This window comes from Mycolicibacterium sp. XJ662 (assembly GCF_053484035.1).
In genome coordinates this window covers 1-225,578 of the sequence record NZ_JBEFTL010000007.1, presented here as the reverse complement: position 1 = coordinate 225,578, position 225,578 = coordinate 1, and the positions used below count along the sequence as shown (strand labels likewise).

The window sequence follows — 225,578 nt, the reverse complement described above, 5'->3', positions numbered from 1 at the left end:
CCGCGGATGAGCAGGATCGGAATGGTCAGGTTCATCACGGCCCGGTCGAGCTTTTCCACCCGCACGAACGGGTCGTCGGCGGGCGCGGTCAAAAATGCCGGATCCCAGTGCCAGTACCACCGCCCGTCGCGCAGGCGCAGATTCTTCTTCAACCCCTCCGGATTGCGTGGCCTGGTCCTATAGGGCAAGTAGGCCGCGACCGCGTCGGCCGCTTGCTCCAGCGTCTCGAAGCCGTCGATACCGCTGGCCATGAAGTCGCGGATGCGCGCGCTGCCGTCCTTCTCGTAGTGCGGTACGACGTCGACCAGCACCAGATTGGTGACCTTCTGCGGGCCGGCGGCGTCAGCGACCAGCATCCCGGTCATCCCGCCCATGCTCGCGCCGATCAGCGCGACCGGTCGGCCGATCTGGTCCACCACCTCCAGCGTGTCGGCGCACAACGCGTCGACGGTGTAGTTGGCGTTGGGCGCCCGGTCGCTGTCACCGTGGCCGCGGCTGTCCAGCGCCACCACGTGCAGGCCGTGATCGGCCAGGATCTGCCCGGTGTTCTTCCACGAAAAGCGGTTCTGGCCACCGCCGTGCAGCAGCAGCACGGTGGGCCGGTCGGCCGGCGGCGCACCGCGGTTCCATTCGTCGGCGACCAGGGTGATGCCTTCGCTGCCCCGAAACTGCACAGTGCGCGATTCGCTGCGGGTGGTGCTCACGGACATCCTCTCGGCTGATTCCGAGCGCTCACGTTACCCAGGGTGAATTTGCCCCGATCTGCGGCCCGTGGCGGGCGCGGCTCCCTACAATCCGCCGTGTGCAGTCCGACACCGGGAACGAACGCGACTGCATCATCGAGGCGGCCTACCGGTGTCTGTCCGAACCGCACAGCGGTGCCATCCCGGTTGCTGCGATCCTGGCGTGCGCCGGAGTGTCGACGCGTGCGTTCTACCGCCACTTTCAGTCCAAGGACGAACTGTTCCTGGCGATGCTGTGCCAGGAGACCGACGCGCTGGCCGAACGCCTCGACCGCATCACGTCACAATTCTGCGGCCGACCGGCCGCGCAGCTGGCGGCCTGGATCGACGGGATGTTCGCGTTGATCACCGACGAGAAAGTCCGTGCGCACTTCACGGTGATCGACACCGACGAGGTCCGCGCCGCACGGGGCTACCGGGAGACCCGCGAGAAGGCCCACAGTGACCGGGAACGCTCCCTGGTGGAGATCCTGCGTCGCGGCCGCGACGACGGCACATTCCCGTTGGCCGACCCCGAACCCGACGCGGTCGCGATCAACGCTGTCGTGAGCAGGGTGCTGCCAAACCAGTCGTTTCACGACCTGGAACGGGTCAACCGGGCCAAGGACCAGGTGCTCGACTTCGCCCTGCGCGCGCTGGGCGCCGAACGTCACCGATGAGTTCGGCCCGCTCCGGCGGTCGGTACTGACATGCCGACCATCACACCTTCCCTCTGGTTCGACAACAACCTCGAGGAGGCCGCACAGTTTTACGTATCGGTCTTCCCCAACTCGAAGATCGAGAAGCTCAGCCGCTACACCGACGCCGGACCCGGCACAGCGGGCGAGGTGGTTTCGGGCACTTTCGTGCTCGACGGCAACCGGTTCGTCGCCATCAACGGCGGCCCGCACTTCAGCTTCACCGAGGCGGTTTCGTTCCTCGTCAGGTGCAAAGACCAGCGCGAGATCGACTACTACTGGGACCGGCTCAGCGAGGGCGGGGAGGAGTCGCAATGCGGCTGGCTCAAGGACCGCTTCGGCCTGAGCTGGCAGATCGTGCCCGACCGCCTCTACGAGCTGCTCGACGATCCAGACCCGGCCCGGGCCGCCGCGGCGACGAAAGCGATGCTCGGGATGCGAAAAATCGTCGTCGCCGAACTCGAAGAGGCGGTAGGCAATATCTGACCCAGACCCGGTGCATCACTTGGCCGCCCGCCGTGCCGGGTGCCTCCTATTACGCCGGCCAGTTGGGCTGTTGCTGCCCACGAAATCGGTGATGTACCGTTCTGCCGCGAGTTGACGTGTAACGTCACCCACAGCCTGGACGGGCGCGGTTTGTAATGGAGGGTCTGCGGCCTATGGCAGTGCGGTGTACACAAGGACTCACCGTCTGATGGTGTCCTCGGCTGCGGTCGCGAAACCGGTGCGGGCTTTCGGTGGTTTCTATTCGATGGCTCTCGACACATTCGTGTGGATGTTCAGGCCGCCCTTCGCATGGCGTGAGTTCATCTCTCAGGCGTGGTTTGTCGCGCGGGTGTCGATTCTTCCGACCCTGATGCTGACCATTCCGTACACGGTGTTGTTGACGTTCACGTTCAACATCCTGCTGCGGGAGTTCGGCGCCGCGGACTTCTCCGGCACCGGCGCCGCGCTCGGGACCGTCCGTCAGATCGGGCCGATCGTGACGGTGTTGGTCGTCGCGGGCGCCGGCGCCACCGCCATGTGCGCCGACCTGGGCGCCCGCACAATTCGTGAAGAACTCGATGCGCTGCGGGTCATGGGCGTGAATCCCATTCAAGCGCTGGTTGTTCCGCGTGTACTGGCCGCTACCTTGGTGTCGCTTGCGTTGTCGGCGACGGTGATCCTCGTCGGACTGGCCGGCGCCTACTTCTTCGTGGTCTACATCCAGAACGTCTCACCGGGTGCGTTTGCTGCCGGTCTGACATTGCTCATCGGAACCGCCGATGTCACGATCGCGTTGCTCAAGGCCGCGCTGTTCGGACTGTCTGCGGGCATGATCGCTTGCTACAAGGGCATTTCCGTCGGCGGCGGGCCGGCGGGTGTCGGCAACGCGGTCAACGAGACCGTGGTCTTCACGTTCATGGCGCTGTTCGCGATCAACATCGTCGCGACCGCAGTCGCGGTGAAGGTGACGTTGTGACCGTTTCGAGGCCGCACTCCCAGTTCCCCTGGCTGAAAGCCCGGTTCAAAAGCGTCGCTGACCCCTGGAACCGGGTCGGGATGCAAGCCAAGTTCTTTGGCCGGACCCTGAGTTCGATCCGCTACACCGTCGTTCATTATCAGGTCGAGTTGATCCGCATCATCGCCCAAATGGGCCTTGGCGCAGGGGCGCTCATCATCATCGGCGGCACGGTCGCGATCGTCGGCTTCCTCACCGTCACTACGGGCGCGCTGGTGGCGGTGCAGGGTTACACGGACTTCTCGGAGATCGGTGTCGAGGCCCTGACCGGCTTCGCGTCGGCGTTCTTCAATGTGCGCCTGATCGCGCCTGCCACCACTGCGGTGGCGTTGTCCGCCACCATCGGCGCGGGCGCGACGGCACAACTCGGTGCCATGCGGATCAACGAGGAAGTCGACGCGCTCGAGGTGATGGGCATCCGAAGCGTCGCCTATCTCGCCTCCACGCGAGTCGTCGCCGGCTTCCTCGTGGTGATCCCGCTGTACTGCGTCGGCGTGATCGCCGCGTTCTGGGCGGCACGGTTCGGCACCACCGTGCTCTACGGTCAGTCGACGGGTGTGTACGACCACTACTTCCGGACGTTCCTCAACCCCACCGACCTGATGTGGTCATTCGGTCAAACCATCGCGTTGTCGGTGATGATCATGCTCGTGCACACCTACTACGGCTACACCGCCAGTGGTGGCCCGGCGGGCGTTGGCGAGGCCGTCGGACGGGCGGTGCGCACCTCGCTGATCGTTTCGGCCTTCGTGCTAGTGATGCTCTCGCTTGCGGTCTACGGTCAATCCGGCAACTTCAACCTGGCGGGCTGATCGATGGATGTCGAAGACGAAGGCCTGCATCCCGCGTGGTGGACGTTGATCCTCGTGGTGATCATCGTCGTAGCCATCTGGCTGACGTGGGCCCTGTTCGTCGGCGCCTTCAGGGCTACCGAGACCGTCACTTTGAAGTCTGAGCGCGCCGGTCTGGTGATGGAGACCGACGCCGACGTGAAGTTGCGCGGCGTGCAGGTCGGCCGGGTGTCGGCGATCCAGGGCGGCAGCACTCCGGTGTCGCTGAAACTCGAGATCGACAAGGACAAGATCGAGTACATCCCATCGAATGTCGAGGCGCAGATCAGGGCGACGACGGTGTTCGGCGCCAAGTTCGTCGACCTGATCTATCCGAGCACTCCCAGTTCACAGCGACTCACCGCCGGTCAGGTGATCCAGTCGCGCAATGTGACCGTCGAAGCCAACACGGTGTTCCAGAACATCGTCGACGTGCTCGAACAGGTCGACCCGGCCAAGCTCAACAGCACCCTGTACGCCCTCGCCGAGGGCGTCCGGGGGCAGGGCGAGCTGATCGGCGAGGCCACCACCGCCGCGAATCAGGTTCTGCTCGAAGTCAATCCGCGCCACGAAACGGTGACCGAAGACCTGCGCGCGCTGCGCGATTTCAACGACACGTACAGCGCTGCGGCACAGGACATCCTGACCACCCTCGATGCGCTCAGCACCACGAGCACCACGATCACCGGCCAGGCCAGCCAATTGGATGCGTTGCTGCTGGCCACCATTGGCCTCTCCAACAGCGGAATCAACCTGCTGGCGCCGAACCAGGCGAACCTGATCAAGTCCATCAACGTGCTCGAGCCGACGACGAACCTGCTGCACAAGTACAGCCCGGAGTACACCTGCCTGCTGACCGGCGCCAAGCACCTGCTGGATCACGGCGGGTACGACGGGCCGGGCGGTAACGGTCGGACGCTGGTGTTGGATGTGGCACTGGGCCTCGGCGACGACTCGTACCGCTACCCCGATCACCTGCCGGTCATCGGCGCCAAGGGCGGGCCGGGCGGCAAACCGAGTTGCGGCTCGCTGCCGAACGTCGCGGAGAACTGGCCGGTGCGCAACCTCGTCACGAACACCGGCTTCGGTACCGGACTCGACTGGCGGCCCAACCCCGGCATCGGCTTCCCCGGGTACGCCAACTACCTGCCGACCACCCGCGCTGTGCCCGAACCGCCGAGCGTCCGAAACCTCTTCGGTGGACCCGCGATAGGCCCGGTCCCGTACCCGGGGGCTCCGGCTTACGGTGCGGACCTGTACGCAGACGACGGCACCCCGCTGTGGCCGGGGCTGCCGGCCGCACCGCCGCCGATGGCGCCGCGGGACCCGGGCCCGGCGCCGGGTTCAGAGCCGTTCATCGTTCATTCGCCTGCGCAGATGCAGCCCACGCCGCTGCGACCGACACCCTTGCCGACGCCGGCGCGACCCGGGCCGCCGTTCGGATGAGCTACCACGCCATGAGAGGTGAAACGCCATGTCCAGCATGAACGCCAGGGTTCGACGAGACGCGGTGCGTCTCGGCGTGTTCCTGGCTGTGTGCCTGCTCGGCGTATTCGGATTGTTCGCGGTCTTCGGCGAGTTGCGCTTCGGGGAAGCCACCAACAGCTATGTCGCCGAGTTCACCAACGTCACCGGGCTGGAGAACGGCGACTTCGTCCGCATCGCCGGCGTCGAGGTCGGCAGCGTGAAAGACGTTGCCATCCAACCCGATACCACGGCGCGCGTGGAGTTCACCGCGGACGAGTCGGTGGTGCTGACCGAGGGCAGCAGGGCGGTCATCCGATACGACGACCTCATCGGCGGCCGCTACCTGGCGCTCGAGGAAGGCGCAGGCGGAGTCAAGAAACTCGACCCGGGCGGCACGATTCCCTTCGCCCGCACGTCTCCTGCGCTCGATCTCGACGCGTTGATCGGCGGCTTCCGGCCGCTGTTCCGGGCGCTGGATCCCGATCAGGTCAACGCGCTGTCGGGTCAGCTGATCCAGGCCCTGCAAGGCCAGGGCGCGACCATCAACTCGTTCCTCGCCCAGACCGCGGCGCTGACAACGACTCTGGCCGACCGTGACCGACTGATCGGGGATGTCATCGTCAACCTCAACGTGGTGCTGGGATCACTTGGCGACCAGAACGACCAGTTCGCGAAGGCAGTCGACGCGCTCAGCGAACTGGTAGGGACGCTCGCGGAGCGCCGAGAGGACATCAGCAACGGCTTGGCGTACACCAACGAAGCGGCCGGAACGGTCGCGGACCTCTTGTCGCAGGCTCGTCCACCGTTGCGCAAGACGGTGCAGGAGACCGACCGCGCGGCCGGAATCGTGGTGGCTGATCACGAATACTTCGACAACCTGCTGAACACCCTGCCGGACGCCCATCAAGCGCTTGCACGCCAAGGACTCTACGGCGACTTTTTCAACTTCTATCTCTGCGACATCGTGCTCAAGCTCAACGGCAAGGGCGGCCAACCGGTCTATGTAAAGGTCGCCGGGCAGTCCACCGGGAGGTGTGCGCCGAGGTGAAGTCCTTCTCTGAACGGAATCAGACCGTCATCGGCGCCGTAGGGCTGGTGTTGACGGTCGGCATCGTGCTCGGGGCGTTGAACTACGACCGGCTGCCGTTCCTGCAGGGCAGCGAGTACTCGGCCTACTTCGCCGAGGTGGGCGGGCTGCAAGCCGGTAAGGCCGTACGTGTTTCGGGCTTCGAAGTCGGCCAGGTCAAATCCATCGAGGTGGACGGGCCCCGCGCCCTCGTGACGTTCACCGTCGACAGCGACATCCGGTTGGGCGATCGCACCGAGGCGGCGATCAAGACCGAAGGCCTGCTGGGCACCAAGATCCTCGAGGTGACCTCCCGCGGTGACGGCCGACAGGAGGGCACGATCCCGCTCGATCGCACGACGTCGCCCTACCAGCTGCCGGATGCGCTGGGCGAGTTGTCCACGGCGATCAGCGGTTTGAACACCGACCAATTGTCGGATTCGCTGCGGGTTCTCTCGGAGACATTCTCCGACACGCCGCCGGAACTGAAGATCGCGATCGAAGGTGTGGCGCGGTTCTCCGACACGCTGAACGAACGCGACGCGCAACTGCGAGGTCTACTCGGCAACGCCAACAAGGCCACCACGGTGCTGGCCGAGCGCAGCAACCAGATCGTGAGCCTGGTCGCCGATACCAACGCGCTGCTGGCCGAGCTCGAAAACCAAAGCGCCGCACTCGATGAGGTCTCCGGCAACATCTCGGCGCTCAGCGGACAGTTGCAAGGCTTCATCGGCGAGAACCGCGAAACCCTCCGACCCGCGCTGGACAAGCTCAATGGCGTGCTGACGATCATCGACAACCGCAAGGAACGCTTGCAGAAGTCGCTCGAGCTGGTTACCGACTACGTGATGTCGCTGGGCGAATCGGTGTCGGGCGGGCCGTTCTTCAAGAACTACGTCGCCAACCTGCTGCCGGGCCAGTTCCTGCAGCCGTTCATCGATGCCGCGTTCTCCGATCTCGGCCTGGATCCCAATGTGAAGCTGCCATCGGAACTGTCCGACCCGCAGGTCGGTCAGCCGGGAACACCGGCGCTGCCGGTCCAGTTCCCACGGACGGGCCAGGGCGGCGACCCGCGGCTGACGGTCCCCGACGCCATCACCGGCAATCCGGGCGATCAGGCGTGTGGACCGCCCGGGCTGCCGTTGCCCGGGCCCGGCTGTTATCCATACCGTGAGCCGCTGCCTGCGCCGCCCCCCGGCGGGTCGCCGCCTGGGCCGCCCGCCGAGGCGCCACCGGGTCTGCAATCGACACCTGACCCGACACCGTCTCCGGTCGCGGTGCCCGCTCCCGGTGGCGTCCCCCACCTTGCACCGGAAGAGGCTGGACGATGACGCGCGCCGCCCGCAACATGTTGGCCGTCGCGCTGGTCGTGATACTGGCCGGCGGCGCAATCGTGGTGTTCGGCAACACCGAACGGATCAACCGCACACACGTCGTCGCCTACTTCGAGAACGCCAACGGCATCTACCCCGGCGATGACGTCAACATCGTCGGCGTGCCCGTGGGCAGGATCGAATCGATCGAACCGCAGCCCGAGCGGGTCAAGATCTCGTTCTGGTACGACAGCAAGTACAAGGTGCCCGCCGACGCCAAGGCCGCGATCCTGTCGCCGACGCTGGTGACCGCGCGCGCCATTCAGCTGACCCCGCCCTACACCGGCGGACCGGTGATGCAAGACGACACGGTCATCCCGCAGTCGCGCACCGCCGTTCCGGTGGAGTGGGACGAGGTCCGACAGCAGTTGGAGAGGCTCGCCGAAACCCTGCAGCCGACCGAACCGGGAGATGTGAGCCCGTTGGGATCGGTCATCAACACCACTGCCGAAAACCTGCGTGGTGAAGGTGCCAACATCCGGGACACCCTCATCAAGCTGTCACAGGCCGTCACAGCCTTGGGCGATCACAGCACCGACATCTTCTCCACGGTCAAGAACCTCGCGATCCTGGTTTCGGCGCTGCAGGACAGCACCGACGTCATGCGCCAGCTCAACCAGAACCTCGCGAGCGTGACCGGCCTGCTTGCCAACGACCCCAACGAGGTCGCCGACGCGCTGCGTGACCTCAACAACGTGGTCGGAGAAGTCCAGACGTTCGTCGCCGACAACCGCGAAGCGTTGGGCACCACGTCGGACAAGTTGGCCGGGGTGACCCAGGCGCTGACCGACAGCCTCGCCGACGTCAAGCAGTTCCTGCACGTCGCGCCCAACACCCTGCAGAACTACGTCAACATCTGGCAGCCCGCTCAGGGGGCGGTGAGCAGCTTGCCGATGCTCAACAACTTCGCCAACCCGATTTCGTTCCTGTGCGGCGGAATTCAGGCAGCGTCTCGACTGAACGCCGAGCAGTCGGCCAAGCTGTGCGTGCAATACCTGGCGCCGATCCTGAAGAACCGGCAGTACAACTTCCTGCCCATCATGCAGAACGTCTTCGTCGGTGCCACCACACGACCGAACGAGCTGACCTACAGCGAGGACTGGTTGCGGCCCGATTACATCCCGCCGCAACCTGCTCCGCCCGCAGCGCCGCCGGCTTCAGGTTCGCCGGCACCGGCACCGCCGCCGGCCGGAGGCCCGCCGTTGCCGGCAGAGGCGCCGGTCGTCACGAATCCGGCCGACGGTCTGCACGGGATGATGGTGCCTCAGGGGGTCGGACCATGATGCGCCGCAGGCTCTTTCGCAGAGTGGCAGTAGTGGCCGTGGCGGCCGCGCTGCTGTCGGGCTGTTCGGACTGGCAGGGGCTGAACTCGCTTCCGTTGCCGGGCGTCGAGGGCACCGGCCCGGGTGCGTTCACGATCCAGGCGCAGATGCCCGACGTGGACAACATCGAACCGAACTCCCGTGTCCGCGTCGCCGATGTAAACGTCGGCACGGTGCGCAAAATCGAGCGCCAGGACTGGCATGCGCTGGTGACGATGGAACTCAACGGTGACGTCGAGCTGCCCGCGAATGCGACGGCCAAGCTCGGGCTGACAAGCCTGCTTGGTTCACTGCACATCGAATTGGCGCCGCCCACCGATGTGCCGCCGGTCGGCAAGCTGAAAGAGGGCTCACTGATCCCCTTGGAGTCCTCGAGCGCGTACCCGAGTACCGAGCAAGCGCTGGCCGCCGTCGCGCTGCTGCTCAACGGGGGCGGGATCGGCAACATCCACGACATCACCGAGGCCCTGAGCGTCGCGTTCACCGGCCGCGAGAACGACCTGCGCAGCCTCATCGAGCAGCTTGACATCGCGATCGGTCACCTCGATGACCAGAAGCAAGACATCATCGACGCCGCCGAGAGCCTGAACAATCTGATGGGTCAGATCGCCGAGCAGAAGCCGGTGGTGGACAAGGCGCTGAGGACCATTCCCGATGCCCTGGCCGTGCTCAGGGACCAGCGGCAGAACCTGGCCGAGGTGCTGACCCAGCTCGGCCGGTTCAGCGCGCTGACCGCCGATTCGGTCGATCAGACCAAAGAGGCTCTGGTGCAAGAGCTCAAGGATCTCGGCGTGGTGCTGGAGGAGTTGGCCGACGCCGGCCCTGCGCTGACCCGTGCGCTGAGCTTCCTACCGACCTTCCCGTTCCCCAAGGAGACGTTGCTCAATTGGATGCGCGGCGACTACGCGAACCTGACGTTGGTCGTCGACCTGACGTTGAGCCGAATCGATTCGGCCTTCTTCACCGGAACGCGGTTCGAGTGCAACTTGACCTGGTTGGAGTTGCAATGGGGACGGACCATCGGCCAGTTCCCCAGCCCGTGCAACCACAACGTGCCGCCACCGGGCGGCAACCCGTTGGTTGCTCCGTACCGCTGGGATCAGGGGCCGTAGCATGCGAATGACCCGGCAGATCCTTATCCAGATGGCGATCTTCTCCGCCATCGCGATCCTCGCGTTGGGCATCATGCTCTTCGGATACATGCGACTCCCTACGCTTCTCGGCATCGGTCAGTACCGCGTCACGGTCGAATTGCCGGAGACGGGCGGGCTGTATCCGAGGGGCAACGTCACCTACCGCGGCGTGCAGGTCGGCGAGGTGAAAAGCGTCGAGCTGACCGATACCGGTGTCGAGGCGGTACTGTCGCTGGACTCCGACGTTCCGATTCCCGCTGACCTCGAAGCCGAGGTGCACAGCGTGTCCGCGGTCGGCGAGCAGTATGTCCAGTTGCTTCCGCGTAGCGGCGAAGGTCCGGACCTTCAGGACGGTGACGTTATTCCGTTGGGTCGCACCACGGTTCCGACGGATATCAATACGGTCCTCAACGATACGGCGCGCGGTCTACAGGCGATCCCGCAGGAGAATCTGAAGACAGTCGTCGACGAGGCTTATACCGCGGTGGGCGGGCTCGGGCCCGATTTGCGCCGGCTGGTCAGCGGTAGCGCCAAGCTGGCCATCGACGCCCGCGAGAACCTCGACCCGCTGCTCACGCTCATCGACGAGTCCAAGCCGGTGCTCGACACCCAGACCGAAACCGCCGGCTCGATTGAGGCGTGGGCGGCCAATCTGGCGAACATCAGCGGTCAAGTGCAGAGCCAGGATCCGGCGGTGAGAGGAATCCTGGCCAAGGGGCCCGGCGCCGCCGACGAGGTGCGTGCACTGTTCGACCGGCTGCAACCGACGCTGCCGATCGTGTTGGCCAACCTGGTCAGCATCGGAGAGGTCGCGGTGGCCTATCAGCCCAGCCTCGAGCAGCTGCTGGTGCTGCTGCCGCAGGGCACCGCGGTCACGCAGGCCGTGGGTGTGCACAAGCGCGGCACCAAGCAGGACTACATGGGCGACTCGTTGATTTTCAACCTGAACGCGATCCTGCCTGCGTTCCCGGCGCCGCTGCCGCTGCCCCCGCAGAACCTGCCGCCGCCGTGTACGACCGGGTTCCTGCCTGCGCAGCAGCAGCGGGTGCCGGTCTTCGAGGACTACCCCGACCGGCCGCAGGGTGATATGTACTGCCGGACACCGCAGGACGCGCCGTTCAACGTCCGCGGTGCCCGCAACCTGCCGTGTATCACCGTGCCCGGTAAGCGCGCTCCGACGTGGCAGATGTGCGAGAGCGACGAGCAGTACGTGCCGCTCAACGACGGTTACAACTGGAAGGGCGATCCCAACGCCACGCTGTCGGGTCAGCCCATTCCGCATGTGCCCCCGGACGTGCCCGTCGACATCACGCCCCCTCCGCCGGGGACGCCGCCGCTGCCCGTCGGCGCCGCCGAATACGACCCGGCCAGCGGCAGTTACGTCGGGCCGGACGGGAAGGTCTACACGCAGTCCAACCTGGCAGGTGGTGCGGCTGAAGAGCAGACGTGGCAGTCGATGCTGGTGCCGCCGGGGCGGTGATCGCCCAGGCGGAACCGGCTCAGTCCATGATGTCGCGGACCTTGGTCTTCTCGTGGCCCCGAAGCATCGCCGCGCCTGCGGCTTCCATGTGGCGACGCCAGTGCGCTTCGACTGCGTCGCCCTTGCGGGCGTCGACGAGGTCGGCCAGCTTCGTGTAGGACTTGAGCAGTTTCGCGTACTCCGCCTCGCCCATCCCAGCCCTGTTGTCAGCTCCGATTAGCGCTGCGGCCGTGTGTCTTTCACCGATCTCGTGCAGCATGCCCGCGATCATGCCCAGCGTCGCGTTCCCCGAAAGCTCGACCATGCGGCGGTGCAGAAGCGCAGTGGCCGTTGCCAACGTGCCGGCTTCCCATGCTTGCGGGACGGCGTCGATCAACTCCCGAAGTTCGCGGTGCGCCTCGACGGTGCCCTCCTCGGCGAGCAGTTTGGCCGCCGGCGGCTCGATCGCGGTGCGCGCCGTCAAGACGTCGGCGAGCGTGGTGCCCGACAGCGCCAGCAGCAACCCGGCCGGTCGCGCGACGATCTCGGCACCCGGTACCCGGACCCGCGCGCCCGTGCGGGAGCCGCGGCGCACCTCGACCAGCCGTTCGGACTCCAGCACCCGGACCGCTTCGCGCAGCGTGGGCCGGCTGACCTGGAAGTGGGCCATGAGATCTGCCTCGTGCGGCAGGAAGTCACCGTCCGTCAGCTGTCCCTCGACGACCATGCGTCGAAGCGTTCGCGCCACGAGCTCGGCCGTCTTGGGCGACCGGACGGCCCCCGACGCCGGGTCGGGCGAGATCATCGGGGCGAGCGGTTCTCGTCGTGACACCGCGGTTCCTCCTCGGTGCTTCAGTTGTAGCACTCAGTAAACCATGTCGGTCGTCACTGGCGTCCGCGACGGCGAAAGCGTCGTTCGGGTATGGCCCAAAGCTCACAAATACGGATCCCGATTTGGTAGTGATGTCCCTGGACTTCTGGACTCCGACGATAAGGTGTCGCACGTAAGTTGGAGCCGATCTGTGCAATCCACCCGACCAGGCCCGCTGGGCCGCAGAGGAACCTGATGGCAGACGATGCGAACCCCACCGCGGGGAACCCGGACGATTCGACGTCCGAGGACCCCGCCGACGACGCGACGGCCGACCCCGGCCCGGTCGAGGCCGAAACCGACGTCGTCGATACCGCTGCCGAAGGGGAGGACTACGACGCCGCCGCCGACGAGGACGGCACCGTCGCCGCCAAGCCGCGGATGTCGCACGTGCGGTTGGCGACGATCGTCGGCGTCGTCCTCGTGCTGGGGCTGGGCGGATTGGTCGGGTGGCTGGGCTATCAGGCCTATGAGGCGCACCAGGCCGACGAACAACGTCAGCTGTTCGTGCAGGTCGGCCGGCAGGGCGCGCTGAACCTCACGACCATCGACTGGGAGAACGCCGAGGAGGACGTGCAGCGCATCCTCGACTCGGCCACCGGGACGTTCTATGACGACTTCCAGCAGCGCTCGGCACCGTTCGTCGAGGTCGTCAAGCAAGCGCAGTCGAAGTCGGAGGGCACCATCACCGAGGCGGGCCTGGAGTCCGTATCGGGCGACGAGGGCCAGGTGCTGGTGGCGGTGACGGTCAACACCAGCAATGCGGGTGCTCCAGAGCAGCAGCCCCGGTCGTGGCGGATGCGAATCACCGTGCAGAAGATCGACGACGAGGCGAAGGTGTCCAACGTGGAGTTCGTCCCGTGAGCCGGCACAGCATGCCGCGAGGCAACAAGGCAGGGACGCCGGACGCGACCGACGCGACGACGGAAGAAACCCAGGAGGCGGCCATCACCGAACCGGCTGAGGAGACCGTCGCCGACACGACGGCGGAAACCACCGAGGCGCCGGCCGAGCCGGAGGCAGCCGAGGAGGCCGAACCCGCCGCGGCCGCTAAGCGCCGCGTCGACTGGGCGCGGGTGCTGGCCTACGGCATCCTGCCCGGCCTGGCACTGGCGCTCACCCTGGCCGCGGCCTACCTGAAGTGGACACACGATTCGATCGACCACGACAACACCGTCCGCATCGAGTCGGTGCAGACGGCCAAGGACAGCACCGTCGCGATGCTGTCCTACAAGCCGGACACCGTCGGTCAACAGCTCAACGACGCGCGCGACCTGCTGACCGGGGAGTTCCGCGACTCCTACACCTCGTTGATCAACGACGTGGTGATCCCGGGCGCCCAGGAGCAACAGATCTCCGCGGTCGCCACCGTGCCCGCCGCGGCGTCGGTGTCGGCCGATCCGAACCGCGCGGTGGTGCTGCTGTTCGTCAACCAGACGGTGGTCGTCGGCCAGGACGCTCCCACCGACACCGCCTCGAGCGTGCGGGTCGGATTGGAGAAGGTCGGGGATCGCTGGTTGATCTCGCAGTTCGACCCGGTCTAATGGAGGCGCCCGAGGTCATCGAGGTCGCGTCGCCCAACGTCACGCTGCAGGCGCTGACGTGGGGACCGTCCGATGCCCCGATCGCCCTGTGCCTGCACGGGTTTCCCGACAGTGCCCACGGGTGGCGCAAGGTTGCACCGCTGTTGGTGGACGCGGGCTGGCGGGTGGTGGCGCCGTTTATGCGCGGCTACGCACCGTCATCGCTGCCGTCCGACGGCAGCTACCACGTCGGCGCGCTGATGGACGACGCGCTTCGGGTGCTCGACGCGGCCGGGCCCACCGGGCGCGACGTGTTCGTGGGGCACGACTGGGGTGCGATCGCCGGCGCCGGTTTGGCCGCGATGCCCGACAGCCCGTTCACCAAGGCCGTGATCATGTCGGTGCCGATGCCCGCGTCGTTTCGGCCGCTGGGCCGCGTCCCCGACGCTGGGCGCCTCGCGGGTCAGCTACCCCGTCAGCTGCTGCGCAGTTGGTACATCATGTATTTCCAGTTGCCCGGGCTTCCCGAACGCTCGCCGTCGTGGGTGCTGCCGAGGCTGTGGCGGCAATGGTCGCCGGGATATCCGGCCGACGAGGATTTGCGCCACGTCGAGGCGGCCATCGGCGCCCCGGAGCGGTGGCGCGCGGCGCTCGGGTACTACCGCGCCGCGGTGCGCAACACCAAGCCACCCGCGCAGTACGCCGACCTGCACCGCCACTGGTTGTCTGAGCCGCGTGTGCCGACGCTGTACATGCATGGCCTGGACGACGGTTGCGCCTCAGCCGATTACGCCCATTGGGTCCAGCGGGTGTTGCCGGAGGACAGCAAGGTGGCGCTCGTTGAACGCGCGGGCCACTTCCTGCAGTTGGAGCAGCCGGAGGCGGTCGCACGCCACATCGTCGACTTCGTGGGCGCCGCCTAGTCTGAGCCCATGACGGCCCGCCGACTTCCTGCGGTCGACGCGCAGACGTACTGGATGTCGGCGAAGATTCCCAACGATCAGTTCCTGCTGTACGGCTTCGTCGGGGCACCCTCGGATATGCACGGTGCGCTGCAGCAGATCCGGGGGAGGGCGCACGGCTGCCCTGAACTGGGGCTGCGGGTGCGCGAGCGGCTGCTGGGCTATCCCGAATGGGTCAGTGGCGCCGTCATGTCCGATCAGTTCGTGGTGCACGAACCTCCCGGGGCGTGGCCGGATTGTCTGGCCGCGGTGGCCGAACTCGCCGACGACCAGTTGGATCCGCGGGTCATGACGTGGCGGCTGCATGTCTTTCCCGAGGTGTCGGGGCCGGTCGACGGCGGCGTGGCCACGGTGGCGGTGCTGCAGGTCGCGCACGTGCTGGGTGACGGTGTTCGGTCGTCGGCGCTGGCGGCCCTGCTGTTCGGCCGCGCCGCGACGGTGCCCGCGACCCCGTCGCGCCCGGCGCTGCAGAGCCTGACCCTGCCGTGGCGCGCATACCGGGCCGCGCGGGCCCACCGCCAGCTGGTCCGCGACACCGACGCCGGATCGGTTGCGCCGCAGGCGGAGCCGCGTCCGGCCCTGCGCAGCAACAGCCTGCCCGATGGTGTCCGCAGTGTGCGCACCGTGATCCTGCATCGGTCGCAGATCCCGGGCCCGACCGTGACGGTCGGTGTGCTCGCGGCCGTGTCTTCTGCGCTGTCCGCGCATCTTCGCGAGCTCGGCGACGACCCGTCGCGGTTGGGGGCCGAGGTGCCGATGGCGAAGGGCGGTATCCGGCTGGCGCACAACCACTTCGGCAACGTCGGCGTCGACCTGCACCCGGAGCTGACGTACTCCGAGCGGGTCGCGCGTATCACGGCGGAGCTGGACCAGCGCCGTCGTCGCGCCGCGCATCCGGCGATGCTCGCGGCAAGCCGCGCGTCCGCCGCGGTGCCCGCGCCGTTGTTGCGGTGGGGAGTGCGCCAGTTCGATCCGACGCTGCGCTCGCCGACCGTCACCGGCAACACCGTCGTGTCCAGCGTCAATCGTGGTGCCGCGGACCTGAGGTTCGGGGATGCGCCGGTGGCGCTGACGGCCGGCTATCCCGCGTTGTCGCCGATGATGGGGCTGACACACGGTGTGCACGGCATCGGCGACACCGTCGCGGTCAGCGTGCACGCCGCCGAGTCCGCGATCGGCGACGTCGACGCGTATGTGCAGCGGTTGTCCGCGGCGTTGACCGTGCACCGGTAGGGCTGTTCAGCGGGTTAACACATGGCCTAAGTTCTGTTGCATGACTGCTTACGACTCGGCCCTGGATTTCGGGTTGCTGTTCCTGCGGGTGGTGCTGGGCCTGACGATGGCTGCGCACGGCTACAACAAGTTCTTCGGCGGCGGGCGGATCCCCGGTACCGCCGGCTGGTTCGACAGCATCGGGATGAAGCCGGGCACTTTCCACGCCCGCGTCGCCGCGACCACCGAGATGGCCGCCGGCATCGGCCTGGCCGTCGGGCTTCTGACACCGATCCCCGCCGCGGGCTTTGTCGCGTTGATGCTGGTCGCCGCGTGGACGGTGCACCGGGCCAACGGCTTCTTCATCGTCAAGGAGGGCTGGGAGTACAACCTCATCCTGGCGACGACGGCGGTGGCGATCGCGACCATCGGCGCGGGCAAGTACAGCCTGGACTACCTGCTGTTCGGCGAGAGCGGCTTCGCCGACCTGCTGCACGGCTGGTGGGGTCTGATCATCGCCCTGGGGCTGGGGTTGGCAGGCGGCATCGGTCAACTGGCGATCTTCTACCGCCCGCCGGCCAAGACCGACACCTGACGAGCGCCCACGCAGTTCGCGAGCCGTACACCAGGGTCGTGAAACGCGCGGCGATCGCGACCCTGTTGTAGCTTTCGCGAAGCGGACGTGAGGATCTGGAGCCGCGTAGTTAGAACACGTTCTAGTCTTTGAGCCATGGGGTTCTTGAAACAGGACGCGCCGGTCGTCGACTACGAGCAGTGGAGCAAGGGCACCCGCGCCGAGAAGATCGTGCCGATGGCGCGGCACTGGGCCGAGGTGGGGTTCGGGACGCCCGTCGTCCTGCACCTGTTCTACGTCGTCAAGATCTTGCTGTACATCCTCGGCGCCTGGCTGGTGGTGCTCACCACCGAGGGCATCGACGGGTTCACCAACGTTGCCTCCTGGTACGACGAGCCGATCGTGTTCGAGAAGGTCGTGCTCTACACGATGCTGTTCGAGGTCGTCGGGCTGGGATGCGGGTTCGGGCCGCTGAACAACCGCTTCTTCCCGCCGATGGGATCAATCCTGTACTGGTTGCGGCCCAACACCATTCGGCTGCCACCGTGGCCGACCCGCATCCCGCTGACCAAGGGGGCTCGCCGCACACCGTTTGATGTGCTGCTGTATGCCGCCCTGGTGGTGATGCTCGTCGTGGCCCTGTTCTCCGACGGCACCGGTCCGATCCCCGAACTCGGGACGACGGTGGGTGTGCTGCCCGTGTGGCAGATCTGGGCGATCCTGGGCCTGCTCGCGGTGCTGGGCCTGCGCGACAAGGTGATCTTTCTGGCCGCCCGCGGCGAGGTGTATGCCTCGCTGGCGGTGTGTTTTCTGTTCGCGGGCGCCGACATCATCCTCGCCGCCAAGCTGGTCTGCCTGACGATCTGGCTGGGCGCGGCCACATCCAAGCTCAACAAACACTTTCCGTTCGTCATCTCGACGATGATGAGCAACAACCCGGTGTTTCGGCCGAAGTGGATCAAACGCAAGTTCTTCGAACGCTTTCCGGACGATCTTCGGCCGGGTCGGCTGTCGCGATGGCTTGCGCACTTCAGCACCGCCATCGAGGGCCTGGTCCCGCTCGTACTGTTCTTCTCGGGCGGCGGCTGGCCGACCTACATCGCCGCGTTCATCATGGTGTGCTTCCACTTCGGCATCCTGTCGTCGATACCGATGGGTGTTCCGCTGGAGTGGAACGTCTTCATGATGTTCGCCGTGGTGGTGTTGTTCGTCGGGCACGCCGGGATCGGGCTGGGCGACCTGCAGAGCCCCTGGCCGATCGTGTTGTTCGCCGTCCTGGCCGCCACGGTGGCGCTGGGCAACCTGTTCCCCCGCAAGGTGTCCTTCCTGCCGGGTATGCGGTACTACGCGGGCAACTGGGACACCGGGCTGTGGTGTATGAAGCCATCGGCGGCCGAGAAGCTCGAGAGGGGCATCGTGTCGATTGCCAGCATGCCGCAGGCACAGATGGAACGCTATTACGGCAGCCCCGAGACCGCGCAGATGTACCTCTACATGGGATATGCGTTCCGCGCCTTCAACACTCACGGCCGCGCGATGTTCACGCTCGCGCACCGCGCGATGGCCGGACACAACGAGGACGACTATGTGCTGACCGACGGGGAGCGCATCTGCAGCACCGCGATCGGATGGAACTTCGGCGACGGCCACATGCACAACGAGCAGCTCATCGACGCGCTGCAGGAGCGCTGCCATTTCGAACCCGGTGAGGTCCGGGTCGTGTTGATCGACGGCCAACCCATCCACCGCCAGACCCAGCAGTACCGGTTGGTGGATGCGGCCACCGGCGAGTTCGAGAGGGGCTTCATCCGGGTCGCCGACATGGTGACGCGCCAGCCCTGGGACGACACCATCCCGGTGCAGGTGACGTGGCGGGACTCCGCGGACCCGCGGGCGGATCGAGACCCCGCGCATTAGCAATTCCGCCTACCAACCAGTAGGTTGACCTAGTAAACCTTGTTCGTTTACGTTCAGGGGTGACCCGGTTTCGGGCCGAGCCCTGCGTGGGAACAACATCGAACTTCGAAGGAGAAGGTCATGGCTGAAGCCGTCATCGTCGAGGCCGTGCGGTCGCCGGTCGGCAAGCGCAACGGCGGACTGTCGGGCGTCCATCCCGGCGAGCTGTCGGCGCAGGTCCTCAACGGTCTCGTCGAGCGCGCGGGCGTCGATCCCGCCCTGGTCGACGACGTCATCTGGGGTTGTGTCATGCAGGCCGGTGAGCAGGCGCTCGACATCGCCCGCACCGCGGTGCTCGCCGCCGGGTGGCCCGAGACCGTGCCGGGTGTCACTGTCGACCGGCAGTGCGGTTCGAGCCAGCAGTCAGTGCACTTCGCCGCCGCGGGCGTGGTCGCCGGCCACTACGACGTGGTGGTCGCAGGCGGCGTGGAGTCGATGTCCCGCACGCCGATGGGCTCTTCGCTGGCCAACGGCGGGCACCCCTATCCGGACGCGTTTCGTAACCGCTACAGCCAGACCCCCAACCAGGGCATCGGCGCCGAGATGATCGCCGAACAGTGGGGCTTCGACCGCACCGCGCTCGACCAGTTCTCGCTGGACTCCCACGAGAAGGCCGCCGCCGCACAGGATTCGGGTGCCTTCGACGACGAGATCGTCGGAATCAAGGTAAAGGACGAGCAACAAACAAGCACAGTGCTCAAGGACGAGGGCATCCGCCGCGGCACCACCCTGGAGAAGATGGGCCAGCTCAAGCCGGCGTTCAAGGAAGACGGCGTCATCCATGCCGGTAACTCCTCGCAGATCTCCGACGGTTCGGCTGCGCTGCTGTTCATGTCCGCCGAGAAGGCGAAGTCGTTGGGCCTCAAGCCGATCGCGCGTGTTCACACCGCGACGCTGGCCGGCGCCGACCCGGTGATCATGCTGACCGCGCCGATTCCCGCCACCCAGAAGGCGCTCAAGAAGTCCGGTCTGAGCGTCGATGACATCGGCGTGTTCGAGGTCAACGAGGCGTTCGCTCCGGTGCCGCTGGCGTGGCTGAAGGACATCGGCGCCGACGAGAAGAAGCTCAACCCCAACGGTGGTGCGATCGCGCTGGGCCATCCGCTCGGCGGTTCGGGTGCCCGCATCATGACGACGATGCTCTATCACATGCGGGCCAAGGGCATTCAGTACGGCCTGCAGACCATGTGTGAGGGCGGCGGGCAGGCCAACGCCACCATTCTCGAGTTGCTGTGACCGACGACGTGACCGCCCCGGCCGCTCTGAGCGAGCGGCGGGGCAACCTCCTGCTGATCACGATCAACCGGCCCGAGGCGCGCAACGCCGTCAACAGCGCGGTGAGCACCGCCGTCGGCGACGCGTTGCAGCGGGCGCAGGACGATCCCGAGGTGCGTGCGGTGGTACTCACCGGCGCCGGCGAATCGTTTTGTGCGGGAGCAGATCTCAAGGCGATCTCGCGTCGGGAGAACCTGTTCCACCCAGATCACCCGGAGTGGGGCTTCGCCGGATACGTCCGGCACTACATCGACAAGCCGACCATCGCCGCGGTCAACGGCACCGCGCTGGGCGGTGGCACCGAGCTGGCGCTGGCCAGCGATCTGGTGGTGGCCGAGCAGCGGGCCAAGTTCGGTCTGCCCGAGGTCAAGCGTGGCTTGATCGCGGCGGCCGGCGGCGTGTTCCGGATCGTCGATCATCTGCCGCGCAAGGTCGCGATGGAGTTGTTGTTCACCGGTGAACCGATGACGTCGGACGACGCGCTCAAGTGGGGCCTGATCAACGAGGTGGTGCCCGACGGCACCGCCGTCGACGCGGCATTGGCGCTGGCCGAACGGATTACGTGCAACGCACCGCTGGCGGTGTGGGCCAGCAAGCGGGTCGCGATGGGCGTCGACGACGGCGTGATCGTCGGCGACGAACCGGGCTGGACCAGAACCATGAGCGAGATCGCCACCGTGATCCGCTCCGAGGACGCCAAAGAAGGACCGCTGGCCTTCGCCGAGAAGCGCCAGCCCGTATGGAAAGCAAAGTAAGCGAGTAATGAAACGTCTGGTTTTCGAACCCGAGCACGAGCAGTTGCGCGAGACGGCGCGTCAGTTCCTGGAGAAGGAATGCGCGCCGCACGTCGAGAAGTGGGAGCAGGACCGGTTGGTGGCGCGCGAATCGTACGCCGCCGCAGGAAAATACGGTCTCATCGGGTTTAACATGCCCGAGGAGTACGGCGGCGGCGGTGTCGACGACTTCCGGTTCAACGCCGTCATCGTCGAGGAGTTCGCGAAGTTCGGCCCGGCCACCCCGGGGCTGAGCCTGCAGAACGACATCGTCGGGCCCTATTTCGCGTCGCTGGCCAACGAGGAGCAGAAGCAGCGCTGGCTGCCCGGCTACATCTCCGGTGAGCTCATCGGCGCCATCGCGATGACCGAACCCGGCGCGGGCAGCGACCTCGCCGGCATCAAAACCACCGCCGTGCGCGACGGTGACGACTGGATCCTCAACGGCTCCAAGACGTTCATCTCCGCGGGCATCAACAGCGACCTCGTCATCGTGGTGGCCCGCACCGACCCCGACGCGGGGCACAAAGGGTTCTCGCTGCTGGTCGTCGAGCGCGGCATGGAAGGTTTCGAGCGCGGCCGCAAGCTCGACAAGATGGGGCTGCACGCCGCCGACACCGCTGAGTTGCACTTCGAGAACGTCCGGGTGCCCGGCAGCAACCTGCTCGGCAAGGAGGGGCGGGGCTTCTACCACCTGATGACGAACCTGCCGTCGGAGCGGTTGTCGATCGCCGTGGCCGCCATCGCCGGCGCGCGCGCGACGTTCGATGAGACGCTGCAATATGTCAAGGACCGCAAGGCTTTCGGCCAGCCCATCGGCAGCTTCCAGCACAACCGATTCGTGATGGCCGAGATGGCCACCGAGCTCGAGATCGCCGAGCAGTACATCGACCGCTGCCTACGCGCGATGGTCGACGGGGAGCTGACGGCCGTGCAGGCGTCCAAGGCCAAGTGGTGGTGCACCGAGCTCGGCAAGCGCGTGGTCGACAACTGTGTGCAGCTGCACGGAGGCTACGGCTACATGAACGAGTACAAGGTCGCCCGCGACTACGTCGACGTGCGCATCCAGACGATCTTCGGCGGCACGACCGAGATCATGAAGGAGATCATCGGCCGCGACCTCGGCCTGTAACCGAGGCGCTGGCCCGTGGCGACGTCAGCCGATGGGGGCTTCGGCGGCCGGGACCGGCGACGGCTCCGTCGTCGTGGTGGGTGTCTCGGTGGTTGTCGTCGCCGAGGCCGTCGGCGTGGCGGCCGTCGGCGGGTTGGCCGGGTCCAGCACCGTGTCGATCAGATAGATGCGGGCGTTTTCGGCCTGGATACCGCCGCAGACCACCTTGGCGGTGTCGTTGACCGTGATGTCGCCGCCCTTACCGGTCACCTTGATCTCCGCGCCCTGCTGGGTGGGCCGCTGACCCTTCACGTCGTTCGGGCCCAGAATGCCGAGGAACACGTGGTAGTAGTCCAGGTCCGTCAGCGCTGCGGGATCGGCCTTCAATGCGTCGAGCTGGGCAGGCGGCAGCGCCGCGAAGGCCTCGTTGGTCGGCGCGAACACCACGTACGGGCCGTTCTCCAAGACCGGCACGACGTTGACCGCCGGGTTGAGTCCACCCGAGATTGCCGAATAGAAGGTGCCGGCCTCCGGGATGCTCTGCAGCGCCTGCCCGACCGGCAACTGGGCTAGCGCCTCCCAGTTCGGCACCGCCTCCTTGAAGGCGTCGCAGCCCGGCCCCTCCGGATTGGGAATCTCGACGGAGGGCTCCGGCTCCTCGGCCGGCTGGGCGTACGCGGTTACCGCCAACGGCACAGAGAGGGCCATCGCCGCGATTCCGGCGGCGGCGCCAATGGCCTTGCTGGTGCGAGTCTTCACTTACAGCTCCTCGGCTCGGTTCACGTCGCCACGCATGTTAAAGGCACTCGAGCGACAACACCAAAGCGGTGACCACGCAAAACGCCAACGGCACCCAGCCTGACCTGCAGGTTTTCAGCTGTCGACGGTCGCGTCACACAGCGTCTGCGATACCTCCCACAACGCGGCGGCGCGTGCCTCGTCGAGCGCATGCGGCGAGACGTCGTCGCGGATGCGGCAGCCGGCCAGATACACCCCACCTACATCGGCCAGATCCGCGCTGACCGCCGCCCACACCTGGGTGGCCGCGCCACGCTCGGACGTCGTGAAGTCGCGGCGCACGTCGACCTTCTTGGCCTGCGGATCCGCCGTCGCCGCCGCCAACCGGCCCAGGCTGGCGAAATCGTCTGAGGTCATATGACGCGCCAGCGACGTCGCGACGATCCCGGGATGCACCGCGTAGGCCCTCACCTGCTGCTCGCGCAGCCGCCTGTCCAACTCGAGCACGTGCATGATGTTGGCGGTCTTCGAGGCGCCGTAGGCGACGAACTTGTCGTACTCGCGGCGCTCCCAGTTGGGATCGTCGAGGTCGACGTCGCCCAGCCGGTGCCCGTCGGAAGACAACGTGACGATGCGTGCGCCGCCGGCGGCGACCAACTGCGGGGTGAGCAGTCGGGTCAGCTCGAAGTGGCCGAGATGGTTTGTGCCGAACTGTATTTCGAAACCGTCGCTGGTTCTACTGAACGGCGTGAACATCACGCCGGCGTTGTTCATCAACACGTGCAGCGCCGGGGCGATCTGCTGAATCCGGATCGCCGCAGCGCGAACGGATTCCAACGACGTCAGGTCGAGCGACACCGTCGAGGTCCGCGCCTGCGGCACCGCGGCGTGCACCCAGGCGTCGGCGTCGGCCAGCGCGGTGGCGTCGCGGCCCGTCAGCACCACGTGCGCGCCCGTCGACGCCAGCGCTCGCGCCGACTCCTTGCCCAGACCGGCGGTGGCACCGGTGATCAAACAGGTCTTGCCGGTCAAGTCGACGCCGTCGACCACGTCCATCGCAGTGTTCACGGCTGCTCACGTTATGCGAACGGGGCATGCCTACGATGGCGCGCATGCCTGAACCGCTGATCCTGCCCATCCGTGGCAATGCCCCCCAACTTCACGCCGAATCGTGGGTGGCGCCGAACGCGGCCGTGATCGGCCAGGTCGCCCTCGCGGCCAGGGCCAGCATTTGGTACGGGGCGACGCTGCGCGCCGAGTTCGAGCCCATCGAGGTCGGCTCCGGCACGAACCTCCAGGACGGGGTCACCGTGCACGTCGACCCCGAATTCCCGGTGAGCATCGGCGCCGGCGTAACCGTCGGCCACAACGCCGTGCTGCACGGCTGCGTCATCGAGGACGACGTGCTCATCGGCATGGGCGCCGTCATCCTCAACGGTGCGCGGATCGGAAGCGGGTCGCTGATCGCTGCGGGCGCGTTGGTGCCGCAGGGCCTCGTGGTGCCGCCGCGTTCGCTGGTCACCGGCATCCCCGGCACGATCCGCCGCGAGCTCAGCGACGCCGAGGTCGCAGGCAACCGGCACAACGCACAGGCGTATCAACGGCTCATCGAACTGCACCGCGAAGCGACAGGCTAAATTCCGGGCCTATCGGGTACAGCCCTACTGTGAAAAATGTGCGGATCCTGGTCACCGGCGCGACCGGCTATATCGGTTCACGTCTTGTCACGACCCTGCTCGACGAGGGCCACGAGGTCGTCACCGCCAGCCGAAACCCGGCCCGGCTGGCCGGTTTCGGCTGGTACGAGCGTGTCACCGCGGTGTCGCTGGACGCGCACGACGCGGCGTCGGCGCGGCAGGCCTTCGCCGACGCGGGCCCGATCGACGTTGTGTACTACCTCGTGCACGGCATCGGCGAACCCGATTTCCGGGACGCCGACAAGCGCGCGGCGACCAACGTGGCCAACGCCGCCAAGGACGCCGGTGTGCGACGGATCGTGTATCTGGGTGGCTTCGTGCCCGACGAACACGACCTGTCCGAGCATTTGACCAGCCGCGCGGAAGTCGCCGAGGCGTTGCGCGTTGACGGCGGTGCAGATGTGGTGTGGTTGGGCGCGGCGATGATCATCGGGGCGGGGTCGACGTCGTTTGAGATGCTGCGTTACGTCGGTGACCGGTTCCTCGTCATCCCGTTGCCTGCCTGGTCGGCCAACCCGATCGACCCGATCTCGATCCAAGATGTGCTGTACTACTTGGCCGCTGCGGCCGACGTCGACCGTGTGCCCGCAGGCGCCTACGACATCAGCGGTCCGGAGACCACGTCCTACGGCGATCTGATGCGCAGCTATGCGCGTATCGCGGGCAAATGGCGCGCCGAACTACCGGTCGTCGGTATCGATGTCGGCGTGGTGTCGTGGATGACGGCTGCGGTGCTGCCGGTGCCGGGCGGGCTGGCCGCGGATCTCGTTGAGTCACTTGATCATCCGATGATGGCCTCCGATTCGGGGCTGCGTGACATCGTCGGTGAGCCGCCCGGCGGGCTGGTCGACATCGACGAGGCGATCACCCGTGCGCTTTCGAGTCGGCGGCCGATGCCGGTCGATGCGTTGGCCGACCCGCACCATCTGGCCGACACCGACCCGGTGTGGGCCGGCGGTGACACGCTGCGCATCCGCCAACTGGCCCGCACGGTGACACCGTCGATCGCGCGACCCGCGCTCGGCCTGATCGGTGCCGTGCCGGGACCCGTCGCCGCCGCCGTGCGTACCGGCCTCGACACCTTGTTGGGCTTGGTGCCGAAGGCACACACCGCATGACCTCGACCGGCGGATTCCTCAGCGAGGTGCGTGATATCGCCACCACCGTCGCCGTCCCACACAATGAACCGCCGGGGGTGATCCGGCGGCGGCGCATCACCGTGGCCGTGGTGTTGGTGATCGGCGCTGTGCTGCTTGGCTATTCGTTGACCCGGCCACCCGGAGACGAATCGTTCTACTGGCTGACGCTGGCGCTGGCCGCGGTGTGGGCACTCGGCGCGCTGGTATCGGGTCCGTTGCATCTGGGCTGCGTGAACTTCCGCGGGCGCAACCAGCGCCCGGTGATCACCGGTACGGTCGTCGGGTTGGCGTTGGGCGGTGCGTTCGTCGTGGGCGGGCTGATCGCGCGCGAGATCCCCGGGGTGCGCGAATACATCACGCGCGTCCTCGAATTCGCCGATTACGGTCCGTTGGTCTTGGTCGTGTTCATCACGGTCGTCAACGGTGTGGCCGAGGAGATGTACTTTCGCGGTGCGCTGTACACCGCGCTGGGCGGTTTTCACCCGGTGCTGGTCTCGACGGTGCTCTATGTCGTCGCGACATCGGCGACCACTGGGAACCCGATGCTGGGCTTCGCCGCGATCATCCTCGGCACGGTCTGCGCGCTGGAGCGCCGGGCGACCGGCGGCGTGCTCGCACCGATGCTCACCCACTTCTTCTGGGGTCTGGTCATGGTGCTCGCACTGCCGCCGATCTTCGGCGTCTAGCTCACCGCAGCGGGTGCGCGAGCTCGTCGCGGCGCATCCGCGCGGCCCACATAGCGACCGCGGCCAGCAGCGGCGGCGCGATACCGGCCACCAGGAAGATCGTCTGCATGGAAACGACTTTCGACAGTGGTCCGACGATCGCGAACGACACCGGCAGGAACGCCAGCGAGACGAAGAAGTCCAGGCTGGACACCCGGCCCAGCATCGCCCTCGGCACCCGTCGCTGCAGCAGCGTGCCCCAGATGACCATGCCTGCACCGTCGGTGACGCCGATGACGAACGTCGCCGCCGCCATCAACGGAAACGACGAGGTGAAACCAAACACCACCAGCGGTATGGACCCAAGGCCCCACATGGCCATCATCACCGTGAGGTAGCGCCGCGGTAGCCGGCCCGACGAAACCGCCAGCGCGCCAAGGGCGCTGCCCAACCCGAAGAACGCGAGGATGAAGCCGTAGCGGCGCGCGCCGTCGGCGAACCGGTCGTTGGCCACGAACGGCAGCAGCACCTCGATCGGGCCCAACACCACGAGCACGAACATGCTGGCGAACAGCAACGTCCACAGCAGCCACGGCGTGCCGAGCACGAACACGAAGCCGTCGCGCAGATCCCGCAGCACATGCGAATTCTGCTCGGAGGCAACCGGTGACAGGTCCGGGCGGGTCGCGATCAGCAACGCCAGGCCGAGGGTGAACAGGACCGCGACGACCGTGGCGCCCAGTGCCGGGAACGTCGCTCCGATGACGACGCCTGCGACGGCGGGGCCGACGGCGCGTTGAAACACCGGGCGCACCACACCTTCGACGCCGTTGGCGGCGAGCAACTGCTCAGGCGGCAGGATCCGCGGCAGGATCGCGCTGTAGGCCGGGAAGAAGAATGCCGCCGCGCCGCCGAGGGCGGCCGCACCCACCGCCAGATGCCAGATGTGCAGCGCACCAAGCATTCCCAGGGCCGCGATGGTTGACGAGGCGAGCACGTTGACGGCCTGGACCGCGATGATGATGGCGCGTTGCGGCAACCGGTCAGCGGCGATCCCACCCACCAGCACCAACCCGACTAGGGCGGCGCCGAAGCATGTCGTCACCAACGACAGCGACACCGGGTCGTTGTTGAGTTCGATCACCTGCATCGCCAGCACGACCGCGAACATGCCGTCGGCGAAGATCGACAGCGTGACCGCCGCGATCAGCAGCCGGTACTCGCGAAACCGAAACGGTGCGAGTACGCGCCAGCCGCCGGCGTCGCGGACCGGCTGTTTGATGTCGAATTGCGTACTCACCCACAGATGGTCGCCGACGCGTCAGTGCGACGTCCACCGAATTTTTCGGCCACCCGGGCCGCGAGAACTCAGAAGTCAGAGAACTTGGCGGGGCGGCGCTGCTGGAACGCGGTGATGCCCTCGATGAAGTCCGGCGAGGTCAGCAGCGTCAGCTGACCCTCGCGCTCACGCCCCAGCGCGCCTTCGAACTCGGTCAGGGTCGCGGCGTTGATCGCGTGCTTGGACTTTCGTAGCGCCACTGCCGGACCCGACACCAGCGTGGTGAGCATCTCGTCGACCTTGGCGTCGAACTCGTCGGCCGGGTGGACCGCCGACACCAGGCCCCAGTCGTAGGCGTCGGCGGCGGTGATCCGCTCGGCCAGCAGCGCCATCCGGAACGCGCGGATGCGGCCGATCGCGGCGGCCACCAGCGCCGAGGCGCCGCCGTCGGGCATCAGCCCGATCTTGGTGAACGCCAACATGAAATAGGCGTTCTCCGAAGCGAGTACGACGTCGCACGCCAGCGCCAGCGACACACCGACACCGGCCGCCGGACCGTGTACCGCCGCGACGACAGGCTGGGGCAGGTTCACGATCGAGCGGACCGCGCGGTTGGCCGCATCCAGCACGGAGGCCGGACCGTCGACGCTCTTCTGGGCCTGGTCGTCGTCGCCGATGCCGGCGCCCGAACAGAAGCCGCGGCCCGCGCCGCCGAGCCGCACCGCCTTGACGCGCGAATCAGAGGCCGCGGCCTCGAGCGCGTCGGCGATACCGGTCAGCATCGGCCGGGTCAGCGAGTTGAGGCTGTCCGGGCGGTTCATCGTCACCGAGAGCACGCCGTCGGACAGCTCCACCAGAATGTGGTCGCTGCTGGTGTAGGTGTGCACGCTGGAACCCGCGGTTGTCATGGCTGCACCCTAGATCCGGCCCACTTGGTTATACAAGTAAGCTATGTCGGCGGTCGGCAGCATTCGCGCGGATGAAGGGCGGTTGAATTGTGGCTGGACCACTGCATGGGCTCCGGGTCGTCGAACTGGCCAGCATCGGCCCGGGCCCACACGCCGCGATGATCCTCGGGGACCTCGGCGCCGACGTGGTGCGCGTCGACCGGCCCGGCAAGTTGGGCGGCATCCCGAGCAAGAGCCGCGAAGCCACCCTGCGCAACCGCCGGTCGGTGACCGCAGACCTCAAGTCCGACGAGGGCCGCGACCTCGTGCTACAGCTCGTCGCCAAGGCCGACGTGCTCATCGAGGGTCTGCGCCCGGGTGTGACCGAACGGCTGGGGCTGGGTCCCGAGGACTGCGCGAAGGTCAACGAACGCCTCATCTACGCGCGGATGACTGGCTGGGGCCAGACCGGTCCGCGGCGACTGCAGGCCGGCCACGACATCAACTACATCTCGCTCAACGGTGTGCTGCACAGCATCGGCCGGGCGGGGGAGCGGCCCGTCCCGCCGCTGAACCTGACCGGCGATTTCGGCGGCGGATCGATGTTCCTGCTCGTCGGCATCCTCTCGGCGCTGTGGGAGCGGCAGACCTCGGGTAAGGGCCAGGTGGTCGACGCCGCGATGATCGACGGGTCCAGCGTGCTGGCCCAGATGATCTGGGGCTTCCGTCAGGACGGGTTGTGGTCCGACGAGCGCGGGGTCAACATCCTCGACGGCGGCGCGCCCTACTACGACACCTACACCTGCGCCGACGGCCGCTACATCGCGGTCGGCTGTATCGAACCGCAGTTCTACGCGGAGTTCCTCAAGGGCCTCGGCATCGAGGGCGAGGATCTGCCCGACCAGAACGACGCCGGCCGCTGGCCCGAGTTGCGGGCCCGCTTCGCCGAGGTCATCGCCGGCAAGGACCGCGACCACTGGGCGCAAGTGTTCGCCGGCAGCGATGCCTGCGTGACGCCGGTGCTCTCATTCGGTGAGGTGGAGTCCGAACCGCATGTCACCGAACGCAATACGTTCTACCGGGACGGTGACCACCTGCAGCCCATGCCCGCGCCGCGGTTCTCTCGCAGCGTGCTGCCGACCCCGACCCCGCCCGGCCAGGCCGGCGCGGACACCGAAGCCGTCCTGCGGGACTGGACCTAGAGAAGGGAATTCATTTCAGTGGAGATCAAAGACGCCGCAGCCGTCGTCACCGGCGGCGCTTCGGGCCTCGGCCTGGCGACCACCAAGCGGCTACTCGACCGGGGCGCCTCCGTCGTCGTCATCGACCTCAAGGGTGGCGACGTGGTTTCCGAACTCGGTGATCGCGCCAAGTTCGTCGAGGCCAACGTGACCGACCCCGACGCGGTGACCGCGGCGCTGGACGAAGCCGAGAAGATGGGCCCGCTGCGGGTCAACGTCAACTGTGCGGGCATCGGCAACGCGCACAAGACGCTCGGCAAGGACGGCCCGTTCCCGCTCGACGGCTTCTCCAAGGTCATCGAGGTCAACCTGATCGGCACGTTCAACGTGCTGCGGCTGTCGGCCGAGCGGATGGCCAAGACCGAACCCATCAACGGTGAGCGTGGCGTCGTCGTCAACACCGCATCGGTGGCGGCGTTCGAGGGCCAGATCGGCCAGGCGGCCTACTCGGCGTCCAAGGGCGGTGTGGTCGGCATGACGCTGCCGATCGCCCGGGACCTGTCGCGTGAGCTGATCCGCGTCTGCACCATCGCGCCCGGTCTGTTCAAGACACCGCTGCTGGGCTCGCTGCCGCCGGAGGCGCAGGATTCGCTGGGCAAGCAGGTGCCGCATCCGGCCCGGCTCGGCGACCCCGACGAGTACGGCGCGCTCGCCGTGCACATCGTCGAAAACCCGATGCTCAACGGTGAAGTGATCCGCCTCGACGGCGCGATCCGAATGGCCCCCCGATGAGCGCTTGCGCGAAGAGCGAGGAGCACCGATGAGCATCACGACGAAGTTCACCGAGACGTTCGGGGTCGAGCACCCCATCGTGCAGGGCGGTATGCAGTGGGTCGGTCGCGCGGAACTCGTTGCTGCGGTGGCCAATGCGGGTGCGTTGGGTTTCATCACCGCGCTGACGCAGCCGACGCCCGCGGATCTGGCCAAGGAGATCGAGCGGTGCCGCGAGCTCACCGACAAACCGTTCGGGGTGAACCTGACGATCCTGCCGACGATCAACCCGCCGCCCTACGACGAGTACCGGCAGGTGATCGTCGACTCCGGTATCAAGATCGTCGAGACCGCCGGCTCCAACCCGGCGCCGCACCTGCCGATGTTTCACGACAACGGGATCAAGGTGCTGCACAAGTGCACGTCGGTGCGCCACGCGGTCAAGGCGCAGAGCCTCGGCGTCGACGGCATCAGCATTGACGGTTTCGAATGCGCGGGCCACCCCGGCGAGGACGACATTCCGGGGTTGGTGCTCATCCCGGCGGCGGCGGCCAAGATCGACATCCCGATGATCGCCTCGGGCGGTTTCGCCGACGCGCGCGGTCTGGTGGCTGCGCTGGCGCTCGGCGCCGACGGCATCAACATGGGTTCGCGGTTCATGTGCACGGTCGAGTCGGCGATCCACCAGAACGTCAAGGAAGCGATCGTGGCGGGCACCGAGCTCGACACCGAGCTGATCTTCCGCCCGCTGCGCAACACCGCCCGCGTCGCCAGCAACACGGTGTCGCGTGAGGTGGTGGAGATCCTCAACCGCGGCGGGCAGTTCGAGGACGTCAAGGACCTGGTCGCGGGCACCCGCGGCGTGAAGGTCTTCGAGGTCGGCGACCTGGACGCCGGTATCTGGAGTGTCGGCACGGCGATGGGCCTCATCAACGACATCCCCACCTGCGGTCAGCTGGTGTCGCGGATGGTGGCCGAGGCCGAGGAGATCATCACCGACCGGCTGACCGGCATGGTCGAAGCCGACGAAGAAGAAAGTGTGGCGTAAAGCAGGAGTCAGCGAGGGGCCCGCGGTGGGCAAACCGTCACGGCCGACCGCGCCCCTCGCTCGGGGCGCGTGAGGTCAGACCGCGGTGCGCAGCGGCTGGTCGTCGTCGAGCTGCTCGGAGGTGACGCCTTCTACCAGGACATCGCCGTGGTAAAGCGCCTCGAAATCAACCTTGATGACATCAGCACTGGTGTCGTCGATCCACATGTACTGAAGAGTAACCATCACGTCTAAGGATTCATTGAGTCACGATTCGCAATATCGTGGCAATTCTTACCGCCGGGTAGGTTCCGGGGCCTCTTTTCCCGCGAGCAGACATAGAAGGTCCCAAAATGTCCGCCTAAAAGGGCCTTCTGCGTCTGCTCGCCGGGGTTACTGAGCCGGTGCGGTGAAGTGGATCGGGTTCGTCCCGTTGAGCGCGATCCAGGTGGCGACGGCCGCCGCGAACGCCGCGACCAGAAGCCCCACCGCGACCCGCGGCGACCAGGTGGTGCGGCCCAGGACCCGAGCGTCGACCGAATACGCACCCGCGCCGGCGAACAGCAGCGCCGTCGCGCCGATGCCGATCAGAAACGGCACGTTGAACGGCTGCGACCAGAACGCGCCCGCCGAAACGTTGACCGCCCAGGCGTCGAACATCGCCGCGACCACCGCGAACGCGGCCAGCGGGGTCAGCGCGCCGAGGATCAACCCGATGCCGCCCAGCGTCTCGGCGGTGGTGACCATCAACGCAGCCACCGTCGGCGCCCGCCAACCGCCGGCCCCCATGAACTCGACCGTCGTGCCGAAGTCGAAGGCCTTGATCAGACCGGCCTGAAGAATCGCCGCGCCGGTCCCGATACGCAGGATCAACAGGGCTATATCACCGGTCGTAGCGCGCGCTGGTGCGGTCACATCGGTAGTTGTCATGTCGGATACGACTACCAGAAAGCGGTGAATTCATCGCGGTCATCTCCGTGAACGATGCGGGGCAGCCGGACCGTGTCATTTGTGGGTCCATTGACCGATTTTCGCTACCGCTGTTAAGTTATCCGCGTTACAGACCGGACTGGAAGGCGCGACGTGCTGCAACGAATCGCACAATTGGCGCTGGCCGCGCCGCGTCGGATCATCGCCATCACGGTGCTCGTCATGATCGCCTGCGGAATCTTCGGAATCCCCGTCGTCAAGCATCTGTCCGCGGGCGGCTTCGCCGATCCGACATCGGAGTCCGCCCAGGCCAACCAGCTGCTCGTCGACAAATTCGGCCAGGGCGATATGGAGTTGCTGATCAGCGTCGCCGACGACGACGGCGCACTCAGCCCGGCCGCACGGACGGTCGCCACCGATATCGCCGCCCAGCTGCAGGGATCACCGCACGTCGTGCAGATCGTCTCCGCATGGACGGCGCCGGAGCCGGCGACGCCGGCGTTGATCAGCAAGGACGGCAAGACCGGGTTGATCGTCGCCGGCATCACCGGCGGTGAAAGCGGCGCGCAGAAGCACGCCAAAGAACTCACCGACCGGCTGGTGCATGACCGCGACGGGGTCACCGTGCGTGCCGGCGGCGAAGCGATGACGTATGTGCAGATCAACGGGCAGACCGAACGGGATCTGCTGTTGATGGAGTCGATCGCGATCCCGCTGAGCTTCGTCGTGCTGGTGTGGGTGTTCGGCGGGCTGGTGGCCGCCGCGCTGCCGCTGGCGGTCGGCGGGTTCGCGATCCTTGGTTCGATGGCGGTGCTGCGGGCCGTCACCCTCGTCACCGATGTGTCGATCTTCGCGCTGAACCTGACCGTGGCGATGGGGCTGGCCCTGGCCATCGACTACACACTGCTGATCATCAGCCGGTACCGCGACGAGCTGGCCGACGGCGCCGAGCGCGACCGCGCGCTGATCCGCACCATGGTCACCGCCGGGCGCACGGTGTTGTTCTCGGCGCTGACGGTCGCGTTGTCGATGGTCGCGATGGTGCTGTTCCCGATGTACTTCCTCAAGTCGTTCGCCTACGCAGGCGTCGCGGTGGTGACGTTCGCGGCGGTGGCTGCGGTGGTCGTCGCGCCGGCGGCGATCGTGCTGGCCGGCGATCGGCTGGACGCGTTCGACGTGCGCCGGTTGGCGCGTCGGCTGCTGGGTCGTCCCGAGCCGGTGCGCAAACCCGTCGAGCAGACGTTCTGGTACCGCAGCACGAAGTTCGTCATGCGCCGGGCGGTGCCGATCGGCGCGGCGATCGTGGCGCTGCTGCTGGTGCTCGGCGCACCGTTCCTCGGCGCCAACTGGGGCTTCCCCGACGACCGGGTGCTGCCGCCGTCGGCGTCGGCGCGTCAGCTCGGCGACGAACTGCGCAGCGACTTCGCCGTCGACTCGGCCCGCAACGTCACCGTCGTGATACCGGACGCGCGCGCTGTCACACCCGCCGACCTCGACCGTTACGCCCGAGCGCTGTCGCAGGTGCCCGACGTGTCCTCGGTGTCGGCGCCCAGCGGCACGTTCGTGGCCGGCACGCCGGTCGGCCCGCCGTCGGCGCCGACGAGCATCAAAGACGGCAGCGCGTTCCTGACAGTGGCCAGCACCGCGCCGCTGTTCACCGAAGCCTCCGAGGCCCAGCTCGACGCGTTGCGGGCGGTGGACACGCCGGATGGCGCTGCGGTGCAGTTGGCCGGCGTCGCGCAAACCAACCGCGATAGCTCCTCGGCGGTCACGTCGCGACTGCCCCTGGTGCTTGCGGTGATCGCCGGCATCACGTTCATCCTGCTATTCATGTTGACCGGTAGCGTGGTGCTGCCGCTGAAAGCGTTGATACTCAACGTGTTATCGCTGACCGCGGCGTTCGGTGCGCTGGTGTGGATCTTCCAGGACGGCCATCTGGGCGCGCTGGGCACCACGCCGACGGGCACCCTGGTGGCCAACATGCCCGTGCTGCTGTTCTGTATCGCGTTCGGGCTCTCGATGGACTACGAGGTGTTTCTGGTGTCGCGGATCCGGGAGTACTGGCTGCGATCGGGCCGCACACCAGCCGACGTTCCCCCTCTTGCTCCTCGCGTGCGCAATGACGAGAGCGTCGCGCTCGGGCTTGCCAGGACGGGCCGCGTCGTCACCGCCGCGGCGCTGATCATGTCGATTTCGTTCGCCGCGCTGATCGCCGCCGAGGTGTCGTTCATGCGGATGATGGGCGTCGGCCTGACGCTGGCGATCCTCGCGGATGCGACACTGGTACGCATGGCGCTGGTGCCCGCGTTCATGCACGTGCTCGGCCGGTGGAACTGGTGGGCGCCCAAACCGCTGGCCCGACTGCATGCGCGCATCGGCATCAGCGAGTCCGCGGAAGAGCGGGCACCGGCCGACGATCCATCTGAGGTGGTCGGATCACGATGAAACGGCGGCGCGCGCCGCGCGGGTCCGGTGAGCAGTTGCGCGACGAGATCCTCGACGCCACCACGGATCTGCTGCTGGAGACCGGCAATGCCAAGGCGGTGTCGATCCGGTCGGTCGCCCAGCGGGTCGGGGTGACGCCGCCGTCGATCTATCTGCACTTCGCCGACAAGGACGCGCTGCTGGATGCGGTGTGCGTGCGCTACTTCGAGAAACTCGACGAGGAGATGCAGAGCCTGGCCGCCGATGCGCCGTCGGCGATTGAGGTGCTGCGCGCCCAGGGCTTGGCCTACGTCCGGTTCGCCGTGAAAACCCCTGAGCTTTACCGGATCGCGACGATGGGTGAGGGCCGCCCCGGCAGCGACGTCGACATGATGCTGAATACGTCGGCGTTCGTGCACCTGCGCAACTCGGTGGAAAAGCTGATGTCCGAAGATGTCTTCCCCCCCGGGGACCCGGTCGCGCTGGCGCTGCAGTTGTGGACGGTCGCCCACGGGGTGGCCGCGATGCTGATCTCGCGGCCGTATCTGCCGTGGGGTGACACCGAGGAGTTCGCCGACCGCGTGTTGCGGTCGGTAGTCGTAGGCGAAATCATCTCGGGCGCAGTCGATCCCGCGCTCAGTCCGCAGGAATCCATCACCATGTTGAAAGGACTGCTCAATGAGCAACACCGTTGACAACCCGTTCTTTGCGCGGCTGTGGATGTTCATGTCCAGCCATGAGACGGAGGCGATTCAGCGGTTGCGCCGCGAGAACCTTGCCGGGCTCGCCGGGCGGGTACTCGAAGTCGGCGCCGGCACCGGCACCAACTTCGAGTTCTATCCGGACACCGTGACCGAGGTGGTGGCCGTCGAACCCGAGCGGCGGCTGGCCGAGCAGGCGCAGCGCGCCGCGGCCGCCGCACCGGTGCCGGTGACCGTCACCGCCGACACCGTCGAGCACTACGCCAGTACCGGCGCCGAACCGTTCGACGCGGTGGTGTGCTCGCTGGTGTTGTGCTCGGTCGACGAGCCCGAAGCGGTGCTGCGCCAACTGCATTCGCTGCTGCGCCCCGGCGGTGAGTTGCGTTACCTCGAGCACATCGCAGGAACCGGAGCCCGTGCGCGGATGCAGAAGCTGGCCGACGCCACGCTGTGGCCGAGGCTGTTCGGCAACTGCCACACCCACCGCCACACCGAGCAGGCCGTGGCCGGCGCGGGATTTCAGGTGGCCGGCGCGCGCCGCGAGTGGACGTTGCCGACCTGGGCGCCGATCCCGGTGGCGGAGTTCGCGCTGGGTCGCGCCGTCAAATAGGCGCCTAAGAGTCGAGGAGGGCGGGCAGCCGCTGCAACAGGGCGGGCAGCGCGTCGACCGCGGTCTCGCGCAAGGACACCGTGGCGGCGTCCGACAGCGGGGTGCGTTCGGGGTTGACCTCGACGACGGCCGTGCCCCGGGCCAGCGCCATCTCGGGCAGGCCCGCGGCGGGGTAGACGATCGACGACGTTCCCACCACGACGACGATGTCGGCGCCGATGACCGCATCCACCGAACGTTGCCAGGCATCCTCGGGCAGCGCCTCGCCGAACCACACCACATTCGGCCGGATCAGCCCGCCGCACGGACACACCGGCGGCTCGACGGCCTCCACCGGTTCGGGCATTGCGGGCAGGTCGCCCTCGAACGCGGAGCGGCAAGCGTCGCAATGGAATTCGAACAAGCTGCCGTGCAGATGGTAGACCTTGGTGCTGCCGGCCCGTTCATGCAGATCGTCGACGTTCTGGGTGACGACGTGCACGTCGGCGTAGTCCTGCCAGGCCGCGACGGCCAGGTGACCGCTGTTGGGCTGCACCGATTTCATCATGTAGTGGCGCCACAGATACCACGCCCACACCTTCTCCGGGTTCGCGCGCCAACCCTCGGAGCTGGAAATCTCGTACGGGTCCACCTTGGCCCACAGCCCGGTCTCGACATCCCTGAACGTGGGCACCCCGCTTTCGGCTGAGATGCCCGCACCACTGAGAACTGCAACCTGCACATGTCCAAAGTAGCCGCTTTGGGCGATACTGATGCACGTGGCGGGGTTGGCGGAGTGGGTACGCATCGATCACCGCGCCTCCGGCGCCCTGTTTGACCAGCTGAGGACGCAGATCATCGACGGAATCCGCGACGGCAGGCTGCCTGCGGGCACGCGGTTGCCGACGGTGCGGGAGTTGGCCGGGCAACTAGGTCTGGCCGTCAACACGGTCGCGCGTGCGTACCGCGAGTTGGAGTCGAGCGGAATCCTTGAAACGCGGGGGCGGTTCGGCACATTCGTGGCCCGGGTGGATCCCGTCGATGAGGCGATGGCCGCCGCGGCGCACGACTTCGTGTCGGCGGCCAAGGCGATGGGTGTCGGCAAGCCCGACGCCCTGCGCTACGTCGAGGCCGCCTTCGAGTGAGCCGCGGGGTCGGTCAGCCGAACTCCAGCAGTGTGAACACCGGCCGCACCGGATCGAACACCGGAATGCGCTGAGCGCTCCACACCAGCGTGTTGAAGATCTTGCCGCGGCCGGGCGGGATCGGTACATCGTGCACGGCCCGGATACCGGGGATGTCGTGCACCAGGTTCGCCGCTTGCGACGGGGTCAGGCTGAACGGCATCGGCGGCACCCGGTAGCGCAGCGAAGGCCGCAGTAGCCCGCTGCGCGCGGCGGCCGCGAACCAGGCCGGCGGCAGGTCGAACATCATCTGCCCGCCGGGGAACCGGTTGGCGCATTCGGCGATCAGCCCGAGCGCCTCCTCGGGTTGCAGGTACATCAGCAGGCCCTCGGCGGTGACGAACACGCCGTGCTCGGTGTCGACCCGGTCCATCCAGCTGTAGTCCAGCGCCGACTGGGCGGCCATCTGCACCCGGTCGGAGGCGGGTAGCAGCTTGCGGCGCAGTTCGATCATCGGCGGGAGATCCACGGTGAGCCAACGAAACTCATGTCCGACATCGGCGGCATCGAGCCGGTAAAAGCTGGTCTGCAGCCCCTCGGCCAACGCCACCACGGTGGCCTTCGGGTGGTCGCGCAGATAACGGCGGGCATGTCGGTCGAAGGCCAACGCCCGCACCGCCATGTCCTGACGGCGCGATGACCCGAACTTGGCGAAGTCGAAGTCGATGGAATCGACCAGTTGCACGGCCATCGGGTCGTCGAGGATGGAGTCGGGTCGGCGCGCCTCGGTCGCGCGGACCTGCAGGGTCATCAGTGCGGTTTCCGAGACGCCGGTCAACGCGGTGCCGTCGGCCTTGGCGGTGGGTGTGGAGCTCACCTGTCCGAATGTACCTACCGCAGCACTTTCTCGACCGTGCGCAGGTTGCGGGTGGTGGTCGACGACTTGTAGCGCTTCTTGCCCATGGTCTTGCCCATCGCGGAGCCCAGCGTGGCCGACCTGGCCACCTGCCAGTAGATGACCCCGTCGCCGCGGCGGATCTTCTCGGCGTCGCCGGGTTCGAGGCCGGCCAGTTCGTCGAGCACCTGCGCGTCGGTGACGAACGTGATGTAGGAGTGGTGGCCTTCGACCTCACGCTCGAACGGGTACGCCTGCGAGATCGCCCGCACGGTATCGAGGTCGTAGACCAGCACCCAGGCGTCGTAGCCGAACCGCTCGCGCAGCGCCTTCTCGGCGCGCCGCCGCACCGTCGCCTCCTTGGCGGGGCTGTCGAGCAGGACGTTGCCGGTCGCCAAAATCGTTCGGACATTGTCGAATCCGGCATTCTCGAACGCGTCGGCGACGTCGGCCATCTTCAGGTTGACACCGCCCACGTTGACCCCGCGCAGGAAGGCCGCGTAGCGCGTCATGCGCCGAACTCGAGCAGCGTGAGCGACGGCCGTCGGCGCCGGAACTCGCCCAGTCGGTCCAGCACCGGGGAGCCCGCCAGCTTCCACAGGCCGCGCGCGGGCGGCATCGGGACGTCGCGCGCGACGCGTACGCCCGGGATGCGCCCGGCGAGCGCGACGGCGTCGTCGGGGCTGAGCCCGAAGGGCATGGGCGGCGCGGTGTAACGGTCGGAGAGCTTGAGCCCGGTCAGCGCGCGTCGGCTCAGCCACGGCGGCACGGAATCGAACATCATCTGCCCGCCGGGAAACCGCTCGGCGCAGTCGGCGATCAAGCCCAGCGCGTCGTCGGGTTGCAGGTACATCAGCAGACCCTCGGCGGTGATGAACACGCCGTGCCCGGCGTCGACCTGGTCCATCCAACTGCGGTCCAGCGCCGACTGAGCCAGCGCCATGATGCGTTCACCGTGGGGCAGCAGTTCCTTCCGGAGCGCGATGACGGCAGGCAAATCGACTGAATACCAAGTCAACTCGTCGGCGACGCCGGTGCGCTCGAGTCGCCAGAAGCTGGTCTGCAGCCCCTCGGCCAGCGCGACCACCGAGGCCTTGGGATGGGTGGTGAGGTAGTCGCGCGTGGCGGTGTCGAATGCCACGGCGCGCAGCGCGTGCGACGGGTTGGTCTTGCCGAACTTGAGATAGTCGTAGTCGATGGTGTCGAACAGCGCGACCGCCCACGGATCGCGGATCACGCCGTCGGAGCGCTTCGCTTCACTGGCACGGTTGTGCAGCGTCCACAGTGTGGTGGCCGAGACGCCCTCGAGAACGTTGCCGTCGACGGAAGAAGTCATCGCCTTCGATCGTAGAGACGTAGTCGTTCGTAGAGACGTAGGCTCGAACCATGGGACGTGACGTGTTCGACGACAAGCTGTTGGCGCTGATCGGCGGGAACTCGTTGGGAGTGTTGGCCACGATCAAGCGCGACGGACGCCCGCAGCTGTCGAACGTGTCCTACTACTTCGATGCGCGCGCGTTGGCGATCCAGGTGTCGATCACCGAACCGCGGGCCAAGACCCGCAACCTGCGTCGCGACCCCCGGGCCTCGATCCACGTCAGCTCCGACGACGGCTGGGCGTATGCCGTGGCCGAGGGCGACGCGGTGCTCACCCCGCAGGCCGCCACGCCCGACGACGACACGGTCGAGGGGTTGATCGCGTTGTACCGCAACATCGCCGGTGAACATCCCGACTGGGACGACTATCGCCGCGCGATGGTCGACGACCGTCGGGTCCTGATGACGCTGCCGATCTCACACCTCTACGGGTTGCCGCCCGGCATGCGATAAAGCAGGCGACGGCGAACCCCGCGCCGCGCTAGGCTCCTGTCATGGCTGACACGCCGCGCGACGACGACACCAAACGCAAGTTCCGGGAAGCCTTGGAGCGCAAGAACGCCAAGGCCGCCGGCGGCGGCGACCACAAGGACGGCGGCGCTAAGCAGCCACGCGCGCACGGACCGGTCGAGCACCGCCGGGAGTTTCGGCGCAAGAGCGGCTGAGCGCCCGCGCGGCGACGAACAGCAGCGCGACCGTCGGAAGCCCTCAAGTGGGTTTCATGGCCGACGGCATGGGAAGGAGATGGCAATGACCTTCTCCATTTGTGCCTACGACCCCGCAACGGGGCAGCTGGGCGTCGGGGCCATCACCGCCATGCTCGGGGTCGGCAAGCTCGTCTCGCACGCTCGCACCGGTGTGGGCGCGGTGGCGTCGCAGGCCATGATGAACCCGTACCTGGCCATCGACAGTGTCGAGCTGATGGCCGCGGGCCGGTCCGCCCAGGACGCGCTCGACGAAGTGATCGGCCGCGACGACGGACGTGACTACCGACAGGTCGGCGTCGTCGATGTGCACGGAAATACCGCCGCGTGGACCGGCGCCCGAACCGAACGCTGGGCCGGCCACTTGCGGCGCGGCGACGCGGTCGCCCAGGGCAATCGCCTCGTCGGCGTCGAGACGCTCGAGGCGACCGTGGACGCCTTCTATGCGAACGAGGACCTTGACCTCGCGCGCAGACTCCTGCGTGCGCTGCAGGCCGGGGAAGCCACCGGCGCAGACCTGAAGGGCTCGCTGTCAGGTGCGATCTATGTGGTCGACACCGAGGAGTACCCGCTCTGGGATGTGCGCGTGGACCACGCCGAAGACCCGGCGGCCGCCCTCGAGTCGCTGGTCAAGGAGTTTGCGGAAGGGCTTTTGCCGCAGGTACTGAAGTTGCCGACCCGCAAGGACTATGTCGGGCAGATGGCCCGCGAGGCCATGACGGACACCTAACCGCTCACGCGGTAGCGCGATTCTGCACCAGGATCGCGGCCAGGCAGATGGCCGACAGCACCGCGACGGCCACCGCGAAACCCACTCCCGCGGTGCGCAATCCCCAGGCATCGGCGGCCAGACCTTCGCCGACCACCGGCAGCGAGATCGCCACATAGCCGACGACGAAATAAGTCGAGTTCACCTCGGCGCGACGGTCCGCCGGGGTGCGCTCGGCGATCGCGGCGAGCCCGCGGCTGAACGCGATACCGTGGCCGACGCCCGAGATCAGCCCGGCGGCGATCAGACCGAGCAGCGATGAAAGGCCAAGCGCGCCAGCCAAAGTGACCATGCCCACGATCAGGATCACGCAGCCGATCGCCACCGCGCGCTGCGGTTCCATACCGCCGACGACCACCTGCGTCACCGCCGACGCGATGAAGATCGAACTGGCGACCAGACCGGCCACGGCGCCGTTGTCGATTCCGGCGACGTCGGCGACGAACGCCGGCGCCACCGCCATGAACAGCCCGGTCACCGCGAAACCCGCGAACCCGGCCAGCGCGGCGATGAGAAACACCGACCGCACCTCGGCGGGCACCGACAACCGCTGCACGCCGAGCCGGCCGGTGCGCTCCGACGTCTCGGGCGCGATCAGCACGGCGGCGCCCGCCAACAGCGCGAGCACGATGTGCACGACGAAGCTCAGATGCAGTGGTCCGGGCGCGTATTCGACGAGTACGCCGGCCACCACCGGCCCGGCGCCCAGCCCGCCGATGTTGGCGATCGTCGCGACCGCCGCCGCCCTGGTCCGCCAGTTCGGCGGCGCCGCCTCGATCACCGCCGCGGTCGCCGTCCCGGTGAACAGCCCCGCCGACAAACCCGACAACACCCGGCCCACCGACAGCACCGGCACCGAGTCGGCCACCAGGAACACCGCGGCGCTGGCCACTGCGGCCCCCACCCCGGCGAGCAGAATCGGCCGCCGCCCGATGACATCGGACCAGCGGCCGAACGCCACCAGCGCGAACAGCACCCCACCCGCGTACATCGCGTAGATGACGGTGGTGGTCAACACCCCGAAACCTAGCCGCTCGGCGTAGTGCGAATACATGGGCGTGGGCATCGTGGTGCCGAGCATGATGGCCGCGAAGGCATAGGCCAGCAGCGGGAACGCGAATCGGCCGCTAGTCACGACGGGAAGCAACTGCGTGGGCCGCAACGCTATTCCAGTGCGCCGATTAGTGGGTCACCGCCTTCTCGGCGCCGACGCCGGTCAACGTGCGCACCTCGAACTCGGCGTTGATCTGCGGGTCGCCGCGGTCCTGCGAGGTCAGCGTGCCGACGATGCCGAGCGCGAACGCCAGCGGAATCGACACGATGCCGGGGTTGGCCAGCGGGAACCACGCGAAGTCGACGTTGGCGAGCATCGCCGTCTTCGCGCCCGACACCGCGGGGGAAAAGATGATCAGCACGATGGTCGAGATCAGCCCGCCGTACATACTCCAGAGCGCTCCGCGGGTGTTGAACCGCGGCCAGTAAAGCGAGTACAGGATCGTCGGAAGGTTGGCGGCGGCGGCGATGGCGAACGCCAGCGCGACCAGGAACGCGATGTTCTGCTCGGCCGCCAGGACGCCGAGGCCGATCGCCAGGATGCCGAGCACCACCACGGTGATCCGCGAGACCCGCACCTGCTGGCGTTCGCCCACTTCGTCATCGCCGTGGCTGCGCAGCACGTTGGCGTAGATGTCGTGCGCGAACGACGTTGCGGCGGTGATGGTCAGCCCGGCGACCACCGCCAGGATCGTGGCGAACGCGACCGCGGAGATGACCGCGAGCAGGATCACCCCGCCCAGCTCGAAGGCCAGCAGCGGGGCGGCCGAGTTCTGCGCGCCGGGTGCGGCCAGGATGACATCGGGCCCAACCAACGCCGCGGCGCCGTAGCCCAGCGCGAGCGTGAATAGGTAGAACGCGCCGATCAACCAGATCGCCCACACCACCGAGCGGCGCGCCTCCTTCGCCGAGGGCACGGTGTAGAAACGCATCAACACGTGCGGTAGCCCGGCGGTGCCGAGCACCAGGGCCAGCGCCAGCGAGATGAAGTTGATCTGCGACGTCAGCGAGGCGCCGTACTGCGCGCCGGGAGCCAGCACGTCGCGGCTGGCGACGGCTTCGTTGGCGGATCCCGACACCGCGGACTGGGCGGCGCCGAGGATCGACGAGAGATTGACCCCGAATTTGGCCAGCACCATCACGGTCATCATCGCGGCGCCGCCGATCAGCAGGACGGCCTTGATGATCTGCACCCAGGTGGTGCCCTTCATGCCGCCGATCAGCACGTAGAGGATCATCAGCACGCCGACGACGGCGATCACCACGGCCTGGCCGAAGTCGCTGGACACATTGAGCAGCAGCGCCACCAGACCGCCGGCGCCAGCCATCTGCGCCAGCAGGTAGAACAGGCAGACGGCCAGCGTGGTGGTGGCTGCGGCCAGGCGCACCGGCCGTTGTCGAAGCCGGAAGCTGAGCACGTCGGCCATCGTGAATTTGCCTGCGTTGCGCAGTAATTCGGCCACTAAAAGTAGCGCCACCAGCCAGGCCACCAGGAAGCCGATGGAGTAGAGGAAGCCGTCGTAGCCGTAGACCGCGATGGCGCCGGCGATGCCGAGGAAGCTGGCCGCCGACAGGTAGTCACCGGAGATCGCGATGCCGTTCTGCGGTCCGGTGAACGACCGGCCCGCGGTGAAGAACTCCGTCGCGGTGGCGTTGCGTTTACTCGCCCTGATCACGATGTAGAGCGTCACCGCGACGAACAGGGCGAAGATGGCGATGTTGGTGACGGGGTTGCCGACGGCCGCGGCCTGTGCCAGCACGTCGACGTTCATGCGGCGCCACCCTCGAGTTTGGCGGCGATGGCCTCGGCCCGCGGGTCGAGGTCGCGGTTGGCGAACCGGACGTAGATCCAGGTGATGACGAACGTCGAGACGAACTGGCCCAGCCCGATCAACAGGCCGACGTTGATGTTGCCCCACACCTTGATTGCCATGAAGTCATGGGCGAACGCCCCCAACAGCACATAGGCGGAGTACCAGACAAGAAACAGCGCGCTCATCGGAAACACGAAGCGGCGCAATCTACTTCGTAAATCGGCGAATTCGGGGCTGGCCTGAACGGCAAGGTAATCGTGGCCGCTGATCGGTGTCACTCGCGGCGTGTGGTGGGTCTCGGGCAAGGCGGCTCCTGACCTCGATGTGCAGATGTGCGTGCGCCAGCCTATGAGACGTGCGTCACACTCGCCTGTTTCCCGCACGATCTGTCGCCCAAACCTCGCGGGAGCGCGTTTTGCCTACTGAACGGGGCAGGCGTACTTTCTGGCCACGTCGAACACCCGCTCCTGGGCTCCGGGGCCGATGACCCCTTGCGCGGCCATTTCCAAATCGATGAATCCGGGTAAACCGCCGACACACGCCTGGTGGGCAACTCGCCAGGCGGTGTCCGGGTTGAAGTGATAGCCGTTGCGTTCGAGGCCCTGCATGTATTCGTCGAACGCCGGCGTGCCTTGGTCCGGTATCGCTTGAGCCGGGCCGGCCAACGCGAGAGCGGCAACGACCGCGGCGACCAGAGGTGCGATCACCCGTTTCATGTCCGTCTCCTAGTGGGGTATGCACTTTTATCGCCTTACGATCGCACAGCGCAGCGATATGAGTTGCCGGTTCATCGCGGCCGGTCACTCGCACCCGGGTCGTCCTAGACTGGGAGCGTGGCGAAACTGCAGCTAGTACAAGATCCTGCGGCCGATGCGCTGCTGGAGTCCAACCCGTTTGCTTTGCTGGTGGGCATGTTGCTCGATCAGCAGTACCCGATGGAAGCGGCGTTCGCCGGTCCGAAGAAGATCGCCGACCGGATGGGCGGCGAGCTCGACCCGCATGAGGTCGCCGCCTACGACCCCGAGAAATTCGCCGCGCTGTGTTCGAAAACCCCTGCCGTGCACCGGTTCCCGGGATCGATGGCCAAACGGATCCAGGCGTTGGCGCAACTCATCGTCGACCGCTACGACGGTGACGCTGCCGCAGTGTGGAGCGCCGACGACCCCGACGCCGCGGAGGTGCTGAAGCGGATCAAGAGCCTGCCGGGCTTCGGCGAGCAGAAGGCGAAGATTTTCCTGGCGTTGCTGGGCAAGCAATACGGGGTGACGCCGGACGGTTGGCGCAAGGCCGCGGGCGACTACGGCAAGGATGGCTCCTACCTGTCGATCGCCGACGTGGTCGATGCCGGATCGCTGGAGAAGGTGCGCACCGCCAAAAAGCAGGCCAAAGCCAAGGCCAAGGAGCAGGCCAAGGGTTAGTCTCGCGCCCCGAGGGCTTCGGCGTCCAGTGCGGCCAAGGCCGTGATGATGCTGGCGACCACCCGCCCGGTCGTCGTACCGGTGTCCAAGCCCTCCTTGAGGGTGCGCAGCCTGATTCCGCGGTCGGTGAGGTTGGCGATCGTGCGGGTCACCTCTGCGGTCGAGATGCCCAGCCGATCCAGCGCGACGACGATGATCGTGTCGCCCGAGCGGGCGTAGCTCAACATCGCATGCAGACCCGCACGAACCCGGTCGGCCGATTCGGACAACGTGTCGGTGAACACCCGGCGGGGGTCGACGCCCGCGTCGGAGAGCGCCGCGAGCTGACCTTCGAGCTTCTGCCCGACGGCGCTTGCTGTGGCGTAGCCCAGCATGCAGGTCACCTAGACAAGGTCTCATGGCAAACGGCGGATGGGAACCAGACGCGCTCATCGAGTCGGCTCGGCAGCCGAACTGTGACCCGTTATCAACCTGGGTTGGCTACGGCCCCAGCGGTTCCCCGTCGAAACGCTCCCGGGTGGCGATCTCGGACACCGGTCTGCGGCTGAGCTTGCTGAGTTGGCGGGTCGGCTTGCCGAGCGGCAGCAGCGCGGCAACCGCATAGTTGTCCGGGATGCCGAGCAACTCCCGGACACGGGGTTCCTCGGCCACGGCCGCCGTGGTGAGGACACCGCCGTAGCCCTCGTTGCGGGCCGCCAGCAGGATGTTCCAGACGAACGGGTACACCGACGCGCCCGCGATCAGGCCGACGCGGTCCAGGTGCTGGTCGAACGCCGCGACCACGCCCAGGTCGACACACACCACCAAGACGACGTCGGCGCCGCGCAACGGCGATGACGTCGGCACCTCGACCGCGGCGATGGTCTCCTCGTCGACGCCGGTTGGCTGCAACGCATTCCACGGGCTCTCCCCGTGCCTCAGCTGAGCGATGTAGCGCTTGGTCCCGGGAACCGTGCATTCGATCAGCGATTCGCGCGTCTGGGGATCACGCACCGCGATGACGCGGTTGCCCTGCCGGTTACCGCCGCTCGGCGCGAACCGGGCGTTGTCGAGGATGCGGACGAGCACGTGATCGGGCAGCGGATCGCCGGTGAACTCGCGAACGGCAAACGTTGAGCGCATGACGTTGTAGAGGTCCATGCTCTCCATCTTTACGTCGCGTATACCGACCTATGCCATGGTGATCATATGAAGACGCATCTGAACTGCCCGTGCGGCGAAGCGATCACCGGTAAGGATGAGGACGATCTGGTCGAGCAGGCGCAGGCGCACCTCGCAGACAAGCACCCCGGCCTCGAGTACGACCGCGACGCCATCCTCTTCATGGCCTACTGACCCCTTTCCAGGGTCAACCGGGTCAAGCGGCGTTACGGCACCACCGTGGAGCCGATGGTCGGCATGAACTGACACTGCTTCTCGGTCGTGGTGACCTGACCGAAGATCGTCGAAAGAACGCTGCCCGAACCGGTGTCGACGATCGCGGTCAGCGTGGTCGGGCCCTCCGGGTTGATGTCGGCACGCGGCTTGAGCGTCGCGCTGCCCGACTTGCCGGTGCTCAGGTTGACCCAGGTGACGTTGAGCGGCAGTTTCTGTTCGGCCGCCGGACCCGGCGTGCCGACCGCGGTGAACACATAAGCGGTCTGGCCCGGTCCGGGACCCGGCGTCGGAATCTTGGCGGGTCCCGCCACCGAGATCGCGGTGGCCAGTACGGTTCCGCCGTCCTTCATGCACCCATTGCTGATCGACGGATACATGAAGTCCTGTGTCGGCGGCGCGTCCGGACCGAACGCCGGACCCGAGGCGGCTGCCGGAGCGGGCGGTGGCGCAGCTTCGGGTGCAGGCGCAGGCGCAGGCGCGGGTGCGTGTGCGACGGGCACGGCCTCCGGGGCAGGTGCGGGGGCGGGCGCAGGTGCGGCTTCCGGCGCCGGCGCAGGCGCCTCGACCGCTTCCGGCACCGGCCCGACGGCATGAGCCGGGTTCACGCCCGCGGGCAGATGGGCCTGCGTGCCGGGCACAGCGCCGGGCGCAGGCACATGCGCGACGAACTCGTTGACGGCCGTCGCGACATTGCGCGAATCGGCCGGGACCACCGCATCGCCGGCGAACACAGCCGCGGCGGCCATCAACGTCGACGCGGCGTTGGTCGGATCGGACGCCGCCTGCTGAATGGCCGGGCCGATACTCTGCACCGCCGACAGGCCGGGTGCCTGCAGCCCGTCGGTCGGCGGCGGCGGTGCGGGTTGCGCGTTGGCTACACCGGCCACGCCGCCCAACAGCAGCGTGGCCGATGAGCCGATCGCGACGGCGACGGTAGCGAACATCGTCCTAGATGACATGGCTCCCCCAAGGTGTGCTGGTCGTGGTCTGGTCGCGAGCTAGCGTCGCCGTCGCCGTCAGGGCAGCGCCGAGAGTGGGGTGAACACCGGCGGCAGGCTCGTGCCGGGCGCCGGGGCCGCTGGGGCCGCCGGAGTCCCCGGCACGGTAAGCGCCGGTGCGGGAGCCGCTGCTGCCGGTGCCGAGTTCGGCGCGGGCAGCAGGTTCACCAACGGCGTGCCCTCCGGCAGCAGCGACGCGAGGCTGGTGGGGATGGTGGTCAGCAGGTCTTGCGGCGGGGTCGCCGTGCTGACCGCAGGCGCCGCAGGCGCAGCAGCCGGCATACCGGGCAGCGACGTAGGAGGCTGCGGCAGGGTCACCGAGGCCGTCGCCGACGGCGGAGTGGCGGCCGGCGTCGCCGCGGCCGGTGCCTGCGCGGCGCCGAGCAGGGATGTGACGCCCTGCATGAGCTGCGACGCGGCGGCCGGGTTGCTGGCGAGCTGCTGGATGAACGGGATGCCCGGCACGCTCGGGGCGGGTGCGGGCGCGGCGGGTTGGGCTCCGGCGGAGGCGCTGAACGCAAGTGCCGCGGCAACCGCTCCTCCTGCGGCAATCATCGAGGTCGTGAGTGCTTTTCCGATCTTGTGCATGGTGTTTCCAATCCGTTGTAGGCACGCCTCCGCCCGAAGCTAGGCCTGTTACAAGTGAGACTCGTGTGACACGTGGGGCGGTTATTCAACCGTTACGGATGCGAAGGGTTTTGGTGACCACGGTCGGCCGCTGGTTAGAGTCGGCGGATTGACGTCGAAAAGGGTGCGCCCGTGCCACTGACCGCGACGCGCATGGCTGACCGTGTGGCCGCCGCGGGGCCGCTCCTTCTTCTCCTCAGCATCGCCGCGCGGCTGGCGTGGACTTACGTGGTGCCCAACGGCGCGAACTTCGTCGACCTGCACGTGTACGTCGGCGGGGCCGGAACGCTGGACGGGCCCGGCGCGCTCTACGACTACGTCTACGCCGAGCAGACGCCCGATTTTCCGCTGCCGTTCACCTATCCGCCGTTCGCGGCGGTGGTGTTCTACCCGTTGCATCTGCTGCCGTTCGGGGTCGTGGCGTTCGTCTGGCAGCTCGGAACCATCGCGGCGCTGTACGGCGTGGTGCGGATCAGCCAGCGGCTCTTGGGTTTCGACGACCGGCGCATCGCCATGCTGTGGACGGCCGTCGGCATCTGGACCGAACCGCTGCGAAGCACGTTCGACTACGGGCAGATCAACGTGCTGCTGGTGCTGGCGGTGCTCTACGCGGTCTACAGCACCCGATGGTGGCTGTCGGGACTGCTGGTCGGTCTGGCCGCCGGGATGAAGCTCACGCCCGCGATCTCGGGGCTCTATTTCGTCGGCGCCCGGCGCTGGGGTGCTGCGGTGTTCTCGGCGGTCGTTTTCTTTGCCACCGTTGGCGTTTCGGCACTGGTGATCGGTGGCCCGACGCGGTACTACTTCACCGAGCTGCTTGGCGACGCCGATCGGGTCGGCCCGATCGGCACGTCGTTCAACCAGTCGTGGCGCGGCGGCATCTCGCGCATCCTCGGTTACGACGCGGGTTTTGGGCCTGCGGTGCTGATCGCGGTCGCGGCAACGTTGGTGCTGGCGGTCTTCGCATGGCGCGCGATCGGCGGGGCATCCGACCGGCTCGGCGCGATCCTGGTCGTGCAGTTGTTCGGCCTGCTGCTGTCGCCGATCTCATGGACGCATCACTGGGTGTGGCTCATTCCGCTGATGATCTGGCTGCTGCACGGCCCGCTGCGCGACCGCCTGGGCGCGCGGATCCTGGGCTGGGGTTGGCTCGTGTTGAGCCTGGTCGGGGTGCCGTGGCTGCTGAGCTTCGCGCAGCCCAGCATCTGGGACATCTCCCGGCCGTGGTACCTGGCCTGGGCAGGCCTGGTCTACATCGTCGCGACGTTGGCGACGCTGGCGTGGATCGCAGCTAGCCGACGATCCCGTTGATCTCGCGGGCCATCTCGACGTCCTGTTCGGTGATACCGCCCGCGGAATGGGTGACCAGCGCGAAAGTCACGGTCCGCCAACGGATATCGATATCCGGATGATGGTCCTTCTCCTCGGCCTTCTCGGCGACGCGGCGCACCGCGTCAATACCCTCGAGGAAGGCGGGGAACTTGATCGAGCGGCGCAGCGCCCCGTCGGCTCGCTCCCAGCCGGGAAGGTCGGGCAGTGCGGCGTCCACTTGTTCGTCCGTTAACACAGCCATGGTTTCGACCGTATACCGTCACGAGCAGTGTTCAACCAGATCGTCGTCGCAGGTGCGCTGATCGCCGGGTCGTCGCTGCTGGTCGCCCAGCGGGCCCGGCCTCCTGAGCTCGCCGGGCTGTGGGAGCTGCCTGGCGGCAAGGTCGCCGCGGGGGAGACCGACGAGGCGGCGTTGGCACGCGAACTGCACGAGGAACTCGGCGTCGAGGTGTCGGTGGGCCCGCGCCTGGGCGCCGACGTGGCGCTGAATGCGACGACGACGCTGCGCGCCTACCGCGTCACCCACACCGGCGGCACCCTGCATCCCAACGACCACCGCGCGTTGCGGTGGGTCGGTGTCGACGACCTCGACGGGTTGGCGTGGGTGCCCGCCGACCGGGCGTGGCTACCCGACCTGGCGCAGGCGCTCTGCATCGAACATTGAGACTGCGCTGAGGGCGCCGTTGCCCCCCGTGCACGCAGAGTCAACGGCGACGCCCCGCTTAGGCTGATCGACATGGGCCTGTCCGACGACGTGTATGCGCGTCTGTTGGAATTGCGTACGGCGTTGCGCCGGTTCGAGCGATGGAGTGCCGAGCAGGCGCTGGAAGCGGGACTGACCCCGATGCAGCATCAGTTGCTCCTGGCCGTCCGCGGCCACACCGATCCTCGTGGCCCGACGATCGGGGACATCGCCGATTACCTGCTGTTACGCCACCACAGTGCCGGTGAATTGGTGCACCGCGCCGAGACCGGCGGCCTGCTGGCACGCGTCCGCGACAGCGACGACGGCCGCGTCGTGCGGCTGCAACTCACCCACGAGGGGTCCGAGCGGCTGGAGTCGCTGACCGCGCTGCACGTCGAAGAACTGAAACGCCTCGACGTGGAACTACCCGGCGTCTAAGACCGCACGCGAATCGGGTGTGCCACGGCGCGCCACGGACGCGTCAGCACGGGATGGCGACAGCGCGCACAGGGGTTTTCGGCACGCTTGGCCGCGGAGAACATGAAGTGGTCACACTGTGGACAGCGCACGAAATAGAACGCACCGAGTAGTCCGAACACGCCGATATAGATCGCGGTGATGGAGGCGGCTGCCAACAACGCGTCCAAGGTGACCGTGAGCACTTCGAAGATCGGCATGCCACCATATTATCTCGTGACACGATGTATTTCTAGGTGGTGTGGGCCGCTAACCGCGGCGGGCCCGTTTGTGAACCTTCTCCAGCGCCTTACCCCGGATACCGTGCCGCTCGGCTTTGCGCACCTTGGCCACCACCACCGGGCAGCGCTTACACCGCGGTTTGCTGCGGCAGCACTTCTTCTTCGGTTGGAGGTCGGCTAACTTGCTGGCCTTCACGTGAGATGGCTCTCTCGTTTTCGCGATCGACGGTTTGCGCTGCGACAATGGCCGACGTGAATTTTCGCAACGTCGCCATCGTGGCACATGTCGACCACGGTAAGACAACTCTGGTCGACGCGATGCTGCGGCAGTCGGGCGCATTGACGCACCGCGGCGACGACGCCACCGAACGGATCATGGACTCCGGTGACCTCGAGCGGGAAAAGGGCATCACGATCCTGGCCAAGAACACCGCCGTACACCGCCATCACGCCGACGGCACCGTGACCGTCATCAACGTCATCGATACGCCCGGACACGCCGACTTCGGCGGCGAGGTCGAGCGCGGGCTGTCCATGGTCGACGGGGTGGTGCTGCTGGTCGACGCCTCCGAGGGGCCGCTACCGCAGACGCGGTTCGTGATGCGCAAGGCGCTGGCCGCACACCTGCCGGTCATCCTCGTGGTCAACAAGACCGACCGTCCCGACGCGCGCATCGCCGACGTCGTCAACGCCAGCCATGACCTGCTTCTCGACGTGGCTGACGATCTTGCCGCCAGCGACCCAGACGCGCAGAAGGCAGCAGAACACGCCCTTGGCCTTCCCACGTTGTACGCGTCGGGTCGCGCCGGGGTGGCCAGCACGGAGGAACCGGCCGACGGTCAGATTCCCGACGGCGACAACCTCGACCCGTTGTTCGACGTTCTGGCCGAACACATTCCACCGCCGAGCGGGGATCCCGATGCGCCGCTGCAGGCACTCGTCACCAACCTCGACGCGTCGGCGTTCCTGGGCCGCCTCGCGCTGATCCGCATCCACAACGGCAGGCTGCGCAAAGGCCAGACCGTGGCATGGATGCGGCTCGTCGACGGCGCGCCGGTCATCACGAACGCGAAGATCACCGAGTTGCTCGCGACCGTCGGCGTCGAACGCAGCCCCACCGACGAGGCCGTCGCCGGGGACATCGTGGCCGTCGCCGGGCTGCCCGAGATCATGATCGGCGACACGCTGGCCGACCCCGAACACGCGCACGCGCTGCCGCGCATCACCGTCGACGAGCCGGCGATCTCGGTGACCATCGGCACCAACACATCACCGTTGGCGGGCAAGGTGTCCGGGCACAAGCTCACCGCGCGGATGGTGCGCAACCGGCTGGACCAGGAACTGGTCGGCAACGTCTCGATCCGGGTCGTCGACATCGGCAGGCCCGACGCCTGGGAGGTGCAGGGCCGCGGCGAACTGGCGCTGGCGGTGCTGGTCGAACAGATGCGCCGGGAGGGTTTCGAGCTGACCGTCGGCAAGCCGCAGGTGGTGACCAAGACCGTCGACGGCACGCTGCACGAGCCGTTCGAGGCGCTCACGATCGACTGCCCGGAGGAGTTCGTCGGCGCCATCACCCAGCTGATGGCCGCACGCAAGGGCCGGATGGAGGAGATGGCCAACCACGCCGCGGGCTGGGTCCGGATGGACTTCATCGTGCCCAGCCGTGGGCTGATCGGTTTTCGCACCGACTTTCTCACGCTGACGCGGGGTACCGGGATCGCCAACGCGGTGTTCGACGGCTACCGGCCGTGGGCCGGTGAGATCCGCGCCCGCCACACCGGCTCGCTGGTCTCCGACCGCAGCGGCCAGATCACGCCGTTCGCGCTGATCCAGCTGGCCGACCGCGGGCAGTTCTTCGTCGAACCCGGCGAGGACACCTACGAGGGACAGGTGGTCGGGATCAATCCGCGCGCCGAGGATCTCGACATCAACGTCACCCGCGAGAAGAAGCTGACGAACATGCGCTCGTCGACAGCCGACGTGATCGAAACGCTCGCCAAGCCAATTCAATTGGATCTCGAACAGGCGATGGAGTTCTGTGGCGCCGACGAATGTGTCGAGGTCACACCGGAAGTGGTGCGGGTGCGCAAGGTCGAGCTCAACGCCGCGCAGCGGTTGCGGGCCAAGGCGCGCGCGAAAGCCCGCGGGTAGCACTATCCGTCGAGTACGCCCGTGCGGGTCAGCTCGTCGAGCATAATCTCGGCCATCAGCTCGGCACGTTTGACGCATGACGCCCGCGCGGCTTCGGGATCGCGTCGGCAGATCGCCGAGATCTCCTGTTCGTAGACCGGGAGGAAGTCAGGTTTGCTGTCGGGGTAGTTCCAGAAGTTGTTCGGCACGAAGCTCTGCAACGCACGAATCGCCGCCCGCAGGCGCGGACCGGCGTACTCCTCGTTGAGGGGAAGCCGATACGCCCACGTCGCCTCCTGGAATTGGATCGACCCCTGGGCCGCCCGGAAGGTCCGCAGTGAAGCGTCGAGGTGGGCCAGTATTCGCGGGGTGGGGTTGGCCGCCGCCCGCGCTGCGACGACACCGGTGAGGATGCCGTACAGCTCGTGGTGTTCGCGCACGGTTGCGCGGTCGAAACGCTCGACGAACGCGCCGCGGTGATAGCGCGTCGTCAGGATGCCGTCGCGTTCGAGTTGGGATATGGCCTCCTGAACCGGTATGCGGCTCAAGCCAAGTTCCCTGGTGATCGCGGTGCGGTCGATCCGATCCCCGGTCCGCAGTTTCCCGTTCAGGATCAGGTCGATGATGTGATCGACAACCTGGTCCTTTTCTTTCACCCCGTAAATCTTCGGCATTTTCCCCATACCCCCCCGCCGTTCGCTGCAAGTTTCTCATCGCGCGCGGGTTTTGCGGGGCACAACCTCACCGAAAACGGGGGTAACGCCTGATGCCGATACCCTGAACACCGTGCCGGGAGCCCTACGCGTCATTGTTGCGCTATCCGCGCTGGTGACGGTGTTGGCGTCGTGCACGGTCAGCCCGCCGCCCGCGCCGCAGAGCACCGACACCACCGAGGTCGCGGCCCCGCCCCCGCCCCGGCTGACGCAGATCATCATGGCCATCGACTGGATCGGCCCGGGCTTCAACCCGCACCTGCTGTCAGATCAGTCCCCGGTCAGCGCGGCGATCAGTTCGTTGGTGCTGCCCAGTTCGTTCCGCCCGATTCCAGACCCCAGCACCCCGACCGGCTCACGGTGGGAACTCGACACGTCGCTGCTGGTATCGGCGGAGGTGACCGACGAGACCCCGTTCACCGTCACCTACAAGATCCGGCCCGAGGCGTCCTGGACCGACAACGCGCCCATCGTCGCCGACGACTACTGGTACTTGTGGCAGCAGATGGTCAGCCATCCCGGTGTCGTCGACCCGGCCGGCTATGACTTGATCACCGGCGTGCAGTCGGTGGAGGGCGGCAAGACCGCGGTGGTGACCTTCTCGCAGCCCTATCCGGCATGGCGCGAACTGTTCAACGACATCCTGCCCGCCCACATCGTCAAGGACATCCCGGGTGGGTTCGGCGCCGGGCTGGCGCGGGCACTGCCCGTCACCGGCGGCCAGTTCCGGGTCGAGACCATCGACCCGCAACGGGACGAGATCCTGCTGGCGCGCAACGACCGTTACTGGGCACAACCTGCCAAACCCGACCAGATCCTGTTCCGCCGCGGCGGTGACTCCGCAGCGCTGGCCGACTCGATCCGCAACGGCGACACCCAGGTGGCGCAGGTACACGGAGGCGCTGCGGCCTTTGCGCAGCTGTCCGCGATCCCCGATGTGCGCACGGCCCGCATCGTCGCTCCCCGGGTCATGCAGTTGACGCTGCGCGCCCAGCAGCCCGCGCTCGCCGACACCCGGGTGCGCAAAGCGATCCTGGGCCTGCTCGACGTCGATCTGCTCGCCTCGGTCGGTGCCGGTGACGACAACACGGTGACGTTGGCGCAGGCGCTGGTCCGTTCACCATCCGATCCGGGGTATGTACCGACGGCACCACCGGCGATGACGCAGGGCGCGGCGCTTGACCTGCTCTTCGACGCCGGCTTCGAACTCGAACCGGGCCAGACCGTGCCCGGTGCGCCCGGCCCGGTTGACACGCGCGGCAGCGTCACCAAAGACGGTGTGCCGCTCACACTGGTGCTCGGTGTGGCCGCCAACGATCCGACGTCGGTGGCCGTCGCGAACACCGCGGCCGACCAACTGCGCAACGTCGGCATCACCGCGTCGGTTTCGGCACTGGATCCGGTGGTGCTCTACGGCGAGGCGTTGGCGAACAACCGCGTCGACGCCGTCATCGGCTGGCGTCAGGCCGGCGGTGATCTCGCGACCGCGCTGGCGTCGCGTTTCGGGTGCCGCGCCCTCGAGGCGACCGCGGTGGCGACCAACCCGGCCGCCCCGGCGTCGCCGGACGGAACGGGCGAGCCGACGGTGCCGCCCGCGGACATACCGCCGCCGGAGCCGCCTGCGACCACGCCGACCGCCGCGACCACCACACAAAACCCGGAGCCGGAACCCGGTGAGCTCGTGCAGGCGCCGAGCAATATCACCGGCATCTGCGATCGCAGCGTTCAGCCGAAAATCGATGCGGCACTGGATGGTACGGAGGCTATCGCGGACGTGATCACCGCCGTCGAACCTCGGCTGTGGAATATGGCCACGGTGCTGCCGATCCTGCAGGACACCACGATCGTCGCCGCTGGGCCCAGCGTGGGCAACGTCAGCCTGTCAGGTGCCGTGCCGGTGGGCATCGTGGGCGACGCAGGCAACTGGATCAAGACGCCGCACTAACCCGCCCGAAAGCCGAGAACCGGGTTATCGCACGCTTTTCGCGAAAGGTCGTGTGATAACCCGGAACTCGACGGCCGGTTTCAGTTACTCGCTGTCACCCGAGTCGCTGTCGGCGCTGTCGGTGTCAGCGTCTGACTCCGCGGTGTCGGGCTCGTCGGCGTCACCGGAATCGGCGGACTCGGTGTCCGCGTCGTCGCCGGCCGTATCGCCCGGGGTCACCTTGTTGCCATCCGAGAGATCCGTTCGCCCGTCATCGGATTCGGTCTCTTCCTCGGCTGGCGGGTCCTCGGCGTCGACCTCTTCGTCGATCGCTGATTCGGTGGTGTCGTCCTCTTCGGCCGCTTCTTCTTCCGCGGCATCTTCGGTGTCCTCAGCCTCTTCGGTGGCATCGGTTGCCGGGGTCACGTCGCCCTCGTCGTCGCCGCCCGTGGTCGCCGTGCTCGTGGACGCCGCTTGCACCTCGGCGGCAGGGGGCGCCGCTTCCACGTCCAGGCTGACCGTCAGGGCCGGGGACGTGGTGGTGGCTGTGACGGCCGCGGTCTCCGCAGTGGCCTCGGTTTCTGCTGCCTCGTTCGCCGCGTCCGGCTCGGCCGGAGTGATGGCGCCGAGGATCATGTCGCGGATGTTGACGATGACGCCGAGCGCACCGCCGTTCGGTCCGATGAGGCCGGGGAAACCGTTCTCGGGGTAACCGTTGATCACCCCATTGAGAATGGTGGCCGGGGCGTTGATGAACGCGTTGACGACGCCGGTGAAATCGCCCGCACTCACCGCATCGACGACGTCTTGCACCGCCTCCGCGGTGGCCTGGAACAGTGAAAGCGGCGGGCTGATCAACCCGATGCCCACCATCGGAATGATTTGCGGAATGAGATCGATGACGGCGACGAGGTTGTTGATCGGCACCTGCAACGGCGGAAGTAGCGGAAGTGCCGCCAGAATCACGCCCGTGGATAACGTTTCGGCAGCCTCCTGGATCTGCCCGGCGGCTAATTGGTCAATCGCCGTTCGGAACGTCGCGGGAATACCGACGGGATTGCTCGCCTCGAACAGCCGGTGAATGGCTGCACCGAGGTCCTGCACCATCGTGAGTTGGTTGACGGCCACCTGCTGAAGAATCGGCGCGATGCCTTCCTCGAACAGATCGTTGCCCAGGTAACCCAAGCTCGACAACGTGTTGTCGAACAGTTCGGCGTATGTCGCAGTCAGCGCCACCGATGGTGCGTAAATCGGGGTTGCTGCTATTTCGGGTACCGGCGGCGCGACCGGCGAGACGGCGATGACACCGGCACCGATCAACGCAACACCTGTGGTGACAGTTGAGCGAACAGCAACTTGCATTGCATCTCCTTTATTCCACCGCGAACTGGATAACCATGAAGGCTCCAGCAAGCCTAGAGCAAATGCATGCAAACTGTAAATGCAATGGGTACAAGAGATTTCGTTGATACGGCAATGTTGACGAGTTTTTGGCGGGCGGTGCGGCCGTGGCAAATATCGCGTGGCAGCAATTTGAGGGTCGACGCGCCGGCGGTCATTTGTGAGCGGTTCATTGCCTGGATTTGCAAAGCGCAACACAATCGCACCAAAACCGAATGGATGTGACGGCAAACGAGATTGCTGACAATGGGTGGCAGCGGTGTATGCATCGTCAACCGGCCGGGGGACTGAGCCTTAAGCGGCGTACTGGCAATCTGGGCGGTCGAGCGCGGCATCGAAGAATTCGCCCGGCGTGTCGGCTATAACGATCGCGCAGCTGAACTCCACGGTGGGCCGCGACACCCGGGTGAATGTATGCCAGGCGGGCGGCCGGCCGGTCGAAACTGAACGCAAAGCCGAGACGCAGTGTTTGCTGGCGGGTGATTTGCAGACCGCCTAATATTTGCGTCATTAAAGGTAGCGCCCGGTGAGCTCTGGGCCGCCTGCGTACGTACCGCTCCTGGATTATTTGCCCGGCGGCCCTGGAGGCCTGCGTGAAAAAGGTGAAGACGCGGCGAACTTCACTGTCCGTGATCGGTGCGCGGAGTGTGCGTAGCAAACACCAGTAGGACTCGATGAACGCAGAAACCGCCGTCGAGGCGACGAGTGGGAACGCGCTGAAAGCAAAATTTACTAAACCGTTAACAGTTAACTGACTCTCCGGTAGCGTGTGCTTGACATGGTCGACGTCTACGTAAAGGAGAAGCCATGCAGGGAGCCGTTCGCCCCTACGTAACCGCGGGGGTGGCGTTGGTCGGAGCCAGTGTCATCGCCGTCAGCCCGGTGGCGCCGCCGGTTCCGGACATCAAGGTTGCAGCAGCACCGAGCGTCAGCACGGCGATGCAACTCGCCTCGACGTCCAACCCGCTGCTCGCGTTCTCGGATCTCTTCACGAACACCTTGACCAACACGTCCGGGCTCTTCCAGCAGTTCGCGGCATCCCCGGCGCCCATCCTGCAGCAAGTGCTGATCAATCAGGGCGCCAACTTTGGGCTGGTCGCCGCGACGGCTGAACAAATCGGCGTGCTACTTCCTGACCTGGTAGAGCAGGTCGGAGCCAATCTGCGGGAGGTGGCCTCGCAGCTGGCCGCCGGCGACATCGTCGGCGCGGGAGAAACGCTGAATTCGACCCTGATCTTCATCGGTCTTCCGCTGCTTGGCCTCATCTCGCCGCCGCTGGCCATCCTGCAGAACACCACGCAGAACATCGCCAACGTGTTCGCCGAACTGCCGAACCAGGTGTTCCCGCTGCTCTCGGCGCTCGTCCTGGCGCCGGTGAACTCGATCATCAACGGGACGGCCGATATCGCCCAGACGGTCTTCGACGCCGTCACCGCGGGTGACTTCGTCACCGCCGCAGGTGCGGTGATCAGCGCGCCCATCGTCATGGCCGATGTGATCCTCAACGGCTTCAACGATGTTCCGGGTCTGCTGACCCCGCAGCTCAACCCGTTCACCTCAGGCCCGATCGGTGCGCTGTTGGGACTGCGCAACGTGATCGCTGACCAGCTGCAGCCGATCGTCGTGCCGTCGAACGCCGCGCTTGCGGCGAACAAGGCCCCCGACGTGGAGGCCGAGGTTCTCACCCTCAACGTCGACGCCGGCGCGAAGACCGCAGAGATCGCCCCTGCTTCGGCCGAGGTCGAAGGTGACGAAACCGGTTCGCTGACGGCCAACGGAAGCACCGACGGGTCCGGCGTCGCAGCCGCACTCGATGACGACGGCGACGCCGAAAAGGTCGAAGCCGAAGAGGAGACGGTCGTCGACGACGCGGCGGAAGACGAAGAGGCGGAGCCCGCAGGCGAGGAGACCGAGGAATCGGAAGAGAAGTCCGGCGCCGGAGAGGTCCGTGAGAGCCTGAGGGCCACTCCCGGCCAGACGGGTCTGAGCAGCGGCGGCGAAGCCGGCGACAGCGGCGACGCGTCCGACGACGATCAGACGGTCAGCACGGCCGACAACACCGCAGGCGACTCGGATAACGACGGTGACGGCGGTGACGGCGACACCGGCGGCTCGGAGTCCGGCTCGGGCGGCGACGAGTAACCACGCACCAGAACAGATCGGTCCCCCTCCCGTTTCGGCAGGAGGGGGACCGATTGCTCGCAACTCGGGTCCCTGACGTGTCCTCGAGGCCTTATTTCGCGCCGATGTGTTAGCCAGGGTTAGGTTCGGCTAAGCCGAAGTCCGTGCAACCATTTCTCGTGCTGGTCGATCACGGCCTTATTTCGGTCGTTCGAGGGCAAATAGACACAGCCGTCAGGCCGGTTATGCAGCACCGTTGATGATTGGGTGGGTGAACTATTGCAGCGCCCGCCAGGTGGAGGACCCAGCTCTGGAGATGTCAGATCTGCTCGATATGTCTAGATCGACAATCAGCGAAACTTTGTAAATCGCGCGGATGCGGTAGCTGGAGATCGAGCGCGAGGATCGAAATCGCTGATCCACCGAGATGGCTGGCGGGTTTCCGCGGCCACCGGGCAAGCTGTTGCGAATGGAGACCCCGCGACTGCTCTTTGTCCACGCCCATCCCGACGACGAGACCATCGCCACCGGCGCGACGATCGCCCACTACGTCGCCCGCGGGGCACAGGTGCGGGTGGTCACGTGCACGTTGGGTGAAGAGGGCGAGGTCATCGGCGAGCAGTGGTCGCAACTCGCCGTCGACGAAGCCGACCAACTCGGGGGCTTCCGCGTCGCCGAACTGACCGGCGCGCTGCGTGCTCTCGGCCTCGAGGAACCGGTCTATCTGGGTGGCGCCGGTCGGTGGCGCGACTCCGGCATGGCGGGGACCCCGCCGCGGCACAGGCAGAGGTTCATCGACGCCGACCCGCATGAAACGGTCGGCGCGCTGGTGGCGCACATCCGCGACCTACGCCCGCACGTCGTCGTCACCTACGACCCCGAGGGCGGCTACGGGCATCCGGACCACATCCACACCCACGAGGTGACGATGGCCGCCGTCGCCGCGGCCGCCGGCGTAGACCATCCCGGCGAACCGTGGAGCGTGCCGAAGGTCTACTGGTCGGTCTTCGCGAAATCCGCCGTCGCCGAAGGTCTGGCGGCGCTGTCCGACGTGCCATCCGGATGGATCCGGGTGTCCGCCGACGACCTGGGGTTCGGCTTCGACGACGACGCGATCGACGCGGTCATCGACGTCGAAGAGCAGCTGCCCGCCAAAACCGCGGCGCTGCGTGCCCACGCCACACAGGTCACCGTCGCGCCCGACGGGCGGTCTTTCGCGCTGTCCAACAACATCGCGCTGCCGATCGGCGCGATCGAGCACTACGTCCTTGCGGCGGGCACCGCGGGGCAGCGCGATGCCCGCGGCTGGGAGACCGATCTGCTTGCGGGGCTCAACCTTCAGTAGCCGAAGGGGTAAGCTGCCGACATCACCGGCGCGTGGAAGGGACGACAGATGGACCAGGACCTCGATCCCAACCTGCAGCACTGGCAGGACCGGTTCGACAACTTCCAGTGGGTGATCGGCTCCATGGTGTCGCTGCTCGACAGCATCCCGACCTGACCCCTCCGGCCACCACCACCGACCGTCTGCGCATGGTGGTTCTGACGCTGCTTGCGCTCGACGGCGTGCTGTGCGCCATCGGCGCGGCGTTCCTTCTGCCATTACGGATCGGCTCGGTGCCGTTTCCGATCAGCGCACTTCTCGCGGGTTTGGTCAACGCGGCGCTGGTGTGGGCGGCGCTGCACTGGACGTCGTCGCCCCGCATCGCCGCGCTGCCGCTGTGGACCTGGCTGGCCACGGTCGCCGTGATGTTTCTGGGCGGGCCCGGTGACGACGTCGTCTTCGGAGGCGCAGGGGTCATGGCGTACGCGGTGTTACTGCTCCTCGTGCTCGGCGCGCTGCCGCCGGCCGTGGTGCTGTGGCGGTACGTGACCCCCTAGGACTGACCGCCGTCCCCGGCGTCCGCGCCATCCCCGTTGTCGCCTTCGTCGCCGTCGACGCCGTCGGCGGCGTCGACGCTGGGTGACTGCGTCACGGTTGCGTCGCCGCTGTCCGTGGACTCGTCGGTCGCCTCGTCGTCGGCGTTCGTGGCGTCGGTGACCTCGACGTCCGCACCACGGACCTCACCTTGGGCCGTAACCGTTCCGTTGGTCGACTTGGTCGGTTCGGTCTCCAGGGTCTCCTCGACGTCCTCGAGTTCGTCGACCTCGGTGATCTCTTCGGTCTCTTCAACTTCCTCGACCGGCTCTTCGGCCTCTTCGGCCTCCTCGGCCTCCTCGACCTCCTCGGTGGTCTCGGGAGCGGGTTCGGCGGTTTCTTCAGAAATCTCTTCAGGCTCGGCTTCTTCGGGCCCCGTGGTCTCCTCCTCGGTGGCCGCAAGCGACATCGCCGCCATCGGCTCCTCAACCGCTGATTGCAGTGGCGGGATCGGCGGAAGCGGCGGGATGAGCCAACCGAAGAAGAAGTTGAACTCCGAAATCACGAAGTTCTGCAGCGAGTTCCACGTCACCGAGCCGAGCGTGGACAACCCGTCGATGTAGCTGTCGAGGTTGAGTGGGTCGTCGACGACGGGCGCGACGAGATCCACGACAAAGCTGTTGGCGATCGGCCGGATCAGGGTGAAGTAGAAGATGTCGATCTGAGCGCTGATGTCGTAGCCGATCGGGATGAAGTAGCCGAACGGGATGAAGTCGGCGGCGTAGGCCGCGAGCTCGACCCAGTAGTCGATCCAGGGCAGCACCCTGTTCCAGGCGTTGATGATGGCGTCGCCGGTGGCGTTGAGCGCTACCGGGTCCGCGGTCACCGTGACCGGTTGGACCGCCGCGAGCAGTTCGACGAACTCATCGGAGACCACCCGAACCGGGGCTGAGTGGTAGCTGGTGCCGATATCGGGCAGCGGTGCGTGAACCGGGGCGATCGCGATGGCGGTGGCTCCGACGACGGAGATACCCGCCATCAGAACAGACTTGACGGGTACGGCCATTCAAGGCTCCTCTGGTGCCTGCCGCCGCGGTGGGCGGAACTTACGTTGCTGTCAATCTACGGGGATTATTGCGCAGATGGGGTGTACGCCACGGCGGACTGACCGGACTACTGTGGCCGGTATGCCAGGCGCAGTCGTTTCAATATGTGAGACAGGCGGATGATCGCCGCCGACGTCGGGGTTACACGAGAGTGGCTTTGAACCCGCAGCGCGGCGCCGACCTGCCCGATCCGTTGGTCCCACCCAAGTCCGACGCCCCGAGCTCCGCCGCCCTGCGGCGTGTCCTGCGCCGAGCCCGCGACGGCGTGGCGCTCAACGTAGACGAAGCCGCGATCGCGATGACCGCGCGCGGCGACGACCTCGCCGACCTGTGCGCCAGCGCGGCGCGGGTGCGTGACGCGGGGCTCGAGGCCGCCGGCCGACGCGGCCCCAACGGCCGCCTCCCGGTCACCTATTCACGCAAGGTGTTCATCCCGGTCACCCATCTGTGCCGCGACACCTGCCATTACTGCACCTTCGTCACCGTGCCCGGCAAGCTGCGCGCTGCCGGACAGGGCATGTACATGGAGCCCGACGAGATCCTCGATGTCGCGCGCCGCGGCGCCGAATTGGGTTGTAAGGAAGCGTTGTTCACGCTCGGCGACCGGCCCGAGACCCGCTGGGACGAGGCCAAGCAATGGCTCGACGAACGCGGCTACGACTCCACGCTGGACTACGTACGGGCGATGGCGATCCGGGTACTGGAGGAGACCGGCCTGCTGCCGCATCTGAACCCCGGGGTGATGAGCTGGTCGGAGCTGTCGCGGCTCAAGCCGGTGGCCCCGTCGATGGGCATGATGCTGGAAACCACGTCGCGGCGACTGTTCGAGACCAAAGGCCTGGCGCACTACGGCAGCCCGGACAAGGACCCGCAGGTTCGGCTGCGCGTGCTCGCCGACGCGGGCCGGTTGTCCATCCCGTTCACCACGGGCCTGCTCGTCGGCATCGGCGAGAACCTGACCGAACGTGCCGAAACCATCCACGCGATCCGGCGCTCCCATAAGGAGTTCGGCCACGTGCAGGAAGTCATCGTGCAGAACTTCCGCGCCAAGGACCACACCGCGATGGCGTCGTCACCGGACGCGGCCTTCGACGACTTCATCGCGACCGTGGCGGTCACCCGCCTGGTGATGGGGCCGAAGATGAGGGTGCAGGCGCCGCCGAACCTGGTGTCGCGCTCGGAGTGCCTGACGCTGGTCGGCGCCGGTGTCGACGACTGGGGCGGCGTGTCGCCTCTGACGCCCGACCACGTCAACCCGGAGCGCCCATGGCCGGGGTTAGACGAGTTGGCCTCGGTCACCGCCGAAGCCGGCTACGACCTGATGCCGCGGCTCACCGCCCAACCGCAGTACGTCCAGGCAGGCGCGGCGTGGATCGATCCGCGGGTGCGTGGTCACGTCGACGCGCTCGCCGATCCGGCGACCGGGTTGGCGGCCGATGTCAACCCCGTGGGGCAGCCGTGGCAGGAGCCTGACGAGGCATGGGAGTCGTTGGGCCGCACCGACCTTCATTCGGCCATCGATACCGCGGGACGGTTGACCGACACCCGCAGCGATCTTGGCAGCGCGTTCGGCGACTGGGAGTCGATCCGGGAGAAGGTGAACGAACTGGCCGCTCGGGCCCCCGAGCGCATCGACACCGACGTGCTGGCCGCGCTGCGCAAAGCCGAACAGGATCCGGCGGGCCTGTCCGACGATGAGTACCTGGCGCTTGCCGTGGCCGACGGCCCGGCATTGGATGCTGTTGGCGCCCTGGCGGATTCGCTTCGTCATGACACCGTCGGCGATGACGTCACCTTCGTCGTCAACCGCAACATCAACTTCACCAACATCTGCTACACCGGATGTCGCTTCTGCGCGTTCGCGCAGCGCAAGGGCGACGCCGATGCGTACTCGCTGTCCGTCGACGAGGTCGCCGACCGAGCGTGGGAGGCACACGTGGCCGGCGCCACCGAGGTGTGCATGCAGGGCGGTATCGATCCCGAACTGCCGGTGACGGGCTACGCCGATCTGGTGCGCGCGGTCAAGGCCCGGGTTCCTTCCATACATGTGCACGCCTTCTCGCCGATGGAGATCGCCAACGGCGTTGCCCGCAGCGGGCTCTCGACGCGGGAGTGGCTGACCGCGTTGCGTGAGGCGGGGCTGGGGAGTATCCCCGGCACGGCGGCGGAGATCCTCGACGACGAAGTGCGCTGGGTGCTGACCAAGGGTAAGTTGCCGACGTCGATGTGGATCGAAATCGTCACTGCCGCCCATGAAGTCGGGTTGCCGTCGAGCTCGACGATGATGTACGGCCATGTCGACACCCCGCGGCACTGGGTCGGCCACCTGCGGGTGCTGCGCGAGATCCAGGACCGCACCGGCGGATTCACCGAGTTCGTTCCGTTGCCGTTCGTCCACCAGAGCTCGCCGCTATATCTGGCCGGCGGTGCGCGGCCCGGGCCGACGCACCGCGACAACCGCGCGGTGCACGCGCTGGCGCGCATCATGTTGCACGGCAGGATCGCCAACATCCAGACCAGCTGGGTCAAGCTCGGCACCGAGCGCACACAAGTGATGCTGCGTGGCGGCGCGAACGACCTCGGCGGGACGCTGATGGAGGAGACCATCTCGCGGATGGCCGGTTCGGAGTTCGGCTCGGCCAAGACTGTCGAGGAGCTGACGGCGATCGCCGAGGGCATCGGCCGCCGGGCGCGGCAGCGCTCCACGACATACGACCCGCTGGCGGCCTAGGCCCGCCCCGGCCCCGTCATCGCGAGCGTGCGTGTTTGAGCCCCGACACGCCGCGATTTACCCGCATTCGCGCACGCTCACCACGGATGCCCGCCGCAGTCGGGAATAGTGCCGGACTACGGTCCGTTTACTCGGGATGAGGGTGGGCGATGCGCCTACCCGCAACCTCAACGATGGACGAAGGAGAAGTGACTATGACGACTGCAGTGCAAGCCGGCTTGAACACCGGCACCTGGACGATCGACCCCGCGCACTCGACCGTGGGCTTTTCGGTACGCCACCTGATGGTGAGCAAGGTACGAGGCAGGTTCGACGACTTCAGCGGTGCGATCACCGTCGCCGACGACGGCACCCCGTCGGTGACCGCGGAGGTCTCGATCGCGTCGGTCAGCACCGGTAACGAGCAGCGCGACACACACCTGCGGTCGGCAGAGTTCTTCGACGTCGAGAAGTATCCGACCGCCACGTTCACTTCGACCGCCGTACGCCCGGACGGCGACGACTACGTCCTCGATGGCGACCTCACGATCAAGGGCGTCACCAGGCCGGTCAGCTTGGCGTTGGAGTTCAACGGCGTCAACGCGGGTATGGGCCAGGGCGAGGTCGCCGGCTTCGAGGCGTCGGTGGTACTGAACCGCCGCGACTTCGGTATCGACATCGACATGCCGCTGGAGACCGGTGGTGCCGTGGTCGGCGACAAGGTCACCGTCACCCTCGAGATCGAGGCGACCAAACAGCAGTAGCGCGTCAGGTCTTCAACTGGATCCGCTGCGGTGTCTCGTCGGGAGCCACCAGCGCGACGATGGTCTCGAGAATCCAGAACACGAAGCTCGAGGCGAGGATCGCGATGCCCGGTAGCAGAACGACGGGCAGCGCGACGAGCACCAGCAGCGCCAGCGCGCCCGGCACATCCCGCTGCCACCCGGCACCACCCTTGCCCTGCACGATCGCGGCCATCCGCACCGCAGCCCACATGATCCAGCGCCGCAGCAGGCTCACGCCGTCGCGCTGCATCTGGCGGCGGAACCGGTAGTCGCCCTGGCGGCGGTCGCAACCGGTGCGCTCCGGGTAGCGCCATAGATAGTCGTGCAGCACGGCCGCCCGTGCATAGCGGCCGGCGCGCGGGATGAACCACGACACCACACCCGGCACCGACACCAGGTCGGTGGCGAAATCCACGGGTACCTCGAAATTTTCGTTGAACCCGTCGAAGGTCAGCGGCTGGGTGGTCCGCCACTCGTCCCATGCGCTTTCCTTGAAGATCGTCTTCGCCGCGCGCAAGGCGTCCAACTCGTCAGCGGTGAGCTGGCGGACATGCACGACGGCGTCTCTGCGGATCGGTGCACAGCGCTGCGTCATGCTGCAGGTATATCTGGCCGCCCGCGATTTGTGTGCGTTTTGTCAGAGGCTGGCCGCCACCTCGGTGCCCTGCCGGATCGCGCGCTTGGCGTCGAGTTCGGTGGCCACCGCGGCGCCACCGATGATGTGCGGGGTGATCCCGTTGTGCCGCAACGACTCTTCGAGCTCGCGGACGGGCTCCTGACCCGCGCAGATCACCACGTTGTCCACGGCGAGCAAACGCGGGTTGGCCCGCTTCGGGCCGAAGCTGATGTGCAGCCCGCCGTCGTCGATGCGTTCGTAGTTCACCCCGGAAAGCTGGTGTACCCCCTTGGCCTTCAGCGACGCCCGGTGCACCCAGCCCGCCGTCTTACCCAGTCGCGTGCCCTGCGCGCCCTTGGTGCGTTGCAGCAGAAACACTTCGCGAGCCGCAGGGGCGGGCAGCGGTGTCGTCACCGCGCCCCGCGCTTCCTGGGGATCGACGACACCCCATTCGGCCTTCCATTCCTTGAGGTTCAGGGTCGGGGACTCGTCGGTGATCAGCAACTCGCTCACATCGAAACCGATGCCGCCGGCGCCGACGACGGCCACGGTCTTGCCGACCGGCGCGCCGGTGATGACCTCGGCGTAGGAGAGCACCTTCGGATGGTCGATGCCCGGGATGTCCGGCATCCGCGGCGCCACACCGGTGGCCAGCACCACGTCATCGAAACCCGCAAGCGCCGCGACGTCGGCGCGGGTGTTCAACCGCACGTCGACGGCGTGCTTGTCCAGCATCGTCGTGTAGTAGCGGATGGCCTCGCTGAACTCCTCCTTGCCCGGAATCCTTCGCGCCAGGTCGAATTGGCCGCCGATGGTCGGGCCCGCTTCGAACAGCGTGACCCGGTGTCCCCGCTGGGCGGCGGTGACGGCGGCGGAGAGCCCGGCCGGTCCCGCGCCGACCACCGCGACGCGTTTGGTGCGCCGCGTCGGCTCCAGCACCAACGTGGTCTCGTGTCCGGCCCGCGGATTCAACAGGCACGACACGGTTTTGCGTGCGAACGCGTGATCCAGGCAGGCCTGGTTGCACGAGATGCACGTGTTGATCTCATCGGCGGCGTCGCTTTCGGCCTTGCGCACCCAGTCCGGGTCGGCCAGCAGTGGGCGCGCCATCGAGATCAGTCGCACGTGGCCCTCGTTCAGGATCTGCTCGGCGGCCTGCGGCATGTTGATCCGGTTGGACGCGACCACCGGGACGCTGACGTGTTCGGCCACCGCGTTGCTGATGTCGACGAACGCGCTGTTGGGTACGGAGGTGACGATCGTGGGCACCCGCGCTTCGTGCCAGCCGATGCCGGTATTGATGATCGTCGCACCGGCAGCCTCGACTTCACTTGCCAGGGCGAGGATTTCATCCCAGCTCTGGCCGTCCTCGACGTAGTCGGCCATCGACATGCGGTAGCAGATGATGAAGTCCTCGCCGACGGCGGCGCGGATGCGGCGCACGATCTCGACAGGGAGACGCCGCCGGTTCTCGGGTGTGCCGCCCCACGCGTCGGTGCGCTTGTTCGTGCGCGGCGCGAGGAACTGGTTGAGCAGATACCCTTCGCTGCCCATCACCTCGACACCGTCGTAGCCGGCCTCCCTGGCCAGCACCGCGCACCGCACGAAATCGGCGATCGTACCGTCGACGTTGCGCAGCGCCCGCGGCGTGAACGGATTGATCGGTGCCTTGATCGCCGACGCGCTGACCGAAAGCGGGTGGTAGGCATAGCGTCCGGCGTGCAGCACCTGAAGCAGGATCTTGGCGCCCTCGGCGTGCACCGCGCCCGTGATCCTGCGGTGCCGACGCGCGTCTGCCGAGGTGAGCATCTGTGCGGCGAACGGGAGGAGCCATCCCGTCCGGTTCGGCGCGTAGCCGCCGGTGATGATGAGGCCGACGCCGCCGCGGGCGCGTTCGGCGAAGTAGTGGGCGAGCCGTCCGGTATCGCGGGCCCGGTCTTCCAGGCCGGTGTGCATCGATCCCATCACGACGCGGTTGCGCAGTGTGGTGAACCCAAGGTCCAGTGGCGACAACAGGTTTGGATAGCTCACGTGCCCTCCAGCGCCGCGGCAACCTCGTCGAGCCAGGCGATCGCGCTTTCCTCGGCGCGGATACCGCCGCGCAACACCAGATACTGGTGCAGTGCACCGCCTTTGAGGTCCGCCGGGTTGGGGAACTGCCGCTTCTCGTAACCCCGGTAGGTGTCGAGCAGGTCGGCCCGTTCGGCCCGCAGCGCGATCACCTGGGTGCGCAACGCGGTGACGTCGCCGTAGGTGGCGCCACGGACTTTCACGGCCAGCTCGCGCGTGCGGTTGTCGGCCACCGTGCTGCCCCGGCCGGACAACGGTTCGGCGATCCAGCGGGCCAGCTCGGCGTGCCCGGCGTCGGAGACCGTGTAGACCTTTTTGTCCGGTCGGCCCTGCTGGACAACCGGCGTCGCATGCACCCAGCCGTCGTCTTCCATGGTGCGCAGGGTGCGGTAGATCTGCTGGTGCGATGCGGCCCAGAAGTAACCGATGGACCGGTCGAACCGGCGGGCAAGCTCGTAGCCGGAACCGGGCTGTTCGCTCAACGCCACCAGGATCGCGTGGGGTAATGCCACGCCGGCAGCCTAAAACCCGCGGCCGGCATATGCAACGTGTTGCAGTGCACTGAGGCGCATAGGGGAGTCGCGGTAGGCGGCCTGTATGTGCAACGTTTAGTATCAGTAACCACGCGCCACCCTTAGCCGAGGGCGAGCGCGCACATAAGGCACACTGAGACCACCGTCCAAGAACGAACAGCCCCGCTGGACAGGAGATCGAGGAGCAACCTGTGACGTACACGATTGCCGAACCCTGCGTCGACGTCAAAGACAAGGCGTGTATCGAGGAGTGCCCTGTCGACTGCATCTACGAGGGCACACGCATGCTGTACATCCATCCGGACGAATGCGTCGACTGCGGCGCATGCGAGCCGGTCTGCCCGGTCGAGGCCATCTACTACGAAGACGATGTGCCCGACCAGTGGGGCGAGTACACCCAGATCAACGCCGACTTCTTCGTCGAGCTGGGATCGCCGGGCGGCGCGTCCAAGGTGGGCATGACCGAGAACGACCCGCAGGTCGTCAAGGATCTGCCGCCCCAGGGCGAGGACTGATAACGGTTCGTCAGCGAGGCGGGCACATGTCCGTGGAGCAGCGCGCGGTGCGGAACCTCCGCTCGGCGTCGCTGCCGGTGTTCCCGTGGGACACTCTGGCCGACGTCACCGCGTTGGCCCGCTCGCACCCTGACGGCATCGTCGACCTGTCGGTCGGTACCCCGATCGACCCGGTGGCGCCGGTGATCCGCGATGCGCTGGCGGCGGCGAGCGCATCACCGGGTTATCCGACTACCGCCGGCACATCGGCGTTGCGGGAATCGGCCGTGGCGGCGTTGGCCCGTCGCTACGGGGTCACCCGGCTGTCGGAGGCGGCGGTGTTACCGGTGATTGGCACCAAGGAGCTGATCGCCTGGTTGCCGACGCTGCTGGGTCTGGGGCCGCAGGACACCGTCGTGGTGCCCGAATTGGCCTACCCCACTTACGATGTGGGCGCACGGCTGGCCAGAGCGCAGGTGCTGCGGGCGGACTCGCTGACCCAGCTCGGCCCGCAACGGCCCGCGCTGGTGTACATCAACTCACCGAGCAATCCGACGGGCAAGGTGCTGGGCGTCGACCATCTGCGCAAGGTCGTCGGCTGGGCGCGCGAGCGCGGGGTGCTGATCGCCTCCGACGAGTGCTATCTGGGGTTGGGCTGGGACGCCGAACCGCTGTCGGTGCTGCATCCGTCGGTCAGCGAGGGTGACCACACCGGGCTGTTGGCGGTGCACTCGTTGTCCAAGTCGTCGTCTCTTGCGGGGTACCGGGCCGGTTTCGTGGCCGGCGATGCGGCGCTCGTGGCGGAGTTGTTGGCGGTGCGCAAGCACGCCGGAATGATGGTGCCGACGCCAGTGCAGTCCGCGATGGTCGCCGCGCTCGACGACGACGAGCACGAGCGCGACCAGCGCGCCCGCTACGCGCGGCGACGCGATGTGCTGCTGCCGGCGCTGCGATCGGCGGGGTTCACCGTCGACGACTCGGAGGCGGGGTTGTATCTGTGGGCCACGCGCGGCCAGCCGTGCCGAGAAACCGTCGCGTGGCTGGCAGAGCGTGGCATCCTGGTGGCGCCGGGCGAGTTCTACGGTCCGCGTGGGTCACACCACGTGCGCGTCGCGTTGACCGCACCCGACGAGCGCATCGACGCTGCCGCGCAACGTCTTTCGGCATAGTTCGCCCTACACCGGACGCGCAGCCACCGGCATGGTGACGGTGCCGCGGCACGCGCCGGAAAGGATGTTGGTGCGCCACGTACCGAACAGCGACCCGTCGATGTCGGGAGCGTAGAACACGCGTGACTGCGCCGGCGCGTACTGTCTGGGCAAACCGTCGCCGCGGAAGCACTCCCACTGCCAGTTGTAGGAGTAATGCCAGCGTGATCCGTCCCAGGTGTAGCGGACCGGTTGCGGAATGGTCGGATTGCTCGGTGCGGGGCCGTCCACGACCGTGGCCACGCACAGCCCGCTCGAACAGTCGGTGGATAACACGTATTCGGCGCTGAAGTCCGGTTCGGCCTGCGACGCGGCCACGCTGGTGCCGATCTTGTCGGACGCGAACGTGATGATCTGATAGCGCCCGTTCCATTGGGCGTCTGCCGCCGAAGCGATCGGCATCGACGAAAGACATCCTGTCGCAGCGGAAGTAGCGACCAACAGCGCGCTCCACTTCCGACTGGCAGACATGCCAGCCACACTATTCGGGCGGGCGGTAAAACCCCTGGTGAGACACGGATCGCGCTGGCCACGAACAGATCACGTGTTTATCTCGGCCGGGACTCGGCCGCAACGGCTAACGCCCGGCGAGCAACAGCAGCGCCCACGCGGCAACCGACTGGGCGTCGGTGATCTCGCCGTCGCGGATCATCCGTTGCACCTCGGCACGGGCGAACCACTCGCTGTGCATGTCCTGTTCTTCATGCTCGCGTTCGTGCTCGCCCTCGGTGATGCCCGTGGCCAGAAAGACCCAGCCACGCTGGCTGCTCATGCCCGGGGCGACGTCGAGCTGACCGAGCACCTGCATATCGGAGGCCCGCAACCCGGTTTCCTGGCGCAGCTCGAGCGCGGCGAGGTCCGCCGGCGCCATCTCGTCGGCGCCCGGCGCGGTGCCCTGCGGGAATTCCCAGCGCCGTAGCCCGATCGGATAGCGGAACTGCTCGACGAGATGAAATCGGTCGTCGTCGCACGCCATCACCAGCGCATACGACGGCTTGTCGACGACGGCGTAGATGCCGTCGCTGCCGTCGGGATGGCGGATCGCGTCCTCGCGCATCGTCAACCAGTTGTTGCGGTACACCTCGCGCGACGCGATGGTCTGGATGGAGTTCACGCGCCCAGTATCCTCACGCACGTGTTGCTTGCCTCGCTGAACCCCGCGGCCGTCGCCGGCGGCGCCGATATCGGCGACGCGGTCCGCATCGACGGAGCCGTGCTGAGCCGCAGCGATCTGGTCGGCGCGGCGACCTCGGTGGCCGAACGGATCGCGGGGGCAAGCTGCGTCGCGGTGCTGGCCGCCCCGACCGCATCCACCGTGCTGGCCGTCACGGGCTGTTTGATTGCCGGCGTGCCCGTCGTTCCGGTGCCCGCCGACGTCGGCGCCACCGAACGCAGGCACATCGTCACCGATTCGGGTGCGCAAGCCTGGCTGGGTGAGAAGCCGGCCGACGACCACGGCCTGCAACACGTGCCGGTGCGCCTGCATGCGCGGTCGTGGCACCGCTACGCCGAACCGCCTGCCGATGCGCCCGCGCTGATCATCTACACATCGGGCACGACCGGGGCGCCCAAGGGCGTGATCCTGAGCCGGCGCGCGGTTGCCGCCGACATCGACGCGCTCGCCGAGGCTTGGCAATGGACCCCTGATGACACGCTGGTGCACGGCCTGCCCCTTTACCACGTGCACGGGCTGGTGCTGGGGCTCCTCGGCTCGCTGCGCACCGGAAACCGGTTCATACACACCGGGAGACCGGATCCGGTGGCCTATGCCGCGGCCGGTGGTTCGTTGTACTTCGGGGTGCCCACGGTGTGGTCGCGGGTCGCCGACGACCACGCCGTGGCGACGGCGTTGGCGTCGGCGCGACTGCTGGTGTCGGGCAGCGCGCCGCTGCCGGTGCCGGTGTTCGACAAGCTGGCCGCCGTCACCGGGCACCGGCCGATCGAGCGGTACGGCGCCACCGAGTCGCTGATCACGTTGAGCACCCGCGTCGACGGCGAGCGCCGGCCCGGCTGGGTGGGCCTGCCGCTGGCCGGGGTCGAGACCCGACTGGTCGACGAGCACGGTGCCGATGTGCCCCACGACGGCGAAACCATTGGGCGGCTGCAGGTTCGGGGCCCTACCCTGTTCGACGGATACCTCAACAGACCGGAGGTCACCGCCGAGGTGCTCGACGACGACGGCTGGTATCGGACCGGCGACGTCGCGGTGATCGACGGTGACGGGATGCACCGCATCGTCGGCCGCGAATCCGTGGATCTGATCAAGACCGGTGGGTTCCGGGTCGGCGCAGGCGAGGTCGAGACGGTGTTGCTGGGACATCCCGGGGTTCGGGAGGCCGCCGTCGTCGGCGTGCCCGACGACGATCTGGGCCAGCGCATCGTCGCGTTCGTCGTCGGCGACGCCGACCCGTCGACGCTGATCGATTATGTGGCGCAGGAACTCTCGGCGCATAAGCGGCCGCGTGAGGTGCGGCTGGTTGATGCGCTGCCGCGCAACCCCATGGGAAAGGTGCTCAAAAAGGAGTTGGCGCAATGGGATTGAGGTTCGACGAGATCTGCATCGACGCACACGATGCGACGATGCTGGGCTCCTGGTGGGCGCAGCTGTTGGGCTGGCAGAAGCACGTCGACGACGACGGCGATGTCGTGCTGCACGCCCCGCCGGGTGCGGGACCGAACTGGCTGTTCCTGGCGGTGCCCGACGCCAAGGTGGTCAAGAACCGCATCCACTTCGATTTCCGGCCCGACGATCAGCAGGCCGAGGTGCAGCGCGTGATCGGGATGGGCGCCCGGCACGTCGACGTCGGTCAGCGCGACGCCAGCTGGGTGGTGCTCGCCGATCCGGAGGGCAACGAGTTCTGCATCCTGGCCGCCGAAGATTGACCCCGCCCCTTTTTCTCCCGCGTGGGCCCACGCGCAAGCTGGGGACGTGCGTGTTTGAGGGCGACACGCCGTCGAAAGCCCGAACTTTACGCACGCTCGCGGCAACGGCGGCCACGGCATTGGCGGCGATCTCGCTGTGCGCATGCGGCGCGCCCGCACCGGCGCCGCAACCTGCGCCCCCGATCGAACCGCTACACATCGGCGCCGCGGCCACCGACACGGTGGGCGGCTGGTTGCCCGCCGGCAAGACGCTGTCCCCGTTCGACGTATCCAACCCGATCGTGGGGTGGCTTGACCCGTTGCTGCTCAAGGCGGTTCAAGACGCCGCCCGGGCCGCCGCGGCCGACGGCATCGACATGCGCATCACCTCCGGCTGGCGGACATTGGGCTTTCAGCGGCGGCTGTTCGACATGCGTGTGCAGGAATACGGCAGCGTCGAGGCCGCCCGGGAGTTCGTCGCCGCGCCGGAGGTGTCGAAGCACGTCACCGGTGAAGCCGTCGACATCTCACCCGTGCAGGCCGACATGTGGTTGATCCGCAACGGGTCTCGGTTCGGGCTGTGCCAGATATACGCCAACGAGATCTGGCATTTCGAACGCGCGGCGGTCGACGGGCGCTGCCCTCCGCTGAAGCCCAACGCGGCGAGTTAAGGCTTGCGAGCGTGCGTAAACTTCGGTTTTTCGACGGCGTGTCGCCCTCAAACACGCACGCTCGCGCCAAAATGAGCCAAGTGGATTAGTTCTGGTGCAGCGCCTCGTTGAGCGTGATACCGCTGCCGTCGCGGTTGACCACCTCCACCGCGCCGGTCACCGAATTGCGCCGGAACAACAGGTTGTTGGCGCCCGAGAGTTCCCGCGCCTTGACGGTCTGGCCGTCGCCGGTCTGCACCTTGGTGCCCGCGGTGACATAGAGACCCGCCTCGACCACACAGTCGTCACCCAGCGAAATGCCAAGGCCCGCATTGGCGCCGAGCAGGCAGCGCTTACCCACCGAAATCACCTCGGTGCCACCGCCCGACAGCGTACCCATGATCGACGCGCCGCCGCCCACGTCGGAGCCGTCGTCGACGACCACTCCCGCCGAGATGCGGCCCTCCACCATCGAACTGCCCAGGGTGCCCGCGTTGAAGTTGACGAAGCCCTCATGCATGACGGTGGTGCCCGACGCGAGGTGGGCGCCCAGCCGCACCCGGTCGGCGTCGGCCACCCGCACCCCCGCGGGCAGCACGTAGTCGACCATCCGCGGGAATTTGTCGACGCCGTAGACGGTGACCGGGCCGCGGCGGCGCAGCCGGGCGCGCACCGTCTCGAACCCCTCCACCGCACACGGGCCGTGGTTGGTCCACACCACGTTGGTCAACAGGCCGAAGAAGCCGTCGGCGTTGAGCCCGTGCGGGGCCACCAGCCGGTGCGACAGCAGGTGCAGCCGCAGATACACGTCGTATGCGTCGGCCGCCTTGTCGGCCAGCGACGCGACGGTGCGCACGGCGACCATCTCCACGCCGCGGTCGTCGTCGCGGCCGGTGAGCTCACCCAGTTCCGCGGGCACCTCGGCCGCCGAGAGCCGGGTGGTGCCGGCGGGGCCGTCGCCGCCGAGTTCGGGGGCCGGGAACCAGGTGTCGAGGACGGATCCGTCGGCCGCGATGGTCGCCAGGCCGACGCCAGAAGCAGAAGTCACGTCGCATGAGGCTACTCGACTAACCTCAAGCGGTGTGGGCCTGGACTTGCACGCTGATCCGATCGCGTTGACCGCGGCGCTGGTCGACATCCCCAGCGAGTCCCGCAACGAGCAGCGCATCGCCGACGAGATCGAGGCGGCGCTGCGCGAGCAGACCACCGGCTTCGAGATCATCCGCAACGGCGACGCCGTGCTGGCCCGCACGAACCACGGTCGCCCGTCGCGCGTGCTGCTGGCCGGCCACACCGACACCGTGCCGGCCGCCGACAACCTGCCCAGCCGGTTCGACGGCCCGCATCTCTACGGCTGCGGCACCTCCGACATGAAATCCGGCGACGCGGTCTTTCTGCACGTGGCCGCGACGGTCGCCGAACCGCGCCACGACATCACCCTGGTGCTCTACGACTGCGAGGAAATCGAAGCCAGCGCAAACGGGTTGGGGCGCATCGAGCGCGAACTGCCCGACTGGCTGGCCGCCGACGTCGCGATCCTCGGCGAACCGTCCGGCGGATACATCGAGGCGGGCTGTCAGGGCACGCTGCGCGTCGTCGTCACCGCCTCGGGAACCCGCGCGCACTCGGCACGATCATGGTTGGGCGACAACGCCATCCACAAACTCGGCGCGGTGCTCGCGCGCCTCGAGGCATACCAGGCCCGCAGCGTCGACATCGACGGCTGCGTGTACCGCGAGGGGCTCTCCGCGGTCGGCGTCGACGGCGGAATCGCGGGCAACGTCATCCCCGACTCGGCGTCGGTGACGGTGAATTTCCGCTTCGCGCCCGACCGCAGCCCGCAACGGGCGCTGCACCACGTGCACGAGGTGCTCGACGGCCTCGACGTGCAGATCGAGCTCACCGACTCCGCGGCGGGTGCGCTGCCGGGGCTGACCAAACCGGCCGCCGCCGCGCTGGTGGCCGCCGCCGGGGGACAGGTGCGGGCCAAGTACGGATGGACCGACGTCGCACGCTTCGCCGCGCTGGGCATCCCTGCGGTCAACTACGGCCCGGGTGACCCGAACCTCGCGCACCGCGCCGACGAGCGGGTGGAGACCGCGGCCATCACCGCCGCCACCGACATGCTGCGGCGGTATTTAACCGGTTGACCGGGTCCGTACGCTGAAAGCATGCGGTGAGACAACGACTCCGGTGTCCCAGTCGTTTTTCGTTATCGAGAGTTCTCTCGCATGTCTTCCATCGTCTGCTCGAATCTGTCGTTCGCCTGGCCGGACGACACCCCTCTCTTTGAGAACCTGTCGGTCAGCGTCGGTCCCGGCCGCACCGGCCTGGTCGCGCCCAACGGTGCCGGCAAGAGCACGCTGCTCAAGCTCATCGCCGGCGAGTACCGGCCCACCACGGGATCGGTCACCGTCGACGGCACGCTCGGCTACCTGCCGCAGACGCTGCCGTTCGTCGCCGAGCGCACCGTGGCCGAGGTGCTCGGCGTCGCCCCCGTCATCGCCGCGCTGAACGCCCTGGCCGACGGGGATGCCGGCGACGACGTGTTCGCCGCGATCGGTGACGACTGGGACGTCGAGGAGCGCTGCCGAGCCCAACTCGACCGGCTGGGATTGGGTCACATCGCGCTGGACCGCGCACTCGGTTCGCTGTCCGGCGGCGAGGTCGTCTCGCTCGGGTTGGCCGCCCAGCTACTGCAGCGCCCCGACGTGCTGCTGCTCGATGAGCCGACCAACAACCTCGACGCCGACGCGCGCCAAAAGCTCTACGACGCGGTCGAGGACTTTCCCGGGTGTCTGCTGCTGGTCAGCCACGACCGGATGCTGCTGGACCGAATGGACCGCATCGCAGAGCTGCATCGTGGCGAAATCCTGTTGTACGGCGGCAATTTCACGATGTACACCGAGACCGTGGCCGAGGCGCAGCGCGTCGCCGAGAACAACCTGCGCAACGCAGAACAACAACTCAAACGCGAGAAACGCGACATGCAGCTGGCGCGTGAACGCGCCGCGCGGCGGGCCAACACCGCCGCGCGCAACCTCAAAGACGCCGGGCTGCCGAAGATCGTGGCGGGCGCGATGAAGCGCAGGGCCCAGGAATCGGCGGGCCGCGCCGACGACGTGCACGCCGCCCGGGTCGGTGATGCCAGGGGGCGCCTCGACGACGCGCAGCGCAGCGTGCGCGACGACGAGGCCATCGTGCTCGACCTGCCGCAGACCGACGTGCCCGCCGGTCGCACGCTGCTGAGGCTCGAAGGCGTCGCCGCCCGACACGGCGCGCGCACCCTGTTCACCGGCGTCGACCTGAGCGTGCGAGGACCCGAACGCATCGCGCTCACCGGCCCCAACGGCGTCGGCAAATCCACCCTGTTGCGGATCATCGACGGCACGCTGGCCCCCGACGCCGGCGTCGTACGGCGCGCCGACGGGCGGCTGGCCTACCTGTCACAGCGACTCGACCTGCTGGACCCGCAGCGGTCGGTCGCAGAGAACCTCGACGCGTTCGCGCCCGGCCTCTCCGAGACCCGGCGGCGGCGCCTGCTCGCGCAGTTTCTGTTCCGCGGCGCCCGGATTCACCTGCCGGTCGGCGCGCTGTCCGGTGGCGAGCGGCTGCGCGCCACGCTGGCCTGCGTCCTGTTCGGCGAACCCGCCCCGCACCTGCTGCTGCTCGACGAGCCGACCAACAACCTCGACCTGGTCAGCGTGGCGCAACTGCGGTCGGCACTCAACGCCTACCGCGGTGCGTTTCTCGTCGTCAGCCACGACGACCGGTTTCTCGACGAAATCGGTGTTCAGCGCCGGCTCCGGCTATCTGACCGCCGCCTGCAAACGGCATAGTCGGCGCTGATCGGCGCCGATTTAAGCGGTCCGGCAGCTACCGCCGGCACGGTAGATTTGACCGTTATGGGGATCATGCCCGACGTCAGCCCGTTCGGGTCGCAGACGGTGACGGGCCCGGGCTGGCCGAACGTCGACGAAGAGGTCCTAGCGGCGGCCGCGGCCTCGTATGAAGCGTTCGCCGCCAAGGTGACCGGCACCGTCGTGCCGCAGCAGCAGGGCCAGTTGATGCAGCTGTCCGACACCTGGGAGGGTGCCGGATCGCTCGCCGCGGCCGGGGAGGCCAGCACGATCATCGGCGGCCACGAAGCCAACGCCGCACAGGCCGCCGCGATCGCGGCCAAGCTGCGCGCGATGGAGGCCACCGTCGTCAAGACGAAGATGCTGGCCAACACCATCGCCCAAGAAGTCCAGCACGAATGCGAGGCCATCGCGGCGATGCCGTTCGGCAACGCCCAGCAGCTGGTGCAGAGCCGCATCAAGATGGGCCTGTCGCAGAACATCGCCAACGTGACCACCAATACGACCGAGCTGGCCAACACGCTCGGGGTGCCGCCGAGCATCCCGCTCGTCGGCGCCCCCCCGGTGCCGGGCGCCAAAGACGCCCAGGACAGCGGGGAAGAAGCCGCCAAACAAGCCGCGGAGGGTCCGCAGCAGGCCATGCAGATGGCCACCCAGATGGGCTCGATGGCAGCCCAGATGCCCATGCAGATCGGCCAGGCGCTGATGGCGGTGCCCCAGCAGATGGGCCAACAGCTCTCGCAACCGTTGCAGCAGCTGACATCGCTGTTCGGTCAAGGCGGCAAGGCCGACGCATTGGGTTCGGCGGGCCTACCGTTCTCGTCGTTCTCCAACCATCCGCTGGCCGGTGGCTCGGGCGCGGGCGGAGGTTCGGGCATGGTGCGCGCGGCGGGGCTGCCGGGCGCCGGCGGAACCCCGCTGCAGACTCCGCAGATGGCGAACCTGGTGGGCAGCAAGCCGGTGAGCACCGCCCCCGCCGAGGGCGCGGCGGCCGGGGCCGCGGTGGCAGGCGGCGTCGCGCCGGCGGCCGCCGGGGTAGGCGGCGGCATGGGCGGGATGGCGCCGATGATGGGCCAGCGCGGCACCAGCGGCGGCACAGTGGCCGGAATCTCGGCGCCGGCACCGCTTGAACACGACCTCGACGAAGACGACGTCGACGACGACTGGTGAGGCAGGAGATACCCGATGTCTAGTCCGCTGAGAAAGCCCGAGAGCATCAGCTGGAACGCGGCTGCGGTCGAATTGCCGCAGATCCCAACGATTCCCGCGGGCCAGGACGCGATGAGCTCGACCATCTCGGCCGTGCTGCCGACGTTGGGCGCGCAACTGGCCGCCAACGTGGCGGCGCTGTCGGCCAAGGAGAACACCTTCTCCGGCAAGGTCGGGGCCGCGCAGGCCGCGTATGCCAACTCCGATGACGCCGGTTCGCAGTCGGTGGGCCAGGTCGTCGGGATGCTCGGCCAACTCGGGCAGCAGGCCGGGCAGATGGGGCAGTCGGCGGGCGCCCCCGCGCAGGCGCTCAGCGGGCAGACCGGCATGTTCGGATCACTGATGCAGCAAGCCATGCAGGGCGGCCAAGGTGGCCACGGCGGTCAGGGCGCCAGCGCGCAGCCGACGGGCGCCGCGACCGGTGGCGCCCCGGCGGGCCCCGGAGCAGGTGCCGCACCCCAGCCGCGCGACGACGCCCACAGCGCCGCAGCAGAATCCGGGCAGGACCGCGAACCGCTGCAGCGCGCCGATGAGGACCGGGCGGCGCCCGGCGAGAGCCCGGCGGAGTCGGCCCCGGTGGCGCCGCCGCAGCAGCCGGACACCGGCGACGACGACGTCGCGCGCAGGTTGTAACGCCGCCGTCAGTCGAGGGCGTCGGCCGCGGCCCGCAGCCGTTCGGCGCCCTTACGGTCGCCCTGCTCGTACATCTGGGCGGCCTTCTGCAGAAGTCCGGCGATCGTGGTGCCCGAGGTGGCGGTGGTCTGCATGGTGCCGTGGCGGGTGCCCAGCACACCCGACAGCGCGGTGCTCACCGCGGACGCGATGGCGCCGTGGCTGGTCTGCACACCGGTGGCATCGGTTGCGCCCGAGCCCATCAACTGCGACAACCCGCCGACGACCCGCTCGTGGATCTGGGCGCAGGACCGCACACCTTCGGGCTGTACGTACAGGTTGCCGCTCATGCCTAGAGAGTCTAGAGCCGTGACTGCACCGGCCATGACACCAAATTCAGCTCAGCTTCCGGCTCTGCGCTGACGCGTCCTCGGCCGCGCGCAGCATCCCGATCGCGGCGTAGCGCATCGACACCTCGGCCAGCGCATCCGCATCCCGGTCCACCAGCGCGCGGGCGTGTGCGAGCGCCACCTGGCCCACCGCGCAGTCGCATTGGGCGCTGACCCGCGTGAGCCCGTCGACCGCCCGGATATCGCCGAGCCGCACGGTGTCGAGCAGCGCCCGCAGCGCCACCGCTGACTGTCCGCCGCGTTCGGCGCTGCGCACCGCGTCACGCGCGGCGTCGACCGCACCGTGCTGGTTTCGGCGCGCAAACATCGTCCACGCCCGCGCCAGCGCCAGCTCGGGGGCGAACAACATCGACTTCAACCCGTGCCGGGATTCCGCGCGTGACAACGCTTTTGCCGCCTCGACCGTCGCGCCCAGCTGACCCAGCGCCTGCGCCAGCAGCATCCACGCCAGCGGGCCCCACGAGTACCCGGTCGGGGCCAGCGCGGCCGCCGCCGGCCGCAGCAACGCCACGGCTTCTTCCAGCTCACCCTTGGCGATCAGCACGTCGGCGACCAACACCTCACCGATCGCGCGGCCGGGCTGCTGCAGCTGCGCGAAATCGGCGAGCCGCCGGCCCAACGCCTGGGCCTCGTCCAGCGCCCCGCTCATCACCAGCGCGGTGGTCTGACCGAAACCGCTGGTGAACCGCAGCAGCCCGGGATGCCCGGCGGCGATCGCGCGCTCGGCCAGGGCGTCGACCTCGCCGAAACGTCCCATTCGGGCCGCGCTCAACGCCGCGGCCGCCGCCGCCCAGCCGACCGCGGTGTCATCGGCCGCAGCGGAGGACAGCACATCGTCGGCGATCTGCTTGGCTCGAGCGGGATTGCCCGCGTTCATCGCGAACGTCGCCGACAACGCCTCCAGGGTGGTTCGCGCCGTCGGCGAGGTGACCCGGTTACGCGTCGCCTGCAGAAACGCCGTCGCCCGCTCCGGTTCGGACAGCATCCAGAACTGGTTGGCCGCCCGCGGCAACGCCCACGCCATCAACTCGGTCTCCGACAATGCCGACGGGTCCACCTCGTCGAGCACCGCGTCGGCGTCGCGGCCGCGGCCCTGCCACGCCAGCGCGTAGCCCAGCGTCAGCCGCGTGCGCAGATCGGGTGCCCGCTGCAGCGCCACCCGGCCGAGCCGCTCGGCAAGCACCAGATCGCCGAGCCGCAGCGCTTCCTCGGCCGCCTCGACCACCTCGGCGGGCGGCTGCGGGCTGTCGCAGTCCATCGCCAGCACCGCGCGGCGCAACCGGCTGACCACACCGTCACCGGGTGCCGCGGCCAGCCGGTCGACCACCTCGGTGCGCAGCCGGCGCAATTCCGGCCCACCCAACGCCTCGCGCACCGCGTCGACGAACAGCGGATGCGCCGGGCGCACCCACTTCCCGTCGGCCACGACCGCGCCGCACGACTGCGCCTCGTCCAGTGCCGCACGCCCCAGCAGTTCCGCGAGCGAGGGCTGCGGCAGCGGATCGTCTACCGCGAGGTACTGCAGCGCCTGGTACCCCGCAGTCGGGAGCGAGCGTACGAAATCGTCGATCACGGCGGCCAGCCGGGTGTCGTCGTGGCCCGGCGGCTGCAGGTCGACGCGCTCGAGCAGCCCGTGGTCCCACAGCGTCGCGATCTCCTCGGCCACCACACCGTTGGGTGCGATCGTCACGATCAGCTTGGCGGTGCCGCTGAGCGCCAACTGGTAGATCAGCGCCGCGGACAGCCGGTCCAGCAGATGCGCGTCGTCGACCACCAGCAGCCGCCCGTCGCCCAGCGTCTCGCGGGCCGTGCGCAGCACCTCCGCGGGCTTACTTGCGCTGGGGATGTCGATCAGGTGGGCGACGGCAGCGAACGGAACCGCGGCCATCGGCGTCGTCGCGGTGACCCAGTCGACGCGGTCGAACCGGGAGCCGAACCGCTGCACGGCCGAGCGGGCCAACGTCGTCTTACCCACCCCCGCAGGCCCGATCAACACCGCACCGGCGTGCTCGGAAAGGCCGGTGTCGACGGCATCCAGTACGGGCTCGGGCGGCGCGGTGACCCACTCAACTGGCACGGCCGGATCATATGGTCAGCTTGTCCGCATGTCCGTAGAACCCGACCGCCAATGGGCGGTGTGTGTGTATTGCGCGGCAGGGCCGACCCATCCCGAGCTGCTCGACCTGGCCACCCGCGTCGGTGAGGCCATCGCCATGCGCGGCTGGACGCTGGTGTCCGGCGGCGGCAACGTGTCGGCGATGGGCGCGCTGGCCAACGGCGCCAGGGCGCGGGGCGGGGCCACCGTCGGTGTCATCCCCAAGGCGCTGGTCCATCGGGAGGTGGCCGACGTCGACGCCGACGAGCTCGTCGTCACCGACACCATGCGGGAGCGCAAATCGGTCATGGAGGATCGCGCCGATGCGTTCATCGCGCTGCCCGGCGGCATCGGCACCCTCGAGGAGTTCTTCGCTGCCTGGACCGCCGGATATTTGGGTATGCATGAGAAACCGGTGGTGATGCTGGATCCCGTCGGACACTACGACGGCTTGATCGCGTGGCTGCACGGCTTGGTCGACAGCGGGTACGTCGCCCGGGAGGCCATGGACCGGCTGGTACTCGTCGACGACGTCGAGGTGGCGATGGAAGCCTGCGCACCCCGCGGGTGAAGTTGAGCACCGAAAACTAGGGTGAGGCGCACATGGGAGCAGTTGAGGAGAGCCGAACATGACCGAGGACACGTCAGGGACCCGCACCAACGTCGGGCTGATGGATGTTGCCGGCAAGTTGCCGGGCCTGCTGCTCGATGTGCCGACCATCCTTCGCGGCGTGGTCACCGGGTTCGGCGCCCGCCCGTCGGCCAAGACATCCATCGGCAAGGTGTTCCAGGAGCGCGCGGCCAAATACGGCGACAAGGTGTTCATCAAGTTCGCCGACGAGCAGATCAGCTACCGGCAGGCCAACGAGACCGCCAACCGGTATGCGGCGGTCCTGGCCGCTCGCGGGGTCGGACACGGCGACGTTGTCGGGATGATGTTGCGCAACTCGCCGGACGCGGTGCTGGTCATGCTGGCGGCCGTCAAGTGCGGCGCCATCGCGGGGATGGTCAACTACAACCAGCGCGGCGAGGTGCTCAAGCACAGCTTCGGGTTGCTGGGCGCCAAGGTCGTCGTCGCCGAGACCGACTTCATCGACCCGATCACCGAAAGCGGCGCCGACACCAACGCGCTGATGACAGACGATGAACTCAAGCGCCTCGCCACCACCGCGCCTGCGACCAACCCGCCGACCACCGCGGCCGTGCTCGCCAAAGACAAGGCGTTCTACATCTTCACCTCCGGCACCACCGGCATGCCCAAGGCCAGCGTGATGACGCACTACCGGTGGCTGCGCGCGCTGGCCGGGTTCGGCGCCCTCGGCATGCGGCTGACCAGCCGCGACACCCTGTACTGCTGCCTGCCGCTGTACCACAACAACGCGCTGACCGTGGCGTTGTCGTCGGTGCTCAGTACCGGTGCGACGCTGGCGCTGGGCCGCTCGTTTTCGGCCTCGAAGTTCTGGGACGAGGTGATCCGCTACGACGCCACCGCGTTCGTCTACATCGGCGAGATCTGCACCTACCTGCTCAACCAGCCGCCCCGCGCGGCCGACCGCCAGCACAAGGTCCGGGTGATCTGCGGCAACGGGTTGCGCCCGGCGATCTGGGACCAGTTCACCGAGCGGTTCGGCATCGAGCGGATCTGCGAGTTCTACGCGGCCAGCGAGGGCAACACCGCGTTCGTCAACGTGTTCAACATCGACAAGACCACCGGGATCTGCCCGTCGCCGGTGGCGTTCGTCGAGTACGACGCCGACACCGGTGAGCCCGCGCGCGACGCCGACGGCCGGGTGCGCAAGGTGCGCAACGGGGAACCGGGTCTGCTGCTGTCCAAGGTCAGCAACTTCCAGCCGTTCGACGGCTACACCGACAAAGAGGCCACCGAAAAGAAGTTGGTGCGCAACGCTTTCCGGGAAAACGACGTGTGGTTCAACACCGGCGACCTGATGCGCGCGCAGGGGTTCGGCCACGCGGCGTTCATCGACCGGCTCGGCGACACGTTCCGGTGGAAGGGCGAGAACGTGGCCACCACCGAAGTGGAGGCGGCGATCTCCACCGACCCGCAGGTCGAGGAGGCGACGGTGTTCGGCGTCGAGGTGCCCGGTGCCGGCGGCCGGGCCGGGATGGCCGCGATCCAGCTCAAGGACGGCGCGGAGTTCGACGGCAAGGCGCTGGCCAAGGCCGCCCATGAGCAGCTGCCGGGCTATGCGGTGCCGCTGTTCGTGCGGGTGGTCTCCGAACTCTCCTACACCTCGACGTTCAAGGCGCAGAAAGTCGATCTGCGCAAGGAGGGTTACGGCGGCGGCGAGCACCAGGTCGACGACCCCATCTACGTACTGGCCGGCCGCGACGAGGGCTACATCGAGTTCTACGACGAGTACCCCGACGAGGTGAAGGCCGGCAAGCGCCCCAAGTAGTGGTGATTTGGGTGCGCACACCATCGATCAGCGCAGGTTAGCGCACCGAAATCGCCGGACCGTAGCCTGGAAGCGTGCAGTCGAGGTTCCTGGGACGTCCCGTGGCGGGTGATCGCGCGCTGATCATGGCGATCGTCAACCGCACACCCGACTCGTTCTACGACCGCGGGGCCACCTTCGCCGACGAGCAGGCCAAGGCGGCCGTGCACACGGTGATCGAGCACGGCGCGGACGTCGTCGACGTGGGCGGTGTCAAGGCGGGCCCCGGCGCGCCGGTCGGCACCGACGAGGAGATCGCCCGGGTGGTGCCGTTCATCGAATGGGTGCGCAACACCTACCCCGACCAGTTGATCAGCGTCGACACCTGGCGGTCGACGGTGGCCAAACAGGCTTGCGCGGCCGGTGCCGACCTGATCAACGACACCTGGGCCGGCCACGACCCGGCGCTGCCCGAGGTCGCCGCGGAATTCGGTGCGGGCCTGGTCTGCTCGCACACCGGCGGCGCGGCGCCGCGGACCCGGCCGTTTCGAGTCAACTACGGCATTTCCGAGCGTGGCGTCGTCGACGACGTCATCGCCGAGGTGACCGCCGCCGCCGAGCGCGCGGTGAAACTGGGCGTGGCCCGAGACGCCGTATTGATCGACCCGACGCACGATTTCGGCAAAAACACTCACCACGGTCTTAGTTTGTTGCGCCACGTGAAAGACCTTGTAAAAACTGGATGGCCGGTCCTGATGGCGCTGAGCAACAAGGATTTTGTCGGGGAGACTCTGGGTGTGGGTTTGACCGAACGCCTGGAGGGCACGCTTGCTGCGACGGCACTTGCCGCTGCGGAGGGAGCTGCCATGTTCCGAGTGCATGAGGTCGGGCCCACGCGGCGCGTGCTCGAGATGGTCGCGTCGATTCAGGGCGCGCGTCCACCCGCGCACACGGTGAGAGGACTGGCATGACACTCACACCCGAACTCCCAGCTACGGACGTCGTCACCGCACGGTGGCTGGCCGAGCGCAGCTGGAACCGGCCGTCGTGGACGGTCGCCGACCTCGAGGCCGCCAAGGGCACCCGGACCGTGTCGGTGGTGCTGCCCGCGCTCAACGAGGAGGACACCGTCGGCGGTGTCATCGCGACCATCGCACCGCTGGTCGGTGGTCTGGTCGACGAGGTGATCGTGCTGGATTCCGGCTCGACCGACGACACCGAGATCCGTGCGCTGGCTGCCGGCGCCCGGGTGGTCAGCCGTGAAGCGGCCCTGCCCGAGGTGGCACCGCAACCCGGCAAGGGCGAGGTGCTGTGGCGCTCGCTGGCCGCCTCCACCGGCGACATCGTCGTGTTCGTCGACTCCGACCTGATCGAGCCCGACCCGATGTTCGTACCCAAGCTGTTGGGTCCGCTGCTGACCACCGCGGGCGTGCACCTGGTGAAGGGCTTCTACCGGCGGCCGCTGAAGGTCAGCGGCAGCGAGGACGCCAACGGTGGGGGCCGGGTCACCGAGCTGGTGGCACGACCGCTGCTGGCGGCGCTGCGCCCCGAGCTCGGCGGACTGTGCCAGCCGCTGGGCGGGGAGTACGCGGGCACCCGCGAACTGCTGATGTCGGTCCCGTTCGCGCCGGGCTACGGCGTGGAGATCGGCCTGCTCATCGACACCTACGACCGCTTGGGGCTGGATGCCATCGCTCAGGTCAACCTCGGGGTGCGCAGCCACCGCAACCGGCCGTTGACCGAGTTGGCGACGATGAGCCGCCAGGTCATCGCCACGACGCTGTCCCGCTGCGGGGTGCCGGATTCCGGGGTGGGGCTGACCCAGTTCTTCGCCGACGGCGACGACTACACCTCGCGCACGTCAGCGGTATCGCTCACCGACCGGCCCCCGATGGGCACCCTGCGCCCGCACGCCTGATTGTCGGAGCGCTGAGGCAGTATCGATGCCGTGACGCTTGTTCTGGTCTATCTGGTCGTGCTCGTCCTGATTGCGGTCGTGCTGTTCGCGCTTGGCACCGTTCTGTTCGGGCGCGGTGAGCCGCTGCCTCCGCTGCCGCGCGGGACGACGGCCACCGTGTTGCCCGCCTCCGGGGTCACCGGCGCCGACGTCGAAGCGGTCAAGTTCACCCAGAGCCTGCGCGGTTACAAGACCAGCGAAGTGGACTGGGTGCTCGACCGGCTCGGCCAGGAGCTGGATCTGGTGCGCGGCGAGTTGGCGGCCGTGCGCGCGGCCTACGGCGTCGGCGACGACGACTCCGAGGAGCCCGAGGATGACGGCGTGCATGCGTCGCCGTCGGCGCAGGACGAATCGTGAGCGCCGACGACGACGGCCGGGTCCGCTGCGCCTGGATCGACCGAACCCGTCTGGCTCCCGCTGACTACGTGCTGTACCGCGACTACCACGACACCGAGTGGGGCCGGCCGCTGCGTGACTCGGCGGCGCTGTTTGAACGCATCAGCCTCGAGGCGTTCCAGAGTGGCTTGTCCTGGCTCGTCATCCTGCGTAAACGGGAGAACTTCCGGCGCGCATTCGATGGGTTCGACGCCGCGCGCATCGCCCGCTACACCGACCGCGATGTCGAGAGGTTGATGGCCGACGCTGGAACCGTGCGCAACCGCGCGAAGATCGAGGCCACCATCACCAACGCCCGAGCGGTCGTCGGCCTCGCCGAGGACGGGGTGGATCTGGCCGAGCTGCTGTGGTCGTTCGCGCCTGGCACCCGGACCCGGCCGGCCGACATTTCGCAGGTCCCGGCGGTGACTCCGGAATCGACAGGGATGGCCAAAGAACTCAAGCGTCGCGGCTTTTCCTTCGTGGGTCCGACGACCGCGTACGCCTTGATGCAGGCCACCGGGATGGTCGACGACCACACCGCCGACTGCTGGGTGCCCGCGGCGTCGTCGCAGCCTTAAGCCGGGTCTTTGCACACCGAGCCGCGGCGATAGGGAAGAATAGGGGGAGTTCAATAGCAGTTCAGTGCCGGGAGCTGCCAACGGGTGGGCACTTCTGGCCCCGACCAAGCCCGCTGGCTAGTCCCCGGCGGGCGGTTCATTGTGGAGGGAGCACTCGATGGCGGCGATGAAGCCCCGGACCGGAGACGGTCCACTGGAAGCGACGAAGGAGGGGCGCGGCATCGTGATGCGAGTACCACTGGAGGGCGGTGGGCGACTCGTCGTCGAGTTGACCCCTGACGAAGCCGCGGCCCTCGGCGAAGAGCTGAAGAACGTCACCAGCTAGTCCGCTCGGGTCTACGCACAGACCTTGCGGTAGATCTCGAGCGTCTGTTCGGCGATATGCGCCCAGGAGAATTCCTGGATGCACCGCTGCCTGCCTGCCTGACCGTAGCGGTGCGCCGTATCCGGATCGCCCACCAGCTCGTTGACCGCCTGGGCCAGCCGTTCCTCGAACGCCGCAGGGTCGTTCGGGTCATAGCTCACCAGCAGGCCGGTCTCGCGGTCCGCCACCACCTCGGGGATGCCCCCGACATTGGAAGCCACCACCGCCGTCGCGCATGCCATCGCTTCGAGGTTGACGATGCCCAGCGGTTCATACACTGACGGGCACACGAAAGCGGTTGCAGCCGAGAGTATTTCGCGGATCTTGGTGACCGGCAGCATTTCCCGGACCCAGAACACGCCGCTGCGCGCGCGGGCGAGCTCCTGCACGGCTTCGGTCACCTCCGCCGCGATCTCGGGGGTGTCGGGGGCTCCGGCGCACAGCACCAGCTGAACGTCGGGCGCGAACCGGTGCGCCGCGGCGACCAGATGGGCGACGCCTTTCTGCCGGGTGATGCGTCCGACGAACGCCACGATCGGCCGCGACATGTCCACACCCAGCTCGGCCAGCACCGACTCGCGCGCCTCGGGCACCACCGGATACCAGACGTCGGTGTCGATGCCGTTGCGCACTACGTGGACTCGGTTGGGATCCAGCGCGGGATAGGTGCGCAGCACGTCGTCGCGCATGCCCGAGCTGACCGCGATGACCGCGTCGGCGCCTTCCATCGCCGTCTTCTCCACCCACGACGACACCCGGTAGCCGCCGCCGAGCTGTTCGGCCTTCCACGGCCGCATCGGCTCGAGGGAATGCGCGGTCACCACGTGCGGGATGCCGTAGAGCAGCGCCGCCAGATGCCCGGCAAGCCCGGTGTACCAGGTGTGAGAATGCACGACGGTGGCCTGTGCGGCGGTGTTGGTCATGGCGAGATCCGCGGACAGCATCGACAACGCCGGGTTCGCGCCCGACAGGGCCGGATCGGGTTGCGCGACGACGGCGTCGGCCCTGGGCGCACCCATGCAGTGCACGTCGACCTCACACAGCCGGCGCAGTTGCGCGACGAGCTCGGTGACGTGCACCCCGGCCCCGCCGTAGACCTCGGGCGGGTACTCCCGGGTCATCATCGCCACCCGCATGGGATCGACGATAGTGACGGCCGCTCACCGCCGCAGCCCGATGTCGACGTGGGTGTTGGCAGTGAAGAGAACCGGCCGATAGGTTTGGAATATGAGGGAATTGCCACACGTGCTGGGCATTGTCCTGGCCGGCGGGGAGGGCAAGCGGCTGTATCCGCTGACAGCGGATCGGGCCAAACCGGCGGTTCCCTTCGGTGGCGCCTACCGGTTGATCGACTTCGTGCTGTCGAATCTGGTCAACGCCCGGTATCTGCGCATCTGCGTACTGACCCAGTACAAGTCGCATTCACTGGACCGCCATATCTCGCAGAACTGGCGGCTGTCCGGGCTGGCGGGTGAGTACATCACCCCGGTGCCGGCCCAGCAGCGGCTGGGCCCACGGTGGTACACGGGTTCGGCCGACGCCATCTACCAGTCGATGAACCTCATCTACGACGAGGATCCCGACTACATCGTCGTGTTCGGCGCCGATCACGTCTACCGGATGGACCCCGAGCAGATGGTCCGCTTCCACATCGAGAGCGGCGCAGGCGCGACCGTCGCCGGTATCCGGGTGCCGCGCGCCGAGGCCACCGCGTTCGGCGTCATCGACGCCGACGAGTCCGGGCGCATCCGCAGCTTCATCGAGAAGCCTGCCGACCCGCCGGGCACACCGGACAATCCCGACGAGGCGTTCGTGTCGATGGGCAACTACATCTTCACCACGAAGGTGCTCATCGACGCGATCCGCGCGGACGCCGAGGACGACCACTCCGACCACGACATGGGCGGCGACATCATTCCCCGGCTGGTCACCGATGGGATGGCCGCCGTCTACGACTTCAACAACAACGAGGTCCCCGGCGCCACCGAACGCGATCACGGCTACTGGCGTGACGTCGGAACCCTCGACGCGTTCTACGACGCGCATATGGATCTGGTGTCGGTGCACCCGGTGTTCAACCTGTACAACAAGCGCTGGCCGATCCGCGGTGAGATGGAGATGCTGGCGCCGGCGAAATTCGTCAACGGCGGCTCGGCGCAGGAGTCGGTGGTCGGTGCGGGCAGCATCGTTTCGGCTGCGTCCGTTCGTAATTCGGTGCTGTCCTCCAACGTCGTCGTCGACGACGGGGCCATCGTGGAGGGCAGCGTGATCATGCCGGGAACGCGGGTGGGCCGCGGCGCGGTGGTGCGCCGCGCCATCCTGGACAAGAACGTCGTGGTCGGCCCCGGCGAGATGGTGGGCGTGGACCTCGACAAGGACCGCGAACGGTTCGCGATCAGCACCGGCGGTGTGGTCGCGGTCGGCAAGGGCGTCTGGATCTAAGCCTCGGTTGGGTGGCGTCGACGTCGGCGTCGTAGCCGCACCGCCGCCCAGCCCAACACGATCACCACCACGAGCACCAACACCGGAACCAGAATCGCCAGGAAGACCAGGCCGACGCTGGTGGCGTCCTCGACGGTGCTCAACACGGGGGCAGCGACCCCGGCGGTCGCGACGTTGGCAACAGGACGCACCGACGACTTGGTCAGCGAAACCACCAGCGCCACAACAACACCGAGGAGCACCGGGATCCACTGCCCGGACTGGGCGAACGCGCCGGGGTCGGTGACCGCCGAGGTCTGCGCCGCGGTGCCCGACCCGAACACGATGCCGCCCGCCGTCGGACGCACGAAGGTCTGGACGGCGTCGTTGACGGTGTCGAGTGCGGGCACCTTGTCGGCGAGGATCTCGATGACAAGCAGCACCGCGACGATCAGCATCACCCAGCCGTTCTCCAGCCAGGCCCAGCCCTGCGGCAACGTCACCAGGTCGGTGAACCGGGACAGTAAGCCGAGCGCCAGCAACGGTATGTAGGCGTTGAGCCCGGCAGCGGTCGCCAACCCGAACCCGGTCAGCACTTCCATGCGATCAGTATGGGCGCACGCCAGCGAAACCCAATCAGGCAGCGTCGCGCCAGGCCAAAACGTCGGCGAAGGCGATCTCGATGCTGCTCGCCGGGGATCGGTGCGAGCTGGGCAGTGGTGGCGCCTTGGATCTGTGGCGGGCCTTGGTCGGAGTGGTGATCTCGGAGGTGTGGGTGCTGTCTTCGTCGCGCCGGGTGGTGACCCGCCAGCCCGGGGCTTCCTTGGCGTAGTTGCAGGCTTCGCAGTCGCCGAGACCGTTCAGCTCGCTAGTCTGTCCACCCGCGGCGTGGGCGGTTGCGTGGTCGGTGTGTCGGATTGGGGCATCGCAGTATGGGGTCCGGCAGGTGTCATCGCGGAAGGCGATGAACTTTGCGAGGGCTTTGGGGAACAGGCGGGCCCGGGATTCCATGGCGACCAGCGCACCGGAGGACGGGTGGCGGTACAGGCGGCGCAGCGTGGCTTTGGAGCGTTCGTCGGCGATCGCGAGGCTGGCCAAGCGGCGGGCGATTGCGGCGGGGATCGGCCCGTAGCCCGGAACGCGTGCCGGAGTCGGGTCATCGCCCAACAGGGTCTCATCGGTCAGGACGAGGTCGACCGCGATCGGGGTCGGAACGTCGGCCGGTTGGCCGGTTACGCGTTCGACGAGCGTATCGGCCATCACCTGGCCGCCCGAGCGGTCGTCGAACGTGGTGTCGGCTTGCCGTCGTAACGCTGCATACACGCTGATGCCCTGGGTCAGCGGCAGCAGCGCGGTCACATAGACCATGTTGTCGGGTGCTGGACGGGTGGTCACGGTGCGCTCGCGCTCGGCGCGCACCGCGCGGTCGACGACCGCTTGCGGGTCCAGTTCGTAAGCAATGGCCCTTGCGTCGGCGGCGATCCGCTTATCGCCTTTTCCTTCGAGTTCGGATTGATCCGCGCACATCCTCGCATCGAGGTTTCCGCGGTCTTCCGCGGTCAAGCAGGCCGACTCGCGCACGATGAGGGTGGCCCGCCATTCCGACAGTGTTCCTGCCTCGAGCGCCGCGAGCGTATGGGGCATCTCGTAGACGAGCGCCTTGGCGAAACCCAGATGACGATTGCCTCGATTCGGCGAATCATGCCGAGCCAACGCGATCTCGCTGGCCAGAGCGCGACAGCGTTTGGCGGCGGGAATCCCTTCGGCTTCCTCGCGGGCGCGGCGCTTTTGGTCAAGTGCGGCGGTGAGCCTGGCCTGCCCGGCGGCCGCGACGGCCTTGAAGTGTTCGAGTTCGGCGATGCACTCGACCAGCGTCGCCTCATCGGCATCGGTGTCGAGGACCGCCAAGGTATCGAACATATGTGCGACTATAGCGGAAGGGCGCGCCAAATTTTGCGAGGTATTCGTGGGCTGTGGATAACTACGCGGGCGCACCCGTCGGCGCTCACCAGACGTAGGGCACCAACCGGTAGTGCACCTTCTCGGTGTATTCGTCGTAGCCCGCCAGTTCCTCGCGCAGCATGGACTCCTCGTCGAGAACGCGAACCGCGAGGATCAGCAGCGACGGCAGGATCGCCAGCAGGCCCCAGTACGAGTCCAGCGCAAGCGGTGTGCCGATCAACATGACCAGCGTCCCGAGGTACATCGGATGACGCACCACGCTGTAGAGGCCCGTCGTCACCAGCTGCTGCTCGGCCTCCACTGTGATGGTGGCGCCCGCGAAGTTGTTCTGGATGACCACGATCTGTGCGACGGTGAGCCCCACCCACACCAGCACGTTGCCGACGATGACGAATGCCGTCGGCACGTTCGACCAACCGAATCGGTGATCGAGTGCGCTGATCACCAAGACTGCGATGACCGCCAGGATCGTGGCGGCGATGATGAGCTTCTGCACCGTGCGGCTTTCGGCGAACGGCCCAGCACGCATGCGCCGACGCAATGCCTCGGGCATCCGCACCGCCAGGTAGACGGTGGGACCCATAGTCCCCACGATGAACACCGCGATGAAAACCCAAGCCTGCCAGTAGTGGAACGTACCGGCGGGCCAGAACAACGCCAGGCCGAAAAACGCCAATCCGAAAACGGAAGAGGCCAGCACTTGCAACGCGGTCTTCATGGCTACACGGCGTCGCGTCGACGATAGATCAGCCCGGCGCACAACGTCAGTACGGCCGCGGCGACCACCATCACCGCCATCGCCGTCACGGGCACGTCCATCGGTGTCGTGGTCTGGCCGACCGGTGAGAGGTCGAGCAGCCACTGCGGAAGTCGCAGTAGCGCACCGAGATACAGCGACACGATCACGAACGTGACCACAAGCCAGGCGATCCACGTCTGCCGCAGCGCGAACGCGAGCGCCGCGACGCCCGCGATCACCGCCATCGCCGGAACGTGCGCCAACGCGGCCAGGGTGAGCCGGATGACGTCGTCGGGTTCACCCAGTGCGATACCGGCGCCCAAACCGTTGCCCAGACCCGCACTGAAGAGCAGCACGGTCGCACCGGCCAGCGACACCGCCACCGTCGAAAGCAGCCAACGCCACCGGGATACCGACCCGGCCAGCACCGCCTCGGCGATCCCCGACTGTTCGTCGGCGTTGAGCCGCAACACGGTGATCGCGACGAACGCGGTGGCCGCCGCTGCCAGGAACTGGGTCATCGAGGTGTAGATCCCGTCGTTGCCCTGCGTGGAGAGCATGCGCGCGATCAACTCGTTTTCCTCGGCCATGTCCAACAGCGACTTGGTCAACGACCCGAACGACAGGCCGGCGAGGAACAATCCGATCGACCAGCCGATGATCTGACCGCGCTGCTGCACGAGGTTGAGCCCGAACAGGCCGCGGATCCGTGGCGCGCCGGGATGGGTACCGCCGGACGGCAGCCTGCCCGCGTCGTACTCGCGGGAGCGTTGCAGCACCGCGGCCGCCACCAGGAGGGCGCCGGCCAGAGCCGCCAGCATGGCCAAGGGCCACCACCGCAGATCGACGAACGCCCGCATCTGTTGCGCCCAGGCGATGGGGGAGCACCAACTCAGCACGCTGCCCGAATGCTCGATCACATCACCGACCCCGCGCACCACCACGGCAGCGGCCAGCACCGCCATCGCCATCCCGGTCGCCATCCGCGACGTGCGCCACAGCTGCGCGGTCACCGCGGCCACGCCAGCGAACACCATCGCCACACCCGCGATGCCGAAGCTCACCCCCGCGGAGTCGACCAGTTCCAGGCCGGCGGCGGCCGTCGCGGCGGTCATCGTCACCGCCAGCACCGCGAACAGACCCGCGACGAGGACGATCGCCGCACCGGTTCGCGCATACCGGCCGACCGGCGCGGCCAGCACCAATTCAGCCGCGCCGCTTTCCTCTTCGGCTCGCGTGTGACGCACCACGGTGAGAATCGCCAGGATCGAGGCGGCGACAATGACGCTGAGCATGACCTCGTTGGCGAACATCGCGCCGATGTCGGTTTCGTTGCGCCCGAACATCGGACCGCTGAACATGATCCCGGCCGGGGTCTTGATCAGGTTGGCCCGCGCGATGCGGTCGGCTTCGTCCGGATAGGCCAATTCGAACGCGGCGGGGGTGTACCACATCGTCAAAGTCAGCGCCGCGATCCACACCGGCAACCGGACGCGGTCGCGGCGCAACGCCAGGGCGACCAGCCGGCCGACACCGGTCAGCGAAGAGTCCGTTTGGCGCACATGGCGGGCGGCCGCAGTGGTCGGTGAGGCGGTCATCGTTGCGTCCCTTGGTATTCCCGCAGGAACATGTCTTCGAGGGAGGCCGGGGACACGGTCAGCTCGTCGATGCCCAACGTGGTCAACTGGCTCATGGCGCGATCCAGGTCGTTGCGGTCGACCGAGAAGGTGTTCGAACCGTCCTCGACCGTGAGGTCGTGGACGTAAGCCGCCGAACGCAACCCGTCGACGGGCGAGCGGGTGCGCACCTTGACCGTGGTGCGCATCAGGTGCCGCAACTCGGCGAGGCGCCCCGAGCGCACGGTGACGCCGGCGCGGATGATCGTCACCGAGTCACAGAGGCGCTCCACCTCGGCGAGGACGTGGCTGGACAGGAGAACCGATGCCCCGCTGTCGGCCGCCTCCTGTACACACCGCTGAAACGCCCTGTCCATCAACGGGTCCAGGCCTGATGTGGGTTCGTCGAGGATGTAGAGCTCGGCGTTGGTGCTGAACGCCGCGATCAGCGCAACCTTCTGCCGGTTGCCTTTGGAGTAGGTGCGGGCCTTCTTGTCGGGGTCGAGCTCGAAGCGTTCGATCAACTCGTCACGCCGCTTGGTGTCGAACTCGTCGCGAAGGCTGGCCAGAAAGTCGATCGCCTGCCCGCCGGTCAGGTTGGGCCACAACGTCACATCGCCGGGGACGTAGGCGATCCGCCGGTGCAGCGCCACCGCGTCGTGCCACGGATCGCCGCCCAGCAGCTTCACCGAGCCGCCGTCGGCGCGCAGCAACCCGAGCAGGACGCGGATGGTCGTCGACTTGCCCGAGCCGTTTGGCCCCAGAAAGCCCGCGATGCTGCCAGGTTCGACGACCATGTCCAAACCGTCGAGCGCTTTGGTGGTTCCGAAATGCTTTTTCAGCCCACGGATTTCGACAGCCGGTGCGGTGTCAACTCGTGGCGGCGACGTCGTCGTCATCTGGCTCTCCTTGTTCGATCATCCGCTGCGCCTCGTGTTGTGTGCGAAACGCGTCGTACATGGTGGCGTCGGCCATCACACCCGCGGTGTAAATCTCGAGGGCGGGCAGCATCATTTCCTCGCTGTAGTCGCGCAGCACCGCACGCAAATCTGTTGGGTTGTCGTGTAATTGCAGGTACAGCAGGAACCCGCCGCTGCCGCTGAGCACCATGTACCTGGCTCTGGCCGCGGGGTCGCGACTGGTTTTGAGCACGCCGTTGCGGACGCCCTCGGCCATGTACTCCTCGGCATCGGCCATCATCTTGCGCCACAGTGTCTTCGCCAACTCGCTGCCGGACTGCATGCTGCGCACCAGGTAGGCCATCAGCGGGGCGTAGGACTCGATCTCGGCCATCTGCGCGAACCACGTCGCCGGATCGTTGGCCTGCATCGACTCCAACTTGCCGCTGCGGACCTCCTCGGCGATGTGGTCGTCGCACGCCTTGCGCAGGCCCTCTTTAGACCCGAAGTGGTGGATTACCAGCGCCGCGGAGACACCCGCGGCCTCGGCGATCGCCCGCAGGCCGACCTGGAAGCCGTGCTGGCCCCACTGGTCGATCGCGGCATCGCGGATTCTCGCGGGAGCTGTGCGATCGTCGGAGGCTGAACGCATGTTCAATACACTAAACGCACGTTCAGCCGCGGGTCAAGGTTTGTGTGCGTTCAGGCGCGCTGAGCGCAACAAAACGCACACGAATCGCGCAAGGAGGGGAAATTCAGTCGCGGGCGGCGGCGAGCAGGCCGTCGCCCAGCGGGATCAGCACCGGGGTGAGCCGCTCATCCTCGGCGATCAGCCGCGCGGCCTCGCGCACCGCGGTGACCTCGGCGTCGTTGGCGCGCGCATCCCCGGCGCGACCGTCCAAGGCGGCGCGGTGCACGACGATCGCACCGCCGGGCCGCAGCAGCCGCACGCCCTCGGTGACGAACTGCGGTTGATCCACCGGATCGGCGTCGATGAACACCAGATCGTAGGACTCATCGGCCAGCCGGGTGAGCACATCCTGTGCCCGGCCGCTGATCAGCCGGGTGCGGCCGGGCCCGATACCGGCCTCGGTGTAGGCCTGCTTGGCGATGCGCTGATGTTCGGGTTCCACATCGATGGTGGTGAGCACGCCGTCCTCACGCATACCCGACAGCAGCCACAGCCCGCTGATGCCTGCGCCGGTGCCGACTTCGACGACGGCCTTGGCGCCGGTCATCTTGGCCAGCACGCACAGCAGCGCACCGACGGCGGGGGTGACCGCGCCGGCACCGATGTCGTCGGCGCGTTCGCGGGCGGCCGCGACGATCGCGTCCTCGGAGATCGACTGCTCGGCGTGCGCGACGATCGACTCAGCGCGGCTTTGCTGACCGCTGCTGTCGTCGGTGCTTGCCATGCCCGCAGCGTAGAGCCAACCGAGGCGGCCCGACACCCCGACACGCCCGGGCCGACACCGTAGTTCTCGCCCGTCGCGGCCCGGTTTCCGCAGGTGAAAAATGGGTAGAAAGCATTCTCAGGAAATGTTCAGTTTGCTCATATGCGAAGCACACCAGGGTCGGAGACCGTATTGCCCATGGACGACGGCACACGCTGGCATTCCGGGAATACGCGCCGCAATTTGGACGTTTCCGCCGATATCGAGCCGTCGATTCGTGATGGCGGCTGTGACCAGGAGGAAGTGACGATCATTTCAAGTGCGCCCACCGCTCCGGTGTCCATGACCCGTTTCGAGCAGTACACCGATGGAACGTGGGTGGAGCCGTCTGACGAACCCACCGGCACCGCGATCTTCGACGCCACCGGTGACAAGTCGACGATGCCGTCGTGGGACGACCTGGTGCGTCAGCACGCCGACCGGGTGTACCGCCTGGCCTACCGGCTCTCCGGCAACCAGCATGACGCCGAGGACCTCACGCAGGAGACCTTCATCCGCGTGTTCCGGTCCGTGCAGAACTATCAGCCCGGCACGTTCGAGGGCTGGCTGCACCGCATCACCACGAACCTGTTCCTCGACATGGTCCGCAGGCGCGGGCGCATCCGCATGGAAGCACTGCCCGAGGACTACGACCGGGTGCCCGCCGAGGACCCCAACCCCGAGCAGATCTACCACGACTCGCGGCTGGGCCCCGACCTGCAGGCCGCCCTGGACTCGCTGCCGCCGGAGTTCCGTGCTGCGGTGGTGCTGTGCGATATCGAGGGGCTGTCCTACGAGGAGATCGGCGCCACGCTCGACGTCAAGCTCGGCACCGTGCGCAGCCGCATCCACCGCGGACGCCAGGCGTTGCGCGAATATCTGGCCAAGCACAGCAACGAGACGGCCAAAACCGCCTGACCTTTGCAGGTCTAAGCGCACGCGCCGCGCTACATTCGAGTAAGCACCGACAAGCGAAACGAGAGGAGCTCGGTGATGGTCGACCGGGGACATGTGTTCCGTCGGGCGTTTTCCTGGCTGCCTTCTCAGTTCGCGTCGCAGAGCGACGCACCGGTCGGACCGCGTCAGTTCAGCTCCACCGAGCACCTTTCGACCGAGGCCATCGCCGCGTTCGTCGACGGCGAGCTACGGATGAACGCCCACCTGCGCGCGGCCAGCCATATGTCGATGTGTCCGCAGTGCGCGGCCGAGGTGGACGCCCAGCGCCAGGCGCGTGCGGCGTTGCGGGATTCGCACCCGATCGTCGTGCCGACGGAGTTGTTGGGCCTGTTATCGGAGATCCCGCGTTCTGCTCCGCATCAATCGCCGGCCGAGTCCGAACCGACGCAGTTTGCTGGAGACGCGACGCGGTCTCGGCGTAAGCGCCGGTAGGGTGGTGCGGACACGACAGCGGCCTGCGTTTGCGGCCGCGGGCGCTTCCACAGGGGTGATAAACGGGTGACCAATCTGGACCAGTCCGGCCGTGAGCGCCTCGAACCGCGCCCCGTCTCGCGTCCGCCGGTTGATCCGGCGGCGCGACGTGTGTTCAGCCGCCCCGACGGGGTCAGCGGATCTTTCGTAGGCCAGGACCGCTACCGCGATCAATCCGAGTTCACCCCGAAGGACCGCACGCCGGACCCGGTGCTGGCCGAAGCGTTCGCCCGTCCGCACCCGGCGGTCGACTCGCTACAGCGTCATCCCGCCGACGTCGGCGCGCTGGAAGCCGAACGCGCGGGACCGGGCGCCGACCCGGCGGCCGATCCGTGGCGCGATCCGGCGGCTCCGGTGGCGTTGGGCACCCCCGCGCTTCAGGAAGCACCGCACGCGCCGGTCAGCGTCAGCATGGGCAAGCTCAGCGTGCGCGACGTGCTGTTCGGCGGCAGGGTGTCCTATGTCGCGCTGGCGGTTCTCGGCATCGCCGCGATAGTGGTCGGGTTCGCCGGCGGTTGGGTCGGACGCACGACGGCCGAGGTGACCGAGGCCTTCACGACATCGAAGGTGACGTTGAACACCAGCGACACCGGCCAGCCGCCCGAGGGCCGGTTCGCCAAAGTGGCTGCGGCCGTCGCAGATTCGGTGGTCACCATCGAGGCGAAAAGCGACCAGGAGGGCTCGCAGGGCTCAGGTGTGGTCGTCGACGAGCGCGGTTACATCGTCACCAACAACCACGTCATCTCCGAGGCAGCCAACAACCCGAGCAAGTACAAGATGACCGTGGTGTTCAACGACGGCGAGGAGGTGCCCGCCAATCTGGTTGGGCGCGACCCCAAAACCGACCTGGCCGTGTTGAAGGTCGACAACGTCGACAACCTCACCGTGGCCAAAATGGGTGACTCCGACACGCTGGAGGTCGGCGACGAGGTGATCGCCGCGGGCGCCCCGCTGGGACTGCGCAGCACCGTGACCGCCGGCATCATCAGCGCGCTGAATCGACCGGTGCCGCTGTCGGGCGACGGCTCCGACACCGACACCGTCATCGACGGTCTGCAGACCGACGCACCCATCAACCACGGCAACTCCGGCGGACCGCTGATCGACATGGACGGCAACGTCATCGGTATCAACACCGCGGGCAAGTCGCTGTCGGAGAGTGCCAGCGGGCTCGGCTTCGCCATCCCGGTCAACGAAGTGAAAGCCGTTGTGGAGACGCTGATCCGGGACGGCAAGATCGCCCATCCGACGCTGGGTCTGACGGCGCGCTCGGTGAGCAACGAGCTGGCATCCGGGGCGCAGGTGGCCAACGTGAAGGCCGGCAGCCCCGCGGAGCGCGCGGGCATCCTGGAGAACGACGTCGTCGTCAAGGTGGGTGACCGCAAGGTCGCCGACGCCGACGAGTTCGTCGTCGCGGTGCGCCAGCTTCAGGTGGACCAGCCGGCCCCGATCGAGGTGCTGCGTGACGGCCGCCCCGTCACGCTGACGATCACCCCGATCCCCGACAACACCGTCTGACATGTTCGCCAACGTCGGCTGGGGCGAGATGCTGATCCTGGTCATCGCCGGTCTGGTGATCCTGGGACCCGAACGGCTGCCCGGAGCGATCCGCTGGACGTCGTCGGCGCTGCGGCAGGCGCGCGACTACATCAGCGGGGCCACCACGCAGTTGCGGGAGGACCTCGGGCCCGAGTTCGACGATCTGCGGGAGCCGTTGGGCGAGCTGAACAAGCTGCGCGGGATGTCGCCGCGGGCCGCGATCACCAAACACCTGCTCGACGGTGACGATTCCCTGTTTACCGGGCAGTTCGACCGGCCCGTGGCCGAAAAGCCCGTCAGCTCACCGGCGCCCACCCCGCAGACTCCGCCACCGCCTTCGGTGACGCCGTATGACACCGACGCCACCTGAGCCGCATCAGATGAAGTAGCTCTCGTCGCCGGTCGGATATCCGCCGCCGTTGGTGGCGATGTGGATGTGGTCGAAGTGGTTGGCGGTCTCGTTGCCGTAGTCGGCGGTCCAACTCGGGGCGCCGACACCGGGGTAGAAGCCCTGCCGCCAGATCACATGGATGACGCCCCACCGCTTCGCGTTCGCCAGCGCGAACCCGGCGATCTGGTTGCCGAGCTCGATACCTTTCTCGCTGCCGTGGTTCGGAATCATCACGTCGATGGCCAACCCGTTGGGATGCCATTTCAACGGGTCCTGCCGGTAGCCGCCGATGCTGGTGATCTCCGGGAACAGCACGGACAGCGCGCGGGCCACCCGAATGGTGTTGACCTGCAACCCTTCCTCGGGTGCGACGCCGGGCGGTAACTCGAAGGTGACCGCGGCGCTGGCCACCGGCGCGCTTGCCGCCATCAACTCCGCCTCGGTGGGCGTGTCCACCGGCGGTCGTGGTGGGGCGGGCGGTTCGGCGACCTCACCGGGCGGAACCGAGGCCGCCGGCGTCTGGGGCGGGTGCTCGGCGGTTTGGGCATAGAACAGGCCCGCGGCCACGACGATCGAGGCGGCCAGCGCCAGCGTCCGGCGGCGCCCGCTGGCTAACCGATCTTTACCCACGAAAAGCACTGTAACGCCGCGTCGAACGACCCGTGGCGATCTTCGACATCGGACACGCGACCGTTATTGCCTGCCAGCAGGATCCAGACCCAGCGACATGCCGGCCAGCCCGCGCTTACGGCTCGACAGCGCCTCGGCGACACTGCGCAACTCCTTACCCGCCGCCGAGTCCGGCGCCGAGAGCACCAGCGGCACACCGGAGTCGCCCGCGGTGACCAGCGCCGGGTCGAGCGGCACCTGGCCGAGCAGCGGGACGTCGGCGCCGACGGATCGCGACAGCCGCTCGGCCACCTGCTTTCCGCCGCCCTCTCCGAAGATCTGCATGGTGGTGCCGTCGGGCAGCAGCAGCCCGGCCATGTTCTCCACCACACCGACGATGCGCTGACGGGTCTGCAGCGCGATCGCCCCGGCGCGCTCGGCGACTTCGGCGGCCGCCAACTGCGGGGTGGTTACGACGAGGATCTCCGCGCCCGGGATCAGCTGGGCCACCGAGATGGCGACGTCCCCGGTGCCCGGCGGGAGATCGAGCAGCAGCACATCCAGGTCGCCCCAGTAGACGTCGGCCAGGAACTGCTGCAGCGCACGGTGCAGCATCGGCCCACGCCACACCACCGGGGTGTTGCCCTGGGTGAACATCGCGATCGAGATCACCCGGACGTCGTGGGCGACCGGCGGCAGGATCATCGACTCGACCTGGGTCGGGCGGTCGGTGGTGCCCATCATCCGCGGTACCGAGTGGCCGTAGATGTCGGCGTCGAGTACGCCGACCGACAGCCCGCGCGCGGCCATGGCCGCCGCGATGTTCACCGTGACGCTCGACTTGCCGACACCGCCCTTGCCGGAGGCGACCGCGTAGACGCGGGTCAGCGAGTCCGGCTGGGCGAACGGGATGACCGGTTCGCGTGAGTCCCCGCGCAGCTGCTTGCGCAATTCAGTGCGCTGCTCGTCGTTCATCACGTCGAGGCTGACCTTGACCGCGCCGGTGCCAGGCACGTCGGCGACCGCGCGGCGCACGTCATCGGAGATCTCGGTCTTCTTCGGACACGCGGCGGTGGTCAGATACACCTCGACGTGCACGCCGCCATCGGCTTCGACGGTGACGTCTTTGATCATGCCGAGCTCGGTGATCGGCCGCCGAAGTTCGGGGTCGATCACCTTGGCCAGCGCGGCACGAACCGCAGTTTCAAGCTCAGATCCGGACATCGCATCCGAGTCTAGGCGTGACCCGAAATCCGTGGTTAACCCACCGGTCCAGGTGGTGGTCCCGGGATCGGCGCGCCGACGGGGCCGGGGGCCGGTCCTGGCGGCGGCCCTGGCGCGACGGGTGCTGCCGGGCCTGGCATGGGCGCCGGCGGCGCCCCCAGCGGAGGCGGTGCGGGCGGAAGCATCGGCTGCGCCATGGCGGGCCCAGGTGCGCCGAGCGCCGGCTGCAGCGGGGGCGGCGGCACGTTGTCCTCGATGCAGAACACCGCGCACTCGGGCTGCTGCGGCTGCATCCACGGCGGGGTCCACGGCGGCGGAGCCGGGGCCTGCGGATTCGGGGCGAGCTGGGGCACCGGGCCGGGCAGCGGTCCGAGCTGTTGGCCCGGTGCGAACCCGGGCACGCTGGTGATCTGGTTGGCCACGCTGTCGCGCTGCAGCAGCGACATCAGCGCCATCGGGTCGTTCTCGGGCAGGGCCAGCGCGTTGAGCGGCAGCCCGGGGCCCAGCCCTTCGTAGCTTTCGAGGCTTTCGAGGTGCTGCATACCGGTGTCGCCGAGCGCGGGTACCGAACCGGTGATCGGCGGCAGATCCATCGGGACCACGCCGGTGGCGTAGGCCGCGGCCCAGCCGAGCACGTTGCGGGCATAGGCCACCGAGTTGTTGTAGCGCAGGATCGAGGCCATCACGTGGGACTGATCGCGCAGGTTCATGCCGCCGCTGCACAGGTAACGCGCGGCCGCCAGGGTCGAGTCGAACAGGTTCTGCACCTCGGCCTTACCGTCGCCGTCGCCGTCTGACGCATAGCGCGCCCAGGTGCCCGGCAGGAACTGCATCGGCCCCATGGCGCGGGCGTAGGTGACGCGGTCGGCGGTGCGGCTCTGCACGATGACCTCGTTACCGGGCAGCGTGCCGTCCAGCACGGGCCCGAAGATCGGGCTGACCGCCGTGCCGCTGGCGTCGGTGGCGCCGCCGTTGGCGTGCATCGACTCGATGCGGCCGATACCGGCCAACAGGTTCCAGCTGACGCCGCACTCGGGCTGCGCCACGGCCATCATCCGCTCGGCGTTGCGGTACGCCGACAATGCCATCCCCGGGATACCAAGCGCACCAGGTGAATTCACCACCGCCGCGGGCGGCGGCGAGGACACCGAGGTGGAGGCGATGTGGAACGGGGACGGTGCTTTGGTGACCGCGACGACGGACGCGCCGCTGCGGGTGTCCGGTGAGGGTGCGACGGCGGCAAGCGGGGTCACCGCGGCGTCGCGCACCTGGGTGCGTGTGGACTGGGCGGAGGCGCCGACGCTGCCGGCGAGTACGACCGGGGTGATGATGGCGATGGCCATGCCCGCCCGGACCCGCGGCGGGGAGATCGCGTCATGCACACTCAGGCCCGATTTGGGAAGTACGCGCCCCGCTTGGCGCCGCACGGCCTTGAGGGCGGCGACTCCTCTGATGTGCACTCAACCGTCCTTGTTCTGCGATCGCTTGTGAACCAGGTCACCATACCTAGTCGATAACGGAGTTGTTACAGCAATGGCGTTAGCCGATGCAAGCTTTATGTGGCGGCGCGCCGCTCGGCGCCCGTCAACGACCGGTGTCGTCGTCGTGGGCAGTGGTCGCCGACTGCTGCATCGCCGTGAGCATCTCACGCAGTTCGTCGAGTTCGCGGCGCAGGTAGTCGCGGGTGGCGACCTCGCCGACGGCCAACCGCAGCGCGGCCAGTTCACGGGCCAGGTACTCGGTGTCGGCCTTGGTCTGCAAGGCGCGACGACGGTCTTCGTCCAGTGATACGCGGTCGCGGTTTTCCTGTCGGTTCTGCGCCAGCAGGATCAACGGCGCGGCGTAGGCGGCCTGTGTCGAGAACGCCAGGTTGAGCAAGATGAACGGATACGGATCCCAGCGCAGGCTGACAGCAAACAAGTTCAGGATGATCCAGACGACCACGAGGATCGTCTGCCACGCCAGATAGCGCCCGGTGCCCAGGAACCGGGCGATCGACTCGCTGACCCGCCCGACCGCCTCGGGGTCGTAGTTGAAGCCGAAGCGGCGTGACGTCAGCGGGGTGTCCAGGCGCCCGCGGCTCGTGGGCTCTGTCATGTCGTCCCCTCGGCGCCGGACAGTTCGGGCTCCTCGGTTTCGCGCCAGTCCTCAGGCAGCAGGTGGTCGAGGAGGTCGTCCACCGACACCGCGCCGAGCAGGTGGTTCTCCGCATCCACGACAGCCCCGCACACCAGGTTGTACGCGGCGAAGTACCGCGTCACCGCCGATAGTGAGTCCTCGGGTGCCAGGTTGGGCAGGTCGGTGTCGACGATGCCGCTGACCAGTTCGGCCGGGGGCTCGCGCAGCAGCCGCTGCAGGTGCACGCAACCCAGGTAGTGGCCGGTCGGCGTGGCGGTCGGGGGCCGCGTCACGAACACCAGCGACGCCGCCGCCGGGGTCAGATCGGGATCGCGGACCCGGGCCAGCGCCTCGGCGACGGTGGTGTCGGGTGCGAGGACGACCGGTTCGGAGGTCATCAACCCGCCCGCGGTGTTGGGGGAGTGCGACAGCAACCGCCGCACGTCCTCGGAGTCCTCGGGGTCCATCCGACGCAGGAAGTGTTCGGCTTCCGACGGGTTCATCGCGCCGAGCAGGTCGGCGGCGTCGTCGGGGTCCATCGCCTCCAACACCCGGGCGGAGCGCTCCGCAGGAAGCCGTTTGACGACGTCGGTCTGGTCGTCCTCGGGCAGCTCCTGCAGCACGTCGGCCAAGCGTTCGTCGTCGAGGGCGTTGATCAGCTCATAGCGCCGCTTGGCGGGCAGCTCGCGGATCGCCTCGGCGACCTCTACCGCGCGCTGGCCCTCGAACAGGTCGAGCAGCTGGGCCACCCCCTGGTCGGGCATTGCCAGCCCCGACGGTGTCAGACCCTGCACGCGCCGCCAGTCCACGACATGCACATTGCTGCGGCGGCCCAGCCGGCGCTGCGGGCGCACGGCCACCTTGGTGACCACCCAGTCGCGGGTGCGGGTCTGTTCGATGCCCAGATCGACGACGATCACGTCGATTCCGGCCAGATGCGACAGCTCGGGATCGTCGACGCGGACCCGGGTCTCGATGATCTGGCCGAGTACCAGCACCTCGCCCGGGCGCTGGGCGAACCGCCGCAGCGATACGCTGCCGGTCGACAACGTCACCGCGCCCGGCTCGATCGATGTCACCCGCAGGATCGGAACGAAAATCCTTCGGCGCGTAAGCAGTTCGATGACAAGGCCGAGTACCCGCGGTTGCTGGCGCACGATGCTGATGCTGACCACCACGTCGCGGACGCGGCCGATGGACTCCCCGTCGGGGCCCAGCACCACCATCCCCGCCAGTCGGGCCGCATAGACCCTGTTCACCGCCGCCATGAGTCAAAGGGTAGAGAGTGTGGTTGTGGAAAACCGGTATCGACCCCGCCGAACAGTGCTTTCCGTTCCCGGCAGCAGCGCCAAGATGATCGAGAAGGCGAAGTCACTGCCCGCCGACGAAGTGTTCCTCGACCTGGAGGACGCCGTCGCACCCGAGGCCAAGGCCGACGCCCGCACCGCGGTGGCGGCCGCGTTGGCCGAGCCCGGTTGGGCCGGGCAGCTGCTCGGGGTGCGGGTCAACGACTGGACCACACCGTGGACCCACGCCGACATCATCGAAGTGGTCGCGGGCGCCGGTGCCGCGCTCGACATTGTCGTGCTGCCCAAGGTGACTGACGTTTCGCATATCGAGGCGCTGGATCTGTTGCTGAGCCAACTGGAGACGACACACGGGCTGCCCGTGGGCCGCATCGGGATCGAGGCGCAGATCGAAAATGCGCAGGGGTTGACGAACATTGACGCGATCGCCGCTGCCCCGCGAGTGCAGGCGCTCGTGCTGGGCCCGGCCGATATGGCGGCCAGCCTGAACATGCGCACCCTCGAGGTCGGCGAGCAGCCCGAGGGGTACGACGTCGGCGACGCCCATCACCACGTGCTGATGCGGATCCTGATCGCTGCGCGCACCAACGGCATCCTGGCCATCGACGGCCCGTTCTTGAAGATCCGCGCCGTCGACGGGTTCCGACGGGTGGCGGGCCGGTCGGCCGCGCTGGGATATGACGGCAAATGGGTGCTGCATCCCGACCAGATCGCCGCGGGCAACGAGATTTTCAGCCCGCGGCAGAAGGACTACGACCACGCCGAGCTGATCCTGGAGGCCTACGAGTGGCACACCTCGCGTGCGGGCGGCGCGAGGGGCGCAGCGATGCTCGGCGACGAGATGATCGACGAGGCCAGCCGGAAGATGGCGCTGGTGATCGCGGGTAAGGGGCGCGCGGCGGGCATGGTCCGCAAGGAACCGCCGTTTCAGCCGCCGTCCTGACGGCGCGGGTCAGGCACTCAAGAAGGCGATGCCCGTGACGACGCTGATGAGGAACGTCACGGCGCCGATGGCGATACCGGCGATGGCCATCCCGCGTCCGCCCTCACCGGAGGTCTTGATCTGGTTGAGCGCGATGACCCCGAGCACGATGCCGATGATCGACCCGATCCCGCACAGAAACGGGATGACGCCGATGACGGAGGCCACCAGCGAGCCGATCGCCATCCCGTTGACCTTCTGGCCCGGTGCGCCGTATCCGGGCGCCGGATAGCCCATCCCGTATCCCTGCGGTCCGTAGCCCTGCGGGGGCCCGTAGCCCGGTGGGGGCGCCCCGTAGGGCGGCGGCGGCGCTCCGTAGGGCGGAGGCGGTGGCGGGTACGTGGGGTACTGCGGTGGCGGGGGATAGCCGCCCGGCGGCGGGTAGCCGGAGGGGTAGACCGACGACGGGTCGTAGCCCGGTGGGCCCGGGTACTGCTCGTCCGGCGGGCTGAAGGCCGGCGGCGGGGGGTATTCGGGTTGGTCTTGCGCTTGCGACGGCGTTTCGGTCGACTGGTGCGGTGCCTGCTCGACCGGCGTCGGCTCGGACGCATCCCCGGTGGAACCGGATGGCGTGGTTTCTCCTGAGTCTTCGCCGGGATTTGTCATGCTGTTCAACCTAGCGCAAATGCCCGGCACGATTGTGGCCGCTCACGCGTTGATCAGGGTAGGAGAATCACCTGATCAGACGCATGATTAAGGAGTTTGAATACCGATGACCAGCCCGTTTCAACCTGGACCGAACCCCGGCCCCACGCCGGGAACGCCGAGGGTGGGACGTGGCGCCCCGCCATCGCTGCCCACACCGCCGAAAGGCTGGCCCATCGGGTCGTATCCGACGTACGCCGAGGCGCAGCGAGCAGTCGACTACCTGTCTGACCAAGACTTCCCGGTGCAGCAGGTGACGATCGTGGGCGTGGACCTGATGCAGGTCGAACGTGTCACCGGTCGGCTGACATGGCCGAAGGTGCTCGGCGGGGGCGTGCTGACGGGCGCGTGGCTGGGTCTGTTCATCGGTCTGATCCTGGGCTTTTTCAGCCCCAACCCGTGGAGCGCACTGGCCACCGGTCTGATCGCCGGTGTCTTCTTCGGGTTGATCACCTCGGCGATCCCGTACGCGATGGCGCGCGGCACAAGAGATTTCAGCTCGACGCTGCAATTGGTGGCGGGTCGCTACGACGTGCTGTGTGATCCGCAGAGCGCCGAACGTGGCCGGGATCTGCTGGCGCGCTTGACGATCTGACCCTCCCCGCTGTGCGAGCGTGCGTGTTTGAGGGCGACACGCCGTCTGCTTAGCCGAGTTTGCGCACGTTCGCAATTGCGTAACGGTGTGCGACGCGCGCACCCATGGTGTTGCAAATCACGCATAACTCGCAATACGGTTTGCGCGCGGAGATTCCTGCCGGAGGTGGCGGTGACATCGACGCGGACTGGAGGCGGGTGGTGCGCGTCCCCTACGTGCGTGTGGGTGCTGCGGTGTTGGCCGCGCTGACGACGGCGTCAACCGTGGCGGCGTGCGGATCTGATACCGACGGACTCGTCATCAACTACTACACGCCGGCTAACGAAGCACAGACGTTCACGGCGGTCGCCGAGCGCTGCAACGAACAGTTCGGCGGCCGGTTCACCGTCCGGCAGATGAGCTTGCCCAAGGGGGCTGACGATCAGCGGTTGCAGCTGGCTCGGCGGCTGACCGGAAACGACAAGACGCTCGACGTGATGGCGCTCGACGTGGTGTGGACGGCCGAGTTCGCCGAGGCCGGTTGGGCGCTACCGCTTTCCGACGATCCGGCCGGGCTGGCCGAGGCCGACGCCACCTCCAACACCCTGCCCGGGCCGCTGGAGACGGCCAAGTGGGAGGGCCAGCTTTTCGCGGCACCTATCACCACCAACACCCAGTTGCTTTGGTACCGAGCCGATTTGATGGACGAGCCGCCGACGACCTGGGACGGCATGGTCGCCGAGGCGACGCGTCTGCACGCCGCGGGCAAGCCGAGTTGGATCGCCGTGCAAGGCAAGCAGTACGAAGGCCTGGTGGTGTGGTTCAACACGTTGCTTCAAAGCGCTGGCGGTCAAGTGCTTTCCGAAGACGGAGAGACCGTCACGCTGACCGACACCCCCGAGCATCGGGCCGCGACCGTCAAGGCGCTGCAGATCATGAAGGACGTTGCTACCGCACCGGGCGCCGATCCGTCGATCACGCAGACCGACGAGACCACCGCGCGGCTGGCGTTGGAACAGGGCAAAGCCGCACTGGAGGTGAACTGGCCCTACGTCCTGCCGTCGCTGCTGGAAAACGCCGTCAAGGGCGGCGTGAGCTTCCTGCCGCTCGACGAACGCCCGGATCTGCAGGACGCCATCACCGACGTCGGCACCTTCTCGCCGACCGACGAGCAGTTCGAGGCCGCCTACGAAGCCAGTAAGGATGTGTTCGGGTTCGCGCACTATCCCGGTGTCGTACCCGGTGAACGGGCCAAGGTGACGCTAGGCGGGCTGAACCTCGCGGTCGCCAAGACCACGCAGCACCGCAAGGAGGCGTTCGAGGCGATCCGCTGCCTGCGCAACATCGAGAACCAGCGCTACACCTCGGTGGAGGGTGGGCTGCCCGCGGTGCGCACGTCGCTGTACGACGACCCGACGTTCCAGGCCAAGTATCCGCAGTACGAGATCATCCGTGACCAACTCACCAACGCCGCGGTGCGACCGGCGACGCCGGTCTACCAGTCGGTGTCGATGCGGATGTCGGCCACGCTGGCGCCGATCACCGACATCGACCCGGAACGCACGGCCGACGAACTTACCGAGCAGGTGCAGAAAGCCATCGACGGTAAGGGGCTGATCCCATGACGGCGACGGCACCGACCGCGTCGCGCACCGCCGCGGCCACCGGCACCGACGACCGCAAATCCGAGCGGCGGCTGGCGTTCTGGCTGATCTCGCCCGCGGTGGTGCTGATGCTTGCGGTCACCGCCTACCCGATCGGCTACGCGGTGTGGTTGAGCCTGCTGCGCTACAACCTCGCCACCCCGGATGACACGTCGTTCGTGGGCTTGGAGAACTACGTCACCGTCCTCACCGACCGCTACTGGTGGACGGCGTTCGCGGTGACGCTGGGAATCACGGTGGTGTCAGTCGCGATCGAGTTCGTCCTCGGCATGGCGCTCGCGCTGGTGATGCACCGCACGATCTTCGGAAAAGGTGTGGTGCGCACCGCGATTCTGGTGCCCTACGGCATCGTCACGGTCGCGGCCTCCTACAGCTGGTACTACGCGTGGACGCCGGGCACCGGTTATCTGGCCAACCTGCTGCCCGAAGACAGTGCGCCGCTGACCCAACAGCTTCCGTCGCTGGCGATCATCGTGCTGGCCGAGGTGTGGAAGACGACGCCGTTTATGGCGCTGCTGTTGCTGGCCGGTCTGGCGCTGGTGCCGCAGGATCTGCTCAACGCCGCGCAGGTCGACGGCGCGGGCGCGTGGAAACGTCTGGTCAAGGTGATCATCCCGCTGGTCAAACCGGCCATCCTGGTGGCACTGCTGTTTCGCACCTTGGATGCGTTCCGCATCTTCGACAACATCTACATTTTGACCGGCGGCGCCAACGACACCGGATCCGTGTCGATCCTGGGCTACGACAACCTGTTCAAGGCGTTCAATCTCGGCCTGGGATCGGCGATTTCGGTGTTGATCTTCCTGTCGGTGGCGATTATCGCGTTCATCTACATCAAGATCTTCGGAGCCTCGGCGCCGGGATCCGACGAGGAGCGACGCTGATGGCTGAGCGGGTGAACGCCCGGCGCGCAACGGGTTGGACCGTCGTCAACGTGGCGGTGGTGGTGTATGCGCTGCTCCCGGTGCTGTGGATCCTGAGCCTGTCGTTGAAGCCGACGTCGACCGTCAAGGACGGCAAGCTGATTCCCGACGGCATCACCTTCGACAACTACAAGGGCATCTTTCAAGGCAACTTCTTCTCCTCGGCGCTGATCAACTCCATCGGTGTCGGTCTGATCACCACGTTGATCGCGGTCGCGATCGGCGGCATGGCCGCGTACGCCGTGGCCCGGCTGACGTTCCCCGGTAAGCGGCTACTCATCGGCGTCGCGTTACTGATCGCGATGTTCCCCCAGATCTCTTTGGTTACACCGCTTTTCAACATCTGGCGCAACATCGGGCTGTTCGACACCTGGCCCGGGCTGATCATCCCGTACATCACGTTCGCGTTACCGTTGGCGATCTACACGCTCTCGGCGTTCTTCCGGGAGATCCCATGGGATCTGGAGAAGGCGGCGAAGATGGACGGCGCCACCCCGTGGCAGGCGTTCCGCAAGGTGATCGCCCCGTTGGCTGCCCCCGGCATCGTCACCGCGGCGATCCTGGTGTTCATCTTCGCGTGGAACGACCTGCTGCTGGCGTTGTCGCTGACGGCGACCGAGCGCGCGATCACCGCGCCCGTCGCGATCGCAAACTTCACCGGCAGTTCGCAGTTCGAGGAGCCGACGGGTTCGATCGCAGCCGGGGCGATGGTCATTACCATCCCGATCATTGTTTTTGTTCTCATCTTCCAACGACGGATCGTCGCCGGTCTGACATCCGGCGCGGTGAAGGGGTAGTTCGATGGCCGAAATCGTGTTGGACCGGGTGACCAAGAGTTACCCAGGCGGTGCGACGGCCGTCAAGGACTTGTCGCTGACCATCGCCGACGGCGAGTTCATCATCCTGGTCGGGCCGTCCGGCTGCGGTAAGTCCACGACCCTGAACATGATCGCCGGCCTGGAAGAGATCACCTCGGGGGAGTTGCGCATCGGCGGCGAACGCGTCAACGAGAAGGCGCCCAAGGACCGCGACATCGCGATGGTGTTCCAGTCCTATGCGCTGTACCCGCACATGACCGTCCGGCAGAACATCGCGTTCCCGCTGACCCTGGCAAAAATGAAAAAAGACGACATCGCCCGCAAGGTCGATGAAGCCGCCAAAATCCTCGACCTCACCGAGTTTCTGGACCGCAAACCCGCGCAGTTGTCGGGTGGTCAGCGCCAGCGCGTCGCGATGGGCCGCGCGATCGTCCGCGACCCCAAGGCGTTTCTGATGGACGAGCCGCTGTCCAACCTGGACGCCAAGCTGCGAGTCCAGATGCGTTCGGAGATCGCACGGCTGCAGGACCGGCTGGGCACCACGACGGTCTACGTCACCCACGATCAGACCGAGGCCATGACGTTGGGCGACCGCGTGGTGGTGTTGTTGGGCGGCGTGGCTCAGCAAGTCGGCACGCCCGATGAGCTCTACAAGTTCCCGGCCAACCTGTTCGTGGCGGGCTTCATCGGTTCCCCGGCGATGAACTTCCTGCCTGCCAGCATCACCGATGTGGGCGTACGGCTGCCGTTCGGCGAAGTCACGATGAACCCCGAAGTCCACGACCGGTTGACGCGGCGCAACGCGCCGTCCGACGTGATCGTCGGCATCCGTCCCGAGCACCTCGAGGACGCCGCGGTGCTCGACGGCTACGCGCGCATCAGCGCGTTCACGTTCGACGTGACGGTCGAACTGGTCGAGTCGTTGGGCGCCGACAAGTACGTGCACTTCAAGACCGAGGGCACCGGGGCGCGCTCCGCCCAGCTCGCCGAGTTGGCGGCAGAGTCCGGCAGTGGCGAAAACGAGTTCGTGGCAAGGGTTTCCACCGAGTCCACCGCCAAACAAGGCGACACCATCCAGCTGGCCGTCGACACGTCGAGGTTGGTGATCTTCGATCCAGACTCGGGCAGCAACCTCAGCCTCCCCGACGACGCCGACGACGCGGCTGGGCCGCCCGCCGAGTGATCGACGTCCTGGGGCGGGTCCGCGAGCACCTGCGCGAGCACTTCACCCGCGCCGCCATCGCCGCCGAACCCGACGCGGCAAGCGTCACCTTCCTGGGGACCGAGAATATCGACGTGCTGCGGTTCGGGCCCGACGGCAGGCCCGGGCTGGACGGCGTCTTTCACTATGTCTCGGTTGGCTGTTCGCGACATCCGATGGCCGACCCGACCGAGATGGTCACCGACGCGCTGCACGGCCCGCGCGCCGAGATCAGCGTCGCGCTGCGCGGCGCCACGCCCCGCGGGCTGGTGCGGTCCATCGCGATCGTCGCCGCCGCCCCAGCCGTCGAAGGTTTGGTGCTTGCGCCCGACGCGCTCATCGACCTCGAGTCGCCGCTGTGGGAAGGTGCCCCGTTCACCGCGTTCCTGTTGTCGACCAGCGACATCGACGACGTCGCGTTGACGCCGCCGCTGCCGCCGGTGACGGTGTTGTCGGCGACGCCGATCACCGCGACGGAGGCGGCCTGGGTGCGGCTCAAGGGCGCCGACGCGATGCGTGAAGCGTGGCAGCAGGACGGGGTCGACGTGCTCGATCCTGAGCGGCGGGCCGCCAGACCGACCTGAGCGGCGAGCGGCACCGGAGATCAGCAGGGTGACGGCGGTGCGCTAGGTTCGTGCGGAAACCATCTGGAGCCAAGGAGCATCTGACGTGAGCACAACTCCCCTCAAGGTCGCCGTCACCGGTGCGGCGGGCCAGATCGGCTACAGCCTGTTGTTCCGCATCGCGAGCGGCTCGCTGTTGGGCCCCGATCGCCCGGTCGAGCTGCGGTTACTCGAGATCGAGCCGGCGCTCAAGGCGCTCGAGGGTGTCGTGATGGAGCTCGACGACTGCGCGTTCCCGCTGCTGTCCGGCGTGGAAATCGGCGCCGACGCCAACAAGATCTTCGACGGCGCCAACCTGGCGCTGCTGGTCGGCGCCCGGCCGCGCGGCCCGGGCATGGAGCGCAGCGATCTGCTCGAGGCCAACGGCGCCATCTTCACCGCCCAGGGCAAGGCGCTCAACGAGGTCGCCGCCGACGACATCCGCATCGGGGTGACCGGTAACCCGGCCAACACCAACGCGCTGATCGCGATGAGCAATGCACCCGACATCCCGCGCGAACGGTTTTCCGCGCTGACCCGGCTGGATCACAACCGGGCGATCAGCCAGCTGGCCCGCAAGACCGGCGCCAGTGTGACCGACATCAAGAAGATGACGATCTGGGGCAACCACTCGGCCACCCAGTACCCCGACATCTTCCACGCCGAGATCGGCGGCCGCAACGCCGCCGAGGTCGTCAACGACCAGGACTGGATCGAGAACGACTTCATTCCCACGGTGGCCAAGCGCGGCGCGGCGATCATCGACGCGCGCGGCGCCTCCTCGGCCGCGTCGGCCGCCTCGGCGACCGTCGACGCCGCACGTGACTGGCTGCTGGGCACTCCGAAGGACGACTGGGTGTCGATGGCGGTGATCTCCGACGGCAGCTACGACGTGCCGGAGGGGCTGATCTCCTCGTTCCCGGTGACCACCGAAAACGGCAACTGGACGATCGTGCAGGGCCTGGAGATCAACGATTTCTCCCGGGCCCGCATCGACAAGACGACGGGCGAACTCGCCGATGAACGCAAGGCGGTCACGGATCTCGGACTCATCTGAGGCGATTAGGCTACCTACCAGTTCGTCGCTACCCTCGACACCGTGTCGCAAGCGGTGGAAGAACATTTGGTGACCGAATCCAACATCGTCCTTTCTGACGACGAGATTTTCGCTGGCCATGCCGGCGGCAAGCTCGGGGTGGAACTGAAGTCGCCGTTGGATACCCAGCGCGCGTTGTCGATCGCCTATACGCCCGGTGTGGCGCAGGTGAGCCGGGCCATTGCCGCCGACCACACGTTGGCCGCCCGCTACACCTGGGCCAACCGCCTCGTCGCTGTGGTCAGCGACGGCACCGCGGTGCTGGGCCTCGGCGACGTCGGGCCGGCGGCGTCGCTGCCGGTGATGGAGGGTAAGTGCGCGCTGTTCAAGGAGTTCGCCGGTCTGGACGCGATCCCGATCGTGTTGGACACCAAGGACCCCGACGAGATCGTGGAGACGCTGATCCGGCTGCGCCCGACGTTCGGCGCCGTCAACTTGGAGGACATCTCCGCGCCGCGCTGCTTTGAGATCGAACGTCGTCTCGTCGAGGCGCTGGACTGCCCGGTCATGCACGATGACCAGCACGGAACGGCAATCGTGGTGCTGGCGGCGCTGATTGGCGCCGCGGCCGTCGTCGAACGTGACCCGGCCTCGCTGCGCGTCGTGGTGTCCGGCGCGGGCGCGGCCGGGGTGGCGTGCACAAAGATCTTGCTGGCCAAGGGGATCAACGACATCACGGTGCTGGACTCGCAGGGCATCGTGCACGGGGACCGCGAAGATCTCAACGCCTACAAGACCGAACTGGCCGAACAGACCAATCCCCGCGGGGTGACCGGCGGTCTGGCCGAGGCGCTCAACGGCGCCGACGTGTTCCTCGGGTTGTCCGCGGGTGTGGTGCCGCCTGAGTTGGTCGCGACCATGTCGCCGGACGCCATCGTGTTTGCACTGTCCAACCCCGACCCGGAGATCCATCCCGACGACGCGAAGAAACACGCCGCCGTGGTGGCCACCGGTCGCAGCGACTTTCCGAACCAGATCAACAACGTGCTGGCGTTCCCGGGAGTGTTCCGGGGGGCGCTGGACGCCGGCGCAGAGCGCATCACCGAGCAGATGAAGGTGGCGGCCGCCGACGCGATCTTCTCGGTGGTGGCCGACGACCTCTCGCCCGACTGCATCGTGCCCAGCGTGTTGGACCCACGGGTGGGTCCGGCTGTGGCACAAGCGGTTGCCAACGCCGCCACCTGATCATGGCGGTTCGGTGGCTGGCGTCAGCGCTCGTCGCGCTGCTCGTCGCGGCCACCGCCGGCTGCGGCGGCGACGCCGAAGCCCCGTCCATCGCCGTCGGTTCCGCGCCGGATCCTGACGCGACGGTGATCGCGCACCTCTACGCCGCGGCGCTGCGCTACTACGGCAGCCCCGCGCACGTCGAACCCGAAGCCGACCCGCTGATCCAACTGGACGCCGGCGATGTTCGCGTCGTCCCGGGTTTCACCGGGCAGTTGCTGCACCGGTTCATGCCCGACGCGACCGCGCGCTCGGCGGCCCAGGTGTACCGAGACCTGGTGTCGGCCTTGCCAGAAGGCATCGCCGCGGGCGACTACACGATGTCAGCGGAGGACAAACCTGCGCTCGTCGTCACCGAGTCGTCCGCCGACGCATGGGGCGGACGCGATGTCACCGCGGCGGTGCACAACTGCGACAAGCTGAGGGTCGGCCACGTCGTCGATGACCCGGGGCCCGCCGCGCTGGGCACCTGCGACATCGGCAGTTCCCGTGAATTCCCAGACAGCGCAGCGATGTTCGCCGCTGTGCAAGCGGGCCAGATCAACGCGGGGTGGACGACGACCGCCGCGACCGGCATCCCGCCGCAGCTGTTGACGTTGTCGGACAAGACATCGCTGATCCGCGCGGAGAACCTGGTGCCGCTGTACCGTCGCAACATGCTCAACGAACGGCAGGTGCTCGCGCTCAACGAGATCGCCGGCGTGCTGGATACCGCTGCGCTGGCGCAGATGCGCGCCGACGTCGCCGACGGCAAAGACCCTCGCCACGTCGTGGACTCGTTTTTGGCCGAACACCCGCTCGGCATCTGACCCTCTTTTTTCCGCCAACAGCGGTCAGTGCGCGTTGGGTACCAGCCGCGAGACCACCGTGTTGAAGAGCCACTGATAGCCCGAACCCGTGAGCCGCACGATGGCGTCGAGCACTTTGGCGTCCGGGCCGACCAGCACCCGGGGCTTGTTCCTGCGGACAGCGGAAAGGATTTCGCGTGCCGCCTTCTCCGGCGTGGTGATCGTCAGCCGGGTGTCGAAAGTCTTTGTCAGGCCTTCCCGATCAACACCCTCGGCGGCTGTCGCGTTACGCATGATCGCGGTCTTGATGCCGCCGGGATGCACGGTGGTCACCTTCACCGGGTACTTCTTGGCGACCATCTCCTGGCGCAGCGCTTCGGTGAACCCGCGGACCGCGAACTTCGCGGAGTTGTACGCCGCCTGCCCCGGGACCGAGAAGATGCCGAACACGCTGGAGACGTTGACGATGTGACCGTCGCCGGAGGCGATCAGGTGCGGCAGGAACGCCTTGGTGCCGTTGACCACACCCCAGAAGTCGACGTCCATCACGCGCTCGAAGTCCTTGTACGGCGTCACCTCGACGTCGCCGACATAGGCGATCCCGGCGTTGTTGTAGACCTGGTTGACGATGCCGAAGTGGTCCACCACCGACTCGGCGTACAACTCGAAGGCTTCACGTTCGGTGACGTCCAACCGGTCGGCCTTCACCGGCGCGCCGATCGCCTTGAGTTGCTGCTCGGTGCTGGCCAGTCCCTCGGTGTCGACGTCGCTGATCGCCAGCTTCGCACCTGACCGGGCCAGTTCGACCGCCAGCGCCTGACCGATACCTGATCCGGCGCCGGTCACCACCGCGACCTTTCCGGCGAAGCCCTCCATAGCCACTCCTCTGGTCGTGAACTCGAAACGAGGCTACCGGTACCGGCGGTAGCGCCTACAGCGGGCCGACGTTCGGGTACGAGCGTGCACGAACTCGCGAAGGTCAGCGGCGTGTCGGCCGCAAACACGCACGCTCGGCCCAAGGGGATCAGGCGAAGGCTTCGTCGATGATCTCTTGCTGCTCGACGGCGTGCACCTTCGACGAGCCCGACGACGGCGCCGACATCGCCCGCCGGGAGATGCGCTTGATGCCGCCCAGCTTCTCGGGCAACACCTCGGGCAGCGTCAGCCCGAACGTCGGCCACGCACCCTGGTTGGCCGGCTCCTCCTGCACCCAGAAGTACTCCTCGACGTTCGGGTACCGGTCGAGCGTCTCGGCCAGCCGCCGCCGGGGTAGCGGAGCGAGCTGTTCGACGCGCACGATCGCGACGTCCTGGCGGTCGTCCTTGTTCTTGCGTGCGGCCAACTCGTAGTAGAGCTTGCCGCTGCACAACAACACCCGGCGCACCTTGCCGCGGTCACCGTCGCCCTCGGCGAACGTCGGCTCCTCGATCACCGAGCGGAACTTGGCCTCGGTGAACTCCTTGAGATCGCTGACGGCGGCCTTGTTGCGCAGCATCGACTTGGGCGTGAACACGATCAGCGGACGCTGGATGCCGTCCAGGCCGTGCCTGCGCAGCAGGTGGAAGTAGTTCGCCGGGGTCGACGGCACCGCGATCGTCATCGAGCCCTCGGCCCACAGCTGCAGGAACCGCTCGATACGGCCCGACGTGTGGTCGGGACCCTGTCCCTCGTGCCCGTGGGGCAGCAGCAGCACCACATCGGAGAGCTGACCCCACTTCGCCTCGCCCGAGCTGATGAACTCGTCGATGACCGACTGGGCGCCGTTGACGAAGTCGCCGAACTGCGCCTCCCACAGCACCAGGGCATCCGGGTTGCCGACGGAGTAGCCGTATTCGAAGCCCACCGCGGCGAATTCCGACAGCGCCGAGTCGTAGACCATGAACCGGCCGCCGGTCGGGTTGCCGTCCTGGTCGACGGTGAGCAGCTGCAGCGGGGTGAACTCCTCACCGGTCTTGCGGTCGATGACCACCGAGTGCCGCTGGCTGAACGTGCCGCGCCGAGTGTCCTGCCCGGACAACCGGATCAGCTTGCCTTCGGCCAAAAACGAGCCGAACGCCAGCAGTTCGGCGAAGGCCCAGTCGACCTTGCCCTCGTAAGCCATCTCGCGGCGCTTCTCCAGCACCGGCTTGACCCGCGGATGCACCGTGAACCCTTCCGGCATGGCGAGGTGCGCATCGCCGATGCGGGCCAGCAGCGCCTTGTCCACGCCCGTGTGCATACCGGCGGGCACCATCTGGTCGGTCTCCACCGACGCGCTCGGCGCGATCGGGTGTTTCTCGAGTTCGCGGACCTCGTTGAACACTCGCTCCAATTGGCCCTGGTAGTCGCGCAGCGCGTCCTCGGCCTCTTTCATCGAGATGTCGCCGCGGCCGATCAGCGCTTCGGTGTAGGTCTTGCGCACCCCGCGCTTGACGTCGATCGCGTCATACATCGCCGGCTGCGTCATCGACGGGTCGTCGCCTTCGTTGTGACCGCGCTTGCGGTAGCAGATCAGGTCGATGACGACGTCCTTCTTGAACTTCTGCCGGAAGTCCACGGCCAGCCGCGACACCCACACCGCGGCCTCGGGGTCGTCACCGTTGACATGGAAGATCGGCGCCCCGATCATCTTCGCGACGTCGGTGCAGTACTCCGACGACTTGGCGTCGGAAGGCGATGTGGTGAAACCGATCTGGTTGTTGACGATGATGTGGATCGTGCCGCCGACGCCGTAACCGCGCAGCAGCGCGAGGTTGAGCGTCTCGGCGACCACGCCCTGGCCTGCGAACGCGGCGTCACCGTGCAGCATCAGCGGGACGACGGGAAATTTTTCGGACTCGTCATCGTCGCTTTCGATGTCGATCAGGTCCTGCTTGGCCCGCACCAGACCCACCAGCACCGGGTCGACCGCCTCCAGATGTGACGGGTTGGCCACCAGCGACACCTCGATGTCGTTGTCGCCGAACATCTGGATGAAGGTGCCGCCGGCACCCAGGTGGTACTTGACGTCACCGGAGCCGTGCGCCTGCGACGGGTTGAGGTTGCCCTCGAACTCGCTGAAGATCTGCGAGTACGGTTTGCCGACGATATTGGCCAACACGTTGAGCCGGCCGCGGTGCGGCATCCCGATGACCACCTCGTCGAGAGCGTGCTCGGCGCACTGGTCGATGACGGCATCCATCGCCGGGATGACGGTCTCCGCACCCTCCAGCGAGAACCGCTTCTGCCCAACGTATTTGGTTTGCAGGAACGTCTCGAACGCCTCAGCGGCGTTGAGCCTGCTCAAGATGTACTTCTGCTGCGCGACGGTCGGCTTGTCGTGCCTGCCCTCGATGCGCTCCTGCAGCCACTGCTGTTGTTCGGGTTCGAGGATGTGGGTGTACTCCACACCGATGTGGCGGCAGTACGCGTCGCGCAGCACCGCGAGCACGTCGCGCAGCTTCTTGTGCTCGGCGCCGGCGAACCCGTTGACCTTGAATTCGCGGTCGAGGTCCCACAGCGTCAGGCCGTGGGTCAACACGTCGAGGTCGGGGTGGCTGCGGAAGCGGTCCTTGTCCAGGCGCAACGGATCGATGTCGGCCATCAGGTGGCCGCGGTTGCGGTAGTCGGCGATCAGCTCGATGACGCGGGCGTTCTTGTCCTCGATCGAATCGGGGTTGTCCGTGCGCCAGCGCACCGGCTCATAGGGGATCGCCAGCTCGCGGAAGATCTCGTCGAAGAAATCGTCGGAGAGCAACAGCTCGTGCATCGTGCGCAGAAAGTCACCCGACTCCGCGCCCTGGATGATGCGGTGGTCGTAGGTCGAGCTCAGCGTGACGAGCTTGCCGATGCCCAGATCGGCGATGCGTTCGGGGCTGGCGCCCTGAAACTCGGCCGGGTATTCCATCGCGCCGACGCCGATGATCGCACCCTGGCCGCGCATCAGCCGCGGCACCGAATGCACGGTGCCGATGGTGCCGGGGTTGGTCAGCGAGATGGTCACCCCGGAGAAGTCGTCCATGGTCAGCTTGCCGTCGCGGGCGCGCCGCACGATGTCCTCGTAGGCGGCGATGAACTGGCCGAAGCGCATGGTCTCGGACTTCTTGATGGCCGCCACCACCAGTTGGCGGTCGCCGTCCTTGCGCTGCAGGTCGATCGCGAGGCCCAGGTTGACGTGGGCCGGGGTGACGACGTGGGGTTTGCCGTCGACCTCTTCGAAGGAGCGGTTCATCCCCGGGAACTTCTTGACCGCCTGAACCAGCGCATAGCCGATCAGGTGGGTGAACGAGATCTTGCCGCCGCGGGTGCGCTTGAGGTGGTTGTTGATGACGATGCGGTTGTCGATCATCAGCTTGGCGGGGATGGCCCGCACGCTGGTGGCCGTCGGCACCTCCAGCGACGCGTCCATGTTCTTGACGACCGCCGCCGCCGCACCACGCAGCTGCTGGCTTTCGTCGTCGTCGGCCTGCTTGGCTTGGGTCTTGGCCTTGGCAGGCTTTTCCGCGTCGCTCTTCTGCTTGGTCGACGTGCGCTCGGAGTTCTTGGATTCGGCTGGCTTGGGCTCGGACTTCTTTTCTGGCTTCTTGGGTTCGGCCTTGGACTCTGTCTTGGTTTCGGTCTTGGGTTCTGTCTTGGGTTCCGATGCCTTGGCCGCAGCCGGCTTCGGTGCGGGTGCGGGTGCGGGTTCCGGCGGTGAGATCGGCGCCGCGGTCCGCTGACCGTTACCGTCGGAGGCCTGGCTGTCGGTCGTTGGCTCGGGGGAGTAGTCGACCAGGAATTCGTGCCAGCTGGGGTCTACCGACGAGGGATCCTCGCGGAACTTGCGATACATCTCCTCGACCAACCACTCGTTCTGTCCGAATGGTGAAGGTGAGCTCACGGTAGCTATTCGCCTCAATTCTCGCGTCACGCAAGCGCGGTGATCACGCTTGCCGGTTCTGTGCGGTTACCCGCCTTTCCGCCGCCCTAAAGGCTAGCGCCGAAGCAACGGTCAAGCCATGACAACGGCGTTATGGCCAGCGCCGGTTAGTTCGGCGGCGCAGGCAGCACGTGCAGCTTCGACGGCCACCGCGGCGGTGGGCTGCCGAACGCCTTTTGGGCGTTGGCGACGATGCGTTTGCCCATCAGCCGATTGCCGACACCACCGATGACAGCGCCGACGCCCACGGGCAGCAGCTTGCCGAAGGCCATCGCTCCGCGCTTCAGCGTGTAGCGCTTCACGAAATAGCGCAGCAGACGATTGTTCAGTTGGGATACCGCGGGAAGCGGCAACGTCGCTGCGCCCTCGGCCACCCATGCGCCGCCGGTACGGCGCTTGCCGACCAGGTCGGCGAGCGCCGCCTTGCCGTCGTCGCCGACCAGGACACCGAGCACCAAGGCGCGGCGGCGTTCTTTGTTCTCGGCCGGGATTCCGTGCACCTCGGCGACGGCCAGGACATACAGCGTCGTCGCCTCCAAGAAAACCACCGTCTCACCGGCGACAGCGGACAGCGCGGCCAACGTGCCGATGCCGGGCACCGCGGCCGCCGAGCCGACGGCCGTACCGCTGGCGACCACCGCCGCCAGATACTGTGTCTCGAGCTTCTTGATGATCTCCGCGGGTGTCGCGTCGGGATTGCGTTCGCGGATACGTCTGACATAGGCCTGAACCGCGGGTGCCTGCACGCGGGACCCGCGCTCGAGGATTCCGGAGAGCACCTTGGCGGCAGCGCCCGGATCCTCTGGGCTGGCGTCGCTGGTATCAGGCAGCTGTTTGTTGACCTTTGACCAGGCACACATGGCGGCCTCCCTGTCCGAACGCCTGGTTTTCAGGCTATCCGCTTTACCTAACGAACACCGGCGCGCCGGCGTGCCCGCGGTGATTGCGCTCACTGCGCGCCCGATCGGGAAGAAAATATTGAGAAGCGACGCTAACCATTTTCATGGCAACATCACCGGCTGTGGACCTGACGCGCACGGACTCCGAGACCTCGAGAACCAGCGCGCCCAGCCGCACCCGGATGATCCTCGTGCTGGGCGTGATGGTGGCGCTCGGCCCGCTCACCATCGACATGTACCTGCCGGCCCTGCCCGAGATCGGCGAACAGCTCGGGGTGTCATCGTCGGTCGCGCAACTCACCCTCACCGGAACGTTGGCGGGGCTGGCGCTGGGCCAGCTGATCGTGGGGCCGCTGTCGGACTCGCTGGGCCGGCGTCGTCCGCTGATGGTCGGCATCGTGCTGCACATGGCGGCGTCGCTGCTGTGCATGCTCGCCCCCAACATCACCGTGCTGGGCGTGGCCCGCGGGCTGCAGGGCATGGGTGCCGCCGCCGCCGCGGTGGTGGCCGTCGCCGTGGTCGGTGACCTGTTCGCCGGCTCCGCTGCGGCCACCGTGATGTCGCGGCTGATCCTGGTGCTGGGGGTCGCGCCGGTGTTGGCGCCGTCGCTGGGGGCCGCGGTGTTGTTGACGGGCTCCTGGCCGTGGGTGTTCGCCGCGTTGGTCGTGATGGCCGGCGCCCTGCTGGTGGTCGCGGCGTTGGCGCTGCCCGAAACCCTTCCGGTGTCGCACCGCAGGCCGCTGAAGGTACGCAGCATCGCTGCCACGTACGGCCAACTGCTGCGCGACGTGCGCTTCGTCGTCGCCGTCGTGGTCGCGGCGCTGAGCATGTCGGGGTTGTTCGCCTACATATCGGGGGCGCCGTTCGTGCTGCAGGGTCGCTACGGCCTCGACGAGCAGGCGTTCGCGCTGGTGTTCGCCGCCGGTGCGATCGCGCTGATCGGCTCCACCCAGTTCAACGTCGTGCTGCTGCGCCGGTTCGCCCCGCAGCCCATCATGCTGTGGGCGCTGGTGGCCGCGACGGCGGCCGGGGCCGTGTTCATCACGCTCTCGCTCACCGGGTTCGGTGGGGTGCTGGGCTTCGTGATCCCGGTGTGGGCGATCCTCGCAGCCATGGGTCTGGTGCTGCCCAATGCGCCGGCGGTGGCGTTGACGCGGCATCCGGAGGCGTCGGGCACGGCGGCGTCGCTGCTCGGCGCGGCACAGTTCGGGCTGGGCGCGGCGGTGGCACCGTTGGTCGGCGTGCTCGGCAACGACGAGATCGCGCTCGCTCTGGTGATGACGATGGGTATGGTGGTCGCGTTGTTCGCGATGGCCCCCACGCTGCGCGGCGGATATCACGCCGATGGTGTGTCGGCGGTCGAACACGCGGACGGAGTCACCGGCGACGCCGTCCCTGAACCCGCCTGACCCTTTGTTGCACGTGTGAGCCCCGACTTGTCGGGACCACGCAAGCTCCGTAGCGTCGGCTGAACCGTCACGTAGCTAGTCGACTCGAGATGTCCCTGAACCTCATTCGCCGGCCCGCCGGCCTCACCTTCGCGGTGCGGCGGGGATTCGGCGGTCTGCTGCCGCGCGACCCCGAGTCGCGCAACGCATGGCGCGCGCTGTGGGCGATGATGATCGGCTTCTTCATGATCCTGGTCGACGCCACCATCGTGGCGGTGGCCAATCCGTCGCTGATGGATCACCTGGGTGCCGACTACGACGCCGTCATCTGGGTCACCAGCGCCTACCTGCTGGCGTATGCGGTGCCGCTGTTGGTGGCCGGGCGCCTCGGTGACCGGTTCGGCCCGAAGAACCTCTACCTGATCGGGTTGTCCGTCTTCACGGCCGCCTCGCTGTGGTGTGGGCTGTCCGACACCATCGGGATGCTCGTCGCCGCCCGGGTGCTGCAGGGGGTGGGCGCGTCGTTGTTGACGCCGCAGACCCTGTCGACGATCACGCGGATCTTCCCGGCCGACCGTCGCGGCGTCGCGATGGGCGTGTGGGGCGCGACGGCGGGTGTCGCGACGTTGGTCGGCCCGTTGGCCGGTGGTTTTCTGGTCGACGGCCTCGGCTGGCAGTGGATCTTTTTCGTCAACGTGCCGGTCGGCGTCTTCGGGGTCGTTCTGGCCACGCGACTGGTACCCGAACTACCTACGAACAAGCAGCCTTTCGACGTACCGGGCGTGCTGCTGTCCGGTATCGGGATGTTCATGATCGTGTACGCGCTGCAGGAGGGGCAGGCACACGAGTGGGCGCCGTGGGTGTGGGGCACCATCGCCGGCGGTATCGGGTTCATGGCAGCGTTTTTGATCTGGCAGTCGGTCAACACTGCCGAACCGCTGGTCCCGCTGGCGATCTTCCGCGACCGCGACTTCGCGCTTTCCAGCCTCGGTGTGGCCACGATCGGTTTCGTCGTGACCGCGATGATGGTGCCGATCATGTTCTACGCCCAGGCGGTGTGCGGTCTCACCCCGACCCGCTCGGGGCTACTGATGGCGCCGATGGCGATCCTCAGCGGTGTGCTTGCGCCGTTCGTCGGCAGGATCGTCGACCGGTCGCATCCACGGCCGGTGGTGGGTTTCGGGTTCTCCCTGCTCGCCATTTCGGTGACGTGGCTGTCGATCGAGATGACGCCGACGACGGCGATCTGGCGGATCGCGGTGCCGTTGGCGGTGACCGGGGTGAGCATGGCGTTCATCTGGTCGCCGCTGGCCGCGACCGCCACCCGCAATCTGGCGATCGACCGCGCCGGTGCGGGTTCGGGTGTCTACAACGCCACGCGCCAGGTCGGGTCGGTGTTGGGCAGCGCCGGTATCGCGGCGTTCATGACGTGGCGGATCGGTGCGGTGCTGCCGCCGGCGGCCGGCCAGGCCACCGAGACTTCGGGCGTCATGGAACTGCCGAGCTTCCTTCACGAACCGTTCGCCGCGGCGATGTCGCAGGCGATGTTGTTGCCGGCGTTCATCGCGTTGTTCGGTGTGGTGCTGGCGCTGTTCCTGGTCGGCTTCGAGAGCGACCCGGGCCCTGACGACGACTTCGACCCCGATGCCGGCGCCGGTCTGGCGGTCGACTACGGCGGCGACGAGACGTTCGTCGACGATGACGACGACTATCTGGAGTACACGGTGTCCTGGGATGAGCCCGGCCCGCTACCGGTCGCACCCGATGCGGCCGAGTCGCCGACGGACCCGATCCCGGCGCGCGCCACGCCGCCGTCGCACGTGCCTCGCACGTCGTGGCACTTCCAGCACGACACAGCGGCCGAAGCCGAGACCGAGGAGCGTCAATCCTGGCGCGCGGTTTTGGACCTGCTCGACGATGTTCCTTCGGTGCCCGCTACGGCACCGGAGCCCGAACCGATCGGGCACGCGCACAACGGGTTTCACGTCGACGATCAGCGACGGTTCAGGCCGATGGGCCGACGGCCGCTGGCCGAGCCGCGGTCGTCGGTGGCCGACGCGTACGAGATGGCGACCGGCCACCACTACCGGCGCCCGCGACATCGCCGGTCGGATGAGTCGAACGACTCACGCTCGTTCTGGTTTCAGTCGCACGGCAGGCATTCCCGCGACGAGGATCCCGACGACCGGCGGCGTTCCGGCAGGCATTCGTTGCCATGGAACGACTGAACGACGCACCGACGGTGCGTTCAGGTGCCGAAAAGCACTGCGGGGTTGAGGTATCCGGTCGGGTCGAAGGCCGCCTTCACCGCCCGCATGGCGGCGATGTCGGCGTCGGTGCGTGACATCGAGAGGTAGTCGCGCTTGCGGGTGCCGACGCCGTGCTCGGAGCTGACGTTGCCGCCCAGCCGTGCGATCAGCGCCATCATCGCCGAGTACAGGTTCCGCTCCGCGTCCGGGCCGCAACGCAACACGTTCAGATGCAGGTTGCCCTCGCCGATGTGGCCGAACAGCACGGGGATCGCCTCGGGTGCGTGCTCGGCGACGACTTGTGCCGCGTTCTGGGCGAACTCCGTGATGCTCGAAAGTGGCAGCGACACATCGAATTTCAGTGGGGGTCCGTACACTGCGAGCACCTCGGCGACCGCCTCGCGCACTTGCCACAACCGCTGCTGGGCGGACGCGTCCACGCCGACCGCCGGGTCACCTGTCAGTTTGGCGCCGTCGAGCGCGTCCGCCAGCCGCTCGGTCTGGTCGTCGTCGCCGGCCAGTTCGATCAGCAGCTGCCAGGCGCCGTCGACGGGGGTGGGCACGCCGACGTGTTCGGCGGTCAACGCGCTCGCGCGGGCGTCGATCAACTCCAATGCCGCGATACCGTCGAAATCGCGGAACATACGGCCGGTTTCGATGAGCGCGTCCAGGTCGGCGAACCCGCAGATCGCTGTCACCCGATGTCGCGGCGCGGGGTGCAGCCGCAGGTCCAGTCCCGTGATGACGCCGAGTGTGCCCTCGGCGCCGATGAACAGGGATGCCAGGTCGTATCCGGTGTTGTCCATCCGCACCCGGCTGTGTCGGTGCAGCACGGTGCCGTCGGGTAGCGCGACCTCCAATCCGATGACCTGTTCACCCATGTTGCCGTAGCGCACGGTGCGCAGCCCGCCGGCGTTCGTCGACGCCATGCCGCCGACGGTGGCCGAATCGCGGGCGGCCAGATCGACTCCGAACACCAGGCCCGACGCCGCTGCGGAGCGCTGCACCTCGCCCAGCGTCACGCCGGCGCCGACGGTGATGCGCCGCTCGACGACGTCGACCTCGCCGACGTCGCGCAGCCGTTCGGTGGACAGCAGCACGTCGTCGTTTTCGGGCACCGTGCCGGCCACCAGCGAGGTGCGCCCGCCCTGAACGGTGACGCAGACGCCCGCGTCGCGGCAGGTGCGCAGTACCGCGGCGACCTCATCGGCGGTGCCCGGCCGCACCAGGATGCTGGCCCGGCCCCGGTACCGTCCGGTGTGGTCGACGCTGCGCCCGGCCAGCACGTCGGGGTCGGTGCTCACATGCGCGGCGCCGACGATCGCGCCCAACCGGTCGGTCAAGCTCACCCCGTGGGTGTATCACACGGCGCCAGCGCGAGAAACGCGCCCAACTCGACCAGACGATCCGGTGTGGTCGGCAGATAGTCGGTCAACAGCGAAGAACGCACGATCACACACATGTACTTGGCGCGGCTGACCGCAACGTTGAGACGGTTTCGGTTGAGTAGGAACGCGATTCCCCGCGGGACATCGTCCGCCGACGACGCGGTCATCGACACGAACACCACGGGAGCCTGTCTGCCCTGGAACTTGTCGACGGTGCCGACCTCGACATCGGAGTACCCGGCGGCGTCGAGTCGGCGACGCAGCGTCACCACCTGTGCGTTGTACGGCGTGACGACGAGCACGTGGTGCTGGCCGAGCGGCACCTTGTCCTCCCCGTCGGACCATGGGGTGCCCAGCAGGCGGCCGATCTCGGCGACGATCGCATCGGCCTCCTCGGGGCTGTCAGTCGAGTTGCCGTTGTGGTCGACGGTGAGCACCCGCAACCCCGGTGCGTATCCGTCGAGTACGCGCGCCGTGGTGACCTCGTCAAACGACTGGAGCCTGCCGTCATAGGACAACCGCGACACCGTCGAGCACACCGACGGGTGCATCCGGTAAGACCGGTCCAGGAAGTAGCCGAGTTCGCTTGGCAGCGTGTGCTTTCCGTCGATCAACCAGCCCAGCGCCGAGCGGTCGACGGCCTCGGGGTGGGTGCCCTGGCTCACCTGTGGCAGCTGCTGCGGATCACCGAGCAGCATCAGGTTGCGCGCTGCCGGAGCGACGGCGATGGTGTTGGCCAGGCTGTACTGGCCGGCCTCCTCGACCACGAGCAGGTGTAGCGACTGCCGCGGAATCTTGTTGGCGTTCGAGAAGTCCCAGCCGGTGCCGCCGACGACGCAGCCCAGACCGCGGGCGGCGTGGTCGTCGATGAACGCAGCGAACTCGGGGTTGGTCAGTTCGGTCCAGCCACAGTTGACGCTGTTGAGCTTCTTGGCGACGTGCGCGCCGTCGACACCAGCCTTCAGCACGTCGGCGAAAAGGTTCTCTACCACCGCATGTGACTGGGCCACCACGCCGACGCGCCACCCGTGGGCGTTGACCAGTCGTTCGATCACCCGCGCCGAGGTGTATGTCTTTCCGGTGCCCGGCGGTCCGTGCACCGCGAGGTAGGAGGCATCGAGGTCGAGCAACGCGGCGGTGATGTCGTCTTCGATCGCGGCGCCGTGCGGCAGCGGGTTGCCACTGCGCGTACGTGGGGTGCGCCGCAGCAGGATGTCGGTCACGGCGTCACACGGCACCGTCGGCAGCCCGGCCGCCACCGCGGCTACCGTCTGCTCGATCGACTCCTCGAGCGGTTTGGTGTTGATCGGCGGACCCGGTGTCAGCGCGAAGGGCAGCTGATCGAACACGTCGCCGTTCTTCGGTTGCTTCTCGGCGACGACGACTTCGGTCGGCACCTCCGGGTCGTTGCATTCGAGGACGGTGACGGCGCCGAATGCGCGGCGGTCCGGATCGTCGGCTAGCCCCTCGGGCGCGGGCGGGTCGTAGAGCGCGTACATGTCGCGGGCCAGTTCGCCGTTGGCGAGTTCGCCGAAGAGCCGGACGTGCCGCTGCGGTTTGCGGGCCTTCGGCGGCTGGTGCCAGTCCTGCTCGATTACGGCACGGTCGGCAACGAACACATCGCCGTCGTCGGCCCACTCGTCGACGGGGTTGTTGACCCGGTCGAAGTGGCTCCACCAGAACGGTTTGTGCTCGCGGCGGTGATAGCCGCGGGCGGCGGCGAACATCGCGACGGCGGTCTGCTCGGGGGTGCGTGCCGAGACGCCGTCTCCTGCGAACTTGAGCAGTTTGCGTTCGAGGGCGTCCCCGATCTCGATGGCGGCTTCGTCGTCGCGCACCGGCCGGGGTCCGCGCGGCGGCACCCCGGCTTCGATGGCGCGGGCGATCAGCCAGTCGCGCAACCGGTGCGTCGAGCGGCAGTCGTAAAGGTTGTAGTCCTCAATCTCCTTGAGCACGGCGGCGGCTTCGTCGCTGCGTTCCTCGTCGCGCAGCGCGCAGTAGCGGGCGTACTGGGTGATGGAGTCGGTTGCCGTCGTCACCTCGCCGCTGCGCAGCTCGTTGCCCATGTAGAGCGGTTCCAGCGACTTGATGCTGTAGTTCTCTGTCCCCACCCGAATGCTCTTGCGTACCAACGGAAACAGGTCCACCAGCACGCCGTTGCGGAGCAGTTCGTCGACGTCGTTCTCGCCGACGCCGTAGCGGCCGGCCAGACGCAGCAGCGTGCTCTTCTCGTAGGCTGCGTAGTGGTAGATGTGCATGCCGGGGTAGCGCCGCAACCGCTTGCGCACCATCGCCAGGAAGTCGATCAGCGCTTGGCGTTCGCTGGCCCGGTCGTGCGCCCAGAACGGGTGGAATTCGCCTCCGACGGTGAGGACCCCCCACAGGTATTCCAGGCCCCACTCGCGGCCGTCGGGGGTCCACAGCGGGTCGCCTTCGAAGTCGAAGAACAGGTCGCCCCTGTTCTCATCGGGCAGCACCATCAACGGCTGCGGGTCAATCACCTCGTAGGCGGGTTTGCCGTCGACTTTCGGGGTCAACTGCAGCCGCGCCTGGGTTCGCAGTGCGGTGAGCGCCCGCGCAGACAATTCCGGCACGGGGCCCTCGTGGTCTGCAAGCTCGGCGACCGTGGTGATACCCGCGTCGAGCAACCGTGCGCGCTGACTGACCCGCATGTTCGCCACCAGCAGCAGATCGTCCGTCGCGCGAACCTGAACCTCGCATTCGGGACAGCGAAAGCAGGCGCGCACGGTTTCGTCTTCCCAGTCGACCGGCGCGCCGGACGCGAAGTGATCGTCGAGCAGCCGTTCCAACGCAGCGCGCCGCAGTCGGTACACCGGAAGCAGCTCGTCGAGGCGGTAGCGCGCGGTGGCGTCGTCGCCGAGAACCAGCTCGACTTCATCGGCAACCGGAACGCCTGTGACAGAAAGCGTTTCGGCGTAGGCCGCCAGCTGCAGCAGCGCTTCCACCTTGACGGAACGGGCTAGCTTCGTGTCGCGCAGCAGATACCGGTCGCCGTCCAGGACCAGGAAGTCGGCGAAGCCGACGAACCGGCCGTCGAACATTGCCGCCTGATAGATCACCGGGGCGCGTCGCTCGACGGCGCGCCGTGTCTGCTCGGCCGCAGCGGTCAGGCCCTCGACCGTGGACTTCGGCCTGCCGATGATCGCAACGTCGGCCAGGTCGCGCAGCCGATCCAGGTGGCGCTGTTCGTGCTCACCGCCGAGTTGCGCGGTTCTGGCCAGCAGCTCGTCGTCAACGGTGACCGCGGGGCCGCGGCCCAACTTCGCATCGAACGCGCGCAGCAGCGCGTACTCACAGCGCGCCGCCGCTGCGAGGTCTGAGGCGCTGTAGATGACATGGCCGTCGGTGACGAACACGCTGCCACTGTAGGTGAGCCCGCCGACACCCCGAGTTGGCGCGAACGTGGGTTACCCGCACGCGGTGTCGGCCTTGGGCGTGTCACGAGCCCACACTCGTCATCCCCAACGGCATACCCATCCACAGGAGGGGCCGGGTGCACCGTCGCGCCGGCCGATTTTGTGACACCTGACGCTGACGGTGACCGCATGAATACGGAAACGATGCCGTTCATCGGCACAGAAGCAGTGGCGGCCGGCCTGGCGACGAGGCGAACATTGGTCAGCCGTCACAACATGGTGTATCGCAACGTCTACCTGCCCAAGGGCGTGGAGCTGACAGCCGACAGACGCGCGGTAGCCGCTTGGCTGTGGTCCGCGCGAAACGCCACCCTGGCCGGGATCTCCGCATCGGCGCTGTATGGATCGCGATGGGTCGGCGGCGAGTTGCCTGCCGAGCTCATCCGTCGTGAAGCCTGCCCCGTCGAGGGAATTCTCATTCATCGCAACAAATTGCGCGACGACGAGGTCGGCGTCGTGCACGGATTGCCGGTGACCACGCCTGCGCGGACGGCGTTCGACCTCGGACGCAGAAAAGGTCTCGAGCGGGCGATCATCCGTGTTGACGCGTTGGCCAACGCCACCGGTCTCAAGGCGGGCGATGTCATGCGTCTCGCCGACACCCGTGGCGGTGCCCGAGGCATGGTGCAGCTACGGCGGGTATTGGCGCTGATGGACGGCGGATCCGAATCACCGCAGGAGACTCGGACACGCCTGCTGTTGATCGCCGCCGGGTTTCCGAAGCCGCAAACACAGATTCTCGTCGTCGACGAATACGGTTCCTTCGTCGGCCGCGTCGACATGGGGTGGGCGGAATTCAAGGTCTGTGTCGAATACGACGGGCGGCAACACTGGGACGATCCGGCGCAACACGCATACGACATCGACCGGCTGGCCGAACTGACCGCGAAAGGCTGGCTGATCATTCGGGTGAGTCGAGATCTGTTGCGCTACCGGCCGCAGGTATTTCTGGCCGGTGTGCGGGATGCGATGCAGGCAAGAGGGTGGCCGCAGGCACACAAGGTACGGCTCGACGCGCGGATTTCCTGGCTCGAAACCCATTAGGCCGCCGAATGTGGGCTCGATGCACGTCTACCGCCAGAACACCGTGCGGGTAACCCACGTTCGGCGGCGCGGCGGCGCGGCGGCGCCAACTAGGGCTCAGCCCGGGGTGTTGCCGATCAACTCGACGCCGTTGCCGTTCCACCGGAACTTCACCACGCTGTCCAGGCCGGGCACCCCGTTGGAATACCGCAGCGCGACGGTGTCGCCGGTGCTGGCGCTCGGATCGATGCCGTTGAAACCGTAGGTGGCAGGCACCCCGTCGGGGATGAACTTGCCGAGGTGGAACATCACCGCGCGGGTGTTGGGGTTCTCGGCGTTGGTGTTGGCCTTGACGATCACCACCGACAGCTGCGCGCACTCGTTGTAGTTACCGGCCAGCGGCTCCGGGCTCCACCCCTGATTGCTGCGCGGGTCGCGCGGCAACTCCGAAACCGCCTGGGCGATCTCCGGTGCGGCGAGGTCGACCTCGCACGGGTCCGCCGCCGCCGTCGTGGCCGGTGTCTCCCCGGGCAGCTCCGATGCCGAGGCCGGCGCCGACGCCGCGGCCGTCGGGGGAGGCGCCGTGGGGCCCGGCGTCTTCGAGACGGTGGAGTCGCCCGACCCGCAGCCGGCGAGAAGAACCGCCACGACACCGATCAGACTGCAGAACCGAACCGTGCACTTCACCTAATCCACCCTCGCAAATCGCGTCGAACAGGTCGCGGCGACACACCGGCGTGGTGTGACGGAAGTGACGACTGGGCCGCGTGGCGAATTGGGCAGGTGACGGGCATTAGAATCGCTACCTGATGACGTCCTCTGAGTCGGACCCGAACCAGGCACCTCCGACTGCCGAACTGACCTTTTCTGACCTGCAGATTCACCCGTCGGTGCTGCAGGCTGTCGTCGACGTCGGATACGAGTCGCCGTCGGCGATCCAGGCCGACACCATTCCGGCGATGATGGCCGGCTCCGACGTCGTCGGCCTGGCCCAGACCGGCACCGGTAAGACGGCCGCCTTCGCGATCCCGATCCTGTCGAAGATCGACCCTGCCAGCCGCGCCACCCAGGCGCTCGTGCTGGCGCCGACGCGCGAGTTGGCGCTGCAGGTCGCCGAGGCCTTCGGCCGCTACGGCGCGCGCCTGCCCCAAATCAACGTGCTGCCCATCTACGGCGGCTCGTCCTACGGCCCCCAGTTGGCGGGTCTCAAGCGCGGCGCGCAGGTGGTCGTCGGCACGCCCGGCCGGGTGATCGATCACCTGGAGAAGGGCCGGCTGGACCTGTCGCACCTCGACTACCTGGTGCTCGACGAGGCCGACGAGATGCTGCAGATGGGCTTCGCCGAAGACGTCGAGCGCATCCTCGCCGACACCCCGGAGTACAAGCAGGTGGCGTTGTTCTCGGCGACCATGCCGCCCGCGATCCGCAAGATCACCACCAAGTATCTGCACGATCCGGTCGAGGTCACGGTCAAGGCGAAAACGGCCACCGCCGATAACATTTCGCAGCGCTACATCCAGGTCGCCGGGCACCGCAAGATGGATGCGCTGACCCGGGTGCTCGAGGTGGAAGAGGGCGACGCGATGATCGTGTTCGTCCGCACCAAGCAGGCCACCGAAGAAGTGGCCGAACGCCTGCGGGCGCGGGGCTTTTCCGCGGCCGCCATCAACGGCGACATCCCGCAGGCACAACGCGAACGCACGATCGCCGCGCTGAAAGACGGCAGCATCGACATTCTCGTCGCCACCGATGTGGCCGCGCGCGGGCTCGACGTGGAACGGATCAGCCACGTCCTGAACTACGACATCCCCCACGACACCGAGTCCTACGTGCACCGCATCGGGCGCACCGGACGCGCCGGCCGCTCGGGTGCCGCGCTGTTGTTCGTCACGCCCAGAGAGCGCCATCTGCTCAAGGCCATCGAAAAGGCCACCCGCTCCAAGCTCGTCGAAACCGACCTGCCGAGCGTCGAAGACGTCAACGCCCAGCGCGTCGCGAAGTTCCGCGACTCGATCACCGAGGCACTCAACGCGCCCGGCGTCGACCTGTTCCGCAGCATGATCGAGGACTACGAGCGCGAAAACGACGTTCCGATGGTCGATATCGCCGCCGCACTGGCCGTGCAGTCCCGCGACGGCGAGCAGTTCCTGATGTCCGAACCGCCCCCGGAGAAGCGTCGCCGCGACGAGCGCCCGGAGCGGCCCGACCGCGGACCCAAGCAACCCCGTCGATCCGGGCAGGACTTCGCCACCTACCGCATCGCCGTCGGCAAGCGGCACAAGGTGAGCCCTGGCGCGATCGTCGGCGCCATCGCCAACGAGGGTGGCCTGCACCGCAGCGACTTCGGCCACATCTCGATCCGCGTCGATCATTCGCTGGTCGAGCTGCCGGCCAGACTGTCGCGCGAGACGGTGAAAGCCTTGGAGCGCACCCGCATTCAGGGCATCCTGATCAACTTGCAGCCCGACCGTCCGCCGCGCAAGGGCGGGAAACCCGGTCGCCGATCGAAATGACGCTGTCGCGCGGGGTGGATGCGCAGGGCGGTCTGGAGTCCATCAGTAGGCCCGAGCGGGTCGCCTCGCTCACCGGTATCCGCGCGGTCGCCGCCCTGCTGGTAATGGCTACCCACGCCGCCTACACCACGGGTAAGTACCCGCAGGGCTATGTCGGTCTGGTGTATTCACGCATGGAGATCGGCGTGCCGATCTTCTTCGTGCTCAGCGGTTTTCTGCTCTTCGGGGCGTGGGTCAAGGCCGCGGCCGAGGACAGACCGCCGCCGTCGTCCCGCCGCTACGCCTGGCGCCGGGTGCGCCGCATCATGCCGGCGTACGTCGTCACGGTGCTGGCGGCCTACCTCGTCTACCACTTCCGCACCGCGGGGCCCAATCCCGGCCACACCTGGGAGGGGTTGTTCCGCAACCTGACGCTCACCCAGATCTACACCGACCACTATCTGTATTCGTTTCTGCACCAGGGCCTTACACAAATGTGGAGCTTGGCGGTCGAGGTTGCGTTCTACGCTGTGCTTCCGCTGCTGGCCTGGCTGCTGCTCGTCGTGCTGTGCCGGCGGCGCTGGCGCCCAGGCCTGCTGATGGTCGGCCTCGGTGCGCTCGCGTTGATCTCGCCCGCGTGGCTGGTGCTGGTGCACACCACCGACTTCCTGCCCGACGGGGCGGCGTTGTGGTTGCCCACGTATCTGATGTGGTTCATCGGCGGAATGGTGTTGGCGGCATTGCAGCCGCTGGGTGTGCGGGCGTACGCGCTGGCTTGTGTTCCGTTGGCGGTGGTGTGCTATTTCATCGTCTCCACCCCGATCGCCGGGGAGCCCACCACCTCGCCGACTGAACTGCGCGAGGCGTTGGCCAAGACCGTGTTCTACGCGGTGATCGCGACGTTGATGGTGGCGCCGCTGGCGTTGGGCGATCGCGGGCTGTACTCGAGGTTCCTGGCCAGTCGCCCGATGGTGTTCCTCGGCGAGATCTCTTACGAGATCTTCCTGATCCACCTGATCACGATGGAGCTGGTGATGGTGGAGATCGTGCGCTATCCGATCTACACCGGCTCGGTTTTCTGGCTGTTCGTGATCACGTTCATCGTCACGGTGCCGTTGTCCTGGCTGCTGCACCGGTTCACCCGCGTACGCGACCGCTAGCGGGATATTAGGTTAAGCTGCCCTAAGAAATCGATTCACTGAGGGGCTGTTGTTTCTATGTCCGACAAGAAGCCGACGCGCGGGTTCCAGGGCGCGGTTCTCAAGCTGATGCGTGCGGGCGACTACCAGCTGACGGTCACCGGGCGGCGCGAGGTGACGCCGCACTACCTGCGGCTGAGCTTCACTGCCGGCGGGATGCTCGCCGACCGGCCGCTGCATCCGACGATGTGGATCCGGATGTGGTTCGCCGACGGCGACAAACTGCACCAGCGCGGTTTCACGCTGGTGGACCCGAACCCGGAAGCCGACACCGTCGACATCGAGTTCGCCCTGCACGAAGGCGTCGCCTCGCAGTGGGCGCAGAAGGCGAAACCGGGTGACACGATCGAGGTGACGGTGCTCGGCAGCAACTTCACGCTGCCTGAACCGCAGCCGGCCGGGTACGTCATCGTCGGCGACACCGCGTCGTTGCCCGCGATCAACTCGCTGCTGCAGGCCATCGGTGACGTTCCGGCCCGGGTGTACCTGGAGGCCAGCCACGACGACGACAAGCAGTTGCCGGTGGCGCGTAGCGCCAATGTCATGTGGGTGGACCGCAAGAACTCCGGCGAGTCGTTGATTCAGGCCGTCAACGAGGCGGCCTTCGACGCCTCCGATCACTTCGGTTGGGTCGCCTGCGACAACCGCACCACCCGCGCGGTCGCCAAGGTGTTCCGCGAGAACTACAAGATTCCGAAGAAGTCCATCAAGGCACAAGCGTATTGGGTCGCCTGACGGCACAAGCGTTTTGAGTCGCCTGACGGCTCCGGGCGCTACTGGGTGGCCTGACTGCTCGGCACCATGATCGGCACGACGAACTCCTCGAGCATCGAGCGTTCGTCGGCTTCGTCGTGACCCGGGAAGACCAGCAGCGACGTCATCACCCGCACCAGCCAGCGGGCCCGATGCGCCACCACTTCGGGTTCATCGGGCGCCAGCGAGATCACGAACGCTTCGGTCAGTGCCCTGATCACCTCTGACTGCTCGGCCATCTCGGCCCCGATGGGCCGTTGCGTCTTGGCGAACCACGATGCCAGCGCGGGGCTTTCGCGCGCGTTGCGCAACGAGGCCATCATGCCCTCGATGAGGCGTTCCCGCGGGTCCGCCACCGAGGCGACCTGATCGGTCATCTCCCGGTACAGCCGGTAGGCCTCGCGGTGCACATAGGCGGTGTAGAGCGCATCGCGGCTGTCGAAGTACCGGTACAGGGTCGCGCGGGAACACCCTGCAGCCGAAGCGATTTCATGCATACCGACGGTGGCTGCCTCATGTTTGGCGAACAGCTCGCCCGCCGCATCCAAGATCCGGTCCGCGGCGACCTCGGTGCGTCGCGCGGCCAGCCAGTCACCGGCCATCAGTGGCTCACCGTGAACGGGACGGACAGTGGTCGTCGCACGTAACTTCCTCCGGCCCAGACGATTCCGTCCTCATCCACCTCGAACTCCGGGATCCGGGCCAGCAGCTCGGTGAGCGCGACCCGCGACTGCATCCGGGCGGCCGCGGCGCCAAGGCAGTGGTGCGCACCGTGGCTGAAGGTCAGGATGTTGCGCGGGTTGCGCGTCACGTCGAGTTCGGCGGCGTCGTCGCCGAAATGGCGTTCGTCGCGGTTGGCCGATCCGTACAGCAGCATCACCCGCCGCCCTTCGGGAACCGTGGTGTCGTGAATCGTGACGTCGCGGGTCACCGTGCGGCCCAGCATCTGCACCGGCGAGGTCACCCGCAGGAACTCGTCGACGGAAGCCGGTATCAGATCAGGGTTTTCGACCAGCAGCCGGCGTTGGTCGGGTCGCTGGTGCAGCAGCTGCACCGAGCCGCCGAGCATGCCGGTGGTGGTGTCGTTGCCACCGGTCACCATCGTGAACGTGAACGCCAGGATCGACAGCACCCCCGCGATGTCACCGTCGGCGCCCACGCCCGCCGACACCAGGTGCGAGACGGTGTCGTCCTCGGGTTCGATGCGGCGACGTTCGATCAGCGCGGTGAAGTACGCCATCATCCCGCCGACCGCGTCACCGGCGGTGCCCAGGGCACCGGTGATCCCGCCCTCGGCGGTGCTGGCAGCCACGATCGCGTCGGTCCAGCCGTCGAACTTGCCGCGGTCCTCCTCGGGGACACCGAGATAGTGCGCGACCACCATCGACGGCAGCGGCTTGAACAACTCGGCGACGATGTCGCCGCCGCCGTTGGCCCGGATGCGTTCGATTCGCTCGATGACGAACTCGCGCACCTTGGGTTCGACCGCCTCGACCTGCCGCGGGGTGAACCCGCGCGCCACCAGCTTGCGGAACTCGGTGTGCACCGGCGGGTCCTGCATGACCATCGGCGGGTTGTCGGCCAGCCCGATCATTTCGAGTTCGCCGTAGTTGACCGTCAGCCCCTGCGCCGACGAGAACGTCTCGTGGTCCCGCGCGGCCGCCCAGATGTCGGCGTGCCGGGACAGCACGTAGTAGTCGCGGGGGTGAGCCCCCGATGTGCCGGAGTCGGGTCTGCCCTCGGGCACGACGTGGTGCACGGGATCGTGATCGCGCAGCGCCGTGTACATCGCCCACGGAGCAGCCCAGGTGTCGGCGGTGGCGAGCTGAAAACGCACCGGCGACTCATGAGACAGAGTAGCTGTCATGTCTCATTGGTATGACACCACCTGGGACTGTGTCAATAGCTGCTGGCGATTTCGTCGGCGCCGCCGCTCGGTTCGCTCGCGAAACGTACACCAGGGCCGTGCTCTCGGGTCGAACCACGACCCTGGTGTACATCTCGCGAAAACGGTGTACATCTCGCGAAAACCCAGCCGAAACCGCCGGGTGTCAGATGCCCGCGCCGGGGTTGAGGATGTTGTCGGGGTCCAGCGCGGCCTTGACGCGACGGTTGAGTTCCATCGCCTCGGGGCCGAGTTGACCGGCCAGCCAGGGCCGCTTGAGCCGCCCGACACCGTGTTCACCGGTGATCGTGCCGCCGAGGCCGACGGCGAGGTCCATGATCTCGCCGAACGCCGCGTGCGCGTGTTCGGTCATCTCGGCATCGGCGGGGTCGTACACGATCAGCGGGTGGGTGTTGCCGTCGCCGGCGTGGGCGATCACCGAGATCATCAAATCGTGGTTCGCGGCGATCTTGCTCACCCCGGCCACCAGGTCGGCCAGCGCGGGCAGCGGCACGCCGACATCTTCGAGCAACAGCGAACCCTTGGCCTCCACGGCGGGAATCGCGAAGCGCCGGGCGGCGACGAACGCCTCACCCTCCTGCGGGTCCGATGTCGAAAACACTTCTCTGGCAGCGTGTTCGGTGAAGACCTGAGCCATGAACTCCGCGTCGGCGGCACCTGAGGGGCCGCGGTCGTCGCTGGCGGCGACCATCATCGCGGCCGCACTGCGGTCCAGGCCCATCCGCAGTTTGTCCTCGACGGCGTTGATGGCCGTCGAGTCCATGAACTCCATCATCGACGGTCGGATCCTGGCGGTGATGGCGACGACGGCGTTGGCCGCGGCTTCCACCGAGTCGAACGTGGCCACCACCGTGCATGCGGTGTTCTGCGCAGGCAACAGCTTGAGCGTGACCTCGGTGACGACGCCCAGCGTGCCCTCGCTGCCGACGAACAGCTTGGTCAACGGCAACCCCGCGACGTCCTTGAGCCGCGGCCCGCCCAACCGCACCGCGGTGCCGTCGGCCAGCACCACCTGCAACCCGAGCACGTAATCGGTCGTGACGCCGTACTTCACACAACACAGCCCACCGGCGTTGGTCGCGATGTTGCCGCCGATGCTGCAGATCTGAAACGACGACGGGTCCGGCGGATACCACAGCCCGTACTCGGCGACCGCCTGCTTGACCTCGGCGTTGAGCAGCCCCGGTTGCACGACGGCCGTGCGGGTGACCGGATCGACGGCGATATCGCGCATCTTCTCGGTCGACAGCACGATCGCCCCGTCCAGTGCGGTTGCGCCGCCGGAGAGCCCGGTGCCCATCCCGCGCGGTACGACGGCGATCTTGTGCTTGGTGGCCCAGCGCAGCGTCGCCTGCACATCTTCGGTGCTGCGCGGACGCACCACGGCCAGCGGCGTTCCCGCGCTCGGATCGAACGCGCGGTCGTGCCGATACGACGCCAGGATGTCGGGATCGGTTACGACCATGCCTTCCGAACCCTCGGGCGTTTGGGCGATCAACTCGTCCAGGGCGAAGTTCACACCGCAATCCTACGAGAGCTCGCGAAATCCGAACGCTGCCAACCGACCAGAGGTTATAGTCGCGCCGTGATCAGCGGGAATCCGCTGGCTGGGCGCGACGGCGAGTTGCATGCGATTCGCCGGGCGCTTGGCGGGGGTGGCCACACAGCCGGCGTCGTGATCGTCGGGTCTGCAGGCGTGGGCAAGACCCGGTTGGCCCGCGAGGTGCTGACTCGGGCAGAGAGCGCCGGTGGGCGCACCAACTGGATCGTCGGAACGGAGTCCGCGCGGGCGCTCCCGCTCGGCGCGTTCACCGCCGTGCTGGGCGATTCGATGGCCGATCCCATGCCCAATGTGCGACGCGTGATCAATTCCTTTGTCGCCCAACAACGTCGGGGCCGAGTGCTGATCGGTGTCGATGACGCCCATCTGCTGGACGGATTGTCCGCGCACGTCGTGCACCAGCTCGCGCAGAGCCGCGATGCCCGTCTGGTGGTGACCGTGCGCTCCGGCGCAGACGAGCCCGACGCCGTCACCGCGCTGTGGAAGGACGGGCTGCTGACCCGCCTGGACCTGGAACCGCTATCGGCAGAGCCGACCCGCGCCATGATCGAGGACGTGCTCGGCGGCGCCGTCGACGCGCGCAGCGCCCGCCGGTTCTGGAAACTCACCGACGGTAACGCCCTGTTTCTGCAGCAGCTCGTCAAGGACCAGGTCGCCGCGGGACGGATGCGGTGCACGGCCGGGGTGTGGATGTGGGACGACGACGTCGCGGTGTCGCAGAACATCAGCGACATGGTCGGCAGGCAGTTGCGTGAACTCGACCCGCACGTGGCCCTTGTCGTGGACACCCTGTCGCAGTGTGAGCCGCTGGCCGTCGACGTGCTGTGCGATCTGGTGCGCCGCGCCGACCTCGAGGCCGCTGAGCAGTTGCACCTGGTCACCGTCGAGCGCACGGCCGCAACCCTGATGGCCCGGCTGGCCCATCCGCTGTTCGGCGAATTGCGCCGGGCCACGGCGGGGGAGATGTATTTGTCGAAAGTCCGTGGCAGGTTGGCCGAACGGCTCGCCAAGGATCCCGACCTCGACATGCGGGCGACGGTGCGCCGTGCGCTGCTGGCACTCGACTCCGACCTGCCCCCCGACCCCCAGCTGTGCCTGCAGTCCGCGCGTTACGCGATGACGCTTCTGGACCTCGACCTCGCCGAGCGTTTCGCCGCGGCGGCCGCGGCGGCCGACGCGCCCGAGGCGCCCGCGATCCGGGCGATGAACCTGCTTCTGCTGGGCCGCGGCGATCAGGCCGAGGACGCGCTGCGGCAACTGAGCGCGCAGGGCGCCGACGACCCCCATCGGTGGGCCACCCTGCGGGCCACCAATCTGATCTGGATGCTGGGCCGCAGCCAGGACGCCAGGGCGATCCTCGAGGCGTTGGCGCGAGGGCCGGAGTCGGCTGCCGAGCGGACTGCCCGCATCGCGATCGAGGCGTGCGTGGACGCGGTCTCGGCCCGCTGTGACATCGCAGAGGAAAAGGCCAGGGCCGCACTGGATTCCGGTTTGTTGACAGATCTTCACGCGATGATGGCGGCCGTCGCGCTGACCATGGCGCTTGGTGCGTTGGGGCGCGCCGAGGAACTGACGACGGTGGCAGACGCGGCGCTGGACCGTGCCATGACCTCGTTTCAGGCGTCGCACATGCGGTTCTGGTTCGCCAGCGTGTACGCGCGCGCCTGCCGCCTGACCGGACGGGTCAGTGAATGCGACGCGATGGTGCAGCGGCTCGCCGAATCCGCGACCGAAATCCCCAGCCTTGCCTACGCGAACCTGGCGTCGCTGTTGGGCAATTTTGAGCTGATGCGCGGAAACGCCAAGATCGCGGTGAAGCTTATGCACGAGGCCCTCGCAGGTGTCGAAAGACATGGTGTGACAACGGGTCTGCGACCGGCAACATACTTTGCGTTAGCCGAGGGGCACGCGAAGCTCGGTGAGGCCGAAGCGGCCAGCGCGGCGGTGGCCGACGCTCAATCGTGCGTTCCATCCGACTACCTGTTCATGCAGACAGCGCTGAGCATCGCGACCGGGTGGGCGCTGGCCGCGAACGGCTGCCTGGCCGAAGCCATCGCGACCGTGGGGTCAGCGGCACGCCAAGCCCGTGAGCGCCGGCAGCCCACGCACGAACTCGCCTGCCTGCAGGCCGCGGCGCAGTGGGGGGACACCACATGGGCGGGCCGGTCACGTGAGCTGGCCGACGAGTTGGCGTTACCCCTTGCCAGTGCCGTTGCCCGGCATACGGAATCGTTGGCCGCAGACGACGGGGAAGGGTTGATGGCCGCGTCCAACGAATACCTTGCGCTTGGTGACCGGGCCACCGCCGCCGACGCGGCCGCCCAGGCCGCGGTCGCCTTCACGCGCGGTCAACAGCGCAAGCGCGGGCTCTATGCCGCGGCGGTGGCCAAGGAACTCAGCGACGCCTGCGGCGGGCTCTGCACCCCCGCGCTGCGCGCCCCCGCCAGCCAGCCGCTGACCGGGCGCCAACGCGAAGTCGTCGAGTTGGTGGTGGCGGGCCTGTCGAACCGGGAGATCGCCGAGCGGCTGGTGATGTCGGTGCGCAGCGTCGAAGGCCACGTCTACCGCGCATGTCAACGGGTGGGCGCGAGCACCCGCGAGGAGTTGGCCGCGATCGCGCGGAAAGGCCCGTCGGCCGGGCGTCAGGTCGCTGGCTAGCGCGGCTCGTCGCTACCGGGTACGGCCTCTTCCAACAGCGTCTCTACCGCGCCGGCAAGGTAGGCCGCTGCGTAGTGACCGTCGCCGCGGCGCCGTTGATTCTTGAAGTAATCGAGTTCTCTACGCAGGTCATCGAGCGTTTCATCGCTCACCCTCGCCATGAATCCTCCACGCATGCCCAGTAGATCCCGGTGGCCGCCCCCACAGGGCCACCTATGGAGGTAACCATGAATTCGGCGAAACGTGTTGAAAATGAGCGTAGTTCTCACGCCAACTGCCCAACATCACCAATGTGTTTCAGCGGAAAACGCTCACGGCTCCACGCGCTCGGTGGCGGCCTGCGGCGTGCGGTCCAGCTCGCGCAGCGTCGGCAGGAAGACCGCGACCACCCCGAGCAGCACTATCGGCAGCGACAACGCCAGAAACGTCGTCTCCAACCCGGCGGCATCGGCCAACGGACCCGCGACGATCAACCCCAGCGGGCCGGCGGCATAGGCCAGCGACCCCATCACCCCGACCACCCGCCCGCGCAGATGCCGTGGTGCGCGGGTCTGCATGACGAAGTTGTAGATCGGTTGGATCGGTCCGTAGGCGAACCCGGCGAGCGCGGACAGCAACAGGATCACCGGCAACGGCGGCAGGAACGCGATGAACGACATCGCGATGCCCAGCGTCAGCACGGCGGTCAGCATCGTGACCCGTCGGCTCATAAACTTCGACGTCACCGCGTAACCCAGGGCGCCGGCCAGACCGCCGATGCTCAGCGCCATCAACACCCAGCCGAGCTGTGCCGGCTCGTCGCGGTCGGTGAAGTACTTCGGAAAAAGCACGCTCTCCATCGGCATGTACAGCCCGAACACCGCAAGATCGATCAGCGCCAGCAGCCGCAGCACCCGAAGGTTCCATACGAAGCGCAGCCCCTCGACAACCCCCTCCCAGACGCCTTCGGGTAGCTCACCGCGGTCCGGCGCGCCCGCGCCCTCCAACCGGAGCGCCGCCATCGACAGAATCGACAACACGAACACCGCGGCGGTCACCCACATCGTGTTCACCCCGCCGATGGTGGCGATCAGCAGCCCGCCGATCCCCGGGCCGACGATGTAGGCCAGGTTGAACACCGCCTCGTAGGCGCTGTTCGCCCGGTCCAGGGTCCACTCGGCCCGTTCGGCGGCTTCGGGCAGCATGGTCTCGCGTGCCGTCATGCCAGACGGGTCGAAGAACGCGCCCAGCGCCGCCAGGCTGGCCAGCACCGCGACGTTGAGCACCTCGACGCCGAACGTCAACGCCAGCACCGGCACCGCCGCCACCGAGAGCGCCGAGAGCGCGTCGGAGATCATCGACACCCGTCGACGACCCAGGTAGTCGACGGCCGCGCCGGCGATGATCGTCGCCACCAGCAACGGCAGCGACCCCGCCATGGCGACGATCGACGCATCCACCGCAGACCCGTTGCGCTGCAGCACAAGCCAGGGGAACGCGACCAGGGAGATGCCGTTGCCCGCACCGGCCGTCAAGGCGGAGAACAGGATCAGCACCATCGGTCCGCGCTTACTGTTCACCAGAGTATCTAACATCGCACAGGGCCGGTCGGCATCCGATTTTGGCGCCCGTGCACAGTGGTGTTGTGAAGTTGGCCCATCCGCGTACTGGAAAGCTCTTCGATTCCCCGGTGCCGCCCGGTAGCGGTTGGCCCGGTGACACGGCGACCCCGGACACCGCGGTGGCGACGACGGCTGCTCAGGTGGCGTCGATGGCTCAGGCCGCGCAGACCATCGAGGAGTTGGACGCCGCGATGTCGGTGTGCCGCGCCTGTCCGAGGCTGGTGGAGTGGCGCGAAGAGGTGGCCGTGCTGAAGCGGATATCCTTCGCGGGCGAACCCTATTGGGGGCGTCCCATACCGGGGCTGGGGGCCAAGCGGCCGCGGGTGATGATCGTCGGACTGGCGCCCGCGGCGCACGGCGCTAACCGCACCGGCCGGGTCTTCACAGGCGACCGCTCCGGGGACTTCCTCATCGCCGCGATGCACCGCACCGGGCTGGCCAATCAGGCGCTGTGCGTGGACGCGGCGGACGGGTTGCGGCTCAACAAGACTCGGGTGGCCGCCGCAGTCCGCTGCGCCCCTCCGGGGAACGCGCCGACGCCTGCTGAACGGGCCACCTGTGCGCCGTGGCTCGATGCCGAATGGCGGCTCACGTCCCCGACGGTGCGGGTGATCATCGCGCTGGGCGGGTTCGCATGGCGAGCAGCACTACAGATGGTGCGCACCGGAGGTGGAACGGTGCCTAAGCCCGCGCCCCAATTCGGCCACGGCGCAACGGCGAAGCTGGGCGACCTCACGCTGATCGGCTGCTATCACCCGAGCCAGCAGAACACGTTCACCGGCAAGCTCACCGCGCCGATGCTCGACGACGTGTTCCGGCAGGCCGCCGCTCTAGCATCCGTCGGATAGTCGCGAACTGCGCATCGGCCAGCCCGCCCAGCTCGGTCTGCGCGATCTCCTCGTAGTGGGCCACCGTCCATTCGTCGAACACCTGCAGAACCCGAAACACCAGCGAGATCTGGAGCGCTTCCGGCAGGTCGTCGCGCACGGCGCCGGATTGCCGCCCGACATGCAGCACGTCGGCCACCCAGGCGTGCACGGCGGCAAGGGTGTCGTTCACCGCGGCCTTCGCCGCGGCCGGGGCCTCGCTGTAGAACATCCGGCCCAACGTCAGGAACTCCTGTTGTCCTTGTGAGAGGTCGACCAACTCGGCGAAGAACTTCTCGAGCTGCTCCCAGAATGCGTCCCCACGAAATTGTTCTGGCCGGGGAACAACGATATTCTCGCCGACCGAATCGACCAATTCACCGACGACGAAATCAAACAACTCAGCTTTTGACGCAAATACGTAGTAGAACGAACTCTTGCTCATCTCACAGCGTTCGATGATGCGGTTCAGCGACGCCTCTTGGTAACCGGCCGAGGCGAATTCGGCCGCAGCCACGTCGACGAGACGCCGGCGTCGCTCCGGTGGCATGCGCTTGATTCGGCTCGCGGTCACGCCTCATCCTAACCGAGTGGACCGGGTGGTCCAGTCAATGGTAGCGTGGGAAATATGTTCAGTCCGACCATCCTCGAAAAGCAATATGCGCAGGCCGCCGATGATCCGCTGCGGGTACTTGTCGTCGGCGCGGGCATCGCCGGCCTGGCCGCCGCGCAGCTGCTGCGCCGCGCCGGCCACCATCCGGTGCTCATCGAGCGGGGCGACCAGAACTCGTCGGCCGGCTACATGCTGGCGCTGATGCCCATGGTCGACGTCGTGCTCGACGATCTCGGGGTGCACGAGCGCTACCGGGCGGCCAGCACGCCGCTGCAGCGCTACGCCGTGCACGGGCACACCGGACGCAAGCTGCGGGAGGACTCGATGTCGGCGATCCTCGAAAGCTTCGGCGACTACCGGGGTATCGCCCGCGGTGAGCTCATTGACGTGCTGTCCGGCGACGGCTGCCCGGTCACGTTCGGCTCCACAGTCGCCGAGCTGGCGGAGGGGCCCGACAGCGTCGAAGTCTCGGTGCGCACGCCGGAGCGCACTTACCGGCTGGCCTTCGATCTGGTCATAATCGCCGACGGAATGCATTCGGAGACCAGGGAATTGGTGTTGACGCCGCATTCGGCGGAGGTGGTCGACACCGGATGGGGCGGATGGGTGGTCTGGGCTCCGAGTGACGGTGACCCAGATCTCGGCGAAGAATGGTGGGGCGCAGGTATTTTCGCCGCCCGATATCCCGTCAAAGACGAAGTCGGCGTGTTCGTCGGAGGCCCTCGCGCCGATACGGCGGCGGGCCCTGCCGCTTTCGTTGCGCAAATCCGCCGCCAGCTCGACGAGATCAGCCCGCGGTTGCAGCGTGCGCTGCAGGCGGTACTCGACGATCCCGAACCGTACTACTGGGCTTTGACCGACTGTCGGGCGCCGACGTGGATCACCGGGCGCACGGTGCTGCTCGGTGACGCCGCCGCTGGGTTTTTACCCACCGCCGGGATCGGCGCGGGGATGGCGATGGAGTCGGCGTGGACGCTGTGCCAACTGCTGCGCCATAGCGACGACATAGACCTGGCGGACCTGCTGCGCGGCTATGAACGCATCCAGCGTCCACGCGTCGAGTCCGCCCAGGACAATTCGCGCCGGCTCGCCTCGCTGATGTTTCGCCGCAGCAGGTTGTTGGCGGTGGCTCGTGAGGTGGCGATGCGCTTCGTCAGCGTGGAACGGGCGCTTCGTCCGATCCAACGGTTGCTGCAGGAGCAACCCGACGCGCGCGCGCTGTTCAGCGCGGCCAGGGAACGTATAGGTGCGCCACCGCGTTGACATGAGCATGCGGCTTTCTGTTCTTGACCTCGTACCGGTTCGTACCGATCAGTCGACCGCTGATGCGTTGGCGGCGTCGACGCAGCTTGTCAAGACCGCCGACGGCCTCGGCTACACCCGATTCTGGGTCGCCGAGCACCACAACATGCCGTCGGTCGCGGCGACCAGCCCGCCGGTGTTGATCGCGCACCTGGCTGCACACACGACACATATCCGGGTGGGCTCGGGTGGTGTGATGTTGCCCAACCACGCACCGCTTGCCGTGGCCGAGCAGTTCGCGCTGCTGGAGGCCGCCCATCCCGGGCGTATCGACCTCGGCATCGGCCGGGCGCCCGGTTCGGACCCGGTGACCTCCTGGGCCCTGCGCAACGCCGCCGGTCGCGATGATCGCGACATCGAAGCGTTCCCTGACTATCTCGATGACCTCGTCGCGCTGATGGGCGAGCGCGGCGTGCGAGTACCGATCCCCAACGAGCGCTACATCCTCAAGGCCACCCCGGCCGCGGTGACGGTGCCGAAACTGTGGCTGCTGGGCTCATCGATGTACTCGGCGCACCTGGCCGCGGCCAAGGGGTTGCCGTACGTGTTCGCCCACCACTTCTCCGGTAAGGGCACCGCCGAGGCGCTCGAGGTGTACCGATCGAAGTTCCGCCCCAGCGATCACACCCCTGAACCGGTGACGTTCCTGACCGTCAACGCGGTGGTGGCTGAAACGCCGGAGGAGGCAACGGCTTTGATGTTGCCGAACCTGCACATGATGGCTCGGCTTCGCACGGGCCAGCCCCTCGGTCCGCTCGAGATCGTCGAGGACGCCGAAGCGGCGACGTTGACGCCGCACGCGCAGCGAATCGCCGAAGACGCCTTACAGCGCGCGGTCGTCGGCACCCCAACGGAAGCGGCCGAGCAGATGCGGGCCCTGGCCGCCGAGTTCGACGTCGACGAGATCATGGTCAACCCGGTCGCGTCCGCGCGCCGCGGCACCGACCCGGCCACCGCGCCCGCGCGCGACAAGACGTTGGAACTGCTCGCCAAAGAACTGTTCTGACACCGCGAGCAGATGTTCACGTCTGCTTGCGCTCAAATACGAGGCGTCAGAACGACGACGGGAATCTGGCGCGATGTCCGCTTCTGGTAGTTCTGGTATCGGTCCGCGTTGTTCTCGTTGACGATGCGCCACAGCCGCGGGTAGTCGGGATCGTCGGCGAGCACCGGCTTGGCCGTCACCGCGAACCGCTTGGGGCCGACGTTGATCTCGACGTTCGGGTCGGCCTTCAGATTGTGGTACCAGCCGGGGGATTTGGGGTCCCCACCCTTGGACGCGACGACGAGGTAACTGTCACCGTCCGTGGCGTAGGTCAACGAGTTAGTGCGCTGGATCCCGGTCTTGGCGCCGACGGTGTGCAGCAGCAGGTTGGGCGGGGTACCGGGCAGGATGCGGTGCCCGATGCGGCCGTTGGTCCCTCGGTAGATCTTGTCGTGCAGCCTCAGCATCGGCAGACCGATGTATCGCTCCCACAGGGGCATGCTCATGTGCTCAGTCTTGCGCAGCCGAGTCGAGTTGCGCCAGTGCCTCCCGCAGCAGTCGTCCGCTCTCTTCGCGGTCGGGATCGTGGCGCAGCAGCATGCCCTTGGCGAAGGAGAGCTTGTCACCGTCGCGTCGCGGCAACACGTGCAGGTGAATGTGGAACACGGTTTGGAACGCGGCTTTTCCGTCGTTGATCACGACGTTGTTGCCGTCGGCGTGCAGCCCGGAGTTTCGGGCGGCCCGCGCGATGCGCTGGCCGAGCTTGACCATGGCCGCGACGGTCTCCGGTGGGGTGTCGGTCAGATCGACCGTGTGGCGTTTGGGGATGACGAGCGTGTGACCTCGGGTGAAGGGGCGGATGTCGAGCACGGCGAGGTAGTGGTCGTCCTCGTAGATCCGGATGGCCGGGGCCTCACCGGCGACGATCTGGCAGAACACACAAGACATTCCGCCACGTTAGCGGTTATGTGTTCGCCGTCGCCCACTCGGCCAGCCGGCGGTCGCGTTCCTCGGGTGAGACGTCCTCGACCCGGGTCATCACCGTCCAGCGCTGACCGAACGGGTCGAGGATCGACGCGAACCGGTCGCCGGTGACGAAGGTCTGCGCGGGCTCACGAACGGTGGCGCCCGCATGCTCGGCCTTGGCGACGACGGCGTCGACGTCTGGGCAATACAGCGCGAGGGAATGGGTGGCCGCGGCGCTGCGATCGGGTGCGGCGATGTCGTAGGCCTGCGCGGGGTCGCCGAGCTGGAGCCGGCCGTTGCCGAAACCCAGTTCGGCGTGCACCACGGTGCCGTCGGGGCCGTCCATCCGGTCGACGACCGTCGCGCCGAACACCGACACGTAGAAGTCGATGGCCTGCGAGGCTCCGTCGACGCACAGGAACGGGGTCAGGCTGGTGTAGCCGTCGGGAATCGATTTCACGCTCATGGCGACAAGTTTCGCCGACCGCCGGAGGCGTTGAATTGGAGATTCGCGACACGATCCCGGCGTGATGGAAGGCAGGCTCGCAGTGGGATGGATACGCTGGCCGGCAGGTAGGCCGTGATCCGAATGGAGTAGGGGGTTCCTTGCCGAAATTCGCGCAGGAGGGAGGGCCGGAAGCACGTTCGGCGCCCATGCGCGGCGTGGTCGGCCGGGCGCACACCGCGTCGACGTTCGATCTGGACAAGTGGGCCCCGTCCGATGCGACGGCCCGCTTCGTCGAATACTTCTGGTCAGTGCAGTGGGACCTTCGCGACCAAGAGCCGTTCGACAGCACGGTGATCACCTTTCCTTCGATGCACATCACCCACGAGTGGGGAGATGACAGCCCGCGGCACGGCTTTTCGTTACCGAACACGTTGGTGCACGGCGTGGTCGAACGGGTCTTTCACACGACGATCGCCGCGCGGGGCACCGTCGTCGGCGCGCGGTTCCTGCCCGGCGGGTTCGCCGCCCGGTTCGGCCGCGACGCCGCCGAGTTCACCGGCCGCATAGCGCCCGCCGACGCCGAGTTATTCGACGAGCCAATCGATCTCGACGATGAGATCGGCGCGGCATCGAAAGGTCTGGACAACGCGATCGGTGCGTACGACGGGCCGCTGGACCCCACGTACCAAGCCGTGACCGCGTTGCTCGACCGGATCCGCGACGACGGCCGACTACACCGCGTAGAACAGGTGATGCAGCTTTCACCGTGGAGTGCCCGAACGACGCAGCGCATCGTCCGCCGTTATGTGGGAGTGCCCGTCAAGTGGGTGTTGTGCCGCTACCGGCTGCAGCACGCGGCGCTGGAGATCGAAAGCCACGCCGATGTGGACTTCGCCGACCTCGCGGCTCGCCTCGGGTGGTACGACCAAGCCCATTTCATCAACGACTTTCGCGCCATGCTGGGCTGCACACCCGGCGAGTACGCCACCCGTTACGGAGCCTGAGCCGCTACGCTGCCGCGGATGGACACCCGTGAGCTCGCATTCGCAGGTGCCGCCGAGCAGGCCAGGCGACTGGCGGCGGGCACGATCACCGCTCCGGAGTTGCTGGAGCGCTACCTGGACCGCATCGCGCAGCTCGATCCGCTGCTGAGGACCTTTCGCGTGGTCCTCGCCGACTCGGCACGCCAGGAAGCCGGTGTCGCACAGGATCGGCTCAACGCGGGAGAGCGGCTTCCGCTGCTTGGCGTGCCGATCGCCATCAAGGACGACGTCGATGTCGCCGGGGCGACGACGACGTATGGGACTGCGGCCCACGGCCCATCGCGTACCCGGGATGCCGAGGTGGTGCAAAGGTTGCGTGACGCGGGCGCGGTGATCATCGGCAAGACCGCGGTGCCCGAGATGACGATCTGGCCGTTCACCGAGACCATCACGTACGGCGCGACGCGCAACCCGTGGAACACCGACTACACCCCGGGTGGCAGCAGCGGAGGCAGCGGCGCGGCGGTCGCTGCGGGCCTGACGGCGATGGCGCTGGGTTCCGACGGCATGGGGTCGATCCGGATCCCGTCGACGTGGTGTGGGTTGTTCGGCATCAAACCCCAACGGGACCGGGTGCCGATGGCGCCGCACGACGACGCGTGGAACGGGTTGAGCGTCAACGGGCCGATAGCCAGAACCGTCGAGGACGCCGCGCTGTTCCTCGACGTGTCGGCCGGCGGGTCGGCGTTCGTCGCTGCGGCAGGCAAAGAGCCGGGCCGACTGCGGATTGCGTTGAGCACCAAGGTTCCACCGCCGCTGGTCGCGCCGGTCGGTAAGGCGCAGCGGGCCGCCGTGCACGAGGCTGGTGCGCTGCTGCGCGAACTCGGCCACGACGTGATCGTGGCCGACCCGCACTATCCGCGCACAGCGGTGGCCCACGCGTTGTCGCGCTACTTTAAAGGGGTCTACGACGACGTGCAGACACTTCCGCACCCCGAGCTGCTTGAAGCGCGCACACGGGCGTTCGCCAGGGTCGGCGGCCTGCTCTCCGACCAGCGGATGCGTCGTATCCGCGGCACGGAAAGCCAACTCGCCGACGAGGTCCAGACGATCTTTGACGATGTCGACGTCGTTCTCACGCCCGGCACCGCGACCGGACCGTCGCGCATCGGCGCCTACCAACGGCGGGGCGCGATATCGACCCTGACCCTGGTGGCGGCACGCGTACCGTTTCAGGCGATCTTCAACGTGACCGGCCAGCCCGCGGCCGTCGTGCCGTGGGATGTGGACGGCACCGGTGTGCCGACGTCGATTCAGTTGGTCGGCCGCCCGTTCGACGAGGCCACGCTGCTGTCGCTGAGCGCACAGATCGAGAAGGCCCGGCCGTGGGCGCACCGCCGCCCGCCGGTGTCCTAGCCGAAGGCCGCGCGCCAAGCCGCCAGCTTGTCGTCGAGGCGCATCGTGTGCGCGGGGCTGGTCGACGGCAGCCGTCGGTATCGGGCAGTGGGCCGCGCGGCGACGAGGCGGCGGTAGTTGCGTTCGGCGGCCGCCCCGTTGAACAACACCAGCCCGATGCCCGGATACTCGGCAAACAGCTTGTGGAAATTGTTGGGCACCATGCTGTCTGGCTCCACTGCAGCATCGAGGCTGCCGACCCGCCGACATGACCGCAGCACATCCCACACCGCGATTCCGTGGTTTGTCAGCGCGCTCACCCGTTCGTGGTACGGATCGTCGGCGCCGAAACCGAAGATGTCGCCGGCGATCCGCCAGAACGTGTTGCGCGGATTGCCGTAGTACTGCTGGGCGGCCAACGACATCACGCTCGGCATATTGCCGAGGATCAGCGTATGCGCACCCTGCGCGATGATCGGTGGGAACCCGTGCAGCAGCGGCGTGGCCATGAGCCGAATATGACACGGCGCCGGGGTATACGTTGGGCCGGTGGCCGAAGATTTCGACATCGCGGCGTCCGGGCTGCTCGACGGCCTCGACGGCGACGCCCGCACCGAACGTACCGAGCTGATCGAATGGCTGTTGGGCCAGGGTTTCACGGTCGAGCAGATCCGCGGCGAGGTCTCGCCGATGCTGTTGCCGGCAGGCCGGCTCGTGGGCAACGACGGTGCGCACGTGTCGGCTCGGCAGATCTGCGAGGAAACCGGCATCGACCTGGAACTGCTCGAGGCCTTGCAGTCGGCGCTGGGGCTGCCCCGCGCCGAGGACCCCGACGCCGTCGTGCATCTGCGTGCCGACAGCGAAGCGGCGGTGCGCGCGAAGGTCTTCCTCGACATGGGGTTGAGCCGAGAGCAGGTGGTCTCGGTGGCCAGGGTGCTCGGCCACGGCCTCGCGCAGACCGCCGAAGCCATGCGTGAAGTCGTGCTCGAGGCGGTGATCACGCCCGGCGCCACCGAATTGCAGCTCGCGCAGGCCTACGAGAGCCTGGTGCGACAGGTCTCGCCACTGCTGGGCCCGCTGTGCGACGACGTGCTGCACATCCAGCTCCGGCACACGCTGGAAACCGAGGCTGTCAGCACCGCCGAACGCGCCGCAGGCGCGCTGCCCGGCGCACGCACGATCGCCGTGATGTTCGCCGACCTCGTCGGCTTCACCCGCCTCGGTGAGGCGGTACCGCCGGAGGAACTGGAGACCCTGGCCAGCCGGCTGGCCAGCCTGACCCACGACGCGGTCGCACCGCCGGTCCGGTTCGTCAAGACCATCGGTGACGCGGTGATGCTCGTCAGCACCGACCCGGTGGCGCTGCTCGACACGGCGCTCGAACTGCTTGCCGCAGCGGACAAGTACGACGACTTCCCGGCGCTGCGCATCGGCCTGGCGCTTGGCTCTGCCGTCAGCAGGGCCGGCGACTGGTTCGGCAGCCCGGTGAACTTGGCCAGTCGCGTGACGAGCGTGGCACGGCCGGACACCGTGCTGGTCGCCGAGAGTGCGCGGGACGTGATCGGCTCGGCCGACGGGTTCGCCTGGTCGTTCGCGGGTGCGCGTCGGCTCAAGGGCGTCAAGGGCGACGTCAAGCTGTTCCGGGCCCGACGAGAAGCCGGCTGACATACCATCCACACATGATCCGAGCAGCCACGGCTCTTTGGGTATCGACCGTCGCGCTGGCCGGTTTGGCGAGCGCAGCCACCGCGCACGCCCAGCCGCCACCGCTGCCGGGACCGTGCAACTTCACGCTGTCGCCCCCGCAGGTCGTGCAGGTGTCGGGCGCCGACATGGTCACCGCCACCGTGACCCCGGTCGGCTGTGCGGGCATGTTCGAACCGAAGTTCGGCGTGGCGTGCCTGCACGTCCAAGGCGGTCCGGGCAAGTGCACACAGTCCAGGGGGCCGGGGACGGCGCAGGTGTACGAGCCCTATCAGCCTGGCGCCACGTACGTCTCGTCGGGGCGGGGCTGTGGCGCGATGTTCGATTTCACCACCGACCCGAACTGCCAGCTGCTGGGGCCGGTTACCGCGACGCTGTGAAGCCGCGCAGCCGCAGGCTGTTGCTGACCACGAAGACAGAGCTGAAAGCCATTGCGGCGCCCGCGATCATCGGGTTGAGCAGACCGGCGGCGGCCAACGGCAGCGCGGCGACGTTGTAGGCGAACGCCCAGAACAGGTTGCCTTTGATCGTCGCCAACGTCTTGCGCGACAGCCGGATCGCGTCAGGGACGGCACGCAGGTCATCGCGCACCAATGTCAGATCGCTCGCCTCGATGGCGACGTCGGTGCCGCTACCCATGGCCAGGCCCAGATCGGCCTGCGCCAGCGCCGCGGCATCGTTGACGCCGTCGCCGACCATCGCCACCACCTTGCCGTCGGACTGCAGCCGCTTGACCGCGTCGACCTTCTCGTGGGGCAGCACCTCGGCGATCACCTCGTCGATGCCGACCTGACGCGCCACCGTCTCGGCGGCTGCCCTGTTGTCGCCGGTCAGCATCATCGGCGTCAGCCCGAGCGCGCGCAGTTCTGCGATGGCGTCGGCGGACGTGGACTTGACCGCGTCGGCGACCACCAGCACGCCGCGTGCGGTGCCGTCCCAGCCGACGACGACGGCGGTGCGTCCCTCAGATTCCGCGCGCCGCACGGCCTGGGCGAGGCCGTCGGGCATCGTCACCAACCGCTGCCTGCCAACGACGACGGCATGTCCGTCGACCACACCCTGCACGCCGAGACCGCGCAGGTTGGTGAACTCCTGCGCGACGGGCAGTGCGCCGAGCTTGTCGCGTGCGGCGGTGGCGATCGCCTTGGCGATCGGATGTTCGGAGCTGTCCTCCAGCGCACCTGCGAAGCGCAGCACCTGCTCGGGTTCCTCGCCGTCGGCGGCGATCACGTCGAGCAGCGTCATCGACCCCGTGGTGACCGTGCCCGTCTTGTCCAGCACGATGGTGTCGATGCGCCGCGTGGACTCCAACACCTCGGGGCCCCTGATCAGAATGCCCAGCTGTGCACCGCGGCCGGTGCCGACCATCAGCGCTGTCGGCGTGGCCAGCCCCAGCGCACACGGGCACGCGATGATCAGCACCGCCACCGCCGCCGTGAACGCGGTTGCCGCCGATCCCGTTGTGGCCAGCCAGAATCCGAGTGTCGCCAGCGCCAACGCGATGACGATCGGCACGAAGACGCCGGAGATCCGGTCAGCCAGCCGCTGCACCCGGGCCTTCTCGCTCTGCGCATCCTCGACCAGCCGGGCCATCTGCGCCAGCTGGGTGTCGGAGCCGACCCGGTTGGCCCGCACCAACAGCCGGCCGTCGACGTTGATCGTCGCGCCGATCACCTGATCACCGGGACCTACGTCCACCGGCACCGACTCGCCGGTCAACATCGATGCGTCTACCGCTGAATCACCTTCGACGACAACACCGTCGGTGGCGACCTTCTCACCCGGACGCACCACGAACTGGTCACCAACCATCAGCTGGTCGACCGGAATACGTTGTTCGGCACCGTTTCTGAGGATGACGACGTCCTTGGCCCCCAGTTCCAGCAGCGCGCGAAGTGCCGCGCCCGCCCGGCGCTTGGCGCGGGCTTCGAAGTACCGCCCGGCAAGGACGAACGTCGTCACCCCGGCGGCCACCTCCAGGTAGATGTTGCCGCTGCCGTCGGTGCGGCTGATCGTCAACTCGAAGGGGTGGGTCATGCCCGTAACGCCCGCGGTGCCCCAGAACAGCGCGTAGATCGACCACCCGAATGCCGCGAGGGTGCCCATCGAGATCAGGGTGTCCATCGTCGCGGTGCGGTGTCGCAGATTCGTCCAAGCGGCGTGGTGGAAGGGCCACGCGCCCCAGACCACCACGGGCGCGGCCAGCGTCAGCGACAACCACTGCCAGTTCGGAAACTGCAGCGCAGGCACCATCGCCATCGCAATTACCGGCACCGTCAGCGCCAACGAGATCAGCAGCCGCCGCCGCAGCGATGCGGCCGGGTCGTCCTCCTGCGCGGCAGCGGGGTCCTCGGCGGTGGGCAGATGCGCCTGGTATCCGGCCGCTTCGACCGTGCTCACCAACGACTCTGGAGCCACGTCGTCGTTGTAGGTGACGCGCGCTTTCTCGGTCGCGAAGTTGACGGTCGCGCTCACGCCGTCAATCTTGTTGAGTTTCTTCTCGATCCGGTTGGCGCAGGACGCACACGTCATCCCGTCGATCGACAGCTCGATCGTCGACATGTCAGCCGGCCAGCTGGTAGCCGGCTTCTTCGACGGCGCTCTGGATTACGCTGCGGTCGACCGGGGTATCGCTGTCGATGGTCACCGCGCCGCTTTCGACGTCGACGTCGACGACCCGGACACCTGCGATCTCGCCGATTTCCTCACGGACCGACGCGGCGCAGTGGGCGCAGGTCATCCCGGCGACGGTGATGGTCGTTGTGCTCATGGCTCCCAGGGTACTGATACCCCCATGGGGTATGCAACCGGGGTCGGAAGGCCGCGGTCCGGACCTGCGTGGCAGCATCTGCGGTCATGCGTGTCCTGGTGCAACGGGTGGTGTCGGCCGCGGTGAAGGTCGACGGCGAGGTGGTCGCAGAGGTGTCGCGCCCCGGGGGACAGGGCCTGCTAGCGCTCGTCGGCGTCACCCACGACGACGACCACGCCAAGGCGGCGCGGCTGGCCGAAAAGCTCTGGCAGTTACGGATTCTCGACGACGAGAAGTCCGCATCCGACGTCGGCGCACCGATCCTGGTCGTCAGCCAGTTCACGTTGTACGCCAACACCGCCAAGGGCAGACGGCCCGCCTGGAACGCCGCGGCGCCCCGTCCCGTCGCCGAGCCGCTGGTGGACGCGTTCGCCGACGCGTTGCGGGCGCTGGGCGCGCAGGTGGCGACGGGCGTGTTCGGCGCGCACATGCAGGTCGAACTCGTCAACGACGGCCCGGTGACGCTGCTGCTGGAAATGTGACTACTGGGGCCGTCGTAACCGCGATGCCTTCGGACTGCACGATCACAAAACCCGGCCCTTGTGGGGTCCTGTCATGGCCACGAATCCACGTACGCACTGGCATCCTGGTCACATGGCGAAGGAAATCGATCGGACCCGTGCCCGCGGCGCTCTCGCAGTGATCAAGCAGCACCCGGCGATGGTGCTGTTCGCGGTGTCACCGGTGCTCGTCGCGGTGGGGCTGGTGTGGTGGCTGGTCAGCCCGGCGTTGGCCATCCTGCTGTTGATCGCCGCGGTGGCCGGTGGCGCCGCGGTCGTGCTGCGCAAGCGCAACTAGGACCGCCTTAGCCCGCGAGATTGCAAATCCGCAGGGCCCTACTCGCACATTTCCCGCGAATTGCAGTTTCGCGGTAAGCAAAGCCGTACCACCAGCGATGTAACAGTGTAATTATGTAATAATGAGGCACAATATCCACGGCCGCCGCCGACCCGGCGGCTGGCAGCAGACACCGCAAGCCGACACCAACGACGCACCCGACTGGTTCGCCGGCCGGCTACCGGAAAGCTGGTTCGACGGCGACCCGACCGTCATCGTCGACCGCGAGGAAATCACCGTCATCGGGCGTCTGCCCGACGCCGAAGGCGCCGACTCCCCGGAGAGCGAGGCCCACGCCTCGGGCCGGGTGGCGCGGTTCCGCGAGGAAACCCGATCCGAGCGCATGCGCATCGCCGACGAAGCCGAGGCACGCTACGCGCGCAAGGTGGCCTGGGGTGTGCAGGTCGGCGACGACGGCGAGCGCATTCTGTTCACCCATCTCGCCGTGCCCGTCATGACGCGGCTGCGGCAGCCCGAGCGCCAGGTGCTCGACACGCTGGTCGACGCCGGGGTGGCGCGGTCGCGCTCCGACGCGCTGGCGTGGTCGGTGCGGTTGGTCGGGGAGCACGCCGACGAATGGCTGGGCAAGCTGCGCGAAGCCATGCGCAACGTCGACGACCTGCGCGCGCAGGGACCGCAACTCTAGACGCGTTCGACCCCGACATACGACGAACTCAACGGGGCGGTCTGCGACAGCGGGTCCACCGCCCCGCCGGCGATGAGCAGGTTGCGGTTGACTCCGTGCGACACCGGCTGCGCTCCACCGCGCGGGTCGAAAACCCGTGAGCCCCAGCCATGGTCGACGATGACCACGCCCTTGCGCGGGCAGTCGCTGAGCACCGCCTTCAGTTCGACCGCGCCCACCGGTGAGAAGACCCGCACCAGATCGCCATCGGCGACACCGAGATCGGCGGCGTCCTTGGGATGGATGACGACGTCGTTGCCCTTGCCGCCCGGATGCAGACCGGGCACATCGTTGAGCCATGAGTTCATCGAATGGCGGTGGCGCCGGTTGGCCAGCTGGAACGGATAGCCCAGCGGCGCCTCGGGGTGCGGTTCGGTGAGCAACTCGCGGGCTCGCTCGACGAATTCCGGTGGCGCGGCGTGCACCTTCTTGTCGTCGGTACGCAGCGCCTTCCGGAAATGCCCGAACTCCCGTGGCCCCAGCACCATTCCATGCGGGTGGGAGATGACATCGCGCCATTTGATCCTGCGGCCGTTGAACTTACGGCCTGTCGCGACCACCAGCCGGTCGATCCAGTGCGGGCCGAACTCCAGTCCTGACCGCCCAGTGATGGCGGCCAACTTCCGGGTGGCCTTGATGAAGCCGTTGAGCCCCTTGGCGCCGAACAGCGGCGCGTTCATGGCGATCGCGAGGTCGGTGAACACCCGCCACTCCTCGCGTGCGCCGGGCGGCGGCGCCACGGCCCGCGCCCCGTACTGCAGGTACGGCTCGTCATGCATGTTGCTCGTGAACGCCAGCAGATCGTCGCGCTCGAGCCAGTGCACCGCGGGCAGCAGCCAATGCGCATGGCGATGGCTCTCGCGCTGCACGAAATCGATGGCCACCAAAAGATCCAACTGCGCCAGCGCGTTGTCGAGGCGCGCGCCGTCGGGCCCGGACACCACCGGGTTGCCGCTGTTGATGACCAGGGCGCGGATCTGGCCGCGGCCGGGTGTGGTGATCTCGTCGGGCAGTTCGGACAAGGCGTGTGCGCCGGCGACCATTTCGCGGCCGAGCAGCCGGCTGCGGTGCGGTTTGGCCTTGACCATGCCCGCCATCCGGATGGCGTCGACGTAACCCGGTTCGTACCTACGCCCGCCGGGACGGTCCATCCGCCCGGTGATCACGTTGAGCACGTGCCCCAGCCACTCGGCGACGGTTCCGGTCCGGTGCATCGACACACCCGTTCGGGTCACCACCATCGCCCCGCGCGCGGCGGCGAACTCGCGCGCCACCTGTTCGATCTCCCGGCGGGGCAGATCGCAGCGCGCGGCCAGGTCGTCGAGGTCGGTGTCGGCGACCAACGTTCGCAAATCGTCGACCCCGGTGGCGAGTTCGGTGCAATCCAGGCGGTGCTCGAGGCCCTCGTCGAGGATGACCTTGACCATCGCCAACAGCAGCGCCCAGTCCTGCCCGGGCCGCACCGCCAGATGGACGTCGGCCTTCTCGGCGCTCTCGGTGCGCAACGGATCGACGATCACGATCCGGGCGCCCTGCTTCTGGCGCGCCAGCGCACGCCGCCATCCGTTCGGCACGGTTTCCAGCCAATTCCAGGCGCTCACCGCGGGGTTGGTGCCGACCAGCAGGAAGTAGTCGCAGTTGTCGATGTCGGACACCGGCGCCATCAGCATCGACCCGTACATCGCCTCGGCCACCACGTGCATGGCGTTCTGGTCCACTGAGCCCACCGCATAACGGTTCTGGGTGCCGATCGCGTCCAGCCAGCCGTTCATGAAGATGACGTTCGACGACGAGAAGCCGGCCGGGTTGCCGTAGTAGACGGCGACGCTGTCCGGTCCGCCGGCGTCGATGAGCGCGTTCATCCTGGCGGCGATATCGGCGATGGCCTCCTCCCAGGTGGCCTCGACGTAGGTGTCGCCGACGCGGCGCATCGGGTTGAGGATCCGGCGCGGATGCTCGACGACCTGGTTGGCGGTGCGTCCCTTGGCGCAGAAGTCCCGCCATGAGTGCGGGTTCTGTTTGTCGGCGGCGATCTTGGTGATGCGGTTGCCGTCGACCGTCACCTCGAGACCACACGACGCCAGGCAGTACCGGCAGAACGTGTACACCGTTTCGCTCATCGGATCGAGGTTACGACGACTACACCTGCGTCATGGCCCAATAAGCGCCACGCTTAGCCAGCAGCTCGGCGTGGCTACCCCGTTCGACGATGCGGCCCGCGTCCAGCACCACGATCAGGTCCGCATCGCGGATCGTCGAGAGCCGGTGCGCGATAAGAAAACTCGTGCGGTCGCGGCGCAGCTCGGCCATCGCCTGCTGGATCAACAGCTCGGTGCGGGTGTCCACCGAACTGGTCGCCTCGTCGAGGACCAGTAGGCGCGGTTGCGCCAGCACCGCCCTGGCGATGGTGATCAGCTGCTTTTCGCCCGCGCTGATGTTGCCGCCGTCGTCGCTGACCCGGGTCTGATATCCGTCGGGCAGCGTGTGGACGAACCGGTCCACGTAGGCGGCCTTGGCGGCCGCGATCACCTCGTGTTCACCTGCGTCGGGCCGACCGTAGGCGATGTTCTCGTAGATCGTGCCGCCGAACAGCCAGGTGTCCTGCAGCACCATGCCGATCCGGGACCGCAGCGCGGCTCGGCTCACCGTCGAGATGTCCACCCCGTCGACGAGGATGCGCCCGGCGTCGACTTCGTAGAACCGCATCAGCAGGTTCACCAGCGTGGTCTTGCCTGCGCCGGTGGGCCCGACGATCGCTACCGTGCTGCCCGGTTCGGCCACCAGCGACACGTCCTGGATCACCGGGACGCCGGGCCGGTAGCCGAAGCTGACATTCTCGAACTGCACCCGCCCCGTCACGGCGCGCGAACGTTCCTTACCACTCGAACTTTCCGCAATTTCTCGAGCGGTAACGAACGTTCGCGCGTCGCCGGCCGCGGCTTCCTCCTCGGCGTCCAACAAATCGAAAACCCGTTCCGCGCTGGCGATGCCGGACTGCAGCGTGTTGTACATCCCCGCGACCTGGGTCAGCGGCTGGTTGAACTGGCGGACGTACTGGATGAACGCCTGAATGCTGCCGAGGGTGATCTGCCCGGTGGCCACCTGCAGACCGCCGACCACCGCGACGGCGACATAGCTGATGTTGCCGATGAACGTGGTGGCGGGCCCGACGAGCCCGGAGAAGAACTGCGCGCCGACGCTGGCCTGATACACGTCGTCGTTGAGGTCGCCGAACTGTTCGGTGGCCTTGGCGCGGTGGCCGAAGGTCTTGACGATGGTGAAGCCGCTGTAGGTCTCCTCGATGTGGGCGTTGAGCCGCCCCGTGTTGGTCCACTGCGCGACGAACAACCGCTGCGACCGGCGCGCGATCGCCTTGGTCGCCCACAGCGACAACGGCACGGTCACGACGGTGAGCAGCGTCAGCAGCGGTGAGATGGTCAACATCATCACCAGCACCGCGAACACGGTCAGCACCGAGGTCATGAGCTGGCTGATGGTCATCGACAGCGACGTCTGGATGTTGTCGACGTCGTTGGTGACCCGGCTGAGCACCTCGCCGCGCTGCCGGGAATCGAAGTAGGACAACGGCATCCGGTGCACCTTGTCCTCGACGTCGGAACGCAGCTTCACCATGGTGCGCTGCACCACGACGTTGAGGATCCGAAACTGCAGCCAGACCAACAGCGCGGCAATCAGATACAGACCGAGGGCAAGGAGCAGGGTGCGGCCGACGGCGCCGAAGTCGACGCCGCGACCCGGTACGACGTCCATACCGGACAGCAGGTCGGCGTAGGTGTTGTCACCGCGGGCGCGGGCGGCGTCGATCGCCTGCTGTTTGGTGAGACCCGCGGGCAGTTGCCGTCCGATCACACCGTTGAACAACAAGTCGGTGGCGTGCCCGAGGATCCGCGGGCCGATCACGCTGATCGCGATGCCGCCGATACCCAACAGGATCACCGTCGTGGCCAGTGCGCGCTGCGGGGTCAGCCGTTTCACCAGCCGGACAGCCGAACCGGTGAAGTCGCGCGACCGTTCGGTCGGGGCCTGCACCACACCGCGGATGGGACGCGCCATCGGCCCGCTCATTGCGCGCCACCCACGCCGGCGCTCAGCGATTGTGAGTCGGCGAACTGCGCGTACTGCGCGCACTGGGTCAACAGCACATCGTGGGTGCCGACGCCCACCACGCGGCCGTCGTCGACGACGACGATCTGATCGGCCTGCGCAACCGTCGAAATCCGCTGCGACACAATGATGACCGTCGCGGCCGACGATACGTCACGCAACGCGGTGCGCACCCGCAGGTCGGTGTGTACATCGAGCGCCGAGAAGGCGTCGTCGAACAGGTAGATCGCGGGCCGGCGGATTACCGCACGGGCGATGGCCAGCCGTTGGCGCTGCCCGCCGGAGAAGTTGACGCCGCCCTGGGCGACCCGCATCGACAGCCCGTCGGGATGGGCGCGGACGAAGTCGTCGGCGGCCGCCACCCGCAGCGCATCCCACATCTCGTCAACGGTGGCCACCTGTCCGGGCGGGGCGCCCAGTTGCAGGTTGTCGGCCACCGTGCCGGAGAACAGGTAGCCGCGCTGGGGCACAAGGCCGATCGTCGACCACAGCTGCTCGGGGTCGTAGTCACGGACGTCGACGCCGTCGATGCGCACCGAACCCGCCGTCACGTCATACAGCCGACAGATCAGCGCCAGCAGCGTCGACTTACCCGATCCCGTCGAGCCGACGACGGCCGTTGTCGTCCCCGGCTGCGCGGTCAACGAAACACCCTGCAACACAGGGCGTTCAGCCCCGGGATACTGAAACGTCGCGGACTGCAACTGGATCTGGCCGCCGATCGCGGCTGGCCGCACCGGATCTGGCGGGCTGGTGATCTGGGGTTCGGTGGACAGCACCTCGGTGATCCGTTCGGCGCACACCGATGCCCGGGGAACGATGACGAGGATGAACGTCGCCAACAGCACAGCCATCAGGATCTGCATAAAGTAGGACAAGAACGCGATCAAAGCGCCGACCTGCATCTGCCCCGCATCGATGCGCATACCGCCGAACCAGATCAGCGCGACGCTGGAGACGTTGATGACCAGCGTCGTCACCGGCAACATCAGCGCCTGCCAGCGGCCCGCTTCCACCGCGGTGTCGGCCAACGCGTGGTTGGCTTCGGCGAAGCGGTTGCGTTCGAAGCCTTCCCGCGCGAACGCGCGGATCACCCGGATACCGGCGAGCTGGTCGCGCATCACCCGGTTGACGCTGTCGATCTGGCGCTGGATGCGCCGAAAGACCGGAAGCAGACGCGAGACGATCCAGTAGTTGGCCACGGCCAGCACGGGCACGGCGACGGCCAGCAGCCACGACAGCCCGACGTCGAGGTGCATGGCCATGACGATGCCGCCGATCGACATGATCGGCGCGGTGATCAGCATGGTGCAGGTCAGCTGCACCAGCACCTGGATCTGCTGGACGTCGTTGGTGGTACGGGTCAGCAGCGACGGCGCACCGAAGCGCGCCGTCTCCTCGGCGGAAAAGCTCGTCACGTGGTGAAACATCGCCGAGCGCAGGTCACGGCCGAACCCCATGCCCGCCCGCGACCCGAAGAACACCGCGCCCACCGCGCAGAGCACCTGCAGGGCGGTGACGGCGAGCATCACCCCGCCCAGTTCCACGATGGTGGCCAGATCGCCCTTGGCCACGCCCTCGTCGATGATGGCCGCGTTGACGGTGGGCAGATACAACGAGGCCAGCGTGCTGATCACCTGAAGCAGCGCGACGGCGGCGAGCAGCCGCCGGTACGGCCGCGCATACTGTCGCAGCAGCGCCCACAACATCTGGCTACTGTCGCACACCGGGCGCGGTCACCGTCTGGTGCGAAACACCTGGGCTTCCGTGAACGACGCAGGTCAACGGGGATGTCGGTGGTTGACCCGATGAGCGGCCGCTACAGTGCATGACGTGACCCCCACCACCCGCGCGAATCTTCTGCGGCTTGCTGTGGCGGCTGCGGTTATCAGCCCACTGGTTGCCTGCTCGGATTCGGAGCCCGCCGGCCCGGAGGTGCCGCAGACGTCGGCGCCGACGCAGAACGTCTCCCACGGTCCGTTCTTCCCGCAGTGCGGCGGCGTCAGCGATGAGGAGATCGGTGCGCAGACCCGCGTGCCCGGCCTGGTCAACACCGCCAAGACCTCGGTGGGCTGCCAGTGGCTGGCCGGCGGCAGCATCCTGGGTCCGCATTTCTCGTTCACCTGGTTCCGCGGCAGCCCCATCGGGCGGGAACGCAAGACCGAGGAGCTCACGCGGGCGAGCGTGGAGGACATCACGATCGAGGGCCACGACGGCTTCATCGCGCTGGGCGAGGACCCGATGCTGGGCAACAACCTGTGCGAGATCGGTATCCAGTTCGGTGACGACTTCATCGAGTGGTCGGTCAGCTACATCCAGAAGCCGTTCCCCGATCCGTGCGATGTCGCGAAGGAACTGACCCGCCAATCGATTGTGAACTCCGAATGAGACGCAGTCCCATCCGTCGCGCCGTCGCCGCGTGCTTCGTGACGCTGGCCGGGTTCTCGTTGCTGGCGGGGTGCACCCAGACCGTCGAGGGCACCGCGGCCAAGTCCGGGTCGGGCGACGTCCCCAGGAACGAAACCTCCGAGCGGGAGTACCCGAACCTGCTCAAGGAGTGCGACGTGCTGACCGAGGACATCCTCGCCGAGACCGTCGGCGCTGATCCGCTGGACATCCAGAGCACCTTCGTCGGCGCGGTGTGCCGCTGGCAGGCCGCCAACCCGTCGGGGCTGGTCGACATCACCCGGTTCTGGTTCGAGCTGGGCGATCTCGAAAACGAACGCGAGACCGCGCAGCGGTTGAACTACCGCATCGAGGACCGCTCGGTGGCGGGTATCCGCTCGATCGTGATGCGCCCCGACGACCCGAACGGCGCCTGCGGGGTGGCCAGCGACGCCGCGGGCGTGGTCGGGTGGTGGGTCAACCCGCAGTCACCGGGCAGCGACGCCTGCGAGATGGCGCTGAAGCTGATGGAGCTGACGCTGGCGACCCGCGCCTGACCCTTAGCGCGCGACGTGGAAGGCGACCAGGCGCGCACCGCTGAGCGCCAATGCCGCCCACGGCTGCTCGGTGCGCAGCACCGCGATGGCCGAGGTCGGAAACTTGGTGGAAATGTGTTCGGCCGCAGCGCTGTTGCTGCCGTCGGGGCTGGCCAGCCCCAACGCGACAGATGACATCGCCGGCTCGTGCCCGACCACCAGCAGGGTGCGCACCTCGGACGGGAAGAGTGACGGCGTCCGGTTGATCTCGCCGATGACGGTGCCGGGGGTCGCGTCGTAGAGCCGGTCGACGTATTCGACGGGCGCCTCGATACCGGTGCGTTGCAGCGTCTGGCGGGTGCGCACGGCCGTTGAGCACAGCACCGCGTCGATCTCGGGCGCGGAAGCGCGCAGCCAGTCGCCGGCCAGCGCGGCCTCGCGCACACCGCGCGGCGCCAACGGTCGCTGGTGGTCGTCCACCCCCGGCGGATAGTCCGACTTGCCGTGCCGAAGCAGCAGCAGCGTGCGGTGGGAGTCGCTCACCCGACCCACGGTAGGCCATGCCGGTGCACCTCCCCGGACTTGTCGGTGCCCGGTCATACACTCGCGATGCCCAGAGAAAGTACCGAGGGCGCCACGAGGGGAAGGACTGAGCCGAGATGCGTTTCGTGCACACCGCCGACTGGCAGCTCGGTATGACCCGCTACTTCCTCAACGGTGAGGCACAGCCCCGATATTCGGCCGCCCGCCGCGACGTGGTGGCCGGCCTCGACTCGGTCGCGGCCGACACCGGAGCCGAGTTCGTGGTGGTCGCCGGTGACGTGTTCGAACACAACCAGCTGGCGCCGCGCGACGTGAGCCTGTCGCTGGAAGCCATGCGCGCCATCGGTATTCCGGTGTACCTGCTGCCGGGCAACCACGACCCGTTGGACGCGTCGTCGGTGTACACCAGTGCGCTGTTCACCCAAGAATGCCCGGACAACGTGACGGTGCTGGCCCGCGCGGGCGTGCACGAGGTGCGGCCCGGTCTGCAGTTGGTGGCCGCACCGTGGACCTCCAAGGCCCCGCTCACCGATCCCGTCGCCGACGTGCTCGCCGACCTGCCCGCCGACGGGGTGACCAGGGTCGTCGTCGGGCACGGCGCCGTCGACATCCACGTGCCCGACAAGGACCGGCCGTCGCTGATCCGGCTGGCGGCGCTGGAGGATGCCGTAAGCCGCGGCGCTGTGCACTATGTCGCGTTGGGCGACAAGCACTCTCGGATGCAGGTGGGCGCCACCGGCCGGATCTGGTATTCGGGGTCACCGGAGGTCACCAACTACGACGACATCGAACCCGATCCGGGGCATGTGCTGGTGGTCGAGGTCGACGAGGACGACCCCGAGCATCCGGTCCGGGTCGAACCGCACAAGGTGGGCCGCTGGCGGTTCGTCACGCTGCGCCGTTTGGTGGACAGCAACCGCGATGTGGCCGACCTCGACATCAACCTCGACTGCCTGCCCGACAAGGAACGCACGGTCGTGCGGATCGCGCTGAACGGATCGCTGACCGTGACCGACAAGGCTGCGCTCGACGCCTGCCTGGACAAATACATGCGGCGGTTCGCCGCGTTGACGGTGTGGGACAAGCAATCCGACATCGCGGTCGTGCCCGCCGACGGAGAATTCGACGATCTGGGCATCGGCGGCTTCGCGGCCGCCGCGGTCGACGAGTTGGTCACCACCGCGCGCGCGGACGGCGACGCCGCCGACGACGCGCGTGCGGCGCTGGCGCTGCTGCTGCGGCTGGCCGATAGGGGAGTGGCATGAAGCTGCACCGCATGGTGTTGACCAACTACCGCGGGATCACCCGCCGCGAGATCGAATTTCCCGACCGCGGCGTCGTGGTGGTCAGCGGCGCCAACGAGATCGGCAAGTCGTCGATGATCGAGGCGCTGGACCTGTTGTTGGAGGCCAAAGACCGCTCGGCCAAGAAGGAAGTCAAACAGGTCAAGCCCACGCACGCCGATGTCGGCGCCGAGATCACGGCTGAAATATCCACCGGGCCTTACCGCTTCGAGTACCGCAAGCGGTTCCACAAGCGTTGCGAGACCGCGTTGACCGTGTTCGCCCCGCACCGCGAACAACTCACCGGTGACGAAGCGCACGACCGGGTGCGGGCCATCCTCGACGAGACGGTCGACACCGGGCTGTGGCAGGCGCACCGCGTGTTGCAGTCGACGTCGACGGCCGCCGTGGACCTGTCGGGCTGTGATGCGTTGTCGCGGGCGCTGGACGTCGCCGCCGGCGATGCGCTGCCGGACGCGTCGCAGGCCGGGGCGACGGGCGCCGAGGCACTGCTGATCGACCGTGTCGAGGGGGAGTACCTGCGCTACTTCACTCGCACGGGCAGGCCCACCGGCGAGTGGGCGGCGGTGACCAACCGGTTGCGCGACGCCGAACAGGAGTTGGCGCGGTGCGCGGCCGCGGTCGCCGAGGTCGACGACGCGCTGCGCCGCCATGACGAGTTGACCGAAATCCTCGGCGGGGTCGCCCTGGAACGTGCTGAGGCGACCAAGCGGCTCGCTGAGGCGGAGCAGGCCGCGGAAGAGGTCGCCGAGCTGACGCGACAACTCAAGGAAGCCGAGCTGGTGGCCGCGGCGGCCGAGGCCGCGCATCAGACCGCGGTCACCGCGGTGACCGAACGACGCCGGCTGCGCGCCGAGATTGACGAGCGCGCCATCGCCATCGCCGAACTGCAGGTCTCGGTCGCCGAGGCCGCCGACGAGCACGCCACCGCCACCGAGGTGGCGCAGGCTGCGGACGTCGATGCCGAAGAAGCCAGGACCGCGTTGGAAGACACCCGGACCCGCGTCGAGGCGGCCAGGCGGGCCGTGCAGGCGCTCGCCGATCGCGAGGAGGCAGGCCGGCTCACGACCCGGATCGCCAAAATCGACGCGGCGCAGCGCGACCTGGAGCGGGTGCACACCGAGCTCGCGGACAACACGCTGACCGACGAGCTGATGGGGGCGATCGAGGCCGCCGACGTCGCCGTGCAACGCGCGGCGGGGCAGGCCGAGCTGATGTCGGCGCGGGTGGAGCTCACGGCGGTCACCGATGTCGAGCTGCACGTCGATGGTGAACCGGTCGACTTGCGGGCCGGTGCGACATGGTCGTCGAACCTCGGCGCGCCGACCGACATCGAGCTGCCCGGAGTGATCGCCGCGCGGGTAGTCCCCGGTGCGACAGCTACCGAGACGCGCGCGAAATTGGTTGCCGCTCAAGCGGACTTGGTTGAAGCCTTGGCCAAGGCCGGCGTCGACGATGTCGCGACAGCGCGGCTGCGCCATCAGCGGCGCCGGGAACTGACCGCCGAGAGCGACCGGTTGCGCGCCACCGTCGACGCACTGACCGGTGACGACACCGTCGACGCGCTGAGGTCACGGCTTGCCGAACTCGGCGAGCTCACCGACGCTGACGCAGATGGACCCCGCGACGCCGCGCAGGCCCGGGCCGAACTCGACGCCGCGTCGGCCGCCTATCAACGGGCCGTCACGGAGTGTGAAACGCACCGCAAGGTCGCCGAGGAAGCGGCCAAACGGCTGGGCGAACGCACGGTACGGGCTACGGCGCTGCGAGAGAAGCTCACCGCAGCCGAGGTTGAAATCGCCACGGCCCGTGAGCGTTTGACCGAGCAGCGGGCGTCGGCCCCCGATGACGAGTTGGCCGTCAACGCCGAGGCGCACGGCGAGAAAGCGCAGCGGGCGGCCACGCTGGTCGCGGACTTGGGTGAGGAACTGACGGGCACGGCGCCGGAGACCGTCGCGGCGTCACTGCGCGGCGCCACCCAACGCGCCGATGAGCTGGGCACCCGCCATGACGAGTTGGCCGATGCCCTGCGGGAACTGTCCACCCAGCTGCAGGTGTACGGCACCCAGGGCCGCAAGACCCAACTCGATGACGCCGAGACCGAGCGGGAACACGCCCACACCGAGTATGAGCGGGTCCGCCGCCGGGCGCGCGCCGCAGAACTACTGCGTTCGGTGATCACCCGGCACCGCGACGCGACGCGGCTTCGTTACGTCGAGCCGTTTCGCACCGAGGTGGAACGGTTGGGCCGCATCGTCTTCGGCGACACCTTCGAGGTCGAGATCGACAGTGCGCTGCGGATCTGCAGCCGCACGTTGTCGGGCCGCACCGTCCCGTACGACTCGTTGTCCGGCGGCGCCAAGGAGCAGTTGGGCATCGTCGCCCGGCTGGCCAGCGCGGCGCTGGTGGCCCACGAGGACACCGTTCCGGTGGTGATCGACGATGCGCTGGGGTTCACCGACGTCGACAGGCTGGCCAAGATGGGCGCGGTGTTCAACGCCGTCGGCGGTGACGGTCAGGTGATCGTGTTGACGTGTAACGCGCAGCGATACGCCGGTATCGAGGGCGCCCAACACATCGAGTTGGGGGCGTCGGCGTAGTTACGTCCCGCTGACCTGCGCCCGGCTGATGGCGGGGCACAATGTTGGCAATGACGATGAACGCCAGGCGCCGGCGCATGCACGCCAAACTCGCGGCGCTGCCAGGGGTGCGTCCGGTCCGGCGCCCGGTGCGTAGCGGCGCCGACGAACGCTTCGACCTGTACTACGTACGTGCCGGGCGTAAGTCGATGCATCCGCTGCTGCTGATCCCCGGCGGACCCGGCGCCGCGTCGGTGGCGCTGTACCGGGGTTTTCGGCGTCGTGCCGCAGCCGCCGGGCTGGACGTGATCATGGTCGAGCACCGCGGCGTCGGGCTGTCCCGCCACGACGACGGCGGTGCGGACCTTCCGCCCGAGGCCATCACCATCGACTCGGTGGTCGACGACATCGCCGCGGTGCTCGACGACGCCGGCGTCGGCAAGGCCGTCGTCTACGGCACCTCCTACGGCAGCTATGTGGCCGCCGGCCTCGGGGTGCGCCATCCAGACCGGGTGCACGCGATGGTGCTCGACTCGCCGGTGCTGTCCGCCGCCGATATCCACGCGGTGCGCGACGCGACCCGACGGCTGCTGTGGGACGGCGAAACCGCCGAGGCCGCTGACCTGGCGCCGAAGGTGCGCCGACTCGTCGACGACGGCGTCCTGTCGCCTGCCGCCACAAACCTCGCCACCGCGCTCTACGGGTTTGCAGGCCCGGACCTGTTGGAGCGCCAGTTGGATCTGCTGCTCGCGGGTCGACGCCGGCTGTGGTCCGCCATGGACCGGGCCGGCCGGTTCGTCTTCGACCGCAAGGCGCCGTATCGCAACGAACCCGACCTGGTGGCCCGCATCGCCTACCGTGAGCTCAACTACGGCGCCGCCCCCGACGGCCGACCGCTGGACCCCGCGGTCGCCTACCGCGAAAACGCCTCGAGCGCCACGGACTTCGTCGCCGAACCCTACGACCTGGCCAGCGAAATGCCGAACTTTCGCTGGCCCACCGTGGTGGTCTGCGGTGGCCGCGACCTGATCGCCCCGCCCGCGGTGGCCCGCCGCGTCGCCTCGCTGATACCCGATGCGGTGCTGGTCACCCTCTCGACCGCGGGCCACAGCATCGTGGACTCGCGTGAACGCGCGGCGTTGGACATCGTCGACGCGCTCTACGCGGGTCGGGCCCAGGGGCTGCCCGCCCGCTCGGCCACCCTGGACTCGCGGCCGCCCGGGTTGGGAATCCGCGCCCTGCTGTGGGGCGTGGCGGCCGCGACGGCGCTGGAGTCAGCGCTGCCCGGCGCGGCACCACGAACCCCGCAGCGCGTTACTTCATGAAGCCGATCTGCGTATAGTCCGCGTCGGCCAGGCCGAACGCGCCGAAGTTCGCCAAACTGCTTCGCACGGCGATGTTTCCGGTCGACTGTGTCAGCGGCAGGCTGAACACCTCTTCGAAGAGCATCTTGTCCAGCTCGTTGGCCAGCGTGCGGGCCTTGTCCGGATCCAGTTCGGAGACCGTCTGTTCGATCTTGGCGTCGATCTCCGGGCTGCTGATCTTGCCGAAGTTGCTCTCGGCGTCGGTGCGATAGATCTGGGTCAGGCTCGCCAACGGGAACGCGTCACCGCTCCAAGCGAATTGGGCGATGTCGAAGTTGCCGACGGTGACGAAGTCGGTGAAGAACCCGGCCGCTGGTCGCACGTCGAGCTCGAGTTTGACGCCGATCTGGGCCAGGTTGTTCTGCGCGATCTGCCCGTATTGACGGGTGCCGAGGGAGTCGAACAGCACGTCGCGGATCACCAGCTGACGGCCGTCCTTCTCCCGGAACTGCCCGTTGAGTGTCCAACCCAGCTCGTCGAGTTCCCTTCTGGCCTGCTCTGGATCGAATGCGACGACGCCGCTGTTGTCCTGGTAGCCCTCCTGGCCGGCGACGAAGATGTGGTTGTTCAGCGGCACGGGGTTGTCGGCCAGCCCGCGCATGGTCACCGCGGCGATGGTCTCGCGGTCGATGCCTTTGGCGATCGCTCGGCGCAACGCAGGATCTTCCAGGATCTTGCCTGGCGCGCCGTTGAACGTGAAGTGGTACCAGGCCAGTCCCGGTGCGCGCCGGATCGCGATATCGGCGGTACGCCGGGCGATCTCCATCTCGTCGAGCGTGGCCAGGCCGGTCGCGTCGATGGTGTTGTTCTGCAACGCGGGTATGCGCGCGGCGTCGTCGAGCACCAGGAAGGTGATGCGGTCCAGCAGCGGCGGCTCACCCCACCATTTCGGGTTGCGGGTCAACGTGATTCGCTTGGCGCCGCGGTCGAGCTCGGAAATGATGAACGGACCGGCCGACGGGCCGGGACCGTCCAGTTGGCCGGTGTTGAACGCTTCCGGGGTGGCCGTCGTACTCTTCGGCGTCAGCACGCTCGTGCCGGCGAACATGCCCTGCCAGTCGGCCCACGGTTGGGCGAACGTGATCACGGCCTGCCGGTCGTCGACGCCGCGTTCGACCGAGGCGACCCGGTCGCTGCCGTTGGTCGCCGCGATGGCGAACTGATCGTTCTTACCGCTGGTGGCGTCGATCTGGGATTTGAGGTCCTCCCAGGTGATCGGTGTGCCGTCGCTCCACACCGCTTCGGGGTTGATCGTGTAGGTGACGACCTGCGGGTCGTTGCTGGTCAACTCGACGCTGGTGAAGTAGTCGGTGTTGACCGTCGCCGAACCGTCGGCGGCGATCCGGAACGCGCGCGGCATCGTGGGCCGCATCAGCGAGGCGACATCACCGACGTTGCCGTCGATGTGCAACGAGTTGAAGTTCGGCGGAAAGTCGTTGAGCGCCAGCCGCAGATTTCCGCCATCGCGCAGGTTTTCCCGCGGTTGCGGGTTGATGTCGTTGGTGGCACCGACCTCGGCCTCCCCGCCTGCGGACGGGGCTTCCTCGTTACCGCTGGAACAGCCGGACAGCACCAGCGCGGTTGCCAAGGTCGCCACAGCGAAGCGTCGGATCTTCATGTCGCTCGACTCTAGCCGCGATTCACCTCGGGCTGCGGCACGGCAGCCAGCAACCTGCGGGTGTAGTCGTGGCGGGGGTTGGTGAAGACCTGATCACCGTCGCCCTGCTCGACGATGCTGCCCTTGTACATCACCGCGACCCGGTGGGCGAGGTGTCTGACGACGGACAGGTCGTGCGACACGAACAGATACGACAGCCCGAAGCGGTCCTGCAGGTCCAACAGCAGGTTGATGATGCCGGCCTGAATCGACACGTCCAGCGCCGACACCGGTTCGTCGAGCGCCAGGATCTTCGGTTGCAGCGCGAGCGCCCGCGCGATTCCGATGCGCTGTTTCTGCCCGCCGGAGAACTCCGCCGGATACCGGGCGGCGTCCTGGGCCCGCAACCCGACGATATCGAGCAGCTCACGGACCCGGTCTTCGGTCTGGATCTTACCGAAGCCGTTGGCCCGCAACGGCTCTGACAGCACATCAGACACCGGCATCCGAGGATCCAGTGACGCCACCGGATCCTGGAACACCACCTGAAGATCCCCGCGCAAGGCCCGGCGCGCCCGCCGATCCAACGATGCGACGTCGGACCCGAGCACCTCGATCGAACCCGACTGCGGGGCAGCCAGTTCGAGGATCTCGTGCAGGGTGGTCGACTTGCCCGACCCGGATTCGCCGACGATGCCCAGCGTGCGGCCGCGCGGCAGTTCGAAGCTGACGCCGTCGACCGCGCGCACCTCGCCGACCTGCCTGCGCAACACCACGCCCTTGGTCAGCTTGTAGGTCTTGACCAGGTTCTGCACCCGCAGCACGACGGGCACGTCCTCAACCGGTTCATCCGCGGGCGGCTCGGTGGACACCCCGTAGAGTTCGGCGGCGCTGCGCCCGGCGACGTGTTCGGTGCGGATGCACGCCGCCCGGTGACCCGGTGCCTGCGGGTTCACCGCGACGAGTTCGGGTTCCGCGGCGCTGCATTCCTCGATGGCCAACGGGCAGCGGGGGGTGAACGGACAACCGGGCGGCAGCGCGACGAGCGACGGCGGCGCACCCGGGATGGGCACCAGACGCGACCCCTGCGCGGCGTCGAGGCGCGGCACCGAGCCGAGCAACCCGACGGTGTAGGGCATCCGGCGGTTGCGGTACAACTCCTCGACGGAGGCCACCTCGACGGCGCGGCCCGCGTACATCACCAGCGCACGGTCGGCGAACTCGGCCACCACCCCCAGGTCGTGGGTGATTATCAGCACCCCGGCGCCGGTCACGTCGCGCGCGGTCTTGAGCACCTCGAGGATCTGCTGCTGCACGGTGACGTCCAGCGCGGTGGTCGGCTCGTCGCAGATCAACAGGTCGGGGTCGTTGGCGATGGCGATCGCGATGACCACGCGCTGGCGCTCACCGCCGGACAGCTCGTGCGGAAACGCCCGCGCCCGCTGTTCGGGCTGGGCGATGCCGACCAGCTCGAGAAGCTCGACCGCACGGGCCCGGGCGACCCGGCGGCTGGTGTCGCGCTGGTGGACGGTGATCGCCTCGGCGATCTGGTCACCGACGGTGTAGACCGGCGTCAACGCCGACATCGGGTCCTGAAACACCGTGCCGATGGTCTTCCCCCGGATGTTCGACATCCGCGCGTCGGGCAGCCCGATCAGCTCGTCGTCGTGCAGCCGGATCGAGCCGGACACCTCGGCGTATTCGGGCAGCAGCCCGACGATGGCCATCGCGGTGGCCGACTTGCCGGCGCCGGATTCGCCGACGAGCGCCACCACTTCGCCCGGCTCGACGGAGAAGTTCATGCCGCGCACCGCGTTCACCGAGGCGGTGTCGGTCGGAAACGCGACGGTCAGGTCGTGCACCCGCAGCAGGCTCATTTGCGCCGGCCCTTCCGCAGGGGCTGCGCGCTGGGATCGAGGGCGTCGCGCAACCCGTCGCCAACAAGGTTGGCGCACAAGATGATCAGCACCAGCACACCCGCGGGGAACAGGAACAGCCACGGGAAGGTGGTCGCTGATTTGGTGCCGTCGGCGATCAGCGTGCCCAGCGACACGTCGGGCGGCTGAATACCGAATCCAAGGAAGCTCAACCCCGTTTCGGCCAGCACGGCCACACCCACGTTCAGTGCGGTGTCGATGATGATGATCGAGGCGACGTTGGGCAGGATGTGGCGAAGGATGATGCGGTGGTCGCGCACGCCCATATACCGTGCGGCGGCGACGTATTCGCGGTCGCGCAGGCTCATCGTCAAACCCCGCACGATGCGCGAGCTGATCATCCAGCTGAACACGGCCAACAGCACGATCATCCAGACGATGTCGCCCCTGGTGCGCTGCACGACGATCGTGATCAGCAGGAAGCTCGGCACCACCAGCATCAGGTCGACGATCCACATCAGGCTGCGGTCACGCCAGCCGCCGAAGTAGCCGCTGATCGTGCCGACCGTCGCGGCGATGACCGTCGAGATGAACGCCACGCAGACCCCGATGAGCATGGACTTCTGCATGCCGCGAAGCGTTTGCGCCAGCAGGTCCTGGCCCAGCGCGTTGGTGCCGAACCAGTGCTCGACGCTGGGTGGCTGGCGCAGCGCGTAGTAGTCGAGTTCGTGGTAGCTGTGCGGCAGCAGGGGTGGCAGGGCGTAACAGCCGATGAACAGCAGCACGAGCAGCACCAGCGACAGCACGGCGGCCTTGTTGCGCAAAAAGCGGCGCCAGACCAAGACGCGCCGCGACGCGAACTTGTGTGCGTCCACGCCGGACTTGGCGGTGGTCGACGATTCGGTCATCGCACCCGCACCCTCGGGTCGAGGGCGGCCAGGATGATGTCGGAGAGCACCCCGGCCACCAGGACGATGACCCCGGCGAACACCGTGATCGCGACGGTGATGTTGGTGTCCTGGGTGTTGACGCCGTGCACGAACCATTCACCGATGCCGTGCCAGCCGAAGATCATCTCGACGAACACCGCGCCGGTGAACAGCCCGGCGACGCTGTAGGCGAACAGCGTGGCCATCGGAATCAACGCGGTGCGCAATCCGTGTTTAAACAGCGCCTGCTGCCGGGTCAGCCCCTTGGCGCGGGCGGTGCGGATGAAATCCTGGCCCAGCACGTCGAGCATCGCGTTGCGTTGGTAGCGGCTGTAACCGGCGATTGCGGTGAGCGCCAGCGTGACCGACGGCAACACCAGATGCTGCAGCCGGTCGAGGATCTGGTTCCACGTACCGACGATGGCGTTCGGCGACGTCTCGCCGATGTATTCGAACATCTGAAACCCGACCAGGCTGTTGACCCGCTCCGCCGACAGCATCAACAGTGGCGCCAGCACGAACGTCGGCGTGCTGATGAGCAGAAACGACAACAACGTGATGACGCGGTCGCTCATCTGGTACTGCCGGATCGCGCTCCACGCGCCGGCGATGACGCCGATCGCCGCGCCGAACACCGACCCGATGACCACCAGGCGCAGGCTCACCCCGATGCGCCGCCACAGTTCGTCGGTCACCGGCTGCCCGCCGATCGTGGTGCCGAAGTCGCCGCGGATCGCCCCCGACGCCCAATGCAGGTAGCGCACGGGTACCGGCTTGTCGAGGTTCAGCTCGAGCCGCTTGTTGTCGATCACGGCCTGCGGCGGACGCGGGTTCCGCTGCAGCAGGTTCTCCAGCGGGTTGAAGGCCACCGAGGCCAACCCGAACGTCAGAAACGACGCCAGGATCAGCAGCACCACGTAATTCAGTAGCCGACGAGCCAGATACCGCGTCATGCGGTCGGTCCGTCGGTCAGCGCCATGACGCACAGGTTAGGAGATGGACGGGCACCAGGCGGCGCGGCGCGGCGTAGGAAGGCGTTTGACCTGGGTCGGCATGGGTTATCCGTAGCGAAGAGATCGGAGGTGCCAAGTGCGCGCAAAGCAGATCAAAGTGATTTCCGCGGCAGTCGGTGCCGCCGCCTTGCTGGGCATGGGCGCGCTCACGGTCGCGGCGGAACAGACCAGCGCCGCGGAACCGCTGCCGCTTCAGCCCGCGACGACGACGCTCCAGGCCACCCTGGGTGAGACCAGCACGGAGGCACCCGCGCCGGAGGCTCCGGAGACCTCGGTCGCCACCCCGTCGATCACCACGCCGCCGTCGTCGTTCGGTCAGGAACCGGCCGAGTAGTCGACCGTTTCGCAGGTAGTGCATAGGAAACGCTCAGCCACCACCCATGCGGGCACCCGACATGGCGGTGCTCGACCGCGGCGGTGAGACGGTTGAACGCGGCTGCGCCCACCATTTCCATCTTCTTGATCTTGTCGCGGTGCAACGGGCGCACCGTTGGATAAGGTCGAGAAATGTCCGTGACCGATGAATACCTGAAGAACAACGAGGAATACGCGAAGACCTTCTCAGGTCCGTTGCCGATGCCGCCCAGCAAGCATGTGGCGATCGTGGCCTGTATGGATGCCCGCCTCAACGTCTACGGGATGCTCGGCATCAACGACGGCGAGGCGCACGTCATCCGCAACGCCGGCGGGGTGATCACCGACGACGAGATTCGCTCCCTGGCGATCAGCCAGCGCCTCCTCGGTACCCGGGAGATCATCCTGATCCACCACACCGACTGCGGCATGCTGACGTTCACCGACGGTGAATTCGTGCAGGGCATCTACGAGGAGACCGGCCTCAAGCCCGGGTGGGCGCCGGAATCCTTCCCTGACCCGGCCGAGGATGTGCGTCAGTCGCTGCGCCGCATCGAGGCAAGCCCGTTCGTCACGCTGCACAATTCGCTGCGTGGTTTCGTCTTCGACGTCGCGACCGGCAAGCTCAACGAAGTTAGTTTGTAACCGCCATTGGCGCGTGGGCCCACACGTCAGTAGGGGACGTGCGTGTCTGCACCCCACACGCTGCGAGATCTCGAGAGTTTGCGCACGCTCGCGGCGGCGGTGCGCTATCCGATCTTGTAAGTCGCGATCGCCTTCGCCACCGGTCCGCCGGCGGCGTCGGCGATGTCGACCTCGCAGTCGACCAGTGTCCGCCCGCGGCGTAGCACCCGCCCGACCGCGAGCAGATCGCATCCCCGCGCCGGCGCCAGAAAGTGCACCGACATCGAGGTGGTCACCCCGCGCAGCGACTCGGGCAAATCGGCCTGCGCCCACGCCGCCGCCATCACCGCGACGTCGGCGAGCGATGCGATCGCGCCCCCGTGCACCATGTCGGCGACCGTCGCATTGGACGGACTCCACGGCAGCCGCAGCCGCACTTCTTCACCTGCGAGTTGCTCGGCGACGATCCCGAGCCTGGCCACGAACGGCGACTGGGGGAGGAACTGCGCCATGACCTCGGCGCCGGTTCGCGGTGGGGTAGCGGTGCTCACGCCTTGAGTGTCGGCGGAATCCCGATCGGCTCAATTACCTCACATGTATGGGAGCTTCATCGCACCCTCGCGCAATAACCGGGTGCGTTGACACCCATGAGGGCTCGGGTGTCTAATATCGGGTAATAATCGTAATTATGGCCATTTCAACCAACTTTGCAAGGAAATGATGACCGTCATCGACGAGACCGAGCGCGCCAGCGCGGGCCGCTACGAGCTCAGCCACCTGCGGGCTCTGGAGGCCGAGGCCATCCACATCTTCCGGGAGGTGGCCGCGGAGTTCGAGCGGCCGGTGCTGCTGTTCTCCGGCGGCAAGGACTCCATCGTGATGCTGCACCTGGCGATGAAGGCGTTCAAGCCGGGCCGGCTGCCGTTTCCGGTGATGCACGTGGACACCGGCCACAACTTCGACGAGGTACTGCAGACCCGCGACGAACTCGTCGCCGAACACGGCGTGCGCCTGGTCGTCGCCAAGGTGCAGGACGACATCGACGCGGGCCGGGTCGTGGAGAACGGCTCGTCGCGCAACCCGCTGCAAACGGTGACCCTGCTGCGCGGCATCCGGGAGAACAGGTTCGACGCCGCGTTCGGCGGCGCCCGCCGCGACGAGGAGAAGGCCCGCGCCAAGGAACGGGTGTTCTCCTTCCGTGACGAGTTCGGCCAGTGGGATCCCAAGGCGCAGCGGCCCGAACTGTGGAACCTCTATAACGGCCGCCACCACAAAGGCGAGCACATCCGGGTGTTCCCGCTGTCGAACTGGACCGAGTTCGACATCTGGTCCTACATCGGCGCGGAGAACGTCAAGCTGCCGTCGATCTACTACGCGCACCCGCGCAAGGTGTTCAAGCGCGACGGGATGTGGCTGGCCGTGCACCGGCATCTGCAGCCCCACGACGACGAGGAGGTCGTCGAGAAGACCGTGCGGTTCCGCACCGTCGGCGACGTCACCTGCACCGGTTGCGTGGAATCCACGGCGGCGACGGTGGCTGAGGTGATCGCCGAGACGGCGGTGTCGCGGCTGACCGAACGCGGCGCGACCCGCGCTGACGACCGCATCTCGGAAGCCGGTATGGAAGACCGCAAGCGTGAGGGCTACTTCTGATGACCACCACTGATGCGCAGCACGCCGCGGCGACCGTCGCGCTCCCGTCTGCCACCCTGCTCCGGATCGCCACGGCCGGCTCCGTCGACGACGGCAAATCCACGCTCATCGGGCGGCTGCTGTTCGACTCCAAAGCCGTCATGGAAGACCAATTGGCTTCCGTCGAACGCACTTCCAAGGAACGCGGGCACGACTACACCGACCTCGCCCTGGTGACCGACGGCCTGCGCGCCGAACGCGAGCAGGGCATCACCATCGACGTCGCCTACCGCTACTTCGCAACGCCCAAGCGCAAGTTCATCATCGCCGACACCCCCGGTCACATCCAGTACACGCGCAACATGGTCACCGGGACCTCGACGGCACAGCTGGCGATCGTGTTGGTCGACGCGCGCCACGGGCTACTCGAGCAGTCCCGTCGCCACGCGTTCCTGGCGTCGCTTCTGGGCATCCGCCACATCGTGCTCGCGGTGAACAAGATGGACCTGATCGACTGGGACAAGGCCAAATTCGACAAGATCCGCGACGATTTTCACGAGTTCGCCGCCCGGCTCGACGTCCACGACGTGACGACGATCCCGCTGTCGGCGCTGCTGGGCGACAACGTCGTCACCAAGTCGGAGAACACCTCGTGGTACGAGGGTCCGTCGCTGATGACCCACCTGGAAGAGGTCTACATCGGCGGCGACCGCAACCTGGTCGACGTCCGCTTCCCGGTCCAGTACGTCATCCGGCCGCAGACCCACGAGCACCGCGACCACCGCAGCTACGCCGGCACGGTGGCCGGCGGCGTGATGAAGGTGGGCGACGAGGTCGTCGTGCTGCCCGGGGGCAAGTCGTCACGCATCGCCACGATCGAAGGCCCCGGCGGGCCGGTCGAGGAAGCGTTTCCGCCGATGGCCGTTTCGGTCAGCCTCACCGACGACATCGACATCTCGCGCGGTGACCTGATCGCGCGGCCGAACAACCAGCCGCGGGTGGCGCAGGACTTCGACGCGACCGTGTGCTGGATGGCTGATCAGTCCTCGTTGGAGCCCGGCCGCGACTACGTGATCAAGCACACCACCCGCACCACGCGCGTGCGGGTGACGGGGCTGGACTACCGGCTCGACGTCAACACGCTGCATCGCGACAAGTCCGCGACCGCACTGAAACTCAATGAGCTGGGCCGTATTTCATTGCGCACCCACGTGCCGCTGCTGCTCGACGAGTACAGCCGCAATGCGACCACTGGGTCGTTCATCCTGATCGATCCGGCGACCAACGGCACCGTCGCGGCCGGCATGGTGCTGCCGCACGTGGCGTCGCGCACGTCGAGCCCCAACACCGTGCGCCATGAATCGCTGTGCACGGCGGCCGACCGGCTCTCGACGGGGCGCACGGTGTGGTTCACCGGGCTGTCCGGATCGGGCAAGTCCTCGATCGCGGTGCGTGTCGAACAGAAGCTGCTCGAAAAAGGCATTCCGGCATACGTTCTCGACGGCGACAACCTGCGCCACGGCCTCAACGCCGACCTCGGGTTCTCGATGGCCGACCGCGCCGAGAACCAGCGCAGGCTGGCCCACGTCGCGGCGCTGCTGGCCGAGTCCGGTCAGGTGGTGCTGGTGCCCGCGATCAGCCCGCTGGAAGAACACCGCGCGCTGGCGCGGCGGGTGACCAACGAAGCCGGCCTCGACTTCTTCGAGGTGTTCTGTGACACCCCGATCGAGGACTGCGAGCGACGCGACCCGAAAGGCTTGTACGCCAAGGCGCGGGCCGGTGAGATCACCCACTTCACCGGGATCGACAGCCCGTATCAGCGGCCGAAGAAGCCCGACCTGCGTCTCACCCCCGACCAGAGCGTCGACGAGCACGCGGACATGGTGGTCGAACTGCTGGAAAGCAGGCGATGAGCGGCGACCACGGCGTCGCCGCGCGACTGGCCACCGGCGCGGGCAAGCTGCTGCTGAAGGTGCGCGAGGAACTCGCCGAGGCCAGCCAGGCCGAACGGAAAGCCGCCGGGGACAAGCGCTCCCACGATTACCTGATGGACGCGCTGGCCACCGAACGTCCGGGTGACGCGGTGCTGTCCGAGGAGGGCGCCGACGACGCCGTTCGCCTGAGCGCCGAGCGGGTCTGGATCGTCGACCCGCTCGACGGCACCCGGGAGTTCTCCGAGCCGGGGCGCGACGACTGGGCGGTGCACGTCGCACTGTGGCAGTCCGGCGAGCTGGTCGCCGGCGCGGTTGCGCTTCCGGCACAAGGGATCACGCTGGCCACGCCGACGGTCGGACCGCCGGAGAGCGCGCCGGCCAAGCCGAGGATCGTGGTGTCACGCACCCGGCCGCCCACGCTCGCGTTGGCGGTGCGCGACGCGCTCGACGGAGAACTGGTCGAGATGGGTTCGGCGGGCGCCAAAGTCGCATCGGTGGTGCAGGGGCGCTCGGATGTGTACGTGCATGCCGGGGGCCAGTACGAGTGGGACTCCGCGGCGCCGGTAGCGGTGGCGCGGGCCGCGGGTCTGCACACCTCGCGCATCGACGGGTCGCCGTTGGTGTACAACCAGGCGGACCCGCTGCTGCCGGATCTGGTGGTGTGCCGCCCGGAGTTGGCCGAAGCAGTCCTCGCCGTGACGCGGGCTTAGCTTCCTTTCGCCGAGACGGACGCTTTGGCGGATTTTCGCGACCGAATCCCGCCAAATCGTCGATCTCGGCGGCAGAGGCGCCGCTGAGGAACACCAGTAGGCTCGGCGACATGACTGGACCCACCCTTCGCGAACTCGTCGGCCTGCCCGCTGAACCCGTCAGCCTGGCCGACTCGGCGCTGGTGCTGATCGACTGCCAGAACACCTACACGTACGGGGTCATGGAACTCGAGGGTGTGCAGCGCGCGCTCGACGAGGTCGAGACGCTGCTCGACCGGGCCCGCAGCGCGGGCATCCCGGTCATCCACATCCAACACAACGCCGGCCCTGGTTCGCCCTACGACATCGAGGCAGAAATCGGTGCCATCGTCGACCGGGTCGCTCCGCGCGAAGGCGAACCGGTCGTGGTGAAGGGCTACCCGAACGCGTTCGTGCAGACCGATCTCGACGAGCGACTCAAAGCGGCCAGCGCAGCGAACCTGGTGCTGACCGGGTTCATGACGCACATGTGCGTGAACTCCACCGCCCGCGGCGCGTTCAACCTCGGCTACGCGCCGACCGTGGTCGCCGCCGCAACCGCGACCCGTTCCCTTCCCGGTCCGGACCAGTCGACCGTGCCGGCTTCGGCCGTGCATACGGCCAGCCTTGCCGCCGTCGCCGACATGTTCGCCGTGGTCGTCCCGGCCGCGTCGGACATCCCTGACTGACGGCCCTGGCACAATCTCGCACATGCGGATGTCGGCCAAGGCGGAATACGCCGTGCGGGCGATGGTCCAATTGGCCACAGCCGACGACGGAGCCGTGGTCAAAACCGAGGATCTGGCGAAGGCGCAGGGCATCCCGCCGCAGTTCCTCGTCGACATTCTCACCGCCCTGCGCACCGATCGGCTGGTCCGCAGCCACCGCGGTCGCGAAGGCGGCTACGAATTGGCCCGGCCCGCAACCAATATCAGCATCGCCGACGTGCTGCGCTGCATCGACGGTCCGCTGGCCAGCGTGCGCGATATGGGCCTCGGCGACCTGCCCTACTCCGGGCCGACGGCGGCGTTGACCGATGTGTGGCGCGCGCTGCGGGCCAGCATGCGCTCGGTCCTGGAGGAGACCAGCCTCGCCGACGTCGCTGCAGGCACGCTGCCCGAGCACGTCGGCAAGCTCGCCGACGACTACCGTCGCCAGGAGTCCACGCGCGGGCACTCCGTCGAGTAACAGCCGGATCAGTCCGCGCCCGAACCGTACGGTCGGGTGATGATCTCCAGATAGTGGCCGGCGGGGTCCAGGAAATACACGCCCCGACCGCCGTCGTTGTGGTTGATCTCGCCGGGCCGGGTCTGGCGAGGATCGGCCCAATGCTCCATACCGCGCGCCTGGATACGCCCGTAGATCTCGGAAAACTCGTCTTCGGAGACCAGGAACGCGTAGTGCTGCGGACGGATCTCCTGGCCCTCCGGCATATCGGCGTAGTCCAGGCTGACGCCGTGATTCAGCGTCACCGCCATGAAATGCCCGAACGGTTGCGGGTCGGGCAGCCCGAACAACTCAGTCAGAAACCTCGCCGACTGCGTTTTGTCCCTGGCGGCGACGATGGTGTGGTTGAACGTGATAGCCATACAAATCCCAGTCAACCACCGCGGCGCACGCCGCGCCAGGACAGCCGTCAGCTTAGATCGTCGACGACCACGTCGCCGTTCTCTGACCGCACGGTGACGACCGCCGCCGCAGTCGCTGGATCGGTCGCTTGAGGCACTCGCACGACGGTCTCACCGTTGTTGGTGCTCGCGTCGACCACATACTCGTCGCGCGCGGACAATCCGATGACGATCTCACCGTTGTCACTGGTCGCATCGACCGTGCGCGGCGGCGCCTTGGCGAAGTCCACGATGATCTTCCCATTGCCCGTGGTGGCGCTGAACGATTCGGACACTGAGATGGGATCTCGTGTCGACACTTCGCCGTTGTCGGTGTGGACCTCGATCCGGCGGGCAGATCCTTCGAGAATGACCGCCCCGTTGTCGGTGCGCGCGACGAGTTGATCGAGATCCGCCTGCGCTCTCACCACGCCGTTGTCCTGCTGGGTGATGACGGTCAGTCCGCGCGCAAGGTCAGGGGGAAGCACGACGGTGATCTCACCGGCGCGGCTCCACTGCAGGAACGGGGACGGCTCACCGTTGATGGTGACCCTCGCCTCTGCGTCATCGACGTTGACCGACAACGGTTCTGCACCGGCAGACGTGGAATTGACCATCCGCAGATCGACTCTGGGCTCACGTGCTTCGCGATCGGTGGTGATGCTGATGGCAGCGGGTACGGACCCGGTGTCGACGACCAGCGATCGCATCGCGGACGGCAGCGGTTTGGAATCCGTGATGACCCGAAACGAGCCGATGCCCCACGCTGCCACGCCCAGCGCGACAAGCGACCCGACCACCAGCACGGCCGCCGCGACGATCAACGTGGCGCGGATCGCGGTGCGCCCACCTGAGGGCAGCGACGGCGGCGGGGCAGCGGGGGTGGGCTGCGGAGGAGCGATAGTGGTCACGGGAGAATCCTTCCGGCAGTTCAGGACTCGAGAAAGCGCAGCACCGCCAGCACGCGGCGGTTCTCGCTTTCGTCGGGAACCAGATCCAGTTTGGTGAAGATCGACGCGATGTGCTTTTCCGCCGAACCGATCGAGACGTGCAGCGCGCCCGCGATCGCCGAGTTCGTCTTGCCCTCCGCCATCAACTGCAGCACCTCACGTTCCCGAGGGGTGAGCTGGTCCAGCGCGCTGTGGCGTTGTGAGCGCACCAGAATCTGCGAAACGACTTCGGGATCGAGCACGGTGCCGCCCGAACCAACGACCTCCACAGCGTCGAGAAAAGCGGGCACATCGGCCACCCGGTCCTTGAGCAGATAGCCGAAACCTTTGGTGTCCGAGGCGATCAGGTCGGCCGCGTAGCGTTCCTCGACGTAGTGGGAGAGCACCAGCACCGCCGACTCCGGGTTCTGGCTGCGCAGCAGCGCGGCCGCGCGGATACCTTCGTCGGTGAACGTCGGCGGCATGCGCACGTCTACGATGGCCAGGTCCGGACGTTGCTCGTTGACCAGGCGCAGCAGGTTGGTGGCGTCGGGCACGCCGGCGACGACCTCGTGGCCGGCGTCGGTCAGGATGCGTTCGATCCCGGCCCGCAGCAGGGCGGAGTCCTCGGCGATCACGATGCGCATGGCAATACCGCTGTCACGATCGTGGGACCGGCCGCCGGACTGGAGACGGTGAACGTGCCACGGGCCGCCCGCACGCGCTCCTCCAAGCCCCGCAGACCAGTCGCGTCGTCAGAATCGGTGATCTGCGCACCGCCGCGGCCGTCGTCGAACACCGACACCGACAACTGGTTCGACGCCTCGTCGAACCGCACGGTGACCACGGCCTGGTTGGCGTGCGCGTGTTTGGCGACGTTGGTCAGCGCTTCGGCGACAACGAAGTACGCACAGGCCTCGGCCTCTTCGGGTAACCGGTGCGGCAGTTGAATGTGCAACGTGGTGGGTACCGGGGAACGTTGCACCACCGACGACAGCGCCGCGTCGAGGCCGCGATCGGACAAGATCGTCGGTGCTATCCCGCGCACCACGTTACGCAGTTCGACGAGCGCGCTTTTGGCGTCGTCGTGCGCCTCGGCGATCAGTGTCTTGGCCGCAGGCAGGTCGGTATCGAGCTTGGTCTGGGCCAGCCCGATCGTCATCGCCAGCGACACCAACCGCGGTTGCACGCTGTCATGCAGGTCGCGTTCGATGCGGTGGCGTTCGGTCTGCGCCGACGACACCGCCCCCGCGCGGGCGTCGGCCAGCGCGCTCACCTGGTGCTGCAGCGCCGCCGTGGACGACGGCGAGAGCAGCCACCGGTCGATCGAGGCGTCCAGCGTCGGCGCGAAGGCCAGGATCGCCAGCGCCGCGGCGACCGCGACCACGGCCAGCGCCCACGCCAACGGCACCGGCAGGAACGAGATCCCCGCGTCGTCGTCGCTCTGCTGGACGGCCATCGCGCCCGCCGGGCCCACGAAGGCGAACACCAACAGGACGAACGCGATACCGGTCGCCAACATGTCGTAGCTCATCCGCAGGTAGTGGTGGGCCACCGCCTTCCATAACCGGGAACCGCTGATGTCCAGCCACAACTGGTGCAACCACCGCTGAATGCCCTCGTAAGGCGACATCCGTCGCGGCGGAACGCCGATACCCAAGCCGAACACCGCTTCGCTGCGGACCCGCTCGACCCATTCCACGCCGCGCATCAGGTAGACGAAAACCACGACGGCCAGCGCAAATCCAATGCCGCTGGGGATCGACGAGATGCCGAAGATGAGGATGCCCAACGGGATCCAGAACCACACCAGGGCCAGCGCCGCGCCGGTCATCATCGATGCGGTCGGCACCACACCGATGTGCCTGCTCGGCGCGTTCGTGTGCGTGCCGACGGGCGCGGTGGCTTCGGGACTCGTATCGGTGACGGCGACCATGACCCCAACCTATGGACTCAGGGCCGCGGGCAAAACCGCGTTATCCGTAGACCCGTGTGGGGGTAAACCCCCGCCCGGGGCGATTTCGGCGCGCCTATGCCCGCTGACGGTCCACGAACGCGCCGAAGTCACTTCGGGGCGGTGAGTTCCAGCGCGATGTTGTCGGGGTCGCGGAACTCCAGGATGTACATCGGCCCGATGTCCTTGACCGGTTCGTGTGCGACGCCGAGAGCATCGAGATGTTCTGCCGCCGCGTCCAATTCGGCTTTACCGTCCAGGCGGAAGGCCAGGTGATCCAGGCCGACCCGGTTCTCGTCGAAGCGGTCGGAGGCGACGGGCCGCAGTCCCACCAGCATGCCGCCGAGGTCATAGATGACCCCGCCGAAGAGAAAGCCGAGGGCCTCGCGGGTGGCTTTGTCGGCCTTATCGGGTATCTCGAGCAGGACACCCCAGCCGAACACGCTTTCGTAGAACTGTCGTGACCGCTCGATATCGGTGACGGTGAGCCGAACATGCGCGACGGACCGGGTGTTGATCGCCATGGCTGCCATGCTGCCAGCGGACACGATTCATCGAGGTCAATCCCGGGCATCGGGTCGCCCGTGCCAGAATCGCGGTCGTGCAGATCGGGATGACCATGCCGGTGATGGAAGCCGACCTCGATGCCGCCACGCTCAAGGCGTGGGCCCGGGCCATCGACGACGGACCGTTCTCGTCGCTGTGCTGGGGGGAGCGGATCGCTTTCGACAACCCCGAGAGCCTGACGCTGCTGGGTGCGCTCGCGGCGTGGACCGACCGGGTGCGGCTGGTGACGACGGTGGTGGTGCCGCAGCTGCATGACCCCGTCATGCTCGCCAAGCAGTTGGCGACCGGTGACATGCTGTGCGACGGCCGGCTGACCGTCGGCGTCGGGGTCGGCGGTAGGCACGAGGACTACCACGCCGTCGGTGCCGACCCCGCGACGCAGACCATGCGCGGGATGGCCGAGCGCGTCGCGGTGATGAAACGCGTATGGGCCGGCGAGAAGGTGACCGAATCCGTCGAAGCGGTGGGGCCGCCACCGGTTCAGGCCGGAGGACCGCAGCTCCTGGTTGGCACCATCGGACCGAAAACCGTTCGCAGCGCCGCGGTATGGGCCGACGGAATGGCGGGCACCACCCTCGACCTGGACGTCGCCAAGCAGAACGAGCTCTTCGACGTCGCGCGCGAGGCATGGGGGCAGGCCGGCAAGCCCAACCCGCACCTGGCCACCTCGTTCTGGTTCGCCATCGGTGACCGCGACGACGCGCGGGCGCAGGTCCACCGTCATCTGCGGCGGTACATGAACTGGATCCCCGCCGAGTACGTCGACGCCATGGCGCCGGGCACCGGATGGGCCGGCGACGACGACGAGCTCGCCGAGGTGCTGCGCACCTTCAGCGAGATCGGCACGGACGAAATCCACCTCATCCCAACCAGTTCCGACACCGGCCAACTGCGCCGCGTCGCCGACGTGGTCAAGGACTTCGCGTAAGCCGCTGTCGGTTGTGCATAGACGGGTTTCTTTCCGAAGACGAACCGACGCCGCCCCCGTCGCAGTACGTCGCCGCGACGGGTGGACGGATCGGTGTGCGGGAATTCGCTACGCGACAGGGCCGGTGGCGGTCGATGCGGTGTGCTGGCCCAGCGGCGGGTCGTAGACCGAGGCCAAGCGGGCGAGCGTCAGCGCGCCCAGCAGCAGTCCGAAGTCGCGTAGTGCGATGTCGTAGTAGCCGGAGAACGTCAGCAGGTTGACGATGATGCCGGCGAGCCAGGCGGCGACGATGTACGCGGCGTACCGCGGCTTGATCGCCACCGCGACACCGGCAACGATTTCGATCACCCCGACAACCATCATCGTGTGAGCCGGGCTGAGCGGGCTCAGGTCCGCGATCCAGCCTGCCAAGTAGCCCTCCCACGTCGCCGGGGAGGTGGTGAGCACGTTGAAGAACTTGTCGACGCCCATGACGATCGGCAGCACCGTAAAGCCGACCCGGAGAAGCACGAACGCTCCGTATGCGGGTTCGCGTCGGGCCCGATCGAGCACGCCGGTGGGAGCCGTTGAACGCGTGGTAGTCATAGCCAGTCCCTTCTAAAAATAGTCAGATGCAGTTTTAGAATCTGCTCGTGCAGCCTATTTGTCAATACTTTTTGGTGATAGAATTTGGGTATGCCCGCTGGCCGACCCGATGACCTGGCCGTCCTGACCGGTTTGAGCCATCTCGAAGATCCGGTCCGACGGCAGTTATACGAGTGCGTCGGCGAAAGCGAGGTACCTATTTCGCGCGAGCAGGCGGCCGCGGTGGCCGGCATCGGACGCACCTTGGCCGCCTATCACCTCGACAAGTTGGCCGACGCCGGCTTGCTCACGACCAGCTATCAACGCCTCACTGGGCGCGACGGGCCGGGGGCCGGTCGCCCGGCCAAGCTGTACGCGCGCGCGCCGGGGGAGATGACGATCAGCGTGCCGCCCCGCGACTACGAACTGCTGGCCCGGTTACTGGTGGGCGCTGTCGAGAAGGACGGCAGCGGCGCGGTGAAGGCGGCGGTGGACGGCGCCGCGTACGACGCAGGCAGAAGCGTGGGAGCCGAGTCAGCGCCCGACATCGTCGAAGCGCTGCGCAAGTGCGGCTACCAACCCCACGTCGACGACGAGTGCATCAACTTGCGAAATTGCCCGTTTCACTTGATCGCTCGTGACCATCGGGACGTGGTGTGCGGCCTGAACCTGCGACTCGTCGAGGGAATCATCGAGGGTTGTGATCAACCGCGAGCCCACGCCGAGCTCACCCCGCACCCGGAGCGGTGTTGTGTGGTGGTGCACGGCGTGGAGCCCCACGATTGAGCCACGCGTTCGAGCCGATCAGTCGGTGCCTCCGGTGGAGTCGCTGCCCGAATTGTCGTTCGAACCGGCTTCGGAACCGGAGCCCTGGCCCGCGTCGCTGGCGTTCGTGCTGTCAACCCCGACGTCACTGCCGGAGCCGACATCGGTGGGATCGTCGGCGCCGACGGTGTCTACGTCATCGGTGACGTCTTCTGCGGCATCGGTGGTCTCGTCGACGACGTCATCCTCGGCATCGGTGGTCTCGTCCTCGGACGTGTCGGCGACGAGGGCGCTGTCCTCGAGTTCAGTCGACGTCTCGGTGTCTGCGGCGTCGTCCTCGGAGTCCTCGGAGCCCACGGAGGTCGCGCCGACGCTGTCATCGTCGGCAGGACCGCTCGAATCCGTTTCGCCGACACCGCTTTCGACGCTCATCGCGAATGTTTGCGCCCCGAGAGCTGGAAGGTTCTCGGGCCCGCCTGCCGAGGCGCGCAGTGCGGTGTCGGCGGCCGGTGTCACCGTGGCGCCGGGTGTGACGCCGTCGATGATCGACACCAGGGCGTCGGCGATCGCGGTGCTGAAGAACGCCCCGGTCTCAGCGACAGCGGTGATGAGGCCGCCGAACAACTCCGCGCCAGCAGTTGCGAAGCCCGTGATCAGCTCTGCGCCGAAGGCGACCGCCGCTGCTGCTTGCTCAATCCCGAAGCCGACGAGCCCTGCGCTCTGCGCGGTGGCGAACACCACCAACTCGGCCAGGGAGTCGACGACGAACGCGCCGACTTCCACGCCTGCTGCCGTGAGGCCCGCGAGCGTGGCGGCACCGGCTGCGACCAGACCGACGAACGCGTCGACGCCGGATTCCAGGCCGGTGGCCGCGGCGGCGATGCCGAAGTTCACCAGCCCCGCTCCTTGCGTCACGAGGAACTCGAGCGGCGCTGCGAAGGGCGCGGGCAGCACTGAATTCAGTGCGAACGCAACGAGTTCGGCAGCACCGCTGGTGTAGAACGTGCCGGCTTCGGCCGCTGACCCGATCAGGTCGACGAAGGCATCCGCACCCGAGGCCAACAGCCCGATTAGGCCCGCTCCGGCTCCGGCCAGGGCGACCGCGGCCTGGGCGACGGCGAAGTTCACCAACCCGGCGGCCTGGGTCACCCCGAAGATGATGAGCTCAGCCAACTGGTTGCTGAAATACACGCCGGCTTCCGCGCCCGCTGCCACCAACTCGGTGACCGTGGTGGCCCCCGCTGCGATGAGCCCTGCGAACTGTGTGGCGCCGAAGGTGACGCCCTCGGCGACCGAGATCAGGCCGAAGTTCACCAACTCGGAGGTCTGCGTGATCAGGAAAGTCAACGCCGATGCGGCGTCGGCGGGATCGAACAGCGCCGGGTTGGGGGCGATATCCAGGATGGAGGCCAGCAACTCGTTGTTGGCCGAAACGGACGGCAATGACGGGATCGCGACCTCGGACGCAGGCGCTGCGATCGGGCTGGCGATCAACGCGGTGGCGCCGACGATGGCGACGCCGGTGGTGATGAGTGGGCGGGCTGCGATTTCCATGAGATGTTCCTAGGGTGGGGAGGGCTGGCAAATGTTGTATGGATCACAGTTCCCTCAATCAGCAAAGCCAAACCAGATTTATTGACGGATTTGTCGGACGGACATGTGATGTGTCGTATGGCTTGGATCAACGAACGCCTTCAATGCGATCAAGATTGGTTGTATCCAACCGATCTTCGATGGTGAATGGGGAGCGGAGAGGGAAACTACAGCAAAGAGTTATCAGCTTGCAGCACGCATGTGTGTGCCGATGATTGGCAACCAGAGCCGCTATCAGCAAAGGCAATGAACTTTATGATCTGATCGCAGGCCAAGATCCGGGGGTGCGCATGCCCACGCTATCTCGCCGATCGAAACCCTCCGTAAGATAGGCGCCGACATGTCGTACCGAATCGGTTCGGCGACCAGGGTGCGGGGGTCTGGTTCCATAGCCGAGAGCAACCAGACATTGCGACGCAGACTGACATCCACCATGCGTGGGCGAACTGGTATCAGAGACAATCAGGTGCGCGGAGTGGTTAACGGCGTGATCCGGTGGGACGATAAACGTATTGGGAAGAATCACAGGCTTCGCCGGGTTGAGCCCAAGAACGGTGAACGTCTTCCCGATCGCGGCAGGGAAACCGGCCGATTGGAGTATTGCTATGAAGAGAACAACACTGAAAGTGATCGCCGCAGGGTTCGCCCTCACCGGTGCACTGGGTCTCGCGTCCGTCGGACTCGGCACCGGGCAGGCTCAAGCTGATGACGACTGGTGGTGGCACCCTCCATCACCTGGCCACCATCACCACCATGTCCTTCCGCCTCCGGGGCATATCGCGCAGCTACCGTTCGTGCCGCCACCCGGGCACATCGCGAAACTGCCGTTCGTGCCGCCGCCTGGCCACTGGGACAAACCCTGGAAGTGGTGAAATCAGTCGCCCGCCCGATGGCCGCCCGCGTCAGCGAGGCGGCCATCTGGTTAATTTGCCACCGTGTCTACAAACTGGTCGCCGACCCGACTCGGCAATCTGAGCGGCAAGCGCGTCATCGTCACCGGAGCCACCAACGGAGTAGGTCTCGCGACGGCCACGGCTCTTGCACGCGCGGGCGCGCAGGTGATTCTCGCGGTCCGCAATCTCGAGCTCGGTGCGCAGCGCGCGGCGGAGATGGGCGGCGACACGTCCGTCGTCAAACTCGACCTCGCCGATCAGTCCTCGGTGCGGGCCTTCCCCAACTTGTTCGACGGTGACGTCGACATCCTGATCAACAACGCTGGCATGGTGGCGCAGCGGCGAAGCAACACGGTCGACGGCTTCGAAATCACGCTGGGCACTAACTTCCTCGGCCCGTTCGCCCTGACCAACCTGTTGTTTGAACGGGTGCGTTCGCAGATCATCAACGTCGGCTCCGACGCGCACAAGATGGCCAGTATCGCGTTCGACGACCTGCACCTGCGCACCCGTCGCTGGTCGGCGTTTCCCGCCTATACGCGCTCAAAGCTCGCCGTGATGCTGTGGGGCCTCGAACTCGACCGACGGCTACGCGAATCAGGCTCACCGGTCTCGACCCACCTGACGCACCCCGGCTGGGTGGCGTCGAACCTGTCCCAAGTTTCGGACAAGCGGTTGATGTCGACCTTCCATACGGTCGTGAAGTCCGTGGCCGGCGTGCTGGCCAACGATGTCGACGCAGGCGCCGCCCCGACGCTGTACTGCATGACCGAGCCGATTCCGCCGGGCAGCTACGTCGGCATCGACAGCAGGCTCGGGTTGAAGGGCGGCCCGACGCTCAGCGGGCGTGCCGCAGCCGCCTGTGACTACGAAAACGCCAGGAAACTATGGGAATTCGCGGAGCGCGAGACCGGCACCAGCCTGCCTCAGACCACCACCGCAGCGCCCGACGGGACCAGCTCGTAGGTCACCGTGTAGGTGGTGTCGCCCTCCGGGGTGACGATGGTGTGGCTCTGTGCGCCTCCATCGGACCAACTGACGAACACCAGTTGCCCGCCCGTGCCGGGTTGCGGCGACGGCGCGTTGAGGACGCGCTCGACGCCCACCACGGCCTGCTCCTCGACGTAGGAGCCCTTGTAGGGGATCCCGTCGATGGTGAAGGTGGCGTTGGGATCGCTGGCGTTGAACGTGAGCTTGACCAGGTTCGGCTTGATGTCCTTGTATACCGTGGTGGACAAGCCGCTGGAGTCGGTCACCGTCAGCGCAATCCGGTAGAAGGTGTTGCCGAGCTGATCGCGGGTGCGCGGGATGGTGACCGTACCGGTCGGCCCGGTGATGTTGTCGCGGAACGGATGCACGTGGTCGGCGTGGTGGAACACCACCGACCACTTGTAGGCGCTGGCCGGTAGCGCACCGTCCTGATCATCGGACCCGATACCGCTGAACGACACGGTGTCGCCGGCGTTGTACTTGTCCGGGACATCGGTGATCTCGACGACCGGCGGCGTGCTGCCGACCACGATCCGCTGGGTCGCGGTGCTGGTCTTGTCACCGTCGGTCACCGTCAAAGTCACGGTGTAGGCGGTGAAGTCGGCGCCAGTGTTGGTGAAGACGATGGTCGGGTTGGCCTCGGTCGAGGTGCGGCCGTTGCCGAAGTTCCACTCGTAGCTCAGCTCGTCACCCTCGGGGTCGGTGGATTCGCCGGCCGAGAAGTGGACCTCCAGCGAGTCCTCGGCGGTGTAGGTCGACGACGCGGTGAGCACGGCGGTCGGGCCCCGGTTACCGCCGGACGGCCGGATGACCGAGAGTGTGCCGGGGTAGATGTTCAGCTGATAGAGGTTGCCGTCGGGCCCCTGGTCCAGTTTGACGGTGGTGCCGGCCTGGTTGTCGAACATGCGCTCGCTGATCAGGCTGGTGAACTCGGAATCGAACGTGAGCTCTTTGATCCAGCCGACCGAGTAGTCGGCGATGAACACCTTGTTCTGGTATTCCTCGGGGAACGTGCTGCCGGTGTAGACCACGACCGCGGTGATCGAGCCCGCGTTGGCCGGCGGCGTGGAGTGCCGGTAGGCGTAGATGGGATCGACGTAGGCGCAGTCGTTTCCGCTGCAGAAGCCTTCGACCGCGGGCCAGCCGTAGTTCGCGCCGGCCGTGACGACATTGAGTTCTTCCCAATTCGCTTCGCCCACATCGCCGACCAACAGCTGGCCGTCGGGAGTGAAGGTGAACCGGAACGGGTTGCGAAGCCCGATGGCGTAGATCTGCTCGACCGCGTCCGGGTGGCCGACGAACGGGTTGTCTTCGGGCGCACTGCCATCGCGGTTGAGCCGCAGGATCTTGCCGTGGATGTTCGTCAGGTCCTGAGCGTTGCCGCTCTCGGTGTTGTCACCCACCGCCCAGTAGAGATACTCGCCGGCCGGGTCGAATTGGATCTCGCCGCCGTGGTGGAAGTTGTTGCCCAGCTCGGTCGACTTCAGCAGCTCGACCGGCTCGCCCACCACCTGGAATGAATCGTCAAGTGTCAGCTTCGAAAGCCGGTCATAGTTGTCTGCGCCCGTGTAGGCGACGTAGATGGTGTGGTAGCCGGGTTGACCGGTGTCCCAGAACTGCGGGTCGATCTCGATGCCCACCAGTCCGCGTTCACCGTCGGCGGTCACGGTTGGCAGGTTGATCAACGTCGCCACATTGCCGGTGGCCGGATCGTAAACCTTGATCGCCCCGGCCTTCTCGGTGATGAAGATGCGATGAATCTCATCGGGATGATCTGAGTCGGCGAGGATGTCGAAGTCCGTCGGTTCGTTGAGGCCCGACACGATGGCGACGCGTTCAAGCTCGGCCGGCAATCCCGTGGAATCCGCGCACTGCGCGAGGAACTGGGTGAGCTCCGTCGAGATCGCCCGGCCCTGCGGCGAGTTGCCGAAATCAGTTATCGCGTCGGTGATCTGGGTTGTGACGTAGTTGACGAACCGCCCGATCGGGGTGCGGTTCAGGGCGTCGATGACCCGGGTGACTTCTCGGCGCGCGATTTCCAGCACCGCGGCCACGATCGGGGGTGCTGCAGGCGCTCCGCCGCCCGAGCCCGCCCCGCCGCCGCCTCCGTTGATCGCGCCGGCCACGACGTTGACCACATGGACCACACCGTTGATGACGCCGCACACGCATTCGGTCACCTTGGCCTGGATGTGGTGCACAACCTCCTCGGGTGTCGGCAGGCTCGGCAGTGCGGCCGCAATTCGGTTGGTGGATGCGGCCGTTGGGTTTGCGGCGGCGCTCAACAGCGCGACGGTCTCGGTGTCGGTTGACGATTGGGTGGTCGACGTGTCGGCGGTCTCGGCCCGTGTTTCGGAGCCTTTGGTGCTCACCACCTGGGCGACCGTTTCGGTGTCGACGTCGGTTTCGGTCTTTGCCTCCGATGCCGGCGTCGGCTCGGTGTGCGTGGCGTCGTTGTCGTCTTCGGCCGAGGTTTCTTCTTCGGCGTCGGTGAGGTCGGTGTCGTCGACGGCCTCGCCCTCGCCATCATCTGCGTCCTCGAGGTCCTCCTCGTCCTCCACGTCCTCGAGGTCGTCTACGTCTTCGAGGTCGTCTGTGTCCTCGTCGTCGATGTCCTCGGTGGGTTCTTCGGAGTTGGGAGTACTGGTGTCGGTTTCGTTCGTCGACGTGTTGTCGGACTCCGACGTGTCCGAAGACTCCGAGGACGGCGACGACGCCGACGAAGCAGACGAGGTGGAGGTGGAGGTGTCGTCTGCCCACGCCACACCGGGCATGGCAACCACACCGGCGACGCCCAACGCGACGGCGAGCGCGCCGACGCGACCGATGTATTTGGCATAGCCGGCCGCTGCCGCTCGGGTCGCGTTCCTCGAACGCGCAACTGTGGCGTGTGCGCCTTGCGCGTCGGTGTGATCGGCGGCCGGCATGGATCCCCCCAGGTTTCGTCGACGTCACTACGACTTCGCCAGCAACTATGGCATTTCCGATCGACTGGCACGTCAAAATGCAGCACACCGGCAACGTGTCGGATGTGATGAACATCATGCATTCATATCCACAGTTTGCTGTCGATACTGTGAGCGCCGCATTTCTCCTTGTCGAAGGCTTGGACTGTCAAACGAGCGAGTTGCATGGCGCGAGGTGGTGTAAACGCGCCGCGCAAACTCCGACGAGGCCGCGAAGGCGCCGGCGGCCCGTCCGCCGTCGCCCGGCATGCCGACGTCGCGCATGCCTCGTTTACGCTGACGTCGACAGTGAGTAGCAAAGGAGACGAGGATGGCGTGGTTTCTGGCACTGCAGGGGTCGGCCCACCAGACTCATCAGTCGTCGGCATATGAGCTTCAGGACACAGTGGATCTGGACAAGCTCGCAGAAGAACTCGCGAGCGCGGCGACGCTGGACCGGGTCGTTCCGGTGGCGGCGATGCTGCCGCAGTCAAAAGGTCGCCGTCAGAAGGTGACGCTGTACGTGCGGCCGGCGGCGTGGGGGATGTGGACCTTCTACCAGATGTCGGAGGAAGATCAGCGTCAGCTCATCAAGGAGAACCCCCTGCTGAACGCGCTGGCGCAGGGCGTCGCGCAACGCGCCCAGGGGCAGGGCCAGGGTAATCCTGCGCAGAACCCGCTGTTCGGTCAGCGATAGCTCGCGCCGAGATTGCAGCCAGGCTGTTCGGCGTGACGGACCCCTGGACGTCGAGCGGGACGTGACTCCGTACTGCCGCCGCACAACCGCACGGGTCTAGGGGTCCGATTCGGACCGCTCTTAGTTGATGGCGAAACTAAAATTCCACAACCACTGAAGTCGATCATCCACGGCTATCGCTCCGTAATACGCGTGGCAGACACGGCGAGCGCACCGAGAGTAATACCATCAGCGAGTGTGGTGTACTGCGATATTAAGTTTCGCTAGCAACTAGTATGGACGTCTGCTGATGGTGGAGGTGGAATGGCTCAGCGGGGCCGAGCAGCAGATGTGGCGTGGATATCTCGACAGCACTCGGCTGCTGTTGCGGGCATTGGACCGTCAGCTGGAAGTCAATGCCGCCATCTCTTTCGCGGATTATGAGGTTCTCGGATTGCTGTCCGAGGCGCCGCAGCGGCGGTTGCGGATGAGCGAGATCGCCGGGGCCGCCGTGACGACACGCAGCGGGGTGACTCGGGCGGTGAACAGGCTCGCGGACGCCGGGTGGTTGCGCCGCGTCCCGTGCCCGGAGGACAAGCGGGGCCTCTTTGCAGAGCTCACCGAAGCCGGGTTCGCGAAATTGCAATCGGCCGCTCCGGGGCATGTAGCGACGGTGCGGCGAAATGTATTCGATCTGCTCAGTCCCCGCGACGTCAGGCTATTCACTCACGCCTATGCCGAGATCCGGGCGCACCTGCTCGACGACGCCGAGCGCCCCGACTAACCAGAGGAAAGCCCATAAAGATGACACCAGAAGCGACAACCGGCGTGAAGGTGGCATCCCTTTCCGACCTGGCTGACAACGCTCCCTTCGCCACCGCTGCGGCGGGCGTGGACCTTGTACTCATCCGACGCGGTGAGCACGTCTCTGCGCTCTACGGGCGCTGCGCACACCGGGGTGCGCTGTTGGGCGACGGGCATGTCGACGGAAACCTTGTGGTGTGCGACGTGCACGGCTGGCGTTACGACGTTGACACCGGCGTCTCGCCGGTCAACCCCGCGGTGGGTTTGGCAACGTTTCCGGTCTGGGTCCGCGACGGGGGCGTGTACGTCGATCAAACCGCGATCGCCGAGTTCGCCGGGGCCAACGCCCAATCGTATGGCGACGACGGCTATCAGGGCCGGTGGGTCAAGCCTGCCAACACCGCCGAAGAACCGTTCAATACCCAGATCCACGAGCTTGCCACCCACGGACTGAGCAAGGTCGGGAAGCACGGTCCTACAGCGGCGATGGGTGTTTCGCGTACCCAGCTGCCTTCATGGGATTCGATCCAGCTGGTCACTGCGCAGCTGGCCCGATTACCGCTGCTCGATGAGGAGCCGGTCAGCACCGAGACCGTCATCGGTCCGGGGGCGAAACGCCCGCTGGTGCTTGATATTCCGCTGTTCGTCAGCGATATGAGTTTCGGGGCGTTGTCCCAGGAGGCCAAGACGGCACTTGCCGCCGGTGCGGAACTCGCCGGAACCGGGATCTGCTCCGGTGAGGGAGGCATGCTTCCCGAAGAGCAACAGGAGAATTCGCGGTACTTCTACGAACTGGCTTCCGGCCGGTTCGGATGGAGCTTCCAACACCTGACCAAGGTTCAGGCGTTTCACTTCAAAGGAGGCCAAGGCGCCAAAACCGGTACCGGTGGGCACCTTCCCGGGGCCAAGGTGGTCGGCAAGATCGCCGAGGTGCGCGGCTTACCCACGGGCACGTCGGCGATCTCGCCGGCACGGTTCCCGGACTGGACGTCGCTGGCGGAGTACAAAGACTTCGCCGCGCAGGTCCGCGAGGCCTCGGGCGGGATCCCGGTCGGCTACAAGCTCAGTGCCCAGCACGTCGAGCGGGACCTCGATGCCGCGCTCGAGATCGGTGTCGACTACATCATCCTCGACGGCCGCGGCGGCGGAACCGGTTCGGCCCCAACCATCTTCCGTGACAACATCTCGGTCCCCACCATTCCGGCGCTGGCCCGGGCCCGGCGACACCTGGACCGCAGTCAAAGCACGATCACCCTGGCCATCACCGGCGGCATCCGTACCCCCGCCGATATGGTCAAGGCGCTGGCTCTGGGGGCCGACGCGGTCGGCATCGCCAACAGCGCGATTCAGGCCATCGGCTGCGTCGGTATGCGCGCCTGCCAGACCAACACCTGCCCGGTCGGCATCGCCACCCAAGACCCGCGCCTGCGCGCTCGGCTGCCGGTGCGGCCGGCGGCCGAACGCTTGAACCGGTACCTGCGTTCTGCGGTGGAGCTGATGGTGGTGCTGGCCCGGGCCTGTGGGCACCGGCGCCTTGCCGATTTCACCCTCGACGATCTGACGACGTTCGACCGCGACTTCGCCTACCTCAGTGGAGTCCCCTACGCAGGAGTGACGCCACTATGACTGTCGACGACGACACCGGTACGGCCAGCCAGAAACTCGACTGGCACAAAGCCGCCGAGCCCGGCGAACTCGACGAGGGTCAGGTAGCGGCGTGCCCCGTCGGGCTCAAGACGGTGGCGTTGACCAAGCTGCACGGACGCTACGGCGTTATCGACAACCGTTGCCCGCATCAAGGCGGCCCGCTCGGACAGGGAACCCTCGAGAACGACAAGATCCGTTGTCCCTGGCATGGTTTCGACTTCGACCCGTTCACCGGCGAAGCCGCCGGCGGACCAGACTTCGATGTCGCGACCTATCCGGTGCAGGTGCGCGAGGACGGAATCTACGTCGGCACCCCGCCTGCTGCGCCCGCGAAGCGGACCGTCAGCGATGTCTTGGTCGAGACCATGACCAATTGGGGTGTCGACACGGTTTTCGGGATGGTCGGTCACTCCAATCTCGGCATCGCCGAGGCCATGCACCGCGCGGAAAGCTCAGGCAAGTTACGGTATTTCGGCATCCGCCATGAAGGGGCGGCGGCGTTCGCGGCAGCCGCCTACGGAAAGCTCACCGGCCGTCCCGCGGTCTGCTTCGGCATCGCGGGCCCGGGCTCGACGAACCTGCTGACCGGGCTCTATGACGCCAAGGCCGACCGGGCGCCGGTGCTGGCATTGTCCGGCAATGTCGATTCCGCGGTAGCCGGCAAAGGGGCGTTTCAAGATATCGACCTGTTGGCGGCGTTCGCCGATGTCGCCGTCTACTCGGAGATGGTGCGCGCGGGCTCCGAACACGCCGAGCTGATGACCCTGGCGCTCAAACACGCCATTCTCGAACGCGGGGTCGCCCACCTGGTCGTGCCCGACGAAGTTCAGATCGTCGAGGACCCTGATCAACGATCGTCGGGGCCCGAGGGCCGGATGCCCGATCTGCGGGTCGCGCCGCCGGAGACGGCGCTGGAGCAGGCGCTCGACCGCATCGCAGCGGCGACTCGCCCGGTGATCATCGTCGGAGCCGGTGCGAAATTCGACATGCCGGCCATCGTGGCGTTCGCCGAGCGTCTGCAGGCACCGGTGTTGACCACCTTCAAAGCCAAGGGCCAGCTCTCCGACGAGCATCCGTTGGCCTGCGGCGCGCTGGGCAGGTCGGGCACCCCGGTCGCATCTTGGATGATGAACAAGGCCGACTTGCTGGTGGTGTTCGGCGCGTCGTTCTCGAATCACACGGGCATCTCGCCGTACAAGCCCGTTGTGCAGGTCGACACCGACCCGATGGCGCTGGGGCGCTTCGATCCGGTGGCGGTGCCGGTGCTCGGCGATGTGGGGGTGACGGCGTCGGTTTTGACGAAGCGGCTGCGTACGCACCCCGGGCTGGTCGACCAACGCCCGGAAGTCGCCGAGCGGTGGGCAGTGTGGCGCAGCGAGAAAGCCCGCCGCGCCGCCAAGCGCCCCGATGGTCGGGTCGCTGCCGCGACGGTCTTCGCCGAACTCAGCGGCCTCGCTCCGGCCCACGCCGTGCTCGCCGTCGACGTGGGCAACCATGCCTACTCGTTCGGGCGGTACTTCGAGACCAAAGACCACCAGTCGGTGTTGATGTCGGGCTACCTGGGCTCGATCGGTTTCGGGTTTCCGGCTGCGATGGGCGCATGGGCCGCCGCGCCCGACCGTCCCATCATCGCCGTCACCGGTGACGGCGGCTTCGGTCAGTACCTTGCCGAGTTCACCACGGCAGTCAAGTACGACATGAACATCACTCACATCCTGCTCAACAACGGTGAACTGGGCAAAATCACCCAGGAGCAGCGCAGTTCCGAATATCAGGTGTGGCAGACCTCGCTGCATAATCCGGATTTCGCCGCGTTTGCCAGAGACTGCGGGGCGTACGGGAAACAGGTCGCCAGCTCGGCCGAGCTGAACTCCGCTATCGGAGAAGCGCTCAGCCACCCCGGGCCTGCGCTGGTCGAGATCCTCACCGATGCGGGGTCGAACTGAGCCGTTCGTCCGCTACGAGGTCTCGGTGTGCTGCGGGGCTGAACTGCGGCTTTGAGGAGTGCCCCCGGCAGGATTCGAACCTGCGGCCTTCTGCTCCGGAGGCAGACGCTCTATCCCCTGAGCTACGGGGGCGCACTCGACGAGCTGCGCCAATTGGGCCTGCACAGCCTAACGCATCACGGGTGCAGGAAACGGATTCGGGGGCTGACCACCCAAGACCATAGGATGGACCCCCGTGACCCCCGCTGACCTCGCCGAGCTGCTCAAGACCACCACCGCCGCGGTGCTGGCCGAGCGTGGCCTGGACGCCTCGGCGCTGCCGGCCACCGTCACCGTCGAGCGCCCGCGCAACCCCGATCATGGCGACTACGCCACCAACCTTGCCCTACAACTGGGCAAGAAGGTCGGCGTCAACCCGCGTGAGCTGGCCGAATGGCTGGCCGCCGCGCTGGCCGACCGCGACGGCATCGCCGCCGCCGACGTCGCCGGCCCCGGGTTCGTCAACCTGCGCCTGGAGGCATCGGCCCAGAACGCCATCGTCGCCAACGTCCTGGCCGCCGAAAACCGCTACGGGCGTTCCGACGCCCTAGCCGGTCAGCGGATCAACCTCGAGTTCGTCTCGGCCAACCCCACCGGGCCCATCCACATCGGCGGCACCCGCTGGGCCGCCGTCGGCGACGCACTGGGCCGGCTGCTGTCCACCCAGGGCGCCGACGTCACCCGCGAGTACTACTTCAACGACCACGGCGCCCAGATCGACCGGTTCACCAGCTCGTTGATCGCGGCCGCCAAGGGCGAGCCCGCCCCCGACGACGGGTACGCCGGCGACTACATCAAAGAGATCGCCGCCCAGGTGCTGGCCAAGGAAGCCGATGCGCTGAGCCTGCCCGACGACCAGATGCGCGAGACCTTCCGCGCCATCGGCGTCGACCTGATGTTCAGCCACATCAAGCAGTCACTGCACGACTTCGGCACCGTCTTCGACGTCTACACCCACGAAGACTCGATGCACACTTCCGGCCGGGTCGAGCAGGCCATCGCCAAGCTCCGCGAGGCGGGCAGCATCTACGAAAAGGACGGCGCCGTCTGGCTGCGCACCACCGACCACGGCGACGACAAGGACCGCGTCGTCATCAAGAGCGATGGCGCCCCGGCCTACATCGCCGCCGACATCGCCTACTACCTCGACAAGCGTGAGCGCGGCTTCGACCTGTGCATCTACATGCTCGGCGCCGACCACCACGGCTACATCGCCCGGCTCAAGGCCGTCGCCGCGGCCCTCGGTGAGGACCCCGCCACCGTCGAGGTGCTCATCGGCCAGATGGTCAACCTGGTCCGCGAGGGCCAACCGGTGCGGATGAGCAAGCGGGCCGGCACCGTGATCACCCTCGACGACCTGGTCGAGGCCATCGGTGTGGACGCCGCCCGCTACTCGCTGATCCGGTCCTCGGTGGACAGCCCGATCGACATCGACCTCGCGCTGTGGTCCTCGGCGTCGAACGAAAACCCGGTCTACTACGTGCAATACGCGCACGCGCGGCTGTCGGCGCTGGCGCGCAACGCCGCCGAACTCGGCGTCTCCGCCGACGCCTCGAACCTGCAGCTGCTGACCCACGACAAGGAAGGCACCCTGATCCGCAACATCGGCGAGTTTCCGCGCGTGCTGAAAACCGCTGCGGACCTTCGTGAACCGCATCGGGTGTCGCGCTACCTCGAGGACCTGGCCGGCGACTACCACCGGTTCTACGACTCCTGTCGCGTCCTGCCCCAAGGAGACGAAGCGCCCAACGAACTGCACGGCGCCCGGTTGGCGCTGTGCGAAGCCACCCGCCAGGTCATCGCCAACGGCCTGGGCATCCTCGGCGTCACCGCACCGGAGCGCATGTGATCGCCCATCCCGCCGGACCCCGCCACGCCGAAGAGGTACATCACGGCGATACCCCGCCGCGCCCACAGTCGGCCGACGATGTGTTGCTGCTCGCGCCGAACGTCTGGCCGCGCAACGCTGTTCGCGGCGACGACGGCGTGGTGTCCATCGCCGGGGTGCCGGTCACCGACATCGCCGCCGAGTTCGGGACGCCGGTCTTCGTCGTCGACGAGGACGACTTCCGGACCCGCTGCCGCGAGATCGCCGATGCGTTCGGCGGGGGAGAGTACGTGCGCTACGCCGCCAAGGCGTTTCTGTGCACCGAGATCGCCCGCTGGGTCGACGAGGAGGGTCTGGCGCTCGACGTGGCCAGCGGTGGTGAGCTTGCTGTCGCACTGCACGCCGGATTTCCTGCCGATCGAATTGCGTTGCACGGCAACAACAAATCCATCGACGAGCTGACCGCCGCGGTCAAGTCCGGGGTCGGTCATGTGGTCGTGGACTCCATGATCGAGATCGACCGCCTCGACGAGATCGCCGGCGCCGCGGGCGTGGTGCAGGACGTCTTGGTGCGCGTCACCGTCGGCGTCGAAGCGCACACCCACGAGTTCATCTCCACCGCGCACGAGGATCAGAAGTTCGGCCTGTCGTTGGCGACCGGCGCGGCGATGGAGGCGGTGCGCCGGGTCTTCGTCGCCGACCACCTGCGGCTGGTCGGCCTGCACAGCCACATCGGGTCCCAGATCTTCGACGTCGCCGGCTTCGAACTCGCCGCGCACCGCGTCATCGGTCTGCTGCGCGACGTGGTCGCCGAATTCGGCGTCGACAAGACGTCGCAGATGTCGACCGTCGACCTCGGCGGCGGCCTGGGCATCTCGTATTTGCCGCACGACGATCCGCCGCCGGTGGCCGAACTGGCCGCCAAGCTCAGCGCCATCGTCCGTGACGAGTCGGCGGCGGTCGGGCTGCCGACCCCGCGGCTGGTCGTCGAACCCGGCCGCGCGATCGCCGGACCCGGCACCATCACGCTCTATCAAGTGGGCACCGTCAAAGACGTCGCCGTCGCCGCTGATCGCTACCGCCGCTACGTCAGCGTCGACGGTGGGATGAGCGACAACATCCGCACGTCGCTGTACGACGCCGAATACGACGCCCGGCTCGTGTCCCGGGTCAGCGACACCTCGCCTGCGCTCGGCCGAATCGTCGGAAAACACTGCGAGAGCGGCGATATCGTGGTACGCGATACGTGGGTGCCCGACGACATCGCGCCCGGCGATCTGCTCGGGGTGGCGGCCACCGGCGCCTATTGCTATTCGATGTCGAGCCGCTACAACCTGATCGGTCGCCCTGCCGTGGTAGCCGTGCGCGACGGGCGGGCCCGCCTGATCCTGCGCCGGGAGACGGTCGAGGACCTACTGAGCCTGGAAGTGAGGTAAGCGATGAGCAGCGACGAAAGGCCCGTCGGCGTAGCGGTCCTCGGACTCGGCAACGTCGGCAGCCAGGTGGTGCGCATCATCGAGGACAGCGCCGACGACCTCGCCGCGCGGATCGGCGCTCCGCTGGTGCTGCGTGGTGTCGGCGTCCGACGGGTGGCCGACGGCCGCGGCGTGCCGGTGGAGATGCTCACCGACAATGTCGAAGAACTCGTCTCCCGCGACGACGTCGACGTCGTCGTCGAGTTGATGGGACCGGTCGAACCCGCCCGCAAGGCCATCCTGTCGGCGCTGGAACAGCGCAAGTCGGTGGTCACCGCCAACAAGGCGCTGATGGCGATGTCGACCGGTGAGCTCGCCCAAGCGGCCGAACACGCCCACGTCGACCTGTATTTCGAAGCGTCGGTCGCAGGAGCGATCCCGGTGATCCGTCCGCTTACCCAGTCGCTGGCCGGGGACACCGTGCTGCGGGTCGCCGGCATCGTCAACGGCACCACCAACTACATCCTCTCCGAGATGGACAGCACCGGCGTCGACTACGAAAGCGCCCTCGCGGACGCCGTCGCGCTGGGCTACGCCGAAGCCGACCCGACCGCCGACGTGCAGGGCTACGACGCCGCTGCCAAGGCCGCGATCCTGGCCTCGATCGCGTTCCACACCCGCGTCAGCGCCGACGACGTCTATCGCGAAGGCATCACCAAGGTCAGCCCGGCCGACTTCGCCTCGGCGCGCGCTCTTGGCTGCACCATCAAACTGCTCGCGATCTGCGAGCGGTTGACCACCGACGAAGGTCAACAACGGGTTTCAGCCCGGGTGTATCCCGCGCTGGTGCCGTCGGACCACCCGCTGGCCACCGTCAACGGCGCCTTCAACGCCGTGTTCGTGGAAGCTGAGGCCGCCGGCCAGTTGATGTTCTACGGCCAGGGCGCCGGGGGAGCGCCCACCGCATCGGCGGTGATGGGTGATCTCGTGATGGCCGCGCGCAACCGGGTGCAGGGCGGCCGCGGACCCCGCGACTCCAAATACGCCAAGCTGCCGATCGCCCCGATCGGCTTCATCCCGACCCGCTACTACGTCAACATGAACGTCTCCGACTTGCCGGGCGTATTGTCCTCTGTCGCAGCGGAATTCGCCAAGCGCGAGGTGAGCATCGCCGAGGTGCGCCAGGAGGGCATGGTCGACGAGGACGGCCAACGGTACGGCGCCCGCATCGTCGTCGTCACCCACCAAGCCACCGACGCGGCGCTGTCAGAGACGGTCGGCGCCCTCGCCGACCTCGACGTCGTGCAGAGCATCAACAGCGTGCTCCGCATGGAAGGGACCACGAATGAGTAGCGCACCGCCCACGGCCGTGCACCAACCCTGGCCCGGGCTGATCGCCGCCTACCGGGACCGGCTGCCCGTGCAGGACGGGTGGACCCCGATCACGCTGCGCGAAGGCGGCACCCCGCTGGTACCGGCACCCAGGCTGTCCGAATACACCGGCTGCACCGTGCATCTCAAAGTCGAGGGGCTCAACCCGACCGGCTCGTTCAAGGACCGCGGCATGACGATGGCCGTCACCGAGGCGGTGGCCCGCGGACAACAAGCGGTGCTGTGCGCGTCCACCGGCAACACCTCGGCCTCGGCCGCCGCCTACGCCGCCCGGGCGGGCATCACCTGCGCCGTGCTGGTGCCCCAAGGTAAGATCGCGATGGGCAAGCTCGCCCAAGCCGTCATGCACGGCGCCAAGATCATCCAGATCGACGGCAACTTCGACGACTGCCTGGAACTCGCCCGCAAGCTCACCAACGACTTCCCGACCGTCTCGCTGGTCAACTCCGTCAACCCGTTTCGCATCGAAGGGCAGAAGACCGCGGCGTTCGAAATCGCCGACGCGCTGGGCACCGCACCGGACGTGCACGCGCTGCCCGTCGGCAACGCCGGAAACATCACGGCCTACTGGAAGGGTTACACCGAGTATCACCGCGACGGCCTGTCCGACCGGTTGCCCCGGATGCTCGGCACCCAGGCCGCCGGCGCCGCGCCGCTGGTCCACGGTGCGCCGGTGAGCAACCCCGAGACCATCGCCACCGCCATCCGGATCGGCTCGCCGGCCTCGTGGAACACCGCGGTCGAAGCCCAGGAACAATCCGGGGGCCGCTTCCTGGCCGCCACCGACGAAGAGATCCTGGCCGCCTACCACCTGGTCGCGCGTACCGAAGGCGTCTTCGTCGAGCCCGCGTCCGCGGCCAGCATCGCCGGGCTGCTCAAATCCGTCGAGGACGGCTGGGTGGCCAAGGGCTCCACGGTGGTGTGCACGGTCACCGGTAACGGCCTCAAGGACCCCGACACCGCGCTGAAGGGGATGCCGGCCGTTACGCCCCTACCCGTCGACCCCGTTGCCGTGGTCGAGAAGCTCGGTCTGGTTTAGCAGGTGACGCCCCAGTGATGCCGATGCTGCCGGCCGGTTTGACGGCGACCGCCGTCGTCGCCGCATCCAGCGCCAACCTCGGTCCCGGTTTCGACAGCCTGGGCGTCGCGTTGGGTCTGTACGACGAGATCGTCGTGGAGACAATCCCGTCCGGGCTCAGCGTCGAGGTCGAGGGTGAAGGTTCCGGCCAAGTGCCGCTGGACGCATCGCACTTGGTGGTGCGTGCGATCGAGCGCGGTCTCCAGGCCGCCGGCGTCACCGTTCCCGGCATGATCGTGCGGTGCCGCAACGACATTCCGCATTCGCGCGGCCTGGGCTCATCTGCCGCGGCGGTGGTCGGCGGCCTTGCTGCCGTCAACGGCCTTGTCAGCCAAGCAGGTTCGACACCTTTGACCGAAGGACAGTTGATCCAGCTGTCCTCGGAGTTCGAGGGCCATCCCGACAACGCGTCGGCTGCGGTGCTCGGCGGCGGGGTGGTGTCCTGGACCGAACATGACGGGACCACGACACGCTATGCCGCCGCGCCGCTACGGCTGCACCGCGACATCCGCCTGTTCGCCGCGATCCCGCGGCAGCGGTCGTCGACCGCCGAAACCCGCGTCCTGCTGCCCGACCGGGTCGACCACACCGACGCCCGGTTCAACGTCAGCCGCGCCGCCCTGCTGGTGGTCGCGCTGACCGAGCGGCCCGATCTGTTGATGGCGGCGACCGAGGACGTGCTGCACCAACCCCAGCGCGCCGTGGCCATGCCGGCATCCACGGAATACCTGCAGACGCTGCGGCGTTGTGGCATTGCAGCGGTGCTTTCCGGAGCAGGGCCGTCGGTGTTGGCGCTGAGTACACAGCCCGATTTGCCGGCCGAAGCCCTGGAATTGGGTGCCGCGACCGGGTTCACCGTCAATGAAATCGCAGTTGGCGACGGCGTCCGCTGGACGTCGGGTGTCGCCGTTCGGAGTTAAATTGCAACACCGGCCGCACGTGTCGTTCTTGCTTCCAGCTCCGATGCGCGTTATTCTCGCTTTTGTCCAGCAATCGCAGCGTCTCTGCCTGCGCCGACACTAGGACACCACTCATTTTCCCCGTGATTTACCCATGGGCTGACGGTTCGTCATACCGGCGAATCCCGGCAATCACCGTTGCAACCACAGCGGTGGCGCCCACGCGTTGAGCGGATCAGCTGAGCGCAACCAATCCCCGCATGCTTGAACAGCGAGGGAGAGAAAGGACATCCGTGACTGAAACGGACCTCATCACGGCTGATGGCAGCAGCGATAACAACGCGCTGTCGAACACCGTGAACTCAGACAACCCCGCGGCGGTCGATGCGCCCACCAGCGCGTCCTCCGCGGAGGCTGAACCCACCGCGGGCGGTGCATCCGGCGCCCGTGGTGGCGCGTTATCCAGCATGGTGCTTCCGGAGCTGCGCGCGCTGGCCAAGGAGATCGGCATCGACGGTGCCTCGGGTATGCGTAAGAGCGAGCTCGTCGCCGCGATTCGTGACCGGCGTGGCCAGGCCAACGGCCGGGCCGGCGGCGATACAGCGCCCGCCGCGAACGACGCGCCGGCCGCCGAGAAGGCGGAGAAGTCTGCCGAGCAGCCCGCTGAGAACGCCGACAACCCTGGCTCCGGTGACGGCAACGACGCACCGCCGCGGCAGCGCCGCGAACGTCGCACCGCCAACCGCGGCTCGGGCGCCCCGGGCGGCTCCGAGCAGGGCGGTCAGGACACCAAGTCCGACGGCGACACCAGCAAGGACACCAAGTCCGACAGCAAGGGCCAGCAGGGCGCCAAGTCCGACGGCGATACCAAGCAGGACACCAAGCAGGAATCCAAGAACGATTCCAAGCAGGACTCCAGGTCCGACAACGACCAGCAGGGCGGCCAGCAGAACCGGGGCGGCTCGAACTCCGACGACGACGGCGGCGACGGCCGAGGCGGACGTCGGGGCCGCCGGTTCCGTGACCGCAGGCGCCGCGAGCGCGGTGGCGGCGACGGCGGCGGTGACACCGAGCTCCGCGAAGACGACGTCGTGCAGCCCGTCGCGGGCATCCTCGACGTGCTGGACAACTACGCGTTTGTGCGGACCTCCGGCTACCTCGCCGGACCCAACGACGTCTACGTCTCCATGAACATGGTGCGCAAGAACGGCTTGCGCCGCGGCGACGCCGTCACGGGTGCGGTGCGCGTGCCCAAAGAAGGTGAAGGCGGCGGTCAAAATCCGCGGCAGAAGTTCAACCCGCTGGTGCGCCTGGACACCGTCAACGGCAAACCCGTCGATGAGGCCAAGAAGCGGCCGGAGTTCAACAAGCTCACCCCGCTGTACCCGAACCAGCGGCTGCGCTTGGAGACCTCGCCCGACCGGCTGACCACCCGCGTGATCGACCTGATCATGCCGATCGGCAAGGGGCAGCGCGCGCTGATCGTGTCGCCGCCCAAGGCCGGTAAGACCACGATCCTGCAGGACATCGCCAACGCGATCACGCAGAACAACCCGGAATGCCACCTGATGGTGGTGCTCGTCGACGAGCGTCCGGAAGAGGTCACCGACATGCAGCGGTCGGTCAAGGGTGAGGTCATCGCCTCGACCTTCGACCGTCCGCCCTCAGACCACACCCAGGCCGCCGAGCTCGCGATCGAACGGGCCAAGCGACTGGTCGAGCAGGGCAAGGACGTCGTCGTGCTGCTCGACTCGATCACCCGGCTGGGCCGCGCGTACAACAACGCGTCACCGGCCTCGGGACGCATCCTGTCCGGTGGTGTGGACTCGACCGCGTTGTATCCGCCCAAGCGGTTCCTCGGCGCGGCCCGCAACATCGAAGAGGGCGGCTCGTTGACCATCATCGCCACCGCGATGGTGGAGACCGGCTCCACGGGCGACACGGTGATCTTCGAGGAGTTCAAGGGCACCGGCAACGCCGAGCTCAAGCTGGACCGCAAGATCTCCGAGCGTCGGGTCTTCCCGGCCGTCGACGTCAACCCGTCGGGTACCCGCAAGGACGAGCTGCTGCTCGGCCCCGACGAGTTCGCGGTCGTGCACAAGCTCCGCCGGGTGCTCAGTGGCCTCGACCCGCATCAGGCCATCGACCTGCTGATGAGCCAGCTGCGCAAGACCAAGAACAACTACGAGTTCCTGGTCCAGGTCTCCAAGACCGCTCCGGGCTCGATGGACGCCGAGTAATCACAACTGCGCGGGGTAGGCGCGCAGGCCCGGCATGACGTAGCGGCGCACGTGCCGCAGCACCGCGTCGTCGTCGCTGGGGTCGAGCGTGTCACCGGGCACGGTGGCCAGCGAAATCAGCACGCGCGCAACCCATTCCGAGGCCTCGGCGACGTCGATATCGGCGTGGATCTCGCCGCTGTCGCGCGCGGCGACCAGGTAGCGCGACCAGAAGTCGGCCAGATCGGGCACCAGCCCCTGGACACCGGCGCCGGCACAGGCGGCGAACTCGTCGGGTTCTTCGATGCGCAGCTTCATCAGCAACGCGCCCGGGTCGTCGTAGGCGCGGCGGCCGTGGCGGATGCCGGCGACGATCTGGCGGTCCAGCCCCTCGACCCGCTCCAACATCGCGTGCGCCTCTGACCAGTAGGCCTCGTTCAGCCGCACGATCGCCGCGCCCAACAGCGTGACTTTGTCGGGGAAATGCCGGTATAACCAACCCCGTGATATCCCGGCGACTTCGGCCACCTCGGATACTGTGGTCGCTCGAATACCCTTGGCGCGCAGACAGACTTCGGCCGCGTCGATCATCCGATCACGGACGTTCTTGGTCGCGGCGCCGCGCGTCACCGGTGGCCCTCTCGTCGTTTTCCGCACCTGTCTGCGGACTTCCGACATTGTGACATGGTAGACACAATCCAAAATCTGTTCACTGGCGAGAGGTGACCATGGCGGACACACTCCAGCAGCTGCTTCGTGAGCGCGCCGAACGGGACACCGTCGCGGTGAAGTACGACGACCGCACGTGGACATGGCGTGAGCACCTCGCCGATGCCGGCGCGCAAGCCGCTGCGCTGATCGACGCGGCGGAGTCGGACCGTCCGCTGCATGTCGGTGTGCTGCTCGGCAACACGCCGGAGATGCTGACCGCGTTGGCCGCCGCGGCGCTGGGCGGTTACGTGCTCTGCGGCATCAACACCACCCGCCGCGGCGAGGCGCTCGCGCGCGACATCGCCAAGGTCGAATGCCAGTTCCTCATCACCGACGCCGAGCACCGGCATCTGCTCGACGGCCTGGAACTGCCGGGGGTCACCGTCTTCAACGCCGACGACGACGGTTGGGCGCAACGCCGGGCCTCCGCGCCGCCGCTGACCCCAGCCCGCCAGGCCGCCCCCGACGACACGTTCATGATGATCTTCACCTCGGGCACCAGCGGTAACCCCAAGGCCGTCCAGGTCGCCAACTCCATGGTGTTGTTCGCGGGCACCGCATTGGTCGACAAGTTCGGCCTCACCTCCGAAGACACCTGCTATCTGTCGATGCCGCTGTTTCATTCGAACGCGGTGGTCGGCGGGTGGGCACCGGCACTGGTGGCCGGCGCCGCCATGGTGCCCGCGAAGTTCTCGGCGTCGCGTTTTCTGTCCGACATCCGCCGGCACGGCGCCACCTACATGAACTACGTCGGAAAGCCGCTGGCCTACGTGCTGGCGACCCCGGAGCGCCCCGACGACAGCGACAACCCGCTGCGCGTGGCGTTCGGAAACGAGGCCGCCGACCGCGACATCGAGGAGTTCGGCCGCCGGTTCGGCGTGACCGTCGATGACGGGTTCGGTTCCACCGAGAATTCCGTGATCATCACCCGCACCCCCGACACCCCGAAAGGCTCTGTCGGCCAGGGCTTTCCAGGTGTCGCCATCTACAAAAGCGAAACCGTGACCGAGTGCCCACCAGCGGTGTTCGACGCCAACGGCGCGTTGCTCAACGCCGACGAGGCCGTGGGCGAGTTGGTGAATACCTCGGGCACCGGCTTCTTTTCGGGCTACTACAACGACGAAGCCGCCACCTCCGAGCGCACCCGGCACGGCATGTACTGGTCGGGCGACCTGGCCTACCGCGACGCCGACGGGTGGATCTACCTCGCCGGGCGCACCGCCGACTGGATGCGCGTGGACGGCGAGAACATGACCACCGCACCGATCGAGCGCATCCTGCTGCGGCTGGCCCCCGTCAACCGGGTGGCGGTCTACCCGGTGCCCGACGAACTCGTCGGCGATCAGGTGATGGCCGCCGTCGTGCTGCAGGACGGCGCCGACCTCAGCCCGCAGGCGTTCGAGGAGTTTCTGGCCGCCCAGAGCGACCTGTCGCCGAAGGCGTGGCCGCGCTACGTCTGGATCGCCGACGACCTGCCCAGCACCGCGACGAACAAGATCCTCAAGCGCGAACTGATCGCGCGCGGCACCGAGCCGGACGGCCGCACGTTGTGGCGCCGCGAAGGGAGCAGGTTTCAGCCGTACCGGGCGGAATAGCCGCAGCCCGGCGGGCGTTTAGGCTGCTGGCGGTCGCACTGGCATAATGGACCGTCGACCCTCGGTTCCGGTTCACGCCGAACGCCTTCACTCAGAAGGGGCGACCCGGGGCCACGATCGAAGAGGAAGCCATGAAAACGGGTATTCACCCTGACTACGTCGAGACCACGGTGCACTGCGGTTGCGGTAACACGTTCACCACGCGCAGCACCAAGAAAAGCGGACAGATTCACGTCGAGGTCTGCTCGCAGTGCCATCCGTTCTACACCGGCAAGCAGAAGATCCTCGACAGCGGCGGCCGCGTCGCCCGCTTCGAGAAGCGTTACGGCAAGCGCAAGGCCGGCGGGGACTCCTCAGCCGACAAGTAGCTGCCTTTCCGGCGCCCGTTCTTGCCGCCCCGGCGGCCAGGCCGGGCGCCGGTCTGCGTTTGAGGGAAGGACGTCGACGTGACGGACAACGGGACGGCGATCGATGCCGTGGTGGCCGAACACGCCGACCTCGAGCGCCAACTGTCCGACCCCAATCTGCACGCCGACGCGGCGCAGGCGCGCAAGGTCGGCCGGCGGTTCGCCCAGGTGTCACCGATCGTTGCCACCTACCGCAAGCTCCAGACTGCCCGTGGCGACCTCGAGGCGGCCCGCGAACTGGCCGCCGATGACCCGTCGTTCGCGGCGGAAGTCGACGAACTGGCCGCCACGGTGGCCGAACTCGACACCCGCCTCACCGACCTGCTGGCGCCCCGCGACCCGCACGACACCGATGACATCGTGCTGGAGGTCAAGTCCGGGGAGGGCGGCGAGGAGTCCGCGCTGTTCGCCGCCGACCTGGCCCGGATGTACATCCGCTACGCCGAGCGGCGCGGCTGGAACGTGACCGTGCTCGACGAGACCTTCTCCGACCTCGGCGGCTACAAGGACGTGATGCTGTCCATCCGCAGCAAGGGCGACGTCGCCGACGGGGTGTGGTCGCGGCTGAAGTTCGAAGGCGGTGTGCACCGGGTGCAGCGGGTCCCCGTCACCGAGTCGCAGGGCCGCGTGCACACGTCGGCGGCAGGGGTGCTCGTGTACCCCGAACCCGAAGAGGTCGAAGAGGTTCAGATCGACGATTCCGATCTGCGCGTCGACGTGTTCCGGTCGTCGGGCAAGGGTGGCCAGGGGGTCAACACCACCGACTCCGCGGTGCGCATCACCCACTTGCCCACCGGCATAGTCGTGAGCTGTCAGAACGAACGCTCCCAGTTGCAGAACAAGGCGCGTGCGCTGCAGGTCCTCGCCGCGCGGTTGAAGGCGCTGGCCGAGGAGCAGGCCCAGGCCGAGGCGTCGGCCGACCGGGCCAGCCAGATCCGCACCGTCGACCGCAGCGAGCGCATCCGCACCTACAACTTCCCCGAGAACCGGATCGCCGACCACCGGATCAACTTCAAGGCGCACAACCTCGATCAGGTACTCGACGGCGAACTCGACGCGCTGTTCGACGCCCTGGCCGCCGCCGACAAGCAAGCCAGGCTTGCGGCGACATGACGCTCCGCCAGGTGATCGACGCCGCAGAGGCAGCGCTCGCCGAAGCGGGAGTTCCGTCGCCGCGGGCCGACGCCGAGTTACTGGCCGCCCACGCGGCGGGCACCGACCGCGGCCGCCTCGCGCTCACCCGACCTGACAGCGGCTTCGTCGACCGCTACCACAACCTCGTCGCCCGCCGCGCCAAACGGGTGCCGCTGCAGCACATCGTGGGCAGCGCGGCGTTTGGCCCTGTCACCGTTTGCGTCGGGCCCGGCGTGTTCATTCCCAGACCGGAAACCGAGGCGTTGCTGGAGTGGGTGGTGGCACACAGTTTGTTGCGCGAACGTTCCTTACCGCTCGAAACTTCAGCCGAAATTCGAGCGGTAAGGAACGTTCGGCCCCCCGTCATCGTCGACCTGTGCACCGGTTCGGGTGCGCTGGCGCTGGCCCTCGCGAACGCCGTGCCCGACGCACGTGTCATCGCCATCGACGACTCCGAGGACGCGCTCGCTTACGCGCACCGCAACCTCGTCGACACCGGCGTCGAACTGATCCGCGCCGACGTCACCGCGCCCGGGCTACTGCCCGAACTCGACGGCCAGGTCGACCTCGTGGTTGCCAACCCCCCCTACATTCCCGACGGTGCCGAGTTGGAACCCGAAGTGGCCGAACATGACCCAGCACACGCGTTGTTCGGGGGACCGGACGGGATGGTCGTCATCGACGCCATCGTCGGGCTCGCCGGCCGGTGGCTGCGCGACGGCGGCGGGTGCGCGGTGGAGCACGATGACACCACATCGGCGCGCACCATCGACGCGTTCTGCAGCACGGGGCTTTTCGGCGACGTCACCGGCCGCCGCGACCTAGCCGGTCGGCCCCGGTTCGTCACCGCGACCCGCAACCGCAGGCAGGAAGAGGCCAAGGCATGACGGAGGTATTCGACTGCACCGATGACGCCCAGCGCGCGACCGGAATCGCTTCGGCCATCAGTGCTTTGAAGGGCGGTCAGCTGGTCGTCATGCCCACCGACACGGTGTACGGCATCGGCGCGGACGCCTTCGACAACGACGCCGTCGCCGCGCTGTTGGCGGCCAAGGGCCGCGGGCGCGACATGCCCGTGCCGGTGCTGGTCGGCTCGTGGCACACGATCGAGGGGCTGGTCTACAACGTCCCAGGCCCCGCACGCGAACTGATCCGGGCGTTCTGGCCCGGGGCGCTGAGCCTCGTGGTGCGCCAGGCACCGTCTTTGCCATGGGATCTCGGCGACGCGCACGGCACCGTCATGCTGCGCATGCCGCTGCATCCCGTGGCGATCGAACTGCTGCGCGAGGTCGGCCCGATGGCGGTGTCCAGCGCGAACACCTCCGGCCGCCCGCCCGCCGTGACAATCGACGAGGCGCGCGACCAACTCGGCGAGCGCGTCCAGGTCTACCTCGATGCGGGGCCGTCCGCGCAGCAGGCGGCGTCGACCATCGTCGACCTCACCGGATCGCACCCGCGGATCCTGCGCGAAGGCCCGGTGACGGTGGAGGCGGTCGCGAAAGTCCTCGATGTGGAACCGTCGGCACTGACGGAATGAGCTGAGACAACGTGGCATACGGTGCATCGATGGGCTACGCGGCGGACACCGTGCTTGCGCTCAACGAGCGCGGTGCCGGTGTCCCGCTTCGCGAACTGGCCCTCGTCGGACTCACCGCGGCCATCATCACCTACTTCGCCACCGGCTGGGTGCGGGTGCTGGCCCGGCGGTTCGGCGCGGTGGCCTATCCGCGCGAGCGTGACGTGCACCTGCAGCCGACCCCGCGGATGGGCGGGCTGGCGATGTATGTCGGGGTGGTGGCGGCCGTGCTGTTGGCGTCGCAGCTTCCCGCGTTGACGCGGGGATTCGTGTACTCGTCGGGGATGCCCGCGGTGGTGGTCGCTGGTGGGCTGATCATGGCCATCGGCTTGATCGACGACCGGTGGGGGCTTGACGCGCTGACGAAGTTCGCCGGGCAGATCACCGCGGCCAGCGTTCTGGTCACCATGGGCGTGGCCTGGAGCGTGCTCTACATCCCGATCGGCGGCGTCGGCACCATCGTGCTCGACCAGGTCTCGTCGATTCTGCTCACGCTCGCGTTGACCGTGGCGATCGTCAACGCGATGAACTTCGTCGATGGACTCGACGGGCTGGCCGCCGGGCTCGGGCTGATCACCGCATCAGCCATCTGCATCTTCTCCATCGGGCTGCTGCGCGACCACGGCGGCGACGTGCTGTTCTACCCGCCCGCGATCATCTCGGTGGTGCTCGCCGGAGCCTGCCTGGGCTTTCTGCCCCACAACTTCCACCCCGCCAAGATTTTCATGGGCGACTCCGGTTCGATGCTGATCGGGCTGATGCTGGCCGCGGCGTCGACCACGGCGGCCGGACCGATTTCGCAGACCGCATACGGTGCGCGCGACGTGTTCGCGCTGCTGTCACCGTTTTTGTTGGTGGTGGCGGTGATGTTGGTGCCGGCCCTGGACATGCTGCTGGCGATCGTGCGCCGCACCCGGGCCGGTCGCAGCCCGTTCAGCCCGGACAAGATGCACCTGCACCACCGGCTGCTTCAGATCGGTCATTCGCACCGCCGTGTCGTGCTTTTGATCTACCTCTGGGTGGGCATCGTCGCGTTGGGCGCGGCGAGCACGATTTTCTTCGATCCTCGCTACAGCGGAGTGGTCATGCTGGCGGCCATCCTGGTCGCGATCATCGTCACGGTGATCCCGCTTCTACGGCGCCGAAACGGCCTGTTGGCCGACGTGTACGACGCGAAGTAGTAGGCCTCGTTTTAGGCCCTCGACCATGTGTTAGGGTGAAAAACAGAACCCGAAAAACCTCGCGGGTTGCCGGCCCCGGACTCCTCGGTTCCAAGCCGAGCAGACCGGTACAACGACCGACAAAGGGAGCTGCCGCTTGGGTGATTCCAGTGCGCCTGATGCCCTCCGATACGCTCATGGCGCCAAGCACTGGAACAGGATCATTCGGCAACTTCGTTTTGACCGCGGGATTGAGGTGAATCAGTGACGACGCCAGCGCATGACGCGCCGTTGGTGCTTCCTTCGGTTGCGTTCCGCCCGATGCGTCTGGCACTCATCTGCGTCGTCCTGGCCGGCCTCGGCACGCTGGCGGCCGCGCTTCTCGGCCATGTGATGGTCGGGGTGTTCTTCGCCATCGGCCTCGGTCTCGGTCTTCTGAACGCCGTCCTGGTGCGACGGTCGGTCACCAAGATCACCTCCCAGGCGCACCCCCTGAAAAGCAAGATGGCGTTGAATTCGGCGACGCGCCTGATGATCTTGACCGTCATCGGGTTGGCCATCGCGTTCATCTTCCGTCCCGAGGGGCTGGGCGTGGTCTTCGGCATGGCGCTGTTCCAGATGCTGCTCGTCTTCACGACCGCGCTGCCTGTGGCAAAAAAACTGCGCGCGGGTAGCCCGACTGACACAGCCGGATTCGAAGGGGAACCCACACCGCAATGACAGGAATCGACGTCGCCGCCGGGTCGGCGGTGACCATCCTCGCCGCCGAGTCCGGCATCCACGTCGGCACGCACACCACCGCCAACTGGTTCGGGCTGACGGTCAACACCGACACGATGCTGTCCGCCACCATCGCCGCGGTGATCGTGCTCGCGCTCGCGTTCTACCTCCGCGCCAAAGTGACCTCCAGCGGCGTGCCCACCGGCGTGCAGTTGTTCTGGGAAGGCATCACGATCCAGGCGCGCAACCAGATCGAGTCCGCGATCGGCATGCGTGTCGCGCCGTTCGTGCTCCCGCTGGCGGTGACGCTGTTCGCCTACATCCTCATCGCGAACTGGTTGTCGGTGTTCCCGTGGCAGTACTCCGATGAGACCGGTATCCACGAGCTGCTCAAGCCGGCTGCCGCAGACATCAACTTCGTGCTGACGCTCGGCCTGTTCGTGTTCGTCTGCTACCACGCCGCGGGCTTCTGGCGGCGCGGCATCATCGGCCACCCGGTGCGGTTGCTCAAGGGCCATGTGGCGTTCCTGGGGCCGATCAACCTCGTCGAAGAGATCGCCAAGCCGGTTTCGCTGTCCCTCCGTCTTTTTGGCAACGTGTTCGCCGGCGGCATCATGGTCACGATCATCGCGTTGTTCCCGGCCTACATCCTGTGGGCGCCCAACGCGCTGTGGAAGATGTTCGAACTGTTCATCGGTGCCATCCAGGCGTTTATCTTCGCGCTGCTGACGATCCTGTACTTCGGTCAGGCGATGGAGCTCGAAGAGGACCACCACTAACCCGCAAATGCTCGACCCACAACCTGGTAGGACTGCTGCCAGTTATCAAGGAGGATAAAAGGAATGGATCCCACTATCGCTGCCGGCGCACTCATTGGCGGCGGTCTTCTCTTGGGTGGCGGCGCTATCGGTGCTGCTATCGGTGACGGTGTCGTCGGCAGCGCATTGGTCAATGGCGTAGCGCGGCAGCCGGAGGCTCAAGGCCGGCTCTTCGTGCCGTTCTTCATCACGGTGGGTCTGGTGGAGGCCATGTACTTCATCAACCTGGCCTTCATGGCGCTGTTCGTCTTCGCCACCCCGGTCGGTTAATCGACGCCATGGTTGACCTCAGCACTACCGTCCTGGCGCAGGAAGGCGGCGGCAACTTCCTGCTGCCCAACGGCACCTTCTTCTTCGTGCTGATCCTCTTCCTGATCGTGCTCGGTGTGATCGGCAAATGGGTTGTGCCGCCGATCGCCAAGGTGCTGCACGAGCGTGAAGCCATGGTCGCCAAGACGGTCGAAGACAACCGGCGCGCAGCACAACTACGCGCTGCTGCCGAAGCCGATTACCGCAAGGTGATGGGTGGGGCTCGCCGGGAAGCGACCGACATACGCGAAGATGCTCGCGCGGAGGGTCGCCAAATCGTCGACGATGCGCGGGGTCGCGCCAATGCTGAAGTCTCATCGATGCTCCAGCAGGCCAACTCCGAACTCACCGAGCAGTCCCGCGGTCTGACCGCCGAACTGCAGACATCGGTGGAGACGTTGGCAGCAAGCCTGGCCAGCCGTGTGCTCGGGGTCGACGTGACCACGCGCACGGTTCCGGCCACGACGGGTCAAGGACGGTAGCTCAGTGTCGACGTTCATCGGACAGCTGATCGGCTTTGCTGTCATCGTCTTCGTGCTCATGAAGTGGGTCATCCCGCTGGTGCGCCGAATGATGCAGCAACAGCAGGAAAACGTGCGGACCCAGCTTGCCGAACACGCCGAGGCGGAGAAGAAGGTCGCCGACGCCGATTCCGAGCACGCCAAGGCGTTGGAGGAAGCCAAGGCCGAGGCGGCCAAGGTGGTCGAAGAGGCGCGCCACGACGCCGAAAAGATCGCCGAGCAGCTGCGTGCCCAGGCCGACGTCGAGCTCGAGCGGATCAAGACCCAAGGTGGGCAACAGATCCAGTTGCTCCGCCAACAGCTCATCCGTGAGCTGAGGCAAAGCCTCGGCGCGGAATCCGTGCAGCGGGCCGGTGACATGGTGCGCGAGTTTGTTTCCGACCCGTCCGAGCGGTCGGCAACGGTTGACCGCTTCCTAACCGAGCTCGACGAGATGGCGCCCTCCAGCACGGTCTTCACGGATGCCGCAACAGCCAAGCTGCGTGCCGCGAGCCGGGACTCGATCACCAAGGTGGTCGAACGGTTCGATGAGACGGTCGCCAGCGGCGACGCCGACGCGCTGACCGGCCTGTCCGACGATCTGGCGTCGGTGGTGAAGCTGCTGCGCGCAGAAGCGATGTTGGCCAGGCACCTGGCCGATCCGTCCAGCGACTCGAGTCTCAAGACCGCGCTCGCCGAGCGGCTTCTGTCCGGCAAGGTGTCTGATGCAGCGCTGGATATCGTCAAAACCGCGGTGTCGCAACGCTGGTCGTCCACGTCGGATCTGGCTCACGGATTGCAGCACATCGCCAGGCTGGCGCTGCTGGTCCGGGCCGAGCGCGACGGCCAGATCGATGACGTGGAGGACCAGCTCTTCCGGTTCAGTCGCGTTCTGGACGCCGATCCACGGTTGATCACCCTGCTGAGTGAGTTCACCGCACCGGCGGACGGTCGGATCAAGCTGCTGAACGACGTGCTGAAAGGCCGGGCGAGCAAGAACGCCGCCGATCTGCTGCGCCAGACGGTTGAACTGATGCACGGCGAGCGCGCCGACGAGGTCGTCCGCGATCTGGCCAACCTTGCGGTGTCCCGGCGAGGTGAGGTCGTCGCGCACGTCAGCGCCGCCGCCGAACTCACCGATGCCCAGCACAACCGGCTCACCGAACTGTTGACGCGCATCTACGCCCATCCGGTGTCGCTTCAGCTCGATGTGAACCCGGCGCTGATCGGTGGCCTGACCATCGCCGTCGGCGACGAGGTGATCGACGGATCGCTGGCGTCGAAGCTGGCGGCGGCCGAGAACCACTTGCCCGACTGACCCGAGAACACCCCTAGACCCAGGAAAAAGGAAGACGAAAAGCCATGGCAGAGTTGACGATCTCGGCGAATGAGATCCAAGGTGCGATCGAGGAGTATGTCGCGGGGTTCGAGGCCGAAACCGAGCGTGAAGAGATCGGTACGGTCATCGACGCCGGCGACGGTATCGCCCACGTCGAGGGACTGCCCTCCGTCATGACCCAGGAGCTGCTGGAGTTCGCCGGCGGCGTGTTGGGGGTAGCGCTCAACCTCGACGAGCACAGCATCGGCGCCGTCATCCTTGGTGACTTCGAGCAGATCCAACAGGGCCAGCCGGTGAAGCGGACCGGCAACGTGCTCTCGGTGCCGGTCGGTGACGGCTTCCTGGGCCGGGTGGTCAACCCGCTGGGTCAGCCGATCGACGGCCGCGGCGACGTCGAGACCACCGAGCGACGCGCCCTGGAACTGCAGGCGCCCTCAGTTGTGCAGCGCCAGAGCGTGAGTGAGCCGCTGCAGACCGGCATCAAGGCGATCGACTCGCAGACCCCGATCGGTCGCGGGCAGCGCCAGCTGATCATCGGCGACCGCAAGACCGGTAAGACCGCGCTGTGCGTGGACACCATCCTCAACCAGCGGCAGAACTGGGAGACCGGGGATCCGTCAAAGCAGGTGCGCTGCGTATACGTGGCCGTCGGCCAGAAGGGCACCACGATCGCCAGCGTGCGCCGCACCCTCGAAGAAGGTGGCGCGATGGACTACACGACCATCGTCGCTGCGCCGGCGTCTGACTCTGCCGGGTTCAAATGGCTTGCGCCGTACACGGGTTCGAGCATCGCCCAGCACTGGATGTACGACGGCAAGCACGTGCTGATCGTGTTCGACGACCTCACCAAGCAGGCCGAGGCCTACCGCGCGATCTCGTTGTTGCTGCGCCGGCCCCCAGGCCGTGAGGCGTACCCGGGCGACGTGTTCTATCTGCACTCGCGGCTGCTGGAGCGCTGCGCCAAGCTCTCCGACGAGCTAGGCGGCGGTTCACTCACCGGGCTGCCGATCATCGAGACCAAGGCCAACGACATCTCGGCCTACATCCCCACCAACGTAATCTCGATCACCGACGGCCAGTGCTTCCTCGAAACCGACCTGTTCAACCAGGGCGTGCGGCCGGCCATCAACGTCGGTGTGTCGGTGTCGCGCGTCGGTGGCGCCGCGCAGATCAAGGCGATGAAGGAAGTAGCGGGAAGTCTCCGCTTGGATCTGTCGCAGTACCGCGAACTCGAGTCGTTCGCGGCCTTCGCCTCAGACCTCGACGAAACCTCCAAGGCTCAGCTGGACCGCGGTGCGCGGCTCGTCGAGTTGCTCAAGCAGCCGCAGAACAGCCCGATGCCGGTCGAGGAGCAGGTGGTTGCCATCTTCCTCGGCACCAGGGGCCACCTGGACTCGGTGCCGGTGGAGGACGTCCAAAAGTTCGAGCGGGAGTTCATCGAGCATGTGAAGGGCTCACACGAGGCGATCCTCAATGACATTCGGGAGACCACCAAGCTCTCCGATGAGACGGCCGAGAAGCTCGCCAACGCGGTGGACGAGTTCAAGAAGGGCTTCGCCACCACCGATGGCAGTTCCGTGGTGCCTGACGAGCACGTCGAAGCCATGGACGAAGAAGACGTCGAAAAGGAATCGGTGAAGGTCCGCAAGCCCGCACCGAAGAAGAAGTAGGACTGAAGGGTCCAGTAACCAATGGCAGCAACACTGCGCGAACTGCGCGGCCGCATCCGCTCCGCGGGCTCGATCAAGAAGATCACCAAAGCCCAGGAGCTGATCGCCACGTCGCGGATCGCCAAGGCGCAAGCCCGGGTCGAAGCGGCCCGGCCATACGACCGCGAGATCACCAACATGCTCACCGAACTGGCCAGCGCCAGCGCGCTGGACCATCCGTTGCTGGTTGCTCGTGAAAAGCCGCGGCGGGCAGGCGTGCTGGTGGTGTCCTCCGACCGCGGACTGTGTGGGGCGTACAACGCCAACGTGTTCCGTCGGTCCGAGGAACTGTTCGCCCTGCTCCGCGAAGAGGGCAAGGAGCCAGTGCTGTACGTGGTGGGTCGAAAGGCCCTCGGCTATTACAGCTTCCGCAACTGGGATGTGACGGAGGCCTGGACGGGCTTCTCGGAGCGCCCCGATTACGAGAACGCGCAGGAGATCGGGTCCACACTGGTTGACGCGTTCATGGCCGGCGTCGACGACGAAGGTGACGATCCGGGCGCGGACAACGTTCTCGGCGTCGACGAACTGCACATCGTGTTCACCGAGTTCCGGTCGATGCTGTCGCAGACGGCCATCGCCCGCCGGGTCGCGCCGATGGAGGTGGAGTACAGCGACGAGGACACCGGACTGCACACGCTGTTCTCGTTCGAGCCCGATGCCGAGACCCTGTTCTCCGCGTTGCTACCGCGCTACGTCTCCACCCGGATCTTCGCCGCGCTGCTCGAGGCGGCGGCTTCGGAGTCGGCGTCGCGCAGGCGGGCCATGAAGTCGGCTACCGACAACGCCGACGAGCTCATCACGGATCTGACGTTGCAGGCCAACCGCGAACGGCAGGCGCAGATCACCCAGGAAATCAGCGAGATCGTCGGTGGCGCAAACGCGTTGGCCGACGCCAAGAGTTAGCACGCAGAGGAAGCGAAACCAGATATGACTGCTACCGCCGAACGCGAGACGAACAAGGCAGGCGCCGACACCAACGGACGTGTGGTGCGAGTGACCGGCCCGGTCGTCGACGTGGAGTTCCCACGCGGCGCCGTTCCGGAACTGTTCAACGCGCTACACGCCGAAATCGCCTACAGCGACCTGGCGAAGACGTTGACGCTGGAGGTCGCCCAGCACCTCGGCGACAACCTGGTGCGCTGCATTTCGATGCAGCCCACCGACGGCCTGGTGCGCGGCGTCGAGGTCACCGACACCGGCGCCTCGATTTCCGTGCCCGTCGGCGATGGTGTGAAGGGCCACGTGTTCAACGCGCTGGGCGACTGCCTCGACGATCCTGGCTACGGCAAGGACTTCGAGAAGTGGTCGATCCACCGCAAGCCGCCGGCCTTCGATGAACTGGAACCGCGCACCGAGATGCTGGAGACCGGCCTCAAGGTCGTCGACCTGCTCACCCCGTACGTGCGTGGCGGCAAGATCGCATTGTTCGGTGGTGCGGGCGTGGGCAAGACGGTGTTGATCCAGGAGATGATCAACCGCATCGCCCGCAACTTCGGCGGCACATCGGTATTCGCCGGTGTGGGGGAGCGCACGCGTGAGGGCAACGACCTGTGGGTCGAGCTTGCCGACGCCGACGTGCTCAAGGACACCGCGCTGGTGTTCGGTCAGATGGACGAACCGCCGGGCACCCGTATGCGGGTGGCACTGTCGGCGTTGACGATGGCGGAGTTCTTCCGCGACGAGCAGGGTCAGGACGTGTTGTTGTTCATCGACAACATCTTCCGCTTCACCCAGGCTGGTTCTGAGGTGTCGACGCTGCTGGGCCGCATGCCTTCCGCGGTGGGCTACCAGCCGACGCTGGCCGACGAGATGGGTGAGCTGCAGGAGCGCATCACCTCGACCCGCGGCCGGTCCATCACCTCGATGCAGGCGGTCTACGTGCCCGCTGACGACTACACCGACCCGGCGCCTGCGACCACGTTCGCGCACTTGGACGCCACCACGGAGCTCAGCCGTACGGTGTTCTCGAAGGGCATCTTCCCGGCGGTGGACCCGTTGGCGTCGTCCTCGACGATTCTGGACCCCAGCGTCGTCGGCGACGAGCATTACCGGGTGGCGCAGGAAGTCATCCGAATCCTGCAGCGCTACAAGGACCTTCAGGACATCATCGCGATCCTCGGTATCGACGAGCTGTCGGAGGAGGACAAGCAGCTGGTCAACCGGGCACGCCGCATCGAGCGTTTCCTGAGCCAGAACATGATGGCGGCCGAGCAGTTCACCGGCCAGCCGGGTTCGACCGTTCCGCTCAAGGAGACCATCGAAGCGTTCGACAAGCTGACCAAGGGCGACTTCGACCATCTGCCCGAGCAGGCGTTCTTCCTCATCGGCGGGCTCGAGGATCTCGCCAAGAAGGCGGAGAGCATGGGGGCCAAGCTCGAAGACACGAGCGGCGACGGTGCGCCGTCCTCCAGTGACGACAACGGCAAGGACGACGACAACGGCAAGGACGACGACGCCGACGACGCCGACAAGGCGCAGTAACCATGGCCGAGATAGACGTCGACATCGTCGCCGTCGAACGCGAAATCTGGTCAGGCAAGGCCACCTTCGTGTTCACCCGGACCACGGCCGGCGAGATCGGCATCCTGCCTCGCCACATCCCGTTGGTGGCCCAGCTGGTCGACGACGCGGTCGTGCGGATTGAGCGCGAAGGCGAGGACGATCTGCGTATCGCCGTCGACGGTGGGTTCATGTCGGTCACCGACGACGGTGTCATCATTCTCGCCGAATCGGCCGAGCTCGAATCCGAGATCGACTCCGATACCGCGCGCCAGGACGCCGATTCCGACGATCCAGTAACAGCCGCCAAGGGACGAGCAAGGATGCGCGCCCTGGGTCAGCTCGACTAGCGGGCCGCAGATGAGCGCGTCCATGTGGATCATGGTCGCGCTGGTCGGTGTGCTGTTGGCGGTGGTCGTCGCGCTGAGCTACCGGCTGTGGAAGCTTCGTCAGGTCGGCGGCACCGCAGCGATTCTGCGTGATGTGCCCGCCGTCGGCGGGCAGGGCTGGCGGCACGGCGTGATGCGATACCGCGGTGGGGAGGCCGGGTTCTACCGGCTGTCCAGTCTGCGGTGGTGGCCGGATCGGCGGCTCAGCCGTCGGGGCCTGGAGATCGTGTCGCGGCGCGGGCCACGCGGCGACGAATTCGACATCATGACCCATGAAATCGTGGTGTTGGAGGTCCGAGATGTCAGCCCGGAACGCCGGCGAAGCTATGAAATCGCGTTGGATCGAGGGGCGTTGACGGCGTTCTTGTCTTGGGTGGAGTCACGGCCGTCACCTCGCGCGCGCCGTCGGGCCCGCTAATCGGTTGCGCCGCCCACGCCTTGGGTCTTCGCGCAAGCGCTCATCCGCCAGGTCGCCACAGCACGTCGCCGTCGGGGTTGGCGACCCGCGACAGGATGAACAACAGGTCAGATAGCCGGTTGAGGTACTTCGCGGGCAGCACGCTGACCCCGTCGCCGTGAAGCTCCACGGCCCGCCACGCGGACCGCTCGGCCCGGCGAGTTACGGTGCGCGCCACGTGCAGCAACGCCGAGAGCGGCGTACCTCCGGGCAGCACAAAGGAATTCAGCGCAGGCAGCCCTTCGTTGAACTCATCGCACCAGCCTTCCAGCCGGTCGATGTAGCTCTGCGCGATCCGTAGGGGCGGATATTTCGGGTTTTCGACAAAGGGGGTCGAGAGATCGGCGCCGGCGTCGAACAGGTCGTTTTGTATCAGCCTGAGCACCCTGAGGATTTGCTCGTCGGGCTGGCCCAGTGCGACGGCCACACCGATGGCGGCGTTGGCCTCGTCGCAGTCCGCGTACGCCTCGAGGCGGGCGTCGTTCTTTGACACCCTGCTGAAATCGCTTAACCCGGTGGTCCCGTCATCGCCCGTGCGCGTATAGATGCGGGTCAGATGGACGCCCATGGCGCAAACCGTACCGGAAGGACTGGGCATGGCGACTGACACCGCCTGGTGCGCTGTTTAAACTGACCCGCGTGAGCGAGCGTTTCGTGGTGACCGGCGGAAATCGGTTATCGGGCGAAGTTGCCGTCGGGGGGGCCAAGAACAGCGTGCTCAAGCTGATGGCGGCCTCGCTCCTGGCAGAGGGCACAAGCACCATCACCAACTGCCCCGACATCCTCGACGTACCGCTGATGGCCGAAGTTCTGCGTGGCCTGGGCGCGACCGTCGAACTCGATTCCGACGTGGTGCGCATCACCTCACCCGACGAACTCAAGTACGACGCGGATTTTGCTGCGGTGCGGCAGTTCCGCGCCTCGGTGTGTGTGCTGGGGCCGCTTGTCGGGCGTTGTAAACGGGCCAGGGTGGCGCTACCCGGCGGCGATGCGATCGGTTCGCGACCCTTGGACATGCACCAGGCCGGTCTCCGCCAACTCGGCGCACGGTGCAACATCGAGCACGGTTGTGTGGTCGCCGAGGCCGACCATCTGCGCGGCGCGGAGATCCAGCTGGAGTTCCCCTCGGTCGGCGCCACCGAGAACATCCTGATGGCGGCGGTGGTGGCCGAGGGTGTGACGACGATTCACAACGCCGCGCGCGAGCCCGACGTGGTTGATCTGTGCACGATGCTCAACCAGATGGGGGCACAGATATCGGGGGCGGGGACGTCGACGATGACCATCAACGGCGTGGACCGGCTGCACCCGACCGAGCATCGGGTGATCGGGGACCGCATCGTCGCCGCGACGTGGGGTATCGCGGCCGCCATGACCCGCGGCGACATCTCGGTGGTCGGCGTCGACCCGCAGCACCTCCAGCTGGTCCTGCACAAGCTCCATGACGCCGGTGCGACCGTCACGCAGGACGACAATGGCTTCCGGGTGGTGCAGTACGAGCGGCCCAAGGCCGTGAACGTCGCCACCCTGCCGTTCCCGGGGTTCCCGACGGACCTGCAGCCGATGGCCATCGCCTTGGCGTCGATCGCCGACGGCACCTCGATGATCACCGAGAACGTGTTCGAAGCGCGGTTCCGATTCGTCGAGGAGATGGTCCGGCTCGGCGCTGACGCCCGGACCGACGGACATCACGCCGTGGTGCGGGGCATCCCGCAGCTTTCCAGCGCGCCGGTGTGGTCGTCGGACATCCGCGCCGGCGCCGGCCTGGTCCTGGCGGGCCTGGTCGCCGACGGCGACACCGAGGTCTACGACGTGTTCCACATCGACCGGGGCTATCCGCTGTTCGTGGAGAACCTCAAGAGGCTGGGCGCCGAGATCGAACGGGTGGCCTGAGCCCCCTGCCGTTGAGCCGCGCGCCCGGGTGGGAGGCCGCGTTGGACGCCGCCGGGGCAGGGGGTACGCTGGGGTCAGAAGCCAACGGCCCCAGCCAAATCGGCTGGCGACCGCGGTTTGACGTCTCTGACCACGTGGAGTACAGTGGCAGGGTTGCCTGCAGA

General features: G+C 67.3%; 220 protein-coding genes and 1 tRNA gene (1 of these 221 running past the window's edge). 135 read left to right on the top strand and 86 right to left on the bottom strand.

The annotated features are described in order from the left end of the window. A protein-coding gene (locus tag ABQE93_RS19335) for an alpha/beta fold hydrolase (RefSeq protein WP_448412439.1) crosses the window boundary here: on the bottom strand, positions 1–710 show its 5' portion. The gene continues 157 nt to the left of window position 1, outside the view; only the first 710 of its 867 coding nucleotides appear in the window; its start codon is at positions 708–710; its stop codon lies beyond the left edge, outside the window. Positions 711–802: 92 nt separating this feature from the next. Between ABQE93_RS19335 and ABQE93_RS19330 the strand changes: the two genes are divergently transcribed. The 10 genes from ABQE93_RS19330 to ABQE93_RS19285 all read left to right on the top strand — a co-directional run bounded on the left by ABQE93_RS19330 (position 803) and on the right by ABQE93_RS19285 (position 11,592). Next, positions 803–1,402, top strand: a complete 600-nt coding sequence (locus ABQE93_RS19330; protein ID WP_448409472.1) for a TetR/AcrR family transcriptional regulator — start codon at positions 803–805, stop codon at positions 1,400–1,402. 30 nt (positions 1,403–1,432) lie between these two features. After that, on the top strand, positions 1,433–1,906 hold the full coding sequence (locus ABQE93_RS19325) for a VOC family protein (protein ID WP_448409474.1): 474 nt from the start codon (positions 1,433–1,435) through the stop codon (positions 1,904–1,906). Positions 1,907–2,114: 208 nt separating this feature from the next. Further along, positions 2,115–2,882, top strand: coding sequence for an MlaE family ABC transporter permease (locus tag ABQE93_RS19320; protein ID WP_448409475.1), 768 nt, complete (start codon positions 2,115–2,117; stop codon positions 2,880–2,882). After that, the gene (locus ABQE93_RS19315; protein ID WP_448409476.1) at positions 2,879–3,733 is read left to right on the top strand and encodes an ABC transporter permease; all 855 of its coding nucleotides are present in this window, start codon (positions 2,879–2,881) and stop codon (positions 3,731–3,733) included. The genes ABQE93_RS19320 and ABQE93_RS19315 overlap by 4 nt, the downstream gene beginning before the upstream one ends. Before the next feature lie 3 nt (positions 3,734–3,736). Next, entirely contained in the window at positions 3,737–5,197 is a 1,461-nt protein-coding gene (locus tag ABQE93_RS19310) for an MCE family protein (protein WP_448409477.1), read from the top strand. 37 nt (positions 5,198–5,234) lie between these two features. Beyond that, entirely contained in the window at positions 5,235–6,266 is a 1,032-nt protein-coding gene (locus ABQE93_RS19305; protein ID WP_448409735.1) for a virulence factor Mce family protein, read from the top strand. Further along, positions 6,263–7,615, top strand: coding sequence for an MCE family protein (locus ABQE93_RS19300; protein ID WP_448409478.1), 1,353 nt, complete (start codon positions 6,263–6,265; stop codon positions 7,613–7,615). Before ABQE93_RS19305 ends, ABQE93_RS19300 begins: the two co-directional genes overlap by 4 nt. After that, positions 7,612–8,940 carry a virulence factor Mce family protein gene (locus ABQE93_RS19295; protein ID WP_448409480.1) on the top strand — a complete coding sequence of 443 codons (1,329 nt, stop codon included), beginning with the start codon at positions 7,612–7,614 and terminating at the stop codon, positions 8,938–8,940. Before ABQE93_RS19300 ends, ABQE93_RS19295 begins: the two co-directional genes overlap by 4 nt. Further along, entirely contained in the window at positions 8,940–10,091 is a 1,152-nt protein-coding gene (locus ABQE93_RS19290) for an MCE family protein (RefSeq protein ID WP_448409736.1), read from the top strand. Before ABQE93_RS19295 ends, ABQE93_RS19290 begins: the two co-directional genes overlap by 1 nt. 1 nt (position 10,092) lies before the next feature. Next, complete coding sequence (locus ABQE93_RS19285; RefSeq protein WP_448409481.1) at positions 10,093–11,592, top strand: MCE family protein; 1,500 nt, start codon at positions 10,093–10,095, stop codon at positions 11,590–11,592. A 19-nt stretch (positions 11,593–11,611) separates the two neighbouring features. Here ABQE93_RS19285 and ABQE93_RS19280 read toward each other — a convergent pair whose 3' ends face one another. Next, a complete protein-coding gene (locus tag ABQE93_RS19280) occupies positions 11,612–12,403 on the bottom strand; it encodes a FadR/GntR family transcriptional regulator (RefSeq protein WP_448409482.1) in 792 nt (263 codons plus the stop codon). A 234-nt stretch (positions 12,404–12,637) separates the two neighbouring features. Here ABQE93_RS19280 and ABQE93_RS19275 point away from each other — a divergent pair, with 234 nt between their 5' ends. The 9 genes from ABQE93_RS19275 (at position 12,638) to ABQE93_RS19235 (ending at position 21,849) form a co-directional block, all read left to right on the top strand. After that, positions 12,638–13,306 carry an Rv1363c family protein gene (locus ABQE93_RS19275; RefSeq protein WP_448409484.1) on the top strand — a complete coding sequence of 223 codons (669 nt, stop codon included), beginning with the start codon at positions 12,638–12,640 and terminating at the stop codon, positions 13,304–13,306. Between the two features lie 11 nt (positions 13,307–13,317). After that, complete coding sequence (locus ABQE93_RS19270; protein ID WP_448409738.1) at positions 13,318–13,986, top strand: Rv1363c family protein; 669 nt, start codon at positions 13,318–13,320, stop codon at positions 13,984–13,986. Next, entirely contained in the window at positions 13,986–14,888 is a 903-nt protein-coding gene (locus tag ABQE93_RS19265) for an alpha/beta fold hydrolase (RefSeq protein WP_448409485.1), read from the top strand. The genes ABQE93_RS19270 and ABQE93_RS19265 overlap by 1 nt, the downstream gene beginning before the upstream one ends. A 9-nt stretch (positions 14,889–14,897) precedes the next feature. Further along, the gene (locus tag ABQE93_RS19260) at positions 14,898–16,160 is read left to right on the top strand and encodes a WS/DGAT domain-containing protein (protein ID WP_448409486.1); all 1,263 of its coding nucleotides are present in this window, start codon (positions 14,898–14,900) and stop codon (positions 16,158–16,160) included. Positions 16,161–16,200: 40 nt separating this feature from the next. After that, on the top strand, positions 16,201–16,734 hold the full coding sequence (locus tag ABQE93_RS19255; protein ID WP_448409487.1) for a DoxX family protein: 534 nt from the start codon (positions 16,201–16,203) through the stop codon (positions 16,732–16,734). Positions 16,735–16,869: 135 nt separating this feature from the next. After that, on the top strand, positions 16,870–18,630 hold the full coding sequence (locus tag ABQE93_RS19250) for a DUF3556 domain-containing protein (RefSeq protein ID WP_448409488.1): 1,761 nt from the start codon (positions 16,870–16,872) through the stop codon (positions 18,628–18,630). A gap of 120 nt (positions 18,631–18,750) precedes the next feature. Beyond that, entirely contained in the window at positions 18,751–19,905 is a 1,155-nt protein-coding gene (locus ABQE93_RS19245) for a thiolase family protein (RefSeq protein ID WP_448409489.1), read from the top strand. Then, positions 19,902–20,699 (top strand): crotonase/enoyl-CoA hydratase family protein, encoded by a 798-nt coding sequence (locus ABQE93_RS19240; protein ID WP_448409491.1) that lies wholly within the window; start codon positions 19,902–19,904, stop codon positions 20,697–20,699. The genes ABQE93_RS19245 and ABQE93_RS19240 overlap by 4 nt, the downstream gene beginning before the upstream one ends. Before the next feature lie 7 nt (positions 20,700–20,706). After that, positions 20,707–21,849 (top strand): acyl-CoA dehydrogenase family protein, encoded by a 1,143-nt coding sequence (locus tag ABQE93_RS19235; RefSeq protein WP_448409493.1) that lies wholly within the window; start codon positions 20,707–20,709, stop codon positions 21,847–21,849. Positions 21,850–21,873: 24 nt separating this feature from the next. On the opposite strand, the gene ABQE93_RS19230 is transcribed toward ABQE93_RS19235, so the two are convergent. Together ABQE93_RS19230 and ABQE93_RS19225 are read right to left on the bottom strand one after the other, a co-directional pair. Beyond that, the gene (locus ABQE93_RS19230) at positions 21,874–22,587 is read right to left on the bottom strand and encodes a fasciclin domain-containing protein (RefSeq protein WP_448409494.1); all 714 of its coding nucleotides are present in this window, start codon (positions 22,585–22,587) and stop codon (positions 21,874–21,876) included. 114 nt (positions 22,588–22,701) lie between these two features. Continuing rightward, a complete protein-coding gene (locus tag ABQE93_RS19225) occupies positions 22,702–23,622 on the bottom strand; it encodes an SDR family NAD(P)-dependent oxidoreductase (RefSeq protein ID WP_448409740.1) in 921 nt (306 codons plus the stop codon). Between the two features lie 56 nt (positions 23,623–23,678). On the opposite strand from ABQE93_RS19225, the gene ABQE93_RS19220 reads away from it, so the two are divergent. Genes ABQE93_RS19220 through ABQE93_RS19210 form a run of 3 tightly spaced genes read left to right on the top strand, consistent with a single transcriptional unit; the run spans position 23,679 to position 26,088 of the window. Beyond that, entirely contained in the window at positions 23,679–24,203 is a 525-nt protein-coding gene (locus ABQE93_RS19220; protein WP_448409496.1) for a gamma carbonic anhydrase family protein, read from the top strand. Between the two features lie 29 nt (positions 24,204–24,232). Further along, a complete protein-coding gene (locus ABQE93_RS19215; protein WP_448409498.1) occupies positions 24,233–25,381 on the top strand; it encodes an NAD(P)H-binding protein in 1,149 nt (382 codons plus the stop codon). Beyond that, entirely contained in the window at positions 25,378–26,088 is a 711-nt protein-coding gene (locus ABQE93_RS19210; RefSeq protein ID WP_448409500.1) for a CPBP family intramembrane glutamic endopeptidase, read from the top strand. Before ABQE93_RS19215 ends, ABQE93_RS19210 begins: the two co-directional genes overlap by 4 nt. A gap of 1 nt (position 26,089) precedes the next feature. Here ABQE93_RS19210 and tet(V) read toward each other — a convergent pair whose 3' ends face one another. Together tet(V) and ABQE93_RS19200 are read right to left on the bottom strand one after the other, a co-directional pair. Next, positions 26,090–27,349, bottom strand: coding sequence for a tetracycline efflux MFS transporter Tet(V) (gene tet(V) / locus ABQE93_RS19205; protein WP_448409741.1), 1,260 nt, complete (start codon positions 27,347–27,349; stop codon positions 26,090–26,092). Between the two features lie 86 nt (positions 27,350–27,435). After that, positions 27,436–28,254: an enoyl-CoA hydratase gene (locus ABQE93_RS19200; protein WP_448409501.1), complete on the bottom strand. Its 819-nt coding sequence runs from the start codon at positions 28,252–28,254 to the stop codon at positions 27,436–27,438. 89 nt (positions 28,255–28,343) lie between these two features. On the opposite strand from ABQE93_RS19200, the gene ABQE93_RS19195 reads away from it, so the two are divergent. From ABQE93_RS19195 to ABQE93_RS19185, 3 genes are read left to right on the top strand one after another with little or no spacing between them, the layout of a single operon-like run. Beyond that, a complete protein-coding gene (locus ABQE93_RS19195; RefSeq protein WP_448409502.1) occupies positions 28,344–29,435 on the top strand; it encodes a CaiB/BaiF CoA transferase family protein in 1,092 nt (363 codons plus the stop codon). Positions 29,436–29,453: 18 nt separating this feature from the next. Further along, complete coding sequence (locus ABQE93_RS19190) at positions 29,454–30,206, top strand: 3-hydroxyacyl-CoA dehydrogenase (RefSeq protein WP_448409503.1); 753 nt, start codon at positions 29,454–29,456, stop codon at positions 30,204–30,206. A gap of 28 nt (positions 30,207–30,234) precedes the next feature. Further along, a complete protein-coding gene (locus ABQE93_RS19185; protein WP_448409504.1) occupies positions 30,235–31,233 on the top strand; it encodes an NAD(P)H-dependent flavin oxidoreductase in 999 nt (332 codons plus the stop codon). A gap of 75 nt (positions 31,234–31,308) precedes the next feature. On the opposite strand, the gene ABQE93_RS19180 is transcribed toward ABQE93_RS19185, so the two are convergent. Then, positions 31,309–31,440 (bottom strand): hypothetical protein, encoded by a 132-nt coding sequence (locus tag ABQE93_RS19180; protein WP_448409505.1) that lies wholly within the window; start codon positions 31,438–31,440, stop codon positions 31,309–31,311. 165 nt (positions 31,441–31,605) lie between these two features. Further along, positions 31,606–32,142 carry a DoxX family protein gene (locus tag ABQE93_RS19175; RefSeq protein ID WP_448409507.1) on the bottom strand — a complete coding sequence of 179 codons (537 nt, stop codon included), beginning with the start codon at positions 32,140–32,142 and terminating at the stop codon, positions 31,606–31,608. Positions 32,143–32,295: 153 nt separating this feature from the next. Between ABQE93_RS19175 and ABQE93_RS19170 the strand changes: the two genes are divergently transcribed. From ABQE93_RS19170 to ABQE93_RS19160, 3 genes are read left to right on the top strand one after another with little or no spacing between them, the layout of a single operon-like run. Further along, positions 32,296–34,587, top strand: coding sequence for an MMPL family transporter (locus ABQE93_RS19170; RefSeq protein ID WP_448409508.1), 2,292 nt, complete (start codon positions 32,296–32,298; stop codon positions 34,585–34,587). Beyond that, positions 34,584–35,261, top strand: a complete 678-nt coding sequence (locus tag ABQE93_RS19165) for a TetR/AcrR family transcriptional regulator (protein WP_448409509.1) — start codon at positions 34,584–34,586, stop codon at positions 35,259–35,261. Before ABQE93_RS19170 ends, ABQE93_RS19165 begins: the two co-directional genes overlap by 4 nt. Continuing rightward, positions 35,245–35,877, top strand: a complete 633-nt coding sequence (locus ABQE93_RS19160) for a class I SAM-dependent methyltransferase (protein WP_448409510.1) — start codon at positions 35,245–35,247, stop codon at positions 35,875–35,877. Before ABQE93_RS19165 ends, ABQE93_RS19160 begins: the two co-directional genes overlap by 17 nt. Before the next feature lie 4 nt (positions 35,878–35,881). Here ABQE93_RS19160 and ABQE93_RS19155 read toward each other — a convergent pair whose 3' ends face one another. Beyond that, positions 35,882–36,598, bottom strand: a complete 717-nt coding sequence (locus ABQE93_RS19155; protein WP_448409511.1) for an NAD-dependent deacylase — start codon at positions 36,596–36,598, stop codon at positions 35,882–35,884. Between the two features lie 37 nt (positions 36,599–36,635). On the opposite strand from ABQE93_RS19155, the gene ABQE93_RS19150 reads away from it, so the two are divergent. Further along, positions 36,636–37,001, top strand: coding sequence for an Rv1152 family transcriptional regulator (locus ABQE93_RS19150; protein ID WP_448409512.1), 366 nt, complete (start codon positions 36,636–36,638; stop codon positions 36,999–37,001). 13 nt (positions 37,002–37,014) lie between these two features. Here ABQE93_RS19150 and ABQE93_RS19145 read toward each other — a convergent pair whose 3' ends face one another. The 3 genes from ABQE93_RS19145 to ABQE93_RS19135 are packed head-to-tail and all read right to left on the bottom strand — an operon-like array spanning position 37,015 to position 39,211. Next, positions 37,015–37,857 carry a class I SAM-dependent methyltransferase gene (locus tag ABQE93_RS19145; RefSeq protein ID WP_448409513.1) on the bottom strand — a complete coding sequence of 281 codons (843 nt, stop codon included), beginning with the start codon at positions 37,855–37,857 and terminating at the stop codon, positions 37,015–37,017. 14 nt (positions 37,858–37,871) lie between these two features. Beyond that, the gene (locus ABQE93_RS19140; RefSeq protein WP_448409515.1) at positions 37,872–38,387 is read right to left on the bottom strand and encodes a DUF1697 domain-containing protein; all 516 of its coding nucleotides are present in this window, start codon (positions 38,385–38,387) and stop codon (positions 37,872–37,874) included. Beyond that, entirely contained in the window at positions 38,384–39,211 is an 828-nt protein-coding gene (locus tag ABQE93_RS19135; RefSeq protein ID WP_448409516.1) for a class I SAM-dependent methyltransferase, read from the bottom strand. The genes ABQE93_RS19140 and ABQE93_RS19135 overlap by 4 nt, the downstream gene beginning before the upstream one ends. 50 nt (positions 39,212–39,261) lie before the next feature. Here ABQE93_RS19135 and ABQE93_RS19130 point away from each other — a divergent pair, with 50 nt between their 5' ends. The 3 genes from ABQE93_RS19130 to ABQE93_RS19120 all read left to right on the top strand — a co-directional run bounded on the left by ABQE93_RS19130 (position 39,262) and on the right by ABQE93_RS19120 (position 40,686). Next, positions 39,262–39,705 carry a PPOX class F420-dependent oxidoreductase gene (locus ABQE93_RS19130; RefSeq protein WP_448409518.1) on the top strand — a complete coding sequence of 148 codons (444 nt, stop codon included), beginning with the start codon at positions 39,262–39,264 and terminating at the stop codon, positions 39,703–39,705. A gap of 41 nt (positions 39,706–39,746) precedes the next feature. Then, complete coding sequence (locus tag ABQE93_RS19125; RefSeq protein ID WP_448409520.1) at positions 39,747–39,917, top strand: DUF5302 domain-containing protein; 171 nt, start codon at positions 39,747–39,749, stop codon at positions 39,915–39,917. 85 nt (positions 39,918–40,002) lie between these two features. Next, positions 40,003–40,686: a DUF1028 domain-containing protein gene (locus ABQE93_RS19120; protein ID WP_448409522.1), complete on the top strand. Its 684-nt coding sequence runs from the start codon at positions 40,003–40,005 to the stop codon at positions 40,684–40,686. Between the two features lie 4 nt (positions 40,687–40,690). On the opposite strand, the gene ABQE93_RS19115 is transcribed toward ABQE93_RS19120, so the two are convergent. The 4 genes from ABQE93_RS19115 to ABQE93_RS19100 form a co-directional block, all read right to left on the bottom strand. Next, on the bottom strand, positions 40,691–41,860 hold the full coding sequence (locus ABQE93_RS19115; protein WP_448409524.1) for an MFS transporter: 1,170 nt from the start codon (positions 41,858–41,860) through the stop codon (positions 40,691–40,693). 46 nt (positions 41,861–41,906) lie between these two features. Beyond that, positions 41,907–43,550 (bottom strand): monocarboxylic acid transporter, encoded by a 1,644-nt coding sequence (locus ABQE93_RS19110; protein WP_448409525.1) that lies wholly within the window; start codon positions 43,548–43,550, stop codon positions 41,907–41,909. Continuing rightward, entirely contained in the window at positions 43,547–43,897 is a 351-nt protein-coding gene (locus ABQE93_RS19105; protein WP_448409526.1) for a DUF485 domain-containing protein, read from the bottom strand. The genes ABQE93_RS19110 and ABQE93_RS19105 overlap by 4 nt, the downstream gene beginning before the upstream one ends. 114 nt (positions 43,898–44,011) lie before the next feature. Further along, the gene (locus ABQE93_RS19100; protein WP_448409527.1) at positions 44,012–44,308 is read right to left on the bottom strand and encodes a DUF732 domain-containing protein; all 297 of its coding nucleotides are present in this window, start codon (positions 44,306–44,308) and stop codon (positions 44,012–44,014) included. A 117-nt stretch (positions 44,309–44,425) separates the two neighbouring features. Here ABQE93_RS19100 and ABQE93_RS19095 point away from each other — a divergent pair, with 117 nt between their 5' ends. Then, entirely contained in the window at positions 44,426–45,010 is a 585-nt protein-coding gene (locus ABQE93_RS19095; protein WP_448409528.1) for an HhH-GPD-type base excision DNA repair protein, read from the top strand. Here the strand turns inward: ABQE93_RS19095 and ABQE93_RS19090 are convergent. Further along, positions 45,007–45,393 (bottom strand): recombinase family protein, encoded by a 387-nt coding sequence (locus ABQE93_RS19090; RefSeq protein WP_448409529.1) that lies wholly within the window; start codon positions 45,391–45,393, stop codon positions 45,007–45,009. The two genes, ABQE93_RS19095 and ABQE93_RS19090, sit on opposite strands and share 4 nt — an antisense overlap. Positions 45,394–45,490: 97 nt before the next feature. Further along, complete coding sequence (locus tag ABQE93_RS19085) at positions 45,491–46,150, bottom strand: nitroreductase family protein (RefSeq protein WP_448409530.1); 660 nt, start codon at positions 46,148–46,150, stop codon at positions 45,491–45,493. A 48-nt stretch (positions 46,151–46,198) separates the two neighbouring features. On the opposite strand from ABQE93_RS19085, the gene ABQE93_RS19080 reads away from it, so the two are divergent. After that, the gene (locus tag ABQE93_RS19080; RefSeq protein WP_064891404.1) at positions 46,199–46,345 is read left to right on the top strand and encodes a DUF1059 domain-containing protein; all 147 of its coding nucleotides are present in this window, start codon (positions 46,199–46,201) and stop codon (positions 46,343–46,345) included. Positions 46,346–46,377: 32 nt separating this feature from the next. Here ABQE93_RS19080 and ABQE93_RS19075 read toward each other — a convergent pair whose 3' ends face one another. Together ABQE93_RS19075 and ABQE93_RS19070 are read right to left on the bottom strand one after the other, a co-directional pair. Further along, positions 46,378–47,346, bottom strand: coding sequence for an Rv1157c family protein (locus ABQE93_RS19075; protein WP_448409531.1), 969 nt, complete (start codon positions 47,344–47,346; stop codon positions 46,378–46,380). A gap of 57 nt (positions 47,347–47,403) precedes the next feature. Then, positions 47,404–47,973 (bottom strand): hypothetical protein, encoded by a 570-nt coding sequence (locus tag ABQE93_RS19070; RefSeq protein ID WP_448409533.1) that lies wholly within the window; start codon positions 47,971–47,973, stop codon positions 47,404–47,406. A gap of 192 nt (positions 47,974–48,165) precedes the next feature. On the opposite strand from ABQE93_RS19070, the gene ABQE93_RS19065 reads away from it, so the two are divergent. Then, positions 48,166–49,323: a mannosyltransferase gene (locus ABQE93_RS19065; RefSeq protein WP_448409743.1), complete on the top strand. Its 1,158-nt coding sequence runs from the start codon at positions 48,166–48,168 to the stop codon at positions 49,321–49,323. Here the strand turns inward: ABQE93_RS19065 and ABQE93_RS19060 are convergent. Further along, positions 49,304–49,585: a 4a-hydroxytetrahydrobiopterin dehydratase gene (locus ABQE93_RS19060; protein ID WP_448409535.1), complete on the bottom strand. Its 282-nt coding sequence runs from the start codon at positions 49,583–49,585 to the stop codon at positions 49,304–49,306. The genes ABQE93_RS19065 and ABQE93_RS19060 overlap by 20 nt on opposite strands. A 27-nt stretch (positions 49,586–49,612) precedes the next feature. Between ABQE93_RS19060 and ABQE93_RS19055 the strand changes: the two genes are divergently transcribed. Both ABQE93_RS19055 and ABQE93_RS19050 read left to right on the top strand, forming a co-directional pair. Continuing rightward, positions 49,613–50,008 carry a (deoxy)nucleoside triphosphate pyrophosphohydrolase gene (locus ABQE93_RS19055; protein ID WP_448409536.1) on the top strand — a complete coding sequence of 132 codons (396 nt, stop codon included), beginning with the start codon at positions 49,613–49,615 and terminating at the stop codon, positions 50,006–50,008. A gap of 72 nt (positions 50,009–50,080) precedes the next feature. Further along, the gene (locus ABQE93_RS19050; RefSeq protein ID WP_448409537.1) at positions 50,081–50,467 is read left to right on the top strand and encodes a MarR family winged helix-turn-helix transcriptional regulator; all 387 of its coding nucleotides are present in this window, start codon (positions 50,081–50,083) and stop codon (positions 50,465–50,467) included. Here the strand turns inward: ABQE93_RS19050 and ABQE93_RS19045 are convergent. Beyond that, positions 50,464–50,706, bottom strand: coding sequence for a hypothetical protein (locus ABQE93_RS19045; protein WP_448409538.1), 243 nt, complete (start codon positions 50,704–50,706; stop codon positions 50,464–50,466). The genes ABQE93_RS19050 and ABQE93_RS19045 overlap by 4 nt on opposite strands. A gap of 49 nt (positions 50,707–50,755) precedes the next feature. Continuing rightward, the gene (locus ABQE93_RS19040) at positions 50,756–50,923 is read right to left on the bottom strand and encodes a hypothetical protein (protein WP_448409539.1); all 168 of its coding nucleotides are present in this window, start codon (positions 50,921–50,923) and stop codon (positions 50,756–50,758) included. 47 nt (positions 50,924–50,970) lie between these two features. Between ABQE93_RS19040 and typA the strand changes: the two genes are divergently transcribed. Further along, positions 50,971–52,878 carry a translational GTPase TypA gene (gene typA, locus ABQE93_RS19035; RefSeq protein ID WP_448409540.1) on the top strand — a complete coding sequence of 636 codons (1,908 nt, stop codon included), beginning with the start codon at positions 50,971–50,973 and terminating at the stop codon, positions 52,876–52,878. A gap of 2 nt (positions 52,879–52,880) precedes the next feature. On the opposite strand, the gene ABQE93_RS19030 is transcribed toward typA, so the two are convergent. After that, on the bottom strand, positions 52,881–53,531 hold the full coding sequence (locus ABQE93_RS19030; RefSeq protein ID WP_448409541.1) for a GntR family transcriptional regulator: 651 nt from the start codon (positions 53,529–53,531) through the stop codon (positions 52,881–52,883). A gap of 112 nt (positions 53,532–53,643) precedes the next feature. Between ABQE93_RS19030 and ABQE93_RS19025 the strand changes: the two genes are divergently transcribed. Continuing rightward, positions 53,644–55,515, top strand: a complete 1,872-nt coding sequence (locus ABQE93_RS19025) for an ABC transporter family substrate-binding protein (protein ID WP_448409542.1) — start codon at positions 53,644–53,646, stop codon at positions 55,513–55,515. 84 nt (positions 55,516–55,599) lie between these two features. On the opposite strand, the gene ABQE93_RS19020 is transcribed toward ABQE93_RS19025, so the two are convergent. Next, positions 55,600–57,126, bottom strand: coding sequence for a hypothetical protein (locus tag ABQE93_RS19020; RefSeq protein WP_448409544.1), 1,527 nt, complete (start codon positions 57,124–57,126; stop codon positions 55,600–55,602). Between the two features lie 576 nt (positions 57,127–57,702). On the opposite strand from ABQE93_RS19020, the gene ABQE93_RS19015 reads away from it, so the two are divergent. The 3 genes from ABQE93_RS19015 to ABQE93_RS19005 all read left to right on the top strand — a co-directional run bounded on the left by ABQE93_RS19015 (position 57,703) and on the right by ABQE93_RS19005 (position 60,897). Beyond that, positions 57,703–59,037 carry a hypothetical protein gene (locus ABQE93_RS19015; RefSeq protein ID WP_448409546.1) on the top strand — a complete coding sequence of 445 codons (1,335 nt, stop codon included), beginning with the start codon at positions 57,703–57,705 and terminating at the stop codon, positions 59,035–59,037. A 448-nt stretch (positions 59,038–59,485) separates the two neighbouring features. Further along, positions 59,486–60,361, top strand: a complete 876-nt coding sequence (gene mshB, locus ABQE93_RS19010; protein WP_448409548.1) for an N-acetyl-1-D-myo-inositol-2-amino-2-deoxy-alpha-D-glucopyranoside deacetylase — start codon at positions 59,486–59,488, stop codon at positions 60,359–60,361. A gap of 107 nt (positions 60,362–60,468) precedes the next feature. Then, positions 60,469–60,897 carry a hypothetical protein gene (locus tag ABQE93_RS19005; RefSeq protein ID WP_448409549.1) on the top strand — a complete coding sequence of 143 codons (429 nt, stop codon included), beginning with the start codon at positions 60,469–60,471 and terminating at the stop codon, positions 60,895–60,897. On the opposite strand, the gene ABQE93_RS19000 is transcribed toward ABQE93_RS19005, so the two are convergent. Beyond that, complete coding sequence (locus tag ABQE93_RS19000) at positions 60,894–61,940, bottom strand: hypothetical protein (RefSeq protein WP_448409550.1); 1,047 nt, start codon at positions 61,938–61,940, stop codon at positions 60,894–60,896. The genes ABQE93_RS19005 and ABQE93_RS19000 overlap by 4 nt on opposite strands. A 191-nt stretch (positions 61,941–62,131) precedes the next feature. On the opposite strand from ABQE93_RS19000, the gene ABQE93_RS18995 reads away from it, so the two are divergent. Continuing rightward, entirely contained in the window at positions 62,132–64,711 is a 2,580-nt protein-coding gene (locus tag ABQE93_RS18995) for a bifunctional FO biosynthesis protein CofGH (protein ID WP_448409551.1), read from the top strand. Between the two features lie 194 nt (positions 64,712–64,905). Further along, positions 64,906–65,454, top strand: a complete 549-nt coding sequence (locus ABQE93_RS18990; RefSeq protein WP_448409552.1) for a YceI family protein — start codon at positions 64,906–64,908, stop codon at positions 65,452–65,454. Between the two features lie 4 nt (positions 65,455–65,458). On the opposite strand, the gene ABQE93_RS18985 is transcribed toward ABQE93_RS18990, so the two are convergent. The 3 genes from ABQE93_RS18985 to ABQE93_RS18975 are packed head-to-tail and all read right to left on the bottom strand — an operon-like array spanning position 65,459 to position 68,673. Beyond that, positions 65,459–66,070 (bottom strand): DUF1353 domain-containing protein, encoded by a 612-nt coding sequence (locus tag ABQE93_RS18985; protein WP_448409553.1) that lies wholly within the window; start codon positions 66,068–66,070, stop codon positions 65,459–65,461. 42 nt (positions 66,071–66,112) lie between these two features. Continuing rightward, on the bottom strand, positions 66,113–68,122 hold the full coding sequence (locus ABQE93_RS18980; protein WP_448409554.1) for an FAD-dependent oxidoreductase: 2,010 nt from the start codon (positions 68,120–68,122) through the stop codon (positions 66,113–66,115). After that, a complete protein-coding gene (locus ABQE93_RS18975) occupies positions 68,119–68,673 on the bottom strand; it encodes a PadR family transcriptional regulator (RefSeq protein ID WP_448409555.1) in 555 nt (184 codons plus the stop codon). Before ABQE93_RS18975 ends, ABQE93_RS18980 begins: the two co-directional genes overlap by 4 nt. A gap of 212 nt (positions 68,674–68,885) precedes the next feature. Between ABQE93_RS18975 and fdxA the strand changes: the two genes are divergently transcribed. After that, the gene (gene fdxA, locus ABQE93_RS18970) at positions 68,886–69,209 is read left to right on the top strand and encodes a ferredoxin (protein WP_448409556.1); all 324 of its coding nucleotides are present in this window, start codon (positions 68,886–68,888) and stop codon (positions 69,207–69,209) included. 26 nt (positions 69,210–69,235) lie between these two features. Further along, on the top strand, positions 69,236–70,357 hold the full coding sequence (dapC, locus tag ABQE93_RS18965) for a succinyldiaminopimelate transaminase (RefSeq protein WP_448409558.1): 1,122 nt from the start codon (positions 69,236–69,238) through the stop codon (positions 70,355–70,357). A 6-nt stretch (positions 70,358–70,363) separates the two neighbouring features. Here dapC and ABQE93_RS18960 read toward each other — a convergent pair whose 3' ends face one another. After that, the gene (locus tag ABQE93_RS18960) at positions 70,364–70,867 is read right to left on the bottom strand and encodes an Rv2253 family sensor-like surface protein (protein WP_448409559.1); all 504 of its coding nucleotides are present in this window, start codon (positions 70,865–70,867) and stop codon (positions 70,364–70,366) included. Positions 70,868–70,973: 106 nt separating this feature from the next. Beyond that, positions 70,974–71,453, bottom strand: a complete 480-nt coding sequence (locus tag ABQE93_RS18955) for an NUDIX domain-containing protein (protein WP_448409745.1) — start codon at positions 71,451–71,453, stop codon at positions 70,974–70,976. A gap of 78 nt (positions 71,454–71,531) precedes the next feature. On the opposite strand from ABQE93_RS18955, the gene ABQE93_RS18950 reads away from it, so the two are divergent. From ABQE93_RS18950 to ABQE93_RS18940, 3 genes are read left to right on the top strand one after another with little or no spacing between them, the layout of a single operon-like run. Beyond that, on the top strand, positions 71,532–72,938 hold the full coding sequence (locus ABQE93_RS18950; RefSeq protein ID WP_448409560.1) for an acyl-CoA synthetase: 1,407 nt from the start codon (positions 71,532–71,534) through the stop codon (positions 72,936–72,938). Then, positions 72,929–73,279 (top strand): VOC family protein, encoded by a 351-nt coding sequence (locus ABQE93_RS18945; protein WP_448409562.1) that lies wholly within the window; start codon positions 72,929–72,931, stop codon positions 73,277–73,279. The genes ABQE93_RS18950 and ABQE93_RS18945 overlap by 10 nt, the downstream gene beginning before the upstream one ends. Before the next feature lie 50 nt (positions 73,280–73,329). Next, on the top strand, positions 73,330–73,929 hold the full coding sequence (locus ABQE93_RS18940) for a M15 family metallopeptidase (RefSeq protein WP_448409563.1): 600 nt from the start codon (positions 73,330–73,332) through the stop codon (positions 73,927–73,929). Between the two features lie 85 nt (positions 73,930–74,014). Here ABQE93_RS18940 and dapD read toward each other — a convergent pair whose 3' ends face one another. Beyond that, positions 74,015–74,956, bottom strand: a complete 942-nt coding sequence (gene dapD, locus ABQE93_RS18935) for a 2,3,4,5-tetrahydropyridine-2,6-dicarboxylate N-succinyltransferase (protein WP_448409564.1) — start codon at positions 74,954–74,956, stop codon at positions 74,015–74,017. 34 nt (positions 74,957–74,990) lie between these two features. Here dapD and dapE point away from each other — a divergent pair, with 34 nt between their 5' ends. From dapE to ABQE93_RS18915, 4 genes are all read left to right on the top strand, one after another. Then, on the top strand, positions 74,991–76,058 hold the full coding sequence (dapE, locus tag ABQE93_RS18930; protein WP_448409565.1) for a succinyl-diaminopimelate desuccinylase: 1,068 nt from the start codon (positions 74,991–74,993) through the stop codon (positions 76,056–76,058). Positions 76,059–76,139: 81 nt separating this feature from the next. After that, positions 76,140–77,747, top strand: coding sequence for an ABC-F family ATP-binding cassette domain-containing protein (locus ABQE93_RS18925; protein WP_448409566.1), 1,608 nt, complete (start codon positions 76,140–76,142; stop codon positions 77,745–77,747). A 66-nt stretch (positions 77,748–77,813) separates the two neighbouring features. Continuing rightward, positions 77,814–78,938, top strand: a complete 1,125-nt coding sequence (locus tag ABQE93_RS18920; protein ID WP_448409568.1) for a hypothetical protein — start codon at positions 77,814–77,816, stop codon at positions 78,936–78,938. Positions 78,939–78,953: 15 nt separating this feature from the next. Continuing rightward, positions 78,954–79,610 carry a hypothetical protein gene (locus tag ABQE93_RS18915; RefSeq protein WP_448409570.1) on the top strand — a complete coding sequence of 219 codons (657 nt, stop codon included), beginning with the start codon at positions 78,954–78,956 and terminating at the stop codon, positions 79,608–79,610. 8 nt (positions 79,611–79,618) lie between these two features. Here ABQE93_RS18915 and ABQE93_RS18910 read toward each other — a convergent pair whose 3' ends face one another. Beyond that, complete coding sequence (locus ABQE93_RS18910; RefSeq protein WP_448409571.1) at positions 79,619–79,939, bottom strand: ESX-1 secretion-associated protein; 321 nt, start codon at positions 79,937–79,939, stop codon at positions 79,619–79,621. Between the two features lie 46 nt (positions 79,940–79,985). After that, entirely contained in the window at positions 79,986–82,076 is a 2,091-nt protein-coding gene (locus ABQE93_RS18905) for an AAA family ATPase (protein WP_448409572.1), read from the bottom strand. 28 nt (positions 82,077–82,104) lie between these two features. Here ABQE93_RS18905 and ABQE93_RS18900 point away from each other — a divergent pair, with 28 nt between their 5' ends. The 7 genes from ABQE93_RS18900 to ABQE93_RS18870 all read left to right on the top strand — a co-directional run bounded on the left by ABQE93_RS18900 (position 82,105) and on the right by ABQE93_RS18870 (position 87,728). After that, on the top strand, positions 82,105–82,665 hold the full coding sequence (locus ABQE93_RS18900; RefSeq protein WP_448409574.1) for a cytokinin riboside 5'-monophosphate phosphoribohydrolase: 561 nt from the start codon (positions 82,105–82,107) through the stop codon (positions 82,663–82,665). 58 nt (positions 82,666–82,723) lie between these two features. After that, positions 82,724–84,511, top strand: a complete 1,788-nt coding sequence (gene fadD6, locus ABQE93_RS18895) for a long-chain-acyl-CoA synthetase FadD6 (protein WP_448409575.1) — start codon at positions 82,724–82,726, stop codon at positions 84,509–84,511. Positions 84,512–84,585: 74 nt separating this feature from the next. Next, positions 84,586–85,461 (top strand): dihydropteroate synthase, encoded by an 876-nt coding sequence (gene folP / locus ABQE93_RS18890; RefSeq protein ID WP_448409576.1) that lies wholly within the window; start codon positions 84,586–84,588, stop codon positions 85,459–85,461. Then, positions 85,458–86,408: a glucosyl-3-phosphoglycerate synthase gene (locus tag ABQE93_RS18885; RefSeq protein WP_448409577.1), complete on the top strand. Its 951-nt coding sequence runs from the start codon at positions 85,458–85,460 to the stop codon at positions 86,406–86,408. Before folP ends, ABQE93_RS18885 begins: the two co-directional genes overlap by 4 nt. A 30-nt stretch (positions 86,409–86,438) precedes the next feature. Continuing rightward, positions 86,439–86,804, top strand: a complete 366-nt coding sequence (locus ABQE93_RS18880) for a DivIVA domain-containing protein (RefSeq protein ID WP_448409578.1) — start codon at positions 86,439–86,441, stop codon at positions 86,802–86,804. Continuing rightward, a complete protein-coding gene (locus ABQE93_RS18875; RefSeq protein ID WP_448409579.1) occupies positions 86,801–87,403 on the top strand; it encodes a DNA-3-methyladenine glycosylase I in 603 nt (200 codons plus the stop codon). Before ABQE93_RS18880 ends, ABQE93_RS18875 begins: the two co-directional genes overlap by 4 nt. Positions 87,404–87,560: 157 nt before the next feature. Continuing rightward, a complete protein-coding gene (locus ABQE93_RS18870; RefSeq protein WP_066857137.1) occupies positions 87,561–87,728 on the top strand; it encodes a DUF3117 domain-containing protein in 168 nt (55 codons plus the stop codon). 11 nt (positions 87,729–87,739) lie between these two features. Here the strand turns inward: ABQE93_RS18870 and glgA are convergent, their stop codons facing one another. After that, a complete protein-coding gene (gene glgA, locus ABQE93_RS18865; protein ID WP_448409581.1) occupies positions 87,740–88,903 on the bottom strand; it encodes a glycogen synthase in 1,164 nt (387 codons plus the stop codon). A gap of 91 nt (positions 88,904–88,994) precedes the next feature. Between glgA and glgC the strand changes: the two genes are divergently transcribed. Next, positions 88,995–90,209: a glucose-1-phosphate adenylyltransferase gene (gene glgC, locus ABQE93_RS18860; protein ID WP_448409582.1), complete on the top strand. Its 1,215-nt coding sequence runs from the start codon at positions 88,995–88,997 to the stop codon at positions 90,207–90,209. Here the strand turns inward: glgC and ABQE93_RS18855 are convergent. The 7 genes from ABQE93_RS18855 to ABQE93_RS18825 all read right to left on the bottom strand — a co-directional run bounded on the left by ABQE93_RS18855 (position 90,206) and on the right by ABQE93_RS18825 (position 96,819). Next, positions 90,206–90,790 (bottom strand): DUF4126 domain-containing protein, encoded by a 585-nt coding sequence (locus tag ABQE93_RS18855; RefSeq protein WP_448409583.1) that lies wholly within the window; start codon positions 90,788–90,790, stop codon positions 90,206–90,208. The genes glgC and ABQE93_RS18855 overlap by 4 nt on opposite strands. Positions 90,791–90,824: 34 nt before the next feature. Beyond that, positions 90,825–92,108 carry a DUF222 domain-containing protein gene (locus tag ABQE93_RS18850; RefSeq protein WP_448409585.1) on the bottom strand — a complete coding sequence of 428 codons (1,284 nt, stop codon included), beginning with the start codon at positions 92,106–92,108 and terminating at the stop codon, positions 90,825–90,827. Between the two features lie 85 nt (positions 92,109–92,193). Beyond that, the gene (locus ABQE93_RS18845; protein WP_448409586.1) at positions 92,194–92,868 is read right to left on the bottom strand and encodes a methyltransferase family protein; all 675 of its coding nucleotides are present in this window, start codon (positions 92,866–92,868) and stop codon (positions 92,194–92,196) included. 2 nt (positions 92,869–92,870) lie between these two features. Further along, a complete protein-coding gene (locus tag ABQE93_RS18840; protein ID WP_448409587.1) occupies positions 92,871–94,487 on the bottom strand; it encodes an ABC transporter permease in 1,617 nt (538 codons plus the stop codon). After that, complete coding sequence (locus ABQE93_RS18835; protein ID WP_448409589.1) at positions 94,484–95,404, bottom strand: ABC transporter ATP-binding protein; 921 nt, start codon at positions 95,402–95,404, stop codon at positions 94,484–94,486. Before ABQE93_RS18835 ends, ABQE93_RS18840 begins: the two co-directional genes overlap by 4 nt. Beyond that, the gene (locus ABQE93_RS18830) at positions 95,376–96,056 is read right to left on the bottom strand and encodes a TetR/AcrR family transcriptional regulator (protein WP_448409590.1); all 681 of its coding nucleotides are present in this window, start codon (positions 96,054–96,056) and stop codon (positions 95,376–95,378) included. The genes ABQE93_RS18835 and ABQE93_RS18830 overlap by 29 nt, the downstream gene beginning before the upstream one ends. A 103-nt stretch (positions 96,057–96,159) precedes the next feature. Beyond that, complete coding sequence (locus ABQE93_RS18825) at positions 96,160–96,819, bottom strand: O-methyltransferase (RefSeq protein WP_448409591.1); 660 nt, start codon at positions 96,817–96,819, stop codon at positions 96,160–96,162. Positions 96,820–96,996: 177 nt separating this feature from the next. Here ABQE93_RS18825 and sigE point away from each other — a divergent pair, with 177 nt between their 5' ends. The 4 genes from sigE (at position 96,997) to tatB (ending at position 100,174) form a co-directional block, all read left to right on the top strand. Continuing rightward, positions 96,997–97,755: an RNA polymerase sigma factor SigE gene (gene sigE / locus ABQE93_RS18820; protein WP_448409592.1), complete on the top strand. Its 759-nt coding sequence runs from the start codon at positions 96,997–96,999 to the stop codon at positions 97,753–97,755. 75 nt (positions 97,756–97,830) lie between these two features. Beyond that, positions 97,831–98,226: an anti-sigma E factor RseA gene (gene rseA, locus ABQE93_RS18815; protein WP_448409593.1), complete on the top strand. Its 396-nt coding sequence runs from the start codon at positions 97,831–97,833 to the stop codon at positions 98,224–98,226. 66 nt (positions 98,227–98,292) lie between these two features. After that, positions 98,293–99,783, top strand: coding sequence for a serine protease HtrA (gene htrA, locus ABQE93_RS18810; protein ID WP_448409595.1), 1,491 nt, complete (start codon positions 98,293–98,295; stop codon positions 99,781–99,783). A 1-nt stretch (position 99,784) separates the two neighbouring features. Beyond that, positions 99,785–100,174, top strand: a complete 390-nt coding sequence (tatB, locus tag ABQE93_RS18805) for a Sec-independent protein translocase protein TatB (RefSeq protein ID WP_448409596.1) — start codon at positions 99,785–99,787, stop codon at positions 100,172–100,174. Positions 100,175–100,180: 6 nt separating this feature from the next. Here the strand turns inward: tatB and ABQE93_RS18800 are convergent, their stop codons facing one another. The 5 genes from ABQE93_RS18800 to ABQE93_RS18780 form a co-directional block, all read right to left on the bottom strand. Beyond that, a complete protein-coding gene (locus ABQE93_RS18800) occupies positions 100,181–100,834 on the bottom strand; it encodes a VldE C-terminal domain-containing protein (RefSeq protein ID WP_448409598.1) in 654 nt (217 codons plus the stop codon). 54 nt (positions 100,835–100,888) lie between these two features. Continuing rightward, positions 100,889–102,028 (bottom strand): Mrp/NBP35 family ATP-binding protein, encoded by a 1,140-nt coding sequence (locus ABQE93_RS18795; RefSeq protein ID WP_448409599.1) that lies wholly within the window; start codon positions 102,026–102,028, stop codon positions 100,889–100,891. A 35-nt stretch (positions 102,029–102,063) separates the two neighbouring features. Beyond that, entirely contained in the window at positions 102,064–103,488 is a 1,425-nt protein-coding gene (locus ABQE93_RS18790; protein WP_448409600.1) for a lytic transglycosylase domain-containing protein, read from the bottom strand. A 124-nt stretch (positions 103,489–103,612) separates the two neighbouring features. Next, positions 103,613–104,125 (bottom strand): DUF1003 domain-containing protein, encoded by a 513-nt coding sequence (locus ABQE93_RS18785; protein ID WP_448409601.1) that lies wholly within the window; start codon positions 104,123–104,125, stop codon positions 103,613–103,615. Further along, positions 104,122–105,414 carry a magnesium transporter MgtE N-terminal domain-containing protein gene (locus ABQE93_RS18780; protein WP_448409603.1) on the bottom strand — a complete coding sequence of 431 codons (1,293 nt, stop codon included), beginning with the start codon at positions 105,412–105,414 and terminating at the stop codon, positions 104,122–104,124. The genes ABQE93_RS18785 and ABQE93_RS18780 overlap by 4 nt, the downstream gene beginning before the upstream one ends. A 25-nt stretch (positions 105,415–105,439) precedes the next feature. On the opposite strand from ABQE93_RS18780, the gene ABQE93_RS18775 reads away from it, so the two are divergent. Then, complete coding sequence (locus ABQE93_RS18775) at positions 105,440–106,396, top strand: HpcH/HpaI aldolase/citrate lyase family protein (RefSeq protein WP_448409747.1); 957 nt, start codon at positions 105,440–105,442, stop codon at positions 106,394–106,396. Positions 106,397–106,405: 9 nt separating this feature from the next. Here the strand turns inward: ABQE93_RS18775 and ABQE93_RS18770 are convergent, their stop codons facing one another. Continuing rightward, positions 106,406–107,041 carry a DUF4190 domain-containing protein gene (locus ABQE93_RS18770; protein WP_448409605.1) on the bottom strand — a complete coding sequence of 212 codons (636 nt, stop codon included), beginning with the start codon at positions 107,039–107,041 and terminating at the stop codon, positions 106,406–106,408. 106 nt (positions 107,042–107,147) lie between these two features. Here ABQE93_RS18770 and ABQE93_RS18765 point away from each other — a divergent pair, with 106 nt between their 5' ends. The 9 genes from ABQE93_RS18765 to ABQE93_RS18725 all read left to right on the top strand — a co-directional run bounded on the left by ABQE93_RS18765 (position 107,148) and on the right by ABQE93_RS18725 (position 115,991). Next, positions 107,148–107,675 carry a YflT domain-containing protein gene (locus ABQE93_RS18765; protein WP_448409607.1) on the top strand — a complete coding sequence of 176 codons (528 nt, stop codon included), beginning with the start codon at positions 107,148–107,150 and terminating at the stop codon, positions 107,673–107,675. 104 nt (positions 107,676–107,779) lie between these two features. Further along, positions 107,780–109,279: an ABC transporter substrate-binding protein gene (locus tag ABQE93_RS18760; RefSeq protein ID WP_448409608.1), complete on the top strand. Its 1,500-nt coding sequence runs from the start codon at positions 107,780–107,782 to the stop codon at positions 109,277–109,279. Beyond that, positions 109,276–110,202 (top strand): carbohydrate ABC transporter permease, encoded by a 927-nt coding sequence (locus ABQE93_RS18755; protein WP_448409610.1) that lies wholly within the window; start codon positions 109,276–109,278, stop codon positions 110,200–110,202. The genes ABQE93_RS18760 and ABQE93_RS18755 overlap by 4 nt, the downstream gene beginning before the upstream one ends. 11 nt (positions 110,203–110,213) lie before the next feature. Next, positions 110,214–111,038: a carbohydrate ABC transporter permease gene (locus tag ABQE93_RS18750; protein WP_448409749.1), complete on the top strand. Its 825-nt coding sequence runs from the start codon at positions 110,214–110,216 to the stop codon at positions 111,036–111,038. Positions 111,039–111,042: 4 nt separating this feature from the next. Beyond that, positions 111,043–112,242 carry an ABC transporter ATP-binding protein gene (locus tag ABQE93_RS18745; RefSeq protein ID WP_448409611.1) on the top strand — a complete coding sequence of 400 codons (1,200 nt, stop codon included), beginning with the start codon at positions 111,043–111,045 and terminating at the stop codon, positions 112,240–112,242. Further along, positions 112,239–112,844, top strand: coding sequence for a suppressor of fused domain protein (locus ABQE93_RS18740; RefSeq protein ID WP_448409613.1), 606 nt, complete (start codon positions 112,239–112,241; stop codon positions 112,842–112,844). Before ABQE93_RS18745 ends, ABQE93_RS18740 begins: the two co-directional genes overlap by 4 nt. 85 nt (positions 112,845–112,929) lie before the next feature. After that, complete coding sequence (locus tag ABQE93_RS18735; protein WP_448409614.1) at positions 112,930–113,919, top strand: malate dehydrogenase; 990 nt, start codon at positions 112,930–112,932, stop codon at positions 113,917–113,919. Between the two features lie 42 nt (positions 113,920–113,961). Beyond that, the gene (locus ABQE93_RS18730) at positions 113,962–115,143 is read left to right on the top strand and encodes an NAD(P)-dependent malic enzyme (protein WP_448438074.1); all 1,182 of its coding nucleotides are present in this window, start codon (positions 113,962–113,964) and stop codon (positions 115,141–115,143) included. A 2-nt stretch (positions 115,144–115,145) separates the two neighbouring features. Further along, positions 115,146–115,991, top strand: coding sequence for a glycine betaine ABC transporter substrate-binding protein (locus ABQE93_RS18725; protein WP_448409615.1), 846 nt, complete (start codon positions 115,146–115,148; stop codon positions 115,989–115,991). A 24-nt stretch (positions 115,992–116,015) separates the two neighbouring features. Here ABQE93_RS18725 and ABQE93_RS18720 read toward each other — a convergent pair whose 3' ends face one another. The 3 genes from ABQE93_RS18720 to ABQE93_RS18710 all read right to left on the bottom strand — a co-directional run bounded on the left by ABQE93_RS18720 (position 116,016) and on the right by ABQE93_RS18710 (position 121,706). Next, a complete protein-coding gene (locus ABQE93_RS18720; protein ID WP_448409616.1) occupies positions 116,016–116,846 on the bottom strand; it encodes an SDR family NAD(P)-dependent oxidoreductase in 831 nt (276 codons plus the stop codon). 148 nt (positions 116,847–116,994) lie between these two features. Next, entirely contained in the window at positions 116,995–120,759 is a 3,765-nt protein-coding gene (locus ABQE93_RS18715; RefSeq protein WP_448409752.1) for a multifunctional oxoglutarate decarboxylase/oxoglutarate dehydrogenase thiamine pyrophosphate-binding subunit/dihydrolipoyllysine-residue succinyltransferase subunit, read from the bottom strand. A 194-nt stretch (positions 120,760–120,953) separates the two neighbouring features. Next, positions 120,954–121,706: a hypothetical protein gene (locus ABQE93_RS18710; RefSeq protein WP_448409617.1), complete on the bottom strand. Its 753-nt coding sequence runs from the start codon at positions 121,704–121,706 to the stop codon at positions 120,954–120,956. Positions 121,707–121,849: 143 nt separating this feature from the next. Here ABQE93_RS18710 and ABQE93_RS18705 point away from each other — a divergent pair, with 143 nt between their 5' ends. After that, a complete protein-coding gene (locus tag ABQE93_RS18705) occupies positions 121,850–123,154 on the top strand; it encodes a multidrug effflux MFS transporter (RefSeq protein WP_448409618.1) in 1,305 nt (434 codons plus the stop codon). A 206-nt stretch (positions 123,155–123,360) separates the two neighbouring features. Further along, the gene (locus tag ABQE93_RS18700; protein ID WP_448409753.1) at positions 123,361–125,361 is read left to right on the top strand and encodes an MFS transporter; all 2,001 of its coding nucleotides are present in this window, start codon (positions 123,361–123,363) and stop codon (positions 125,359–125,361) included. Between the two features lie 20 nt (positions 125,362–125,381). Here ABQE93_RS18700 and ABQE93_RS18695 read toward each other — a convergent pair whose 3' ends face one another. Together ABQE93_RS18695 and ABQE93_RS18690 are read right to left on the bottom strand one after the other, a co-directional pair. After that, the gene (locus tag ABQE93_RS18695) at positions 125,382–126,731 is read right to left on the bottom strand and encodes an FAD-binding oxidoreductase (protein WP_448409619.1); all 1,350 of its coding nucleotides are present in this window, start codon (positions 126,729–126,731) and stop codon (positions 125,382–125,384) included. After that, positions 126,728–130,147, bottom strand: coding sequence for a TM0106 family RecB-like putative nuclease (locus tag ABQE93_RS18690; protein WP_448409620.1), 3,420 nt, complete (start codon positions 130,145–130,147; stop codon positions 126,728–126,730). Before ABQE93_RS18690 ends, ABQE93_RS18695 begins: the two co-directional genes overlap by 4 nt. A 204-nt stretch (positions 130,148–130,351) precedes the next feature. On the opposite strand from ABQE93_RS18690, the gene ABQE93_RS18685 reads away from it, so the two are divergent. After that, positions 130,352–131,251: an endonuclease domain-containing protein gene (locus tag ABQE93_RS18685; RefSeq protein WP_448409621.1), complete on the top strand. Its 900-nt coding sequence runs from the start codon at positions 130,352–130,354 to the stop codon at positions 131,249–131,251. Between the two features lie 96 nt (positions 131,252–131,347). Here the strand turns inward: ABQE93_RS18685 and ABQE93_RS18680 are convergent, their stop codons facing one another. After that, positions 131,348–131,878: an LppP/LprE family lipoprotein gene (locus ABQE93_RS18680; protein ID WP_448409622.1), complete on the bottom strand. Its 531-nt coding sequence runs from the start codon at positions 131,876–131,878 to the stop codon at positions 131,348–131,350. Positions 131,879–132,039: 161 nt separating this feature from the next. Between ABQE93_RS18680 and ABQE93_RS18675 the strand changes: the two genes are divergently transcribed. Genes ABQE93_RS18675 through ABQE93_RS18665 form a run of 3 tightly spaced genes read left to right on the top strand, consistent with a single transcriptional unit; the run spans position 132,040 to position 135,656 of the window. Continuing rightward, positions 132,040–133,743, top strand: a complete 1,704-nt coding sequence (locus tag ABQE93_RS18675) for a DEAD/DEAH box helicase (protein ID WP_448409623.1) — start codon at positions 132,040–132,042, stop codon at positions 133,741–133,743. Continuing rightward, on the top strand, positions 133,740–134,882 hold the full coding sequence (locus ABQE93_RS18670) for an acyltransferase family protein (protein WP_448409624.1): 1,143 nt from the start codon (positions 133,740–133,742) through the stop codon (positions 134,880–134,882). The genes ABQE93_RS18675 and ABQE93_RS18670 overlap by 4 nt, the downstream gene beginning before the upstream one ends. A 57-nt stretch (positions 134,883–134,939) precedes the next feature. Beyond that, on the top strand, positions 134,940–135,656 hold the full coding sequence (locus ABQE93_RS18665) for a siderophore-interacting protein (protein ID WP_448409625.1): 717 nt from the start codon (positions 134,940–134,942) through the stop codon (positions 135,654–135,656). 38 nt (positions 135,657–135,694) lie between these two features. Here the strand turns inward: ABQE93_RS18665 and ABQE93_RS18660 are convergent, their stop codons facing one another. The 3 genes from ABQE93_RS18660 to ABQE93_RS18650 all read right to left on the bottom strand — a co-directional run bounded on the left by ABQE93_RS18660 (position 135,695) and on the right by ABQE93_RS18650 (position 139,045). Beyond that, positions 135,695–136,276 carry a TetR/AcrR family transcriptional regulator gene (locus ABQE93_RS18660; protein WP_448409626.1) on the bottom strand — a complete coding sequence of 194 codons (582 nt, stop codon included), beginning with the start codon at positions 136,274–136,276 and terminating at the stop codon, positions 135,695–135,697. After that, positions 136,276–137,541 (bottom strand): cytochrome P450, encoded by a 1,266-nt coding sequence (locus ABQE93_RS18655; protein WP_448409627.1) that lies wholly within the window; start codon positions 137,539–137,541, stop codon positions 136,276–136,278. The genes ABQE93_RS18660 and ABQE93_RS18655 overlap by 1 nt, the downstream gene beginning before the upstream one ends. A 184-nt stretch (positions 137,542–137,725) precedes the next feature. After that, complete coding sequence (locus ABQE93_RS18650) at positions 137,726–139,045, bottom strand: FAD-binding oxidoreductase (protein WP_448409755.1); 1,320 nt, start codon at positions 139,043–139,045, stop codon at positions 137,726–137,728. 120 nt (positions 139,046–139,165) lie between these two features. Between ABQE93_RS18650 and ABQE93_RS18645 the strand changes: the two genes are divergently transcribed. Beyond that, positions 139,166–141,799: a helix-turn-helix transcriptional regulator gene (locus tag ABQE93_RS18645; protein WP_448409629.1), complete on the top strand. Its 2,634-nt coding sequence runs from the start codon at positions 139,166–139,168 to the stop codon at positions 141,797–141,799. Here ABQE93_RS18645 and ABQE93_RS18640 read toward each other — a convergent pair. Further along, positions 141,796–141,951 (bottom strand): hypothetical protein, encoded by a 156-nt coding sequence (locus ABQE93_RS18640; protein ID WP_448393589.1) that lies wholly within the window; start codon positions 141,949–141,951, stop codon positions 141,796–141,798. The genes ABQE93_RS18645 and ABQE93_RS18640 overlap by 4 nt on opposite strands. A gap of 159 nt (positions 141,952–142,110) precedes the next feature. Continuing rightward, the gene (locus ABQE93_RS18635; protein ID WP_448409757.1) at positions 142,111–143,361 is read right to left on the bottom strand and encodes a multidrug efflux MFS transporter Tap; all 1,251 of its coding nucleotides are present in this window, start codon (positions 143,359–143,361) and stop codon (positions 142,111–142,113) included. Between the two features lie 62 nt (positions 143,362–143,423). Here ABQE93_RS18635 and ABQE93_RS18630 point away from each other — a divergent pair, with 62 nt between their 5' ends. After that, a complete protein-coding gene (locus ABQE93_RS18630) occupies positions 143,424–144,248 on the top strand; it encodes a uracil-DNA glycosylase (protein WP_448409631.1) in 825 nt (274 codons plus the stop codon). Here the strand turns inward: ABQE93_RS18630 and ABQE93_RS18625 are convergent. Further along, entirely contained in the window at positions 144,187–144,783 is a 597-nt protein-coding gene (locus ABQE93_RS18625; protein WP_448409632.1) for a TetR/AcrR family transcriptional regulator, read from the bottom strand. The genes ABQE93_RS18630 and ABQE93_RS18625 overlap by 62 nt on opposite strands. A gap of 111 nt (positions 144,784–144,894) precedes the next feature. Here ABQE93_RS18625 and ABQE93_RS18620 point away from each other — a divergent pair, with 111 nt between their 5' ends. Then, complete coding sequence (locus tag ABQE93_RS18620) at positions 144,895–146,142, top strand: FAD-dependent oxidoreductase (protein WP_448409633.1); 1,248 nt, start codon at positions 144,895–144,897, stop codon at positions 146,140–146,142. 7 nt (positions 146,143–146,149) lie between these two features. Then, entirely contained in the window at positions 146,150–147,187 is a 1,038-nt protein-coding gene (locus tag ABQE93_RS18615) for an LLM class flavin-dependent oxidoreductase (protein WP_448409758.1), read from the top strand. 32 nt (positions 147,188–147,219) lie between these two features. Here ABQE93_RS18615 and ABQE93_RS18610 read toward each other — a convergent pair whose 3' ends face one another. Genes ABQE93_RS18610 through ABQE93_RS18600 form a run of 3 tightly spaced genes read right to left on the bottom strand, consistent with a single transcriptional unit; the run spans position 147,220 to position 148,598 of the window. After that, complete coding sequence (locus tag ABQE93_RS18610) at positions 147,220–147,672, bottom strand: nitroreductase family deazaflavin-dependent oxidoreductase (protein WP_448409635.1); 453 nt, start codon at positions 147,670–147,672, stop codon at positions 147,220–147,222. Positions 147,673–147,676: 4 nt separating this feature from the next. After that, complete coding sequence (locus ABQE93_RS18605; RefSeq protein ID WP_448409636.1) at positions 147,677–148,114, bottom strand: HIT family protein; 438 nt, start codon at positions 148,112–148,114, stop codon at positions 147,677–147,679. Positions 148,115–148,130: 16 nt separating this feature from the next. Next, entirely contained in the window at positions 148,131–148,598 is a 468-nt protein-coding gene (locus ABQE93_RS18600) for a VOC family protein (protein WP_448409638.1), read from the bottom strand. A 188-nt stretch (positions 148,599–148,786) separates the two neighbouring features. Between ABQE93_RS18600 and ABQE93_RS18595 the strand changes: the two genes are divergently transcribed. Both ABQE93_RS18595 and ABQE93_RS18590 read left to right on the top strand, forming a co-directional pair. Continuing rightward, a complete protein-coding gene (locus ABQE93_RS18595; protein ID WP_448409639.1) occupies positions 148,787–149,584 on the top strand; it encodes an AraC family transcriptional regulator in 798 nt (265 codons plus the stop codon). 18 nt (positions 149,585–149,602) lie between these two features. After that, entirely contained in the window at positions 149,603–150,979 is a 1,377-nt protein-coding gene (locus ABQE93_RS18590; protein ID WP_448409640.1) for an amidase, read from the top strand. On the opposite strand, the gene ABQE93_RS18585 is transcribed toward ABQE93_RS18590, so the two are convergent. Beyond that, entirely contained in the window at positions 150,976–151,467 is a 492-nt protein-coding gene (locus ABQE93_RS18585; protein ID WP_448409641.1) for a DNA-deoxyinosine glycosylase, read from the bottom strand. The genes ABQE93_RS18590 and ABQE93_RS18585 overlap by 4 nt on opposite strands. Before the next feature lie 40 nt (positions 151,468–151,507). Here ABQE93_RS18585 and ABQE93_RS18580 point away from each other — a divergent pair, with 40 nt between their 5' ends. Next, entirely contained in the window at positions 151,508–152,623 is a 1,116-nt protein-coding gene (locus tag ABQE93_RS18580; RefSeq protein ID WP_448409642.1) for an adenylate/guanylate cyclase domain-containing protein, read from the top strand. Between the two features lie 14 nt (positions 152,624–152,637). Further along, the gene (locus tag ABQE93_RS18575) at positions 152,638–153,042 is read left to right on the top strand and encodes a hypothetical protein (RefSeq protein ID WP_448409643.1); all 405 of its coding nucleotides are present in this window, start codon (positions 152,638–152,640) and stop codon (positions 153,040–153,042) included. Here the strand turns inward: ABQE93_RS18575 and ABQE93_RS18570 are convergent. Continuing rightward, entirely contained in the window at positions 153,026–155,224 is a 2,199-nt protein-coding gene (locus tag ABQE93_RS18570) for a heavy metal translocating P-type ATPase (RefSeq protein WP_448409644.1), read from the bottom strand. The genes ABQE93_RS18575 and ABQE93_RS18570 overlap by 17 nt on opposite strands. A 1-nt stretch (position 155,225) precedes the next feature. After that, the gene (locus tag ABQE93_RS18565) at positions 155,226–155,432 is read right to left on the bottom strand and encodes a heavy-metal-associated domain-containing protein (RefSeq protein WP_448409645.1); all 207 of its coding nucleotides are present in this window, start codon (positions 155,430–155,432) and stop codon (positions 155,226–155,228) included. Between the two features lie 86 nt (positions 155,433–155,518). Here ABQE93_RS18565 and dtd point away from each other — a divergent pair, with 86 nt between their 5' ends. The 3 genes from dtd to ABQE93_RS18550 all read left to right on the top strand — a co-directional run bounded on the left by dtd (position 155,519) and on the right by ABQE93_RS18550 (position 156,954). Beyond that, positions 155,519–155,953: a D-aminoacyl-tRNA deacylase gene (gene dtd / locus ABQE93_RS18560; RefSeq protein WP_448409646.1), complete on the top strand. Its 435-nt coding sequence runs from the start codon at positions 155,519–155,521 to the stop codon at positions 155,951–155,953. 112 nt (positions 155,954–156,065) lie between these two features. Beyond that, on the top strand, positions 156,066–156,269 hold the full coding sequence (locus tag ABQE93_RS18555) for a hypothetical protein (RefSeq protein WP_448409647.1): 204 nt from the start codon (positions 156,066–156,068) through the stop codon (positions 156,267–156,269). Between the two features lie 121 nt (positions 156,270–156,390). After that, positions 156,391–156,954, top strand: coding sequence for an ATP-binding transcription factor AbmR (locus ABQE93_RS18550; protein WP_448409648.1), 564 nt, complete (start codon positions 156,391–156,393; stop codon positions 156,952–156,954). On the opposite strand, the gene ABQE93_RS18545 is transcribed toward ABQE93_RS18550, so the two are convergent. The 3 genes from ABQE93_RS18545 to ABQE93_RS18535 are packed head-to-tail and all read right to left on the bottom strand — an operon-like array spanning position 156,951 to position 162,827. Beyond that, positions 156,951–159,113, bottom strand: a complete 2,163-nt coding sequence (locus ABQE93_RS18545; protein ID WP_448409650.1) for a molybdopterin-containing oxidoreductase family protein — start codon at positions 159,111–159,113, stop codon at positions 156,951–156,953. The genes ABQE93_RS18550 and ABQE93_RS18545 overlap by 4 nt on opposite strands. A 19-nt stretch (positions 159,114–159,132) precedes the next feature. Continuing rightward, complete coding sequence (locus tag ABQE93_RS18540; protein WP_448409651.1) at positions 159,133–161,067, bottom strand: ABC transporter ATP-binding protein; 1,935 nt, start codon at positions 161,065–161,067, stop codon at positions 159,133–159,135. 8 nt (positions 161,068–161,075) lie between these two features. Next, positions 161,076–162,827 (bottom strand): ABC transporter ATP-binding protein, encoded by a 1,752-nt coding sequence (locus tag ABQE93_RS18535; protein ID WP_448409652.1) that lies wholly within the window; start codon positions 162,825–162,827, stop codon positions 161,076–161,078. Between the two features lie 115 nt (positions 162,828–162,942). Between ABQE93_RS18535 and ABQE93_RS18530 the strand changes: the two genes are divergently transcribed. Together ABQE93_RS18530 and ABQE93_RS18525 are read left to right on the top strand one after the other, a co-directional pair. Next, on the top strand, positions 162,943–163,506 hold the full coding sequence (locus tag ABQE93_RS18530; protein WP_448409653.1) for a DUF3558 domain-containing protein: 564 nt from the start codon (positions 162,943–162,945) through the stop codon (positions 163,504–163,506). Then, complete coding sequence (locus ABQE93_RS18525) at positions 163,503–164,060, top strand: DUF3558 domain-containing protein (RefSeq protein WP_448409654.1); 558 nt, start codon at positions 163,503–163,505, stop codon at positions 164,058–164,060. The genes ABQE93_RS18530 and ABQE93_RS18525 overlap by 4 nt, the downstream gene beginning before the upstream one ends. Positions 164,061–164,063: 3 nt before the next feature. Here the strand turns inward: ABQE93_RS18525 and ABQE93_RS18520 are convergent, their stop codons facing one another. Then, positions 164,064–164,582, bottom strand: coding sequence for a SixA phosphatase family protein (locus ABQE93_RS18520; RefSeq protein WP_448409655.1), 519 nt, complete (start codon positions 164,580–164,582; stop codon positions 164,064–164,066). A 116-nt stretch (positions 164,583–164,698) separates the two neighbouring features. On the opposite strand from ABQE93_RS18520, the gene ABQE93_RS18515 reads away from it, so the two are divergent. Genes ABQE93_RS18515 through ABQE93_RS18505 form a run of 3 tightly spaced genes read left to right on the top strand, consistent with a single transcriptional unit; the run spans position 164,699 to position 169,790 of the window. After that, positions 164,699–165,847 carry a metallophosphoesterase family protein gene (locus tag ABQE93_RS18515; RefSeq protein WP_448409657.1) on the top strand — a complete coding sequence of 383 codons (1,149 nt, stop codon included), beginning with the start codon at positions 164,699–164,701 and terminating at the stop codon, positions 165,845–165,847. Then, positions 165,844–168,486, top strand: a complete 2,643-nt coding sequence (locus tag ABQE93_RS18510) for an AAA family ATPase (protein ID WP_448409658.1) — start codon at positions 165,844–165,846, stop codon at positions 168,484–168,486. Before ABQE93_RS18515 ends, ABQE93_RS18510 begins: the two co-directional genes overlap by 4 nt. 50 nt (positions 168,487–168,536) lie before the next feature. Further along, positions 168,537–169,790: an alpha/beta fold hydrolase gene (locus ABQE93_RS18505; protein ID WP_448409660.1), complete on the top strand. Its 1,254-nt coding sequence runs from the start codon at positions 168,537–168,539 to the stop codon at positions 169,788–169,790. Here ABQE93_RS18505 and ABQE93_RS18500 read toward each other — a convergent pair. From ABQE93_RS18500 to ABQE93_RS18485, 4 genes are read right to left on the bottom strand one after another with little or no spacing between them, the layout of a single operon-like run. Beyond that, complete coding sequence (locus ABQE93_RS18500) at positions 169,780–171,447, bottom strand: oligopeptide ABC transporter substrate-binding protein OppA (RefSeq protein ID WP_448409661.1); 1,668 nt, start codon at positions 171,445–171,447, stop codon at positions 169,780–169,782. The genes ABQE93_RS18505 and ABQE93_RS18500 overlap by 11 nt on opposite strands. An 11-nt stretch (positions 171,448–171,458) precedes the next feature. Next, the gene (locus tag ABQE93_RS18495; RefSeq protein ID WP_448409662.1) at positions 171,459–173,303 is read right to left on the bottom strand and encodes an oligopeptide ABC transporter ATP-binding protein OppD; all 1,845 of its coding nucleotides are present in this window, start codon (positions 173,301–173,303) and stop codon (positions 171,459–171,461) included. Continuing rightward, complete coding sequence (locus ABQE93_RS18490) at positions 173,300–174,211, bottom strand: oligopeptide ABC transporter permease OppC (protein ID WP_448409663.1); 912 nt, start codon at positions 174,209–174,211, stop codon at positions 173,300–173,302. Before ABQE93_RS18490 ends, ABQE93_RS18495 begins: the two co-directional genes overlap by 4 nt. Then, a complete protein-coding gene (locus tag ABQE93_RS18485) occupies positions 174,208–175,185 on the bottom strand; it encodes an oligopeptide ABC transporter permease OppB (protein WP_448409664.1) in 978 nt (325 codons plus the stop codon). Before ABQE93_RS18485 ends, ABQE93_RS18490 begins: the two co-directional genes overlap by 4 nt. 157 nt (positions 175,186–175,342) lie before the next feature. Here ABQE93_RS18485 and ABQE93_RS18480 point away from each other — a divergent pair, with 157 nt between their 5' ends. Together ABQE93_RS18480 and ABQE93_RS18475 are read left to right on the top strand one after the other, a co-directional pair. Next, the gene (locus ABQE93_RS18480; RefSeq protein ID WP_448409666.1) at positions 175,343–175,579 is read left to right on the top strand and encodes a hypothetical protein; all 237 of its coding nucleotides are present in this window, start codon (positions 175,343–175,345) and stop codon (positions 175,577–175,579) included. Between the two features lie 173 nt (positions 175,580–175,752). Continuing rightward, positions 175,753–176,244 (top strand): beta-class carbonic anhydrase, encoded by a 492-nt coding sequence (locus ABQE93_RS18475; protein WP_448409667.1) that lies wholly within the window; start codon positions 175,753–175,755, stop codon positions 176,242–176,244. Between the two features lie 104 nt (positions 176,245–176,348). Here ABQE93_RS18475 and ABQE93_RS18470 read toward each other — a convergent pair whose 3' ends face one another. Beyond that, positions 176,349–176,735, bottom strand: a complete 387-nt coding sequence (locus tag ABQE93_RS18470; RefSeq protein ID WP_448409759.1) for a PaaI family thioesterase — start codon at positions 176,733–176,735, stop codon at positions 176,349–176,351. Between the two features lie 205 nt (positions 176,736–176,940). On the opposite strand from ABQE93_RS18470, the gene cysD reads away from it, so the two are divergent. From cysD to ABQE93_RS18445, 5 genes are all read left to right on the top strand, one after another. After that, entirely contained in the window at positions 176,941–177,876 is a 936-nt protein-coding gene (cysD, locus tag ABQE93_RS18465; RefSeq protein ID WP_448409668.1) for a sulfate adenylyltransferase subunit CysD, read from the top strand. Beyond that, positions 177,876–179,768, top strand: a complete 1,893-nt coding sequence (gene cysN / locus ABQE93_RS18460) for a sulfate adenylyltransferase subunit CysN (RefSeq protein WP_448409670.1) — start codon at positions 177,876–177,878, stop codon at positions 179,766–179,768. The genes cysD and cysN overlap by 1 nt, the downstream gene beginning before the upstream one ends. Continuing rightward, entirely contained in the window at positions 179,765–180,499 is a 735-nt protein-coding gene (locus ABQE93_RS18455) for a 3'(2'),5'-bisphosphate nucleotidase CysQ (protein ID WP_448409671.1), read from the top strand. Before cysN ends, ABQE93_RS18455 begins: the two co-directional genes overlap by 4 nt. Positions 180,500–180,609: 110 nt before the next feature. Continuing rightward, positions 180,610–181,206: a cysteine hydrolase family protein gene (locus ABQE93_RS18450; protein WP_448409672.1), complete on the top strand. Its 597-nt coding sequence runs from the start codon at positions 180,610–180,612 to the stop codon at positions 181,204–181,206. A 22-nt stretch (positions 181,207–181,228) separates the two neighbouring features. Beyond that, positions 181,229–181,705, top strand: coding sequence for an Rrf2 family transcriptional regulator (locus ABQE93_RS18445; RefSeq protein WP_448409673.1), 477 nt, complete (start codon positions 181,229–181,231; stop codon positions 181,703–181,705). 8 nt (positions 181,706–181,713) lie between these two features. On the opposite strand, the gene ABQE93_RS18440 is transcribed toward ABQE93_RS18445, so the two are convergent. The 5 genes from ABQE93_RS18440 to ABQE93_RS18420 form a co-directional block, all read right to left on the bottom strand. Then, entirely contained in the window at positions 181,714–182,106 is a 393-nt protein-coding gene (locus ABQE93_RS18440; RefSeq protein ID WP_448409675.1) for a VOC family protein, read from the bottom strand. A 47-nt stretch (positions 182,107–182,153) separates the two neighbouring features. Next, a complete protein-coding gene (locus tag ABQE93_RS18435) occupies positions 182,154–183,035 on the bottom strand; it encodes a DUF4097 family beta strand repeat-containing protein (RefSeq protein ID WP_448409676.1) in 882 nt (293 codons plus the stop codon). A gap of 20 nt (positions 183,036–183,055) precedes the next feature. Next, entirely contained in the window at positions 183,056–183,700 is a 645-nt protein-coding gene (locus ABQE93_RS18430) for a response regulator transcription factor (RefSeq protein WP_448409678.1), read from the bottom strand. Beyond that, entirely contained in the window at positions 183,688–184,989 is a 1,302-nt protein-coding gene (locus ABQE93_RS18425) for a sensor histidine kinase (protein ID WP_448409680.1), read from the bottom strand. The genes ABQE93_RS18430 and ABQE93_RS18425 overlap by 13 nt, the downstream gene beginning before the upstream one ends. A 128-nt stretch (positions 184,990–185,117) precedes the next feature. Next, on the bottom strand, positions 185,118–185,531 hold the full coding sequence (locus ABQE93_RS18420; RefSeq protein ID WP_448409681.1) for a VOC family protein: 414 nt from the start codon (positions 185,529–185,531) through the stop codon (positions 185,118–185,120). Between the two features lie 89 nt (positions 185,532–185,620). Here ABQE93_RS18420 and ABQE93_RS18415 point away from each other — a divergent pair, with 89 nt between their 5' ends. Continuing rightward, positions 185,621–186,502 carry an LLM class flavin-dependent oxidoreductase gene (locus ABQE93_RS18415; protein ID WP_448409761.1) on the top strand — a complete coding sequence of 294 codons (882 nt, stop codon included), beginning with the start codon at positions 185,621–185,623 and terminating at the stop codon, positions 186,500–186,502. 108 nt (positions 186,503–186,610) lie between these two features. Here the strand turns inward: ABQE93_RS18415 and ABQE93_RS18410 are convergent, their stop codons facing one another. Beyond that, positions 186,611–187,087 (bottom strand): hypothetical protein, encoded by a 477-nt coding sequence (locus tag ABQE93_RS18410; protein ID WP_448409682.1) that lies wholly within the window; start codon positions 187,085–187,087, stop codon positions 186,611–186,613. 90 nt (positions 187,088–187,177) lie between these two features. Between ABQE93_RS18410 and ABQE93_RS18405 the strand changes: the two genes are divergently transcribed. Next, on the top strand, positions 187,178–187,852 hold the full coding sequence (locus tag ABQE93_RS18405; protein WP_448409684.1) for a helix-turn-helix transcriptional regulator: 675 nt from the start codon (positions 187,178–187,180) through the stop codon (positions 187,850–187,852). An 18-nt stretch (positions 187,853–187,870) separates the two neighbouring features. Here the strand turns inward: ABQE93_RS18405 and ABQE93_RS18400 are convergent, their stop codons facing one another. Then, the gene (locus ABQE93_RS18400) at positions 187,871–189,385 is read right to left on the bottom strand and encodes a hypothetical protein (RefSeq protein WP_448409685.1); all 1,515 of its coding nucleotides are present in this window, start codon (positions 189,383–189,385) and stop codon (positions 187,871–187,873) included. 644 nt (positions 189,386–190,029) lie between these two features. Between ABQE93_RS18400 and ABQE93_RS18395 the strand changes: the two genes are divergently transcribed. Together ABQE93_RS18395 and ABQE93_RS18390 are read left to right on the top strand one after the other, a co-directional pair. Then, positions 190,030–190,296 (top strand): hypothetical protein, encoded by a 267-nt coding sequence (locus ABQE93_RS18395; RefSeq protein ID WP_448409687.1) that lies wholly within the window; start codon positions 190,030–190,032, stop codon positions 190,294–190,296. 63 nt (positions 190,297–190,359) lie between these two features. After that, complete coding sequence (locus tag ABQE93_RS18390; protein WP_448409689.1) at positions 190,360–191,283, top strand: SDR family NAD(P)-dependent oxidoreductase; 924 nt, start codon at positions 190,360–190,362, stop codon at positions 191,281–191,283. On the opposite strand, the gene ABQE93_RS18385 is transcribed toward ABQE93_RS18390, so the two are convergent. Then, a complete protein-coding gene (locus ABQE93_RS18385; RefSeq protein ID WP_448409690.1) occupies positions 191,244–194,234 on the bottom strand; it encodes a PQQ-dependent sugar dehydrogenase in 2,991 nt (996 codons plus the stop codon). The two genes, ABQE93_RS18390 and ABQE93_RS18385, sit on opposite strands and share 40 nt — an antisense overlap. Positions 194,235–194,583: 349 nt before the next feature. Here ABQE93_RS18385 and ABQE93_RS18380 point away from each other — a divergent pair, with 349 nt between their 5' ends. The 4 genes from ABQE93_RS18380 to ABQE93_RS18365 all read left to right on the top strand — a co-directional run bounded on the left by ABQE93_RS18380 (position 194,584) and on the right by ABQE93_RS18365 (position 199,325). Beyond that, positions 194,584–194,949 carry a hypothetical protein gene (locus tag ABQE93_RS18380; protein ID WP_448409691.1) on the top strand — a complete coding sequence of 122 codons (366 nt, stop codon included), beginning with the start codon at positions 194,584–194,586 and terminating at the stop codon, positions 194,947–194,949. 289 nt (positions 194,950–195,238) lie between these two features. Then, on the top strand, positions 195,239–195,712 hold the full coding sequence (locus ABQE93_RS18375; protein WP_448409692.1) for a MarR family winged helix-turn-helix transcriptional regulator: 474 nt from the start codon (positions 195,239–195,241) through the stop codon (positions 195,710–195,712). Positions 195,713–195,732: 20 nt separating this feature from the next. Further along, on the top strand, positions 195,733–197,358 hold the full coding sequence (locus tag ABQE93_RS18370; RefSeq protein WP_448438073.1) for a glutamate synthase-related protein: 1,626 nt from the start codon (positions 195,733–195,735) through the stop codon (positions 197,356–197,358). After that, the gene (locus tag ABQE93_RS18365) at positions 197,355–199,325 is read left to right on the top strand and encodes a thiamine pyrophosphate-dependent enzyme (RefSeq protein ID WP_448409694.1); all 1,971 of its coding nucleotides are present in this window, start codon (positions 197,355–197,357) and stop codon (positions 199,323–199,325) included. The genes ABQE93_RS18370 and ABQE93_RS18365 overlap by 4 nt, the downstream gene beginning before the upstream one ends. 59 nt (positions 199,326–199,384) lie before the next feature. Here the strand turns inward: ABQE93_RS18365 and ABQE93_RS18360 are convergent. After that, positions 199,385–199,457, bottom strand: a tRNA-Arg gene (locus ABQE93_RS18360). Positions 199,458–199,560: 103 nt separating this feature from the next. Here ABQE93_RS18360 and argS point away from each other — a divergent pair. The 6 genes from argS (at position 199,561) to rho (ending at position 208,216) form a co-directional block, all read left to right on the top strand. Continuing rightward, positions 199,561–201,213 carry an arginine--tRNA ligase gene (gene argS, locus ABQE93_RS18355; protein ID WP_448409695.1) on the top strand — a complete coding sequence of 551 codons (1,653 nt, stop codon included), beginning with the start codon at positions 199,561–199,563 and terminating at the stop codon, positions 201,211–201,213. Then, entirely contained in the window at positions 201,210–202,628 is a 1,419-nt protein-coding gene (gene lysA / locus ABQE93_RS18350) for a diaminopimelate decarboxylase (RefSeq protein ID WP_448409696.1), read from the top strand. The genes argS and lysA overlap by 4 nt, the downstream gene beginning before the upstream one ends. A 3-nt stretch (positions 202,629–202,631) precedes the next feature. Further along, positions 202,632–203,960 carry a homoserine dehydrogenase gene (locus ABQE93_RS18345; RefSeq protein ID WP_448409697.1) on the top strand — a complete coding sequence of 443 codons (1,329 nt, stop codon included), beginning with the start codon at positions 202,632–202,634 and terminating at the stop codon, positions 203,958–203,960. Next, positions 203,953–205,038, top strand: a complete 1,086-nt coding sequence (gene thrC, locus ABQE93_RS18340; protein WP_448409699.1) for a threonine synthase — start codon at positions 203,953–203,955, stop codon at positions 205,036–205,038. Before ABQE93_RS18345 ends, thrC begins: the two co-directional genes overlap by 8 nt. A gap of 17 nt (positions 205,039–205,055) precedes the next feature. Then, positions 205,056–205,997 carry a homoserine kinase gene (gene thrB / locus ABQE93_RS18335; RefSeq protein WP_448409701.1) on the top strand — a complete coding sequence of 314 codons (942 nt, stop codon included), beginning with the start codon at positions 205,056–205,058 and terminating at the stop codon, positions 205,995–205,997. Positions 205,998–206,443: 446 nt separating this feature from the next. Then, positions 206,444–208,216 carry a transcription termination factor Rho gene (rho, locus tag ABQE93_RS18330; RefSeq protein ID WP_448409763.1) on the top strand — a complete coding sequence of 591 codons (1,773 nt, stop codon included), beginning with the start codon at positions 206,444–206,446 and terminating at the stop codon, positions 208,214–208,216. Here rho and ABQE93_RS18325 read toward each other — a convergent pair whose 3' ends face one another. Beyond that, on the bottom strand, positions 208,217–208,786 hold the full coding sequence (locus ABQE93_RS18325) for a TetR/AcrR family transcriptional regulator (RefSeq protein WP_448409765.1): 570 nt from the start codon (positions 208,784–208,786) through the stop codon (positions 208,217–208,219). Between the two features lie 137 nt (positions 208,787–208,923). On the opposite strand from ABQE93_RS18325, the gene fadD1 reads away from it, so the two are divergent. The 16 genes from fadD1 (at position 208,924) to ABQE93_RS18245 (ending at position 223,482) form a co-directional block, all read left to right on the top strand. Further along, the gene (fadD1, locus tag ABQE93_RS18320; protein ID WP_448409703.1) at positions 208,924–210,501 is read left to right on the top strand and encodes a fatty-acid--CoA ligase FadD1; all 1,578 of its coding nucleotides are present in this window, start codon (positions 208,924–208,926) and stop codon (positions 210,499–210,501) included. A gap of 131 nt (positions 210,502–210,632) precedes the next feature. After that, complete coding sequence (gene rpmE, locus ABQE93_RS18315) at positions 210,633–210,869, top strand: 50S ribosomal protein L31 (protein ID WP_448409704.1); 237 nt, start codon at positions 210,633–210,635, stop codon at positions 210,867–210,869. Positions 210,870–210,947: 78 nt separating this feature from the next. Then, positions 210,948–212,021 carry a peptide chain release factor 1 gene (gene prfA, locus ABQE93_RS18310; RefSeq protein ID WP_448409706.1) on the top strand — a complete coding sequence of 358 codons (1,074 nt, stop codon included), beginning with the start codon at positions 210,948–210,950 and terminating at the stop codon, positions 212,019–212,021. Beyond that, the gene (gene prmC, locus ABQE93_RS18305) at positions 212,018–212,929 is read left to right on the top strand and encodes a peptide chain release factor N(5)-glutamine methyltransferase (protein ID WP_448409707.1); all 912 of its coding nucleotides are present in this window, start codon (positions 212,018–212,020) and stop codon (positions 212,927–212,929) included. The genes prfA and prmC overlap by 4 nt, the downstream gene beginning before the upstream one ends. Further along, complete coding sequence (locus ABQE93_RS18300) at positions 212,926–213,579, top strand: L-threonylcarbamoyladenylate synthase (protein WP_448409709.1); 654 nt, start codon at positions 212,926–212,928, stop codon at positions 213,577–213,579. Before prmC ends, ABQE93_RS18300 begins: the two co-directional genes overlap by 4 nt. A gap of 29 nt (positions 213,580–213,608) precedes the next feature. After that, positions 213,609–214,799 carry a glycosyltransferase family 4 protein gene (locus ABQE93_RS18295; protein WP_448409711.1) on the top strand — a complete coding sequence of 397 codons (1,191 nt, stop codon included), beginning with the start codon at positions 213,609–213,611 and terminating at the stop codon, positions 214,797–214,799. Between the two features lie 243 nt (positions 214,800–215,042). Continuing rightward, positions 215,043–215,498 carry an ATP synthase subunit I gene (locus tag ABQE93_RS18290; RefSeq protein WP_448409713.1) on the top strand — a complete coding sequence of 152 codons (456 nt, stop codon included), beginning with the start codon at positions 215,043–215,045 and terminating at the stop codon, positions 215,496–215,498. After that, positions 215,495–216,277, top strand: a complete 783-nt coding sequence (atpB, locus tag ABQE93_RS18285; protein ID WP_448409715.1) for a F0F1 ATP synthase subunit A — start codon at positions 215,495–215,497, stop codon at positions 216,275–216,277. Before ABQE93_RS18290 ends, atpB begins: the two co-directional genes overlap by 4 nt. 63 nt (positions 216,278–216,340) lie before the next feature. After that, a complete protein-coding gene (locus ABQE93_RS18280) occupies positions 216,341–216,586 on the top strand; it encodes a F0F1 ATP synthase subunit C (protein ID WP_427059538.1) in 246 nt (81 codons plus the stop codon). Positions 216,587–216,594: 8 nt separating this feature from the next. Next, entirely contained in the window at positions 216,595–217,107 is a 513-nt protein-coding gene (locus ABQE93_RS18275; protein ID WP_448409717.1) for a F0F1 ATP synthase subunit B, read from the top strand. Positions 217,108–217,111: 4 nt separating this feature from the next. Further along, positions 217,112–218,443, top strand: coding sequence for a F0F1 ATP synthase subunit B/delta (locus ABQE93_RS18270; protein ID WP_448409718.1), 1,332 nt, complete (start codon positions 217,112–217,114; stop codon positions 218,441–218,443). A 44-nt stretch (positions 218,444–218,487) separates the two neighbouring features. Beyond that, the gene (gene atpA / locus ABQE93_RS18265) at positions 218,488–220,134 is read left to right on the top strand and encodes a F0F1 ATP synthase subunit alpha (RefSeq protein WP_448409720.1); all 1,647 of its coding nucleotides are present in this window, start codon (positions 218,488–218,490) and stop codon (positions 220,132–220,134) included. 21 nt (positions 220,135–220,155) lie between these two features. Continuing rightward, positions 220,156–221,079 carry a F0F1 ATP synthase subunit gamma gene (locus ABQE93_RS18260; RefSeq protein ID WP_448409722.1) on the top strand — a complete coding sequence of 308 codons (924 nt, stop codon included), beginning with the start codon at positions 220,156–220,158 and terminating at the stop codon, positions 221,077–221,079. A gap of 24 nt (positions 221,080–221,103) precedes the next feature. Beyond that, the gene (gene atpD, locus ABQE93_RS18255) at positions 221,104–222,657 is read left to right on the top strand and encodes a F0F1 ATP synthase subunit beta (RefSeq protein WP_448409724.1); all 1,554 of its coding nucleotides are present in this window, start codon (positions 221,104–221,106) and stop codon (positions 222,655–222,657) included. A gap of 2 nt (positions 222,658–222,659) precedes the next feature. After that, positions 222,660–223,025, top strand: a complete 366-nt coding sequence (locus ABQE93_RS18250) for a F0F1 ATP synthase subunit epsilon (RefSeq protein WP_448409725.1) — start codon at positions 222,660–222,662, stop codon at positions 223,023–223,025. A gap of 10 nt (positions 223,026–223,035) precedes the next feature. Beyond that, entirely contained in the window at positions 223,036–223,482 is a 447-nt protein-coding gene (locus ABQE93_RS18245; RefSeq protein ID WP_448409726.1) for a DUF2550 domain-containing protein, read from the top strand. 40 nt (positions 223,483–223,522) lie between these two features. On the opposite strand, the gene ABQE93_RS18240 is transcribed toward ABQE93_RS18245, so the two are convergent. Beyond that, the gene (locus tag ABQE93_RS18240; protein WP_448409728.1) at positions 223,523–224,089 is read right to left on the bottom strand and encodes a cob(I)yrinic acid a,c-diamide adenosyltransferase; all 567 of its coding nucleotides are present in this window, start codon (positions 224,087–224,089) and stop codon (positions 223,523–223,525) included. A 71-nt stretch (positions 224,090–224,160) separates the two neighbouring features. Between ABQE93_RS18240 and murA the strand changes: the two genes are divergently transcribed. Further along, positions 224,161–225,414 (top strand): UDP-N-acetylglucosamine 1-carboxyvinyltransferase, encoded by a 1,254-nt coding sequence (gene murA, locus ABQE93_RS18235; protein WP_448409730.1) that lies wholly within the window; start codon positions 224,161–224,163, stop codon positions 225,412–225,414. Positions 225,415–225,578: the final 164 nt, after the last annotated feature.

Coding starts and splice junctions, on each gene's coding strand:
- ABQE93_RS19325 (WP_448409474.1), top strand. CDS start 1,433: ATGCCGACCATCACACCTTCCCTCTGGTTCGACAACAACCTCGAGGAG.
- ABQE93_RS19320 (WP_448409475.1), top strand. CDS start 2,115: ATGGTGTCCTCGGCTGCGGTCGCGAAACCGGTGCGGGCTTTCGGTGGT.
- ABQE93_RS19310 (WP_448409477.1), top strand. CDS start 3,737: ATGGATGTCGAAGACGAAGGCCTGCATCCCGCGTGGTGGACGTTGATC.
- ABQE93_RS19305 (WP_448409735.1), top strand. CDS start 5,235: ATGAACGCCAGGGTTCGACGAGACGCGGTGCGTCTCGGCGTGTTCCTG.
- ABQE93_RS19295 (WP_448409480.1), top strand. CDS start 7,612: ATGACGCGCGCCGCCCGCAACATGTTGGCCGTCGCGCTGGTCGTGATA.
- ABQE93_RS19290 (WP_448409736.1), top strand. CDS start 8,940: ATGCGCCGCAGGCTCTTTCGCAGAGTGGCAGTAGTGGCCGTGGCGGCC.
- ABQE93_RS19285 (WP_448409481.1), top strand. CDS start 10,093: ATGCGAATGACCCGGCAGATCCTTATCCAGATGGCGATCTTCTCCGCC.
- ABQE93_RS19275 (WP_448409484.1), top strand. CDS start 12,638: ATGGCAGACGATGCGAACCCCACCGCGGGGAACCCGGACGATTCGACG.
- ABQE93_RS19270 (WP_448409738.1), top strand. CDS start 13,318: ATGCCGCGAGGCAACAAGGCAGGGACGCCGGACGCGACCGACGCGACG.
- ABQE93_RS19265 (WP_448409485.1), top strand. CDS start 13,986: ATGGAGGCGCCCGAGGTCATCGAGGTCGCGTCGCCCAACGTCACGCTG.
- ABQE93_RS19260 (WP_448409486.1), top strand. CDS start 14,898: ATGACGGCCCGCCGACTTCCTGCGGTCGACGCGCAGACGTACTGGATG.
- ABQE93_RS19255 (WP_448409487.1), top strand. CDS start 16,201: ATGACTGCTTACGACTCGGCCCTGGATTTCGGGTTGCTGTTCCTGCGG.
- ABQE93_RS19250 (WP_448409488.1), top strand. CDS start 16,870: ATGGGGTTCTTGAAACAGGACGCGCCGGTCGTCGACTACGAGCAGTGG.
- ABQE93_RS19245 (WP_448409489.1), top strand. CDS start 18,751: ATGGCTGAAGCCGTCATCGTCGAGGCCGTGCGGTCGCCGGTCGGCAAG.
- ABQE93_RS19235 (WP_448409493.1), top strand. CDS start 20,707: ATGAAACGTCTGGTTTTCGAACCCGAGCACGAGCAGTTGCGCGAGACG.
- ABQE93_RS19225 (WP_448409740.1), bottom strand. CDS start 23,622: ATGGACGTGGTCGACGGCGTCGACTTGACCGGCAAGACCTGTTTGATC.
- ABQE93_RS19220 (WP_448409496.1), top strand. CDS start 23,679: ATGCCTGAACCGCTGATCCTGCCCATCCGTGGCAATGCCCCCCAACTT.
- ABQE93_RS19210 (WP_448409500.1), top strand. CDS start 25,378: ATGACCTCGACCGGCGGATTCCTCAGCGAGGTGCGTGATATCGCCACC.
- ABQE93_RS19200 (WP_448409501.1), bottom strand. CDS start 28,254: ATGACAACCGCGGGTTCCAGCGTGCACACCTACACCAGCAGCGACCAC.
- ABQE93_RS19185 (WP_448409504.1), top strand. CDS start 30,235: ATGAGCATCACGACGAAGTTCACCGAGACGTTCGGGGTCGAGCACCCC.
- ABQE93_RS19180 (WP_448409505.1), bottom strand. CDS start 31,440: ATGTGGATCGACGACACCAGTGCTGATGTCATCAAGGTTGATTTCGAG.
- ABQE93_RS19175 (WP_448409507.1), bottom strand. CDS start 32,142: ATGACAACTACCGATGTGACCGCACCAGCGCGCGCTACGACCGGTGAT.
- ABQE93_RS19165 (WP_448409509.1), top strand. CDS start 34,584: ATGAAACGGCGGCGCGCGCCGCGCGGGTCCGGTGAGCAGTTGCGCGAC.
- ABQE93_RS19160 (WP_448409510.1), top strand. CDS start 35,245: ATGAGCAACACCGTTGACAACCCGTTCTTTGCGCGGCTGTGGATGTTC.
- ABQE93_RS19140 (WP_448409515.1), bottom strand. CDS start 38,387: ATGACGCGCTACGCGGCCTTCCTGCGCGGGGTCAACGTGGGCGGTGTC.
- ABQE93_RS19135 (WP_448409516.1), bottom strand. CDS start 39,211: ATGACTTCTTCCGTCGACGGCAACGTTCTCGAGGGCGTCTCGGCCACC.
- ABQE93_RS19130 (WP_448409518.1), top strand. CDS start 39,262: ATGGGACGTGACGTGTTCGACGACAAGCTGTTGGCGCTGATCGGCGGG.
- ABQE93_RS19125 (WP_448409520.1), top strand. CDS start 39,747: ATGGCTGACACGCCGCGCGACGACGACACCAAACGCAAGTTCCGGGAA.
- ABQE93_RS19120 (WP_448409522.1), top strand. CDS start 40,003: ATGACCTTCTCCATTTGTGCCTACGACCCCGCAACGGGGCAGCTGGGC.
- ABQE93_RS19110 (WP_448409525.1), bottom strand. CDS start 43,550: ATGAACGTCGACGTGCTGGCACAGGCCGCGGCCGTCGGCAACCCCGTC.
- ABQE93_RS19100 (WP_448409527.1), bottom strand. CDS start 44,308: ATGAAACGGGTGATCGCACCTCTGGTCGCCGCGGTCGTTGCCGCTCTC.
- ABQE93_RS19085 (WP_448409530.1), bottom strand. CDS start 46,150: ATGGACCTCTACAACGTCATGCGCTCAACGTTTGCCGTTCGCGAGTTC.
- ABQE93_RS19080 (WP_064891404.1), top strand. CDS start 46,199: ATGAAGACGCATCTGAACTGCCCGTGCGGCGAAGCGATCACCGGTAAG.
- ABQE93_RS19075 (WP_448409531.1), bottom strand. CDS start 47,346: ATGTCATCTAGGACGATGTTCGCTACCGTCGCCGTCGCGATCGGCTCA.
- ABQE93_RS19070 (WP_448409533.1), bottom strand. CDS start 47,973: ATGCACAAGATCGGAAAAGCACTCACGACCTCGATGATTGCCGCAGGA.
- ABQE93_RS19065 (WP_448409743.1), top strand. CDS start 48,166: ATGGCTGACCGTGTGGCCGCCGCGGGGCCGCTCCTTCTTCTCCTCAGC.
- ABQE93_RS19060 (WP_448409535.1), bottom strand. CDS start 49,585: ATGGCTGTGTTAACGGACGAACAAGTGGACGCCGCACTGCCCGACCTT.
- ABQE93_RS19050 (WP_448409537.1), top strand. CDS start 50,081: ATGGGCCTGTCCGACGACGTGTATGCGCGTCTGTTGGAATTGCGTACG.
- ABQE93_RS19045 (WP_448409538.1), bottom strand. CDS start 50,706: ATGCCGATCTTCGAAGTGCTCACGGTCACCTTGGACGCGTTGTTGGCA.
- typA (WP_448409540.1), top strand. CDS start 50,971: ATGGCCGACGTGAATTTTCGCAACGTCGCCATCGTGGCACATGTCGAC.
- ABQE93_RS19030 (WP_448409541.1), bottom strand. CDS start 53,531: ATGCCGAAGATTTACGGGGTGAAAGAAAAGGACCAGGTTGTCGATCAC.
- ABQE93_RS19015 (WP_448409546.1), top strand. CDS start 57,703: ATGCAGGGAGCCGTTCGCCCCTACGTAACCGCGGGGGTGGCGTTGGTC.
- mshB (WP_448409548.1), top strand. CDS start 59,486: ATGGAGACCCCGCGACTGCTCTTTGTCCACGCCCATCCCGACGACGAG.
- ABQE93_RS19000 (WP_448409550.1), bottom strand. CDS start 61,940: ATGGCCGTACCCGTCAAGTCTGTTCTGATGGCGGGTATCTCCGTCGTC.
- ABQE93_RS18990 (WP_448409552.1), top strand. CDS start 64,906: ATGACGACTGCAGTGCAAGCCGGCTTGAACACCGGCACCTGGACGATC.
- ABQE93_RS18985 (WP_448409553.1), bottom strand. CDS start 66,070: ATGACGCAGCGCTGTGCACCGATCCGCAGAGACGCCGTCGTGCATGTC.
- dapC (WP_448409558.1), top strand. CDS start 69,236: ATGTCCGTGGAGCAGCGCGCGGTGCGGAACCTCCGCTCGGCGTCGCTG.
- ABQE93_RS18960 (WP_448409559.1), bottom strand. CDS start 70,867: ATGTCTGCCAGTCGGAAGTGGAGCGCGCTGTTGGTCGCTACTTCCGCT.
- ABQE93_RS18955 (WP_448409745.1), bottom strand. CDS start 71,453: ATGCGCGAGGACGCGATCCGCCATCCCGACGGCAGCGACGGCATCTAC.
- ABQE93_RS18945 (WP_448409562.1), top strand. CDS start 72,929: ATGGGATTGAGGTTCGACGAGATCTGCATCGACGCACACGATGCGACG.
- ABQE93_RS18925 (WP_448409566.1), top strand. CDS start 76,140: ATGTCTTCCATCGTCTGCTCGAATCTGTCGTTCGCCTGGCCGGACGAC.
- ABQE93_RS18920 (WP_448409568.1), top strand. CDS start 77,814: ATGGGGATCATGCCCGACGTCAGCCCGTTCGGGTCGCAGACGGTGACG.
- ABQE93_RS18915 (WP_448409570.1), top strand. CDS start 78,954: ATGTCTAGTCCGCTGAGAAAGCCCGAGAGCATCAGCTGGAACGCGGCT.
- ABQE93_RS18910 (WP_448409571.1), bottom strand. CDS start 79,939: ATGAGCGGCAACCTGTACGTACAGCCCGAAGGTGTGCGGTCCTGCGCC.
- ABQE93_RS18900 (WP_448409574.1), top strand. CDS start 82,105: ATGTCCGTAGAACCCGACCGCCAATGGGCGGTGTGTGTGTATTGCGCG.
- fadD6 (WP_448409575.1), top strand. CDS start 82,724: ATGACCGAGGACACGTCAGGGACCCGCACCAACGTCGGGCTGATGGAT.
- ABQE93_RS18885 (WP_448409577.1), top strand. CDS start 85,458: ATGACACTCACACCCGAACTCCCAGCTACGGACGTCGTCACCGCACGG.
- ABQE93_RS18870 (WP_066857137.1), top strand. CDS start 87,561: ATGGCGGCGATGAAGCCCCGGACCGGAGACGGTCCACTGGAAGCGACG.
- glgA (WP_448409581.1), bottom strand. CDS start 88,903: ATGCGGGTGGCGATGATGACCCGGGAGTACCCGCCCGAGGTCTACGGC.
- glgC (WP_448409582.1), top strand. CDS start 88,995: ATGAGGGAATTGCCACACGTGCTGGGCATTGTCCTGGCCGGCGGGGAG.
- ABQE93_RS18855 (WP_448409583.1), bottom strand. CDS start 90,790: ATGGAAGTGCTGACCGGGTTCGGGTTGGCGACCGCTGCCGGGCTCAAC.
- ABQE93_RS18850 (WP_448409585.1), bottom strand. CDS start 92,108: ATGTTCGATACCTTGGCGGTCCTCGACACCGATGCCGATGAGGCGACG.
- ABQE93_RS18845 (WP_448409586.1), bottom strand. CDS start 92,868: ATGAAGACCGCGTTGCAAGTGCTGGCCTCTTCCGTTTTCGGATTGGCG.
- ABQE93_RS18840 (WP_448409587.1), bottom strand. CDS start 94,487: ATGACCGCCTCACCGACCACTGCGGCCGCCCGCCATGTGCGCCAAACG.
- ABQE93_RS18835 (WP_448409589.1), bottom strand. CDS start 95,404: ATGACGACGACGTCGCCGCCACGAGTTGACACCGCACCGGCTGTCGAA.
- ABQE93_RS18830 (WP_448409590.1), bottom strand. CDS start 96,056: ATGCGTTCAGCCTCCGACGATCGCACAGCTCCCGCGAGAATCCGCGAT.
- ABQE93_RS18825 (WP_448409591.1), bottom strand. CDS start 96,819: ATGGCAAGCACCGACGACAGCAGCGGTCAGCAAAGCCGCGCTGAGTCG.
- sigE (WP_448409592.1), top strand. CDS start 96,997: ATGGACGACGGCACACGCTGGCATTCCGGGAATACGCGCCGCAATTTG.
- rseA (WP_448409593.1), top strand. CDS start 97,831: ATGGTCGACCGGGGACATGTGTTCCGTCGGGCGTTTTCCTGGCTGCCT.
- tatB (WP_448409596.1), top strand. CDS start 99,785: ATGTTCGCCAACGTCGGCTGGGGCGAGATGCTGATCCTGGTCATCGCC.
- ABQE93_RS18795 (WP_448409599.1), bottom strand. CDS start 102,028: ATGTCCGGATCTGAGCTTGAAACTGCGGTTCGTGCCGCGCTGGCCAAG.
- ABQE93_RS18785 (WP_448409601.1), bottom strand. CDS start 104,125: ATGACAGAGCCCACGAGCCGCGGGCGCCTGGACACCCCGCTGACGTCA.
- ABQE93_RS18780 (WP_448409603.1), bottom strand. CDS start 105,414: ATGGCGGCGGTGAACAGGGTCTATGCGGCCCGACTGGCGGGGATGGTG.
- ABQE93_RS18770 (WP_448409605.1), bottom strand. CDS start 107,041: ATGACAAATCCCGGCGAAGACTCAGGAGAAACCACGCCATCCGGTTCC.
- ABQE93_RS18765 (WP_448409607.1), top strand. CDS start 107,148: ATGACCAGCCCGTTTCAACCTGGACCGAACCCCGGCCCCACGCCGGGA.
- ABQE93_RS18760 (WP_448409608.1), top strand. CDS start 107,780: ATGGTGTTGCAAATCACGCATAACTCGCAATACGGTTTGCGCGCGGAG.
- ABQE93_RS18755 (WP_448409610.1), top strand. CDS start 109,276: ATGACGGCGACGGCACCGACCGCGTCGCGCACCGCCGCGGCCACCGGC.
- ABQE93_RS18745 (WP_448409611.1), top strand. CDS start 111,043: ATGGCCGAAATCGTGTTGGACCGGGTGACCAAGAGTTACCCAGGCGGT.
- ABQE93_RS18725 (WP_448409615.1), top strand. CDS start 115,146: ATGGCGGTTCGGTGGCTGGCGTCAGCGCTCGTCGCGCTGCTCGTCGCG.
- ABQE93_RS18720 (WP_448409616.1), bottom strand. CDS start 116,846: ATGGAGGGCTTCGCCGGAAAGGTCGCGGTGGTGACCGGCGCCGGATCA.
- ABQE93_RS18715 (WP_448409752.1), bottom strand. CDS start 120,759: ATGTATCGCAAGTTCCGCGAGGATCCCTCGTCGGTAGACCCCAGCTGG.
- ABQE93_RS18710 (WP_448409617.1), bottom strand. CDS start 121,706: ATGTGTGCCTGGTCAAAGGTCAACAAACAGCTGCCTGATACCAGCGAC.
- ABQE93_RS18705 (WP_448409618.1), top strand. CDS start 121,850: ATGGCAACATCACCGGCTGTGGACCTGACGCGCACGGACTCCGAGACC.
- ABQE93_RS18700 (WP_448409753.1), top strand. CDS start 123,361: ATGATGATCGGCTTCTTCATGATCCTGGTCGACGCCACCATCGTGGCG.
- ABQE93_RS18685 (WP_448409621.1), top strand. CDS start 130,352: ATGCCGTTCATCGGCACAGAAGCAGTGGCGGCCGGCCTGGCGACGAGG.
- ABQE93_RS18675 (WP_448409623.1), top strand. CDS start 132,040: ATGACGTCCTCTGAGTCGGACCCGAACCAGGCACCTCCGACTGCCGAA.
- ABQE93_RS18670 (WP_448409624.1), top strand. CDS start 133,740: ATGACGCTGTCGCGCGGGGTGGATGCGCAGGGCGGTCTGGAGTCCATC.
- ABQE93_RS18665 (WP_448409625.1), top strand. CDS start 134,940: ATGTCCGACAAGAAGCCGACGCGCGGGTTCCAGGGCGCGGTTCTCAAG.
- ABQE93_RS18660 (WP_448409626.1), bottom strand. CDS start 136,276: ATGGCCGGTGACTGGCTGGCCGCGCGACGCACCGAGGTCGCCGCGGAC.
- ABQE93_RS18655 (WP_448409627.1), bottom strand. CDS start 137,541: ATGACAGCTACTCTGTCTCATGAGTCGCCGGTGCGTTTTCAGCTCGCC.
- ABQE93_RS18650 (WP_448409755.1), bottom strand. CDS start 139,045: ATGGTCGTAACCGATCCCGACATCCTGGCGTCGTATCGGCACGACCGC.
- ABQE93_RS18620 (WP_448409633.1), top strand. CDS start 144,895: ATGTTCAGTCCGACCATCCTCGAAAAGCAATATGCGCAGGCCGCCGAT.
- ABQE93_RS18615 (WP_448409758.1), top strand. CDS start 146,150: ATGCGGCTTTCTGTTCTTGACCTCGTACCGGTTCGTACCGATCAGTCG.
- ABQE93_RS18610 (WP_448409635.1), bottom strand. CDS start 147,672: ATGAGCATGCCCCTGTGGGAGCGATACATCGGTCTGCCGATGCTGAGG.
- ABQE93_RS18605 (WP_448409636.1), bottom strand. CDS start 148,114: ATGTCTTGTGTGTTCTGCCAGATCGTCGCCGGTGAGGCCCCGGCCATC.
- ABQE93_RS18600 (WP_448409638.1), bottom strand. CDS start 148,598: ATGAGCGTGAAATCGATTCCCGACGGCTACACCAGCCTGACCCCGTTC.
- ABQE93_RS18595 (WP_448409639.1), top strand. CDS start 148,787: ATGCGCGGCGTGGTCGGCCGGGCGCACACCGCGTCGACGTTCGATCTG.
- ABQE93_RS18590 (WP_448409640.1), top strand. CDS start 149,603: ATGGACACCCGTGAGCTCGCATTCGCAGGTGCCGCCGAGCAGGCCAGG.
- ABQE93_RS18585 (WP_448409641.1), bottom strand. CDS start 151,467: ATGGCCACGCCGCTGCTGCACGGGTTCCCACCGATCATCGCGCAGGGT.
- ABQE93_RS18575 (WP_448409643.1), top strand. CDS start 152,638: ATGATCCGAGCAGCCACGGCTCTTTGGGTATCGACCGTCGCGCTGGCC.
- ABQE93_RS18570 (WP_448409644.1), bottom strand. CDS start 155,224: ATGTCGACGATCGAGCTGTCGATCGACGGGATGACGTGTGCGTCCTGC.
- ABQE93_RS18565 (WP_448409645.1), bottom strand. CDS start 155,432: ATGAGCACAACGACCATCACCGTCGCCGGGATGACCTGCGCCCACTGC.
- dtd (WP_448409646.1), top strand. CDS start 155,519: ATGCGTGTCCTGGTGCAACGGGTGGTGTCGGCCGCGGTGAAGGTCGAC.
- ABQE93_RS18555 (WP_448409647.1), top strand. CDS start 156,066: ATGGCGAAGGAAATCGATCGGACCCGTGCCCGCGGCGCTCTCGCAGTG.
- ABQE93_RS18550 (WP_448409648.1), top strand. CDS start 156,391: ATGAGGCACAATATCCACGGCCGCCGCCGACCCGGCGGCTGGCAGCAG.
- ABQE93_RS18545 (WP_448409650.1), bottom strand. CDS start 159,113: ATGAGCGAAACGGTGTACACGTTCTGCCGGTACTGCCTGGCGTCGTGT.
- ABQE93_RS18540 (WP_448409651.1), bottom strand. CDS start 161,067: ATGGCGCGTCCCATCCGCGGTGTGGTGCAGGCCCCGACCGAACGGTCG.
- ABQE93_RS18535 (WP_448409652.1), bottom strand. CDS start 162,827: ATGTTGTGGGCGCTGCTGCGACAGTATGCGCGGCCGTACCGGCGGCTG.
- ABQE93_RS18525 (WP_448409654.1), top strand. CDS start 163,503: ATGAGACGCAGTCCCATCCGTCGCGCCGTCGCCGCGTGCTTCGTGACG.
- ABQE93_RS18515 (WP_448409657.1), top strand. CDS start 164,699: ATGCGTTTCGTGCACACCGCCGACTGGCAGCTCGGTATGACCCGCTAC.
- ABQE93_RS18510 (WP_448409658.1), top strand. CDS start 165,844: ATGAAGCTGCACCGCATGGTGTTGACCAACTACCGCGGGATCACCCGC.
- ABQE93_RS18505 (WP_448409660.1), top strand. CDS start 168,537: ATGACGATGAACGCCAGGCGCCGGCGCATGCACGCCAAACTCGCGGCG.
- ABQE93_RS18500 (WP_448409661.1), bottom strand. CDS start 171,447: ATGAAGATCCGACGCTTCGCTGTGGCGACCTTGGCAACCGCGCTGGTG.
- ABQE93_RS18495 (WP_448409662.1), bottom strand. CDS start 173,303: ATGAGCCTGCTGCGGGTGCACGACCTGACCGTCGCGTTTCCGACCGAC.
- ABQE93_RS18490 (WP_448409663.1), bottom strand. CDS start 174,211: ATGACCGAATCGTCGACCACCGCCAAGTCCGGCGTGGACGCACACAAG.
- ABQE93_RS18485 (WP_448409664.1), bottom strand. CDS start 175,185: ATGACGCGGTATCTGGCTCGTCGGCTACTGAATTACGTGGTGCTGCTG.
- ABQE93_RS18475 (WP_448409667.1), top strand. CDS start 175,753: ATGTCCGTGACCGATGAATACCTGAAGAACAACGAGGAATACGCGAAG.
- ABQE93_RS18470 (WP_448409759.1), bottom strand. CDS start 176,735: ATGGCGCAGTTCCTCCCCCAGTCGCCGTTCGTGGCCAGGCTCGGGATC.
- cysD (WP_448409668.1), top strand. CDS start 176,941: ATGATGACCGTCATCGACGAGACCGAGCGCGCCAGCGCGGGCCGCTAC.
- cysN (WP_448409670.1), top strand. CDS start 177,876: ATGACCACCACTGATGCGCAGCACGCCGCGGCGACCGTCGCGCTCCCG.
- ABQE93_RS18455 (WP_448409671.1), top strand. CDS start 179,765: ATGAGCGGCGACCACGGCGTCGCCGCGCGACTGGCCACCGGCGCGGGC.
- ABQE93_RS18450 (WP_448409672.1), top strand. CDS start 180,610: ATGACTGGACCCACCCTTCGCGAACTCGTCGGCCTGCCCGCTGAACCC.
- ABQE93_RS18445 (WP_448409673.1), top strand. CDS start 181,229: ATGCGGATGTCGGCCAAGGCGGAATACGCCGTGCGGGCGATGGTCCAA.
- ABQE93_RS18440 (WP_448409675.1), bottom strand. CDS start 182,106: ATGGCTATCACGTTCAACCACACCATCGTCGCCGCCAGGGACAAAACG.
- ABQE93_RS18430 (WP_448409678.1), bottom strand. CDS start 183,700: ATGCGCATCGTGATCGCCGAGGACTCCGCCCTGCTGCGGGCCGGGATC.
- ABQE93_RS18425 (WP_448409680.1), bottom strand. CDS start 184,989: ATGGTCGCCGTCACCGATACGAGTCCCGAAGCCACCGCGCCCGTCGGC.
- ABQE93_RS18420 (WP_448409681.1), bottom strand. CDS start 185,531: ATGGCGATCAACACCCGGTCCGTCGCGCATGTTCGGCTCACCGTCACC.
- ABQE93_RS18415 (WP_448409761.1), top strand. CDS start 185,621: ATGACCATGCCGGTGATGGAAGCCGACCTCGATGCCGCCACGCTCAAG.
- ABQE93_RS18410 (WP_448409682.1), bottom strand. CDS start 187,087: ATGACTACCACGCGTTCAACGGCTCCCACCGGCGTGCTCGATCGGGCC.
- ABQE93_RS18405 (WP_448409684.1), top strand. CDS start 187,178: ATGCCCGCTGGCCGACCCGATGACCTGGCCGTCCTGACCGGTTTGAGC.
- ABQE93_RS18400 (WP_448409685.1), bottom strand. CDS start 189,385: ATGGAAATCGCAGCCCGCCCACTCATCACCACCGGCGTCGCCATCGTC.
- ABQE93_RS18395 (WP_448409687.1), top strand. CDS start 190,030: ATGAAGAGAACAACACTGAAAGTGATCGCCGCAGGGTTCGCCCTCACC.
- ABQE93_RS18385 (WP_448409690.1), bottom strand. CDS start 194,234: ATGCCGGCCGCCGATCACACCGACGCGCAAGGCGCACACGCCACAGTT.
- ABQE93_RS18380 (WP_448409691.1), top strand. CDS start 194,584: ATGGCGTGGTTTCTGGCACTGCAGGGGTCGGCCCACCAGACTCATCAG.
- ABQE93_RS18375 (WP_448409692.1), top strand. CDS start 195,239: ATGGTGGAGGTGGAATGGCTCAGCGGGGCCGAGCAGCAGATGTGGCGT.
- ABQE93_RS18370 (WP_448438073.1), top strand. CDS start 195,733: ATGACACCAGAAGCGACAACCGGCGTGAAGGTGGCATCCCTTTCCGAC.
- ABQE93_RS18365 (WP_448409694.1), top strand. CDS start 197,355: ATGACTGTCGACGACGACACCGGTACGGCCAGCCAGAAACTCGACTGG.
- ABQE93_RS18345 (WP_448409697.1), top strand. CDS start 202,632: ATGAGCAGCGACGAAAGGCCCGTCGGCGTAGCGGTCCTCGGACTCGGC.
- thrC (WP_448409699.1), top strand. CDS start 203,953: ATGAGTAGCGCACCGCCCACGGCCGTGCACCAACCCTGGCCCGGGCTG.
- thrB (WP_448409701.1), top strand. CDS start 205,056: ATGCCGATGCTGCCGGCCGGTTTGACGGCGACCGCCGTCGTCGCCGCA.
- rho (WP_448409763.1), top strand. CDS start 206,444: ATGGTGCTTCCGGAGCTGCGCGCGCTGGCCAAGGAGATCGGCATCGAC.
- ABQE93_RS18325 (WP_448409765.1), bottom strand. CDS start 208,786: ATGATCGACGCGGCCGAAGTCTGTCTGCGCGCCAAGGGTATTCGAGCG.
- fadD1 (WP_448409703.1), top strand. CDS start 208,924: ATGGCGGACACACTCCAGCAGCTGCTTCGTGAGCGCGCCGAACGGGAC.
- rpmE (WP_448409704.1), top strand. CDS start 210,633: ATGAAAACGGGTATTCACCCTGACTACGTCGAGACCACGGTGCACTGC.
- prmC (WP_448409707.1), top strand. CDS start 212,018: ATGACGCTCCGCCAGGTGATCGACGCCGCAGAGGCAGCGCTCGCCGAA.
- ABQE93_RS18300 (WP_448409709.1), top strand. CDS start 212,926: ATGACGGAGGTATTCGACTGCACCGATGACGCCCAGCGCGCGACCGGA.
- ABQE93_RS18295 (WP_448409711.1), top strand. CDS start 213,609: ATGGGCTACGCGGCGGACACCGTGCTTGCGCTCAACGAGCGCGGTGCC.
- atpB (WP_448409715.1), top strand. CDS start 215,495: ATGACAGGAATCGACGTCGCCGCCGGGTCGGCGGTGACCATCCTCGCC.
- ABQE93_RS18280 (WP_427059538.1), top strand. CDS start 216,341: ATGGATCCCACTATCGCTGCCGGCGCACTCATTGGCGGCGGTCTTCTC.
- ABQE93_RS18275 (WP_448409717.1), top strand. CDS start 216,595: ATGGTTGACCTCAGCACTACCGTCCTGGCGCAGGAAGGCGGCGGCAAC.
- atpA (WP_448409720.1), top strand. CDS start 218,488: ATGGCAGAGTTGACGATCTCGGCGAATGAGATCCAAGGTGCGATCGAG.
- ABQE93_RS18260 (WP_448409722.1), top strand. CDS start 220,156: ATGGCAGCAACACTGCGCGAACTGCGCGGCCGCATCCGCTCCGCGGGC.
- atpD (WP_448409724.1), top strand. CDS start 221,104: ATGACTGCTACCGCCGAACGCGAGACGAACAAGGCAGGCGCCGACACC.
- ABQE93_RS18250 (WP_448409725.1), top strand. CDS start 222,660: ATGGCCGAGATAGACGTCGACATCGTCGCCGTCGAACGCGAAATCTGG.
- ABQE93_RS18245 (WP_448409726.1), top strand. CDS start 223,036: ATGAGCGCGTCCATGTGGATCATGGTCGCGCTGGTCGGTGTGCTGTTG.
- ABQE93_RS18240 (WP_448409728.1), bottom strand. CDS start 224,089: ATGGGCGTCCATCTGACCCGCATCTATACGCGCACGGGCGATGACGGG.